This window comes from uncultured Megamonas sp., assembly GCF_958438645.1.
Taxonomy (GTDB): Bacteria; Bacillota; Negativicutes; order Selenomonadales; family Selenomonadaceae; genus Megamonas.
Genome location: NZ_CAUBSM010000003.1, coordinates 57,672 through 250,011 on the forward strand (window position 1 = coordinate 57,672; position 192,340 = coordinate 250,011).

Below are 192,340 nucleotides of genomic sequence, written 5' to 3' on the forward strand. Positions count from 1 at the left end.
AGATTAAATTCTGTATTTTCGGTGGTGATGACAGTTTTACCATCATAAGCATCTAAATCTTTTATCCATTGACGAGAAACTTTTGGGGGAACGTCAGCATTAGTTTTTATCGCTGTGAGTTTACCTGTTTCATCATAGATATGGTCATAAAAACAAGGCACATAAACGCCTGGTACTTGAGCAAGTTTGAATAATAATTCTTTACGGGACAAATTTTCATTGGAAGGATCATTATATACATCTAAGAAATTATTAATAGTTTCTTCACCTTCGCCAATGATGAAAGCGTCAATAAATAAGGAGAGTGGTTCAGGATTGAATGTAGCACAAGGGCCACCAGCAATGACGATAGGGTCTTTTTCTGTGCGTTCATTAGCTAATAATTTTACTTTGCCTAAAGAGAGCATTTGCAAAATATTAAAATAATCCATTTCAAAAGAAATAGCAAAGCCAATTAAAGCAAAATCATGAAGTGGCGTTTGTGTTTCCATACTCATAAGCGGAGTATGAGTGCGAGTATAATCATTGATTAAATTCTTATCGGGTAAGAAGAAACGCTCACAGGCACTATCACTGCGATTATTTATCTGGTCATAGATTATATGAAAACCTAAATTAGACATACCGACAAAATAAGAATTTGGATAAGCTAGGGCAAAGCGTTTACGAAAGCCACCAGGAAAAATTTTATATCCTTGTTCTTGTTTGAGCATATCTTGTAATTGTTGTTTTAATTTCCAATTCAAAGTGGATATATTCTCCTTTATTTAAAAATTTTTATTAAATGATAGTTGAATGGTTGAATAATGAATAAGAAAAAAGCTCACAAAAGTGAGCTTAAATGAATTTTATTTTTGTTTATCTTTATTCATAGAATTTAGATTTTCTAATTCTTGTTTGAAATTATCAATATCTGAGAATTTACGATAAACAGAAGCGAAACGAATATAGGCAACTTTATCGAAAGTCTTGAGATGTTTCATGACGACTTCACCGATAATTTTGCTGGGAATCTCATGCTTCATGGTATTGCAGATTTCTCGTTCAATGGCATCGGCTAATTTTATCATTTTTTCAGTGGGAATATCGCGTTTATAACAAGAACGGATAATACCTTGTAAGATTTTTTCTTTGGCGAAAACAGCACGACTGCCATCGTTTTTGATTACCATTAAAGGCACTTTTTCTACAGCTTCATAGGTGGTGAATCTTTTACCGCAAACTGTACATTCGCGGCGTCGTCTTATAGAATTACCATCATCAGTAGTACGGGAATCTACTACACGGCTGTCGGGAGCTGCACAGAATGGGCATTTCATAATATCACCTCGAGGTTAAATTTTTAATTTTATTATTTTGCTTGTTGATTAGAATTTTGAGCGTTAGCAGCAGGTTGAGCATTGTTAGTGTTAGCTGCTGGAGCTGGATTTTGTGGCTGTGCATTATTAGCAGGTGCAGGGTTTTGTTGTGGTGCATTTGCTGGAGCCTGTGCATTTGGAGCAACAAAAGATTTAGATACAACAGCACCGATGTCACCTAATTTACCAACTGGTTGGTTATTGAATGTAATATCAATAGCTCCGGCGTTACCAACAGAGATATCAACTTGATTATTACCTTTCCAAGTTAAAGTAGTTCCTTTTTTCACAGTTTCAGAAAGAACTACATTGCCATCAACTTTTACTTCAGTCCAGCAATCTTCACTGAATACAGCTTTTACTTCAGCACCGCTAACTACAGGTGCAGGAGCTGGCTGAGTAGGTTGTTGCTCTTGTTGAGCAGGTTGTTGTTCTGTAGTATGTACAGGAGTTTTAGTATCTGATGTACTTTGACTAGATAAGAAGAAAACAGCACCACCAATGATGATAATTAAAATGATGATAACAAGAAAAATATTTCGTTTACTATTAGATTTATTAGATTGTAAATATGCTTGGTTAGTTGCAAATGAATCTATTTTAGGAATATTTTTTTCTGGAGTTGGTTCAGATTTTGTTTCAACAGGTGTTTTTTCTTCAACTTTTTTTTCTGGTTGAGCAGGAGAAATTGGTTGCTCTTGAGCTTTTGTTGTGGAAGCTACTTCTTCCGTAGAAGCAGGAGCATTCTTTTCATTTTTGTACTGTTCAATAAGTTCTTGGCTATTTAAGCCTAAAAATTTACCATATGTTTTAATAAAACCTTTTAGAAATACTTCTCCAGGAAGTTTTTCATAATTGCCATCTTCAATGGCTTTTATATAGAGTTTACGGATGTTGGTACCTTGTTCTACATCCTCTAATGATAAATTTTTCTGTTCACGTGTTTCACGTAATAAATCCCCTAACATTACGGTTCTCCTTCTCTAAATGTAATTTAATCATAAACATTATACAATAAGCTTGTTTATAAATAAAGTTCTTCTTTGCGAATATATTGTTGAACTTGTTCTGTAGTTATATATTGGATAGAATATCCTTTTTTTATGCGTTGCCTAATATCTGTGGAAGATATTTCAAGTTCAGGTGTTTCCAAAAGAGTTATATTGAATTTTTTAAAATGTTGTTGAATGGTACTTAAATCTAAAGTATAGCTAGGTCGTTTTGTGGCAATGAATTTGCAACTTGCAAGTAGCTCGTCAATTTTATGCCATGTAGGTAAATCATTTATGCAGTCAGCACCAATAATAAAATAAAAATCGGTATCTTCGCCATAAATATTTTTGAGAGCTTTTATTGTATCAATTGTATAAGATGGGCCAGAACGCTCCATTTCAATAGATGATACTTCAAAATGAGGATTAGAGCAAGTGGCAAGTAGTGTCATATTGAAACGATGTTTAGCTGAAGTTAATACACTATGTTTATGGGGAGGATTAGCAGAAGGAATGAAGATAACTTTATCAAGTTTAAATTCATCCCAAACAGCTTCTGCTATCATTAAATGTCCTACGTGAATTGGGTCAAAAGTACCACCCATAATGCCTATTTTTTTCATGATAAATATCTCCAAACTTTAATAGTTTTAATAAAAAATATATATTAAAATAAGGGAAAAAATTATAGATAAAAATATAAATAAGAAAAAAGCACGACTATAATCTAAGATATCATGATGACCTTTGGGCGTAGCATAATATTGTTTTAAGATTTTAAAACAATTATATAAACGCTTAAACATCAGCGAATTTGACCTTCACCATAAATTAAATATTTCATAGTAGTTAAAGCTTCTAGTCCCATTGGACCACGTGCATGAAGTTTTTGGGTACTAATACCTATTTCTGCACCAAAACCAAATTCATTTCCATCAGTGAAACGAGTGGAAGCATTTACATAGACGGCGGCAGCATCGACTAATTTTTGGAATTTTAGGGCATTGTTATAATTAGTGGTGATAATTGCTTCAGAATGACCACTACCATAAGTATTGATATGAGAGATTGCTTCATCGATATTTTCCACTATTTTTATAGAAATGATTAAATCTCCATATTCAGTAGACCAATCTTCTTTAGTAGCAGCTTTTAATTCAGGACAGATAGCTAAACATTTTTCACAGCCACGAATTTCGACTTTAGCTTCAGTTAATTTATTACAAAGTGTAGGTAGATATTCAGTGGCAATTTTTTGGTCGATTAATACTGTTTCGATTGCATTACAAACGGCAGGTCTAGATGTTTTAGCATTGAGAATAATTTTAGTAGCTAGATTTAAATCTGCAAATTCATCAACGAATACATGGCAAATACCAATGCCTGTTTCGATTACAGGAACAGTACTATTTTCTACTACGCGTTTGATTAGACCAGCACCACCGCGAGGAATGATGACATCAATGTATTTATTTAAACGCATCATCACATCAACGGCACTGTGTTCTGTTATGCTGACAAATTGAATAGCTCCATGAGAAATACCTGCACTATAGGCAGCTTCAGCCAAAATAGAAGCTAAAATTTTATTAGAATGAATAGCTTCAGAACCACCACGTAAAATCACAGCATTGCCGGATTTTAAGCAAAGACCTATAGCATCAGCTGTAACGTTAGGACGTGCTTCGTAGACTATACCAACAAGACCGAGTGGTACGCGAATACAGCGAATATCTAATCCATTAGGACGGCGATGAGACATAATACCATTGCCAATAGGATCATTTAAATTAGCAATTTGACGAAGTCCTTCGGCCATTTGAGCAATACGTTCTGTTGTTAAAAGCAATCTATCTAATAAAGAAGCAGATAGTCCTTTTTGGCGACCATTTTCCATATCGATATTATTTTCTTCTAGAATGATAGGAGTTTTAATCTCTAAAGCATGAGCCATGGTGAGTAAGGCTTTATTTTTTTCTAGGGAAGATAATGTCGCTAAGTTTTGAGAAGCTTTTTTGGCAAGTATTGCTTGATTAGTAATTATTTCTTTTATATCTGTTTGTGCATTTGAATTCATAAAATCACCTTTTTAGACCATAATAACCATATTATCACGATGAATAGCTTCATCAAATATTGGTGAATTATTCATTAAAATATTTTTAAATTCATTAGAGTGTAATCCTTTTAATTTTTGCAAAACATCTGAACTGTAGTTTACACTGCCACGAGCAATTTCACGACCGGATTGAGATAAAATTCTCACAGTATTACCTTGTTTAAAATCACCAGCGATAGATAAGATACCTACTGCTAGTAGACTAGAACCAGAAAGAACAGCTTGTTCACAACCACTATCGACGATAATATCACCAGCTATTTGTTTACCAAAAGCAAGCCAAGATTTACGTTGCTTGAGGTGAATTTCTTTAGCTGGAAAGATAGTGCCTAGTGTTTCACCTTTTAATAGACGACGAAGGACATCTGGCTCTGAACCGGAGGCAATGACCATAGTGCTACCTGAATTAATAGCTATCTTGGCAGCTTTTATTTTAGTGCTCATACCACCAGTACCCATAGATGTACCAGCACCACCAGCCATATTTTCAATCTCTGGTGTGATTTGTGCTACTTCATGAAGTAATTTAGCATTTTTATCTTTACTAGGATTAGCGGTATATAGACCATCAATATCAGAAAGAATAATTAATACATCAGCATCTACTAGTGTGGCTACAGTAGCAGATAAGGTATCATTATCTCCAATTTTTAATTCATCAACGGCAACAGCATCATTTTCATTGATGATAGGAATTACTCCCATTGATAATAATGCCATTAGAGCATTTCGTGAATTTATATATTGAGAATATTGGCGGGAGTTTTCTTTAGTCAATAAAACTTGAGCTACTACTTGATCATATTCAGCAAATAATTTTTCATATATATGCATTAATATGCCTTGACCTACAGCAGCCATTGCTTGCTTTTCAGGAATAGTTGCAGGTCTTGAAGTTTTCTTCATGCGTTCAAGACCTGCTCCTACAGCACCGGAGGAAACGAGAATTATTTCTTTTCCTTGATTGGCTAAATCAGATAGTTCACGTACGAGATGTTCTATTCTTGAAATATTTAATTTTCCTGTATCGTAATTTAAAGTGCTAGTACCGACTTTTACTACGATACGTTTAGCTTTGGTTAATTCTTGACGAGGTAACATAATCTTTACTCATTTCATTATTTATATTTTTATTATTTGTATTTATTTAAAATTATCTAGAAATTATTTATTAGGAAATTCGATTTTTGGTTTTTTAAAATTGCGACGCCATAAAAGACCATTGCGACCGATAATTTGGACTAAATCACAATTAGTGCGTTCTGCTAATGTAGAAATAGCAACTTCGATATCTTCAGGGCAGTTTTGAAGTACACGAACTTTGATGAGTTCACGTTTTTCAATAGCTTCATCGGCACTATTTACAACAGCAGGAGTGATGCCCTCTTTACCAATTGGTACAATTGGTTCTAATGTCATGCCTAATGAACGTAAATATCTTTTTTGTTTACCAGTAAGTGTGTTTTTTATCAATGAAAAATCCTCCTATAAATGAAAATAAAATTAAATAATTTTTTAGTGGGCATAACTAAGCTTTAAACTCAATTAGTACCCACTAAAATATAAAAAGTCTTATATAGTTTTATTAAAAATTGGGCAAAGAATATAGAAATATCACAAATAATTATTGTCTATATTCAAATTCCATTTCGCCAATATATACAGTATCTCCTTCTTTTATGCCTTTAGCACGAAGTTTTTCATCAATACCTTTTAATCTCCAAATATATTGGAAACGACGAATGGCTTCATCATTGCCAAAGTTAGTCATGGCAACGAGTTTTTCTAAAGATTTACCAGAAACGATAAAGCCTTGACCTGTCATATCACGTTTGATAGTGATATCATCAGCATCATCTTCTTGAGCATTGTAAATTTTTTCTGCATTATCTTCTTCATCTACTTCTTCAACATAATCTTGAAGCATTTGATATACATAACGTATTAAATCTTGAAGACCTTCTTTAGTAGCAGCAGATACAGGGAATACTTTTAAGCCTTCTTTTTCAGCCATTTCTTGAATTCTAGTTAAGTTTTCACTAGCTTGTGGTAAATCAAGTTTATTAGCTGCGATTACTTGATGACGTTTAGCGAGTTTTGGACTGTATAAAGCTAATTCTTTATTTATTTTGTAGAAATCTTCTACAGGGTCGCGTCCTTCAATACCAGAAGCATCTAAAACGTGAACAATAACTTTTGTGCGTTCAATATGACGCAAGAAATCATGGCCAAGACCAACACCTTCAGAAGCACCTTCGATGAGACCTGGAATATCAGCCATGACAAAGTTTTGAGTATCACCGAGACTTACTACACCTAAAACTGGTGTGATCGTAGTGAAGTGATAATCAGCAATTTCAGGGCGAGCTGCTGATACGCTAGCGATGATACTGGATTTACCGACACTTGGATAACCTACTAGACCAACATCAGCCAATAATTTCAATTCTAAAAGAAGTGTTCTACCTTCGCCAGGTTCACCGAGTTCAGCAAATGTAGGAGCACGGTTGGCACTAGTGGCGAATTTTGCATTTCCACGACCACCACGACCGCCTTTAGCTACGATTGCTTCATCACCTTCATTTACAAGGTCTGCTAAAACTTCACCAGTTTCAGCATCTTTGACTAAAGTACCAGCTGGTACTTTGATGATGCATTGAGGTGCATTTTTACCATATTGGTTTTTTATGTCACCATTGCCACCATTTTTACCAACGAATTTACGATGATAACGGAAATCTAAAAGAGTGTTCATATTGCGGTCAACTTTTAAAATAACATCGGCACCACGACCGCCGTCACCACCACTTGGACCGCCTTTAGGAACGAATTTTTCACGACGAAAGGCAGATTTTCCGTGTCCGCCGTCGCCTGCTTTTACAATAATTTTAGTTCTGTCAATAAATTGCATTTTTGCCTACCTTATTAATAAATTAAAATAAAATGAAAAATAATCATAAAAAAACAAAATACTCTATGGCACTAAACATACCAAAAAAACAATAATTTGTAAAGAGTATAGCAAGTTTGTAGTATAATATAAATAGGATAGGTTTTGCAAGTATAATTGATAGATATTTCATTGATGTATATAAGTCTTTATGTTAAAATATATATTTGTTAATTATGGACTTTATCATAAAAAGTATAAAAAAGGAGAGTTTCTCTTGGAGTTTCGTAAGGCGGATATATTAGGAGTAAAAGTTGCAGCATTAACCATGAATGATGCAGTTAATATAGCTGAGAAATTTATGGATAGTAAAAAACCTCATTTGATAGCTACAGCGAATGCAGAAATGATCATGCGAGCAACACATGATGCTGAATTAAAAGATATTTTAAATACAGCTGACTTAGTAGTACCAGATGGTGCAGGTACAGTATGGGCATCTAATTATTTAGGTGTGCAAATGCCAGAAAGAGTAGCCGGTTTTGATTTAGTGCAAGAATTATTTGCTAATGCTCCAGCAAAGAAAAGACGTATATTTTTCTTTGGCTCTGCTCCAGGTGTAGCTGAAAAAGCAAAAGCAAAGGCAGAGAGTGATTATCCAGGTATTCAAATCGTTGGTGTACGAGATGGATTTTTTAAAGCTGAAGATGAAGAAGAAATTATTGCTCAAATCAAAGAAGCTAAACCAGATTTATTATTAGCGGCACTTGGTGTACCAAAGCAAGAAAAATGGTTAAATGCACATATGCAAGAAATTAATTGTCCACTATGTATAGGTGTAGGTGGGACTTTTGATGTTATGGCAGGTGTTATGAAAAGAGCTCCACTATGGATGCAAAAAGCAAAATTAGAATGGTTATTTAGGGGAATGTTACAGCCAAAACGCATTGGTAGATTGATGGCTTTACCTAAATTTGTAATGGCGGTAAAAGCTTCCAAAAAATAATAAATAATTAGTGTAAAATATGGCTAGTCTAGATAGACAAACATTTTAGGATAGCATATAATGTTTCTAAGGGTTTTTTTATAATTTTTCATAGGAGGGGTTGGAGTGTTAAGATTACCCATTGTTAAAGAAGGGTTTCCATTTATTGGGATTGGTGTGGTAGTTACCTTTCTTTTGGGTTATTTTGTACATCCTGTAGTTGCTGTTTTTCCCGGAATATTGACATTATTTTTTACGTATTTTTTCCGCAATCCACGTCGTAATATTCCACAGGGAAAGGATCTTTTAGTATCTCCTGCAGATGGAACAGTGATGGAAGTATTAGATGTAGATAATGATGAGTTTATAAAAGCTCCAGGTCGAAAAGTAGTAATATTTTTATCAGTATTCAATGTACATGTAAATCGAAGCCCAATTGCAGGTGAAATAAAATGCCAGCAATACAGTTGTGGAAGATTTGACCCTGCATATAAGAAAGATGTAGGTTTTGAAAATGAACGTCATATGATTGGCATTGAAAATGGAGATTTACGTATCACAGTAACTCAAATCGCGGGAATTTTAGCCCGTAGAATTGTTTCTTGGGTTACTTTGAATGATGGACTTTCTAAAGGTGAATTGTATGGTATGATTCGCTTTGGTTCTTGTACGGAAGTTGTTGTACCGAAAAATGTAGAAATATTAGTAAAAAAAGGCGACAAAGTTGTCGGCGGGGAAACAATTATCGGGAGGATTAAAGAGTAATGAATTATAGAGTAGTCATACCAAATATTTTTACCTCTAGTAATTTAGTTTTTGGTATGTGTTCAATTATTTCCACATTTAATGGAAATATGTTTTGGGGAGCTGTATTTATATTATTGGCACTAGTTGCTGATGGATTAGACGGAAGAACAGCTCGATTTTTTGGTGTTAGCAGTGAAATGGGTAAAGAAATGGATTCTTTATGTGATTGTGTTTCTTTTGGTGCAGCACCTGGATTTTTAGCATATAGTTTTGTTATGCATGCATTTGGTTATTTGGGTTGGATTGCTGTGATTTTTTATGCTGTGTGTGGCATGTGGCGATTAGCACGTTTTAATGTAAATGCTTCTATAATTCATGGCTATTTCATGGGAGTACCTATTCCAGCTGGCGGTTGTTTAATCGCCACATGGATTTTATTATCCACTCATTTAGGCATTACACCAGCTACACAAATTGATGTTTTGGGATATTTTTTACCTATTTTAATCATGTTTGTAGGGTATTTATTGGTTAGCACTTTTAAATATCCAGATTTTAAGGGCAAAGGCGAAAAAATTAGCAAAGTGGCTTTAGTAATTATTGCTATTTTTGCTATTTGTGTATTGTATTTTGGTCGCGATGCTATAGGATATGCAATTTTATTTGATATCTTTATATCTTATGCATTGTTAGGTATTTTGAATACTATATTTTCTCTAGGTCGTAACTAAAATAAAGAGCTAAAAGGGGATTTAAATGTATATTCTCGATTGGATTATGGTGCCAATACAGATAATAATTTTTTTGTTTACCGTTTATTATTTTTTAATAGGTATAAATGGTTTATGGCGCAAAAAGGAAAAGAAAATTTTAATACCACAAAAGACTTTTGCAGTAATTGTGGCAGCACATAACGAATCTGCTGTAATTGGTCAATTAGTAGATAATTTAAGAATGTTAGATTATCCAAAAGAATTATATGATATCTTTGTAATTGCTGATAACTGTACAGATAATACTGCACAGATTGCACGTGATTGTGGAGCTATTGTACATGAACGTTTTAATGACAAAGAACGTGGTAAAGGCTTTGCAATGGAATGGATGTTTGCTAGATTATTCAAGATGAAACGTAAATATGATGCAGTAGCGATATTTGATGCGGATAATCTGGTAGATAAAAGATTTTTATTGGAAATGAATAATCGCTTATGCAAAGGCGATAAATTAGTACAAGGTTATCTTGATGCTAAAAATCCATATGATACATGGGTTTCAGGAACATTTGCCATAGCATTTTGGGTTATTGATCATATTTGGCATTTAGCAAAGACAAATATTGGATTATCTTCTGTACTTGGTGGTACAGGTATGTGTATTACAACAGATGTTTTGAAAAAACATGGTTGGGGTGCTACTTGCCTTGTTGAAGATATGGAATTTACTATGAAGTCTTTAGCAGAAGGCATAAAAACGACATGGGCTCATGATGCGATTGTTTATGATGAAAAACCACTTACTTTTAAACAGTCTTGGAACCAGCGTAAACGTTGGGCACAAGGTCAATTTGATGTAGCTCATCGCTTTATTCCAAAGATGTTAAAAGAAGGTATTCGCCGTCGTGATATTCGCATCTTGGATGGATGTTTACATTTATTACAGCCTCATTTCTTATTGATTTCTACATTCTTTGTTATTTTATCATATGTACAAATGGGCTTAGGTTATCCATTATTTACAAATATTTATCAATTTTTACCATCTAGTTTGCTAACAGTAATAACTATGGGACAGTATATATTACCAATTATTATTTTAGCGAAGATACATGTTAAATGGAAAGCATGGTTTTACTTAATCTTATATCCAGTGTTTATTTATAGTTGGATTCCAATTGTATTTTTAGGATTTTTAGATAGAAATAAACATGAATGGTCACATACAAAACATACTCGTGCAGTTAGTTATGATGAATTAACTCGCTAATATAAAAAGAACTATTAGTTAAATCTAATAGTTCTTTTTTGACTATATGATTAAATTTGAGATAGAGAGAATAGACTATGGAAAATAATACATTATATCAGATGGAGATTATACTGCAAAAACAAAAAGATTTTTTTAGGCAGGGTAATACTTTAGACTATGATTTTCGAGTAGAACAATTAAACAAGTTAAAAAAATCTATTTTAAAATATGAGAAAGACATAGAGCAGGCTCTATTTTTAGATTTAGGAAAAAGTAGCTTTGAAAGTTATGAATCTGAAATAGGTTTTGTATTGGCGAGCATTAATTATGCTAAAAAGAATTTAAAAAGCTGGATAAAGCCTATAAAAGTGAAGACACCAGGATATTTATTTAAATCTCAAAGTAAAATAGAGCTAAATCCTTATGGTACAGTATTGATCATAGGGCCATATAATTATCCTTTGCAATTATTGATTGAACCATTGATTGGAGCTATATCAGCTGGAAATTGTGCGATGCTCAGTGTATCGGATTTAGTATCTAATACGGCAAGGCTTATACGCCATATAATAAATGAAACTTTTGCTACTGAATATATTTATTGTTTTATAGGTGGAGAAAAAAATAATAAATTATTGTTGGAATGTAATTTTGATTATATATTTTTTACAGGAAGTACAAATGTTGGGAAATATGTAATGAAAAAAGCTAGTGAAAAATTGATACCAGTGACTTTAGAATTAGGTGGGAAAAGTCCTGTTATCGTAGATGATACAGCTAAATTAAATATAGCTGTGAAGAGAATTGTTTGGGGAAAATTTTTAAATGTAGGTCAAACTTGTGTAGCTCCTGATTATATTTTTATAGAAAGAAATATAAAAGAGGATTTTATTGAAAAATTAAAGCAAACAATTGTAAAATTTTATGGTAAAGATATAGTGAACAATCCTGATTATGGAAAAATTGTTAATAAACGTCATTTTGCTAGATTAAAAAATATTTTAGTAAAAGATAAAGATTATATAATCTTTGGTGGAAACTTAGATGAAGAGAAGCTTTATATAGGGCCTACTTTGATTTGTGCAGATACATGGGAAATAGCATCTATGCAAGAGGAAATATTTGGGCCTATTTTACCAATATTGACATATGATAGAATTGAAGATGTAATTTCATTTTTGCAAAATAAAGAAAAACCATTGGCTTTATATATTTTTAGTGAAGATAAAGATTTTATAGAATATATACTTAGCTTTACTAATTCGGGTGGTGTAGCTATAAATGATACTATAAATCATATAACAAATCCTAATTTACCTTTTGGCGGTGTGGGAAAATCTGGCATGGGCATGTATCATGGAAAATATAGTTTTTTAACTTTTTCTTATCAGAGAAGTATTTTGAAGCGAAGTACAAGCGTAAATTTAAGCCTTATTTTTCCACCATTTAATAAGTTAAAAGCTATATTAGTTCGTTATTTTTTGAAATAGATTTTCGTAAATTTATAACTATATGAGGATAAGATTTTTATAGTGGATAAATATATGGTATAATTTTTATATTGATTTTATTAATTATAGAGGAGGAAATTTTTTTGTTTGAATTAGTAGTTAATGGAGCTTTTGAAGCAGCTCATCGTTTAGTAGATTATCCTGGAAAATGCAATAGATTACACGGTCATAGCTGGATCGTAGAAATGTCTGTCAGTGGAGATAAATTAGATAATATTGGTATGGTTGCAGATTTTAAAGTATTAAAATCTATGTTAATGGAAGTATTAGATGCTATGGACCATCAATATTTAAATGAATTACCTCAATTTAAAGAAATAAATCCAACAGCAGAACATTTGGCTAAATATATTTATGAAACAATTGAAGCTAATGATTTATTTAAAGGCAATTGCAAATTGAATTATATAAAAGTATGGGAATCACCAAAGGCGGCAGTTATTTATAGAAAGGATGCTTAATTTGCGAGCAGGAATATCAGAAATTTTTTCCTCTATTCAAGGTGAAGGGAAATATGTAGGTTGTAGGCAATTATTTATTCGCCTTATTGGTTGCAATATGGATTGTCCTTATTGTGATACAGATAAATTAGCTCATGATAATTTGGTGCCATGTATTTTAGAAAAATGTGAGGGTTATGAGGGCAGTTTAAAATTAAATAATCCTTTAGATTTAGATGAGGTAATGCCTTATATCAATTACCGTTTACAACAGCCTCACCACTCTATCAGTATTACAGGTGGAGAACCATTATTATATCCACAGGTCATTTTAGAATTAGCTAAAAATTTAAAGCCATTATCTATACCGTTATTTTTAGAGACAAATGGTACATTAGTAAAACAATTAGCTCAAGTTATTGATAATATAGATATAATCAGTATGGATATGAAATTGCCAAGTGATATTGGTAAAGCTTATTGGCAAGAACATGAAGAATTTTTAAAATTGGCTAGTAAAAAAGATGTTTATGTAAAAATTGTAGTTTCTAATGAGTCTACAGCTGAAGATTTTGAAAAAGCATTATCCATCATAAAAAATATTGATGAAAATATTTTATTAGTTTTACAGCCAATTACGCCATTAGGTGGATTGCATGAAGCTCCTCCAGAAAAAATGCTCAAATGGCAAACTAGAGCAATGCAAGTATTGAAAAATGTTAGAGTAATACCACAAACACATAAAATGATGAACCAATTATAATATTGATGAGGTTTTTATGAAGATTTTATTAGTTAACGATGATGGCATAAAAGCCGAAGGATTAAAAGCTATAGCTAAAGAATTATCTTTAAAACATGAAGTTTTTATTGTAGCACCGATGACAGAGCAAAGCGGGATGTCGCAGGCTCTGACTATGGGTGTGCCTTTGCGTGTGCAGTCTGTAGATATGAATATGGAAAATGTAATAGCTTATGCTGTTGATGGAACACCAGCAGATTGTACTAAATTAGCTTTAGAATTTTTATTAAAAGAAAAACCAGACTTGATAATTTCTGGTATAAATAATGGAGCTAATTTGGGAACAGATGTGCTTTATTCAGGAACCGTAGGAGCGGCTTTAGAAGGATATAATCATAAAATATCTTCTATGGCCGTTTCTGTATCTAGTAAATCAAATATATCTTTTTTGACAATTGCTAAAGTGATGGCAGATAGGATTAATTATTTTTATAATACTGATAAATTATTTATGTATAATATAAACTTTCCTAAAGACTTGAAAGATAATAAAATAAAATTTGTATTTACTAAACATGGGCGTCGCATTTATGAAAATGAATTTGATGCTGTAATATTGGAAGATGGTTCTATAGCATATAAGATGCAAGGACGAGCTAAAGATATCGGTAATGATGAATTTACGGATATTGAAGTTGTAAAAAAAGGCTATATATCAGTTACACCTTTGCAGATAGAGCGTACTGATTTTAGTAAATTAGAAAACTTAAATAATTTAGGAGGAATTCTTAATGAAATCAATAATTAAAGATATTAAACTTGCACCATCAGGTCATGATAAAATTGCATGGGTAAAAAACTTTATGCCAGTACTTCGTCATATCGATGAAGAATATAGCAAAACAAAACCATTTGCAGGTAAACGCATGGTTATGACAATGCATCTTGAAGCCAAAACAGCTTATTTGGCATTAGTATTAAAAAATGCTGGTGCAGAAGTAATTGCAACAGGTAGTAATCCTCTTTCTACACAAGATGATGTAGTGGCAGCTTTGGTTGAAGATGGTATCACTGTATTTGCAAAATATGATTGCACTCCAGAAGAATATGATGCATATATCGATATGGCTCTTGCTACAAAACCAGATATGATCATGGATGATGGCGGTGATTTAGTATATCGTATTCATAATCAGCACCCAGAACTCATTCCTAATATCATCGGTGGTAGTGAAGAAACAACAACAGGTGTTATTCGCGATAAAGCTCTTGCAAACGAAGGAAAATTAAAATTCCCAATGCTTGCAGCAAATGACGCTTATTGCAAATATTTGTTTGATAATCGCTATGGTACTGGTCAATCTACTTGGGATGGTATTATGCGTACTACAAATCTTGTTGTTGCTGGTAAAACAGTAGTTATTGCAGGTTATGGCTGGTGCGGTAAAGGCGGTGCTATGCGTGCTAAAGGTCTTGGTGCTAATGTAGTAATCACTGAAGTAGATCCAATCAAAGCTATTGAAGCTGTATTTGATGGTTTCCGTGTAATGCCAATGAAGGAAGCTGCTAAAATTGGCGATATTTTCCTCACTTTAACAGGTGATGTAAATGTTATCGATGGTGAAGATTTCGCTGTGATGAAAGATGGTGCAGTATTAGCAAATTCTGGTCATTTTGATGTAGAAATCAATAAAAATGATTTACTCGCTTCTTCTGTATCTCATCGTGTTGTACGCAAAAACATTGAAGAATATGTACAAAAAGATGGACGTAAATTATATCTTTTAGCTGAAGGTAGACTTGTAAATCTCGCAGCAGGTGATGGACATCCAGCTGAAATCATGGACTTATCCTTTGCTGTACAGTTCTTCTCCGCACTTCACGTTGTAAATCATCATGAAGAACTTGAAAATAAAGTTTATGTTATGCCAGAAGAAATCAATACAGAAATCGCGAAAATTAAGTTGAAAGCTTTAGGTGTTTCTATTGATGAACTCACTAAAGAACAATATGATTATTTAAATAAAGCTAACTAAGAATAAATTAAAAGCTATATTATTTTAGTGCAATATAATGCTATTTATATTGCACTATATATTTTTTTTATTGAAAAAATTTTTTTGAATATTATTTAATATCTATTAGATAAGATATTAATTATTTTGTGAGGAACGATAATGAATATTTTAATTAAAAATGCAAATGTAATTTTGCCAGAAGGTATTGTTAAACAGGCAGATATCGCTATAAAAGATAATGTGATAGTATCTATCGGTGAAGTATCAGAAGGTTTTGTCGCTGATAAAACCATTGATGGTAAAGATAAATTAGCAACAGCTGGTTTTGTAAATGCTCATACGCATGTATCTATGACTTTATTACGCAGTTATGCTGATGATATGCAGCTTATGGATTGGCTAGAAAATAAAATATGGCCAATTGAAGCTAAAATGAAAAAAGAAGATATCTATTGGGGTGCTATGCTTGGTATCGCTGAAATGATAAAAGGTGGTACAACTACTTTTGCTGATATGTACGGTGATATGGAACAAGTAGCACAGGCTTGTATCGATACAGATATCCGAGCTGTACTTTCTCGTGGCATGATTGGTGTTGCTCCAAATGGAATGCAAGCTCTTGAAGAAAATAAAGAATTATTCCGTGATTTTAATAATGCTAATAATGGTAAAATCACAGTAATGTTTGGACCGCATGCACCATATACTTGTCCACCAGATTTTTTACGCAAAGTTGTAGCTGCTAGTGAAGAATATGATGCAGAAATTCATATTCATTTAGCTGAAACAAAAGGTGAAGTGGAAAATTGTTTAAAAGATTATGGTAAAACACCAATTGCTTTAATGGAAGAAGTGGGTATTTTAGACCGTGGAGTCTTAGCGGCTCATTGTGTTCATTTAACGGATGAAGATATTGCTATTATGAAAAAACATAATGTACGTGTGGCTCATAATCCAGGAAGTAATATGAAACTCGCAAGCGGTATTGCTCCAGTTCCTCAATTATTAAAAGCTGGTGTTTGCGTAGGTTTAGGTACAGATGGAGCTTCTAGCAATAATAATTTAGATATGTTAGAAGAAATCAATTTAGCAACTTTACTTCACAAAGTAAATACTTTAGATCCACTTGCCATACCAGCTTTTGAAGGAATAAAAATGGGAACTGAATATGGTGCAAAAGCTGTAGGTCTAAATAATGTAGGTTTAATTAAAGAAGGCTATAAAGCAGATATAGTTTTATTTGATATGTCTTCTTTGCAATGTTATCCACGTCATGATTTAATATCTTTATTGGCATATAGTATGAATAGTTCAATGGTAGATACAGTATTGATAGATGGTAAAGTTGTATTAGAAAATAAAACATTTACTACTATTGATGAAGAAAAAATCAAATATGAAGCTAATCGTTGTGCTATGAATTTAACTATGAGATGATACGATTTTAGTATTTGTAATTATTTATTAATATAAATTTAAATAAATATAAAAAAATTATTGATAAATAACCATAGTTTAATAGATTGTGCTATACTAGACATTATAGATAGAAAATAAATCTATAAATAATTTTATTAATTAGATAATGAGATGCATGCTTTTAATTACAAACAAAGCTGATTTTTATTTGCAATTGGGATTATCCACCCCATTATCCGATAAATGAAAGGAAGCTTTGCTTTATGACAATTAAATATAATATTTGCGAAAAAAGACATGAAAAAAAGATGACGCAAAAACAATTAGCTATGAGAGCTGGAATTAGTACAGCTATGGTTAGTTTTATTGAAAATAATAAGCGTCAACCTACTTTTTTTGTAGTAGCCTCGATTGCGAAGGCTTTGAATGTGAAATTTGATGAATTAGTTGTAATAAAAGATAATTATCATTATTTTAGACAGTAAATTAAAATTAATAATTTAATTATAAATAATATTTTAGTGAATAGCGTAAGATTAGATAAAAAAAGATGTTGGGGTAGGAAAATTTTCTCCTACCCCAACATCTTTTTTTATGATAATATCGACAAATGTTATATATACAAATATACAGTATTTATTAATTTATTTTCTAAAAAATCTTTTATCAGTGGAAAAAAACATGAAATTATCGAAAAATATTGACGTGTATAGCAAAAAGTATTATAATTATAAACGACAAAGACGTCCTGTTTATTTGAACAGGACGTCTTTTATTTTATAAAGTAAGAAGGTTTTTTTATGGTAGAACTTATACGCTATACCCAAAAAGTTAACAGTTTATTAAAACGATATGGTGTAAAATTTGGCATTTATAAAAACCATGAGTTTCATGAACAGTTATTTCCATTTGATTGTCTGCCACGCATAATCACTAAAGAAGAATTTGAATATCTGAGCATGGGATTGATTCAACGCGTTGATGCTTTGAATGCATTTTTAAGTGATATATATGGCGAAAAAAATATTATAAAAGACAATATCATTCCACCAGAATTTATTTATTCTTCTAGTGGTTATTCAGTAGAATGCGAAGGAATTGTACCACCTAAAAATATTCATTCGCATATTTCTGGTATTGATTTAGTACAAGCTAAAGATGGATCATGGTATGTATTAGAAGATAATCTACGTGTACCAAGTGGTGCATCTTATCCGATGATTGCTCGTTCTATATGTCGTCGTGCTAGTCCTATGACTTATGTACACAATGAAGTAGCAGAAAATCGCAATTATGCTGCTATGCTCAAAGATGTTATGGATTATGTAAATACTGGTGGTATAAATGCTGTATTTACACCAGGTAGAATGAATGCAGCTTATTTTGAACATGCTTATTTAGCAGAAAAAACAGGTGCTGTACTCGTCAGCACGGACGATGTCATCGTCAAAGACGATTATTTATATTTTAAAAATTATACTGGTTCGTTAACGAAAATCGGTGCACTTTATCGCCGTATTTCTGATGATTATTTAGATCCAATGACTTTCCGTGAAGATTCTTTAATCGGCATACCACATCTCATGGAAATCTATAAAAAAGGTAATGTAGCTATCATCAATGCACCTGGAAATGGAGTAGCTGATGACAAAGGTATTTATTATTTTGTACCTAAAATGATTGAATATTATTTAAATGAAGAACCTATTTTGAATAATGCTCCTACTTATTTGCCATACTATGAAGATGACCTCAAATATGTTTTAAATAATTTCGACAAACTTGTAATCAAAGATGTTGCCGAAGCTGGAGGATATGGCGTATTTTTTGCAAATACACTTTCAGCTCAAGAAAAAATAGACTTTATTGAAAAACTTAAACAGGAACCTCGTCGTTTTATTGCTCAAGAAGTCATTGATTTTAAAGGTTTGGAAATTTTAGATGGTGACCAATTAATTGAACGTAAAGCGGATTTGCGTGCTTTTGTTTTAAGCGGTGAAACCACTAGAGTATGGAAAAGTGGTTTAACACGTTTTTCTCGCAATCCAAATAGTTTTATTGTAAATTCATCACAAGGTGGAGGTTTTAAAGATACATGGATATTATCGCGTTAAATAAAGTTGATAATTTAATATGGCTAGGCCGTTATAGTGAACGTGTTTATAGCACTATTAAAGAATTTTTTATCGGTTATGATAAAATGATAGAACATCCCGATTTTTATATTAATTATTGTAATGATTTTGGGATACCTAATATTTATACTAGTCCTAGTGATTTTGTAAAACGATATATAAAAGATATAAATGATCCGAATTCTATCATTTCTAATTTATATCGTGCTTATGATAATTGTGTGATTTTACGCAATGAAATTGGAACGCAAACGATGTCTTATTTAGAACTTGCTGTGAATGATTTGAGTTCTCTAGAGGATTTTGACTCATTTATAATTGATTTACAAAATATATTAGATCATCTACTTGCATTTTGGGCTTCACTTGATGATGAAATAGAAAATTATGAAATCCGCAATATTATAAAACTTGGTCGACGACTCGAACGACTAGATATATATCTTTACTTACATAAAGATGTAAAAGAATTAATAAAAGCCTATGATATGTTAGAACATCGTTTAAATCATTCATATATTCCATACAATAAAGAAGCTTTTATTGAGTTACAATCCATGATAAAAAATCAAGATAATTTGGATTACAATAAAGCAATCTCACTTACAGAAAGTTTGATTTGATATTATGAAAAATATGTATATGGATTATCATTTGAAAATTTCTTTTGATAATAAAATAAATCATCATTTTTTTTCATTAAGATGTTTGCCCAAAACTGAACCACGTCAAATTATAAATGATGTACGCATTAGTTTAGATGCAGATTATTTTTCATTTAGCAAAGATAGTTTTGGTAATCGATTTTGGTATGGTTATAAAGAAGAAGAATCGACCAAGCTCGATTTACATGTAACAGCAAAAGCTTCTGTAAATTGGCAGAAATACGATTTTGATAACCATTTAAATGATGTATTTTGTTTACCTACAGCACAAACAATTATAGGTAAAAATCTATTACCTTTTTATGAAAGCTGTCTTATAAAAACAGAGAATATCTCCAATGATTATGATAAAAGTCTATGTATCATGCAATTAATATACGACGCGATGACTTATACTCCTGAGATAACGAATATAAAAACGACAGCAGACGAGGCTTTTTCTTTAAAAAAAGGTGTATGTCAAGATTATGCTCAGATTATGTTAGCTATTACACGTAAGTTGAAGATACCGTCTAGGTATGTAGCTGGTGTAATGTTAAATGAAAAATTCACTCATGCTTGGGTAGAAATTTTCGCTAATAATCGCTGGTATGGACTTGATCCTACAAATAATCTTCTTGTAAATGACGATTATATTGTTTTTTCTCGTGGTCGTGATTATAAAGATTGTCTAGTAAATAAAGGAATTTTTTTCAGTCCTGTAGCTGTCAAACAATCTCAAAATATCATCTTAAAAGTTGAGGAGGTATGATTTTATGGAAGTCACGATAAGTAGTATTCCATTACCGATAGATGAACATTATATGATAAAAAAGCAACGTCTTATAGGTGAAAATCAAGATATGTCGACTCGTCTTTGCATCGTCAGTGGCATACATGGTGATGAACTTGAGGGACAATATGTTTGTTATCGCTTACAAGAAAAATTAAAAGAATTAAAAGGTAAATGGAATGGTATTGTAGATATTTATCCTTGTTTAAACCCGCTAGGAGTCGATTCTATCACTCGTAAAGTTCCTATGTTTGATTTAGATATGAACCGTATTTTTCCTGGTGATGCGGAAGGCTCTATGGTTGAATATGTATCTAGTTGTATCATTGATGATATACAGGGGGCTGATTTAGTCATAGATATTCATGCCAGTAATATTTATCTACGAGAAATTCCTCAAATACGTATTAATGAACAGCAAAAAGAAAAATTATTGCCAATGGCAAAATGGCTGAATATGGATTATATATGGATTCATGCTGCTTCTACCGTATTAGAAAGTACGTTTGCTTATTCATTAAACGAACGAAATACACCTACACTTGTTGTAGAAATGGGAGTGGGTATGCGTCTAACACCTTCTTATGGCGATAGACTTTGCGATGGTATTTTAAATGCTATGATGCACCTTGGCATGATGAAAGTACAAAAGTTAGCTATAAAAAAACCAATCATAAGCACTGATGGTCAAGTACATTTTCTCAATGCAACTTGTTCTGGTTTGTTTGTACCCGTTGTTAATCATGAAAATCTTGTACGTAAGGGCGATTTAATTGGCCATATTGTAAGTCCATTAGATGGCATTGTGAAAAGTGAAATAATATCTCCATGTGATGGATTATTATTTACTTTACGCGAATACCCAATTGTCAATGAAGGCAATTTACTCGGTCGTTTATTGGAGTGTACATTATGAAGAAAAAATTAATTTATGAATTAAAATCTCTATATAGAGATAGCTTACGCGTTTATGCTTATGCATTTGGTGAAGGTGAAGATAGTGTCTGCATAGTAGGAGCATTGAGAGGTAATGAAGTTCAGCAGATGTATATTTGTTCCTTACTCATTGAACGATTAAAGACATATGAAGAAAATAACTACATCACTAAGGGAAAAAAGATAGTGGTCATTCCCTGTGTTAATACTTATTCCATGAATCAAGCAAAAAGATTTTGGCCACAAGATGATACTGATATTAATCGCATGTTTCCAGGCTATTATGCAGGCGAAACGACTCAACGCATTGCTGAAAGTATTTTTGATGCAGTAAAAAATTTCCCTTACGGCATTCAATTCACTAGTTTTTATATTCCAGGACAATTTTCTACACACATTCGCATGATGAAAACAGGCCTAGAAGATATTGAAAATAGCAAATTATTCGGTTTACCATATGTCATAGTCAGGGCACCTCGTCCATATGATACGACTACACTCAATTATAATTGGCAAATATGGAATTGCAAAGCTTATTCTCTATATACAAAAGCTTGTGATTTTATTGATAAACCTAGTGCTAAAGAAGCTTGTCGCAGTGTATTGCGTTTCCTTAATGAAAAAGAAATAACAACACTTCCGATACCAGGCGGTTTCCATAGTGAAGTAATTGAAGAAGACCGTATGCTTTCTATAAAATCGAAAACAGCAGGATTTATGGAACGATTAGTCAAAGTAAATGATGAAGTTCATAAAGGAGAAGTATTTGCTAAAATTTATGATCCATATGAACATACCGTTATTGAAGAATTAACTGCACCATGTAATGGGATAGTATTTTTCGTTCATGCTAAAGATATTGTCTATGCTCATACATCTGTAGTTAAGTTAAAAATAAATAATGTATAAAAATTTTTAAAATAAATGTTGAAGTAAAAGTAGATGCTTTTATTTCAACATTTATTTTTGGGAAATATAGTTTTTATTCAATATTTAATGAAAAGCCAAAAATCCCCCAAAGTTTTATTACTTTGGGGGATTTTTGATCTAAATATAAATAAATATATCTATTATTTATCGAAAATATTTTTAAGAGCTTGTTTATTTACATCACGGTTTAACTGAGCAAGGTAAGTAGTTAATTTGATGTGTTTTGGACAAGCTTCTACGCAGTTTTGGCTGTTACCGCAACTAGTGATACCGCCTTTTTCCATAAGAGCATTAAGACGTTTTTCTTTATCAAATTTACCATATGGATGTAAATTGAAGAGATAAGCTTGAACTGTTGGAGCAGGTCCGATGAAGTCAGACTGAGGACCAACGTTAGGGCAAGCTTCTAAGCAACAACCGCAAGTCATGCAGTGAGAAATTTCATATGCTGTAGCAGCTGTATATGGGTTTTGAATAGGAGCTTCACGATTTTCCCAGCTACCATCAACATTAATCCAACCTTGGATACGTTTAAGGCTTTCAAACATAACACTACGGTCGATTAAGAGGTCACGGATTACAGGGAAAGTACGAGCTGGAGCAATGCGAATTGGTTGAGGAAGTTTATCAATAAGAGATGCACAAGCTTGACGTGCACGACCATTGATAACCATCATGCAAGCACCACATACTTTTTCTAAGCAGTTACATTCCCAAACTACAGGAGTAGTTTTTTTGCCATCTTTAGTTACAGGGTTTTTCTGGATTTCCATTAAAGCTGCAACAACGTTAAGAGATGGACGATATGGGATTTCAAATTCTTCAGTGTATGGTTTGCTAGTAGGGCTATCTTGACGTTCAATAATGAGATGAACAGTTTTTTTAGTGTCTGCCATTATTTTTTGCCTCCTTTAGTGATATCATAACGACGTGGACGAGGTTTTACTAAGGAGTGATCAAAATCAATATATGTGATTTGTGGTTCACAAGTTTCAGGATCTATTCTAACAAGAGTTGTCTTTAAGAAATGTTCGTCATCACGGTTAGGGAATTCTTGTTTATAGTGAGCACCACGGCTTTCATCACGCATACGAGCTGCTTTACAGATTGCTAAAGCGTAGATGATCATGTTACGAAGCTGACGTACGAACATAGCTTCTTGGTTAGCCCAACGACCTTTATCTGTAAGACCGATGTGATCCCATTTTTTCAATACTTTTTTAATTTCTTCATAGCAATAATCAAGGTCTTTATTGATACGTTCTACGAAGCAATAACGAAGCATTAAATCAGATAATTCTTTATGAAGTTTATGAGCGTTTACGTCACCGTCCATGCTCATAATTTTTTCGAATTCATCAACAGTTTTTTGTTTTGCTGCAGCAAGCTGTGCATCAGTAAGAGCATCACCATTGTCTTCAGCAAGAGTTTTACCTTCAATTGTCCATTCAGAATCGCCGTTAGCCCAACGAATTGCTTCTGGACCAGAAATTGTACCAGAATGAGCAGCAGAAAGAAGGGAGTTTGCACCAAGACGGTTAGCACCATGGTATTGATAGTCACATTCGCCGGAAGCAAATAAACCAGGGATATTTGTTCTATGTTTGCGATCTACCCAAATACCACCCATGGAATAGTGAATGGAAGGGAAAATCTGCATAGGAACTTTACGAGGATCATCACCAACGAATTCTTCATAAATTTCCATGATACCAGCGAGTTTACGGTTTAAGTAATCTGCATCAATATGGGAAAGATCGAGGTATACACGATTTTCGCCATTGATACCAAGACCCATGTGTACGCAAACTTGATAAATTTCACGAGCTGCGATATCACGAGGAACAAGGTTACCATAAGCTGGATATTTTTCTTCGAGGAAGTACCAAGGTTTGCCATCTTTGTAAGTCCAAACACGACCACCTTCACCACGAGCTGCTTCAGACATAAGACGGTTTTTATCTTCGCCTGGAATAGCTGTTGGGTGAATCTGAATGAATTCAACGTTACCGAGGTAAGCACCTTCTTGATATACGTCAGAAACAGCAGAACCGTTACAGATTGTGGAAGCTGTGCATTTACCATAAATAACACCAGGACCACCAGTTGCGAGGATTACTGCATCAGCTGGGAATGCTTCAATTTCCATAGAGTTCATATTTTGAGCAGTGATACCACGGCAAACGCCTTGGTTATTTCTGATGATATGAACGAATTCCCAGAATTCATATTTTTTAACTTTGCCTTTTACTTCAAGTTTACGAACTTGTTCATCAAGAGCATATAAGAGCTGTTGACCAGTAGTAGCACCAGCGAAGCAAGTACGTTTGTGTTTTGCACCACCGAAATTACGAAGGTCAAGGTTACCTTCTGCAGTACGAGTGAATGGAACACCCATGCGGTCGAACATTTTGATAAGTTTTGGAGCGTTTTCGCACATACCTTTAACTGCTAATTGGTCAGCAAGGAAGTCGCCACCATAAATTGTATCATCGATATGATCCCAAATTGTATCATGTTCACCTTTGGAATCCATACAAGCATTAATACCACCCTGTGCACAGAGGGAGTGGGAACGTTTTACTGGGCAATAAGAGAATAAGTCTACAATACCGCCAGATTCACAAATTTTAATCGTAGCCATAAGGCCGGATAAACCGCCGCCGACAACGATGATTTTTTTTGTAGATTTCACGTGAGTCTCTCCTTATATCGAAATTTATAGATTAAAACCAATACATGCTCATGAAAGCAATTGTTAAGAGGGATAATACTACAAAAATTGCCATGAATACACGGGAGAAGAAAGTCTGAATACGAGGACCTTTAGCAATACCCCATGTCATAGTGAATGTAGTAAGACCATTGAAGAAGTGGAAAATAGATGCAATCATAGCGATTGTATAAGCACCCCATACAAGCGGATTTTGGAAATATGCTTGTAATAATTCGTAGGAAATAGGAGTGCCGCCACCTTTTACCATAATGCGGAGATAAACAACATGCCAGATTAAGAAAAGGAAAATAATAACAGCAGTTATTCTCTGGAAATAGAAATTCCAGTTACGAGCATAACCATAGCTTTTTACATTGTTTTTAGCTTGCATTAAGATATACAAACCATAAAGACCATGGAAAAGGAATGGAACTAAAATGAAGCAAATTTCCATAGGAAGCATAATTTCATGTGGAATAGCTGCAAGACGCTCAACTGCTGCATTAAATGGAGCTGGCCCACCTAATACCATAGAGTTTGTGAGAATATGTTCTAGTAAGAATAAACCTACAGGAACAATACCGCAGAGAGAATGTAGTCTGCGAATATAAAATGTTGTGTGAATCATCCTTGAACCTCCTGTACTTTTTAATTTTCATAGGGGAAAATTTACACACCTTATGACATGCTCAAAAAAGCTTCCATTTTTAATTATATGTAATATAAATGGCTATCCCCGTGTGCCTCACGGTTTGCAAAATAAACTGAGCTCCTCCTAAGGTAATAAAGGAGCTCAGGATTTTGTAAAATATTAGAGTTTGTCCATATCTAATGTACGATATGGAGCTTGGCCCATTTCATAGAAATTATTGCCTTCAGAGTCAATAACTACGATTGCAGGGAAATCTTCTACAGTAAGAGCTGCAAGTGCTTCTGGACCAAGTTCTGGATAAGCAATTACTTCATATTTTTTTACGCATTTGGAAATAAGTGCAGCAGCACCACCAACAGCGGCAAAATAAGTAACACCATTTTTCTTCATGGATTCAATAACGGCTTTATCACGAGAACCTTTACCAATCATACCTTTAATACCTTGTTCAAGCATTGTAGGAGTATAAGCATCCATACGACCGGAAGTTGTAGGACCGCAAGATCCAATTGGATTACCAGGTTTTGCTGGAGTTGGTCCGAGATAATAAACGATTTGATTATTCCAGTCAATTGGAAGTTTTTCACCACGAGCAAGTGCTTCTGTCATAACTTTATGAGCAGCATCACGTGCACTATAGATAACGCCAGAAATAAGAACGCTATCGCCTACTTTTAATTTACGAGACTGTTCTTCAGTCAAAGGTGTTGTAATGCGAATTTTATCAGCCATTTAAATGTACCTCCCGAATAAATTATAATACGCGTTTAGAATGACGGCATGCATGGCAACAAATTGTTACAGCTACAGGAAGGCCAGCAATATGAGTAGGACCCCATTCGATATTAACAGCAAGAGCACTTGTTGTACCACCAAGCTGTGGACCAATACCTGTTTGGTTGATCAATTCTAAAAGTTCTTCTTCAAGTTTTGCATATTCAGGATGAGCATTACGAACATTTGTTGGACGAAGTAATGCTTTTTTAGACATAACAGCTGCACGGTCCATAGTACCACCAATACCAATACCAACAACCATTGGTGGACAAGGATTACAACTAGCATGGAGAATAATATCCATAACTGCTTTTTTTACACCTTTTACACCATCTGCTGGTACAAGCATTTTTAAACCAGATTTGTTTTCGCTACCAAATCCTTTTGGTTCAACTTGAATAGTTAATTTATCACCAGGAACAACTTCTGTGTAAATAACTGCAGGTGTATTATTTTGAGTATTTTTACGGTCAAAAAGTGGTTCTGCAACAACAGATTTACGTAAGTAACCTTCAGTATAACCTTTTGCTACACCAGCATTGATAGCATCATTTAAGTTGCCACCTTCAATGTGAACATCTTGACCTAATTCAACGAAAACAATAGTCATACCAGTATCTTGACAAATAGGTCTGTCTTCTTCTCTTGCAATTTTTGCATTTGTGATAATTTGGTCGAGAACTTCTCGTCCTACTGGAGATTTTTCACTTAGTCTACCTTTTTCTAATGCGGCAAACACATCTCCTGGTAAATAGTAGGCAGCTTCTTTACACATCTGTGCTACTTCTTGAGTGATTTGTTCTGCTTGAATTGTACGCACCATAACCCCTCCAATGGATTAAAATATTTCGTCATTGTTTAAAATTAAACTTCCTGAAATAAATAGGCAATCCCCATTAATGACTAATGGTTTAGGACAACATTTTACCTAATAATATTATTATATTTATTTTTTAAGTAAAAATTTTTAAATAAATAAAAATTTATTTATTTTGAGATCTGCCCTATCTCTAATAAATTAACTCTCACCACTAAATATAGTGGTGGGGGATTTATAACGAACAATTAAGATTTAAACATCTTCATGTAATGAAAATTTTAGCATATTTTTAAATCTCTTTCAACACCTAAAATGGCTAAAAGCCTTAATATTATTAAAGTTGAAGGCTATTCACTTTTATGAATAAAATGTATTTATATGTCAAAAGTAAGCAATTATTATTTATTTTAATATATACGTTTATTAAATAAATCGAAAAAGTTATTATAAACATTTATATTAGATATAAACAATTTTTATTTTAAAAATATGCGTTCTATTTCAATTTTTCCTTGATCGATAGTTGCTATCATAAAAGATGGATTTAAGCTATCTCTTGGTTCAGAAACACTGCCAGGATTAATGATTATTTTGTCATCTATATGTTCTTCTTTGCCTACATGACTATGACCATATATTATTAAATCGGCATTTAATGGACATGCTCTTTCATATAATGGTTTAGTACTCCATTTAACATTATATTTGTGACCATGTGTTAAAAAAATTTTCTTATCAGCAATATTTACTAAAAGCTCCTGCGGTTTATCAATAAACCAATCTATATTACCTGGAACAGCAAACACTTTTTTTTGAGATACATTTTCTAAATATTCAGCATCCTCTATGCTATCACCAGCATGAAACCAACAATCTACATCATCAGCAAGACAAATGGCTTCATCTATAGCATTTAAATCATGATGACTATCACTCATAATTCCTATTTTCATTTTAAATATTCACCTAGTTGGTTTTCCATTTCACGTAGTGCTTTTCCGCGATGACTAATTTTATTTTTTTCTTCTATACTTAATTGTGCCATAGTCTTTTGCAAATTAGGAACAAAAAAATATGGATCGTAACCAAAACCATTGTTGCCTTGAGCAAAAATGCGAATAATACCTTCGCATTTTTGAGTACAAGTTAATATTTTTCCATTAATATCTACAAATACCAATGAACAAACATACTGTGCTGGTGATTGTTCTACGTTTTTCTTTTGTAATTCTTCAATCATTTTTTTATTATTAGCTAAATCATCTGCATGATAACCAGCAAATCTAGCTGAATAAATACCAGGGGCACCATCTAAGATATCAATTGTTAAGCCTGAATCATCTGCTAGACAAGCATAACCTGTTTGCTTTACATAAAATTTTGCTTTTTTTATAGCATTTTCTTCAAAAGTATTGCCATCTTCAATAGCGTCTGGTAAAGAACCAAATTCACTTAAAGAATGAAGTTCTACAGGTAAATTTTTGAAAGCATGAATCATTTCTTTGACTTTACCTTGGTTTTTTGTAGCTACGATAATCTTCTTCATCATGGAATCCTTCCTATCTTCCAAACTAAATCATTACCTAAAATATCTTTTTCATAAGAAATCAATTCATCTATACCCTTTTGAGCATAGGAAAGCATTTTATGAAATTGTTCATGTGTAAATGGATGTTTTTCTCCAGTTCCTTGGATTTCTATAAATTGTCCTTCGCCAGTCATAACAACATTCATATCAGCTATAGCAGTAGAATCTTCTTCATAGCATAAATCTAAAATTGGCTCATTATCTTTAGAAATTCCTACACTTATAGCGGCTATGAAATCTTTTAATGGAAAAGGTTTTTTAGGATCATAAATTGTGGATAATGCTTCAGCTAATGCCACGAAAGCTCCAGTAATGGAAGCAGTTCGCGTTCCTCCATCAGCTTGAATTACATCACAATCAATGATAACGGTTCTTTCGCCTAATGCTTTAAAATCCATTACACTGCGTAATGAACGTCCAATAAGACGTTGAATTTCTTGTGTTCTGCCATTTTGTCTACCTCGAGAAGCTTCTCGAGGTGAACGAGTTAATGTTGCAGATGGAAGCAAGGAATATTCCGCATTTAACCAACCTGTGCCACTACCACGTAAAAAAGAAGGTACACCATCTTGAATAGTAGCTGCACAAATCACTTTAGTATTTCCTGTTTCGATTAAAACAGAGCCAGCTGGATATTTTTGAAAGTATTTTGTTATTTTAAAACGACGCAATTGGTCTGCATTTCGTCTATCAATTCTAGTCATATAAATAAAAAGTCTCCAAATGAAATCATAAAATTTAAGTTATTTTAAACTATCAAGATAGCCCTGTAAAATAAATACAGCAGCCATTTTATCAATAACTTTTTTGCGTTTTGCACGACTGACATCAGCTTCTAATAAATAACGGTCAGCAGCAACAGTAGATAAACGTTCATCCCAAAAGATAATTTCAGCATCAGGAATATCTTCTAGGATTTTATCTGTAAAATGTTTTACAATATCGCATCGTTCGCCAACTGTACCATTCATATTTTTAGGTAAGCCAACGACAAATTTTTTAGTTTCATATTGTTTGCTCAATTCACGAATACGAGCTAAATCATGTTTATAAGATTTACGGCGGATGGTTTCTACACCTTGTGCCGTAAATAAAAGTTCATCGCTAACTGCAATACCGACTGTTCTATCGCCAATATCAAGGGACAGTATTCTCATAAATATTTATTCACCTTTTTTTATATTCTCATTGTTTTCTAAGTAGAAACGAACAAGTTCTTCTAATAATTCATCTCGTCCTAATCTACGAATTTCATTTCTAGCATTTTTATTGCTAGTGATATAAGCTGGATCATCAGATAAAAGATAGCCAACTAACTGATTGATTGGACTGTAACCTTTCTCAAGCATTGCACGACAGGATAAGCAAAGTGCTTTTGCCGCTTTATCATCATCTGCACCAAAATTAAACATCATAGTTTCATCTTTAATATTGGACATAATAATCACCTCAAAATATCTATATTTATATAGTAGATTAATCTATGTACTAATTATAACAAAAAATTAATCTTAAAAACAGTAATTGTTTTTATTAAGCATACATCTATAATAAATATATTTAAAACAAAAAAGAGGCTGATTATCAGCCTCTTATCTTTTAAATAAAATATAATTTATTTAATTTGAGATTGAATTATTTCATGAGCTTTAGCAAATGCTTCATTTAATTTTTCTGGTTGTTTACCACCGGCTTGAGCCATATCAGGACGGCCACCACCATTACCACCAGTAACCATAGCTACTTCTTTTATGATTTTGCCAGCATGAAGACCACGTGCTACGCCATCTTTGTTAGCTTTTACAACGAAGTTAACTTTATCATTGATTACAGCACCAAGAACAACTACACCAGCTTTATCAAATTTGTTGCAAAGTAAATCTGCACTATTACGAAGTTCATCCATGTTAGCAGCTTGAATTTTACCAACAATTACATTAACACCATTATATTCTTTTAATGCCATTAATAATTTATTGGAATCAGCTTTAGCACGTTCAGCTTGAACTTTAGCAATTTCAGCTTTTATTTCTTTATTTTCTTGAAGAAGGTTTGCAATTTTATCGCAAAGATTGCTTTCGTTAGTTTTTAAAGTTGTTATAGCTGTCTGTAAAAGTTTAGCTTTAGCATTCATATAATCAATAGCAGCTTTACCAGTGATAGCTTCAATACGTCTAACGCCAGCAGCTACACCAGATTCACCGATGATTTTGAACATGCCGATTTGACCGATATTTTTAACATGGCTACCACCGCAAAGTTCCATACTGAAATCTGGTACAGTAACTACGCGAACGATATCACCATATTTTTCACCAAATAATGCCATAGCACCAGCTTTTTTAGCATCTTCTTGGTTCATATGAGTGATTTCGACATCTTTACCTTTTAAGATTTCAGCATTTACCATTTCTTCTACTTGTTGTAATTGTTCAGCATTAATTGGTTCAAAGCTAGAGAAGTCAAAGCGTAAATGATGAGCATTTACTGCAGAACCAGCCTGATTGATATGATTGCCTACAACACGTTTTAAAGCAGCTTGTAAAAGATGTGTTGCTGTATGGTTACGTGCAGAAGCGAGTTTATTTTCCATATCTACAGTTATTTCTACAGTATCGCCAATACGAAGACTACCTTCTGTTACATGAACGATATTATATACGGAACCATCAGGTAATTTTTTAGTATCGATAACTTGAGCTTTACCCATATCTGTTTTTAAGCTACCGATATCACCTTCTTGTCCGCCACCTTCAGCATAAAATGGAGTAACGTCTAAGATAATACCAGCTTCATCGCCGTCTTCAAGGCTATCTGTAGTTTTAGCATCTTTCCAAATGCAAACAATTTTTGCTTGGCGAGCATTTTCATCAATTTTAAGTTCGCCGATGTTGCTATCACGTAAATCAGGAATATCCATACGTTTATTTTCGCCACGAGCATTACGTGCACGAGTACGTTGTTCATCCATAGCTTTATCAAAAGCTTCTTTATCTAAAGTCATATTGTTTTCATGAAGAATTTCATCTGTTAATTCCCATGGGAAACCATAAGTATCATAGAGTTTGAAGCCAACTTCGCCATCAAGTACAGTTTTATTTTCAGCTTTTAATTTTTCGATTTCAGCATTTAATAAGTCCATACCTTGAGTAAGTGTAGTAGCGAAGCGATCTTCTTCTAAGCTGATTACTTTTTTGATATAATCTTTTCTATTTGTGAGTTCATCATAAACACCACTGTAGATTTCAGCAACTACATCAACGGCACCAGCTAAGAATTTATCTTCAATGCCAAGCATACGAGCATGACGTACAGCACGACGTAATAAACGACGAAGTACATAGCCACGACCTTCATTAGAAGGTAGTATACCATCCATAACCATGAAGGAAATACTTCTAGCATGGTCAGCAATAACTTTTAAAGAAATATCTGTTTCTTTATCTTTGCCATATTCTTTATTGGCAACTTTGCTAGCATATTCAATGATAGGGAACATTAAATCTGTTTCAAAGTTGGAAGGTTTATTTTGTAATACTGAAGCAAGACGTTCAAGACCACAACCTGTATCAATGTTTTTATGTACAAGTGGATTATATTTGCCATCTTCAGTACGATCATATTGAGTGAATACAAGGTTCCAGATTTCAAGATAACGGTCGCAATCACAGCCAACGCCACAAGTAGGGCTACCACAGCCACGTTCTTCACCGAGATCAATGAAAATTTCAGAGTCAGGACCGCATGGACCAGTACCGATTTCCCAGAAATTATCTTCTAATTTAACGATATGTTCTGGATTGATATCTGTTTCTGTTGTCCAAATTTTGTATGCTTCATCATCATCAGGATAGATTGTAGCCCAAAGTTTATCTTTTGGAAGTTCCAATTCTCCAGTTAAGAATTCCCAAGCCCATTTAATAGCATCATATTTGAAATAATCACCAAAAGAGAAATTACCAAGCATTTCAAAATAAGTATGGTGACGAGCTGTACGACCTACGTTTTCAATATCACCAGTACGTACGCAACGTTGACTTGTAGTGATACGTGTACGAGGTGGAGTCATTTTTCCTGTGAAATAAGCTTTAAAAGGAGCCATACCAGCACCAATCATCAATAAACTAGGGTCATCTTTTGGAATTAAAGATGCACTAGGAAGTTCCAAATGTCCATTTTTGACAAAAAAGTCAAGGTATCTTCTACGGAGTTCTTTTCCGCTCATGTACTTCAAACTAATCTACCTCCAATATTTTCAGTTAAAAATTTGATTTATTTCTAATAAAAAAAACTTCTATAATTATATATAATAAATTATTTCAAGTCAATTTATCAAGGTATTTAAAGCTTTTGTAAATTAAATCGTTTAGCAAAAGTTTGTGATTTTCGTATATCCAATTTTTGTTGTGGCAATGCCAATAAATATATTTTATCTTGTTTTACATTTAAAATAGCTATTTCTTCTAAGATAATTAAACATTGCTTTAAAGCATGATCAGATAAATAAATATTATAAAGTTGTTTCAATAGATTTTGACATTCTTCAACAAAAAAAATATTTTTTCCTGTTATTTTCTCTTGTCTACGTAAGCAAAGATAGATTTTACCTATAATATCATATGGTGGGAACTCCTCTAAATATGAAATTTTATGCTTGCTTAAACGTAAATCATTTAATTTAAATTGTAGATAAGTACGGTCATTCCAGTGATTTAATTCTGGTTGAAATAAAATATCCACATATTTATCTATAATATTATCAGCAAAATCTGCCATATGCCAGCCAACAGCACTATATTGCACATCTTTATAATTAAAATTAAAACGAAGGTGATTATTTTCTCTTCCCATTTTCATGGCTTTTGTTACTAAAAGATTTTGACATACAAATAGCGGTTTAGGATTTCCCATACCGAATGGTTCAAGAAGGGATAATTCTTCGATAAAATCTAAAGTTATATCCTGCGGAGTAAGTACATTTTCTACTTGATATATCGGTATTAAGTCTTCTGGGGATAAATTTTCTTCAGCATATATTTGCATATGTGAGATAAAATCATCTAATTTAGCCAAATCAATCGTAAAGCCTGCTGCTTTTGAATGACCACCATAAACCATTAAATCCTGTTCACAATAAGTTAAAGCATTTTTCATATGAAATCCATCAATACTGCGACAAGAGGCTTTACCAATATGATCTTTTGTAGCGATGATTATTATTGGTCGATAATATTTTTCTTGGAGGCGAGAAGCTGCTATACCGATGACACCTTCATGCCAATTTTCGCCTACAACTATGATTACTTTATTTTCTTGAAGATGATTTTGTTCGATTTTTATAATTGCTTCATGAAAAATATCTTCGATAATTTCTTGACGTTGTCTATTTTCATCATCTAAATATAATGCTTTTTCATGAGCGATATTTTTATCAACAGCTAATAATAATTCAACGGCAATACTGGCATGAGTCAATCTTCCAGCGGCATTTAGACGAGGTGCTACACCAAATCCAATATGACCAGTATTAATTGCTGTTTCATCATAGTTACAAATATCAATTAAAGTCTTTATACCTAAATTTTGAATATTAGCTAAACCTTTTTTGACAATACGTCTATTTTCGTCAATTAAAGGAACTATATCTGCTACTGTACCTAAAGCGACTATATCTAGATAGTTTTCTAATTCTTCAATATTTTTGCCTAGGCTTTGATATATTCCTTGGCAAAGTTTAAAAGCGACACCTACTCCACAAAGATTTTTATTGGGATAATTACATTGTATCTGTGTAGGATTGATAACTGCTAATGCTTCTGGCAATATTTCTCGTGGTAAGTGATGATCTGTGATGATTATATCTATTTTGTCTTTAGCATATGCTACTTCTTCTAAGGCTGTAATGCCACAATCTACAGTGATTAACAAATCATATTTAGGTATTAATTTTTCCAAAGACTCTATATGCAAACCATATCCTTCACTATGACGATCAGGTAAATAATAATCAATTTGAAAACCTAATTTGGTAAAAACTTTCATCAAAAGAGCAGTAGAGCTTACGCCATCGACATCATAATCTCCATAGATACAAATTTTTTCTTTATTTTTTAAAGCTAATAATAATCGTTCACAAGCTTTTTGCATATCTTTTAATAAAAAAGGATCATGATAGGGTATGTTTTCAGGGTGTAGGAAGATATTTGCAGATTTTACATCTAAATTTTTTTTAGTTAAGATTTCCGCTAAACTAGATGATATATGCAATTCTTTGGCTAAAGTCATTTGCTTTTTTTCATCAATAGGAAGCATTTCCCATCGTTTATTCATAAATTGATAAAACCTCCTTTTTATTTTTTTTATAAAACTCATAGATAAAATTTAATTACTTTTTACAAGTAATTAATTGTTATTTGTTTTACAGTATAAAATGAATATGATAAAATGTAAATTATTATAAAAAATACATAACATTAATGCGTATTTAATGTATAAATATTATTAAATTAATTTATATTAAAAATATTAAAGGTAGTTTTTACTACTAAAATCGACAAATTACTCTGATTTTTGATGATAATTTTTTAGAGTAATTAAAAGCTGGAGGATAAAAATATGTCAGGTAAAAATATTCTTGTTGTTACAGCGTCAATGGGGTCTGGTCATAATAAGGCTGCCAATGCTGTTGCGGAGGCGATAAAAAGAAAATATCCTACCAATAAAGTAAATGTAATTGACTTTATGTCAACCGAAACAGCCTATTTTAATAGTTTAGTCAAAGATATATATTTAAAAATGTTAGATCATACACCTAGTGTATATGAATTTTTTTATAAATTTACTTCTGATTCCACTAAAGGTAGCACTATACAATCTGTATTTGCTCATGCCATGAAAAAAGATATGCGTGAACTTATCAAGAAATATGAAGCAGATATGGTGATTTGCACGCATCCATTTCCTTGTGCAGCAGCCTCTTATTTGAAACAAACAGGTGAAATTAATATTCCTTTAATTACTGTAATGACGGATTTTTGTGTACATCAATTTTGGTTATATAAAAATATAGATATTTATTTTACTGCTAATGATTTGTTAAAAAGAGATATGGTAAATCAAGGCCTATTAGAAGAACGTATTTTTTCCACGGGAATTCCAGTTGGTTATAATTTTCGTCTAGATTATGATAGAAAAGATTTATTAGCTAAATTTAAATTAGATGAAGATAAACCTGTGGCATTATTAATGGGTGGCGGTCTTGGTCTAGGTGGCGTAAAAAATGCTCTTTATCAACTAGAACGCTTGAAAAAAGATATTCAAATCCTTGTCATCACAGGTGCTAATGTATCTTTATGGTCAGAAATGAATGAATATGCTCAGCATTCTAAACATAAGGTTTTCGTTTGGGGTTATTCCCATAATATACAAGAATTCATGTCTGTAGCTACATTTTTAATCAGTAAACCAGGAGCACTCACCATCAGTGAAGCATTGACAAGAGAATTGCCGATGATATTGCATGATCCTATACCAGGACCTGAAATGGATAATGCAAAATTTGTTTCTGATAATGGTGCAGCTATTTGGGTAAAACATCAAGATACTTTAGATGCTGTAGTTCGTGAGGTTTTATCAGACGCAACTATCTTGCCAAAACTCAGAGCAAATGCTAAAATGCTAAAAAAACCATATGCTTCTGATAATATAGCAGATATTATCGCCAATATGCTAGGATTAGAATAAAGAAAGATTTTATAATAATCGATAGGTGAAGACATGATTAGAAAAATAATAGAAAGATTTATTATTTTTTCCTTTGTTATAATGATTGTTTACTTGGGTTTTATTATCATAAAACAAGAAATGTATTTAAGCCAAGTAAAAGATCAAACCATCATAGCTGAGGAACGTTTAAATAAAGCTAAACAGATAAACGAAGAATTAACCACAGAAAAAAATAAGTTGAATACAACTGAATATATAGAAAAAGTTGCACGTGAAGAATTAGGAATGACAAAACCAGGAGAAGTGCCATATATTTCTGAAGAAAAAGAATAACATTTTGTTGACACTATTTGTTTTGCAAGGTTATAATAATAAAAGCTTAAAGCTAATTATGCTAATGATCTTAAGGAGGACATAAAAGTAGTATGTCAATCGAAGTTGGCAATATCTTAGAAGGTGTTGTAACAGGTATTACTAAATTTGGCGCTTTTGTTGAGTTACCTGGAGGAAAAGTTGGTTTAGTACATATCTCTGAAGTTGCAGATGTTTACGTTAAAGATGTAAATGACTTTTTGAAAGAAAAAGACAAAGTTAAAGTCAAAGTACTAAGTGTTGATGACCATGGAAAAATAGGTTTATCTATTAAACAATTACAGGAGAAGAAAGTCGAAGAACAAAATACTCGTCCTGCACAGAGTAATAATTATCGTCCTGCTCCTCGTAAGCAATTTAATAATGATTTCCGTAAACACAATAATAGCGGCGCTTCTTTTGAAGATAAATTATCCAAGTTTTTAAAAGATAGTGATGAAAAACTTACTGATTTACGTCGTAAGACAGATTCTAAACGTGGTGGCCGTGGTGGCGGTTCTCGTAAATATGAATAAAACTAAGAAGCACTCTTTAATTTTTTAAAGAGTGCTTTTTGTTAATCGTTAAATAATTTATAATTTGAGGTATCTTTTATGAGCGAAATTGCAATTGATATGGATATAACAAAAATAATAAATAAAGTAGAAAAATTTGCTAATGAATGTAATTTATTTAAACCTCATGATAAATTATTGATTGCCTGTTCGGGTGGCCCTGATTCTATAGCTCTTGTGGATATCTTATTAAAACTTCGTATAAAATATGAATTAGATATTATTGTGGCTCATGCTGAACATGGTATTCGCAAGGAAAGCTCTTTAAATGATGCTCAATATGTAAAAACATATTGCGAACAAAGAAATATTCCATTTTTTATGGAACATTTAAATGTTTTAAAGCATCTAAAAACAGAAAAATTATCTGTAGAAACTTTGGCTAGAAAATTGCGATATCAATTTTTACGCAAGATAGCCAAAAGGGAAAATGCTACAAAAATAGTTACAGCTCATCATCTAAATGATCAAGCAGAAACTGTACTACAACATCTACTAAGAGGTGCTGGCCCTGCTGGTCTCAGTGGAATGAAAGCTGTAAATGGTGATATTATCAGACCTTTTCTTTGCTTATATCGTAAGGAAATAGAAGAGTATTGCTCAGTTGAAAATCTAAATCCTTGTTTGGACGAAACAAATAATAGTTTAGATTATGAACGCAATCGAATTCGTTTAGATTTGTTGCCTAGATTAGAAGAATATAATCCTCAGATAGTGACAGCTATCTGTAATAGTGCTAAAATTATTGCACAAGAGCATGATTTTATAGATTATTATGTTAAAGATTTCTATACACAAAAAACGAATGTCAATATAAATGAGCAAAATAATACTGAAATTACAATTGGTATTTCAGATTTAAAAAAAGAGCATAAAGCCATTAGAACAGCTCTATATAGATATATCATTCAAAAACTTCAAAGTAATTTAGAAAATATTAGTTTTGTGCATATTGATAAAATCGATAAGTTTTTATACAATGGACATACTAGTTCAGTATTGCAATTACCTCAAAATTTATATGTAAATATAAGTTATGATCAATTTATTTTCACTAAACAAAATACTAATTTAAATAAATCGATTGAAAAAGAGCAAAATCTTTCACTAAAAATAGATTTAAGTTTACTTTTTGGTCAAAAAGAAATAAAATTGCCTTATGAACAATCTTTAATAATTGAGAAGGTAGATAAATTAATTAAATTATCTGGTCGAAATCATTGTTTTATTGATATGGATAAAATAAATGGAGATTTGCATATTCGTACTAGAAAAAATGGTGATAGAATTACTCCTAAGGGAATGCAAGGTAGTAAAAAAATCAAAGATATTTTGATTGATAGAAAAATTCCAGCAAAAGATAGAGATAAAATACCTTTGATTTGCGATGAAAAGGGAATTATTTGGATAGCTGGTATTCAACAAGATGCTCATTATCTAATAAATAAAGATAGTAAACATATACTATATTTAAAATTAAAAAATAATAATTAGGTGGTTTTAAATTATGAAAACAATGCAAGACGATATTCAAAGTGTACTCTATACAGAAGAGCAATTACATGAAGGTGTAAAAAGAATAGCAGCTGAAATCAATCGCGATTATGCTGGTAAAGAAGTTTATGCTATTGGTATTTTAAAAGGGGCAATTATTTTCTATGCTGATTTAGTACGTGAAATAAATGTTCCAGTATCTTTTGATTTTATGGCAGCTTCTAGCTATGGTAAAGGTTCTACTAGTAGCGGTGCAGTTAAAATCTTAAAAGATTTAGACTTTAGTATTGAAGGAAAACACGTTATCATCATTGAAGATATCGTAGATTCTGGTCTTACATTATCTTATTTATTAAAAAATATGGAATCTCGTCATCCTGCTAGCGTAAAATTATGTGCATTATTAAATAAACCAGAACGCAGAGAAGTTGATGTTAAAGTTGATTATGTAGGATTTGAAGTACCTAATGAATTTTTAGTTGGCTATGGATTGGATTACGATAGCAAATATCGTAATTTGCCTTATATTGGTATCTTAAAACCAGAAGTATATACAAAATAAAGATATTCAGATAGATTCGCTATTAATTGGCTAATTTATATGATATAATTAATCATTATGATTTGAAGACAATGCTATGAGGAGGCATAAGATTGAATAAATTTTTGAGGAATGTGGGTTTTTACTTGTTAATCATTCTTGTAGCAATAACTGTAATTGATCATTTTTCAGTAGATACAAGCGATAAACAAGAAATAAATTACACTGAATTTGTAAAACAAGTCGATGACAAAAATGTAGCTAAAGTTGTAATGCAAAATAGCAACATTAAAGGTACATTGAAAGACGGTACAGAGTTTACAACAATTACACCTGGTTATCCAAATGGTGATGATGAACTTGTAAAAACTCTTCGAGATAATGGTGTGGATATAAAAGCAGAAAATCCACCAGAAACTCCATGGTGGACAACATTATTTTCTTCTTTACTTCCTATGCTTTTACTCATTGGTGTATGGTTTTTCATCATGCAACAATCACAAGGTGGCGGTAGCCGTGTAATGAGCTTTGGTAAAAGTCGTGCTAAAATGATGGGCGATGGCAAAGTAAAAGTTACATTCAGTGATGTTGCTGGTGCTGATGAAGCAAAACAGGAACTTGCTGAAGTTGTAGAATTCTTAAAACATCCAAAGAAATTCAATGACCTCGGTGCAAGAATCCCAAAAGGTGTGTTATTATTTGGCCCTCCAGGTACAGGTAAAACTTTACTTGCAAAAGCTGTAGCTGGTGAAGCAGGTGTTCCATTTTTCACTATCAGTGGTTCTGATTTCGTAGAAATGTTTGTCGGCGTCGGAGCTTCTCGTGTGCGTGATTTATTTGAACAGGCTAAGAAAAACGCTCCATGTATTGTTTTTATCGATGAAATTGATGCTGTAGGTCGTCAACGTGGTGCTGGTTTAGGCGGTGGTCATGATGAACGTGAACAAACTCTTAACCAATTACTCGTTGAAATGGATGGTTTCGCTGCTAATGAAGGCATTATCATTATCGCAGCTACAAATAGACCGGATATCTTAGATCCAGCTCTTTTACGTCCAGGACGTTTCGATAGACAAATCGTTGTTGATAGACCAGATGTTCGTGGTCGTGAAGCTATTTTAAAAGTTCATACAAAAGGAAAACCTGTGGATAATGATGTTAATTTAAATGTATTAGCTCGTCGTACACCAGGTTTTACAGGAGCAGATTTAAGCAATCTTGTAAATGAAGCTGCACTTTTATCTGCACGTAGAAATAAAAAGACTATTTCAATGAATTCTTTAGAAGAATCCATTGAACGCGTAATCGCAGGCCCAGAACGTAAATCTAAAGTAATCAGTGAACGTGAAAAACGTCTTACTGCATATCATGAAGGTGGTCACGCTTTAATTGGTTTATTATTGCCAAATGCTGATCCTGTGCATAAAGTAACAATTATTCCTCGTGGTAGAGCTGGCGGTTATACTTTAATGTTACCTAAAGAAGATCGCTCTTATGCAACACGTGGAGAATTACTTGATAGATTAAAAACTATGCTCGGTGGTCGTGTAGCTGAAGAAGTTGTACTCAAAGAAATCAGTACAGGTGCTTCTAATGATATTCAGCAAGCTTCTGGTCTAGTTCGTAGCATGATTACTCAATATGGTATGAGTGATGTGTTAGGTCCTATCGCTTTTGGTGATGGACAAGATCATCAAGTATTTTTAGGTCGTGATTTCAATAATCAACGCAATTACAGTGAAGATGTAGCTTGTGCTATTGATAAAGAAGTTCGTCGTTATATCGAAGAGGCTTATGATGAGTGTCGTAAATTATTAATCGAAAATATAGATAAACTTCATTTAATCGCTAAAGCTTTGATGGAAAAAGAAACACTTGAAGAAAAAGATTTAAAAATCATCATGGAAACTGGTAGCTTAGATGGTGTTTGCGATGTTAAAGAAGAAAAACAGACAACAGAAGAAAAAGAAAATCTTGCTACAAATGATTTAAAAAATGAAGATGTTAAATCAGATGCTATAATTGATGAACCTACGATTTCTACTCCAGAAAAAGCATAAAACTATATGATTAGCCTTGTATATGAAATAAAAATAAGGTAAGCTAAAAGTGTGTAAGGATAAGATATTTACTTATTCTTATGCACTTTTTTTATAGAATTTTACATGATTAACAATAAATAATAGAGGTGTTTTTTATGAAAGTATTAATTGTAGATGATAACAAACAAATCATTTCTATTTTAGAAGCTTATGCTAAAAAAGAAGGCTATCAAACAGTCGTGGCTATTGATGGTCAAGAAGCTATTGATATATTTGAAAAAGAACAGCCTGATATTATCTTATTAGATGTAATGATGCCTAAAATAGATGGTTTCGAAGTTTGTAGAGTGATTCGTAAAACTTCAAATGTACCGATTATAATGATTACTGCTCGTGGAGAAGATTTTGAAAAAATTATGGGACTGGAAATCGGTGCTGATGATTATATTGTAAAGCCATTTTCACCAGGAGAAATTATGGCTAGGATAAAAGCTATTTTAAGACGCATTAAACCTAGAGAAGAAAATTCACAGATTTTTATTTATGATAATTTAAAAATAAATTTGGCAGATTATACAGTTAGTATAGATGGGAAAATATTATCATTAACTAAAAAAGAGATTGAAATCTTATGGACTTTAGCTACTAAAAAAGATAGAGTTTTTTCTCGAGATATGTTATTGAATAAATTATGGGGTTATGATTATATCGGTGATAGTAGAACAGTGGATAGTCATATAAAAAGATTACGTGCAAAATTGGAAAAATATCCTCATCCTAAATGGGAGATAAAAACTATTTGGGGAGTCGGTTATAAATTTGAGGTAATTGACGATGTTAAACAATAAAATAGCGTTAAAGCTGAGTTTAAATTTTGCTATAGCATTGATAATCTTTTCTATAATAATCAGTGGTATATTCTTAGTATTATTTAAACAATATACTGTAGATTTACATAAAACCCAATTGGAAAATTATGCTCAATCTTTAGCTCAATCTTTGTCCACAGGTAGACGATATGGCGGTATGGGATATGGTGCTCATTTATATTTTAGCAGTGAAATCATGGGTTATAATGTCTGGATAGTAGATGAAAATATGAATGTCATCACACCGAAGAATATGCAACACCATAAAATGATGCATGTCAATTATACGTTTTCAGAATTGCCACCAAATGCTAGTGAAGTGATCAAAGAGGTATTCCAAGATAAAACTGTATTTAGTGAAGGCTTTAGTGACGTTTTATCTCAGTTAACTTTAACGGTAGGTGTTCCTATAAAAGATGCGAATGGCAAAGTTTGGGGAGCGGTATTACTGCACTCACCTATAGAAGGAACTACTGATGGAATTTATCAAGGAATTATGATATTAGGTATAAGTATAATTTTAGCTCTTATCATCGTCTTAGCTTTATCTATAATTTTTTCTTATTTTTTCACCAAACCTTTGACAAGGATGAAATCTGTGGCAATGCAATTGGCTGAAGGTAATTACCAAGCCAAATGCAATATAAAACAAAAAGATGAAGTAGGACAATTGGCAAATGTGATGGATTTATTGGCCGTTCGTTTGGATGAAGCTAGTAAAGAGAGTTTAAAACTTGAACAGATGCGAAAAGATTTTGTTTCTAATATATCTCACGAACTTAGGACACCAGTTACAGTTATTCGAGGCTCTTTAGAAGCACTCTGTGATAAGATTATCACAGATCCTAAGCAAATAGATGAATATCATTTACAGATGTTAAATGAAGCTAAATTTTTGCAAAGATTAGTAGGGGATTTGCTTGATTTATCCAGATTACAAAATCCAGATTTTGCGATTGAAAAACAAGATTTAAATCTGAATGATGTTATTTCTGATGTCGTCAGAAGTGCAAGGCAAATTGCAAAAAATAAAAATGTTTCTATAAATATTGACCTAAAAAATCCTAATCTGAAAATTTCTGGCGATTATGGAAGACTTCGTCAAATGTTTTTGATTATCTTAGATAATGCTATTAAATTTTCATCTGAAAATAACAAGGTAGATGTTTTAGTTCAAGATGATACAATTGTTATTCGCGATTATGGAATTGGCATAAATGAAAAAGATTTACCTCATATATTTGATAGGTTTTATAAAACTCATGGAGAACATAATAAAGTGGGTACAGGTTTAGGTTTAGCTATAGCGAAACAAATTGCTGAAAGACACAATATAGATTTAATAGCTCGAAATAATCCTGATGGTGGAGCAAAATTTATTTTTAAAATACCTTTAAAATAAAACAAAAAAGACATAATTTTGACAAAAAGTCTTGTTACAATATAATCAAAGATAAGAGATACGTTAGGAGGAATAAATATGAAAAACTTAAAGAAAATCATTATCACAGGATTATTAGCTTTGACAGTGGCAACAACAGCTTTTGCAGCTTCTGCTTACAATAGCCCAGCTGAAATCGTTGCTGGACTCACTGGTCGTAGTGTAGAAAGTGTTATTGATGAAAGACATGATACAGGTAAATCTTTTGGTACTATTGCTAAAGAAGCTGGTAAACTAGATGAATTCAAAACAGAAGTTTTAGAACTTAGAAAAGATCAGTTAGCAGCACGTGTAGCAGATGGTAGACTTACTCAAGAACAAGCTGATAGAATTTTAGCTTCTATCGAAGAAAGACAAGCTCTCTGTGATGGCGATGGTTATGGCTGTGGCTATTATGGTAACGGTAATGGAAATGGTAATGGCGATGGTTGGAGAAATGGTGGCGGTAGACATCATCATAATCATCGTGAAGATTGCAGATGGTAATCAAATCTTTAATTCAATATATTTAACCTAAAAGACTTAATTTTGTTGTATAATAAAATTAAGTCTTTTTTTATTAATAAATTTGAAAATAAATTGCAAAAATTAATGATGATTTAGAATATTTATTGCAATATAATAGTGGCTTAGTATATAATAAATAAAAAACCTAAGTAGAATATTTAATTTTTTGGAGGATAAATAAATGGGATTATTTTCAAAATTATTTCAATCAAACGAGAAAAATTTTATTTCACCTATGACGGGTAAAGTAGTAGCTATGGAAGACATTCCAGATCCAGCTTTTGCTCAAAAAATGATGGGTGATGGTTGTGGTATTGAATTGACAGATGGAAAAATCATTGCACCATTCGATGCTAAAGTAACAGCAGCTTTTCCTACAGGTCATGCTTTTGGTCTAGAATCTAAAGAAGATGGCACAGAAGTATTAATTCATATTGGAATTGATACTGTAGAAATGGAAGGCGAAGGCTTTTCTTCAAATGTAAAAGTCGGTGATGAAGTAAAACAAGGTGATGTTTTAGTAATTGTGGATTTAGATGCTGTACAAGAAGCAGGTAAATCACTCGTTTCTCCTATTGCTTTTACTGGCAATAATAAGGTTGAAGTCTTTAAAATTGGACAAAATGTCGTTGCTGGTGAAAAAGGTCTTTTAAATTATAAATAAAATAGTGTATAATAGTAACATCTATTTGTACTACCATTAATTAAACCCTGTAGGAATAGAAAACCTACAGGGTTTTTAATTAACTATCTTCTTTAAAAGATGGAGGGATTTAGGATGAAAACAAATTCACAGCAAAGCTTAAAGCGTGGTTTAAAAAATCGTCATTTGCAAATGATCGCTTTAGGTGGTGCTATTGGTACAGGTCTTTTTTATGGTTCTGCCTCAACAATCCAACTTGCTGGACCTGCTATTTCACTATCTTATTTAATTGGTGGCTGTGTAATATTTTTTATCATGCGTATGCTTGGAGAGATGGCTGTAGATAATCCAGTTTCAGGTTCATTTAGTTCTTATGCAAATACTTATTGGCATGAATTTATCGGCTTTTTATCTGGTTGGAATTATTGGATGAATTATGTTATTGTAAGCATGGTAGAATTAACTGCTGTAGGTATTTATATAAATTATTGGTTACCAGATGTACCTCAATGGCTTTCTGCTCTCATTTGTTTAATTGTAATTACTGCAATTAATTTAATTAATGTAAAATTATATGGTGAATTTGAATTTTGTACAGCTATTATCAAAGTAGTGGCAATTTGTTGTATGATTATTTTTGGCATATATATAATTTGCACAGATATGGGAACTTTTCCTGAAAATCTTAGCAATCTTTGGAGTCATGGTGGATATTTGCCAAACGGTTGGTGGGGACTTGCTCTTTCCCTTGTTGTTGTCATGTTCTCATTTGGTGGCATAGAATTAATCGGCATTACTGCTGGAGAAGCAGATGAGCCTCAAAAATCTATTCCTAAGGCGATAAATCAGGTTATTTGGCGAATTCTTATTTTCTACATTGGTACATTGTTAGTCTTGATGATTTTATATCCATGGAATGAGGTAGGATTAGAAGCTAGTCCATTTGTACAGATTTTCTCTAATATTGGTATACCAGCTGCAGCTAATTTATTAAATATAGTAGTATTAACAGCAGCTGTATCTGTTTATAATAGTGCCATTTATAGTAATTCTCGCATGCTTTATGGTTTAGCTCGTCAAGGTAATGCACCAAAGATTTTAACATCTCTTACTAGAAATGGTGTACCAATGATTGGCATTTTTATTTCTTCTGGGATTACTTTAATAGCTGTTATTTTAAATTATCTTTTCCCAGGAAAAGTTTTTATGTACCTTGTTTCTATTGCTGTAGCAGCTGTTCTTGTTAGTTGGTTTATCATTATTGTTACTCATTTAAAATTTAGAAAAGCTAAAGCAGCTTTAGGACAAGATAAAGATTTACATTTTAAATCTATAGGTTATCCAATTATTAATTATTTATGTATTGCATTTTTAATTTTTATTGCCTTTATGATGTATCAAATACCAGATACTCAAAATGCTTTATTTATTTTACCATTATGGATTATAATTTTAGCTATAGGTTATATGTTTAAAAAGAAAAATAATTAAATAAATAAAGAGTACAGAAAAATAATCTGTACTCTTTTTATTTGAAGAAAATAAAAAAGACATTCTCCTTTATGTGTAATTTAAATTTAAAATTTATAAAAAAGAATGTCTTTATCTTATATATTACATATTTTTTACAGGAACAGGACCACGTGACATAGTGAGTGTACCAGTTCTAGCTACTTCAATTACTTCATAATCTGCAAGCATTTCACAAAGTGCATCGATTTTTGTATGATCACCAGTTAATTCAATAACGAGTGTTTCGCGATTGATATCAACTATTTTAGCACGGAAAATATTTACTATATTTACAATATCATTTCTAGTTATAGGATCAGCTTTTACTTTTATCATCACAAGTTCGCGATTGATTGAATCAATATGAGTCAAATTAACTATTTTTATTACATTAATGAGTTTGTTGATTTGCTTCATAACTTGTTCTACTTCATCTTCACTATCGGCAGTTAAAACAAAGCTCATTCTAGTAACATGTTCTTCTTCTGTATAGCCTACAGATAAAGTATTGATATTGAATGAACGTCTGCTGATAAGAGAAACAATATGGCTTAATACTCCAGGAGTATCTTCAGCTAATAGTGTTAATTGATAATTCATTGTTCTGCCTCCAATACCATTTGATCAAGTCGTCCACCAGCGGGAACCATAGGGAATACATTTTCTTCATCTGGAATTAATATATCAATGAGACAAGCTCCATCGCTATTAATATAATTTGCTAATTCTTCGTTAAATGTAGTTTTATTATCAATGCGATAACCATTTACGCCCATAGCCTGAGCCAATTTTACTAAATCAGTTTTACCTCTTAATACAGAATGGGAATAATGGTGATTGTAGAACATACGTTGCCATTGAGCAACCATGCCAAGCATATGGTTATTGAGTACAACTACTTTTATATCTAAATTATAATCAGCAACAGTAGCAAATTCTTGACAGTTCATCATGATACTACCATCACCTGTAAATAAAACTACTTTTTTATCTGGATTAGCAAGTTTAGCACCAATAGCAGCAGGAAGACCAAATCCCATTGTACCAAGTCCACCAGAAGTGATGAATTTGCGGGATTTTTGTAAATTGTAATATTGTGCAGCCCACATTTGATGTTGACCAACATCAGTTACTACAATTGTGTCATCATCACAGATTTCACTAATAGCAGTGATTATATTTTCTGGCATAATTAAATTATCATCATTGCGATATAATAATGGATTATATTTTTTCATATCGAAAATATAATCACGCCAAGGTTTGTATTGTTCTTTTAATTGTGAACCGACTATGGATAATTTAGCAGTGAATAGAGGCAATGACCAACGTAAATCACCAATTACAGGATAATCTACATGTACATTTTTATTTATTTCTGCACTATCGATTTCAAAATGAGCAATTTTGGCATTAGGTGCAAATTCTGAAACTTTACCTGTAACACGATCATCAAAACGTACACCAAAACTGATTAATAAATCACATTCCATTACTGCCATATTAGCTGTATAAGTGCCATGCATACCAACCATGCCTAAAGATTCCATTTGATCGCAAGGTACAGAACCTCTACCCATGAGACTTTCGACAACAGGAATACCAGTTATTTCGGTTAATTGTCTAATATATGCAGAAGTATTTGAAGAAATGACACCGCCACCAACGAATAAAACAGGTTTTTCAGCATTTTTCACAGCTTCGATTAAATTATCAATTTCTTCTGTATTGCCATCTTTTTGTAATTTGTATCCTGGAAGATTTACTTTATCAGGATATTCAAAATCTATTTCAGCTTCGAATACATCTTTAGCAATATCAATGACAACAGGACCTGGTCTACCTGTGGAAGCAATATGAAATGCTTCTTTAAATACTCGTGGTAAATCACTAACTTTTTTTATCAAATAATTATGTTTAGTTACAGGAGCAGTGATACCGCATACATCAGCTTCTTGGAAAGAATCTTTACCGATTAGATGAGTGGCAACTTGTCCTGTGATACAAACGATAGGAATGGAGTCTATATTTGCTGTCGCAATACCTGTAATCAAATTTGCAGCACCTGGGCCAGATGTAGCAAAACATACCCCAACTTTACCACTAGAACGGGCATATCCATCTGCTGCATGGATAGCACCTTGTTCATGTTTAGTTAAGATATGAGGAAATTTATTTTGATATAAAGCATCATATAAAGTTAAAACAGCACCACCAGGATAACCAAAAACAAGATTTACATTTTCCTTTTTCAAACATTCGATAATTGCTTGAGCGCCGTTCATTCGCATAAAATTTTCCCCCTTTTATATGTAGTCAAATGTTTTGATAAAAAAAGAGATGCCTTGCAGCATCTCTTTTTGCTTTATCTATCGCCGCTATTAATTGTTGATAAGTTTATCAGAATCATTCCAGCTATAAAGTTTACGAAGTTCAGCACCAACTTTTTCACATTCATGTTCAGCTGCACGTTTACGCATAGCAAGGAAATGAGCACATCCAGTCTGATTATCCATGAGCCAATCTTTAGCGAATGTACCATCTTGAATATCAGAAAGAATTTTCTTCATAGCTTTCTTAGTATCTTCTGTGATGATTTTTGGACCAGTGATATAATCACCATATTCAGCAGTATTAGAAATGGAATAACGCATACCAGCAAAACCACTTTCATAAATGAGGTCAACGATGAGTTTCATTTCATGGATACATTCAAAATAAGCATTACGAGGATCATATCCTGCTTCAACTAATGTTTCAAAACCAGCTTGCATTAAAGCACAAACACCACCGCAAAGAACAGCTTGTTCACCAAAGAGGTCAGTTTCAGTTTCAGTTTTGAATGTTGTTTCAAGTACACCAGCTCTAGAGCAACCAAGTCCACTTGCATAAGCAAGAGCTAAATCTAAAGCATTACCAGTAGCATCTTGGTATACAGCAACAAGGCATGGAGTTCCACGACCTCTTAAATATTCACTTCTTACTGTATGACCTGGAGCTTTTGGAGCAATCATAGTTACATCAACATCTTTTGGTGGAACAATCTGATTGAAATGAATTGCAAAACCATGAGCAAACATAAGCATTTTACCAGCTGTTAAATTTGGTTCAATAGATTCTTTGTACATTTTTGCTTGTTTTTCATCATTGATAAGAACCATGATAACATCTGCTTGAGCAGCAGCTTCAGCTGATGTATAAACTTCAAAACCTTGTGCTTCAGCTTTTGCCCAAGATTTACTTCCTTTGTAAAGACCAACGATAACATCTAAACCGGATTCTTTTAAATTTAATGCATGTGCATGACCCTGACTACCATAGCCAATGACAGCAATTTTTTTACCTTTTAATAAATTAAGATTACAATCTTCTTGATAATAAATTTTTGCCATAATAAAAAATCTCCTTTTGTATCTTTTGTATAAAAAAATACTTTATAAATTTATGCAAACATGCATTAATATAATAAAAAAGTTCATCTCTTAAAAATATATAAATAATATATCTCTAAGGGACGAACTCTTAAAATCCGTGGTACCACCCAAATTTTGCTAATAATAGCAACACTCAGAATACATTCATAATAGTTAAAATATACAAATGTATTTTCCAATAACGAGGAAAAACCGTTTTGACTTACTAGGTATAAATACTTTTCAATCAAAATCCTCCCAGATGATGTTCACTATAACATCACACTGATTTGCACCAACCATCAGCTCTCTGTAGCTTTTTGCTATAAGTTACTTGTCTGTTCATAGGATTTATTATATTTGATTTCATGTTTACAACTTTACGTTATGTATACATTAAACTATTCGATAAAATTTGTCAAGTGTTTTTTTAGAGGAATTATTTTTCTTTATAGTAAAAATTTTTACAATTATTGCTTTCTAGTGTTATAATTATGCTTAAAATAATTAAATTTGTTAAAGAAAGGTTTGAAGTTATGGAGGCTTTAAAAGAAATTCAACCGATAAAAACAGGACTAAAAGGAGAAATTTTAATACCTGGAGATAAATCAGTATCACATCGTAGTGTAATGTTTGCTGGACTTTGTGATAGCGAAGTAAAAATTACTAATTTTTTACATGCAGCTGATTGTATGTCTACTGTAAATTGTATGAGAGCTTTAGGCGTAGATGTCAAAGAAATAAATGATAATACATTGATAGTAAAAGGTAATGGTTTCCATGGACTAAAAGAACCACAAGGTATAATTGATGCTGGAAATTCAGGTACAACACTTCGTTTGATGATGGGAATATTGGCGGGGCAAAAATTTTTAACCACTTTTACAGGTGATGCTTCACTTAGCCGTCGTCCTATGGGTAGAGTAATTAATCCATTGAGTCAAATAGGTGCTAATATTGTAGGTAGAAATGGAAATAAATTATTGCCTATAACAGTAATTCCTGCAAAAGAAAATCTACACGGTATTGATTATCAGATGCCGATGGCTAGTGCACAAGTTAAATCTGCTATTTTGCTTGCTGGTATGAATGCTGATGGTAAAACTACAGTAACAGAGCCATATACTTCAAGAGATCATACAGAACGCATGCTTGAAGGATTTGGTGTTAAATTAGAAAAATCTGGTACAAGTATCACTATAAATCGAGTAGAAAAAATGACGGCACCAAAAGAAATTCATGTTCCAGGTGATATTTCTTCAGCAGCTTTTTGGCTCGTTGCAGGTTCGATAATTAAAGATAGCGATATTATTTTAAAAGATGTAGGCATAAATGAAACACGTACTGGTATTATAGATGTTTTAAAAGCTATGGGAGCTGATATTGAACTTATAAATATTCGTGATGAAGTAGAACCAATAGCTGATATCCATGTTCGCTATGCTAAATTACATGGTACAACTTTTGGAGCAGATATCATGCCTAGACTCATTGATGAAATTCCTATTATCACTGTAGCTAGTATGTTTGCAGAAGGTGAAACTATTATCACAGGTGCTGGTGAATTACGTGTTAAAGAAACAGATAGATTGCAGGTTATTACAGATGAATTTAACAAAGTTTGTCCATGTATTGAAGGAACTGAAGATGGATTAATCATCACTGGAGGACAAAGTAATAATTTACAAAAAGCAGTATGTAATTCACATGATGATCATAGAATTGCTATGTCTCTTGCAATATTAGGAGCTAGTGGTGTAGGCATAAAAATTGAAAATAGTGAATGCGTGAATATTTCATATCCAACATTTTACGAAATATTATCCCATTTTGAATAAACTAATATATAAATCATATAGGTGAGAATAATGAAAAAATCTGTAATTGCCATTGATGGGCCAGCTGGTGCAGGGAAATCAACCATAGCTAAGATGGCAGCTAAAAAATTGAACTATATTTATATTGATACAGGTGCTATGTATAGAGGTGTAGCTTGGCTTGTATTGCAAAAATATCATGTGCCAGTAACCACTAATCAAATTTTAACTGTGATAGAAGATATTCATATACGATTGGCTTATGATCATAATGGAAATATGCTCATTTTTGTAAATGATCAAGATGTAAGTTCAGAGATTAGAACACCAGCAGTAACAGCTTTAGTATCCCAAGTAGCTGCAATTAGTGAAGTTCGTCAAAAAATGGTAGAACTTCAACGCAAAATGGCACAAGATGGCTCTGTATTGATGGATGGTCGTGATATTGGAACATGTGTACTTCCTAATGCTGATTTAAAAATATATTTAACAGCTTCTGCTGATGAAAGAGCTAATCGTCGAGCTAAAGAAATGATGGAAAAGGGCTATGCTGTTGATGTGGAAGAAATAAAAAAGGAAATCATAGCTAGAGATGAAGCTGATATGCAAAGAAAAGTATCTCCATTAAAAAAAGCAGATGATGCTATTTTATTAGATACTACAGAAATGTCTATTGAAGAAGTTTTGCAAAAAATTATTACATTAGCTGATAATTAAATAGTTTAAGCAAAATTTTAATTTATTATAATTTGAGGATTTTAGATTATGTTGTATGGATTACTTAGAATATTATTTACATTTATTTATTCTATTATTTTTCCTACTACTGTTAAAGGAAAAGAAAATGTACCAAAAGAAGGTGCTGTGATTTTAGCTGCAAATCATTTAAGTAACTGGGATCCTCCATTAGTAGGTACATTTATACCTCGTCATTTAGCTTATATGGCGAAAGAAGAATTATTCAAAGTACCTATATTAAAAAATATTTTAAAAGCTGTGCATACATTTCCGGTAAAAAGAGGGGCTTCCGATAGAGCTGCTATAAAAACGGCATTACAAATGTTAAAAGCTAAAGAATGTATTTGTATGTTTCCAGAAGGAACAAGAAGCAAAGATGGTAAATTACACAAAGGAGCACCAGGAGTTGCTCTTATTGCTGCTAAATCAAAAGCAACAGTTGTGCCAGTAGCTATTCAAGGAACATTTAAGTTAAAACCATTTAGAAGAATAACTTTAATTTATGGAAAACCTATGGTTTTTGAAGCTGAAAAAGTGGATAAAGAAAATTTACAAGAATTTACTGAAAAAATAATGCAAGAAATTGCGTCAATGCTAAAAATACAGTAGAATAAAGGTAGTATAGTATGGTATACTATATGGTAAGCTTAGTAATATAATTTTTGATGGTGATAAATTTTGGAAGTAATTTTAGCTGACGATTATGGATTTTGTTACGGTGTAAAAAGAGCAATAAAAACTGCTAAAGATAATGTTGATTTATCAAAAAAAGTTTGCACCTTAGGACCAATAATTCATAATCCGCAAATGGTAAAATCATTAGCTGATGAAGGTATCGGAATAGTAGAATCAGTTGATGAAATGAATAATGGAAAAATAATTATTCGCTCTCACGGTGTAGGTCCAAGTGTATATGATGCAATAAAGGCAAAAGGATTAGAGCTTGCAGATGCTACTTGTCCCTATGTTAAGAAAGCTCAAATGTCAGCTAAATCCCTAGCTGATGAAGGCTTCAAAGTTATTATTATAGGCGAAAAAGATCATCCTGAAGTAAAAAGCATTAAAGAATGGGCTGGTAACAATTCATTAGTTATTGGTACCGAAAATGAAGCAGAAGAACTGTCATTTATTTCTAAATTGGGAATTGTAGCTCAAACTACATTTTCGGCTCAGTTATTTAATAAAATTGTTAATATTTTATTAAGTAAATCTTATGATATCAGGATATTAAGAACAATTTGCACCGCTACAGATAAACGTCAATCAGCTGCAATAAAATTATCCAAAGAAGTTGATATGATGATAGTTATTGGTGGTCGCAATAGTGCTAATACAACTCGATTAGCGCAATTATGTACCGAACATTGTATAACTCATCACATAGAAACAGTTGGTGAATTAAATAATGATTGGTTCAATAATATTAAAAAAATTGGTATTACAGCAGGTGCTTCTACACCTGACTGGATTATCAAGGAGGTATATGAAAAGTGCAAGACATGGCAAGCTTATTAGCAGAAGAATCTATGAAGGAATTCAATCCACATGAAGTTATAGAAGGTACTGTGGTTTTAGTTAACCGTGATGAAGCTTATGTAGATATCGGTTACAAAACAGAAATTCCTATCGCAAAAAAAGAATTAGCTTATCCAGAACCAGAAGCTGCTACAGATGTAGTTAAAGTTGGCGACAAAATTAAAGTATATGTTGTAGCTTTAGGTGGCGAAAATGGTTTAATTCTTTCCAAAACTCGTGCAGACCGTTTAGTTGCATGGGAAAAAGTTGAAAAAATCAAAGAAGAAAAACAAATCATTGAAGTAGAAATTCTTCAAGTTGTAAAAGGCGGTTTACTCACTACTGCTTTTGGTCTTCGTGGATTTATACCTGCTTCTCAGATTGCACTTCACTTTGTCAAAGATTTAAATGAATTTGTAGGTCAAAAAGTTGAAGTTGAAGTTATGGAAGCAGATCCTAAAAAACAGCGTCTCGTTCTTTCTCGTCGCAGTGTGCTTGAAGCACAACGTCAACAAAAACGTGAAGAAGCTTTAGCAAGCATTGTTGAAGGTGAAAAACGTACTGGTGTTGTAAAACGTTTAGTAGATTATGGTGCATTTATTGATATCGGTGGTGTTGATGGACTTGCACATATCTCTGATCTTTCTTGGGACCACATCAAAAATCCTGCAGACGTTTTATCCGTTGGTCAAGAAGTTGAAGTTTTAGTAAAAGCTTTCGATCCAGAAACAAAACGTATTTCTTTAAGCATTAAAGATACTGTTCGCGATCCTTGGTTTGATAAAGCAGAAAAATATCCTGTAGGTTCTTATGTAAAGGGCAAAATCGTGAAATTAACAGATTTTGGTGCTTTCATGGAAATCGAACCTGGTTTTGATGGTTTAATTCGTATGCGTGAACTTTCTCCAAAACATATTACAAAAGCTTCTGAAGCTGTAAATGTTGGTGATGAAGTTACTGTAAAAGTTATTCATGTTGATATGGATAATAAAAAAGTTGCTCTTAGCATTACAAAAGTGCAACAAGACGCTGAAAAAGCTGAATATCAAGATTTCTTAGCAAAACAAGATAATACAGCTGTTACAATCGGCGACGAAGTAAACGAATAATTATTTAATATTTAAATGCAAAAAGAGTGGTGGAAATCATCACTCTTTTTTTCTGACTTGATAAATTGTATAATTAACATAAAAATAAGATAAAAGAGGTGATTTGATTGGCTAAAGGCGGTATCATATCAGCTATACATCAAGGAAGTTTAGCTGAAGAATTAGAATTAGTACCTGGTGATAAAATAATATCTATAAATGAACAAGAATTGACAGATATTATTGATTTAAGTTTTGCTTTAGCAGATGAAGAAATTGAAATGTTAGTTGAACATACTAATGGTGAGCAAGAAATAATTGCTTTTGAAAAAGATATAGATGAAGAACTTGGGGCAGAATTTGAATCAGCTGTATTTGGTAAAATTCGCCAATGTGCTAATAATTGTTATTTTTGCTTTGTGGATCAAGTAGCTCCTAATATGCGAGATTCTTTATATATAAAAGATGATGATTATCGTTTATCTTTTCTTTATGGAAATTTTGTAACTATGACGAATATGGGGCCTCGTGATTTAGAGAGAATACACAGATTACATTTATCGCCATTATATATTTCTGTGCATACAACAAATCCCAAACTTCGTGGAGAAATGCTCAGAACTAAACGTGGTGAATTAATCATGGAACAATTAGCTAAATTAAATGAAGCTGATGTAGAATATCATACACAAGTAGTATTGTGCCCAGGATTAAATGATGGCACGGAATTAGATAGAACAATTCAAGATATCATCAGTATGCAACCATATGCAAAAACTTTAGGGATTGTGCCAGTAGGGCTTACTAAGTTTAGGGAAAATTGTTATCCGTTAAAAACATTTGATGCTGATGGTGCTAAAAAAGTCATCGAACAAGTGCGTCATTGGCAAGAAAAAATGCGTAAACAAACAGGAAAGAATTTTATTTATTTAAGTGATGAATTTTATCTGTTAGCAGGTGTACCATTGCCAAAAGCTGAAGAATATGATGGTTTTCCACAGCTTGATAATGGTATAGGTCTTACACGCAATTTTATTGAACAATGGAAAGAAACAAAAATTAATCGAGATAATTATCAAAAACCTTTGAACTTAGATATTATCTGTGGAAAATCAGCAGGAAAAGTGATTAAAAATCTAGTTGATGAATTGAATATAGATAATTTAAATGCTAATGTATTGGCTTTAGAAAATGAATTTTTTGGCCATGAGGTAACTGTTACAGGATTGTTGACAGGTCAAGATATCATAAAAAATTTAAAGCAGAATAAAGCTAATAGAGATGGTATTATTATTCCAAGCTGTGCACTTCGTGAAGGAGAAGATATTTTCTTAGATGATTATACTTTAGAAGATATCAAAAAAGCTTTTCCTGATGAAGAAGTTAAAGTTGCCAGCGATGCCATCATGTTAAAGAATTTGTTAGCTGATTGGCATAACATAAAATGTGAACGAAGCAAAGCTATTTATACATGGCAATCAAATGCTAGCTATACAAAATAATGATGACAGTATATAATAAATGAGTTTTGCAAAATAATATTATTGATGAGGTGAAGAATTTGAGTAAACCAATAGTAGCTATTGTAGGACGCCCTAATGTAGGTAAATCTACGTTTTTTAATCAAATAGGTAAAAAGAGAGTATCCATTGTTGAGGATTTTCCAGGTGTTACTAGAGATAGAATTTATATGGACGCTGAATGGTTAAATCATCAATTTACAATGATTGATACTGGTGGTATTGAACTTGAAAATGACGGTGAAGGTAAAATCTTAGCTTCCATGCGTCAACAAGCTCGTTTAGCAATTGAAGAAGCTGATGTAATTGTATTTATGGTTGATGGCCGTACAGGAATGACTCATGATGATGAAGAAATAGGTCATATCTTAAGAAATACAAGAAAACCTGTTATTGTCGCTGTAAATAAAATTGACAGTCCAAAACAGCATTTAGACGTATATGAATTTTATAATTTAGGACTTGGCGAACCAATCGGTATTTCTGCTGCAAATGCTTTAAATGTAGGTGATTTATTAGATGAAATAGTAGCTAATTTTCCTAAAGATTTAGATGATGATATTGAACATGATGAAATTCGCATTGCCGTTATCGGTAGACCAAATGTAGGTAAATCTTCTTTAGTAAATGCTCTCTTAGGTCAAGAACGTGTAATCGTAAGTGATGTAGCAGGAACTACTCGTGATGCTATTGATACAAAATTTGATGATGGAGATACACATTTTACCTTGATTGATACTGCTGGTATGAGACGTAAAGGTAAGATTGATATGCCTATCGAACGATATAGCGTAATGCGTTCTCTTCGTGCTGTAGATAGAGCAGATGTAGTTTTAATGGTAATTTCTGCACCTGAAGGTGTAACAGAACAAGATAAAAAAATTGCCGGTTATGCTCATGAATCTGGTAAAGGTTGTATCATTGTTGTCAATAAATGGGATTTAATTGAAAAAGATGATAAAACTTCCTTGCGTTTTACTGAAGATATTCGTGATGAGTTAGGATTTTTACAGTATGCACCAGTTTTATACACTTCTGCACTTACAAAACAACGTGTACACCGCGTTGTTGACCTTGTGAAATATGTTGCTGACCAACAAGCTATGCGTGTACAAACAAGCGTATTAAATCAATTGGTAATGGATGCTGTTTCTATCAATCCACCACCATCTCATAAAGGTAAACAATTAAAAATTTACTTTATGACTCAAGCTGATATAAAACCACCAAAATTCTTGGTATTTGTTAATGATCCAGAATTAATGCATTTTTCTTATTTACGTTTCTTAGAAAATAAATTAAGAGAAAGCTTTGGCTTTGAAGGAACTCCTCTTAAATTAATTGTTCGTGGTAGAAAAGAGGATGATGACGAATAATGACATTTAATTTTCTTATAGTCATAATCTGTAGTTATATTATTGGCTCCATTCCTAGTGGTTTGATTTTGGGAAAAGGAATTTGGCATGTTGATTTGCGTGAGTATGGTAGTAAAAATATTGGAGCTACTAATGCTTGGCGTACTATAGGAAAATTTCCTGGATTTGTCATTTTCTTAGCTGATTTAATAAAAGGAATGTTAGGTGTATATCTAGGTATGGCTTTAGTAGGCACATCTACAGCTATGATTTTAGGTGGTATATTAGCTATAGTTGGACACTCTGCTTCTATCTTTTTAAAGTTAAAAGGTGGAAAAGGTGTAGCAACTGGGCTTGGTGTATTGATTATGTTGATGCCAAAAGTATCAATTACTGTCTTTTTTATTTGGCTTATCATTGTAGTGCTTAGTAAATATGTATCACTTGGTTCTATTGTAGCAGCGGCTTTTGTGCCAATTTTAGCCTACGCTTTTGATATGTCTATCGAATTTGTCATTTTTGGTATTGTAGCGGCTATATTTGTTATTTACCGTCATAAAACAAATATCGTACGTCTTTTGAATGGAAATGAAAATAAAATAAAAGCAGGCCACAGATAATTTACCTAAATTTTAATAATACCCTTTGCTATTATGACGATAAAATGATATAATGTCTACTATTAAAAGAATATTATCCATTGTAAAAGTACGGAGGATTTAGTAATGACAAAGAAAGATTCAGGATACTATTTAGTAAAAGAAGATATTTTACCTTCTGCAATAAAAAAAACAATCAAGGTAAAAGAAATGCTACGTCGTCATGACAATATGACGATAAACGATGCCGTTTCTAAAATGGGACTAAGTCGTAGTGCTTATTATAAATATAAAGATTTTGTTTTACCATTTTATGAAGCTAGTATCAATAAAATTGTTTCTGTTTCTTTTGTTCTTGATAATAAGCAAGGAGTACTTTCTAATGTGTTAAATATGATTTCCGAAGATAAAGGAAATGTATTAACTATTAACCAAGGAATTCCTCTTCAAGGCGTAGCAGTAGCAACAATTTCTATTGAAACTAAAAATATGAATATTGACCTTGAGGCATTGCTCGATAAATTACGTCTTGTAAATGGTGTAAGACGTTTAGAAGTTATTGGTCAAGTGTAAAAGTTTAGTCTTGGAAGAGGGATATTTATGGCAAAGAAGATAAAATTAGGTTTATTAGGTTGTGGCACAGTAGGCACAGGAGTTTTAAAAGTTTTACAAGAAAATTATCATGATATCAAAGCAAAAATCGGCAATGATATTGAAGTGAGTAAAGTTTTAGTTCGCAATTTAAATAAAAAACGTGATTTTACTGGAGATGTAGTTTTCACAGATAATATTGATGATATCTTAAATGATAAAAGCATTGATATTATCGTAGAATTATTGGGTGGTATACATCCGGCTCGTGAATATATGTTAAAAGCCATGGAAAAAGGTAAACATGTAGTTACAGCAAATAAAGATGTCTTAGCACAGTTTGGTAAAGATATGTTTGATGCAGCAGAAAAACATGATGTAGATTTTATGTTTGAAGCAAGCGTTGCTGGCGGTATACCTATTATCACTCCTTTAAAACAATGTTTAACAGCAAATAAAATCACAGAGTTAATCGGTATTGTAAACGGGACAACTAATTATATGTTGACTAAAATGACAGAGCAAGGTATGGACTATGATACTGCTCTAGCAAAAGCTCAAGCTAAAGGTTATGCAGAAGCAGATCCTACAGCAGATGTTGCTGGATTAGATGCCGCAAGAAAAGCCGCTATTTTATCTTCAATTGCATTTAATACGCGTGTAAGTTTAGATGATGTAAAAGTAGAAGGAATTACTAATATTACACCAGAAGATATAACTTATGCTAAGGAGTTAGGTTATATTATAAAATTATTAGCTATAGCTAAACATACTGAAGATGGTATTGATGTTCGTGTACATCCAACATTTATCAGTAAAGATCATCCATTGGCATCAGTTCGCAATGTATTTAATGCTATATTCATTCATGGTAATGCCGTTGGTGATACTATGTTCTATGGTCAAGGAGCAGGTGAACGTCCAACAGCTTCAGCAGTTTTAGCAGATATTATTGATGTAGCACGTGATATGGGTAAAGATCGTTTTGGTAAAATCCGTTGCACTTGTTATGAAGAAAAACAATTATGTCCACCTGATAAAGTTTTATCAGCATATTATGTTCGTTTATTAGTAGAAGATAAATCTGGTGTATTAGGTGCGATTGCTACAGCTTTTGGTGAAAGTAATGTAAGTTTATATTCTGTAATTCAAAAACGTAAAGTCGGAGAATTTTCCGAAATAGTAGCAATTACTCATAATGTGAATAATAATCAAATTGAAGACCTCAAAATTCGTTTAAATAATTTAGATGTGGTACATGAGATCTCTAATATTATCCGAGTAGTAATGCCTCAGGAGGTTTAATTATGAGTGATTTTGTCAAAGTAAGAGTACCAGGTACTACTGCTAATTGTGGCCCTGGTTTTGATGTTATGGGTATTGCCTGTAGTATTTACAATGAATTGGAATTAAAACTTTTAGAAGAAAAAAATCTATGTATAGAAATATATGGTGATGGTGCTGCTAATATACCTTGTGATGAAAGAAATATGGTATGGCGTTCTATTGAAAAATTATTAGCTAAAGCTCACTTGGATAAAAAATATCAAGGGGCATATATAAAGATGATAAATAATGTGCCATTATCACGTGGTCTTGGTAGTAGTGCTACTGCTATAGTAGCAGGATTATTCGCTACTAATGTATGGTTGAATAATAGATTTTCTATACAAGATATTTTTGAATTAGCTACAGAAATAGAAGGTCATCCTGATAATGTTGCTCCTGCATTGTTTGGTGGAATAACAGTCAGTACTAAAACAGATTATAAATTAGAATATGTATCTTTTATGCCTAATTTTGATTTGAAAATGGTAGTAGCTATACCGGATTTTTATTTACCAACAAAAAAAGCTAGAGCAGCACTTCGACAAGAAATACCATTAAAAGATGCTATATTTAATATTGGTCATACTGCTATGATTGTAGCTGCTATGTGTCAAGGAAAAGTGGAAGCTTTAAAAGGTGCTTTTGCTGATAAATTACATCAACCATATAGAGCAAATCTAATTCCAGGTATGTATGATGTATTTGCAGCTGCAAATAGTAAAGGAGCATTAGGCACTACTATAAGTGGTGCAGGGCCAACGCTTATTTCATATACATTAAAAAATAGTGATGCTATAGGTGAAGCCATGGTAGAAGCTTTTGCTAAACATAATATAAAAGCAAAATATTTAGTACTTGATATTGATAATAAAGGTGCTATGGTAATAAAATAAATTAAAAACCCAGTCAGATATTATATCTACTGGGTTTTTTTATAAGTAGGTGATTTAAAATTATGAATGAAATGGAATTTTCACAGAAGATAGATGATTTAGGTGGTACTTTGTATATTGTAGGTGGTTGGGTACGTGATAAGCTTCGCGGTGTTATTCCGAAGGATAAGGATTTTGTCATCTGTCATGTAAAAGAAGAAGATTTTAAACAGAATTTTCCTAAAGCGAAAAAAGTAGGGAAATCATTTCCTGTTTATTTAGTGAAAATTGAAGATAGAGAATGTGAAGTAGCTTTTGCCCGTAAAGAGAGAAAAACGGGTACAGGATATACAGGTTTTGCTGTAGATTATGATGCAAATATAACTATAAATGAAGATTTATATCGCAGAGATACTACTATGAACAGCATAGCTTACCGCGTGCGTGATGAAAAAATAATTGATCCTTATGATGGGCAAAAAGATATAAAACAAAGACGCATAAAAGCGGTATCATATCATTTTAAAGAAGATTCTGTCAGAGCACTTCGAGCTGCACGTCAAGCTTGTGAATTAAATTTTAATATCGATGATGATACAATAAATTTAATGAGAGAATGTAAAAATGAGATTCAAGCTGAACCTCAAGAACGTATTTTTAATGAATTACAACGTGCGTTAAAGGCAAAAAGACCATCTATATTTTTCCGTAATTTAGTAAAAGCTGATTTATTAAATATCTTGTTTCCAGAAATTCATGCATTGATTGGAAAAACTCAACCAGAAGCTTTTCATCCAGAAGGTGATGCTTTTGAACATACGATGGAGATTGTGGATTTAGTATCTGATATGACAGATGATTTAGCTGTGCGATTTGCAGGTCTAGTTCATGATTTAGGAAAAGGAGTGACGCCAAAGGAAATGTTGCCACATCATTATGGTCATGAAAAAACGGGCTTAGATGTATTAAAATCATGGAATAAACGCATGACACTTCCTAAAAAATGGTTACAAGGTGGTTTATTCGTCATTAAAGAACATATGAGGGCAGCTAGACTTGGCAAAGTTGGGAAAATAGTTGATTTCTTATTAGCTGTAGAGAAAAATCCATTAGGGTTTGCGGGTTTTAACTGCGTTATTCTAGCAGATAGTAAATCTCTACCATATTATTTAGCGGATTATCACAGTTATTTACAAAAAATTCATAGTGTATCCATGAATAATTGTCCTCAAAATTTAAAAGGAAAAGCGATTGGTGAATGGATACGAAATGAACAAATAAAATTATTTAACCAAAATATAGAAATAGAAGTCTAAAAATATTTTACAAAAATTTAACATTACTTATATTTAAATTTCTTCTTTTTATAATATACTTTATTAGGTAAAGGCAATATCATCTAAATATAGGCAATAAATGATATTTATGAATATAGCATTCTAAGTTAATAAAACTGGGAATGCTATTATTTTTATTATATTTCAAATAAAAACATTACAAATATTGCTCTTTTGTAATATTTTTGTAAAATAGTGCAGGAATAAAGGCAAGCTATCTAGAATTTAGCATAAAAAAATATTATACTTAATAAAAAGATAGGAGGGATTTAGATGTATGGTATTGTAGATATAGGCTCAAATACAATGCGTCTTGTTATTTATAAAGTGGAGGGTGGAAAGCCTAGAGTACTTTTAAATAAAAAAGAAATGGCAGAATTAGCTTCATTCATTCAAGATGGTATGATGATAGCTGAGGGTATTAATAGAGCTTGCTATATTTTAGATAGTTTTAATTTATTAGCTAAAGATTTAGGTGTAGATAATTTACATGTTTTTGCCACAGCATCATTGCGTAATATTTCTAATAGTCAAGCAGCTGTCAGTGAAATTGAAGACAGAACAGGTCTTGCTATTGACCTCTTAAGTGGTGCTCAAGAAGCTGAATATGATTTTGTGGGTGCCGCTAGAACTGTTGATTTAAAAAGTGGCTTATTGGTGGATATTGGTGGTGGTAGCACAGAGCTAGTTATGTATAACAATATGCAAATGCAAAATGCCATCAGTTTACCAATTGGTTCTTTAAGCATGTATACAAAATTTGTAAAACATTTATTCCCAACTAAAAAAGAACGTAAAAGAATTGAAGAGTGTGTAAAAGAAATGCTAATTCGCTACGATGTTGATCAATGGGGCGATTGTCCTTACATCTGTGGTGTAGGCGGTACCATTCGTAATGTAGATAAATTAAATAATTATTTTTATGATTTAAGTAAAAATAATCGTTTTGTTATTGCTGAAAATTTAAATTGGATGGTAAAAAAATTAGAAAATCGTGAAACTAAAAAACTTGTTTCTCGTGAAACTTTAGAAACATTATTAAAAGTTGTACCTGAACGTGTCCGCACTATTATGCCGGGCATGATTATCTTAAATACTATTGTAAAACATTTTAATGTGCAAAATATTTATGTAAGTCGTGCAGGTGTTCGTGAAGGATATTTATACAAACAAGTACTAACTAAAGAAGGAGAACATTAATGTATAAAGCAATAGATACATCATATACTCAAAACAGAGAGTTATCCTGGCTTCGTTTTGATGATAGAGTATTAGAAGAAGCTATTGACGAAAATGTACCATTATATGAGAGATTAAAATTTATAGCTATTTATGCTAGTAATTTGGATGAATTTTATCGTGTTCGTGTAGGAAGCTTATGTGAAATGGCTTCTTTAGATACAAATGGTTTTGATAACAAAAGTTTTATGACACCAAGTCAACAATTGGATAAAATTTTTGTGGATACAAAAAAACTAAATCAAAAAGCAGACAAAATTTTTGCTGCTGTAGAAAAACAGTTGAAAGCTTATGGCATAGAACGTAAAAAAGTAAAATCCTTAAATCAAAAAGATAAAGCTTATGTTAAAGCTTATTTTGATAATCAGATCAGTCCATTTTTATCTCCACAGATTATAAATGTACGTCATCCTTTTCCTCATCTTTTAAATAAAGCTTTATATGTTGGTATAATTTTAACTCGTAAAAAGAAAAAAGTTTTTGGTATAATTCCTGTTCCTAGTAATTTACCTAAAATCGTATATATACCAAATAAATCTAAAATTCGCTATGTGATGACAGAAGATATCATAGCTACATATGCTGATAAAATTTTTGACGGCTATGAAGTGGAAACTACAGCTATTTTATCTGTTACTAGAAGTGCAGATATCAGTTTAGATGATGAACGATTAGATTTAGGTGAGGATTTCTTAGAACATGCACGTGAAGTTTTGTTAAAAAGACAAAGACTAGCTCCTGTTCGTTTAGAAATAGAAGGCTCTATTGATTCTACAATGATGAAATATGCTACACAACAATTCAAAATTACACCTAAACAAATTTTTGAATATAAATCACCTATCAATAAATCGTATATCTTTGGCTTAGGTAGTAAATTCACTGATGAACAAAAAAATAACTTAATGTATCCACCATTTGAGCCTTCTCACATCTGTTGTGTTCCCGATAATGCTAGTATCATGGATTATGTAATGGATAATGATGTAATGTTACAATATCCTTATCAAAGCTTTGATATTTTCTTGAAATTTATTAAAGAAGCTGTAACTGATGAGAAAGTATTTGCCATAAAAATAACGCTATATCGTGTTGGTAATCATAAAGCTCAATTGATGAATTATCTTTCCATGGCAGCTAAAATGGGCAAAGATGTGACTGTACTTATGGAACTTAGAGCACGTTTTGATGAAGAAAATAACATCAACTGGGCTGAATTTTTACAAGATGCTGGTTGCAAAGTTATCTATGGTATGGAAGGATATAAAGTTCATTCTAAAATCTGTTTAGTGATGAAACAAGATAAAGGTGAAATAAAATACTTTACACAAATAGGTACAGGTAACTATAATGCTTCTACTTCATCTTTATATACTGATATTGCTTTAATTACAAGTAATGAAGGCATCGGTAAAGATGCTGTAGAATTTTTCCAAAATATGGGTATAGATAATCTTTATGGGGAATATAATCATTTATTAGTAGCACCTGTTTCCTTAAAAAGCACATTGTTGGAATTAATCAAAGGAGAAATCGATAAAGCCAAAGCAGGCGAAGAAACAAGTATATTCTTAAAAATGAATTCTCTGACTGATAGACAATTGATAGATGCTTTAAAAGATGCTTCTCAAGCTGGAGTAAAAATCAAAATGATTATTCGTGGTATTTGCTGTATTTTACCGGGAATAAAAGGAAAAACTGATAATATTGAAATAATTAGCGTAGTAGGTAGATTCTTAGAGCATTCTCGCATTTTCTGTTTTGGCACTGGCGAAGATATGAAGATGTATATTGCCTCTGCTGACTGGATGACTAGAAATACGGAAAACCGTGTAGAAATTGCCGCTCCTATCTATGATTCTAAAATAAAAAGTAGCATCTATGATACTTTACGCATAATGTGGAAAGATAATTTAAAAGCTAGAATTTTATGCAGTGATGGTACTTATAAAAAGCCAGAAATTAAAGAAGGCGATGAATTAATCGATTGTCAAAATTATCTACGTCATGAATATAAAGTTGGTAGAAAAATAAAACTTTAAATAAAAAAAGCTCCACTATTAAATAAAATTAATAGTGGAGTTTTTTATTATTATTTTTTGAATATTGTAGATTTAAAATAGATTATAGTCCAAAAGATAGTGATGATGATACCAGCAGGATAAGTGATACTTGTTGGTAAACCAAAACCTTCAGGAGCTTGAAGAATATAAGTGAAAGTAACCATTGTCATAAAAATGGCAGGAATGACAGCAATTAAATGTTGCCAACCACCTTTATATTGTTTCCAAAGATACATCGCACCAGTCCAAAGAGCAATCATTGCTAATGTTTGGTTTGCCCAAGAGAAATAACGCCAAATGATATCAAAATTCATTTGAGATAAAATACCGCCAATAGCGAGAAGTGGAACAGCTAAATACAAACGTTTGACATAAGAAACTTGATCGATTTTAAACCAGTCAGAAATAGTATAACGGGCACTTCTAAAAGCTGTATCACCAGAAGTTATAGGGCAAGCGATAACACCAATCATTGCTAAGATACCACCTACAGTACCTAATGTGCCGAAAGATACATCATATACAACACCACCAGGGCCAGCACTTGCAATAGCAGCGGCTAAACCACCAGTTGTTTCATAGAAGGCAATACCAGCGGAAGCCCAGATAAGAGCGATAATACCTTCAGCAACCATTGCACCGTAAAAAACAACGCGACCATTTTTTTCTTCTTTCATGCAACGAGCCATAAGTGGAGATTGTGTAGCATGGAAACCAGATGTAGCACCGCAAGCAACAGTGATGAACATCAATGGCCAAATAGGTAAATCTTTTGGATGAAGATTTTGTAATGTCATTTCTGGCATTTGCCAGCCACCGAGAATAATACCACTAGATACACCGACTGCCATGATGATTAAGCAAGCACCAAAGAGTGGATAAATTTTACCGATGATTTTATCGATAGGTAATAAAGTAGCTAAGAAATAATAAATGAGTACAACAATTAACCAGAAAGTAACATCTAAGGTTTCAGGAGTAAGTTTTGCAAGAAGCAAAGCAGGACCTGTCATAAATACAGTGCCTACGAGAACTAGTAAAACAACAGAGAAAATACGCATTACAGTCTTCATAGTATCACCGAGATAGATACCTACGATTTCTGAAATACTTTCACCATTGTGACGAAGGGAAATCATACCAGAGAGATAATCATGAACGGCACCAGAGAAAATAGTCCCAATTACAATCCAAAAATAAACGACAGGGCCCCAAAGAGCACCAGCAATAGCACCAAAGATTGGACCAAGACCTGCAATGTTTAATAATTGGATCATGAAAACTTTCCAGGTAGGAAGAGGTATGTAGTCTACACCGTCATTATGAGTTATGGCAGGAGTGGGTTTTGTAGATGGTTTAAAAACTTTTTCAACAAAACGACCATAAATCATGAAACCTACAATAAGAGCGATTAAACTAATAAAAAAAGTAATCATATAAGGATACACCTTCTTTAGGAAATTATAAAATTTTAAGATAGCTCCGGAACTATGCTTAATAAACTAAATAAAATTTAATACTTTGTTAAAAAAATAACTTGCATTCATTTATTAAAATATTAATATTATTTATTGTACAAATAAATTTATAATACTTTTGTGTAACTTTGTCAAGTATTTTTACAATTTTTTAAAATTTTAAATTAAAATTTAAAATTAAAACGAGTATTTCATTCAAATTTGAAAAAAATACTCGTTTTGTTAAAGCATTATTTATAATGTTTTTACAGTATTTCTAAAATAGTTTCCTTGACTAATTTTTCAGGAACATCTTTTTTTATACATACTTTGCCGATATCTTCTAATAAAACCCAATTAACTTTTCCGTTAACAGTTTTTTTGTCATGGAAAATATCTTGATAAATTTTTTGAGCATCACAATTTTTAGCTTTAAGTGGCAAGTTCATATTTGCAAGTAATTGACACATTTTATCAACTACATCTTGAGGAATTAAACCTAGTTTAAAACTCAATTTACTAGCACCGACCATGCCAATAGCTACTGCTTCTCCATGATTGTATACGGCATAATTAGTTTCTTTTTCAATGGCATGACCTAAAGTATGACCAAAATTTAAGATAGCACGAAGACCAGCTTCGCATTCATCTTTAGAGACTACATCGGCTTTTATTTCACAAGAGCGTGCAATGATATGAATTAAGGCTTCTGGCTGTAATTGTAAAATTTCTTGTTGGTGCTTAGTTAAATAAGTGTAAAAATCATGGTCATAGATAAAACCATATTTAATGACTTCGCCTAGACCTGTAGAAATTTCTCTACTAGGTAAAGTTTTCATCATATTTAAATCCATAAATACAGCTTGTGGTTGATAAAAAGCACCTATGAGGTTTTTACCTAGAGCGTGGTTTACAGCCACTTTACCGCCGACACTAGAGTCAACTTGTGCAAGTAAACTAGTAGGCATTTGAATGAAAGGAACGCCACGCATGAATGTAGCTGCAATAAAACCAGCTAAATCACCAACAACGCCACCACCTAGAGCGATAATAGGAGATTTGCGGTCAAGACCATGTTCAATTGCTTGTGTATAAAGTGTTTCTGCAATTGATAAAGATTTAGATTGTTCACCGGCAGGAATAACAGCAATTTTGGCAATAAAACCAGCTTGTGAAAGTAAATCTTTGATATTATCGGCATATAGTGGAGCAATATTTGTATCGGTGATAATTAGAGCTTTTTGAGAATATTTTTGTGTTTTAAAAAAATCGATGATAGTTGTTTCTAAATCATGACCAATATAGATATTATAAGATTTTTCATTGAGATTTACGGGAACAATACGCATTATTTCACACCCTTTAAGTATTTCATAATGATTTCTACGTTTTGCAGTGGAGTTGTATCATCTGTTTTTATAATTAAGTCTGCTTTTTTATAAAATGGTGCACGCTTAGCCATAAGCTCAATAATTGTTTTTAAACGTTCATCATTATTTTTTTTCGCCAGTAAAGGACGTTTGTCATTTCCAGTGCGTTTCAAAATAGTATGAGGCATAGCTGTCAAGGCGATGATGATACCATTTTTACGAAGTGCAAGCATATCTTTTTCTTTAGTAGCTACACCACCACCTGTGGAGATGACTTGATGGTTCTTTTGAGCTAATTTTTCGATAGTAGCTGTTTCACGCTGACGAAAAACAGCTTCGCCTTCTTTAGCAAACATATCTTTTATTTTTGATTTATATTCTTGTTCGATAGCTGTATCTGTATCTACAAAATTATAACCTAAACGATAAGCTAATAATTTACCTGTAATAGATTTGCCACTGCCCATAAATCCTATAAGTACAATATTAGATTTCATTTTAATCCTATCCTTTTATTCTTTCGTTATAAGCTTGTAAATTTTGGAGGACATCAACCATGCAATCACTGCCAAATTTATCAATCATGGCTTTGGTGATGGCAAGTGCGACCATAGCTTCACCTACAACAGAAGCAGCTTGAACTGCACAGACATCACTGCGTTCTTTGCAAGCTAAGACTTCTTGTTTGCTTTCGATATCGATAGAATGAAGTGGTGTCATAAGTGTAGGGATAGGTTTCATGCAGGCACGAACAATAATAGGTTCACCATTACTCATACCACCTTCGATACCACCTGCGTGATTTGTTTTGCGATAAACAGTTTTATCTTCGTTATAAAACATTTCGTCATGTAATTGGCTACCTGGATGATTTGCATAATCAAAACCATCGCCGATTTCAACACCTTTGATTGCCTGAATAGACATCATAGCTCCAGCAAGTTGCATATCAAGGCGTTTGTCCCATTGAATATGACTGCCTACGCCGATTGGCATATTTTGAACGACAACTTCAAAGATACCGCCTAATGTGTCTCCTGCTTGTCCGGCATCGCGAATTGCTTCACGCATTTTAGCTTCTGCTTGTGCATCATTGCAATTTAAATCGCTGTCATTAGGTTGTAATGTGGCATAATCGATATTATTCGTATCAGCTTTTACGCCACCGATATTGATTACATGAGATACGATTTTTATACCGCAAGCTTCTAAAAATTGGCGAGCAATAGCACCAGCAGCTACACGTGCAGCTGTTTCTCTAGCACTAGAGCGTTCTAAGATATCGCGAATATCTTCACGATTGTATTTTTTTATACCAACGTAATCGGCATGACCTGGACGAGCAGCAGTAACTTTTGTCCAGGTAGGTGTACCCATGACGGACATACGGTCAGTCCAGTTTTCCCAGTCTTTATTCACTACACGTAAAGTAATAGGGTCGCCCATTGTTTCACCAAAACGTACACCAGATAAAATATCAACTTTGTCTGTTTCTATAGACATACGACCACCACGACCATAGCCTTTTTGACGGCGAGCCATTTGTCTATTTACTTCATCGAGATTTATTTTAAGACCGGCAGGAATGCCCTCAACTAATGCTGTTAGGCATTGTCCATGAGACTCGCCAGCAGTTAAAAATCTAAACATTATGTTCAACCCCTTATATTTTCAAGTTTACAAGTTATCAATAGATATTATAACTAAAAAAATAAAATCATGCTAGAAAAATATTATTTTGAAGTCAAAAGTAAACAGGTCTTGACACTATTGCTAAAATTTGTGAAAATGAATGTATATTATGCCCTTTTGAGGTGAGTATTATGTATGATAATGTAAATATAACGTATTTATTAAATAGTGGTTTTATTTTGGAAATAGGAGATTGTGCGATAGTTTTTGACTATTATCAAGATCCTAAAAATTTAGTGAGTGAAATCATCCAAGATAAAAAAGAAGTTTATTTTTTTGTATCTCATATTCATTATGATCATTTTAATCCTAAAATAAGTGAGTTTCAGGATAAAGTAACAAAATATTTTATCAGCTATGATGTAGTGACTGATGTGTTACCTGAAGAAAAGACTGTTATTTTAGATGAGTATATGACATATGATGATGAAAATATACATGTACGTTCATTTAGTTCTACAGATGAAGGAATTTCTTTTTTTGTAGAGAAATATGGTTGGAAAATTTTCCATGCAGGTGATTTTAATTGGTGGCATTGGAAAGGTGATACAAAAGAAAATAATGCATTTGCAAAAAATGGTTTTACTAAACAATTAAAGCGATTAGCTGGATTAAAGATGGATATTGCTTTTTTCCCAGTGGATAGTAGATTAGAAGAATTTTTGGATTTAGGTGTGACAGAGTTTTGTAAGGTCACTGAGGTTAAAAATTTAGTCACTATGCATAATGTCGGTAAAAAAGATTGGATAATACCAGATGATTTTCCTAATAGAGATAAAATGAAAGATATATGGTGCCCTAAGAACTCTGGAGATAATCATTTAATAGAAAAATAAAAATATGGGAGAAGCATGTATGAAAAAATTTATATTTTTATGTTTATTGGCTTCTGTATTTACCTTATCTTTATTCACAAGTAATGGTATTGCAGAGCAACAAATAAATTCTAATGAACAAATAGGAAAGGAAGTTCAATCAATGAGCAAAAATCGTATAGCAGTATTTGAAACAAATATGGGGACTTTTGAAATTGAATTATTCGAAGATAAAGCACCAATCACAACAGGAAATTTTATTGATTTAGCAGAACATAATTTTTATGATGGTTTAATTTTCCATCGTGTAATTGATGGTTTCATGATTCAAGGTGGAGACCCTAATGGTAATGGTACAGGTGGCCCTGGATATACTATTAAAGATGAATTTCATAAAGATTTAAGACATGATGGCCCTGGCGTGTTATCCATGGCAAATGCTGGCCCTAATACAGGTGGTTCTCAGTTTTTTATCACTTTAGATAAAACTCCATGGCTTGATGGTCATCATGCTGTTTTTGGTAAAGTAGTAAAAGGCATGGACGTAGTGGAAGCTATTGGTCATGTACAGACTGATTTCATGGATAAACCTATTGAAGATGTAGTTATTAATAAAATAGAAATCAAAGATGCTGAATAATGAATTGTTATACGTATATGGTACAATGTAGCGATGGTACTTTATATACAGGTTGGACAAATGATTTAAAAAAGCGTCTAAAAACACACAATGCCGGCAAAGGTGCTCGCTATACACGCGGGCGTTTGCCGGTTAAATTAGTTTATTATGAAGTTTTTGCTACAAAAAGTGAAGCTATGAAGCGTGAAGCTCAGATAAAAAAATTATCACGCAAGCAAAAATTATCATTTATAATCAATCCCTAATGATTTAGTATGGATTTTATGGTATACTAAGATAAGATTTAGATTAAATTTTGAAAAGAGATTTTTCTTTTAGGAGGATTAAAATGGCAAAGTCTATTACTGAAGTTTTAGGTATAAAATATCCAATTATTCAAGGCGGTATGGCTTGGATTTCTGATGCAAAACTTGCAGCTGCAGTTTCTAATGCTGGTGGTGCAGGCATTATTTCTTGTGGAGGTAGAACTACAGAATATGTTCGTGAAGAAATCCGCAAAGCAAAACAATTAACAGATAAACCTTTTGGTGTAAATGTAATGCTCATGGCACCAAATAAAGATGAAATCGTAGATGTTATCTGCGAAGAAAAACCTGCTTTTGTTACTTTAGGTGCAGGAAATCCAGTTCCATATTTTGCAAAATTGAAAGAAGCAGGTATAAAAGTAATTCCTGTAATTCCAAATGTAAAACTTGCAAAACGTGTAGCAGCTGCTGGTGCTGATGCTATGGTAGCAGAAGGTATGGAAGCTGGTGGTCATATTGGTGTATTGACTACAATGGCTCTTATGACACAAGTAATTCCAGAGATAAAAGATGTTCCAGTTGTTATGGCTGGTGGCTTCGGCGATGGTCGTGGCTTAGCAGCAGCTATGCTCATGGGTGCTGGCGGTGTACAGATGGGTACTCGTTTCTTAGTAGCTGAAGAATGTCCTGTTCATGAAAATATGAAACAAAAATTAATTGAAGCTATTGATACAGATACTATTGTTACAGGTCTTACTCTTGGTGGTGCTGTACGTGGTATCAAAAATAAATTCTCTACAGAATTTGTACAAAAAGAAAATGAAGGCAAAACTCCAAAAGAAGAACTCATTCGCTTGGCAACAGGTACAAATAAATTGGCAGCTGTTGATGGTGATGTAGTAAATGGTATGATGCAGGCTGGTCAATCTTTGACTGTTTTACAAAAAGTAGAACCTGTAGCTACAATCATTGAAGATATCATGAAACAAGCCCGCGAAACATTATCTGCTGCAGCAACTATTAAACTTTGATATAAATTAATTTAGTGGCGAGTATATCGAGGATTTTATCCTTGGTAGTATCGCCACATTTTATATAATTTTGTATATATATTGGTGATGATTGAGGAAAAATAAAATCTTAAAGGAGTTTTTATTTTGAAAAAATTATTATTAGTGGTTTTGAGTTTGATGACAATGATGGTGTTTACAGCTTGTGGTAGTGAAAAGACAAGTACAAGTCAAGAGGATAAAGCAAATTCAGAGGATAAAATAAAAATTGTTACATCTTTTTATCCAATTTATATAGAAACTTTGAATGTTACAAAAGGAATTGACGGTGTCGTTGTAGAAAATATGACTAAGCCACAAACTGGTTGTTTACATGATTATCAGATGACTCCAGCTGATATGAAAAAATTGGAAAATGCAGATTTTTTCATAGCTAATGGAGCGGGGATGGAATCTTTTTTACAAGATGTCATCGATAATCAAAAACAACTCAAGGTAATTGAAGCTACTAAAAATATTGATTTAATTGAAGATGAACATGGAAAAAATCCTCATGTATGGGTTAGTGTATCGAATTGTATAATTCAGGTACAAACTATTGCTGATGAATTGAGCAGATTGGATCCTAAGCATGCAGATGCTTATCAAAAAAATGCAAAGGAATATATTGCAAAATTAGAAGATTTAAAACAAGATATGCATGAACAAATCGATAATTTGCCAAATAAAGATATTGTTACTTTCCATGAGGCTTTTCCTTATTTTGCCAAAGAGTTTAATTTAAATATTGTTGGAGTAATTGAACGTGAACCAGGAACAACACCAACACCTAGTGAATTAGATGAAATTATTGCACAAGTAAATAATTTACAGGCAAAAGCTTTATTTGCAGAGCCACAATATTCATCAACAGCAGCGAAAACAATTGCTAATGAAACAGGAGCTAAAGTATATATATTAGACCCTGGTGTTACAGGAGAAAATGACCTTGATGCTTATATTAAGGCTATGAAACAAAATGCACTTACATTACAAGAGGCATTAAAATAAAATAAAGGGTGAAGTATAAATGATAAAGGGTACAGGTGTTGATATCATAGAAATATCGAGAATAAAAAAATCCTTAGCCAATGAAAAATTTATCGAACGTATTTTTACAAAAAAAGAGCAAGAATATTGTAATAGTAGAAAACAAATGGCAGTATCTTCTTATGCAGCTAGGTTTGCGGCTAAAGAAGCTGTAGTGAAAGCGTTGGGTACAGGTATATCTGGTGGAGGATTATGGACTGATATTGAGATATTGCCTGATGATGATGGAGCACCACATGTAAAACTTCATGGATATTTTGCTTATATAGCTACAAAAAGAAAAATATATAATATTTTTATCTCCTTGAGTCATTGCAAAGAATATGCAGTAGCTCAAGCTACGTTGGAGGGATAATGATAAGATGAAAATTGCATCTGCCGAACAAATGAGACAAATTGATACTGAAGCCATCAATCATTTTGGTATACCAGAGATTGCATTGATGGAAAATGCAGGACATGAAGTAGCAAAAGAAGCTATGCGTCTTTGTGAAGATATACCAACGGATAGACAGAGTTTTTGTATCTTGACAGGCTGTGGAAATAATGGCGGAGATGGCTTTGTAGCAGCTAGACATTTGATGAATAGTGGAGCCAAAGTAAAAATTTTTCTTTTAGGAAATACAGAACATTTTACACCATCAGCAAAAATAAATTATGATGTTTTAGTGAATATGCAAGCCGAAATATACCATATTATTTCTGAACGTGATTGGAACCGTTTGCAAATATCTATAACTTTTTCTGATTGTATTATAGATGCTTTGTTAGGTACAGGTATTCATGGACAATTACGTGAAGATGCTAAAAAATGTATCCAAATAGTAAATACTTCGAATAGACCTGTTTTATCTGTTGATATTCCAAGTGGTGTAAATGCTAGTACTGGTGCAGTGGAAAGTGATGCTATATTTGCCACTGCTACAATTACTTTTGGACTACCAAAAATTGGTTTGATTATGTATCCTGGTTGTAAACATACAGGTGATATCATAGTTAAGACCATTGGTATACCAAATAGCTTATTGGCTAAAGATGATATTAAGCAAGAAGCTATTGATAAGAATTTTGTAAAAGCACATCTGGCTTCAAGAGCTGATGATGTATATAAAGGCTCTTGTGGAAAGGTTTTAGTTGTTGCTGGTTCAACTGGTTATACAGGTGCGGCTTGTTTATCTAGTCAAGCTGTATTAAAAATAGGGGCTGGAATTTCTACACTCATTTCAGCTGAAAGTTTATATGATATTTTATCCATGAAAAATACAGAAGTCATGGTAAAACCGTTGCCGGAGATATTGCCAGGTATACTAGGTAATAGTGCTTTAGAAAATATAAAACAGATGGCTAAAGATTTTGATGTAGTCTTAGTCGGACCAGGACTGGGTAGAAATGACGAAACTTGTCAAATGGTAAGAACTTTAGCAATTGATTTAGATAAACAATTAATATTAGATGCTGATGCTATTTTTGCTTTTAGCCAAGCACCAGATGAGTTGAAAAAATTAAAACAAATGCCAATACTAACACCTCATTTAGGAGAAATGGCAAATTTACTGCATATCACTATTGCTGATTTGAAAGCTAATCTTTGGGAAATAGCTAGAAAAGCAGCAGAATATTTCAATGCAATATTCGTATTAAAAAGTGAAAAGACTTTAGTTGTTTATCCAGATGGCAATATCTTTGTGACCACTGTGGGTAATGCAGGTATGGCAACAGCTGGAAGCGGTGATGTTTTAGCTGGTACAATAGCAGGTATTGTAGCTGAAAAATCAGCTGGAAATATGTCAGCTCCTGTTGGTGTATATTTACATGGCCTTGCAGGGGATTTAGCCGGTGAAAATGGTCAAGCGGGTTTGATCGCTGGAGATATTTTACAAAATTTGGCGAAAGCTCGTAAACAAATAGACAATAAATAAAGTATTAATTTACAATTATATGTGTAGTAAAGGGCAATAGTTCACTATTTTAAACATATAGTAAATTTTTATTGCCCTTATAAAATTAATTTAGCTTTATTTTGTAAAACTATTTATTTAAGAAAAGGTGTATGCTTATTAAAAATATGTTATAATGAGCTTAGTTAAAAGTATGATATAGGATTTTTAAAATGAGCAGAAAGCTTAAGTAGGACAGTTTGTTTGTATAGATTTATGAATGAAAAATTAGCTTAATTTGATAAAGAATTTATGATATGTTAGCAAATCTAATATATTAAATATAATGGCTACAAAGTCGCGTTAGTCATATTTTTATTAGAAAAGGAGTTGAAAGCCTGAGGCAAGAGCGCAATTTATTTTTTAATAAATTTCTTGTAATGGTGTATCCGCTGAGAAGAAATGAAATTGTAAAGCGTGGCGATATATATTATGCTAATTTAAGTCCGGTAATTGGCTCAGAACAAGGTGGACTGCGACCAGTGCTCATTGTACAAAATGATATTGGTAATAAATATAGTCCAACTATTATAGTGGCTGCTATTACTGCTAAATTAGGTAAAACACATATGCCAACTCATATTGATTTGCCTGCAAAATCTTGTAATTTAGAGCGAGATTCTATGGTATTATTAGAACAACTAAGAACGATAGACAAATCTCGTTTAAGTAAAAAAATTACCACGCTTGATAAAACCTTTATGCAGGAAGTAAATAAAGCATTGATGATTAGTTTAGGGTTAGTAAAATTCTAATCTAAAGTAAAAAATATAAAGTAAAACGAATTGTCTATACATAAAAAATTTTATATAATAGTTGATGTATGTGGAGTGCTCCTGATGATTTTAAGGAGCACTTTTGCTATATGGCTTAAATTAAAAATTAAAATGTATGAAAGGCTGGTATAATGAAGAAAATTATAGCTCTACTGATGATTTTATGTAGTGTGTTTTTATGGGGTTGTGGAAAAGATACAGCTACGCAATCAGCAAGTAAAGAGGGAAAATTAAAAATAGAAATGTTAGATATTGGTCAAGGTGATGCGACTCTTATACGGACAGGAGAGCAAACTATTATGATTGATACTGGTGATATTGATGAGCGTGATAATTTAGTAAAATTATTAAAGGATAGAAATATTACAACTATTGATAAATTAATCATAACGCATCCTCATGCAGACCATTTAGGTGGGGCTTATGCAGTATTTAAAAATTTTGATGTCAAAGAAGTTTATGATAATGGAGACCCTACAACAACACAAACTTATAAGACATATTTAAAAAATATAAAAGAAAAGAAAATAAAATATCAACAATTGTCAGCTGGCGATGAATTGGATTTTGGTGATGGTGTGAAATTCAAAATTTTTAGTCCGACCAAACAGATGTTAAAGTCTGAAGATGATTTAAATAATAATTCATTGGTAGGTCAATTGAAATATAAAGATTTTACGATGATGTTTACAGGTGATGCTGAAAAAGAAGCTGAAGCTAATATGGTAAAAACATATGGAAATGAACTTTCTTCATTGATATTAAAATCTCCACATCACGGAAGTAGAACATCTTCTAGTGAGGTATTTCTTAAACAATTAAATGCTAACACTGTATTGATTTCTTTAGGTGCTGGTAATGAATACGGTCATCCACATAAACAAACAATGGATCGTTATAAAAAATTAAATATGAAAGTATATGAAACTGATAAAAATGGTTCTATTACTATAATCAGTGATGGTAGTAAAGATTATCAAATTACTACGGAAAAATAAGAAGTAAAATCGAGGAAAATAATATGATAAGTGCTGTTATTGATAGATTTGAAGAAGATAAAGCTGTATTATTAGTGGGAGAAAATGAACAAAAAGTTGTTTTTCCTAAAAATTTATTAGCTAAAAATTTAAAGGAAGGTGATTATATATCCATAGATATAAAATATGATGAAATAGCTACAAAAAAAGCTGTAGCAGAAATAGAAGAGCTAATGAAATCCTTAAAAAATGATAATAAATAAGTTAAAGAGGTAATAAGCGTGTATAATTTATTTAAGAAAATATTGTTGTGTTCAGTAGCTTTATTGCTTATGGCTATGCCAAATGTCTCTTTGGCTAAGAGTAATGTAAGTATAGAAAAAATTTCTTACAATCTTATAAGTAATGAGCAAGGAAATACGTATTTGCATATAGAAATAAATACAAATAGGGAAGTAAAAGATTTTGCTATAGAGAAAAGTTCTATCAATGATCATCAATTAGTTTTTAAAATAAAAAATGCTCAGATAGATAATATTTCTAGACAAGAAAAGTTAGATGGAAAAATAGCCAAAAAAGTTTTCTTGCAAGAGAAAAAAGATTTAGTTCAAGGAAAAATATATTTACAAGAAGTAGCAAATGATAATTATAAAATTTATAGTTTAGGCAAAAATGGTATAGCTATAGATATTTTCAATAATGTAGTAAATAATGTTAATATAACAAGTGATTTAACTTTAAATAATGTTAGAGATAAAGTGATTACTATAGATCCAGGTCATGGCGGTTCAGATTCAGGAGCTGTAGGCCCTAATGGTTTTGAAGAAAAAGCAGGGGCTTTTGCAATCTCACAAAAATTGGCTTCTATTTTAGATCAATCTGGAGCAAAGGTTGTTATGACTAGAGATACTGATGTAGATGTTTATGGGCCAAATGCTTCGGCAAGAGATGAATTGCAAGCACGTGTTGATGTAGGAAATAGAGCAAATTCAGATATTTTTGTTAGTATTCACTGTAATGCTTTTGTAAATCCTGCGGCAAATGGTACACAGACATTTTATTATGGTTCTAGCTATAAAGGACAACGATTAGCACAAAATATTCAAGAAAAAATGATTGAAGTCAATGGATTGCGTGATAGAGGAATTTCTACATGTAATTTTTATGTAGTAAAACATTCTTATATGCCAGCTGTACTCATTGAAACAGCATTTATCACTAATTATGATGAAGAAGCTTTACTTAGTGATGATGAATGGCAAGAATTAATGGCGAAAGCTATAGCAGAAGGTATTAACCAATACTTTGGCGAATAATTAATATAACTTGAGAGGCGAATAAATAATGAAAATAAAATTAAAATCTGTAAAAGGAATATTAGCTATTTTAGCAGTATCTATTTTAACTATTGCTTCTGGTTGTACAGAACAGGCAACAAATCTAGAAAGTAGTTCTTCTAATACAACTACAGCTCAAGTAAATAAAGATGTAAAATCTTCATCTAGTAGTAGTGCTGTAAATGATGCAGAACAGTCAAGTGAAAAAAAAGTGGCTGGTGTTACAATTTATTTTCCAGATGCTAATGGTGAAAAATTAATTCCTACACAAAGACAAATAAATTTAAGCCGTGAAGATAAATATCAAGCCGTAGTACAAGCTTTGATTGATGGTCCAATCTCTGATAAAGAAGGCATTTATATTATGCCAAAAGATACACAGGTTTTATCTGTAAAAGTAAAAGATAATATTGCTACTGTTGATTTTAATAAGGCATTTAAAACAAATTTCACAGGTGGTTCTACTGGTGAATTGATGTTAATTGGCTCTATCGTAAATTCTTTAACAGAATTCACAGAAATAAAAGCTGTTCGTTTTACTGTTGAAGGTAAGGTATTAGAAGCTTTAGATGGTCACTTAGATTTAACAGTACCTCAAGAACGCATGGGGGATTTGTTATAAAAAATAAACATAAGAAGGTGTTTTTTTCATGTTAAAGACGTTAGAAAATGATATTTTACGCCTCACTGTAGATACTCATGGTGCCGAAATTCATAGCCTTGTAGCTAAAGATACAGGTATTGAATATATTTGGCAAGCTGATCCTAATTATTGGCAAAGACATGCTCCTATATTATTTCCAATTGTAGGTAAACTTAAAAATGGTCAATATGAATATGATGGAACTGTATATCGTATGCCAGGTCATGGCTTTGCTCGCGATAAAGAATTCGAGTTTAGTGGACAAACAGAAAATTCTTTAGAATACACATTGACTTATGATGAAGATACGTTGAGAATGTATCCATTTAAGTTTAAATTGACAGTAACTTATACTATAAACTTTGCAGATGTAAAAGTTTCATGGAAAGTTGAAAATCTCGATACAAAAGAAGATATGTATTTTTCCATTGGTGCCCATCCTGCATTTAATTGTCCAATTGGTGTTGAAGGTACTTTTGATGAGCATGAACTTGAGTTTGAACAAACAGAAGCAAACCCAATGACATCTTATCATGTCAATTCAGCGGGATTATTTGATGGTGGAGTGGCTCCGATAAAACTTATTTATGGTAAAGTATTGCGTTTAAATCATGATTTATTTGTAGAAGATGCTTTGGTATTTAAGAAATTATTCTCTGAAGAAGTAAAATTAACGAATACAGCTAATAATCATTTTGTTAAAGTTAATTTTAAAGATTTCCCATATCTTGGCATCTGGACAAAACCTGTGAAAGCACCATTTGTATGCATTGAACCATGGTATGGTTTAGCTGATAGCACACAAAAGAGAGATTTTTCCAATAAAAAAGGTATATTACATCTAGCACCAAGTAAACAATTTGATGCTTCTTATACTATTACTATTGGATAATAGAATAAAATAAGTAATAAAAGGATTAATAAATATATGACGCTTTTAGATGAAGTTTTACAAGCAAATCAAGCTTATCTTGAACATACAAAAGAGGTAAATACTTGGAGTAAATATCCACAAAAGCATTTAGCTATTGTTAGTTGTATGGATACACGTCTGGTCGAATTGTTAGAGCCAGCACTTGGTATTCGCCGTAGCGAAGTCAAAATGATAAAGACAGCGGGCAATACGATAACTAGTAAATTTGATGATGTAATTCGCAGTTTGTTGGTGTGTATTTATCAATTTGACATCAAAGAAATTATGGTAATTGGTCATTATGGTTGTGGCATGGCTACAGCTACATCAAAAGAATTGATTGATACTATGATTAAACGCGGTATTGAAAAAAATGCTATCGATAAAGTTAAAGATGAATTATCTCAATGGATAGATACTTTCCATAATCCTAAAGATAATGTAGAAAAAAGCGTAGCAAGTATACATGAAAATCCATTAATTCCTAGTGATATTCCCGTACATGGTTTAATCATTGACCCGGATACAGGTAAAGTTGATGTGGTAATAAATGGTTATGAAAGATAGATAACAAGAAAATAAAAACAGAGTATAGCTTAAAAGTTATACTCTGTTTTTATTTTGTGTTAGTCTTGAATATTTATGATATAATTAATAATAATTTGTGGATATTAAGAAAAAATGGAGGCGTTTTTTATGAAAAATATAATAAAAATATGTGTATTTTGCATGTTACTTAGTTTTGTACCATCAATGGCGATGGCACAAGTATCTAGTGAATATATGGGAGACACCAATCAGACATATAGTTTAGCTTATCCTGTAGTGAGCATAGATGATGAAAAAATTGAAAATAAGATAAATAAAGATATAGAAAATCAATTAGATGATTTAAAAGAAAAAATAGAAAAACATGTATATAGCAAAGTGGATATGACTTATTATGAAAAATATGAAGATGATAATATTATTTCTTTGATGTTTTATGTAAATAAGAAAAAGAAATTTTCTAACCTCATGGAATTAACTGGCTATACTGTAACATATGATAAACATACTGGTGAACGCGTACCTATGGACAGATATTTAAATATTAATTTGGAACAATTACAAGACGCTTTAAATAATAGTTATGCTTATGCAGTTGATGGATTGGATAATGGAGTGAATTTATCAAAGAGAATACCATATGTAAGTCATAATTATTTTATTTGTCATGATGGTTCTATTGGTTTATTATATCAACCTGGAGATTTGATGGAAGTTGAAGCGGGAGCTTGTAAAATAATCGTATCACCAGAAACAATTGCTAAAGTGAATGAACTAAATAAAGCTAGTAAATAAGATTAAAATATAAAGTGGGTGATAGTATCATGGAAGATTATGGATTATTAGCCATTTTAGTTTTTGTAATATTTTTAGTGACAGTAGGCTTGATAATAACTAAAAAAGTAGAATTTGTACGTGCATTACCTGCTTTTGGCATAATCACAGCGATATTAGCTGGTACACCTATAAGTGGTAGTGAAAATAGTATTACGAATTATGTCATTGTACGAGGTGCTACAACTTTAGCAGAGCCGATGTTTATTTATATTTTGAGTGTGATGTTGGCTTTATTCATCATGGAATATAAATTAGATGAAGAGATAAATTCTTTATGTATTTATTATTTAAAAAATAATTTAACTGGAATATTATGGTTAGTGGCAATATTGACGATTATTGTTTCTAGTATGATAACGAATTTTGGCTCAATAATGGTAATAACGATTATTTTTATGCCTATTTTATTAGATATAGGATTTAATAAACAAGGAGCAATAGTACTACTATTATTATCGGGTGCAGTAGGAAGCTGTTTAAATCCAGGATATCATATTTTATATGCAGAATTATTGTCATGGGATATAGATAAGGTAAAAAATTTCTATTATATTATGGCAGCTGTAGGAGCTATATCATTAATTTTTTATATTTTATTGAATAGTAAATATGTGAATGAATTTAAAAATATGGAAATCACAGATATAAAAATAAAGATAAATTGGTTATTATTATTGACAATTTTTGTACCGTTTATAATGGTATTTTTCTTTGATTTTAATATTGAATCAGGATTGATAGTAGCATTGTCATATGGATTTTTAATTGGTGGTTCTAAAAAACCTTTTATGGATATGTTAGAATTGTTAAAAGTAGCCATTTATAAATCGACTAAAGTCATTATCTTGTTAGCAGCAGTGGGGATTTTCATGCATGCAGTGAAAACACCAGAAGTAGTAAATTTGATGGCACCGCTATTACTGCGTTTGATGCCGAATTCACCAATACAATGTATGTTATTTTTTACTATTTTATCACCACTTGTTTTATATAAAGGGCCATTTAATCTGCAAGGTATGGGAGCTGGATTGAGTGCAGTTATAATATCTTCAACGTCGATGAATCCTATGGTTTTAGGTATGGCACTATTGTCGTTGAACAATTTAAGAAAGATGATGGATCCTTTAGATGTACAAAATATAGCTTTAATGCAATATGTAGATGTGGATACTAATTTAGTCATTAAGAAAATTTTGCCATATGCTTTGAGTATAAATTATATTATGCTGTTTTATGCTTTAGTGTCATTGACATAAAAAAAGCCTTCTAAAAGTTTTTCATTTTAGAAGGCTTTTTTATTTTAAGCATCTTTTAAGAAAGCACTATATCCTTTTTTAGTTTCGTAAACATCGATTTTACTAGTTATTTCCCATGGTGAGTGCATATTTAACACAGCAACACCACTATCAATGACTTGCATACCATAAAGAGCCATGATATAAGCGATTGTTCCGCCACCGCCTAAATCCACACGACCGAGTTCGGAAAATTGAATAGCTACATTGTTTTTTTCCATGATAGCACGGATATTGCCGAGGTATTCAGCATTTGCATCATTAGAGCCAGATTTTCCACGAGCTCCTGTGAATTTATTAAATGCCATGCCGTGACCAAGATAAGCGATATTTTTCATATCGAAAGAGGATTTGTATAAAGCATCATATGCAGAAGTTACATCAGAAGATAACATTTTGCAATTAGCAAGACAACGTCTTAATGTTAAATCGCTGTATTGACCGAGTAAGTTTAAAACTTCAGCTACTGCATTTTCAAAGAAACGAGATTGCATACCTGTAGCACCTACAGAGCCAATTTCTTCTTTATCCACGAGAAGACAGCAAGCTGTGCGAGTCATTTCTTTAGTTTCAAGCATAGCTACTAAAGAAGTATAAGCACATACTCTATCATCTTGACCGTAAGAGATGATCATGCTACGGTCAAAGCCAGCTTCTCTAGCACGACCAGCAGGTACTACTTCAAGTTCAGCAGAAAGAAAATCTTCTTCTTCGATATCGTATTTTTTACCAACGATTTTTAAAACATTTGCTTTTACAGCATCTTTTTCAGCACCATCAAGAGGAATAGAGCCAACTAAAATATCAAGGTTTTCACCTTCAATGACTTTGGCAGCATTTTTTTGCATCTGTTCTTGTGCTAGATGAATTAATAAGTCTGTTACGCAAAATACAGGATCATTATCATCTTCACCGATATTGATATCGACAATAGTGCCATCTTTTTTAGCTACAACACCATGAATAGCAAGTGGAACAGTAACCCATTGATATTTTTTGATACCACCATAATAATGTGTATCCATATAAGCAAGTCCACCATCTTCATAAAGTGGATTTTGTTTGATATCAAGGCGAGGACTATCGATATGAGCACCTAAGATGTTCATACCATTTTCCATAGGTTCAGAACCGATATTGAATAATACGACAGATTTATTCATACATACAGAATAAACTTTATCACCAGCTTGAAGTGTTTCTTGATTTGTGATGATTTCTTTTAAATCTCTGTAACCAGCTTTTTGAGCTTGTGAGATAATTTCTTTTACACATTCACGTTCTGTTTTACATTCACTTAAAAAATTGCGATAGTTTAGGCATAATTTTTCTAGTGCTTTTTTTTCGGAAGCAGAATAATTGTTCCAAATATCTTTTTTGGCATTTTTCAATGCTTTTTTATCTTTTTTTTCTTTAGCCATATATAAACACCTCATTTTAAATGATAATTATTATATGAATAACAATCTTATTATAGCAAAGTTTAAAATAAATTTTAATTATTAAATATAATTTTTTTGTAAAGATAAAAGAAAAAGGCTAGAATTTTCTAGCCTTTATTTTATTTCAGTGATAAATTCCCAATCTTTGATATCTGTTATGCCAAGACCATTGTTTTCATTTAAAATGATATGGTTTTGTTTATAGGATATACCGCCAACTATAGGGTCTGTGGCAAGTAAATCAGCAGCATCTAAATCGGCTTTGGTAATGATGGATTTACCACCAGCTAAACTAGCAGATGCTGTAATTCCTACTTTGGACTCAAGCATACAGCCCATCATACATTCAACATCAGATATTTTTGCCATATCAGCGATTTTTAGGGCATTATGGATACCGCCAGCTTTCATGAGTTTGATATTGATTAAATCGCAAGCTCTTTTAGCGAGCAGTTCGAATACTTCATATGTGCCAAAAGCTGCTTCATCAGCCATGATAGGAGTATCTACATTATCTGTTACGAATTTTAGACCTATAGTATCATGAGCAATAACAGGTTGTTCAATAAGTTCAATATTTAAATTTTTATCTTCAAATTGGCGAATGAGGCGAACAGCTTCTTTAGGTTTCCAGCCTTGATTGGCATCTAGGCGAATGTTTATTTCATTGCCTACAGCATTTCTAATGGCAATAATGCGTTTAAAATCTAAAGCTGAGTCATTGCCAACTTTGATTTTTAAGTCAGTATAACCATTATTTACAGCTTCAATGGCATCTTGAGCCATGATTTCAGGTTCACGTAAGCTGATGGTTAAATCAGATTTTATATTTGTGCGATAACCACCTAATAATTTATATAGTGGTAAATTACACATTTGAGCAAATAAATCATAAATAGCAATATCTACAGCAGCTTTAGCAGAAGAATTATGTAGCATCGCTTTATCGATTTGGTTGCAGATGGTTTCTAATTCGCAAATATCTAAGCCGATTAATTTAGGTGCAATGATATCATGAATAGCAGAGATTACAGAAGATTGACTATCACCAGTGATAACAGCAGTTGGCGGAGCGTTGCCAAAACCTATATTGCCAGTATCAGTGATTATTTTTATGATGATATCTTCGGCAAAATCTACACGGCGAAGAGCTGTTATAAAAGGTTTTTTTAAAGGAATTTTGACTTTGCCAATTTCAATTTTTATGATTTTCATAATGGATAATACCTCAAATAAAGATTAATTTTCAAATAATACATCAATGGCAGTCATTGCCATAGCTTTAGCACCAATTAGGGCTTGTTTTTTGGCAAATTCAGAATTACTAGCTTTGGCAAATTCTACTGTATGAACGAAGAGATTTTGACCGATACAAATAGTAGGTTGGCAAGTTCTAGTAACATGACTGACATTGCCCACATCAGTAGAACCATCAGCAAAATCATCAGGGAGTAGAGTATATTTTTCACCGAGTAAAGTAAAATTTTCTTGATAATATTGATTTAAAAGTTTATCACTGCGTAAATTTTTATAGAGTGGTTCATAATGATGCATATTTAATTTAGTTTTGTGTTTTAAAGCTATTTTTTGAGCTAATTTTTTGATTTGAGGAAGCATGACTTCTTCTAAATAATCTGTATCAAGACTGCGAATAGTAGCTCTTAGCGTAGCTTTAGCAGGAATGATATTAGGAGCTATGCCACCATCAGTTATAATTGTGCCGATGATATTAGGTTTTGTGAAGTTTTGTTTGAGCAGTTTAAACTCTTGATAAAAATCTACAAGTGCATCTAAAGCGTTGATGCCGTGATATACAGGGTCAGCAACATGAGCTTCTTTGCCTAGAAAAGTTATTTCTAAAGGGTGAGTAGCAAAAGATGTACCACCAATAGTTGTTTTATCATCGGGATGAATGATTAAGCACGCTTGTAAATCATCAAAGTAACCTCTATCTGCTATATCTAATTTTGCCCCGATTGTTTCTTCAGCGGGACAGCCAAAGATTACAGTCTGAGCAATTTTATCAGTCACAGCATTGAAAGCCAGACCAGCTCCAATACTCATCAGTGCAATGAGATTATGACCACAACCATGACCGATATCAGGTAAAGCATCATATTCAGCTAAAAAACCAATTTTTTTATCACCATATCCTTTATTAGCCATAAAGGCTGTAGAAAACTTATCTTCAATGATTGGTGTGAAGATGAATTGAAATTCTTCTAAGAGGTTTTTTAGATAATTCATAGCTTTTATCTCTTGCATGCTGATTTCAGGATGTTGATAGAGATAATCAGCCAATGTATATAAAATGGGTTCGATATTATCAATCTGTTGGCAGACTAATTGTTTTAAATCTTGTTTATTCATAAATAAAATCTTTCTGAAATTAAAATTAATTGGTGTAGTTAACGCAGTTTGCAATGAGCTTCACTGATGAAAAAGTTGATATCATCATCAGTGATATTAATAGTAGCGTTTACGCCTAAAGGTAAAAATGCATTCGTGCGATCATGTCCTGCAGGAAAATTATAGATTGTAGGAACTTTAGCTAAATTTGCGTATTGTTGTAGAATTTCTTTGACGGTAAATTCATAAGAGTCTTGTTTATTTGGCTGACAATGCGTAAACTCGCCAAAAATTAAACCTTTGATATTTTTCAATAAACCATTTTGCCAAAGTTGGCGAAGCATACGGTCGATAGCATAAGCATCTTCACCTATATCTTCTAAAAATAAAATGCTATTTTCGCCTTTAAGTTCATATGGTGTACCACAAAGTGAAGCGATGACACTCAAATTACCACCTACCAATTTGCCAAAAGCTCTGCCGGGATAAAATGATTCTAAATCATGTTTCTTGGGTAACAAAAATGCTCCTAAAGGAACAGACATGCGAAGTCCTCGACAAAATGAAGCAATGGTATATTGTGTAGGTTTGCGAGATAAAGTTTTGAGCATAGGGCCATGGATAGTAACAAGGCGACTATTTTGTCCAATAGCAGTATGAAGGGCTGTAACATCGCTAAAACCGATTAATAATTTTGGATTTTTGCGAATCAAATCGTAGTCTAATAAATCAAGAATACGTGTACAACCATAGCCACCACCAAAACATAAAATGGCGTCTACTTCATCATCTGCAAAAAATTTGTTGAGTTCGTTTGCTCGTAATTTATCAGAACCTGCGAGATAGCCTTCATTTGTCTTTAATGTTTTTGATAATTTTGTTTTATATCCCCATTGATGTAAGAGATCAAGTCCAGGGGTATAATCAAAATCAGCACAAGCAGAAGCAGGGGCCACAATGCCAATACAACTACCAATGCCAAGGATTTTGCCTTTGTGGCGGGTCTTCATCATAAAGGAAGCCTCCTTTATTATAAATAATATTAATAAATCTAAATATTAGCATAGCATTTGAATAAGTATGCGTCAAATAAATGTTTTGATTTTATTGAAAATATAAAAGAAATAGCCATTATATCTAAATATATAATGGCTAAACTTATAGAGCTTTATTGAGAAGATTTTTCGGTAGTGTTTTCAATATAGGCTTCTTTAAAGTCTATAGTTCCTAATATAGACCAACGGTAATTTTTTACATATGGTTGAGCTATATATGGTTGAGTAGTGTAATAAATCGGTAAAACGACGGCATCGTCCATCAAGATTTTTTCAGCTTCATGCATTGCTTGCATGCGAATTTCTTGGTTATTTGTATTTTGAGCTTTGCGAACTAGATCATTATAAAGTGGATTATGATATTGTCCATCATTATTTTCATCAAGATATACGTCCATAAAAGTCATAGGATCGGCATAATCTCCAATCCATGAAGCACGAGCTACTTGGAAATTTCCTGTATTTCTAGCATCTAAATAAACTTTTGATTCTTGATTTAAAAGTTCTGCATTGACATTTAAATTTTCTTTCCACATGGCTTGAATGACTTCAGCCACAGCTTTATGCATTTCATTTGTATTGTATAAAATAGTTATAGGTGGCAGACCTTCGCCATTTGGATATCCAGCTTCAGAGAGTAATTCTCTTGCTTTTTGCGGATTGTATTCTACAAGATTGCCACCTTCACGGCGAAAATCTTGTTTGGTTACAGGATCAGTAAGCCCAGGAGGAACCCAAGCATAAGCTGGTTCTTTGCCACCTTTAATTACATTGTTGACAAGTTTTTCTCTATTTACAGCCATAGAAAAAGCTTTACGCACTAGCGGATTATCAAATGGAGCTTTTTGCGTATTAAAACTATAATAATAAGAGCCTAAATAAGGACTCATCTTGAATAAGCCTTCTTTGGTCAAGCGTTCTTGTTCAGAAATTGGTGGTTCAACAGTGATATTAGCTTGACCACTTTCTACCATGGAAACACGTGTAGATTGAGATTCACTGATAGGCCATTGCATATTTTCAAGTTTAACTTTATCCTTGTCCCAATATTTATCATTTTTGACAAATTGCAATTGATTAGAATGTATCCAATGAGTGAGAATAAATGGCCCATTAGATACAATTTTATCGTTAGCTGCCCAGATTTCAGGATCTTTTTCTACAATATGACGCGGTACAGGATAATAAGCATGGAAGGCAGTTAAATTTAAAAAATATGTGATAGGTGCTTTTAATTTTACATATAAAGTTTTATCATCTAAAGCTTTTACTCCGACTTGGTCAGCAGATACTTCTTGTTTGAAAAAAGATTCACCATTATTTAAGGGATACATCATATAAGCATTTTCAGAGGCTGTTTGGGGATCAAGTACACGTTTCCAAGCGTATTCAAAATCATGAGCAGTAAGAGGTGTACCATCGCTCCATAGAAGATTATCACGCAAATGGAATGTGTATTCTGTGCCGTCTGGAGAAATATCCCAACTTTTAGCTGCTGCTGGTTGAGGTTGTTCATGTTCATCTAAGCGAGTCAAACCTTCAAAGAGGGCAAGCTCTACATTTGATTCAGCAAGTGCTGTACTTTTGGCGGGATCGAGAGTAGATGGTTCACTTTCTAGAGCATAGCGAACAGTATCATCAGTCATAGCTTCATCACTGCAACCGCTGATGAGAAAACTATATATTATAAAAATAGAAATCAAAATTAATTTAGGTGAAATAATTTTAAACATATAATCAGTCCTTTAATGATTAGATAATCAAATTTATTTTTGTTTTTGTGCTAGATAATTATAAATATATTGCCCTAGTTTTCCCATTTCACGACCACCAATAGCGTTTGATTTTAAATTAGAAGCAAAAATAATAATACTATAAGTGCCAAAATCTGCTTCTAGGATACCACCATCATGTTCGACAAAATCAAGCATACCTGTTTTGTGATGAAATACGATATCTTCATCCCAATAATAAGGAATGCGGTCTCTGAATTGTTGACGAGCTAAGATTTGCCATGCAATATTAAATCTTTCTAAATGGCGATTTTGATAGATATGGCAAAGTAATTTATAGTAGTCATTGACAGATAGATAATTTTCTTTACCCTGTTTACTTGCTTCAAAATCCATCATATAGCGTTGAATTTTTGTCTGTTTTAAATTTAATTTATCGGCATAATTTTGAATATTATCCATGCCTAATTTTTTTATGAGAATATTTGTTGCCAGATTATCACTGAGAACAATCATTAAACTAGCGATAGATTTTATGCTGACTTTTGTATCGCTATCCATTTCTTGTAATGCTCCACCACCTTCTACATGTGGCACATAATCAACAGATATTTTTTCATTAAAGTCTAAATCACTAGCACATAAAGTGGCTAAGATAAGAACTTTAATCATACTAGCTGATTTATGGATATAATCTTTTTCTAAGCTTATTGTCTGTTGAGGGTTATTGAGGTCGCTTATCAAATATGACCAATTGCCATCGAGCTTTTGCATATAATTGTTTAAATAATTGCTTAATTTATTCATGATAACACATCTTTTCTGTATAATAATTAAATTATTATCTATTATAACATACTGATAAAAACAGTAAAAATAAGTTATAAATTCTAGAATGTATAGATTTTTTAAATACTGTATACAGTATTTAATTATGGTTTTGTAAAAAATATCTATGCAATATAAAAATGACATGCTATAATTATTTACGTTAAATATATATATAGTATATAGATAAAATTTATATACTAATTAAAATTTTCTTTATTTTATAATTTGTGAAAAAGATATTTCTAGAAGGAGCTGGAGTTTAATCATGAGTTTACAAAACGCGTATTTACAGAAAGTTTATGACAAAGTAGTAGCTAAAAATCCAAATGAAGCAGAATTTCAGCAGGCTGTTTATGAAGTTTTAGAATCCATTACACCTGCAATTGAAAAAAATCCTGCTTATGAAAAAGCTAATATTATTGAACGCATGGTTGAGCCTGAACGTATGATTACATTCCGTGTAACATGGGTTGATGATAATGGTAATGTACAAGTAAATCGTGGCTATAGAGTACAATTTAATTCTGCTATTGGGCCATACAAAGGTGGTCTTCGCTTACATCCTTCCGTATGTGCTTCTGTAATTAAATTTTTAGGTTTTGAACAAGTATTGAAAAATTCTTTGACTACTCTTCCTATGGGTGGCGGTAAAGGCGGTAGTGATTTCGATCCAAAAGGTAAATCCGATATGGAAATCATGCGTTTTTGCCAAAGCTTCATGACTGAACTTGCAAAACATATCGGAGCAGATACTGATGTTCCTGCTGGTGATATCGGTGTAGGTGCTCGTGAAGTTGGTTATTTATTTGGTCAATATAAACGTCTTCGCAACGAATTCACTGGTGTATTAACTGGTAAAGGTTTATCCTTCGGTGGTTCTTTAGTAAGAACTGAAGCAACTGGTTATGGTTTATGCTATTTCGTTGAAGAAATGTTAAAAGATAATAATACATCTTTCGCTGGTAAACAAGTTGTAGTATCTGGTTCTGGTAACGTTGCTATTTATGCAGCTGAAAAAGCTATGGAATTAGGAGCAAAAGTTATTGCTATGAGCGATTCCAATGGTTATGTAGTAGATGAAGCTGGTATCAAACTTGATGTTGTAAAACAGCTTAAAGAAGTTGAACGTAAACGCATTAAAGAATATGCTGAACGTGTTGAAGGTGCACAATATCATGAAGGTTGCAAAGGTATTTGGACTGTTAAATGCGATATTGCTCTTCCTTGTGCAACTCAAAATGAAATTGATCTTGAATCTGCTAAAGCTCTTGTAGCTAACGGCTGTAAAGTTGTTGGTGAAGGTGCAAATATGCCTTCCACTATTGATGCAATCAACTATTTCTTAGATAATAAAGTTCTCTTTGCTCCTGCAAAAGCTGCAAATGCTGGCGGTGTTGCTACTTCCGGTCTTGAAATGAGCCAGAACAGTGAACGTTTAAGCTGGACATTTGAAGAAGTAGATGCAAAATTACATGCAATCATGGTAAATATCTACAAAAATGCAGCAACAACTGCAAAAGAATATGGCTTTGAAGGTAATCTTGTAGTAGGTGCAAACATTGCTGGTTTCTTAAAAGTAGCAGATGCTATGCTTGCTCAAGGCTATGCTTATTAATAAGTGATTTAACATATAGGTTAAAGCAATATAAAAGTGCAGAAATTTATTTTCTGCACTTTTTTTATTTTGTAAAGCTGTCGTTAATCAATAAAAGCTTATAAATATTAAAAATAAATTCTTATTTAATAATTATTATTGATATGATATAATTAATAGTATAAAACTAGGATTTATAAATGATTTTAAATTTGATAATAATATGAATAAGGAGGATATATTTTGTCTGATTTTATAACAGTAAAAGGAGCGAGAGCTCATAATTTAAAAAATATAGATGTAAAAATTCCTCGTGATAAATTGGTAGTAGTAACAGGATTGAGTGGCAGTGGAAAATCCTCATTAGCTTTTGATACGATATATGCCGAAGGTCAACGTCGTTATGTAGAATCTTTATCTGCATATGCTAGACAATTTTTAGGGCAGATGGATAAACCAGATGTTGATTATATAGAAGGATTATCGCCTGCTATATCTATTGACCAAAAGACAACAAGTCATAATCCTCGTTCTACAGTGGGAACAGTTACCGAGATTTATGATTATTTGCGTTTATTATTCGCTAGAGTGGGAAAACCTCATTGTCCAAAATGTGGTAAACCGATCACTCAGCAGACAGTAGACCAAATGGTGGATAATATCATGAGTTTGCCAGAACGCAGTAAATTATTAATCATGGCACAAATCATTCGTGGAAAAAAAGGCGAACATAAAAAAGTATTGGAACAAATTCGCAAAGAAGGTTATGTGCGTGTACGCATTGATGGCGAAGTTATAGATATTAATGAAGAAATTAATCTAGAAAAAAATAAAAAACATACGATTGAAGTTGTAATCGACCGCTTGATTGTGCGTGAAGGCATTGAACAACGTTTAGCAGATTCACTTGAAACTGCTTTAGATATAGGTGAAGGAATTGTCTATGTACAAGTAGTTGATGGTGAATTATTGATGTTTAGCCAAAATTTTGCTTGTATAGATTGTGGTATCAGTCTGCCGGAGATTGCTCCGCGTATGTTTTCATTTAATAGTCCATATGGGGCTTGCCCTGAATGTAGTGGACTTGGCAGTCATCAACAATTTGATATAGATTTAGTAATGCCTAATAAAAATTTAAGCCCAGCAGAAGGTTTATTTGCACCATTATCCAAAAATCCAGCTTCTTATGCTATGGTGCAGATTGAAGCTGTATTAAAAAAATATGGTTATACTTTAAATACTCCATGGAATGAAATTGATAAAAACATTCAAGAGTATTTGATAAATGGTTCAGGCGAAGAAAGATTTAATTATTCATATGTGAATATGTATGATGAGTATAAAGAGTATTTCTCACCATTTGAAGGTGTAATGCCTATGCTTGAGCGTCGTTATAAAGAGACTAATTCAGATATAATGCGAGAATCATATGAAGCATATATGAGCACTACACCATGTCCAAAATGTAAAGGGGCAAGGTTAAAACCAGAAGTATTGTCCATCACTATTGGCGATAAAAATATAAAACAAGTAACAGATATGACTATCGCTGAAGCCAGTGAATTTTTTAAAAACCTTAAATTCACTGAGCGTGAAGAAATCATTGCTAAACAGATCATGAAAGAACTTCATGCTAGATTAGGCTTTTTACTAGATGTAGGGTTAGAATATTTGACATTATCTAGAGCAGCAGGCACTTTATCTGGTGGGGAAGCTCAGCGTATTCGTCTAGCTACACAGATTGGTTCAGGTTTAGTCGGCGTATTATATATTTTAGATGAACCTAGTATAGGACTTCATCAAAGAGATAATAATAGATTGTTAGCTACATTAAAACATCTTCGCGATTTAGGAAATACATTGATTGTAGTAGAACATGATGAAGATACTATGTATGCAGCAGATTGTATTATTGACATAGGGCCAAAAGCAGGAGCTGGTGGCGGTGAAGTAGTAGCTCAAGGAACTGTTGAAGAAATTAAGCAAAATTTAAATTCAATAACAGGGCAATATTTAAGTCGTAGAAAATATATACCAGTACCAAAAGAGCGAAGAAAAGGCAATGGCAATTTTATCGAAGTTGTCGGTGCTAAAGAAAATAATTTAAAAAATATAAATGTAAAATTTCCATTAGGTGTATTTACTGTAGTAACAGGTGTTTCTGGTTCTGGAAAATCTACTTTGGTAAATGAGATATTGTATAAAGGTTTAGCAAGTAAATTATATACAATAAAAGGAAAACCAGGTAAACATAAAGAGATAAAAGGCATTGAAAATATAGATAAAATCATCAATATTGACCAATCTCCAATAGGTAGAACACCTCGTTCTAATCCTGCGACATATACAGGTGTATTTGATAGCATTCGTGAGTTATTCAGCCAAACTAATGAAGCAAAGATAAGAGGATATAAACCTGGTCGTTTTAGTTTCAACGTCAAAGGTGGACGTTGTGAAGCTTGTCATGGTGATGGCATTATAAAAATTGAAATGCACTTTTTACCAGATGTATATGTTCCATGTGAAGTTTGTAAGGGAGCGAGATATAATCGTGAAACTTTAGAAGTAAAATATAAAGGAAAAACAATATCTGATGTACTCAATATGACAGTTGATGAAGGCTGTGTATTTTTTGAAAATATACCTAAAATCTATCGCTATATGAAAGTATTACAAGATGTAGGACTTGGTTATATTCAATTGGGACAGCCAGCGACAACATTATCTGGCGGTGAAGCACAGCGTGTAAAATTAGCTTCTGAATTAGCTAGAAGAAGTACAGGCAAAACTCTTTATATTTTAGATGAACCGACAACAGGGCTTCATACAGCAGATATTCATCAACTTTTAGATGTATTACAGCGATTAGTTGATGGCGGAGATACTGTAGTTGTCATTGAACATAATCTTGATGTGATAAAAACAGCAGATTATTTGATCGATTTAGGCCCTGAAGGTGGCAATCGCGGTGGTACTATTGTAGCCAAAGGAACACCGGAAGATATAGAGAAAGTAAAAGCTTCATACACAGGGCAATTTTTAAAACCTTTACTTGAAGAAGGAAAAAGATTAAATAAACGAGACTCATAAAAATAAAGAGCTTGATAATATGATTTATGTATTATCAAGCTCTTTTTATATTAAAGTAAATTAATTAATTCAGTGATGACAAAGTTTAAATCTTCTTGTGTATGACTAGCTGATATAGCAAGACGCAATCGACTTTGATTTTGAGGTACTGTCGGTGGGCGGATAGCAGATAAAATAATATGTTTTTCATAGAGTTTTTGAGCTATTTGTAGAGCTTTTTCATTGCTATGCACAATGATAGGCACGATAGGAGTCGTTAAGTTTATATCTATATTATTTTGTTGCAATAAATTTTGTACATAGGAAATATTATCATATAATTTATCTACTAAGCTATTATCGTTAGCGATTAAGGTTAATGCTTCAAGGCTACTTGCTATATCGGCTGGTGTCAATGCTGTAGAAAAAATATAACTGCGGGCCTTATTGATGAGATATTCAATAAGAATTTTTTTGCCAGCGACAAAGCCACCTTCAGAAGCAAGGGCTTTGCTTAAAGTACCTAACTGAATATCAATTTTTCCGTGTAGATGAAAATGTTCTACACTGCCATGACCTTTGCCCAAAACTCCTGTAGCATGAGCATCATCAACCATAGTTAAAGCATTGTATTTATGTGCTAAATAAGCTATTTCATCTAAAGGAGCAATATCGCCGTCCATACTAAACACGCTATCAGTAACGATTAATTTCGTATGAGAATATGGCAAATTTTTTAATATATTTTCTAAATCTATCATATTTTTATGACGATAGATTAAAGTTTTAGCTTTGCTGAGTCGACAGCCATCAATTATGCTCGCGTGATTTAATTCGTCGCTTATGATGTAATCATTAGAACTAGTCAATGCACTGATAGTGCCAACATTAGCCATATAGCCAGTATTAAAGACCAATGCTTTTTCTGTAGATTTAAATTCAGCAAGTGCTTGTTCTAATTTGGCAAATAAAATATGAGAACCAGATATCAAGCGTGAGCCACCAGAGCCTGTGCCGTATTTTTCAATAGCCTTGATGGCAGCTTTTTTTACTTGTGGGTGATGAGTAAGCCCTAAATAATTATTAGAAGCCATCATCAAAAATTCTTCATCATCTTTTAGAACTTTAGTAGCTGAAATAGGAATATAAGTTATAGGTTTTCGATATAATTGCTGTTGATGTAAAAATTCTATTTCAGTTAAATATTTATTTAAATTATCTTGCATGATAAACTCCATTTCAATTTATAAATTAATATCTACAAGTACGGGCTGTCTTTCAAGATAATTTTGCAAAGCTGTGATATCTACAGGTGTTTTTACAAAAAATACTCGACCACCTTGGCTACTATGTAGTGGTTTCATTTTAGTAATGCGGTGATACGTATTATTGGCAGATACATAGCCGATAATATAATTAGGATCATCAGACCAACATAATTCTCCTACGACATTCGGTGCGGATAAAACTTTACTAGCTAGGACGAGAGCTTCTTGTACATGATTATCTGTATAGCCTAATTCATCAAAATGTTTTTTTGCTTGTAGTGTATCTTTGAAATCCATGCGACTGACGCGAATTCCTCTCATACCTGTATTATCTAAGCGTTTTCCTGTAATGGCATCAATTAAAATAGCACCACGCATATTTTCCTGTAGTGATAATAAAGATGATATGGCATTATCTATGGCTATTTTAGAAATACCAGCATTAGCTAAGAATTCACGGGCATTTTTATGTCCATCATTTACATCAATAGCCGTATACGTTTCCATCTTAAGCATGGGAATAGTTATGATGTCTTTAGGTTTAACTTCTTCAATAGTAAGGCGGATAAAATCTGCTCTACCTTTTTCATGAGTTAAAGCTCGTTGAATTAATTTTTCTGTGATTGTAGTTAAATCTTGTGTTGTAATCAAACGTTCAGCACCGGAAATATGATGACCACCATGTTCATGGGCTCCACCTTGAGCTGAACGCATACGAATACTATAGAGCATAAATATTATCTCCTTTTATGAGTTATTTTCCTTAAAATATTTACCAAAATAGGGGAAGCTATAGCAGTGAAGATAAGTCCAGGAATAGTAAATAAAATCATGGAAAATGTCAAAGCTCCTAGATTGCCTAGAAAGAAAAATAGACTAAATCTAGCGATGAGTGAAGCGATAGGGCCAGCGAAAATTATCATATAAAGATGATTTTGAGCTAAATATAAAAGTAAACCAACGATTAGACGAAATTGCATGGCAATAGCTACATTTAATATATTTTGTGTACCTAAAGCTAGGCAAATCATGCTGGATAAAATACCGCTGATGATATATTTTTTAAAGCCAAAGACACTACAAATAGCTACTGCTAAGGGAGCTGATAATTGGAATTCAATGCCAGGAATGATATTAGGAATTTTGATTGACCCTAATATAGAAATCATGGCAACTAAAATAGCGATTTCACAAAGTGTAGAAGTTTTATACCTCATATTGTCAACCTTTCTATAATTTTAGTTAACATTTTAAAGAAAGATGAGATATTTGTCAAATAAAAAAGCAGATATAAATTTCTTAAGAAAAATATATCTGCAAATATTGTTTATATCTTATATTTAATTAAAAATTTTTTTTAGTTTTGAAAAAGGAATAGTCAATAATCCTAGAGCGAATAAAACGAGAAATAGACCGATTAAAGATAAGATAGTAGGTATTTCTTGATAAAAGAAGATACCAAAGAGCATAGCAGCTATTGGTTCACCAGAGGCTAAAATGGCAACCTTGCCAGCTTCGACATAATTTAGGGCTACAGTAAAGCAAATATATGGCAATACAGAAGTGAGCAAAGAATGTAATAATAAAAATCCACTCATAGGTATTGGATCAATTTGAATGATTTTTATTACACAATGCCAATCGGTAAATGGCAATAAGGCTATGCCAACAGAGATTAAACTATAAACTGTAACGGTAAAAGAATGATAACCTTTGAGCATGGCTATTTTTGAAAAAATGCTATAAGTGCCATAAAAAAATGCACCTAAAGTGCCAATGATAATTCCGATAGTAGTCCATTTCATGGCACCGGCTTCTTCTAGGACTCCACTGGAAAAAATACAGCCGATTAAAGCCAAGATTGCACAGATGGTTTTTTGTGAAGTGAGTTTTTCTTTAAATAGAATATCAGCTAAAATAAGTACAAATATAGGGGCAAGGCTCAATAAAACAGCGGATAAAGATAGAGTTAATTCATTGATAGCAAAATTGTAACAAAGATTTAGACCTAACATACTGAAAATGCCCGCACAAAGGAAAATCCATAAATCTTTTAATTTTATTTTTAATAGAGATTTATCTAAATATAATAAACCGGCAATAATAATGATAATAGCAACAACAATGCGAGTTTCCACTATAGAAACGCTATTTAATCCTAATTCACTTAGTTTTCGAACAAATATGCCAGCTGAACCCCACATTATGCCTGACAAAATGGGAAAAATTTGAATCCATTGTTTTAATGTCATAAAAGTAACGCTCCTAAAAATAGAATAAATAAATTTTCATATTTTTAGATTATACTATGTCAATAATCGGCTAACAATAGATTGGCTTTAAAGAATTAAATTAATAAAATAAATAGAGAAATAAAAAAAGAGCTTATTAAAGATAGTTAAATCAATAATAAACTCCATTAAAATTATACACAAAAAACAAATTAAAATTAATATATAGGTTTTGATTTGAAGACATAAGTGTATTTATGTCAGAGGTATAATAATAGCCTACAATATATTATTAATATTATTGTAAACTATGTGCGCTGTGATAAGAAGCTTCTTCTTCGTCATCTCTTTTAGTGATAAGTCTATAAGTGATGAGATTTGCTAAGAAGCCTAAATAAATAATGCCTAAAGTTAAAGCAGTAATTGTTGGATTATTTATATAAAAGGAAAGAATGAAACTAGCAATAGCTACTAATAAAGCACGGATAATAAGAATAGTTTTCATGATAAATTTCCTCCGAAATGTTTAATAAAAATTTTTAATATATATATAATGTTGTATAGATTTATACACTGAAAATTTATTTCGGTTAATATTATAACGCTTTACAGTAAAGAGTCAATGAATTTGAAGAAAGTTTATATCTTAAAATTGTTGTCAAATATAGCTATTTTCAAAAAATTTTTTAATATGTAAAAATAAGTGTATTAAAATTATAAATAAAGCATTATTTATTCAATTTAGAGAAGAATTATTTTATGTTAAAATAAAAATGATTATAAAGTTAGGTGGTGAAGTGATGAAAAATTATTTTAAATATTTTTTGAGTATATGTTTGATTATCGGTTTGTGTTTGTATAGTGAAAGTGTTTTTGCTGAAAGTTTGAAGGGTAATGCTCTAAAACAAGGCGATTGTATAGGTATAGTAGCACCTGCTTCAGGTATTGAAGATATGAATATAGCTGACGCTATCAATAAATTGCAAAATTGGGGTTATAAGGTGAAATTATCGCCGAATTTATATCAGCAATCAGGATATTTAGCAGGTAGCGATCAAATGAGAGCTGATGATTTAAATAATTTTTTTGCTGATGATGAAGTCGATGCGATACTTTGTCTGCGTGGCGGTTATGGTAGCGGTAGAATACTTGATTTATTGAATTATGAAATGATAAAACAGCATCCTAAAATGGTGATTGGCTATAGTGATATAACGGCATTGCATATGGCATTGATAAAAAAAGCGGATTTAGTGCCAGTGCATGGGGCTATGGTTATAGATATCAACGATAATGGCTATAATTATACAGATAATCAATTAAAATTGGGTTTAGCAAATGAAAGTTTAGGTGCGAATAATGAATTTGTTTTGCCAAGCAATCATAAATTAAAAGTGTTAAAAGAAGGTTATGCTAAAGGTAAAATCATTGGCGGTAATCTATCTGTATTAGCTTCTTTATCTGGCAGTGAATATCAGCCAAATGGTGAAAATTGTATTTTATTCATTGAAGAAGTCGGCGAAGACTCTTATGTAATAGATAGATGTTTTCAGCAATTATGGCAAAGTGGAGTGTTAAAGCAAGTGAAGGGCTTAATCATTGGTAATATGCGAAGATGTGAACCAACAGAGCCGACACAATTTGATTATTCTGTGATGCAGGTAATCAAGCAATATGCAGATAAAGCTAATATTCCTGTAGTCTATGATATGCCAGTAGGTCATGGAGCGATAAATGGATTTTTGCCTTTGAATGTAGAAATAACACTTGATGCAAATACTTCTAATCCGCAAATAATTTTTAATGAAAGTTATGTAAAATAAAAAAAGAGTAGTTTGATAAATATAATATCAAACTACTTTTATTTTGAGGATTTTTATAAAATTTCTTTTAATGTATCAATAGATGATTGTGGTGTTGCCCAGCTAGTAGCAAAACGGACTACTGTATGTGTATCGTCATATTTTTCCCAGAAACTACAGCTGATTTTTTGGCGGAGTTCTTTTAATTTAGTATCTTCTAGAATGATGAATTGTTGATTAGTATCTGTTTCTAAGAAGAATTTATAATTTTTTTCTTTGAAGATAGCTTTTAATTGTTCAGCTTTTTCAATGGCATTTTTAGCAATTTTAAGATAGAGATTATCGGTAAATAAAGTATCAAATTGAATACCGAGTAGTCTACCTTTAGCAAGTAATGCACCATGTTGTTTGATGATAGTGAAGAAATGAGGTATTAAATTTGGTTTGGTGATAACTACTGCTTCACCGAATAATGCACCAACTTTTGTACCGCCAATATAAAATACATCACAATATTTAGCTATATCTTGCATAGTAACATCAGTATTCAAAGAGGCAAGACCATAACCGAGTCTAGCACCGTCTAAAAATAATGGTAGATTGTATTTATGGCAGATAGCGGATAAATCAGCTAATTCTTGTTTTGTGTATAAAGTACCCCATTCAGTAGGGTGGGAAATATACACAGCTCCAGGAATAGTCATATGTTCAAAACTTTCATCACCATAAAATTTAGTGAGATATTTTTCTACTTCACTAGCTTTGAGTTTACCTTCTTCTTGTGGTAAAGTGATGACTTTATGTCCACCAAATTCAATAGCACCAGCTTCATGAAGCTCGATATGGGCACTATCAGCAGCGAGAATACCTTCATAAGTTTTTAATAAGCCGTCGATTACAGTGGCATTTGTCTGTGTACCGCCAACGAGAAAATGAACTTGTGCTTCAGGGCAGTCACAAGCTTTGCGGATTTTTTCACGGGCAGATTCACAATATGTATCATTGCCATAGCCAGGAGTTTGTTCAAAATTAGTAGTCACTAATTTTTCAAGAATGGAAGAATGAGCTCCTTCTAAATAATCGCTGTCAAAATATAACATCATATCACCCTTTAGTATAAAATTAGATAATCTATATTATAGCGTAAAGAAATGAAAAAATGAATATTTAAAGTTATTGTCAAATTTCTATATTATGTGATATGATAATAAATCATATAGAAATAGTATGAAAGGTGGCGTTATTATGACTGGCGATTTTTGGCAATCATTTTTGATGATAAGTGATATGTATACAGTAGGATTTTTGATACTGTTATTTATCTTCTTTGGCATCATACATTATTTGTACCGCAAACGTAATATGGATTTTTCCTTAGTGGTATTAGTGGGTATGGGTCTTGGTTGTGTACTTGGGATACTTATGCAATATATGGCAGGTTTTCCAAATGATCCGATGAAGACTACATTTATTAAGGAAACTACAAATTGGTTGCAATTGTTTGGTAATGGTTATATTGACCTGATTAAAATGATAGTAGTGCCACTAGTTATAGTTTCTATTGCTCATGTTATTGTGAATATGAATTCTGAACAAAAAATGAGCAGTTTGGTGAAAAAGACTATTTTGGTCACTATGTCTATGGTAGCAATTGCCTCTATTGTAGGTATAGGACTAGGCATATTTTTCAATGTTGGTGGCGATGCTTTGACAAATGTGGCAACAGAAGCCAAAGCAAAAGAAGTTGTCAGTGTAGCGACTACTCTTAGAGGTTTGATACCAGGAAATTTAGTTGATGCTATGGTAAAAAATAATATCATTGGCATGGTTATTTTTGGTGCATTTTTAGGCAGAGCTATTTGGTGGATAAAAGCGGATGAACCAAAAGTTGAAGAATTTATGCGAAAATTAGTCAATGGTTTGCACAAAGCTTTGATGAATATGGCACTTTTGATTTTAGATTATATGCCATGGGCAGTAATTGCATTACTTGCAAATACTATTGCTCAAAAAGGTTTAGATAGTATTTTGAGTGTAGTTCAATTTATTTTAGTATTGTATTTAGCAATTATTGTTCAGTTTATTATTCAATTGATAGCATTGAGTGTAAATGGCATTAATCCAATTATTTATTTGAAAAAATCTTTGGCATTACTCATCTTGGCATTTACATCTCGCTCTAGTGTAGGTTGTTTACCTGTTACCATTGAGACTTTGACGCAAAAATTGGGAGTAAATCAAGCGACAGCAAGTTTTGTAGCTGGTTTTGGAACAACAGCAGGTATGCAAGGTTGTGCAGGTATTTTCCCTTCATTATTAATTGTATATGTATGTAATTTAACAGGAACACCTATGGATTTTAGCATGATCGTCATGACTGTGATCGTGGTGAGTTTGGGTTCATTGGGCATAGCAGGTATTCCAGGTACAGCTACAATGGCAGCATCAGTAGGTTTGTCTGGTGTGGGTATGGCCTCTTCATTTAGCTTGATTGGCCCAATCTTGGCTATAGATCCATTGATTGATATGGCTAGAACTATGTTGAATGTAGCAGGTTCAGTAGTTAATGCTTTGATTATTGACAAAAAAATGGGTGGCTTAGACCAAAATATATACAATGATGTAAGTAAAAATAAAAAGTAAGATATAAAAAAAGGCAATGTATTAGAAATTTATTTTAATATGTTGTCTTTTTTGCTATAGTTTTGCGATATTTTTGTGAATATATGATATAATTTTTCATGTATTAAATATAAATAGATTTTAAATTTTGTAGAAAGGTTGAAGTAATACGATGGAGCAGAGAATATACGATAATTATATAAATATTTTAAAAGAAGAATTAGTGCCAGCTTTAGGTTGTACAGAGCCTATCGCTATAGCTTACGCTGGGGCAAAGGCACGTGAGATTTTAGGAGAATTTCCGCAAAAAGTCATTGTAAAATGCAGTGGCAATATTATAAAAAATGTTAAAGGGGTAACTGTTCCTAATTCTGGAAATTTGAAAGGTATAGATACGGCAGCATTACTTGGAATTATCGGTGGTAAATCTGATATGCAGTTAGAAGTCTTAGAGTCTGTGACTGATGAAGATAGAGCAAAATTAAAAGAATTATTAAAAGCAAAAATTTGTGTTTGTGATTTAGTGGAGAATACAGATAATCTCTATATAGATATAACAGTAGTTGGCAGTGAGCATACAGCGGAAGTAATCGTGTCTGATTATCATACAAATATCATAAAGATAGTAAAAGATGATGAAGTATTATATGATAAAATAAATAAAATTGACGGTAAAAATGATGAAGTTGAAGCAGATAGAAATTTATTGAATGTAAAAGATATTATTGAATTTGCTAATACTGTAGATTTAGATGATATAAGAGATGTATTATCAAGACAGATAAATTGTAATATGGCTATTGCCAAAGAAGGCATAAAAAATAATTTTGGTGCTAATGTAGGGCTTAATTTATTGGCATTGTATGGGGATTGTTTACCTGTTCGAGCTAGAGCGATGGCAGCTGCTGGTTCGGATGCACGTATGAGTGGATGTTCACTTCCTGTAGTGATCAATTCAGGTAGTGGCAATCAGGGCATGACAGTAACTATACCATTGGTAGTATATGCAAATGAATATAAGATTCCAGAAGAAAAATTATATAGAGCATTGATCGTAAGCAATTTGTTGGCTATTCATCAGAAAAAATATATCGGTAAATTATCAGCATTTTGTGGTGCCGTAAGTGCAGGTTATGCTTGTGGTGCAGCTATAACATATATGCTCGGTGGTAATTTCAATCAGATTGCCAATACTATAATTAATACATTAGCTAATACAAGTGGTATTATTTGTGATGGTGCAAAACCTTCTTGTGCAGCGAAAATTTCTTCAGCTTTAGATGCGGCATTTTTAGCACACACTATGAGTATGCATGATGATGTATTCCATGCTGATGAAGGTATAGTAAAAGATGACTTAGAAAAAACTATTCGAGCTATTGGTTATATTGGACGTGAAGGTATGAAACGAACAGACATTGAAGTATTAAATGTTATGATTGATAAAGTCTGCCCGTGAAAATAAAAAATAATAAAAGAGGTCTTAAAGAAAATGGCAAGATTAATAGACAAGGGAACTAGAGAATATACCTGTGCGTTAGTTATGATGTTTTTTGGTAGCTTAGCAGCTTTTGGGGCGGAATACTGTTTACAACCAGTTATTCCTATTTTGGCACAAGATTTCAATTTATCTCCGACTGTAGCAAGCTTATCCATGTCTTTTGGAACTATAGGTATGGCTATTTCAATGATATTGATAGCGAGTATTTCTAAACATCTAGAACGTAAAAAAGTAATGGTAATAGCATTGGGAATTTCTTCTATATTAATATTATTGATGTCTATCACAGAAGAATTCACTTTGATTTTGGCTTTGCGTTTTGTACAGGGAATATTATTAGCAGGTTTTCCTTCATTGGCAGTGGCTTATATAAACGAAGAGTTTAATCCTAAAATAATCGGTGCTGCTATCGGTGTGTATGTAGCCGCTACTCCTCTTGGTGGACTTGTAGGTCGTATTTTAATCAGTACATTGACAGATGTGGCATCATGGCGACTTGGTTTGATGATAGCTGGTGTGTTATATTTATTGAGTGCGATAATGATGTGGATTTTCTTGCCACCATCTTTAAATAAAAAAATCGAACATGGTAAAATTAAAATACAATGGAAAGATTTTTTGAGTTTATTGCAAAATAAGAAAATAATTATGATATATTTAATAGCTTTTTGTGTAATGGGCTGTTTTGTATGTACGTATAATTTTATTTCTTATGTATTGATGGCAGAACCTTATAATTTGAGCCAAACTATAATTGGCTTTATCTTTGTGCTTTATTTAGTAGGTTCAGTAAGTTCAGCCGTTATGGGAACATTATCTGACCGTTATGGACATGGAATCATAATTGTAATCTCTGTAATCATTCAATTAGTTGGTATTTTATTGACTGTATTTATGCCTTTAATTGTAAAAATCATAGGTCTTGCTATATTTACTTATGGATTTTTTGGTGTTCATTCTAATGCATGTGCATGGGCTCCACAGAGTTGTCAAAATGATAAAGCTCAAGTATCAGCTATGTATATGTTATTTTATTATGTTGGTGCTAGTACCTTTGGTACTATAGGTGGCACTTTCTTAAGTAATTATGGCTGGAATGGTATCGTTATATTTGAAAGTGGTATTTTAATATTGGCCTTTATCTTAGCTATGATTTTATATAAAAAGAAGGAATATAAATAAAGAGTTTTAGTAAATTAGGATGTGTAGAATTTGTTTTTTGAGCAAGAGTATATTGCATCAATAGAAAAAAATCCATCAATATTATTTTTTGATTTAGAAATGACTGGTGGAAACACACGATATGATGAAATTTTGCAATTTAGTATTGTGGATTTATATAAAGGTGTAGTATTTAATGAATATATAAAACCTAGAAAATGTAAATCATGGAAAGATACGGAAGCAATACATCATATAACACCAGCGATGGTCAAGGATTGTTTCACTATTAATGCGTATCAAGCAACGATAAAAAATTTATTTAAACATGCGGATATGGTTATTGGTTATGGTATAGAAAATGATTTACGATTTATGAAAAAAGATAAGATTTTTGTAGGTAAAAATACTATTATTTATGATTTGCAAAAATCTTTTTCGCGAGTCTATAGCAATGATAATAATATGCCTAGCTTGAAATCTTGTGCTGACTATTGTAGATGTCCTAATTTAGGTAAGGCTCATAATAGTTTGATTGATACTTATATTACAGCATATTGTTTTATTTGTATCTATGGATTGGATTTGCCGGATTGGTTGCAAAAAATAATTGACAATTAGGCATAAGTAATTATTAATTATTTATTAAATTATGTATAAAAACTCATTATTATAAATTTTGTTTATGATAGTATTAAATATGTTAAAAAAATCACATAAAGTCATTGACAATAGTTTTATTAGTACCTATACTGTAAATAGAATGTTATATACTATTTTTATATCTTAATATAGGTTAAACTTTGGGTATTTGATAAGTAATAAATATTAAAGATTTATTTTTGAGAATGCTTTATAAAAACCTAAAATATGATATAATAGATATAATTAATATTGTATGTGTTGTATGTTTTGGTATAACATAATGTCCTTATTTTAAGGGCGTATGAATATAAAAGGTTGGGGCAACAACCTCTAAGATAGATATTTAAATCCTATATTATTATTTAATATAGGTAGTGTCATTATGTCTTAAAATCACATAAATATGTGAATTGTCAATTGCATATATATGAAGGAGTGTTTATTTTATTATGGCAAAAGTAAAAATTACTGAAACAGTATTACGCGATGGCCATCAGTCCTTGCTTGCTACACGTATGCGTCTTTCCCAGATGCTTCCACAGCTCGAAGCTCTCGATGCTATTGGCTACAAATCTTTAGAAGCTTGGGGCGGAGCTACATTTGATAGCTGCCTTCGTTTCCTTGATGAAGATCCATGGGAACGTCTTGACACATTAAAAGCTCATCTCAAAACTCCTATTCAGATGTTGCTTCGTGGTCAGAACCTTTTAGGTTATTACCAATATCCAGATGATGTTGTTCGTGCTTTCGTTAAAAAAGCTGCTCAACATGGTATTGGTGTATTCCGTATTTTCGATGCACTTAACGATACTCGTAACCTCAAAACAGCTATAGATGCTGCTAAAGAAGCTAAAGCTGAAGTTGAACATTCTGTAGAAGTTCAAGGTTGCTTAGTTTATACTGTTGGTGGTCCTCATACTATTGCTGAATTTGGTAAATTAGCAAAAGAACTTGATGCTATGGGCGTTGATTCCATCTGCATTAAAGATATGTCTGGCTTATTAAAACCATATGATGCTTATGAACTCGTTAAAGAATTAAAAGCAGCTACAAAACTTCCTATTCAGTTACACACTCATTACACTAGCGGTTTTGGTTCTATGACTTACTTAAAAGCTATCGAAGCTGGCGTAGATGTAGTTGACTGTGCACTTTCTCCATTTGCTATGGATACTTCCCAGCCTTGTACAGAAACTATGGTTGCTGCACTTGAAGGTACTGAATATGATACAGGTCTTGACCGTCAGGCTATGACTCCAATTGCTAAACACTTCCTTGGTGTTAAAAAAGAAATCATTGACGAATTTGGTTTAAAAGGTTACTTCGATGTTAACCCTAACGTTCTTGACTTCCAGATTCCTGGTGGTATGTTATCCAACCTCGTTAACCAGTTAAAAGAAATGGGTATGGCTGATAAATATCAAGATCTTCTTGATGAAATGCCACGCGTTCGTGCTGACCTTGGTTACCCACCACTCGTTACTCCTTCTAGCCAGATTGTAGGTACAATGGCTACATTCAACGTTATGACTGGCGAACGTTATAAAATGGTTCCAGATGAATTCAAAAAACTTGCTCGTGGTGAATTCGGTCGTACTCCACAGCCTGTTAACCCAGAAGTTCTTGAAAAATGCGGTATTAAACCAGAAGATTTGGTTACTTGCCGTCCAGCAGACCGCCTCGAACCAGGTATGGATAAATTTAGAGCAGAACTTGCAACTAAAGGCTTCCCTAACGCTAGTGAAGAAGATGTATTATCTTATGCACTTTTCCCAGCTGTTGCTGAAGAATTCTTCAAAAAACGTACTGTTAAAACTCTTAAAGCTCTTGGTGTTGCTAACCCAACTGACGAAGATGTTTTACTTTACAATCTCGATGCTGAAGTTGCAAAAAAATTCTTTGCTGCTAAATAATTTTAATTTTAAATATAAAAAGGCTCCACTTTATCGTGGAGTCTTTTTATATTATTTTAATAAAGATAAAAAATAATTATGAAACATTATTAAAATATAAATGAAATAACCTTTGGTATATTGATTTATATTTTAATTTTTAGATAAAATATTTTACTGACAAACTAACTAAAAGTAGTTATATAGAGTTATATAAGGAGAAATAGAAGGCGATGCAGTTAAATATCACAACAGATTATGCTATTAGAATTCTTTTAGCCCTAGCAGATAGAGATGGCGAAGTTGTATCTTCAAAAGATATCTCTATGATAATGAAAATTCCTCAAAAATATGTATTGAAAATAACACGTAGCTTGGTAGCTGCTGAATTAATAGAGCGTCGTTCAGGTGTATATGGTGGCTTTTTATTGGCAAAAAAACCTGAAGAGATATCATTATTAGAAATTGTAAAAGTCATGGAACCAACAATGCGTGTAAATCGTTGTTTAGAAAAAGATAATTATTGTAGTAGAGAGGCTACTGAAAATTGTCCGATAAGAAAGTTTCATATTAATTTTCAAAATATACTAGAAGATAGATTTTCAGCTGTAACAGTTAAGACATTATTGGATAATAAATAAAAAAGATGTTTTCTTAAGAAAACATCTTTTTTATTTTCACTATAATATTTTAGTTATTAAGAATTTTGTTCCTGATATTGTTTGAAGTTTTTAATTATAGCAATTGGTGTTTTTTGAGATGCATTACCAAAAGGATTATCAATTAATAATTTAGCAACCATCTGGCCATTGCAACCATCAGTTACATCTACGATACGAGAACGTTTTAAGTCGTTAACATCGGCGATTACAGCACCAAAGCAATTGAGACGAGATTTTAAGTTATTAACTACTTCTTTTGTGTTTTCAGGGCCATAAACAATGGATTTATCAAATGGTGGCATAGTACCAGTTACATCATCGATAAGAGCTGTTTGACGGCCAGCGATTTGATAGAATACACCGGATTTGCCTACTAATTTTGCTAAGAAGCCGATGAATAAACCAGCAGCTACACGGAAATGACCTTCTTTGATCATCAATGATTCCATACCATGAGGAGTAGCAAGACTACCATAGTCAGGAATGAAACGACAGCAGAATTGAGCCATATGAGAGATTTTGAGGTCTTCAGGACGAATGTATAATCCTTGAGTGATAGCTACCACACTTTCTGCTACAGTGATAACATCATCAGGGCCAATTTTATCTTTTGTATATTTTTCGATAGTATCTACAATATCATCTTTTTTTGTTAGAATACGAGTCGGAATGGGTATAATTTTAACTTCAGACATGATTTACCTTCCTTTTCTGTGTATAAATACATATTTACATAAATTAAAGAGAAAATTACAAATTAAATTTAATAGTTATGCATAAATTAATCTGCAAGCTTGATATTTGCTAATTTAGCGATTTCTTCAGATGTAAGCACGATTGTTTCTTTGGAGATTTTCCATGGATAACGTGCAGCATGTTGATAAACAATATCAAGAGGTAAATCAACCATATGAGTAAGAGTCTTTTTGATATCGTTGTTTTTGCGATCGGTTAATTTAACGCGGATAACAATATCGATACTTTCTTTCTTTTGAATAAGAACAGATTCAAAATAATCATCTTCACGAGGAACGCCTTTTAATTCAGCTTTAGCTTCAACTTTTACGCCATCGAATTGTTCATATGGTAAGAGTTGACGAACATAGCAATCCATGATTGTAGCACATTGTTTACCTTCATTGGCAACATTGATAGTAGTGCTAAGAGAAATACTATCTTGAGTGATTTCATCAAGAGTAAAAGGAGTATGCTCGCTAGCTTTCATGTTGACGATAGCATCACCAACAACACGAATGATTACTTCATTGAGTAAGAATAAAATAATTAAGATCCATAAAATAATTGTGATAATAAAATCCACATCAATGCCCCCAATTGTGTTATTTTGCAAATGTAGTTAAATCTACATCTGTAATAGGTGGAATATCACTACCTAAAATAATTTCAGCCATTTTTTCAGAATTGCTCTGTTTGGCAGAAAAGCGTAATTCAAGAGAACCAGTTTGTTCTTGTATATTAAGTAAGTTATTTTGCTTAAGTATATTTACAGCATCTTTGGCTGTTTCTAGTGCAGGATTGATTAAAGCGACATCTTTGCCAAAATGTTTAGCTAGAATTTCGCTGATTATAGGGTAATGCGTGCAACCTAAAATTAAAGAGTGAATATCGTCTGTTTTAAATTCATCAGCATATTCTTGAACAGCATCTTCAATTTCTTTACCTTGAATATGTCCTGTTTCAATTAATGGCACGAATTTTGGACAACCTACACCAAAAACTTTTATCTGTGAGTCAAGATTAAAAGCAGCCTGTTTGTGCATACCTTTTTTGATGGTAGCTTCTGTAGCGATGACTCCGATATGTTTATTTGCAGAAGCTTTTGCAGCAGGAATGATAGCTGGGTTCATAGGTACTAATGTAAAAGGTGTTTTGTCTTTAATTAGAGGATAACCATAAGATGTCATAGTATTACAAGCACAAACTGCCATTTTTACGCCACGAGATTGGAAATAATCCATGAATTGTTGTAAAAACAAGATGATTTCTTCGGGAGTGCGTGAGCCATATGGTGCACGAGCAGAGTCTCCAACAAATATAAAATTTTCATGAGGTAAAAGGCGTCTAAGTTCTTTTAATACAGTGAGGCCTCCAAGACCAGAATCAAAAACACCTATAGGTGAATTGCTATCCATTACTGTTGCTCCTTATTGTTATTATTTTAAAGCATTTTGCATCTTAGTGTAGTATTTTTCAGGCAAACGAGTTATATGACCAGTAGCCTTGCTTGTAAATACATTTTGTGTAAAACCTTCAACTAATAAAGTATTATCACAATCGCGATAAATTTTATAGCTAAATTCCATTTTTACTTTGGTTAAAGCTACAGGCGTTGTTTCTATGCGTAGAACATCATCAAATTTACCTGAAGCAATGTATTTACATCTTACTTCGGTGATAGGAAAAACATAGCCATCATCCATCATTTCGCCAAGTGTGATACCAATTTCACGTAAAAAGTTAACACGACCGATTTCAAACCAACGTATGTAGTTAGAATGATGTACGACAGCCATAGCATCGGTATCATAAAAATTAACACGATGGATAGAGGTACTAATCATAAAATCATCTCCAATATAAAATAAAACACCGCCAAAAGGCGGATACAATAAACTATGAGATAGAAATATGTATATGCCTCATAGCCAAACTTCATTATACTAATAATTGAAGTTCATTTCAAGATTAATTTTGAGGAATTTATCTTCCAGGGCGTTGCAAACGATAGGAGATTTTAGCATCTTTTTTGGTGAAGGCAACCCATAAATCACAGGCAGTACAAAAAAAGCGACCTTTTGCTTCTGGTCTTGTTACATGACCGAGTTTTCTGCGACAGACTGGACATTTTATATCCATTTAGAAACACTTCCTTAAATCATATTAAATCATAAAATAAAAAGCACAGATTTTTCTGTGCTAGATTAATGATTTTGGTGTGCCCAACAGGAATCGAACCTGCATTTTTGACTCCGGAGGTCAACGTTCTATCCATTAGACTATGGGCACATATAAACTATATTATACTAAAAATCTAAAATTTTTCAATGATAAAGATACGATATCTATTTATAAAAAATAAAGGTACTTTCAATCAAGAAATGTACCTTTATTTTTATTTTATTATTCCTGTTGGGATAAATTTTGAGCTACAGCAATAAAAGATTTTTCACAAAGTTCATCTAAGCGAGTGAAATCTTTATTGAGATATAGATAACCTAAAATTGCTTCAAATCCTGTACTTATATGATAATCATGGACTGAAGCTACACGTGGAGCATGTGATTTAGCATTTTTTCCACGCTTGAAGACGTATGCTTCGTCATCTGTTAAATCATCTTTTATAGCATTGTAAGCTTGAGCTTGAAGTGTAGCGGAAACTAATTTCATGCTAAAATCATTTAAAAGATGTACGCGAGATTGTTCAAAATTGAGTAATCTTGTGCGTATATATAGATGATAGTAAGCATCACCTACATAGGCTAAAACGAGCGGAGACAGATTGCGAGTAGGTATATCTTCATAACGATTTTTTAATTCATCAGGTGCTGTAAATTCAAAAAGATGTTGTTTTAAATATTGATATTGTTTGAATTTCATTATTTTTTCCAGCGAACACCAGTAGGAGAATCTTCTAATGTAATACCGATATTTTTGAGTTCATCACGGATTTTATCAGCAGTTGCCCAATCTTTATTTTTACGAGCATTTTGACGGATATCAATGATTAAATTCATGAGATTATCCACAAGTCCGTCATCAGATGCGTTATCGTCATCTTCTAAAATACCGATGATATCAGCCATTTCACTGAATACATCAAGAGCAGTATCAACAGCTACTTTACTGCAAGCTACTTTACCGGAAGTTACTTCATTGTAGTAGATATTGATTTCTTTAGAAAGGTCAAACATATTTGCGATAGCAAGAGCTGTGTTGAAATCGTCGTCCATAGCTTCAAAGAAATTTTGTTTGCACTGTTTTGCTTTAGCGATAAGCTCTTCACCAGATGTAGCATCAGTTGTGTTTTTAGCTAATTCTTTGAGATTATCAAGAGCATTTTTTAAACGGTTTAAGCTAGTTGTAGCTTCATCAAGACGAGCATCGCTGAAATCAAGTGGGCTACGATAATGAGTGGATACGATAAAGAAGCGGAGTACTTCTGCTGGATATTTATCGAGGATTTCTTTTACAGTGAAGAAATTACCGAGAGATTTACTCATTTTTTCTTGATTGATTGTGATAAATCCATTATGGAGCCAATAGCGAGCAAAACTATGGTCATCACCACAATAAGCTTGAGATTGAGCAATTTCATTTTCATGATGAGGGAAGATTAAATCGCTACCGCCACCATGGAAATCAAATGTTTTACCAAGGTATTTTAAAGACATAGTAGAACATTCGATATGCCAACCAGGACGACCGTTGCCCCATGGGCTTTCCCAGAATGGTTCACCAGGTTTTGCTGCTTTCCAAAGAGCAAAATCCATAGGATTGTGTTTGCTTTCATTGACTTCGATGCGGGCACCAGCCATCATATCTTCAAGTTTACGGCCACTTAATTTACCATAACCTTTGAATTTTTCTACGCTGAAATAAACATCACCATTTAGTTCATAAGCATAGCCTTTGTCGATAAGTACAGATATCATATCGATGATTTCTGGAATTGTCTGAGATACTTTAGGGTAAACATCTGCGTGTTTTACGTGAAGTTTATCCATTACTTCAAAATAAGAATTGATATATCTTGTAGAGATATCACTCCATTTTACGCCTTCTTGATTAGCTGTACGAATGATTTTATCATCAACGTCAGTGAAGTTTTGAATATGTTTTACTTTATAGCCAAGATGAATGAAATAGCGTTTGATTACGTCCCAAGTAACAAATGGGCGAGCATTACCGATATGAGGATGATTGTATGGTGTAACCCCACAAACATAAATGCTTACTTGTCCGTCTTTTAGTGGTTTGAATTCTTCTTTTTGTTTAGTTAGAGTATTGTAAACTTTAAGCATGATTATTTTTGGAAGCCTCCAATTCTTTTTTTACTTTTTCTAATTCTAATTGTAAATCAGAAATACGATTAGAAAGTGTTTTAATCATATCTAGTTCAGGGTCTGGTAATTTATCATGAGATAAATCAACATCAAGTTCTTCTGCTAATTCACGCATTTTTGGTGAAATAGGTTTTTCTACAGGAGGTGTTTTTTCTCCTTTGATTAAGATGACTCTGCCAGGAATACCAACAACAGTAGCATAGGCTGGTACTGGTTTTACTACTACAGAGCCAGCACCAATTTTGGCATGATCGCCTACAGTGAATGAACCTAAGACCTTAGCACCACAAGCAACTACGACATTATTACCAATAGTAGGATGGCGTTTCCCTTTTTCCTTACCAGTACCACCCAAAGTAACTCCTTGATATAAAGTTACATTTTTACCGATAATAGTAGTTTCGCCAATGACAATACCAGAACCGTGGTCAATAAATAAGCCTGGGCCGATCTGAGCACCGGGATGAATTTCAATACCTGTTAAGAATCTACCGAGATGAGAAATCAAACGAGGCAAGACCACCCAATTTTTCTTATAGAAATAATGACTTAAGCGGTAAAGCCAGATAGCATGTAGACCGGGATAGCATAAGAGTACTTCAATTATACTTTTGGCAGCAGGGTCACGCTCAAATACAACACGAATATCTTTTTTTAAAGTTGATAATAATTTCATAATGCTCACCGTCATAATGTATAACCCAGCCAAAAAAATAGCTGGGTTATACGAATTATTTCTTTGTAAAGTTAAACTAGTTTTAAGCTAAAGTACGTTCAATGCGTTTTGCTGCACGTTCATAGCCTAAAACTTCCACAAGACCAGCGAGGTCAGGGCCATGCATTTGACCAGTTAAAGCAACGCGAATAGGCATGTAAACGGATTTTCCACCTAATTTAATACCTTTGTTAGCTTTGAAATCTTTCATGATTTGTTTGAAAATTGGCTGGATATTTTCAGCTGTGAATTCTGTAAGCTCAGCTAATTTGTCCTTGAACATAGTGATGACTTCAGTAGCTGTTTCTTCTTGAAGTACAGCTTTGCATTCATCATCTTCTACTGTGAAATCATCTTTATAATAGAGGTCGGCGAAATCTACATATTGAGCGGCAAAGCTTAAATGATCGCGAATAACTTCTGTAAAGCGATTTAATTTAGCCATTTCTTGTTCATCTGGAGTATCAGAAATATAGCCTTTTTCAATTAAATGAGGAATAGCCATCTGTGTGATTTGAGAAGCTGGAATTTTTTTCATGTATTGAGCGTTGATCCAGTTTAATTTATCAATATCAAATACGGCTGGATTTTTAGCTACATGGTCCATAGAGAATTCTTTGATTAATTCATCAATGGAGAAGATTTCTTGTTCACTTTGAGGAGCCCAGCCTAAAAGTGCTAAGAAATTGACGATTGCTTCTGGTAAATAGCCGAGATTTTTATACTGTTCAACAGAAGTTGCACCATGACGTTTACTCATTTTTGTATGGTCTTTACCTAAGATAAGAGAAATATGACCAAATTTTGGTACAGGGAAGCCAAGTGCTTCATATAAAACTACTTGACGAGGAGTGTTGGATAAATGTTCTTCTGCACGGATTACATGAGTGATATGCATTAGAGCATCATCGATTACTACAGCATAGTTATATACAGGAATGCCATCAGCTTTAACGATGACGAAATCGCCGATACCGTTGGAGTCAAAGCTCATTTTTCCGCGAACCATATCATCAAAATTTACGGATTGGTCGCAAGGTGTGCGGAAACGGATAACAGGTTTTCTGCCTTCAGCTTTGTATTTTTCGATTTGTTCAGGTGTGAGATTACGGCAATGACCACCATAAAGAGGCATTTTATTTTGTGCACGAAGAGCTTGACGTTCAGCTTCAATTTCTTCTTCTGTGCAGTAGCAATAATAAGCTTTACCTTCAGCTAATAATTTATCAGTGAATTTTTTATAAATATCTAAACGTTCAGTTTGGCGGTAAGGGCCATATTCACCACCAACATCGATACCTTCATTCCAATCAAGACCGAGCCATTTTAAAGCAGCTTTGATATTTTCTTCAGATTCTTTTGTAGAGCGAACTCTATCTGTATCTTCAATACGTAAAACAAATTTTCCATCAGTGTATTTTTTTGCTAATAACCAATTGAATAATGCACTTCTTGCCCCACCAATATGGAATGGACCAGTAGGACTTGGTGCAAATCTAACTCTGATTTGTTCAGACATTAGTGATACCTCCAAATATGTGAAATTGTAATTATGAAATTTATTTAGCAAATTCTATTATACCATACAAAGGCAAGCACTTGAGGAGAGAAATCAAGATAAAATTATTTTTTATGAATTTAATTTATCAATGCTACAAACAGCGTAAGAAGAAATTCCTTCTTCACTACCTGTGAAGCCTAGACGTTCTTCAGTAGTAGCTTTGATATTTACATCTTCAATAGATAGATTTAAAGTTTCAGCTACATTTTTTTGCATAGTAGGAATAAAAGGCAATAATTTTGGTCGTTGAGCTACAATAGTAGCATCGATATTATTGATTTTATAATTTTTAGTTTGGAGTAGCTCTCCTACATGTTTCAGTAAGATTAGGCTGGAAATATCTTTAAAACGTTCATCTGTATCAGGAAAATGTTTGCCGATATCACCAAGAGCTGCTGCACCGAGCAGGGCATCTGAAATCGCATGAAGTAATACATCAGCATCAGAGTGACCGAGTAGACCTTTTTCGTGAGGAATATCTACACCTCCTAAAATAAGTTTACGGTCAGTTACTAATTTATGCACATCATAACCTATACCAACTCTAGACATAAAGAAACCTCTTTTCATTTTTTATGATTATAATAATTAATTTTATTTAGGTGTTTTTGTAAAAACGTCGTTAAATAAAGATGAAATTTTTATTTTTGCTTGATTTTTTAATTTTTGTCCGAATAACATTTCAGCGATGACTAAATCTGTAGGCGTAGTAACTTTGATATTACTATAATCACCCATGACGAGTTTTACTGCATGGCTAGTGCGACGAACAAGGCTGGCTTCATCAGTACCTAAGAAATTATCTTCTTGAGCTTTTCTATGAGCTTCAATTAAGATATCTTTTTTAAATCCCTGTGGTGTTTGAATAGACCATAATTTATTTCTATCAGGAACTCTTTCGATAAATCCCATTTCATTGATTTCCGCTGTAGTGTCTTTTACAGGAACAGCACAGACAGCAGAGCCAGATATCATGACTTCATTTACTACATTTTGAATGACTGTTTCAGAGATTAAAGGTCTAGCGGCATCATGTACAAGTACAATGTCGCAGTTAGCATCAACTGCCATTAAACCATTATAGACAGAGTATTGACGTTCAGAGCCACCAGCTACGATTTTGTAAGGCTTTAATTTAGGCACTTTGCTTAATACTTTGCGGATAATTTCCATTTCTTTTACATCTACAGCGATGATTAATTCATCAATACAATCACAACGAGAAAATGTAAGTAGGGTTTGAATTAAAATAGGTTTACCGGAAAGCTCAGTGAAAATTTTGTTGAAGCCAAGTCCCATGCGTTTTCCTTGTCCAGCTGCGGGGAAAATAACAGAAACCATAAAAATACCTCCTTTAGTTTCTTTTGTTTATTTGATTGAGTAATAAAAAAGACTACGAAGTATATACCTCGTAGTCCATTCATAGTTTTATTTTGGTTTGGCAAAAATCATGCGTCCTGCTGCTGTTTGTAATACAGATGTAACAACAACATCTAATGTTTCATTGAGATGCTTATGACCACCTTCAACTACAATCATTGTACCGTCGTCTAAATAAGCAACACCTTGTCCTTGTTCTTTACCATCTTTAACTACAGTTACTACCATAGTCTCACCAGGAATAACTACTGGTTTTATAGCGTTAGCTAATTCATTAATATTGAGAACTTGAACACCTTGTAAATCTGCAACCTTATTTAAGTTGAAATCGTTAGTGATGATCTTTGCACCGATTTCTTGACCGAGACGAATTAATTTAGAATCAACGCCAGAGACGTCATCATAATCATGGTGGTCAATTTTTACAAGCATATCAAATTCAGTTTGAATGCGTTTTAAGATATCAAGACCACGTCTGCCACGTGTTCTTTTGAGTAAATCTGAAGAATCGGCAATGAATTGTAATTCTTCCAATACGAAGACAGGAATTAATAATGTGCCTTCAATAAAGCCTGTTTTGCAAATATCAGCAATTCGGCCATCAATAATAACACTTGTATCAAGCAATTTGTATGATGGAGTGTTTAATTCTGTTTGTATTTTATCTATAGAAGAAGTTGTATCATTTTTATTGATATCTTCTTTAAGGCGATTAGGCAATAAAGCAGTAATGTCTTTTCGTTTTTTTATGGTAATATACAAACCGAGATAACCAAAAACAATACTGAAAATAATTGGAATGTAAGGGCCAATTAAAGGAATTCTAGAGAATGCAACACCTAAAAGATTAGCAATAATAAGACCGATAGCTAAACCCAAGACACCAGCTAAAACATCGTGAATTGGCATTTTGCTGAGTTGACGTTCTACCCAAATAGAGAAGATACGTAACTTATTAATACAATAAGAAGATGAAATAAATCCAATAGAACCACCAATGATACCACCGATAAGGATAGATAGAGCATTCATCATAGTCATATCTAAAATATCGAGGTTAATCTGTAAAAATTCAGCACTAATAATATAGGCTAAAACAGGACTAGCAAACTCTAGTAAAGTTGCCCCGATGATAACAGCAAAAACTGTTATAAAAAATTTTAAAACTCTATTCAATAACACTGTTGTAATTAAACCCCCTTTGCGAATGTGTTATAAATTTATTCTACTAAAATAATAAACAAAAGTCCATTAAGATTGCAAAATTATAATCAAATTATAATTTTTGGAATAATAAACATATAATTTATATTATTTTAGTTAAGTGCAATTTTTAAGGCTTCACTTAAATAACGAACTCCATGAATTTGTACATTTGGGGAAGCATGTTCAATGCGTTCTAAATTTTTGGCAGGCAAGATAATATTTGTAAAACCCATGCGGATAGCTTCGCGAACTCTTATATCTGGCTGACTGACAGAGCGTACTTCGCCAGAAAGTCCGACTTCACCAAAGATGATAGTTTGAGGTTTGATACTTTGATTGCGAAAGCTAGAGGCCATTGCACAGCAAAGAGCTAAATCGACAGCTGGATCATCTATTTTTATGCCACCTGCTACTTTTACATATACATCACAAGTGCCCATATTTAAATGCACGCGTTTTTCTAAGACTGCTAATAATAATTGAATTTTCTTGATATCTATAGAGTCAGAAGTTCTGCGTGGCGGTACGTATGGTGTAGGAGCTACCAGAGATTGTATCTCTACTAAAAGTGGTCTAGTTCCTTCAAGGGCAGGTATGATCACAGTACCTGATTCATTGCTGTTTTCTTCAGATAAAAACATTTTGGAAGCATCAGGAACATCGATAAGACCAGTTTCACGCATTTCGAAGATACCGATTTCATTAGTATTGCCAAAGCGGTTTTTTACAGCACGTAAGACGCGATATTCAGCATTGCGTTCGCCTTCAAAATAAAGCACTGTATCAACTATATGTTCAAGTACACGTGGGCCTGCAAGTGTGCCATCTTTGGTAACATGACCGATGATAAAGATAGCGATATTATTTTGTTTAGCAATGCGAAGTAAGCTTACAGAACATTCACGAACTTGACTGACGCTACCTGGTGCACTTTGGACGTCAGGGCGAAAGATAGTCTGAATGGAGTCGATGATTAATAAATCAGGCTTTGTTTCAAGTACATGACGTTCAATGCGTTCTAAATCTGTTTCGCTCAAAACAAAGAGATTATCTTGAAGTGCATTTAATCTATCAGCTCGCATGCGAATTTGGCGAGCACTTTCTTCACCTGTTACATATAAAACTTTGTGAGTAGTAGCTACATTAGCACAAATACGCAAATTTAAACTGGATTTACCAACACCAGGGTCACCGACCATGAGGACAAGTGACCCTGGAATGATACCTCCACCTAAAACGCGGTTCATTTCTACAGAGCCAGCACTAAATCTAGGTAAATCTTCTGTAGCAATTTCTTTTATGGGTTTAGGTGAACTATTTGTTTTATTTGTACTAAGGCTAAAACCACGATTATTAGAAGGAGTAACTTCTTCTAATTCTTCAACTAAAGTATTCCACTGACCACAACCTGGGCATTTGCCAAGCCATTTAGGAACACTATAGCCACATTCTTGACATACATATAAGGTTTTGCGTTTAGCCATAATAAGTTTCCTTGTAATTTTTTTTATTTAAATTTATTGTGTAAAAATTTTTGAAGATATTTTGATATGGATTTTATCAACCAAGCAATGGCAATGAGAAAATTTAAAATAAAATTTTTTAAGCGTTTTAGCAAAGATTTTTCAGCTAAAACATTTTTTTGTGATTTATTCATTTGTAACCTCAAAATCATCTGTCATTTCTTGTTTGGGCATTATATCGTCAACTTTGAATGTCAATTCATCATCAACACAATCTACAATTATTTTTTGTTTGGATTTTATATGTTTTTGCAATAATTCTTCAGCAAGTGGATCCTGAAGATAACGCTGAACAGCACGTTTTAATGGTCTAGCACCATATATTGTATTTGTGCCATGTTTTAATAAATATGATTTTACTTCATCTTTGATGACAAGTTCAATATTCATTTCTGCTAAGCGTTTTTCGACATCATTTAATAATAAAGTAACGATTTGAGTTAATTCTTTATCAGTTAATGGATCAAAGATGATTATTTCATCAATACGATTGAGAAATTCGGGTTTGAACTGTTTTTTTACTTCGTCCATGACTACTTTTTTTGCATTTTGTTTGATGTCATTGTTGTTATTTACAGCAAAGCCCATAGTATTTACTTTTTGAGGCTGTAATTTAAACGCACCTGCATTTGAAGTCATGATGATGACTGTATTTTTAAAATCTACAGTTCTACCTTGGCTATCTGTTAAACGGCCATCTTCTAATACTTGAAGAAGAATATTGAAAATATCAGGATGTGCTTTTTCAATCTCATCTAATAAGATGACAGCATATGGTTTACGGCGTACTGCATCAGTTAATAGACCACCTTCATCGTAGCCTATATAGCCTGGAGGAGCACCGAGCATACGAGATACGGTATGTTTTTCCATATATTCGGACATGTCAAAGCGGATCATGGCGGATTCATCACCGAAAATAGCTTCAGCTAATGAACGGGCTAATTCTGTTTTACCTACACCAGTAGGGCCTAAAAATAAAAAGGAACCTATAGGACGCTTAGGATCTTTTAATCCTGCTCTAGCACGGCGAATGGCTTTAGCTACAGCATTTACACCTTCGTTTTGACCGACTACACGTTTATGAATTATATCTTCTATGTGTAAAAGTCGATCAGCTTCTTTAGCTACTAATTTTTTTACAGGGATACCAGTCCAAAGTGTAGCGACATCGGCGATATCTTCTTCAGTTACACAGATTTGAGCATTATTTTGAGCTTCCCATGTAGTTTTAGCAGAGGTTAATTCTTCTTTGATTTTTATTTCTTGGTCGCGGATAGTCGCAGCTAATTCGTAATCTTGATTGTCGATAGCATTTTCTTTTGCTTTCTTTAAATCTTGAATTTTGTCCTCTAATTGAGAGATATTAGTAGGAATATTTACTGTTTTTAAGCGGACTTTAGCGGCAGCTTCGTCCATTAAATCAATAGCCTTATCTGGTAAAAATCTATCTGTGATATAACGCTGGGAAATTTTTACAGCAGCTTTAATAGCTTCATCTGTGATTTTGGCACAGTGGAATTCTTCATATTTATTGCGAATTCCTTTTAAAATACTGATAGCGTCTTCAATACTAGGTTCATTTACCATGATGGTTTGAAAACGTCTTTCAAGAGCCGAGTCTTTTTCAATGTATTTTTTGTATTCTTTTAAAGTAGTAGCACCGATTACTTGGATTTCACCGCGTGATAGGGCAGGTTTTAAAATATTAGCAGCATCCATAGAGCCTTCAGAAGCACCAGCACCTACAAGTGTATGCATTTCATCAATAAATAAAATGATATTTTGATCAGCTATGATTTCATCAATGATTTTTTTGAGTCTATCTTCAAAATCTCCACGGTATTTAGTACCTGCAACTAAGCTGGCCATATTTAAAGAGATTATACGCTTATGAGCTAAGATTTTGGGAATATTACCATTGATTAAACGTTGAGCCAATCCTTCAGCTACAGCTGTTTTTCCTACACCAGGCTCACCTATTAAGATAGGGTTGTTTTTAGTGCGACGCGATAAAATTTGAATTACACGTTCGATTTCGCGGTCACGACCAATGACGGGATCTATTTTTTCTTCTTGAGCTAATGTATTTAAATCGCGACCGTATTTATTTAATAGTGGTGTAGATGAAGTATTTTTTTGAGTATCATTATTTTTCTTAGGCAAAGTGGAAGGTTTATCTTCTTTAAAGATATTTAATTTAGGCATATTGTTTAGAGTGTCTTCATTGAGTAGATCTAAAATAGCATCATGGATAATATCTAAATCAGCACCTAAGGAGATGAGAATTTCACAAGCCATGCTGTCAGTATCGTAAATAATGCCGAGTAAAATATGCTCAGTGCCGATATAATCATGTCCTAAAGCATGAGCTTGATCAACTGCGTATTCCATGATTGTCTTGGCTTCAGGAGAATAACCAATTTCTTCTGTATTGACTTCATCAAACACTTGATTTTCTACTAATTCATGGACTCTTTGTCTTACAGTATATAAATCTATGCCGATGGAAGATAGAGCTTTAGCAGCTACATTTGTACCTTCATGTAATAAGCCTAATAAAATATGTTCAGTACCTACATGGCGATGTTTTAAATGTTTTGCTTCATATTGAGCTAATTTCAAGACTTTTATAGCAGATTGAGTAAAGCGTCCTTGCATAATAAAATCCTTCCTCTAGTTTAAAATCGGCTCTTCGATATATCTGGGGCTAATTCTTGCAATATTTTTCTGATGATATGAGCACGTTGTTTATCAATTTCTTGTGGTGTCATATTTTCATTTTGTTGTAAACTTTGAATGTAATTTTTTTGGCTAGCAATCAATAAGATATTTAAAAGTTCAGGTTTTGTTTCATCAATTATGCCAAGGTCAATACCTAAACGAACTTTACTTACTAAATCTAGCATTTCATTTTCGGAGATAAAGCGAGCATATTTTAAAATACCGAAAGAACGCCATACACGATTGGCGAGTTTATCAGGAGAATAATTCAAAAGTGCCTTTCTAGCTTCACGTTCGTGAGAGATAATTTCAGTTACAGTGCTAGTGAGATTATCGATTAATTCTTGTTCTTTAAAGCCTAGTGTTAACTGATTATCGATCTGAAAGATATTACCAGCATTGTCTTCGCCAAAGAAATTGCGGATAGCTAAGCCTAATTGTGGTGAAATATTGACGATTTTTGACAATTGTTGAGTCATTACAAGTGCTGGTAAGTGTAGTAAGACAGAAGCACGAAGACCTGTGCCTAAGTTGGTAGGGCAAGCAGTTAAATAGCCCATTTTTTCATCAAAGGCAATATTTAAATATGCTTCAATAGCATCGTCGATAGCAAAAGCTCTGGCTAAAGGAGTATTTAAATCTAAACCAGCAGACATACACTGAATGCGTAAATGGTCATCTTCATTTACCATGATGGCAACTGAAGCATCTTGACTTAAAATCAATAATCTATTTTCAGGATTATTCAATAATTTTTGACTGATAAGACGTTTTTCAACTAATACTTGTTGTTCTAAATGCGTCAATTTATCGATTTCAAGATAGTCAAATTTTAGACCTGTAGCACTTTCAATAGCAGGTATTAAACGAATGATTAATTCTTTAATTTGGGCTAAATCATTGATACTAGCACGATTAGGAAATGGCAAATTTTTTAAATTACGTGCTAGGCGAACTCTACTGGCTAAGACAATATCTGCTTCATTACCTAAAGTAGTGAGCCAAGATAATTGAGGAGTGGAGAAGTTAGTCATTTTGGTCAACTCCTTTATCTAAATTTTGTTTAGCGTGTAATTGATTTTCTAAAACTTTGATGCGGTCACGTAAGACAGCTGCCTGTTCATATTCTTCAGCTTCAACATATTTAGTTATTTGTTTACGTAAATTTAAAATTTCTTGTTTTAGACTTAAAGTACCGCCAGCACGATTAGGTATTTTACCAGTATGAGTGCTAGAACCATGAATTCGACGAAGTAGAGGTTCTAGAGCAAGGGCAAAAGTTTTATAACAATCGCTACAGCCTATTTTTCCTGTTCGCGTAAAATCTTGATAGCTCATATGACAGCTAGGGCAAACAAGAGGTTTTTTTAAATTATTAGTATCGCTATGTTTAGTAGCTCTAGGTTCATGGTTAAAAATTCCAGATAAAAAGTCATTTATAGAAAATACATTTTGTTTTTCTGCTAATAGGCCTAATTTAGTAGCACATAATTCACAGAGATGATGTTCTACTTGTCCTTGACTTGTAATTTCAGTCACATAAATACTAGCTTCATGTTTATGGCATTCATCACATAACATCAAAAATGCCTCCTTTATACAATGTTAAAAAATAAATTAGCTAAAATTAGCTAAAGTCATGATTAAAGATTTAATAAATGATACGCGTTCTTTTGGTTCTAATTTTTCAAAAACAACTGATAAAGTCTGTAACAATAAAGCAGCTTCACGTTTTTTTATAAGATCGCGTTTGAATAAATAATGGACGATATTATTTACTTCATCAAGAGTTATATCTTCATCTATTTTTGCTAAAATATCTTGATAGATTAAATCTTGAAGAGGAACTCTACCGATGCGGATAAATCCACCAAGACCACGACGAGATTCGACAACGAAACCTTTATCTTGAGTAAAACGTGTGCTCAATACATAACTTATCTGAGAAGGAGCACAAGATATTTCATCGGCAATATCTGAGCGTTTTAATTCTACTTTGCGATTATGCTCAGCCGCCAGACGACGTAGGATATAATCTTCAATTAAATCAGCTATATTGCTCATATTAATCACCTTTATTTTAAATATTTTTATCACTAATTATATTATAATTTGACATTTTGACTTAAGCAAGTTTTTTATTTCTGAGTCCTTTAAAAGCGATGAAAAGCAATAAAATAATAAGTAAAAAAATATAAGCTTTTTACTGATAATAAAATAAAAGCATTCAATAGTTAGAAGCAAAGTCTAATTATTAAATGCTTTTATTTTAATAATAAGTACATATATTATTGTTTTCTAAATGTGATTTTACCAGTAGTGTCATCCATAGAATCAACAATAGCGAGTGATTCTAAATGAATGCCCTGAGCACGTAAATCAGCTCCGCCTTTTTGGAAACCTTTTTCAATGACGATGCCAGCACCCACAAGTTCAGCACCAGCAGATTTTACGATTTCAATAAGACCTTTTAAAGCATTGCCATTAGCTAAAAAGTCATCAATTAATAATACTTTATCATCTTTAGTTAAGAATTTTTTAGAAACAATTACGTCATAAACTTTATTATGAGTGAAAGATTCTACCTTACTTGTATATACAGCACCTGCAATATTTTTGGATTTACTTTTTTTGGCAAAAACTACAGGTACATCAAAGAATTCAGCAACAATGCAAGCAATACCAATACCAGAAGCTTCAATAGTAAGTATTTTTGTAATTTCATTATCAGCAAATAATCTTTTAAATTCTTTACCTATTTCACGGAATAATTTGATATCCATTTGATGATTTAAAAAGCTATCAACTTTTAAAACATTTCCTTCTCTAACGATACCATCTTTTTGTATTCTCTCTTCGAGCAATCGCATGCGACTTTTCCTCCTAAAAATTTTCCGTCTATAAATATATAAACTATATTTTACCTATTTTTTACGATTGTTGCAAGATTTTTCTGATGGATATATAAGAAAAAATAGGTTAGATATAATCTAACCTATTTAAATCCTAAAGGTTTTAGGCATATATACGATTTATTTTTGCTTATTTAATAAAGCCATAGCAATTTTTTCACTAGTGATAGGAAGTTCTTTGAACCAAACGCCAGTAGCATTGTAAATTGCATGAGCTAATGCAGGTGAAGGTGTATTGATAACGATTTCACCTATGGATTTTGCACCAAATGGACCAGATTGTTCATAGCTATTAGCAAATTCCACGCGAAGTTTACCCATATCAAGACGAGAAGGCACTTTATATTGCATAAAGGAATTTTCGACAAGCACACCTTTTTTATTGTAGGTTACATCTTCATATAATGCCATGCCGATACCTTGAACGATACCACCTTCTGTTTGTACACGTGCAAGATTTGGATTGATTGGAGTACCGCAGTCAACTACAGCACAGTAATCAAGGATTTCTACATGACCTGTTTCTTTATCAAGTTCTATTTCTACCATACCAGCCATAAATGGTGGTGGAGAAGTTGGCATGGAATTTGATTCAGTGTGTTGAAGTGATTGAGTTGCACCGCACATGGAACTTACAGCTATATCATTTAAAGAAACGCTTTCATTTGTTTGTATGTTGATTACAGATTTACCATCAAAATCTACATCATCAACAGAACATTTGAGCATATTAGCACCAAATGCTTTGATTTTATCGATTAAGCCAAGAGCAGTTTTTTCTACAGCTTTACCAGTTACAAATGTTGTACTGGAAGCATAAGAACCAGAATCATAAGGTGTTGCATCTGTATCAGCTGCGATTACAGAAATATTTTCTAGTGGACACATCAATATTTCTGCTGCTATTTGAGCTAAGATAGTATCACAGCCTGTACCCATATCAGCAGAACTGATGGATAAAGTATAAATTCCTTCATCGTTTAATTTTAAAGTAGCAGAACCTACGTCAACACATGTGATACCAGAGCCTTGCATAGCCATGGACATACCTACACTGCGAATTTTGCCATTGCCCATATCGCGAGCAGGATATTTTTCGTTCCAGCCGATCATTTCTTTACAGCGAGCTACACAGCGGTCGAGTGTACAGCTTGTAGCTGTTTCACCATAATAAGCAGGCATAACATCGCCTTCTTTGACGAGATTCATTTCACGGAGTTTTACAGGATCAATATTTAATTTGCTAGCGAGTTCATTGACAGCACTTTCTACAGCGAAAATACCTTGAGTAGCACCATAACCACGATAAGCACCTGCACTCATGACATTTGTATATACTACATCATAAGTGAATTTAAAGGCTTTAAGACCGCGATAGAGTGGAATGGATTTATGACCAGATAAGCCAACAGTCGTTGGGCCATGTTCACCATAAGCACCAGTATTTGAGAGTGTATATACATCTATAGCTTGGATTTTACCTTCTTTTGTAGCACCAATTCGCACGGAAACTTCCATTTCATGGCGAGGAGTAGAAGCTATTTGACATTCTGTACGTGTGAAAATCATTTTAGAAGGTTTTCCTGTTTTATAAGTTACAAAAGCAGGGAAAACTTCAGCTACTACAGTTTGTTTTGCACCAAAACCGCCACCAATACGAGGTTTTGTTACACGAATTTTTGATTGTGAAATATCAAGGGCATGAGCTACGATACGACGAACATGGAATACGATCTGTGTGGAACTTATAATATTTAAGCGATTATAAGTATCCATGTAGCAATATGTGCAGAATGGTTCCATCATAGCTTGCTGACAAGCTTTTGTATGATAAGTTCCTTCGACTACAACATCACAATTTTTTAATACTTCATCGACATCGCCTTCTCCTTCAGAGCCACTAGCACAGAGATTGCGTTTATTATCTGCACCAACAGGGACTAAAGAACGCCAATTATCTTCGGGATGAACGAGAATTTTATTATCTTTAGATTTACGGAAATCTAATAATGGTTCTAAGACTTGATATTGAACTTTGATTAATTTTAAAGCTCTATCTACAGCTTGTTCATTTTCCCCAGCGACGATAGCTACAGGATCACCAACATAGCGAACGTGCTTATCTAAAATTAAACGGTCATAAGGGCTAGGTTCAGGATAAGTCTGACCTGCCATTGTGAAGCGTTTTTGGGATACATTTTGATAAGTGAAAATAGCTTCGATTCCAGGAACTTTACTAGCTATAGTTGTATTGATATTTTCAATGATAGCATTAGCATGAGGACTGCGTAAAACTTTTACAATCAAGCAATCTTTTGGTGCAATATCATCAAGATATACAGGTTTACCTGTGACAAGTGACATTGCATCAGATTTCATGATAGGTTGATTGACATATTTTAATTTATCTAAATTAGTCATGCTTGTTCCTCCGTTTTACCATTTTTATAATCTAAAAAGGCACGAATACCACGAAGTTGACCTTCGTAACCAGAACAACGGCAGAGGTTACCAGCTAAATATTCGAGAATTTCTTCATCAGTAGGATTAGGATTTTCTCTAAATAAAGCGATTGCATTCATGATAAAACCAGGGTTACAAAAACCACATTGTTCAGCACCTTGGTTAGCGATGAACGCACCAAATTCACGTGCTTCTTCTTGAAGTCCTTCAAGTGTAGTTACATGTTTGCCATCAACACGAGCTGCGAGCATAGAGCAAGATAATACAGGTTTATCTTCAACAAATAAAGTACAAAGACCACAATTTGAAGTATCGCAACCGCGTTTTACGCTAGAGCAACCATGATTGCGAACAAAATCTATCAACAAAGTATCAGCTGAAATTTCTTCACTGATTTTTTTCCCATTGAGCCATACATTTAAAATCATTAAGCATTTCCTCCTATAGATGATAAAGCACGTTTGACTAAAACATATGCTAAATGTTTACGATATTGTGCAGAACCACGAATATTAGAATCTGTTTTTACATTATCTTTTACATAATTTGCAAATGCTTCAATAGTTTCAGGTGATACTTTTTCACTTAAGATATTTTCTTTGTCAGCAATGATTACTGCACGATGAGGAGTAGCACCAATAACAGCTTGCCATTTATCATGAAGTTTGGATACAGCTACAGCCAATACAGGAAAGTCTGTTTTTGTCTGTCTATGTGATAAATATGCACATTTTAAAGCTGATTTTTTCACGATGATATTTACAAGAATATCATTATCATAAGGCATTTTAGCAAATTCACTGATAGGAATGATACCAGCATGATGAAGTTCTACATAAGCATCAAGAGCCATAAATACAGTCAATACATCAGAAAATCCATAACGACCATAGATACTACCACCAACAGTAGCAAGATTTCTAAATTGAACGCCAACAATATGACGCATAGCTTCTTTCATACTGTTATTAGTATATTGATTTAAACCAGCATGAAGTTCTAAATCTCGTAATGTAGTCATAGCTCCGATTTTAAATTCTGTATCAGTTTCTTCGATGGTATCTAAATTTAATCCGGATAAATCAATGGCAATATTTACATTACCTGTTTGCATTTTTAACCATAACATACCGCCAATAATGCGATTAGTCTTTTTTTGGTTTAATTCATAAGCTTCTTCTATTGAGGATACCTTGCGAATTTCTTTGATTGTAAGCACAAAATGCTCTCCTTTCTTTGCTCAAAAAAAGCTATCCGGCAAAATATGTCAGATAGCTTATAGGTTATTCTTGAGATCTTAAACAAGTCCAACCATCTTTTTGTTCTATTTTGCCTTCCTTCATTAAATGGCCTAATGCACGTTTAAAGGCAGATTTACTGATACCGAAACGTTCACGAATGACTTCTGAAGAGGTATCATCACAATATGGCATTTTTCCTCCTCGAGCAGTGAGTGTATCATAAAGCATTTGGGCATCGAGATTAATCGCTTTTTCTTTGGCTGGTCGCATGGACACGTTGATACGACCATCATCGCGAATAAAAGTAATACGTGTGGTTAAAGTTTGACCTACACGTGGCTTGATAGTCATTTCACGTTTGTCTAAGAAAGCGATGAAACGTTCATCAGTAAAGATGAATGCTCCTTGTTCTGTGAAATTATAAACAGATCCGGAGACCATATCGCCAACTTTGACATTTTCCGCAGGGCGAGAAGCACGACGGATTTCATCTTCGACTTTCATCGTCATGGCTAATCGACCTGATTTATCTGTATATAATTTTGCCCAGACAACTTCGCCTACTTGTAATTTTCCTCGCATGCCAGCATATGGCATGAAGATACCACGTTCAGCACCAACATCTAAAAACGCACCATCACGGCTTGTATTGATTACTTTTAAACGAGCAATTTGACCTTCACGCATTCTAGGAGTTCTCATACTAGCAGTGAGTCGACCATGAGGGTCTTTATATAAAAATACACAGACTTTGTCACCAGGTTTTACTGGAGAGGTTTGCTGTAATTTATGCAACAAAATATCATCGCTAGTATTACCTGTTTGAGCATCTAAAAATGCTCCCATTTCGCCAACACGTGCGACTTTCATAGTTACTACAGTACTTGGTTGATATTTTCTTTGTTGTTTTTCTATCAATATATTTATTTAACCTCGTTGTTTAATCTTCGTATTCAACAGTAGGAGCTTCGCCCCATAAACTTTCTAAACCGTAGAAACGACGAGCTTCTTCAGTAAAGATATGAGCGATGCAATTACCATAATCTAGTAATATCCATTCAGCATTTTGATAGCCTTCTTTATGCAAGAATTCTTCGCCAGCTTGAGTCATTTCATCTTCGATATTATCTGCAATAGCACGAACTTGAGTAGTTGTTGTAGCACTACATACGATGAAATAATCAGTAGTAGTAGTCAAATCATGCATATTCATGATCATGATATCTAATGCTTTTTTATCACTAGCAGCCTTTGCTATTAATTGGCTTTTTTCTTGAGAATTTAGGGTCATATAAACACTTGCCTTTCTATAATAATTTATTTATATATTTTGTTATTCATCATCATTTGTTTCCTCTGGAAGAGGAGGGAACATTTCATTTATTTCTTGTTCTACACGGGCATTATCCGGTATCCAATCGCCTGTTGGGCTCATATTGCCTGGAAGCATTTTTATTTTTATTTCATTCGTACTTAGCGTATCTAGCAAATCAAGAAGATTGGAGATATCTAATATATTAATATTCGTATCGATGTTATCTTCCCAAATATCAAGAATTGTAGGTAGGGTAGGAATTGTTTCTAAGGACATCATTTTTTCAAATAAAGCTTTGGCAAATTTTTGCTGACGTTGAACGCGACCTATATCGCCTAAATCATCATTGCGGAAAATCAGATATTGTTGGGACATATCGCCAGTCAGATGTTGATAGCCTTGTGTAAGATGAATAGAAGTACCACTTACAGGGTCGTCATAATCCATATTACTTTCCACATAGAGATTAATACCGCCAATGGTATCTACGAATTTAGCTAAACTTTTACGGTCTAGAGCAACATATTGAGTAATTGGTATATTCAATAGTTGAGATACTGTATTTACAGCAAGAGGAGCTCCACCATAATAATAAGTAAAGCTGAGATATTCAGGATCTTTACGACCGTCCATAGTGGTCTTTATATTTCTAGGTAAAGATAAAAACCTGATTTCTCCATTAGTGTGATCCATGCTTACGAGCATGAGAGCATCTGCATAACGTCCAGCCTCGGCAATGCCTTCAACAGGTTTGTCATCTATACCAATGAATAAAATATTAGTATAGTTTTCAAATTTTTTATCCACAAATTGTGGGGGAATAGGTGGTTTTTGTGGTTTACTAGGATGTGCTTCTTTATATTGAGCGTATTTAAAACTACCCCAAGAGTAAATCTCAGAAATTACGATGTATGAACCGTAGACAATACTAGATAAAAGTATGAGTACAAGTAATAAACGACCAATGCGGATACGTTTAATAAGTGGCTTTTTATGTTTTCGTTTAGTATTGTTTTTTGTAGAAACAGTAGATTTTTTTTTTGAGCATATTATAATTCTCGTTGGAGGAGAATTTCATTACGCGCAGCTACTGTGTAAGGGTGAATAGTATGTCCTTTACGCATAATAAATAATATGGATTGGTCAAAAGCACTTATCATGACTGTATCAAGGTCTTGCGTCATAGCCTGTTTACGAAGTTTATCTAAGCCTTCATAATTGCGATGAGGTTCGATCATGTCGGCAAGATAAACAATTTTATCTAATTTTGACATATTAGCACCACCAACAGTATGAGAAGCGATTGCTTTTAAAATAGCAGTATCATGTACATCATATTTTTCTTTAGCAATGGCTGTACCAAGTGGAGCATGCATCAAAATAGGCAATTGACGGTCAATATCAGTAATATAGAGATGACGTTTTTCACATTCAGCAATTAAATCTTCAGTTGCAAACTCTCGTGCACAATCGTGTATTAAGCCAGCAATTGCAGCTTTTTCTTCATCTACGCCAAATCGTTTAGCTAAGATGATTGCAGTATCCATTACACCAAGACAATGAGCGTAACGATTAGGTTTCAAATTTGATTGTAAAATAGTTTGCATTTGATTAATATCCACAAGAAACTCCTTCTTTATCTTAGATTAAAATAAGTTTTATTAATATAAATATTTATTTCTAAATATATTTTAATATATTTAGCTTAAAAATCAAATAGTTAAAATAAAAAAACTGCCGGTAAGGCAGTTTTTACTAAAGATATGAGTAATCAATAAGCCGAGTTTTGTTCCACTTGCGTGGTGATAATCATTTATCTGGACTTATAGTTACCTATAAGCTCTAGCGACACAACCCGGAAGGCTCAGCGGGCCACTTCATCCCTTCCCTATTCGGTCTTGCTCCATGTGGGGTTTACCTAGCCGTACAGTCACCTGCACGCTGGTGCGCTCTTACCGCACCTTTCCACCCTTACCTATTTTCATAGGCGGTTTAAGTTTCTATAGCACTTTCCCTGAGGTCACCCTCGCTGGACGTTATCCAGCACATTGCCCTGTGGAGCCCGGACTTTCCTCATATACAAAAAGTATACGCGATTATCTTTCATACTCATGTCTTTAGCTATTAGATTATAGCATTGATTTTAACTGTGGTCAAATGTTTTGGCGACAATATTCATACATAATCATCGAACCAGCATTGGCCACATTTAAAGACTCTGCATCGCCTTTCATCGGAATGTATATTTTAGCATTACATTTGTCTAATAGATTATCAGAAACACCATTGGCTTCATTGCCTAAAATAATAGCACAATCTTGAGGATAGGAAATATCCCATGAGGCTTTAGCACTACTATCTAAAGCTGTAGCGTAAAGCGTTAAATTATGATTTTGGCAAAAAGATAATAAATCTTGTGCAGAAATTTTAGTGATTATAGGGAGATTGAATAAAGATCCCATGGCAGAACGCACTACTTTTGGGGAATAGATATCAGCCGTTCCATTTAGACAGATAATAGCTTTTACCCCCATAGCGTCAGCTGTGCGAATGATGGTGCCGATATTTCCAGGATCTTGTAATCTGTCTAAGATCAGATAAAGTCCTGATTTGTTTATTGTAGTTAAATCATCTAAATTATGATTTTGTATAGGTAAAATCAACATCAATCCCTGTGGAGATTGAGTGTCACTGATTTTTTGATAAATATGTTCAGGAAGTTCAAAACAAGGACAATTTAATTGTTCCAAAATGGATTTTCCGCGTTCATTTGTAAAGGCTTTTTGCGTGAAAAAACACATTTGCACAGAAATCTTTTTGGCGATAACCATTTCAGCATTGCGAATACCTTCTAATATAAATAATTGATATTTATCGCGATATTTTTTTTGTTGAAGGCTTAAAGCCATTTTAACTTTGGCATTGGTTAGACTTGTGATTAGCTCCATTATTTTTCTAGAGCCTCCAAGCCATTGATGCTTTCGTTGCTACCGACAACGATGGCGATATCATTTTCGAGTAAAACTTCTGTAGGAAGTGGAGAAATAATTAAATTATCATGGCGTTTGATAGCAACAACGTTTAAGCCATATCTAGCACGAATGTTTGATTCACTGAGTGTTTTATTGCGAATGGCCTTAGGAATAGCGATTTCCACGATACTGAATTTTGGTGATAATTCAATATAATCCATGATATTTGTAGAAGCAAGGTTATAGGCAACACGACGAGCCATATCTCGTTCTGGAGCAACAATGCGGTTAGCACCGATTTTTTCTAATACTTTGATTTGCAATGGACTTTTAGCGATAGCAACGATATAAGGAACACCGATTTCTTTTAATTGAAGTGTAGTCATGATATTAGCTTCAGTATCATCACCGATAGCCACGATTACAACATCAAAATTTAAAATACCTAAAGAGCGAAGTGCTTCTTCATCTGTAGTATCTGCTTGAACTACATGAGTTACTTCATGGCTAAAGTCTTGGACTTTTTCCATATCTTTATCAATAGCAAGAACATCATAGCCCATTTCATGAAGGGATTTTGCGATATTTCTGCCAAATCTGCCAAGACCGACTACGGCAAATTGACGTTCATTTTGTGGAGAAAATTTCATAATAAAAAACTCCTTTATTTAATCTTCTACTTAATTTAATTTTAACTTAAGGATAATTCTTTGAGTGCAAATTTAATAATATCTTCTGTATTAGTCATATTGCCAGCTTTTTTGAGTACAGAATTGATTTCTGGTTTTGTATAGCCAAGAGAAAGAAGGGCTTGCGTTGCTTCTTCATACATATCTATTTTTTCATCTTCGCTAGGTGTATCAATCAAGATTGGTTGATCTAAGACTTCATCGGAAATACTTAAGTTGAGTTCAGTTAATTTATCTTTTAATTCTAAAACAATGCGTTCAGCTGTTTTCTTGCCAATCCCAGGGGCATTGGTGAGTAGGCTGACTTGTTTATTTTGGATAGCCCAGATGAGTTTTTCACTAGAAAGACTAGAGAGCAGACCAAGCCCAGCTTTAGGGCCAATCTTAGATACGGAAATTAATTTGCAAAAGACATCATATTCTAATTGATTGATGAAACCATATAATAACATGGCATCTTCACGCACGCTTAAATAAGTAAAGAGTTTGATCTCTTCATTTATTTTCAGTTTTGCACGTGTGCTAGTGCTGATAAATACGCGATAGCCGACACCATGAACATCAATAAAGCAAAAATCACTGGCAATATAAGTGACTTTTCCTTGTAAATATCCTATCATAAAATCTTTCCTTGTTAATTTATTTATTAATCCATTATTAATTTAATTATAATTTATTTCGCCATGTGAGGCTATTCATACAATGAGTAGTACAGATAGCTACAGCTAGAGCGTCGGCGACATCATCAGGTTTTGGCGGTTCAGGAAGATGGAGCAATTTTGTTACCATATAGATGACTTGTTCTTTACTCGCTCTGCCAAAGCCCACTACTGATTGCTTGATTTGTAGCGGTGTGCGTTCAACTAACTCAATTTGATTTTCGGCTGCGGTCAATAAGACGATACCACGAGCTTGACCGACAGGAATGGCAGTAGTTACATTGCGATTGAAAAATAATTGTTCTACGCCCATTACATCAGGTTTATATTTTTGAATAATATCTGTAAGTTCACGATGAATTTTTAATAATCTATCTTGTGGTCGCATCTGTGGACTTGTCAAAATAGCTCCATATTCAATGGCTTTTAGACGGCTTCCTTGCATATCTACAAGACCATAGCCACAGATAGCAGTCCCAGGGTCAATACCTAAAGCAAGCATAAAATCCTCCTTTTAGTATATCAAATTTAGCAAAAATGTGCAGTTCACATTATATCATGATAAGAAAAAAAATAAAATAAAAGGGATTTTAGAGTTTTATGTAAAAATATATAAAGATATGTACACTAAATATATCTAGGGGGATATAATATTATATAAAAAACATTAAGCAATAATACATAAAAGGAGCAATACGATGAGTAAATTAGAAAATTTAAAAGCAAGACAACAAGAATTATTGGATAAAATTCAAATATTAAATGAACAATGTGAAGGTAAAGAAAATGAGCATAATGCTCAAAAAATACAAGAATTGAATAAAATGCAAGCTCAATTAATAGGCAGTCAAAATAATTTAAAACAACAACTACAATCAGTGCAGGGAAAAATAAAAAATATTAATGGTGAAATTGATAAATTATCTTCTACAGCAACTGATAGAATTCTCGAAGCAATAAAAAATCAGCGTTGGTATTTCTTTAAAAATAAACAACATATATTAATGGATAAAACAACAGGTATACTATGGGCTAATTTAGATTATTTTCTATGGAATAAAGGAGAAAACCCAAATAATAAAGGTTCTATGTATTGTTATGAATTCAAAGAAGCTGAGGAACTTTTAAAAAAATATACCACGGACAATATACCTAATTGGGAATTTCCTAAGAAACAGGAATTAATACATTTTGTAGAAGATAAATCCTGTCCATTTATAAAAGAAAATTCTTCTGATTATAGATTGAAAGGATATAAAATTTGGATTACTATTGAAAAAACTCCTTCTAATGAAAAATTTATGGTTTTGGATTTAGATGAATTAAAAAATGATGAAAATAGAGATAATGCTTTTTTAATGCCTTGTAGCTATCATTTAATACAAAATAATGAGTATGAAAAAAATATATCAGAGAATAATCCATTGTACACAGAAAAAGAAAGATTGCAATTCACTTTGGATTTATTTAGAGAAAATGAGCTTTGGCCTATATTTGATGAGGCTGAAATCACTGATTTATATAAGAAAATATATTTTGAAAAACCGAAATTATTGCAAGTATTGAGCGAAATAGAAACTCAATTAGCAGAGTGTGAAGAAGTGAAGACTATAACTGCTAATTTTGATTATACGACATTATTAAATAAATACGATAATGCTTCCATTGATAAATCCATTATCAAATATTATGAAGCTGTTCAAAAATGGATAGATGAACTTATGGAATACTTAGCTGATTTTGAACAGCAAAAAGAAAGTGTCATTCAAGACTGCAATCAAATAGGTTTGCAATTATCAGCAACATATAAAGATGATAGCAATTTAACAGAGGCAGAAAATGAATTATTAAAAAATCGCCAGTATTATTTTAAAGATAAATTAGCTTTGGGCATGGATAAAGTAAAAGCGAATTTATTAAAGGTAAAACAACAAGCGGATGATATCGAATACACTATCAATGAAATCGATGATGGCGATAATGCTATTTATGAATTGGCACAGTTAGAGAAAAAAGAACGTGCAAGTTTTGCACTAATAGCTGAAAACACGGCTAAAATAGTGAATAAAGCATTGCAAAAAATAGATTTCTTTGAACATAATCGCGATTTTATCATCAAAGCAGTTGAAGTATGGTTTAAATGGAATGAAGATTACAAGGTATTTAAGACTAAACAATATGAAGAATTAAAACACAGATGTGAAGAAGATGATATAGAAGCAGAAGTTTGGCAAAAATGGTATGAAGATTGGCAGAAATTGCGTTTCACCATTGAAGAAAAACTCCAACCAATGATAGCAAGAGGATTAAAAGGCGATATCGAAGCAAAAGAAGAGCAAGAAACACCTATCATTATGCAGGCAATTTACGTTTTAAATGATTATAAAATCGCTGTTGATAATTTTTATCTTGAAGAACGCAAAAATATCTATCAACAATACGTATTCCAAAATTGTGGCGATTTGCAAGAAAAATTTGAAGTGGAAAAAGAACTCTATGCTCGCACCATGAATTTACAAAAAGCATTGCAGAATATCATCTTTAATTGCAAAAAAGAAGCAGATAAAATCTTTATCTTGCGTTGGATTGATAATTTAATCGATATTCAAATCAATGAAATTATACAATTTGTAGCAGATAATAATTTAGAACAAATTTCACAAGAAGTATTGAATGAGTTTGCTAAATTAAAGCAGAAAAATTATTATATGTATTTAGCAGATATCAAAGCGTATAGCCAAGAACAAGCTAATCGAGAAAAAGCGTATAATTCATTGATTTTTAAAATGCGTAAAGGTTTAATGAAAAAATAATGAACAATTACGATTTAATGAGTACAAATGTCTTTCCCAACTATGAAGTGCCTTGTATATCAGAAGAGGAAGAAATATGGGTACAAAAAATGCCTCAAAAAGGCGACCATATCCGCGTACAAAGAATGAATGGCTTATACGCTCATCATGGTATTTATGTATCTGATGAAGAAGTAATCCACTTCACAGGGAAAGATGATGACAGTATATTGGATTGGTCAAAGCCAGAAGTAATACAGACAGATTTATCTTACTTTTTAAAAGGCGGTATATTGGAAGTAAAAGAATATACTGATGAGGAATTTGCTGATTTATATTCACCTGAACAAATAGTAACTTATGCTAGAGCTTGTTTAGGCGATAAGGGTTATAATTTGATTTTTAACAACTGTGAACATTTTGCCAATGTATGTACTTTGGGAAGATTTCGCAGTCATCAAGTAGAAAAAGTTTTTACAAAACGCAAGGAGAATGATTTTATGGGTATATGGTCTACAATAAAGAGCTGGTTTGGCGGTTCTAGCAGTGGCAGTCGTACCACTACTAATTATAATTATGAACCAGATAAAGTGAAAATAGCACAAATTGAAGCGGAAGCCAAAATTCGCTTGTCAGAAATGGAAACGGAACGCGTAGAACTGATAAAACAGGCTCAAATGGAATTATTAAGAGATGAAGCGGAAGCTAAAATTTTAGTAGAAGAAGCGAAAGCAAAAGGCTTCACTGTGATGGCACAGACAATCATAGCAATGCAAGAACAATTGACGCAGATTACTAACAATAGAATTGAAATAATTGAAAGAGCTTCGTTGCCTATCATAAAAGATATTGAAAATATGTATAAAGAATTAAATGATAGGATAGTAGCTGATAATGATAAATATAATACAGAAAAATTGCCAAATTTATTATCTATATTGGAAAAATATCCTGAAGGAACGCCAGCACACAAATTATACTCTCAACAAATTCAAAATGATATGAATGCTCAAATGAAACATCATGATATGCAGTTAAAGTCTTTAGAGATTAGACAACAGCAAATTATAAGTGGTTTCATTAATAGCAAAGATAAAATATTAGAACAAACAGGCAATTTAACGCAAAATATAATAACAAATTTAATTAAAGATAATTTAAGCATAGAAGATAAAACGCAATTAAATAAATTTATCTTAGAAGATAAACAAGCAAAAATGAGTTTACCAAACAATAAAAAATTATCATTGACAGAAAAACCACAAGAAAAAAATTAAAATTTGAAGAAAAAAAGAACTGATTTTAAATAATCAGTTCTTTTTGCTTTTAATAGATTTTTAAGCGAGTGGAAATATCTTCAATATATTTTTCATTTGGCTGTGCTTCAATGCTACCAAATGGCATTTGTGCTGTTAATTTCCATGTATCAGGAATAGAGAATAATTCTTTGATTTTATCATCAATCAAAGGATTATAATGCTGAAGGTTAGCTCCGATATTTGCTTGGCTTAATGCTGTCCAGATATTATTTTGAAGCATACCATTTGCTTGATTTGACCATGTGGAGAAATTTTCAGCATACATAGCATAAGTTTCTTTTAATTCATTGATGATTTCTGTGTCTTCAAAAAATAAGATAGTGCCAATGCCAGCTTTGAATTTATTGATTTTATTTTGAGCCACAGCGAAAGTTTCTTCTTTTTTAGCTAATTTTTCTTTTAAAATATCTGTAGTGATTTGCCAAATCTGTTGATGTTTTTCACTAAAGGCGATGATAACATTTGTAGTAGGGCAGTTAAAAGCAGATGGGCTATATTTTAGGCAATCAGAGATGATAGAAGTTATTTCTTCATTAGATAAAGTGACATTAGTGCCTAAATTATAGATACTGCGACGATTTTTTAAGGCTTGTAAAAATTCCATGATAAATACCTCGATTATATATCTTTAGATAAAAATAGACGCAGTTTATTACTGCGTCTAAAGATTATTTTATTCTTCGTCCATTTCGTAGTTGGAATAAACGTTTTGAACATCATCATGTTCTTCAAGCATATCGATAAGAGTCTGCATTTTTTCAGCGTCTTTGCCTTCAACTTTAACAGTAGTATCAGGAATCATAGTGATTTCGGATTCAACTGTTTCAATGTTGTTTTCTTCTAATGCTTGAGAGATTGCATCGAAATCTTCAGGAGCAGCAGTGATTTCAAAAGAATCATCATTTGCTTTGAAGTCTTCTGCACCAGCATCAAGAGCAATCATCATGAGGCTTTCTTCATCATCGAAAGCTTCTTTGTCTACAACAAAGATTGCTTTTTTGTGGAACATCCAGCCTACGCAACCAGTTTCGCCGAGGTTTCCGCCGTATTTGGAGAATAAATGACGAATATCAGCAGCTGTACGATTACGGTTATCTGTCATAACTTCGAGCATAACAGCAGAACCCGCTGGACCGTAACCTTCATAAATTAATTCTTCGTAATTGCTACCATCAGAAGCACCTAAGCCTTTTTGAATAGCACGATTGATATTATCTTTAGGAATATTGTTAGATTTAGCTTTGCTTAAAGCTAATTTAAGACGCATATTACCAGTAGGGTCAGCACCACCCATACGAACAGCAATTGTGATTTCACGACCAATTTTTGTAGTCATTTTTGCACGAATAGCATCATTTGCACCTTTTTTTCGTTTAATATTGGCCCATTTAGAATGTCCTGACATCTTTTAAACGCACTCCTTAATAAATTAAACTATAAATTATCTAATATGTACTAGATAAGTAAATAAAATTTTAAGATTTAGATAAAATTTTGTAAGAAAATATCTTTTTAGAGTATACCATAAAAAAACGAGTCTTTGCAAATCATTTAAAGTATTCATTTTTGTTGATAAAGAAATAAATCGAATATAGTAATTATAGTCTATGGATAAAAATAAAAAAGCTAGAATATATCAATATTATTACTGAATATATTCTAGCTTTTCGTTTATAATTTTATGATTTTTATGCTTTGATTAAACGGTAGAATTTCTTTTTACCTTTACGAACGATCATGTCGCCATTTGCAAGGTCTTCTGCTGTTAATACTTTTTCTACATCAGTCCATTTGTCATCGCCGATGGATACACCATTTTGAGCGATTAGACGACGACCTGCACCTTTGGATTCAAATACTTTATTATCTACTAAGATATCAAGTAATTTTTTGCCAAAGTCTGCTTCAGTAATAGTGATAGTAGGAGCATTGTCCATATTACCTTTACCACTGAAAAGTGCTTGAGCAGCTTCTTGAGCTTTTTTAGCTTCTTCTTCGCCATGAACGAGTTTTGTAACTTCATAAGCGAGAACTTGTTTTGCTTCGTTGATTTTCTGGTCTTTATAGCTACCGAGGCGACGAACTTCGTCCATTGGTAAGAATGTGAGAAGAGCAAGACATTTTTCTACATCGCTATCAGCAACATTTCTCCAGTATTGATAGAAATCATATGGAGAAGTCTTTTTAGGATCGAGCCAAAGTGCACCTTTTGCTGTTTTACCCATTTTTTTGCCTTCACTATTAGTGAGAAGATTGAATGTCATACCATAAGAAGGTTTTGCTTCTTTACGACGAATGAGTTCAACACCGGCGATAATATTAGACCATTGGTCATCTCCACCTAATTCAAGTACGCAACCATAACGGCGGTTTAATTCCATGAAGTCATAAGCCTGCATGATCATGTAATTGAATTCGAGGAATGTTAAGCCACGTTCTAAACGTTGTTTATAGCATTCAGCAGTAAGCATGCGATTAACAGAGAAATGTGGACCAACATCGCGAAGTAATTCAATATAATTTAATTTGCGAAGCCAATCGCCATTGTTGATCATTAAAGCTTTACCATCGGAAAAATCGATAAAGCGTTCCATTTGTTTTTTGAAGCAATTACAATTATGTTCGATATCTTCATCAGTTAACATTTTACGCATATCTGTACGACCAGAAGGGTCGCCTACAGTACCAGTACCGCCACCAACTAAGCAGATAGGGCGATGACCTGCTTTTTGCATATGAGACATAGCCATTAAAGCTAAGAAATGGCCAACATGAAGGCTGTCTGCTGTTGGATCAAATCCCATATAAAATGTAACTTGCTCAGTTTCTAAAGCTTTTTTTAATTCTTCTTCGTGAGTTACTTGAGCTAAGTAACCACGTTCTTTAAGTGTATCAAATACGCTCACAAAAAATCCTCCTAATATATGATTATCTATTAATTTAACCCTTTGCCTTGTTGAATACTTGGTTCAGGTAAATTTTGTCTTGGAACAGTAACAGATGGTTGCTCAATATTTTCTTCAATTGGTTCATTTTCATCAATTGGCTGTTGAGCATCATTTGGATTTGCTTGTTCATTAGGAACAGGTTTATGCTTATCAGGTGTTTCTTTTGATGGTTTTTCTTTTTCATGAGAAACATTTTTATTTGTAGTCTTAGCATTGCTTTCCACACTTTGAACAGGATTATCAATGGAAGTATCTGAACCGTCAAAGTTTTTAGCAGGTATAGAAGCTAGTGCTGTTTTCATGAAGTTTTGCCAGATTTTTGCAGGAGTAGTACCACCTGTAATACCAGGCATAACATCATTATCATCACAGCCCATCCATACGACAGCGACTAAATCAGGTGTATAACCTGCAAACCAAGCATCTTGATAATTATCTGTAGTTCCTGTTTTACCAGCAGCAGGTCTATTGATATTAGCAGCTTTACCTGTGCCTTTAGTGATGACATCTTCAAGCATATCTGTCAATAAAGTAGCTGTGCGTTCTGATAGAACTTGTTTTGTTTCAGGTTTATGTTCATAAATGGTCTTGCCTTTGCGGTCTACGACTTTGACGATGGCAGTTGGTTTTGTATAAACACCATGATTAGCAAAAGCACTATAAGCACCAGCCATATCGAGAACAGTTACCCCGTTTGTAAGACCACCGATAGATGCGGCTAAGTTTTTATCATTAGCTTCTTTAGAATTTAATTCTAGTGTGGATATACCTAGATTTTGAGCTGTCAATAAAACTTTATCTATGGATAATTTTTCAGCTAAACGAATTGTTGGCACATTTAAAGAATTGATAGCTGTTTGACGCATAGATACTGTGCCTCTAAATGTACGGTCATAGTTTTGTGGTTGCCAATCACCTAATTTAAATGGAGTATCCTCGATTGTTGTATCAGGTGTCATTTTATTTTCTAATGCAGTAGCAAATGTAAATGGTTTGAAAGCTGAACCAGGTTGACGTACAGCGAGTGCAGCACGATTGAATTGGTCAGTGCCACGACCACCAACCATAGCTTTGATATATCCAGTTTTGGGATCAATAGCAACAAGTGCCCCTTGTGGTTGAGTGAGACCGTTAGCATCGCTATAGTAAGTTGGCAATAAACTATTTACAGATTGTTCAGCAGCTTTTTGCATATTCATATCTATGGATACATAGATTTTTAATCCTTCTTTATAAACTGCATCTGCACCGAATTTATCAATCATTTCTTGAGTTATATAATCGATAAAATATGAAGCAGTATTATTTTTTTCTTCTTCTTTAGGATTTACAAGTCTTAAACTTTCAGCTTTTGTTTTAGTAGCTGTAGCAGAATCAATATAACCATATTTTACCATCTGGTCTAATACTTCTGCTTTACGTTCATTGGCAGCACTTAAATTATTAAGTGGTGAATAATAGTTAGGGCTACGAGGTATACCAGCGAGCATAGCACATTCAGATAAATCCAATTGACTTACGTCTTTACCAAAATATGTTTGAGCTGCGGCTTGCACACCATAGGCACCTCTACCAAAATAAATTTGATTGAGGTACATTTCTAAAATTTCTTCTTTAGTATATTGTCTTTCTAAACGAAGGGCAATAAATAATTCTTGGATTTTTCGTTTAAATGTACGGTCTTGTGATAAAAAGGCATTTTTAGCTAATTGTTGAGTGATAGTACTACCACCTTCGGATACTTCACCACTTACTAAATTTGAATAAATAGCACGGAAAATACCTCTCGGATCAATACCATTATGTTCATAAAAACGATTATCTTCAACAGCGATAAAAGCGTTTTGTAAATTAGCAGGAATTTTATCTAAACTAACTAAAGTACGATTTTCAGTAGCGTGAATATTGGTGATTAAATTGCCATTCATATCGAGAATCTGAGATGAAGCTGGTGGATGAATATCAGAAACATCTTTATCTCCATCAATACCAATAGCGACTAATCCGCAACCAACTCCTAAAAACACAACGATGAAAACTGTTAATAGACTTAAGAAAAATTTTTTAAAACCAAAAGATTTTTTTTTGTTCTTTTTTTCAGTTGAGTGTTTGGAAGATGGCTTATTTTCGTTAAAAGGCTGTTTATCCATAGAATACACCTCAAATATTTATAATACTATGTTCAGTTGTCATAAAAATATAGTAATTATTTGCGTTATTTCAATTTTACAGCGGTTACACCACTGCCACCTTCGTCCATATCACCAAGAGTATAGCTCAAAACATTGCGATGATGCTTGAGATATTCTTGAATTCCTTTACGCAAAGCACCTGTACCTTTACCATGAATGATTAATACTCTTGAAAGACCAGAAATTACAGCATCATCGAGATATTTGCTAACAACTTCAATAGCTTCATCAACCATTAGACCTCTGACATCAACTTCAGTACTAATTTGGCTGACTTTAGCTAACATATTGAAGCCACCAGCTTTTTTATTAGTTGATGTAGTTTCTTTTGCTTTTACTGCATGAGAAACGAAAGAACAATCTTTTGCTTTTACATTCATTTTTAAACTGCCCAATTGAACGGTCAATTCTTTACCATTGATATCAGTAATAGTGCCTTTTTGGCGGAGTTTATTTACATATACGATATCGCCGACAGCAATAGTTTTGATATCAACAGCTTCGCCTGGTTTATTGGGATCATCGTTTTGTTGACTTACTTTATCCAAACGACCGCGTAATTTATGACGAGCAGCATCAATTGTTTCCTGACGTTTTTTCATTCCTTGGTCGTTGAATTGAGCTTTCAATTCTTTGATGATTTCTTCAGATTCGCGACGAGTGCGACGAAGTAGGCTAGCACATTGTTCTTTAGTTTTGCGAAGTGTTTGTTCTTTCTTTCTAGTCATTTCTTGCTTCATATCAGCAAGTTGCTTTTCTAATTTTTCAATGCGTTGTTGACGTTCGGCAATATCAGCATTTTTTTGTTCATACATCAATTTTTCATTTTCTAGTGTATTTAATACATTTTCAAATTGAGCATGATCTGCTTTGATGAGTTGCTGTGCACGTAAAATTAAAGTATCAGATAAACCTAATCTTTTACTTATGGCAAAGGCATTACTAGCACCTGGTGTACCTATCAATAAACGATAAGTTGGACGAAGAGATTTGATATCAAATTCTACACAAGCATTTTCAATGCCTTCTTTAGAATAAGCAAAAGTTTTTAATTCATTATAGTGAGTAGTAGCTACAGTACAAGCACCGATTTCCATTAATTTTTCTAAGATTGACATGGCAAGGGCAGCACCTTCTTCTGGATCAGTACCAGAGCCTACTTCATCGAGCAAGAGTAAATCATCATGTTCAATATTGTTTAGGATATTTACGATATTACGCATATGAGCAGAAAAAGTACTGAGGCTTTGTTCGATGCTTTGTTCATCACCGATATCAGCATAGACATTTTGGAAAATGGAAATTTTGGAACCAGATTGAACTGGGATGAAAAGACCAGACTGAGTCATTAAAACTAATAAGCCTAAAGTTTTCATGCTCACTGTTTTACCACCAGTGTTTGGCCCTGTAATCAATAAAGTGCGATAGCCTTCGCCAAGTCTGATATCAATAGGAACTACATTGTCTTTATTGAGTAATGGGTGGCGGGCTTTAGCTAAATTGACAATACCTTCATTGTTGATTTCAGGCATAGTAGCACGCATTTTACGGGCTAATTTTGCCTTAGCAAAAGCAAAGTCTAACTGAGCCATGATTTCACAATTATGAAGTAAACTATCAGCATTTTTGGCTATTTTTTCAGAAATCACTTTTAAGATGCGTTCAATTTCACGTTTTTCATCAATGACTAATTGTTTGATATCATTATTTAAATCAACAATGGACATAGGTTCGATAAATAAGGTTGAACCACTAGAGGATTGGTCATGTACGACACCTGGGAAATGTTGACGATATTCTTGTTTGATAGGGATAACATAGCGTTCATCACGGATAGTAACGATATTATCCTGAAAATATTTTTGATAATCAGGATTTTTTAAAATACCATCAAGATTTGTTTTGATGCGACGCTGTGAAGATTTGATTTCACGGCGAATACGCATAAGTTCAACGCTAGCACTATCACGCATAGAGCCATGTTCATCGACAATATTATCTATTTCACGTTCAAGTTGCCCTAAGATTTCAATAGATTTTGCCCATTCTTTAAATTGGGGACTATCGATTTCTAATTCTTTAAAGAATTTTTTGAGGTTACGCATTGCGTACATGGTATTTAAAATATCAAGTAATGAATTTATTTCAACAACAAGACCTAAAGATGTTTTCTTTAATAATGAACGGATATCATGGATACCGCCGAATGGTGGTTCAGAGCTAATTAGAATATTACTAGCTTCTTGTGTATGTGAAAGATTTTCAATTACTTCATCGATATCGCTACTTGGTAATAGTTTTTCGGCAAGTTCTTTTCCCATACTAGAAGTAGCCATATTTTGTAGCATAGTGATAATTTTGGCATATTCTAAAGTTTTAAATACGGATTGATTCATTTGTTAAAAAGATACCTTCCTTAAATTATTCTACTCCACGGAAGTAATGACCACGAGTAATATTTTGTTCATATTTAGTGATATTTTCAGGCATTAAAGCGAGATGATTATTGCCTTCGATGATGATTTCTTTATAGAGTTTAGTGAATTTAGCTAATTTTTCTTTGGAGATATATCTGCCATCTAAGCGAATGCGGTCAATATGAAGATTGCTAAATTCTGGAACATGAGCGAGCATATTTAACTCTTTAGCATTTAATAGATGCATATGACAATATTGGTCTGTTACGATAGGGAATTTTTCATTTTTGCGATCACAAAGCCAATAATTATTTTTTTCGCAAGGTTTTGTACAAGTACCTTTATCTAAATTGCCTAAGAAACTGCCAAGCACACAGTATTCAGATACCATAAGTTCCATATTACCATGAACGATACATTCAAGTGGTAAAGTAGAAGCATTATTTAATGTTTTTATTTGTTTAAAGTTTAGTTCAGGGGAAATAGTGGCTCCTTTAATGCCATAATTATCTAAAAATGTTAAAGTTACATCATTATAGACATTGAAAGAGAAATCAGCCCAGATAGTGATATCTGTGAATTGTTTGATTAAGTACATTTGTGCTAAAGTATGTGCATAAATCATATCTGGAGCGATATCTTTTATTTTTGTAAGCCAATTTGTAAAGGCTGTTTGTTCATTATCGCGCATGATACGAGGAGTAGCAAAAGCAATTTTAATATTAGCTTCACGGCAAAGTCTTGTAGCTTCAGCATACATTTCAGCAGTGATGAATTGATGATTATAAGATTCACCGCCAAATAAAACGATATCTGCTTGATTATCAATAGCTGTCTGTACTTTAGCGATAGTATCAACAGCGACTACAAGTTGAGGTCTATTCATTTGATTTAATGATTTGGAAGCTAAATCTTGTTGCCAAATAGTATTATCAATTTTAGCAAGTTCTGGACGATGATAAGCTTCAAGACGCATGGACATTAATTTTTCAATTAATAAACGGCGAGTATCATTCATGACGCTCATAGGCACGATGACATTTTCATCAATAGTGCAAGTTAAATTGTCTAATTGATAAATAGTATTGCCTAAACGTTCCATTTGTTTTTGTACTGTTTTTTCATCCATAGCACGTTTTAGAGCTGTTTCAACAATGAAATCGCTAGTTATTTGAGCACTATAACCATCTTCATCAGTAGCTTTTAACATAAATGGTTCATTGAGTTTAGCGGTAGCTTCGATATTTAAATTTATTTTGCGTATTGGTGAAGCACTAGTATAATAACTGCGAGCTTTTTGCATGAGTTGAGCATCAAATACTTTAAATACTCGGTCATGCGGATGTACGCGATTTGGTACAGGTATGATGACTTCCATACCAGCACTAGCAGAAGTTATTTCTTGATTTTTATAGATGATTTTTGATACATTGGTGCTTACACGACCACCGACTTTTACCCAAAAATCAATAGTATCACCGACATTTACATTATCTGTGAGCTTCATGATAGCTTGACGTTTATTATCGTCATAGCGAATTACTCTACCTACGAGACGACCGCGGTTATTTGGTCGTTTATCGCTCATCATGAATTTACCTTGTTTTTTCTCTAGATAAGCAGTAGTAAAATCACGATTGAATATTTGAGAGAGATTTTTTTGAACATCTTCTTGAATTTCTGTATGTTGATAATAAGAGTCGATTTTTTGGCGGTAAGCATCAACAACGACAGCTACATATTCAGGTTTTTTCATGCGTCCTTCAAGTTTTAAAGAAACGACACCAGCTTCGATTAGTTCAGGAATTAATTCAAGTGTATTCATATCGCGAGGACTCAATAAATATTGTCCAGCATCTTTTAAAACATTGTTATTGTTTTTATCAACTAAAGTATAAGGCAGACGACATGGTTGAGCACAGCGACCGCGATTGCCACTTCTGCCACCGATCATACTGCTCATTAAGCATTGACCAGAATAACATACACATAAGGCACCATGAGCGAAAACTTCAATTTCTACATCACTATTACGGCAGATATGAATTATATCTTTTAATGTTACTTCACGAGATAAAACTACTCGGGAAAAACCAAGCTCTTGAAGAGCAAGGACACCAGCTAAATTATTCACTGTCATTTGTGTACTAGCATGTAATGGTAAATCAGGAGCTACGAGTTTGGCTAAACGTGCCGCACCTAAATCTTGAACTAGTACAGCATCAGCACCTATTTCATATAGAAAACGTAAGTAATCTGCAAGTGCAGGTATTTCGGAATTATCTACTAAAGTATTAACAGTTACATGAATTTTTACATCGCGTAAATGAGCAAATTCAATGGCTTCTTTTAGACCTTGTTCATCAAAATTATTGGCATAAGCTCTTGCACCGAACATTTTGCCAGAAAGATAAATAGCATCGGCACCACTTTCTACTGCGGCTTTTAATGCTTCCATGCTTCCAGCAGGGGCTAATAATTCTATCAAAATATTTTCCTCCAGTTATTTTCTTAGCTTATTATAATACACAGATTATAAAAAATAAATGGTAGTGCCATAAAATGCCTACCATTAGTGGATGTCTTTGTGTTGTTTTTTAGCTTATTTATGTTTATTAGAGCGATTTTCATCGAGAATATCCCAAAATTCATTATAATCTTTTTTCAAGCGAATTAATTGTTCAGCTAATTGAAGTGCAGTTAATATTGCTACTCTATCAGGTGGCAAATATTGATTTTGTTTAGCTATAAGACGAATATTTTCATCTACAATCTTAGCAGCTTCTTGAATATCATTGATATCACTATCTTTAGTATAGCGGAGCGGATATTTTACTCCCCAGATTTCTACAGTTACTTTGTTATTCATAAAATCACCTTAATATTTAAAATAAGCCATCATATATTCAGTATATATCCATATTATATACTAATACTATTTTTATAGCAAAGTATTTTAAAGTTATGAAATCAATTTGACACTAATTTATATATTTTTTAATATATTAAGAATGAAGTAAATATAGAAGTAAATATCTATGGAGAAATAAGAAATGAAATTAAAATTATATATAAAGCCAAAATGGTTATTATCACTTTTGGCAGTGGCTTTGATGATTATTTATTATTTAATTTTTATTCAATTACCACCAGCGACGTCTGTAGAGCTACAACAGAATTATAAATATAAATTAATTTTAATACCATTAGATACGAGGCCACCATGTCAAAAAATGGTGATAGATGCAGGGAAAATGGCAGGCGTGCAGATTATAACACCACCATCGGAGATGATGGATTATTATACAAGACAAGGTGATACAAAAGAAATACAAAGATGGTTGATGGATAATATTGATAAATCTGATGGTGTGATTGTATCTATTGATCAATTGTTACATGGTGGATTATTGGCATCACGTGAATCAGGGACAAAACAAGATGAGTCACAGGCTTTATTGAAATTTATGCGTGATTTAAAAATAAAGGCAAAAGATAAACCCATTTATGCTTTTAATGTTTTGCCAAGGATAACACCACCGCCGACTTTAGAAAGTGATAGCAAAAAGATGATAAAGATATCTCGTCTTATTGATGAGATAAGTATTTTTGCAAATGAAGATGATATAAAATTATTGGCAGATTTAAAAGAAGATATCAAACAAGAAGATTTAGATATTTATTTAGATTTGTTTAGACGCAATACAGCTTTAAATAAAGAGTTGATAAATTTAGCTAAGGAAGGCATTATAACAAAATTAGTGATTGGTCAAGATGATGGTGAAGATTTTGGCATACCAAATATGGAGAAAAAAAGCCTTGTAAATTATGTACACTCTTTGGGTATTAGTGATGATGTTGTAATGATTACTAAAGGTGCAGATGAGGTGGCTTTATCATTATTAGCTAATTTTGTGCAGACAAAGACAAATTATCAACCTAAAGTGTATGTAGAATATAATGATGAGAAAGCTATGCGTACAGTCATGCCATTTATGGCGGGTTCTGTAGGTTCTACTGTAGAAGAAAAATTAGTGATGGCAAATGCTAAAAAAGTGAATTCTCCACAAGAAGCGGGCTTGATTTTATATGTTTTTATTGGTGATGATGAAAATATATCTACACAGAGACAATCTGCATTAAAGATAAAAAAATATTTAGAACAAGGCAAAAAAGTTGCTTTGGTCGATTTGAGTAAACATTTTTCGGCAAGCGAAGTATTATTTCCTACATTATTAAAAGAAAATGTGCCAATCAATGAATTAACTTCTTATGCTGGTTGGAATACAGCTAGTAATTCCATTGGAACAGCACTAGCAAATGCTATTATTTATAAGGCGATAAGGCCAACTTTTAATACGACGAATGACATGCTTGCAGTGGAGTATAATCGTTTAAATATAAATTATGAAAGATTTATGGAAGATTATTATTATCTAAAGGAAGTAATTGACGTAATAAATATTACTTTAAGAAATCATGGTTATGAAAATGTAAATGATTTGGATATGGAACATAATTATATTTGGATGAATGATTTATTACAGTTAGATATGCAAAGGCGAGCCAATCAATTAAATTATAGTAAAGCTTTTAAAATGCCTTTTAAAGTACAAACACCAGAAGGAATATACGATTTAACTATTCGCAATTTACAGGTTGATGTATTTTATCCATGGCCAAGAACTTTTGAAGTATATTTAGATGTGAGATTAAATTTATATAGATTAAATAATTAAATATAAAATTTTAGGAGAGTGGATTTCTTGATAGAAACGTTGATCATGATAGTGGGTGTTGTCGTAGGATATTGTCTATTAAAAGTAAATGAACATAAGCGGATACTTGTGGCTAGTCTAAATAATAAAGTGCAATTAATAGCAGTAGCTTTAATTATTTTTATCATGGGAATAAATTTAGGCAGTATGGAAAATTTTGCACATAAAATGATAACTATGGGTTTACAGAGTTTAGTATTTGCAATATTGCCAACATTATTTTCAGTAATATTGGTATATATTTTTAGCAGATTATTCATTATAAAAAATTAAATAGTAAAAGAAGGTTTGTAGATGGTTTATATTGCATTATGTGCATTGATTTTAGGAATTATAAGTGGTCAATTTATTTTTGATAATAGTTGGCATGATTTATGTAGTGAATTGGCTGATTATGTTTTATATTTATTGATGTTTTCTGTAGGTATAAGCGTGGGCATGAATGAATCTATAATTGAGAAGATAAAAAATTATAATTTGACAATATTATTGATTCCTATAGGTGTAATTATTGGATCTATTTTTGGCGGTATGATTTGTGGCTATTTGTTTAATATGAATTTAGTTTATAGTCTATCTATTGGTGCATCTATGGGTTGGTATAGTTTATCTGGTGTAATGCTCGAGTCGCTTGCAAATGCACAGATAGGCACAATAGCCTTTTTAAGTAGTTTGATGAGAGAATTTATCGCTTTTATGATGATTCCAATATTAGTAAAATATTTAAATCCATATGTAGCGATAGCAGCGGCAGGAGCTACAAGTGAAGATACAACGCTCCCTATGCTTATAAAATATAGTAGTGAAGAATTTATTATTATATCTGTGATTAATGGTGTATTATGTTCAGTAGCAGTACCAATTTTAATAAACTTTTTCTTTTCTATATCATAAAAATAAAAAAAGCTGTAACATTGAGAAATTCTCTTTGTTACAGCTTTTATTTTTCGTACAACGATTGTTAAAGTTAAATTGTAATAGATGAAATTCAACAATACAACATTCAAGAATTCAAATACAACGATTGTTAAAGTTAAATGTCAACTTTATTAGTCTGCCAAGCTAATCCATCATAATTCAAATACAACGATTGTTAAAGTTAAATTATTTCATATAATAATAACAACAATGCAAATAACTTATTCAAATACAACGATTGTTAAAGTTAAATTGTTTTACTCTGCGTGCATGCATACTTTCATTCTTAATTCAAATACAACGATTGTTAAAGTTAAATCCTGTTTTAGAGTCTGGGAAAATAGCCAAAACAGCCATTCAAATACAACGATTGTTAAAGTTAAATATATATCTTTTTGTCTGCCCATTTATAGTGCGATATTCAAATACAACGATTGTTAAAGTTAAATTTTGTTAACCATTTACCGCCACTAGATAATATTTCTATTCAAATACAACGATTGTTAAAGTTAAATTTTGCTCACATGTAGGATAAGTCCTAATCATAACCTTATTCAAATACAACGATTGTTAAAGTTAAATCCGCCAAGCAAACCCCATTCGCCAAGACCATATACAATTCAAATACAACGATTGTTAAAGTTAAATGTGTGTTTCCCATATCTGAGTCCCTTATCAAAATCAATTCAAATACAACGATTGTTAAAGTTAAATCCAGTAATTGTAAAAGCTATACAACTACAAAAAAAATTCAAATACAACGATTGTTAAAGTTAAATACATATACACTTCCTGTCCATGTTCCGTGAGTAATTATTCAAATACAACGATTGTTAAAGTTAAATAGGCCCATCTTTACCCATTTTCACTTCATTTATTACATTCAAATACAACGATTGTTAAAGTTAAATATTACTCCTTATCTTCATCGTTTTGATAATCAATCATTCAAATACAACGATTGTTAAAGTTAAATATACGCAATCCCATTTCAGATGCTTCAGATATATACATTCAAATACAACGATTGTTAAAGTTAAATAGAAATATTAAATCCAGGAAAAGATAGTTCTACAAGATTCAAATACAACGATTGTTAAAGTTAAATTTTAAAAGTAAATCAAAGTCCAGCCGCAAGTGTGTAATTCAAATACAACGATTGTTAAAGTTAAATCTATCTCTAGGTTTTCTATAGTATCAAATAATTCATATTCAAATACAACGATTGTTAAAGTTAAATATTTTAATACTGCTATGGGAATATCTGGCAGTATAAATTCAAATACAACGATTGTTAAAGTTAAATATTGTTTCTTGTTTTGTTGGATATGCATGTCTTTCATTCAAATACAACGATTGTTAAAGTTAAATGCAGAAGTAGCTACGGCATAAAGGAGTGAATAAAAAATTCAAATACAACGATTGTTAAAGTTAAATTCTATGCTAAACATAACAGAGCCATGACTGATAAATTCAAATACAACGATTGTTAAAGTTAAATTCTATTTCTTCCGCTGTTGCTTCCACTTCCATAAATATTCAAATACAACGATTGTTAAAGTTAAATGCCAGTAAAATAAATACTTTTATAAATTATTATAGTTTATAAAGGTTGAAATATCAATATTTAGGCGATTTTTTACCAGCGATTGAGATTGATTTTTTGATTTTTAATAAATCCTTTATTTATAAGGATTTCAGGTTTTAAACTAAAAAATGGCTGGTAAAATAAAAAGGCACTTGTTTACACAAATGCCTTTAGAGAATTATTTTACGTTAGCAAAAGCTTGTTTTAAGTCATCTAAAATATCATTGATATCTTCGAGACCTACAGAGAAACGAACCATACCGCTATTGATACCAGCAGCTTCAAGTTGTTCATCTGTTAATTGACGATGTGTTTCACTTGCTGGGTGAAGAACACAAGTACGAATATCAGCAACATGAACTTCATTGGAAGCTAATTTTAAGGAGTCCATGAATTTAACAGCATTTTCTTTGCCACCTTTGATTACAAAAGTGATAACGCCACTGCAACCTTTTAAATATTTTTTAGCAAGAGGATAAGATTCATTGCTTTCAAGAGCAGGATACATAACGCTTTCTACTTTATCATTGCTTTCTAAGTATTTAGCAACAGTAAGAGCATTTTCGCAGTATTGTTTCATACGTACAGGTAAAGTTTCTAAACCTAAGTTTAATAAGAATGCAGAATGTGCAGCTGGATAGCAACCGAAATCACGCATTAATTGCATTCTAGCTTTTAAAATATAAGCTTGTTTACCATAAGTTTTTGTATAGGAAAGGCCATGATAAGATGGATCTGGTTCTACTAATTCAGGGAAATTACCATTGTCCCAATTGAAATTACCACTATCAACGATTACACCACCGATTTGAAGTGCATGACCATCCATATATTTACTAGTGGAATGAGTAACGATATCAGCACCAAATTCAAAAGGTTTGCATAAAATAGGAGTTGCAAAAGTGTTATCCACAATCAAAGGAACACCATGAGCATGAGCGATATTTGCATAACGTTCGATATCAAAAACAGTCAATGCAGGATTAGCTAAAGTTTCACCAAAAACAGCTTTAGTATTAGGTTTAAACGCAGCATGAATTTCTTCATCAGTAGCATCATGACCAACAAAGATACATTCAATACCTAATTTTTTCAAAGTGAAAGCAAAAAGATTTACAGTACCACCATAAATTTGAGTAGTGGAGATAAAGCTATCACCAGCATTGCAGATATTTAAAATAGCAAGTAAGTTAGCAGCTTGACCAGAAGTAGTGCACATAGCACCAACGCCACCTTCGAGGTCAGCAATTTTATTTTCAACAGCCATAACTGTAGGATTAGCAAAACGAGAATAAATTAAAGATTTAGTAGGTTCATCAAAAACAGCAGCAACATCATCAGTAGAGTCATAAACATATGTAGTGCTTTGCACGATCGGCATTACACGAGGTTCAGTATTTTTAGGGCTGTATCCAGAATGTAAACATTTAGTAGCGTCTTTCATAAAAAAATAGCCTCCTTAGTAAAATATAAATTATATTATAAAACATTATGGGCAAAATAGAAAGTATTTATATACATGAGAAAAATTATTTATTGTAAATATGTTTAAAAGTAGAATATATTTTTAGATAAAAAAACTAGCAAGTAAATAAAATAGATACTTGCTAGTTTTTGTTTAAACATCTTTAGAAGAAATATATTTAATGATACCAAATCCTAAAATTAAAGTTAAAGCACAGATAAAAATTTCTTCATTTTGCGGAATACCTGGATAAAGTTCTAAGATAGAACCTAAAATAAAGCCAAGGATGATTAAAAAAGTAGGTTGAGGATAGTTTTGCATAAGATTTTCTAGTAATTTAGTAGTTAGTAAAATACCCACAACTAGACCAAATCCCAATGGAATTAAAAATGGTAAATAAAATTCAGAAGCTGCACGCATAGTTTCATCATATAATCCCATCAATAAAAGCATATAAGAAACGCTTATTCCCGGTAAAACAAGAGCAATAGCAGCTATAAAACCAGCGACAACTAATAATAAATAAGTATACCAATTAGTAGCATCACTCGTAGTTACATTACTGATAGGAGACATTTCAAAAAACAGAACAATTAAAAAACCAATAGCGACATATATAGGGACTGTCCAAGAAAACTTAGTTAATTTAGCCTCGCGAAACATCAAAGGTACACTGCCCGCTACAGCACCCATAAAGAAATAAAGCATAGGCATAGGATAAGTTTCGATTAAGTGCAAAATAGGTTTAGAAAAAGAAACAATACCGATTAAAGAACCAGCTAAAAATATAGCTAAAAAAAGAGAATTTCTAAATTTATTTTTCATAAATGAACTTACAGAAGAAATCAGTTTAGTGTAAATCCCAAGTATCATAGCCATAGAACCGCCACTGACACCAGGAACCAACATGGTAGAACCAACAACTAAAGATTTAGCAAAAGTTACAACATAATTTCTCATAAAAGTAAACAAAACCCCTTCTAAAATAAAAAATAAATTGACAATAAAAAAGACATAGCCTATAAAAGGTTATGCCTAATATGAGATTTTCAAAACATACTATAATTGTATAGTTTGTAAAAAATAAAGTCAATTAACAAAAAAAGATTTTACAAAGATTTTACAAAATCAAATCATCAATTGGAAAAGAAAAGAAAATAAAAGACAGAAGACAACATAAAATAGGTGTAGTTTAAAAATAGAAAAATAGCAAGCTTAGCAAAAGTCTAGACGAAAAAATAAATAAAAAGCGATGTAAAAACATCGCTCTAATTTAACAAAATAAAATCATATAATCACATATCATTTAAAATTCTAACAAAATCTTCCCTACGAACAGCCGAATTAAACTTCTGTCTCAAACTAGCACTGCCATACAAACCATGAGTATACCACGTAGCATGCTTTCTCATCTCACGAGGACCAATATAATCGCCCTTCCATTTTAAAAGCATATCTAAATGTTCTAAAATAACCTGTTTTCTTTCATCAATGCTAGGTTCACCAGGATCAACACCCGTAAACAAAAATTCTTTAAAGCGACGGAAAATCCAAGGATTACCCTGAGCCCCACGACCAATCATGACAGCATCACAACCAGTACGTTCAAAAATATTTTTTAAATCTTGGCAAGTTCTAACATCACCATTACCGATAACAGGAATATCAACAGCCTGTTTAACCTCGCGAATAATATCCCAATCAGCATGACCACGATAAAATTCTTCTCTAGTTCTGCCATGAATAGCAATAGCATCAAGCCCAGCCTTTTGAGCAAGCCCAGCCATTTCAACGACATTGCAGTGTTCACTATCCCAGCCCTTACGCATTTTCACAGTGACAGGCATATCTTTTACAGCTTCACGAGTAGCACACATAATTTCATATGCTAAAACAGGATCTTTCATCAAAGCAGAACCTTCATTATTGCGGACTATCTTTGGTGCAGGACATCCCATATTTATATCAATCATATCACAGCAATCTAAAGAAGCTACAAAACTAGCCGCTTTATACATACGTTCGGGGTTACCACTGAATAATTGAATAGCCAAAGGTCTTTGTTCAGGAACAGTCTTAAGCATTTCTAAAGTTCGTTCATTGCGAAAATTAATACCTTGATCACTAACCATTTCAGAATAAACAAGACCACAGCCCATGCGTTGAGCTAAAATACAATAAGCAGTATCAGTTACACCTGCCATAGGTGCTAAAAAAACGGGAGTAGTTATTTCTAAGTTTCCTATTTTCATAAATTATTTGAAGGCTTATTTTTTAACCTTTCCAAGTACCCCTTTCTAGAAGCAGCATTACGTTCATAAAGAACACGAAGACCAGTCAATGTTAAGAAATGATCTGTTTTATCAATAGTGCTAGATTCTTCTGCAATCATGCGAGCAAGACCACCAGTTGCGATTACAGTCATATCCTTACCATATTCTTTTTTTATGCGATTTACAATGCCATCGATTTGTCCTACAGCACCATAAATAATACCTGCTTGCATATTAGTAGTTGTATTATGACAGATTATATTTTTAGGTGTAACAAGTTCAATACGAGGTAAATTAGCAGCCTTTTGGAATAAAGCATCAGCAGACATACCTATACCAGGAGCAATCACACCACCTAAAAAATCACCTTTTTCATTGACAACATCAAATGTAGTAGCAGTACCAATATCTATTACAATCAAAGGACCACCGAATTGTTCAAATGCTCCTACAACATTTACAATACGGTCAGCACCTAAAAGACGTGGATTTTCATAAACTAAGCGGATACCAGTTTTAATACCAGGACCAACTAATAAAGGCTTTATTTTAAAATAACGTTCACACATTTTGCTAATAGGAATAACAAGAGGTGGAACAACAGATGAAATAATGATATCGTCGATATCATTCATATCCATACCTTGAAAACGGAACAACTCATTTATGAGCATACCATACTCATCGCCTGTTTTTTGTCGGTCGGTGGAAATACGCCAATGACGGTAAAGTTGTTTACCTTCATAAGCCCCCATAACAATATTGCTGTTACCAATATCAAAAACTAATAACATTTTTTCCTCCATCTGTGAGTTTAGCGACTTTGTGCTGGTCTAATAGATACATCGCCTGCTAACACACGTTTTATTTGTCCATCAATATTTACGAGAAGGGCACCATCATCATCAATATCTACGGCAATACCTTCTAGAGTTTCATTTGTGCCAATTACACGAATATGTTGGTTTAAAGTTATAGAATATCTACGCCACTCATCAAGAATAGGTGCAAAACCTTCCTCTTGACAGATTATATACAAATGTTCTAAGTAATACAAGATTTTATTTAAAAGTTTTAAACGAGAAATTTTTTGACCTGTAATTTGACTCAAAGAAGTAGCTATATCTTGAATATCTTCAGGCATATCTTCCTTATCAATATTAACATTAATTCCCATACCAATAATTATATAATTGATGCAATCCATTTCTGCATTCATTTCTGTTAAAATACCAACTAATTTTTTCCCTTGGTATAAGACATCATTAGGCCATTTGATTCCTACTTTTACACCTGTAACATCTTCAATAGCTTTAGTAATAGCTGTAGCTGCCATTAAAGTGCATTTTGGTGCTTCTTGAGGTAAAAACTTAGGCTTCAAAATAACAGAAAACCAAATTCCCTTATATTTAGGTGAGAAAAATGAACGAGATAATCTACCTCTACCACCACCTTGTTCTTCACTGATGACGATAGTGCCGTCTTTGACACCTTGAAGTGCGAGTTTTTTAGCTTGAGTATTTGTAGAGTCTACACTATCAAAATAATGAATATCTGAACCTAAGATTTTAGTAGTAAGTGAAGATTTTATTTCTTCGCTAGAAAGTAAATCTGGAGAATCAATTAAACGATAACCACTTCTAGGTACACTTTCAATATTATAGCCGTTATCCCGAAGAGCTTTAATATGTTTCCAGATAGCAGTTCGAGAGACTTTTAGTGTATCAGCTAAATATTCGCCAGATAAAAATTTGTTACGATTTTGTTTTAATAAATTTAAGATTTGAGAACGCATAATAAAAATTGTTATAAAATAACAATAGCTACCCTCTTTTCATAAAAGTTTTAACCATAATACAATTATAATTATAATAAATATTTTAATAAAAATCTTGATTGTTAAAATATATAATAGCTTATGAAACTCATATTCGCAATAAAGTTAGATAAATTTTATGAGAAAAAAGGATTTTTACAAATTTTAGTAAAATATAATATATATAACTTAAATTTAAGAAATAAATTATATTTTATAAATTGGAGGCTGATTATAATGATGGCATTAAACTTTCAAGCAAAAAAACATGAAGAACTGATTATGTCACGTAAAAAAAATTGTACTGTTCGTTTAGGTGATGTTCGTAATCAATATCCAGAAAGTTCTATAGTATGGATTACTACTGGTAAAAAATATGAAGTGAAAAAAAGATTATATACAGCAATCATTGATAAGGTTCGTGTGAAGAAATTTGCGGAATTGACTTCAAGAGATTTAGGTCATCAAAATCCAGAAATTGATTCATTAGAAGGTTTACGTTTAGATTTTGAAAATATTTATCAGCGTAGAATTACTTTAGATGATACTGTAACAGTAATATATTTTTCTGAAGTTCTTTAAGATTTTTTGAATAATAAGCTATTTTTTCATTAGCAAAATGGTGAGAAAATAGCTTATTTATTAGGCTTTTTGAGGTCTTAAAAAATTTTTTAAAATTTTTTCGAAAAAGTTGTTGACAAAATAGTTCTTTATGCATATAATAATATATGTCGCTGATACAGCGGCAGACAAAAAACGTCAAATGCGGAAGTAGCTCAGTGGTAGAGCATCACCTTGCCAAGGTGAGGGTCGCGAGTTCGAGCCTCGTTTTCCGCTCCAGACGGCGGCATAGCCAAGTGGTAAGGCAGAGGTCTGCAAAACCTTTATTCCCCAGTTCAAATCTGGGTGCCGCCTCCAAATGAATTTATTATGCACTGTGTGATTGCACAGTGCATTTTTTGTTATATAATAAAAAATAATTAAAATAAATTTTAGGGAGTTGTTTTTTTGCGTAGACGTGGATTTGAGATAGTAAGTAGTTTTGAAGATAAAAAAATAAATTTGCCGATGAGAAAGACTAATAAATCAGCAGGTTATGATATCGAAGCTGCTGAAGATAAAATAGTAAAAGCAGGGCAAATGGCAGTGATTGCAACAGGATTAAAAGCTTATATGCAAGATGATGAATATTTAGGTATACATATTCGTTCTAGTTTGGCTTTTAAAAAACATTTAAATTTGGTAAATTCTCAGGGTGTCATTGATGCTGATTATTATAATAATGAAGACAATGAAGGGCATATAATGATTGGCTTAATAAATTTTGGTGATGAAGATGTGGAAATTACTAAGGGTATGAGAATAGCTCAAGCCATTTTTTATAAATTTTTGACTGTAGATAATGAAAAAAATGTTGATATTATAAGAAGTGGTGGCTTTGGTTCAACAGGAGAATAATATGCAAGATTTAGATTTATTTTCAGCAATGGCTAGTGAAAATAATGAAACTGTAAATAAAAATACCATAGAGATGGATGAAGATTATCGTCCATTAGCCGAGAAAATGAGACCACGTAATTTTGATGAATATATAGGACAGGAAAAAATACTGGGCAAAAAATCATTTTTGCGTAGAATGGTACAAGAAGATAAAATTCCTTCGATGATTTTATATGGCCCTCCAGGTACAGGAAAGACAACGCTCGCGAAAATGATTGCAGGTATGACAAAAAGTGATTTTTCTCGACTAAATGCGGTGTCTGCTGGTATCTCTGATGTGCGTAAAATCATTGAAAAAGCTGATGAAAATAGAAGATATTATCATAAACGTACAATTATATTTTTAGATGAAATACATCGCTTTAATAAAGCTCAACAAGACGTATTATTGCCTTATGTTGAAGATGGCAGAATTATTTTAATTGGAGCTACTACAGAAAATCCATATTTTGAAGTAAATCATGCGTTATTATCTAGAGTTCGTGTAGTAAAATTAGAATTATTAGATGAACAAAATTTGATTAATATCTTAAAATTAGCTTTAGAAGATAAAGTCCGCGGTTTAGGTAAATATAACTTTAAATATGATGATGAAACGTTATCGACAATAGCTCAATATGCTGGTGGCGATGCTAGAGTAGCTTTAAATATATTAGAACAAGCAAGCGATGTGGCAATAGAAGAGAATCATGTCATAAATAAAAATATAGTAGAAAGTATTATCAGCGAAAAAATTCAAACATATGATAAAAATGGTGATAATCATTATGATATAGTGTCTGCATTCATCAAGAGTATGAGAGGTAGTGATCCTGATGCGGCATTACATTATTTAGCAAGAATGTTAGTAGCAGGTGAAGATATTAATTTTATTGCTCGAAGAATAGCTATCTGTGCCTCTGAAGATGTAGGCAATGCAGATCCACAAGCATTGGTTTTAGCTATGGCTACAGTACAAGCTGTTCAATTTTTGGGCATGCCTGAAGCCCGAATACCGCTTGCACAAGCAGTGACTTATATAGCATGTGCTCCTAAGAGTAATGCTAGTTATTTAGCTATTGATAAAGCGATAGAACAAGTAAAAAGCCAAGATTGTGGACAAGTGCCAATACATTTAAGAGATTGTCATTATAAAGGTGCTAAAAAACTCGGTCATGGTGTAGATTATAAATATGCCCACGATTATCCGTATCATATAGTTAAACAACAGTATTTGCCTGATAAAATAAAAAATGCTAGATATTATATGCCAACATCAAATGGATATGAAGAAAAAATCGGTAAATATATGCAGTTTTGTGAAAAAATAAAAGCTTAATTTTGACAAAAAAGCATTAGTTTGTTAGTATATGAATATATCTTAGTTAATTACTAGGAAATATAAATGCGTTATTTGTAGATAGATTTTTAGAGGGGAAAAGAAGATGAAAAAAAAGGTAGCAGTAGCTATGAGTGGTGGCGTAGACAGTTCGCTTACAGCTGCTTTATTGATAGAACAAGGTTATGATGTCATTGGTGTAACTATGACTTTAAGTGAAGAAAGTAGAGAAGCAGGCGGTTCAACAGCTGTCAGTGATGCTAAGAAAGTAGCAGATGCTTTGAACATTCCGCATTATGTAGTTAATTATCATAAAAAATTTAAAGATGATGTAATAAAATATTTTATCAGTGAATATGCGAAAGGTAGAACACCTAATCCTTGTGTGAGATGTAATAATACTGTAAAGTTTGGTAGTTTGTTAAAAGATTGCTTAGAATTAGGTGCAGATTATGTGGCTACTGGTCATTATGCACGTATTGAGCAAGATAAAAATACAGGTAGATATTTATTAAAAAAAGGATTAGATGAAAGAAAAGACCAATCATATGTTTTATATACATTGACTCAAGATGTATTAAAACACTTCATGTTACCACTTGGAAATTATAGCAAGGAAAAAACTCGCGAGTTAGCAGGAAAAATGGATTTGCCAGTGGCTAATAAGCCAGAAAGTCAGGAAATTTGTTTTATTCCAAATGATGATTATAAAGCTTATTTAAAAGCAAAAGCACCACATATTTTAAAACCTGGTGATATTGTTGATGTCAATGGCAATAAATTAGGTCGACATGAAGGTGTACCATTATATACAGTAGGACAGCGAAAGGGCTTAGGAATAGCTGCTGCTCATCCATTATATGTAGTTGGTCTCGATGTGAGACGCAATAGAGTGATTGTAGGCGAAAATAAAGATGTTTTTGCCAAAGGATTAGTAGCAAAAAATTTAAATTTTATTACTCGAGATGATTTTGAGGAAAAATTTATGACTACGGCTAAAATTCGCTATGGTGCTAAAGAATGTGAATGCACTGTGGAACCATTAGATAATGGTAATTTGGCTAAGATTTTGTTTAGTGAACCGCAAAGAGCAATAACACCAGGGCAATCTGTAGTATTTTATGATAATGAAATTGTTGTTGGTGGCGGTACAATAAAAAATATAATAAGATGAGAGTTTAAATAGGCGAGAAAATATACTCTTGCCTATTTATTTTTTTATTTTATTGAAAACAAATATCATTTTTATTGACAAAGATTATCATTTACTATATAATGCAGTTGTTAATAGAAATAATAATTATTTTCAATGAAGTAAATATAGATAGTTGAATATATATACATTGGAGGTTAAATATATAATGACATTAAAAGATGCAAAGCCAGGAATGGTAGTTAAGGTGGAAAATATAGAAGCTTCAGAATTAAAAGAGCGTCTTATGAGTATGGGCATGATAAAAGGAACAAAGGTAAAGGTATTGCGTTCAGCACCGCTTGGTGACCCAATTGCGATATCTATTCGTTCTTTTAATATGTCTATTCGTTTATCAGATGCAGCCAAAATAGCAGTTACTCAAATTGCTTAATAATGGGAGGGAGATAACAGTGGCAACATTATCCGTAGCGTTGACAGGAAATCCTAATACTGGAAAATCAACGATATTTAATGAATTGACTGGTATTAGACAAAAAATTGGTAACTGGCCAGGAGTTACAGTAGATAAAAAAGTAGGTTATACAAAACACAATGATAGAGCTATATCTGTAATGGATTTACCTGGTACATATAGCATAAATGGACGTTCTCCAGAAGAAATTATCGTAGAAAATTATTTAAGTGGAGAAAAACCAGATATTATTGTAGATGTCATTGATTCATCTAATATTGAACGCAATTTATTTTTATGCTTACAATTATTAGAACGTCGTATTCCTGTATTGATTGACCTTAATATGATGGACGAGGCAAATAAAAAAGGAATTAAAATCTCTACAGCTAAGTTAGAAAAATTATTAGGAATGCCTGTAGTAGAAACTGTAGGTCGTAGTAAAAAATCAACTAATAAATTATTAGATATTTTCACTTCTACAGTGATGGATAGTTATAAAAACTCTAAACAGGTGGAAGAACATATTGCCAATATTGAAAAGTTAAAAGCTACTATTGGCGATAAAGAAAAATTAGATGAAGCAATTATTGAAGCACGATATGCTTTTATTGATAAAATCGTAGAACAAGTTGTAGTCAAAGAAAATATAGGTAATAATCTCACTGAAAAAATTGATAAAGTATTAGCTAATGGTTTTATAGCATTACCTATTTTAGTATTAATGTTATATCTTGTGTTTCAGATTACTTTTACATGGATTGGTCAACCAATTGCCGATGAATTAGATGTACTTATTAATGAAGATTTTTATAGTTGGGCAGATGAAGCGTTGACTGGATTAGGTGTAGCTGGTTGGTTACATTCTTTAGTATGTGATGGTATTATAGCTGGTGTAGGCGGTGTACTTACTTTTGTACCACTTATTTTTACGTTATTCTTCTGTTTGAGTTTCTTAGATGGTACAGGCTATATGGCTCGTGTTGCGTTTATCATGGATCCGATTATGCGTCGAGCTGGTCTTAGCGGTAAAGCATTAATGCCTATTATCTGCGGTTTTGGTTGTGCTGTTCCGGGTATTATGGGAGCTAGAGCATTAGATTCAGAAAAAGATCGTATGATAACTATTTTAGTAACACCATTTTTAACTTGTGGTGCTAAGCTTCCAGTAATGGCATTGTTTGGAGCTATTTTCTTTGGTGAAAATGCAGCTGATGTTGTATTTGCTATGTATCTTATCGGTATAATTGGTGCGATAGTGGCATCTAGTATATTGAGCAAAACTGTATTTGAGAAAGATGATACAAGTTTTGTTTTAGAATTGCCACCATATCGTTTACCAGATATGAAAACAGTATTATTGGAAACATGGGATAAAGGAAAAGGTTATCTCATAAAAGCAGGCACAATAATTTTTGCTATGTCTGTAGTTTTATGGTTTTTAAGCAGTTATAATTTTACTGGTCAAGTTGAAGATATGTCTGAATCTTTCTTAGCAAGTCTTGGCGGTATTATGTCAACATTATTTGTTTTCCATGGCTTTGATACATGGGAGGCAGGTTCAGCTATTATAACTGGTATTATGGCAAAAGAAGCAGTTATTTCTACAATGGGAATTTTATATGGTTTACCTGATTTAAGCCCAGATACAGAAACTGTTGAAGCTGTAGGTATGGTGGCCAATACAGGCTTACAGATGGCATTTACGACAATGTCTGCATTAGCATTTATGGTATTTAGTCAGTTGTATACTCCATGTATGACAGCACTTGGTACAATAAAAAAAGAAGCTGGCGGTTGGAAATGGATGTTCTTATCAGCTATTGGTAATTTTGTAGTTGCTTGGATTGTTTCTTTATTGGTATATCGTATTGGTATATTATTAGGATTTTGATAGATTTTATTTGTGATATAATTAGTAAATGATAAAAGGAGGTCTTAACATGACAACTGGTGATATTGCTACTTGGATTATATTTGCGGTGATTGCAATTTGTTTTATATTTGGATTGAAACGTATATATCATAATTTCTCTTCAGGAAAATGTGATTCTTGTGGAGGTGGAAGTGGTGGCTGCTCAGGAGCTTGTCATTGTAGTGGATGTCATGTAAGTCAAAAGAGTAGTAAATAAGATTTGTTTTTTTGTGATTTAATTAAAAAATTTATAAATATGAGAAAACAGTTATTAGTTATAATGCTAATAACTGTTTTTTTATTTGACATACAAGTTAATGTTTGAAATACTATATTATAAGAAATCTATTGAAATATCAATAAAAGAGGCAGAAATGATGACATTAGAAGAATTAGTTAATAATAAATTAGATAAATTAAATCCTACAGATTTAATTGTATGGCGTTATATTTATGCACATAAAAAGGAATGCTGTTATATTTCTATTTATGATATAGCCAATAATTGCAATGTTTCTCGAACTACAGTGCTTCGTTTTGCTAAGAAATTGGGATTAGATGGTTTTAGCGATTTAAAAATGATGTTAAAAATGGAAATAAGTCAGGCTAGGGAAAAACCATCTATGGATATTGCTCAAGCAACAGTAAATTTATGTCAACAAGTTGGCGAGGAAATAGCAAAACAAGATTTTACAAGATTAAATAAGCTTTTATATAAAGCAAAGAGAATTTTTGTTTATGCATCTGGTCATGTGCAAAAAAATGTTGCAAGTGAAATAGCTCGTTTATTTGTGAATTGTAATATATTTGTTTACGAAATAAAAGGTTCTGATGAAATGGGAATTATCTCTAAAAATGTAACAAGTGAGGATTTATTTATTATTATTTCATTGAGTGGAGAGTCTAAAAATGTAGTGGATATAGCTCAAAGGTTACATTTACAAAAGATACCAGTAATATCTTTAACAAGATTAAAAAGCAATACTTTAGCAACGCTTAGTACAGAAAATTTATATATTACTCCTATAGATTTACCAGCTACATTAGATTATGAATATAAGTCTTTATTAGGTTTTTTCTTAGCGGTGGAAATGTGGTTTGTGAGTTATAGTAGATATTGTGCAGAACAAATTGAATAGATAAAAAGACGACATTGGAAATTCAAAACTTTGATGTCGTCTTTTATTGTAGTTTATATGATATATTTATATTTAGAAAATTTATAAATATTGAATTTATAAAACATTTTCGCTTAGTATTGACATGTTATTATATAAAGTTTATATTATTTATTAGCTCACAGTTAACTAGTTAATTATATATTTTTAAAGTTAAACTTAACTAGTTAAATCAATGAAAGGAATGGTATGATGTCAAGTGTAAAATTGTGGACTAGAAATTTTATAGCTTTGGTTGGTGCTAATGGATTATTATTTGCAGGCTTTCATTTTTTATTGCCTACATTGCCTTTATATGCAGCTTCCATTGGAGCTAGTGGTACGGAAATTGGAATTATAACAGGGATTTTTGGTTTTTCTGCAATTTTTATTCGTTTATTTACTGACACAGGTGTTCGCAAATTAGGAAAGAAAAAATGTTTATACATAGGTTTGCTCTTTTCTTTTTTAGCCACTTTAGGTTATGATATGTTTACTTCTGTATATTCCTTGATAGTAGCTCGTATTTTACATGGTATAGGTTTTGGTCTTAGTACTACTTTTGCTGCAGCTTTAGTCGCAGATGTAATTCCAGCTCAGAGACGTGGTGAAGGTATTGGCTATTTTGGCTTAGGTAGTACGGTAGCTATGGCTGTAGCTCCTGCTTTAGGGGTTATGTTATTAACTGATTTTAGTGCTAATATATTATTTTTAACTTCTATGGTAGTTACTCTCTTAGCAGCTGTTAGTGCAAAATTATGTAATGCGAAAGAAGCTCCTTTGCCAGCTGAAAAGAAAAGTATTTCTATTCGTCATAAAATATGTGAATATGGTACAGGTATTCCTGCTATATTAACAATTTTATTTGGTGCGGCTTATGGTAGTGTAAATACATTTATTGCGATGATGGCTAATGAAGTTGGTATTGAAAATGCAGGTTTATTCTTTATCGTAGGTACAATATTTGTATTCATTTCAAGACCTTTTGGTGGACGTATCTTTGATAGCAAAGGTGGTTTCTGGGTAATTTTGCCAGGTGGCATTTTATATTTGATTGGATTAGGTATATTGGTTTCTGCACAATCTTTAACAATATTGTTAGTAGCTTCTGTATTTTATGGTCTTGGTGGAGGTTTATTATTACCTTCTCTTATGACTTGGATGCTCAATGTTGTTACTCCTGATCGTCGTAGTGGTGCTAGTGCAACTTTTTATAATATGTTAGATATCGGTACTAGTAGCGGTATTATTTTATTGGGTAGTGTAGCTGGTTCAATTGGTTATGTTAATATGTATTATTATGTAATTGCAGTTATGATAATATTTATAGCATTTTTCTTATTTAATCATTTTGTATTGCAAAAGAAGGTTAAAAAAGAAAGACATAGATTAGCTTAAATTTTATAGTGATTTTTATGTTGTCATATAAGATTTTTTCTGCTATAACGAAGATATAATTGGCAGAAAGGAATTTTAGGTTATGAATAAAACAGATGATAATAATTTATTATCACAAGTAGAAGATGGATTGGATGATTTGTTAATACATCAACTTTATCAAACAATGAGGGCTTTTTCCAAAACGCTTAATAATGAAATTTATACGGCAGATGTATATAGTTCGGAATGGTCTGTTTTAAAAATGGTAAAGGAACATGACATGATTTCTCAATTGGAATTGTCGAATATGTTAAATGTAGAACCAGCAGCTATATCTAAAACTATAAAAAAAATGGAAGAAAAAAATCTTGTAGAACGTAAGCGTCTTCAAGGAAAAAGAGAAAAATATATATTTCTTACAAATCATGCTTTAGAGATTTATGATTTTTTGCAAGAAAAAGTATCACAACATCGTATAAAAGCGTTAAAAGGATTGAGTCAAGAAGAACGTTTTGCATTATTTAAACTTATGCGTCGTATTTATGATAATACATTGAGTGAAAAATAATAAATATAGTATAATATTAAAATCAGCTTGAAATGATATATGCTTTTTATATTATTTTAGGCTGATTTTTTGTTATTATGATAATATTGTATTTGTTTTAATTTGAACTATTTATACTATAAATAGTTTGATTATATAAGTGTGATATATCACATCTGATGTGATATGGTACAACAATGGTTGCTAATGCCCTAAAAGCCTTGAAACTATTGAATTTGTGAGTGTATTAGATTATTATATAGCCATGAGGTTGATAAAAAACAAAAACTAATACATAAATGAAATTTATGATTAAAGAAAAGGGGTTTTAATTATGAAAAAATCTTCAATTGTAATTGCAGGTGGCGGAAGTACTTTTACACCAGGTATTGTAATGATGCTTTTAGATCATGCAGACCGTTTCCCACTTCGTCAGATTAAATTTTATGATAATGATGCAGAACGTCAGGAAAAAATTGCTAAAGCATGTGAAATCTTATTAAAAGAACGTGCTCCTGAAATTGCATTTTCTTATACAACAGATCCAAAAGAAGCATTCACTGATATAGATTTTGTAATGGCTCACATTCGCGTTGGTAAATATGCAATGCGTGAAAAAGATGAAAAAATTCCAATGAAACATGGTGTATTTGGTCAAGAAACTTGTGGCCCTGGTGGAATTGCTTATGGTATGCGTTCTATCGGTGGAGTTATTGAAATCTTAGATTATATGGAAAAATATTCTCCAAATGCTTGGATGCTCAATTACTCTAACCCAGCAGCTATCGTAGCTGAAGCAACTAGAAGACTTCGTCCAAATTCTAAAATCATCAACATCTGCGATATGCCAGTAGGTATTGAAGACAGAATGGCTGAAATTTTAGGTCTTCCAGGTGGCAGAAAAGACATGACTGTTCGCTATTATGGACTCAATCATTTTGGTTGGTGGTGTGATATCCGCGATAAAGATGGTAATGATTTAATGCCACGTATCAAAGAACATGTTGCTAAATATGGTTATATTGTAAATCCAGAAGCTCATAATGATGAAGCTAGCTGGAATGATACTTTTGGCAAAGCTAAAGATGTTTATGCTGTTGACCCAGATACATTACCAAACACATATTTAAAATATTACTTATTCTCTGATTATGTATTTAATCATGACAATCAACATCCAGACCATACTCGTGCAAATGAAGTTATGGAACATCGTGAAAAAAATGTATTTGCAGCAGCTAAAGAAATTGTAGAAAAAGGTACAGCTGTTGATTGTAAATTCCAAAGTGATGACCATGCAAGCTATATCGTAGACCTTGCAGAAGCTATTGCTTTCAACAAAAAAGCTCGTATGCTTTTAATCGTACCAAATGATGGTGCTATTTCTAACTTTGATCCAACAGCTATGGTAGAAATTCCTTGTATCGTTGGTTCTAATGGTTATGAAAAAGTTTGCATCGGTAAAATTCCTCAATTCCAAAAAGGTTTGATGGAACAGCAAGTATCTGTAGAAAAACTTGTTGTAGAAGCATGGATTACAGGTAGCTATCAGAAATTATGGCAAGCACTCACTTTATCTAAAACAGTACCAAGTGCATCTGTAGCAAAAGCTATTTTAGATGATTTAATTGAAGCAAATAAAGATTATTGGCCTGAATTAAAATAATAAAGAGAAGTATATATTAAGAGAATTGTATTACTAAAATTTCAAGGCACAGAGCATATTACTTTGTGCCTTGATTTTTGAATAAAGTATTCAGAAGGTTTACATAAATAGTAATATTAATAAAATATAAGAGCGAAGAAAGGTTGGCGAGAGAAATGGCATTTAATAAAGATGTTGTGATGCAAAAAATTCAACGTTTTGGCGGTGCGATGTTCACACCGGTCATAATGTTTGGGGTTTTTGGTATCTTTGTAGCAGTGTCAATTTTGTGTAAAAATCCAATGATATTAGGTTCTATAGCCGAAAAAGGGACGGGTTGGTATGATTTTTGGTATATTGTCGAACAAGGTGCGTGGACAGTATTTAATCAATTACCTTTATTATTTGTAATTGGTCTACCTATTGGTTTGGCTAAAAAAGAAAATGCTAGAGCTGTAATGGAAGCATTTTTAATATATCTTATTTTTAATTATTTTATATCCGCAATGCTCAATTTATGGGGAGCAAGTTTTGGCGTAGATTTTGCACAAGAAGCTGTTCCAGGTAGTGGTCTGACAACAATTGCTAATATTAAAACACTTGATACAAGTATGGTTGGTGCTATTTTAATTTCTTCAATAGCTGTATGGTTACATAATAAACTATTTGATGTTGATGTACCAGAATGGCTTGGTCTGTTTAAAGGTTCTTCTTTAGTTGTTGTTGCAGGTTTTGTACTAATGTTACCTATAGCACTTTTATTCTGCTTGATTTGGCCACATTTCCAATCATTAATCGCATCATTACAAGGTTTCTTGACTGGTGCAGGTGTACTTGGTGTTTGGGTATATACATTCCTTGAACGTATTTTAATACCAACAGGCCTTCATCATTTTATCTATATTCCATTTATCTATGGCCCAGCAGTTGTAGATGGCGGTATACAGGCTTATTGGCTTCAACATATTCAAGAATTTGCTCAATCTACAAAGCCTCTTATTGAATTATTCCCTCAAGGTGGTTTTGCACTTCATGGTATGAGTAAAATGTTTGGGTGTCCAGGTATCGCACTTGCTATTTATTTTTCTGCTAAGAAAGAAAATCGTAAAAGAGTTGGTTCTTTGTTATTTCCAGCGGCAATTGTAGCAGTATTATGCGGTATTACTGAACCACTTGAATTTACATTCTTATTTGTTGCACCAGTATTATTCTTAATTCATGCTATTTTAGCTGGTACTTTAGCAGCTACACTTTATTTCTTTGGTGTAACTGGTAATTTTGGCGGTGGCTTACTTGATACAGACTTATTCCAAAACTGGATACCGCTTTTTAATAATCATTGGGACACATATCTCACACAAATTATTATTGGTTTAATATTTACTGGTATTTGGTTCGTTGTATTTAGATTTTTAATTGTAAAACTTAATTTGAAAACTCCTGGTCGTGGTGATGATGAGGAAATCAAACTTTATAGAAAAGCTGATTATAAACAAAAAGTAGCAGGCGATGAACGTGATAGAAAAGCTGCTGCATTTTTAGAAGCTTTAGGTGGTAAAAATAATATCGTAGATGTTACAAACTGTGCTACTCGTCTTCGTGTAACAGTAAAAGATGATAGCTTAGTAAAAGATACAAATGTATTTATGGCAGCAGGTGCTCATGGATTAGTTCATAATGGTTGTGCTATTCAAGTAATTGTAGGTCTTTCTGTACCGCAAGTTCGTGAACGTTTTGAAGCTTTACTTCAAGGTCCAGATGTACTTCAAAAAGAAGAATTAATTTCTAATACTGATAAATCTCCAAGCTTGAAAGCTTTTGCAACTGGTGATTTAGTATCTATTGAAAATGTACCTGATGAAGCATTTGCTTCTCGTGCTATGGGTGATGGTGTAGCAATTATTCCAACTGAAAAATATATTACAGCACCAGCTAATGGTTCTGTTATGATGGTAATGGAAGAAACAGGACACGCTCTTGGTCTTAAACTTGATACAGATATGGAAATTTTAATTCATATAGGTATTGATACAGTCAATATGAAAGGCGATGGCTTCAAAGTTTTAGTCAAAGCTGGCGACGAAGTAAAAGTTGGCGATAAATTAGTAGAAATTGATATTGAAAAAATCAAAAAAGCTGGATATAATCCAATCACTATTATGATAGCTACTAATTTTGACCAATATAGCTTATTAAAATTTGAAAAAGAACAAAAAGTAATTGCAGGTAAAACAACTGTAGGCACTTATTAAGAAAATTAAGGCAAAATATAATGGTAAAATATTATATTTTGCCTTTTTGCTATAATTTTTATAATATAATAGAAAGAGTGATATAAACATAATTAAATTTTGAGATATAAGGTGAAGATATGAAAAGTATAAGAGTTGTAGCAGCGATAATTAAAGATAAAGATAAAATTTTGGCAACTAAAAGAAGTTATGGAGAGTTTAAAGGTGGTTGGGAATTTCCAGGTGGAAAGATAGAAGAAGGAGAAGATAAAAAAACAGCATTAATTAGAGAAATAAAAGAAGAATTAAATGCAAATATTAAAATTAATAGTTATTTTGCTACGATAGATTATACGTATCCTAATTTTCATATGATTATGGATTGCTATATTTGCAGTATAGATGATTTTGTAATTAATGAAGAAATACATGATGAGGCAAAATGGCTGACAAAAGATGAATTAGACAGTGTGAATTGGCTTGCAGCTGATGAAAAAATCGTAAATAAATTAAAAATATATTTAAGTTCAAAGATTGCAGTAAGTGCTTGTCTTTTAGGCGATAATTGTAAATATAATGGCAAGAATAATTATAATGAAGAAATAGAGCATTTATTAAAAGATAAAAAAGTGTATAAAATTTGCCCAGAAATATTGACAAGGCTTAGTATTCCTAGAAAGCCTGTAGAAATAAAAGATAATAAAGTCATAACGCAAGATAATGAGGATATGACGGATATTTTTCTTCATGGTGTAGATAGGGCATGGGAAAAATTAAAAGATAAAAATATAGATTTGGCTATATTGAAAGCGAATAGTCCTACATGTGGTAGTAAAAATATTTATGATGGAACTTTTTCACATACACTAGTAGAAGGAAATGGATTGTTTGCTAAATTATTAAAAGATAATAAAATCATGGTAATCAGTGAAAATGATATAGAATAAAAAAATACCTAATGAATTTATGTGATAAATTTTACTTTATACATAGTTCATTAGGTATTTTTTATGGAATTAAGTTATAAGCTGAATTAAACTTATTTATCTAAATGCCAGATATCATTATTATATTCAGCAATTGTGCGGTCGCTAGAGAAGTAACCAGCATTAGCGATATTGATTAAAGATTTTTTAGCCCAAGCTAAGCGATCTTCGTAATCACTATATGCTTGGTCTTTTGTTTGGATATAAGCTTGTAAATCTAATAGACTCATGAACCAGTCTTTAGAAATTAATTCATGATGTAAACGATGAAGATTTTCTGTCTGTCCGATAGATATCATTTCATCGGAAATTAAGAAGTCTACGGCATTTTTAATGATTTCATCATTGTTATAGTATTTTCCTGCATCATAATCACTGTTGTTATAATGAGCGATAACCTGATCACTGCTTTCACCGAAGATATAGATATTATCATCGCCAACAAGTTCATGAATTTCTACATTGGCACCATCTTCAGTACCGATTGTAATAGCACCATTGAGCATGAATTTCATATTACCAGTACCACTAGCTTCTTTACTTGCAAGAGAAATCTGTTCGGAGAAGTCGCAAGCAGGAATAAGTTTTTCGGCATTAGTTACATTATAATTTTCTACCATTACTACTTGAATGTATTTGGAAGCTACAGGATCTTTAGCGATAATATCTTGAAGACATAAGATAGCATGAATGATGTCTTTAGCAATGATATAAGCTGGTGCAGCTTTGGCTCCAAAAATGAAAGTAATAGGTGTAGAAGGGATATAGCCACTGCGGATTTTTTGGAGAAGTTGAATGATGTAAAGTAAATTCATTTGTTGACGTTTATATTCATGTAAACGTTTAATTTGAATATCAAAAATGCTATTTGGATTTAAAGTTAAGTGCATTGTTTTATTTAAATAGTTGCATAAATCCTGTTTACGATTTTGTTTGATAGTTAAGAGTTTATTTAAAACAGTTTCATCATCGATAAATTTCAATAAATCTTTTAATTTTGTAGCATCGGTTTTGTATTCATCACCGATTAAAGATGTGATATATTGACTTAATTCATGGTTGCAGTGCAATAACCAACGGCGGAAAGTAATACCATTTGTTTTGTTATTGAATTTTTCTGGGTATAATTCATAGAAAGCTTTTAATTCGCTGTTTTTGAGAATTTCAGTATGCAAGGAAGCAACACCATTGATGCTATAGCCAAAATGAATATCCATATGAGCCATATGCACGAGATTATGTTCATCAATGATTTGTACAGCTTTGTTATCACTGCGAGATTTAGCAATAGCATTTAATTCTTGAATAGTTGGAATAAGTTGAGGTACTACTTGTTTTAAATCTTCAAGATGCCATTTTTCAAGTGCTTCAGCCAAGATAGTGTGGTTTGTATATGCACATGTTTTAGATACGATATCAATAGCTTCATGTAAATCGATACCTTCTAAAACTAATCGATTGATTAATTCAGGAATTACCATAGATGGATGAGTATCATTGATTTGGATACATACATATTTATGAAGTTGATGTAAATCATGACCTTTTGCTTTTTCTTCCATTAAGATCAATTGAGCTGCATTGCTAACCATGAAGTACTGTTGATAGATACGAAGCATTTGACCTTCTTTAGTACTATCATCAGGATAGAGGAATAAAGTTAAGTTTTTACGAATATCTTTTTGATTGAAAGAAATACCATCATGAACAATACTTTCATCAATAGTATCAATATCGAAAAGATGTAATTTATTTAAGCCTTTTTGATAGCCTAATACGTCAATATCATATAATTTGGAATGAACAGTAAAGCTATTAAATTCAACATCAAAACCAATATTAGTATCATTTAACCAAGATTTATCTGTAATCCATGGATTTTTTTCTTCTTTTTGAAGATGATTTTCAAATTTTTGCTTAAATAAACCAAAATGGTAATTTAAACCTACACCGTCACCAGATAAATTTAAAGTTGCAATAGAATCTAAGAAGCAAGCAGCAAGTCTTCCAAGACCACCATTACCTAAAGATGGTTCGAGTTCAATTTCTTCTATATCACTTAAGTTTTTACCATTATTAGCAAGTAAGGTTTTTATTTCATCATAAATACCTAAATTTATTAGATTATTGGATAATAATTTACCTATTAAAAATTCAGCAGAAATATAATAAAGTTTACGAGGGGTTGAAGTTGGCTTCCTGTCACTACTTAATTCTTTTACTAGAGTTAATAATCCAGCATATAATTCTTCGTTTGTACAATCTTCAATTGTCTTATTAAATTGAGTTTGTAAAATATTAGTTAATTTAGTTTGCATATTTTCTACTCCTTTAATATTAAACTTTGATTATGCACCACTATATTTAGATTAGAAAATAAGCAATATTTTGTAAAGGTTATTCTCTAGTTCTATATTATAATATATAGTGTCAATACTTAAGGTTTTTTCTAAAGAGTAAGAAAAAAGAATTAATTACATATATTAAATATATAGATATTAAAAGTTTAAATTTCTTTAGAGTAGATAATAAAAACTGCATTTCTAAAATTATAGTAGGTTAATTTTAAAAATGCAGTTTCTGGTTTATAAATTTAATTTTATCTGGAATTTTTATTATTTTAATTGCAAATATTCTTCATCAGTTACAGGTTCAAGCCATTCATTAGAGCCACCAACAGCAGGAACTTCAATAGCTAAATGAGAAAAGAAACTATCTTTTGTAGCACCATGCCAATGTTTTACTTCTGCAGGAATATTGACAACATCACCAGCTTTTAATTTTTGAGCAGGTTTTCCCCATTCTTGATAATATCCTTCGCCAGCTGTCACTAATAATATTTGACCGCCTTTATGGTGAATATGCCAATTGTTGCGACAAGCAGGTTCAAAAGTGACATTGCCAATAGAGACACCTTTAGTAGTGAGCATATTTAAATGAGCTTGACCAATAAAAAATTTGCTGAATTGTTCTGGTAATTTATCTCCTAATGGAAAAATTAAAGAATCACTAAATTCTTTTAATGTAGACATGGTGATTACCTCCAAATAATTATTTCTTAATATTGTTATACAACTTGGAGTTAACTTCAAGTCAAGATATTAAAAATAAGTATTTTGATGTAGAGCTTTTTATTTTTTTGTAAAAATGATAAATAAGAAAAATAAAAAGACTGCAAATCAATCTGTGATATGCAGTCTTTAGATGAAGTGTTAAATTTTATAATAAAGTAGCATAGAATGAAACAGCAATTACAGTAACAATACCAGCTACAGCAATAGTTAAACTACTTATGGCAGCTTCAATAGGGCCCATTTCAATAGCTTTAGCAGTTCCCATAGCATGAGCAGAAGAACCGATGGCTACACCTTTAGCAACAGGTTCGTAAATTTTAAATACTTTACAAACGTATTCAGCAGTCATATTGCCAAAGACACCAGTGATGATGATAACTGCGATAGTAATAGTAACAATACCACCTAATTCTTCAGATATGCCAATGCCAATAGCAGTGGTAATGGATTTTGGTAAAAGTGTTACATATTCTGTATGACTAAAGCTAAATAAAATAGATAAAGCTAAAATACAGCTCATACTAGTGATTACACCAGAGACTATACCAGCCATGATAGCTTTTATGTTCTTTTTCAATTCTGACAGTTGTTCATATAAAGGAACAGCAAGACAGATAGTTGCTGGTGTTAATAAATAACCTAAGTATTTAGCACCGCGATTATATTCTTCATAATCGATATCGAAGGTTACTAAAAAAGTAATTATAAGACCTATTGCTATTAACAATGGATTGAAAATGGCAATTTTTAATTTGCGTTTAATGCGTAAACCTATTTCATAGGCTAATAAACTAATAATCAAACCAAATAAAGCTGAATTAAAAATAAGATCCTGTAACATCTAATTAGCAAGCTCCTTTTTTCTTCTTACTAGAAACAATTATGAATTGTGTTATATGACCGGAAATAACCATTACAATAACTGTAGTTAGACTTACGACTAAAGTTAAAGGAATTAATAAATCACGGATTACATTCCAAGCATTTAATAATCCTACAGCAGCAGGAATAAACATAATCGGCATAGTTTCAATTAATAATTTACTAGCATCTTTAACAGAAGCTATGTTTAGAATTTTAAATTTTAATAATAATAGCATTAGAATTAGACCGTAAACACTAGCAGGAACAGGTAATGGAACTAGTTCCTTAAAAGTTTCAACGATAAAAGTTAATGTTAAAATAATACCAAATTGTTCAAGTAATCTCACTTAAAGAACCGCCTTCCATTTTAATATTTCTTTATCAACTAAATCGTAATGGTGATTGATAGCTGCATAACCGGCTAATTCATTGCGATTGATGATACAATTTAAAATTTCTTTGTGTGAATTTATAATGTTGTTTTTAGTCTCAGCAGTAGCACAAGAAAAAATATTATCTATGAGTTTACAACATACATTAGAGAGTGCTGTCATCATGCTGATCATCAATTTATTTCTAGAGATCCGCAAGATGATATCATGGAATAATTTATCATAATGACTTTCACGATGACTTTGTTCCATTTTAGTAACTACTTTTTGAAGTAATTTTATTTCTCGATTAGTACATTTAGTAAAAATATGGCGAAAACATTCTAAAGCGATTGCTCGCCTGATTTGATTAATCTCAGTAAAATTTGATTGTTCTAATAGTAACATGAAATTTATAGTTGCTGAGATGTTACCGCTGATTTTATTGGATAAATAATTTCCAGAGCCTTGACGACTATCAATAAAGCCCATACTTCCCATGATTCGCATAGCATCGCGAATGGTATTGCGACTTAAAGATAGCGTTTCGGATAATTTGCGTTCAGTGGGAAGTTTGTCGCCAACACTGAGATTGCCCGAAATAATTAATTCTTTTATATACTGTAAAACTAATATATATCCTCTATCTTCCAACTATGTACTCCTATCTATTAATTAAATAATTGGTAGTACCAATTATTATACATTAAATTATGTTGAAGTCAAGAGGAAATATAGATAAAATCTGCATAAAAAAAGAAGTAACGAAAAGGTTACTTCTTCTCTATGAAAGTTTGATAAAATAAATATGAAAAATTGATAAAATAAAAGTGGTAATAAGAAATTTTTATTAAGATTTTTGTTGGAGTTTGTTGATTTCATTTAAAAGATTGTTGTATTTTTGTGGAGATAGACGTTTGCTGAGTTTTTCTAAAAATATATCTAATTTATATTTAGATTGGGCAAAATTTTGTAAATTATTTTCATCTATAGATTTTATAGTGTTGTAAGTCAATTTATAGATGGTAATAAATGCAGTTTGAATATCAGGGCTTAAATGGTTGAATAAATCATGAGTCTTATTATTGATTAGAAAATCTATATCTTGTTGAAATAATAATAATTCATGACGAGCACCTATCATTAAAATTTCATTGCATTTAAATACATTTTTTTTGAACAAGCCAATATAAGTTTGTAATTCTTGATTTTTAGTAATAGCTGCTTGAATAAGTGACATTGATGATATTTTTTGGTAGTAATCTTGTATACGAGCTATATAAAAAAGTACTTCTTCTATTTGATAATCATTTAAACTTTGCTTTTTTTGATAATAAGTAAAATCTTTTTTTGTAGCATAAATGATAAATTGATAATATTTTTTTAGATTTTTAAAGTTTTTTCTAAATTTTATAAGCCAAGTTAGTGATTTAAACATGAAAATCCTCCTGATTGATTTCTTAGTTGATGATTACAGTAAAGTAAAGTGATTTTTGTGATAAGTGATTAATTTATCTTTTTGCATTCGAGATAATTCAGCAGACATAGCACTTCTTTCAACAGAGAGAAAATCTGCTAATTCTTGACGATTAAATGGTATGATGAATGAATTGTTATTATTTTTGATGGCTTCACTAGATAGATAAGATAAAATTTTTTCACGTGTAGTTTTTTTGCTTAAATGATCAATCTTTGTGGTTAGTTGTATATTTTTTTGAGCTATGAGTAAAAGCATATTTTGAATGATTTTAGCATGAAAATTACAAGCAAATTGACAAGGTGAAGTTATCTTTTGATAGTTTAAAAACATAATTTCTGATTTTTCTGCTGTTACGATACTGAAACAGCTGTTATTGATATTTGTACAGACAAAACTCTCGCCAAATAAATCTCCAGTTGAAAGTGTTGTGAGAATAGTTCGATTGCCCCAATAGTCTTCTTTGATGATATTTACTCTACCTTTTAAAATTATGCCTACTTCGACAAGTGGTTCAGAGGCTTTGAGAATATAGGAATTTTTCTCATAGGTTTTTATATTCATCAATAGACATTTGAACATATTCATTAAGTCTTTTGTATCAATACCAGAAAATAGAGCTGAATTTTTGAGTATATCTAAATATTTTTGCATAAAAACACTCCTTTGTTGGAAAAACAACATATATAAGTATTATACTCGATTATAAAATATTGTAAATAATTCTTTACTAGTTGATAATAGAGACAGTATAAGGTAAAATTATAATAATCAAAGTTTTAAGGAGCGATTGTGCATGTTTAATGAAGATTTTAAACAATACAAAGATTATATTGTGAGAGTAATTTGTAATGATGGTAGAGAATATGTAGGTAATCCTACAATTTTTAGAGATCATGATTCTACTTCTTTACCTGGTTCAGATTGTATTTCTTTCTATGAAAGTAATACAGGTCGTACAGCAGATTTCTTCCGTGCTGAAATAAAAGATATTGTAATTATTTGTAAACAAGACGCATAATTTTTATGAAATAAAACCCGAAGAATGCTATTAATTTATTTTATGTATATATTTTAATAGTAATCTTCGGGTATTTGTTTAATTGGAGGTATTTTGGGGTGAAAACTTTAGGTTATTATAATGGAAAATGTGATGAGATAGAAAAAATAATGATACCTATGTCAGATCGTTCCCATTGGTTTGGTGATGGTGTATATGATGCCACTTGTGCTAGAAATTATAAAATCATGGCTATTGATGAGCATGTAGATAGATTTTTTAATAGTGCCAGATTATTAGATATAAATTTAGGTTTTACTAAAGAGTATTTAAAAAACTTATTAAATGAATTAGTGCAAAAATTAGATGATGATGAGCTGTTTGTATATTGGCAAGCTACTCGTGGTGGTAATGGTCTTAGAAGTCATAATTATGATGAAGAGCAAAAAGCTAATTTATGGGTGACGATTTGCCCAGAAAAAATTACAGATAAAGATAGAGAATATAAATTGACTTCTATGGAAGATACAAGATTTTTACATTGTAATATTAAGACTTTGAATTTAATTCCTAGTGTAGTAGCTTATCAACATGCAAAGGAAAAAAATTGTGATGAAACTGTATTTCATCGCGGTGATATAGTTACAGAATGTGCTCATAGTAATGTGCATATAATTAAAGATAAAAAATTTATTACTCATCCTGCTGATGAATATATTTTACCTGGTATTGCTAGAGCACATTTATTAAAAGCATGTAAAGCGTTAAATATTGAAGTAGAAGAAAGACCTTTTACAGTAGATGAATTAATCAATGCTGATGAAGTGATTGTAAGTAGTTCTGGTGATTTATGTATTCGTGCTGTAGAATTTGAAGGAAAAGCTGTAGGTAAAAAAGACAGTGATATTTTCGATAGATTGAAAGAGTATATTTATCAAGAATGGTTAGAATGTACGAAAAAATAAAATTGAATAGATTTAAAAATTATCCATAAAATATTTGACAATGAGAATTGTTTTCAATATAATTATTTATGTAATTTTTAAAAGAGAGTCTAGAACTCCATAGAATATATTTTTGAATAAAATTTTTGTGTGTATTTATCTTATTTAGAGCATGAGCAAAATTTTATTTTAGATTTATTCTATGGAGTTTTATCTTTTTTATGAAGATTATTATTTAGAGAAAGGTGCGTTTAAATTGGATTTTATTATTAGTGCATTAGAATTATTTCATCATGGTGGTTGGGTGATGTATCCACTTTTAGCTTGTTCTATTTTAGTTGTTGCTATTGGTATTGAGCGTTTTATTTATTATAAGAGGACTTGTGGCGATAATAAAGATATGGCTCAACAAATTTTGGCTTTAGCTAAAGAGCGTAATTGGCAAGAAACAGAAAAAGTATGTGCTAATAATCGTTGCTTTGTCAGTGATGTATTGGCGATAGGCTTAAAATATCGTGAGTGTCCAATGTCAATGAAGGAAAGTTTTGAAGAATATATTTCTGTTAGAGCAAATGGTTTAAAACGAAATTTAAATTATTTAGATACTATTGTTACTATGGCTCCACTGTTAGGTTTATTAGGTACAGTGGTGGGGATGATTAGTTCTTTTAAAGTATTAGATGTTGCTGGGGATAATCCTGCATTGATTACTGGTGGTGTAGGTGAGGCGTTAATCGCGACAGCTACTGGTCTTTGTGTAGCCGTGCTAGCATTGATTGTGCATAGTTATTTTAGCAATCGCTTAGATAGTGTTTTAACTGATGTAGAAAATGTTTGTACTGTAGTGATCAGTAAGGCAAGAGGTAAATAATAATGAATATACGCAGTAATCGCGTGGCAAGACCACCACGATTGATGATTATACCGATGATTGATATTATATTTTTCTTGATGGTGTTTTTCTTATTTAGTACTTTGCAAATGGTTTATCAAAAATCCATGCCTGTGAATTTGCCAGTAGCATCTTCTAGTCATCAAGAAGCACCAAAGCCAGTGGCTATCACATTGATGAAAGATGGCACAATCAGTATAGGTGATACTATGGTGAGCATTGAAGAAATAAAACCACGAGTGGAACAATTAGCTGATAAAGCAGATACTCCTGTGATTTTAAGAGCTGATGAGAATGTAGAACATGGAAAAGTAATCAAAGTGATGGATGAAATCAAGAGTGCAGGTGTAACAAAATTATCCATAGCAACTCAGGAGAAATAGTCAATGAAAAAGCATATTTGGAAAAAATCTTTTTCAATATCATTTGTTTTTCATTTTATAGTGGTTATAACCATTGGTGCTATGGTAGCAGGCTTTCATCAGGAGATACAAAGACCAAAAGAAGAATTGATTACAGTCAATCTAGCGGACACACCAGAACAGATAGCGAAAGTTCAAGAAAAATCATCATTCAATTCATTTAGTAGAGATATAGAAAATATTTTTAAGCATAATAGTGATAATGATAATCAAAATATTGAAAATAAAAATAATGAAGTAAATGAAAATAAAGATATAAAACAAATAAATAATGTAGAAAATAAGCAGATTGAAAAAGATGAAATTAGTGCAGAAGATGGAATTTTACCAGCTTCCAATAATATGACAAATACAGTATCAGAAGATGATACGCAAGCAATAAGTGGCGGTATTGGTCAGGGAGATGGTGAGAATTTTTCTGGTAGCGAAAATAAAAACAGTGGCAGTGGAAGTGGTGGTGGTACAGCAGAAGGTATGGCTAGTAGCGACAATGGAAAAGCTAGTGGAAGAGCAAATGTTACCGAAGATAGATATAGTGTAGCAAGTAGATTTGCTCAAGCTGTGGAAAATCATAAATCTTATCCTTATGCAGCTGTCAGATTAAATCAGCAAGGTACAGTAATTATCAATGTAACTATTGATGCAAGTGGAAATTTAATCAGTGCAGGTGTAGTTTCTAGCGTTAATGGAAATTTAGATAAGGCTGCCTTAAATGCAGTATATAGTGCATGTCCATTTAGTCATGGTTTAGGTGAAAGTATTAGCATGAATGTTCCTGTTAATTTTTATTTGAATTGATATTGAGAAAAGAGATGTTTTTGATGCAAGAAGTTATGTTAAAACAAGAAGAAATCGAAAATATTATTATAGATGATGAAAAAAAGGACGAAAAGAAAACGTTAACTAAATTACCAGAACATAGATGTAAGCGATGTAATAGATTGCTTTTTTATGGAAAAGTTAAATATGTAGAAATAAAATGCCCTAAATGTAGTTGTATAAGTAAAATTGGCAAAGATGTAAATAAAATTTGTATAAAAAGTTGATTGAAAAATAAAGAGGTGAAAATATGAGTGGCTATTTGAGAAAAGTAATCTTTGGCATTATTTGTTTGATAGCTATTGGCGGATTGTTTTTAGGCTTTCGCTCACATGAAGAAGATACAAATAATATCAGTTTAACAAGAGTCGTTACAGATAGCACAGGTAGAGAGGTAACGATACCAACACATCCTAAACGTGTAGTATTATTAAATGCTTCTCATTTAGATTTATATTATTATGCTGGCGGTAAAGAGACTGATACAATAGTGGGAAAACCTACTTCAGAAGCTTTGAGTGATGAAGTCAAAGAAGGAACAAAAAATATAGAGCAAATCGGTGTAATTCACAATCCTAGCGTAGAAACTATTTTGAAATTACAACCTGATTTAGTAATTGGTGTAAATGTACCTTTTCATCAGCAATTAATTCCTACTTTGGAGAAAGCTAATATTCCTGTGTTAATTAAATCTTTAGACACATATGAAGATGTGATATCCACTTTAGGTTTTTATGGAGAATTGACAGGAGAAGAAAAAATCGCTCAAGCAAAAATCAAGGAAATAGAAGCTGATTATGAAAAAGCGATTGCTAGAGCAGAAAATAAAACAGCTCCAAGAAGTTTGATAATCTGGGGCACGACAGATAGCTTTAGCATGGCAACAAGTAAATCATTTACAGGAGATTTATTAAAACGCTTAGGTGGTAATAATATAGCAGATAATGTGGATTCTGTAGCAAAAGACAGTGGCTATATCCCATTAGGAATGGAATATATTGCTACACAAGATCCAGAGGCAATATTTGTAGTAACTCATGGTAATGTGGACGCAGTAAAAAATAGTATAGATGAAAATTTAGGGCAAAATCCTTTGTGGCAAGATATATCTGCTGTGAAAAATAATAGAGTATATGTATTACCATATCAGTTATTTGCTGTAAATCCTGGTACTAATATAGCTAAAGCGATAAATATATTGGCAGATGATTTATATTTACAAGAATAAAAAATATGAGGTATGGTAATGGCTATTGCTAGTATAAGTGAAAAGATAAGAGATCCTAGAAGTAAAAAACGCAATTTAGTGATGTTTTTGGGACTGATTTTGTTGGTAGCAGTTTTATTTATCAGCGTGATTATAGGTACAGCAAATACATCATTTAGCGATTTATATAATGTGTTTGTGGGTGTTCAAAATACAGAAAGCTATAGAATTTTATATCACATTCGCATTCCTAGAGTGCTTACAGCGATGTTTGCAGGTATAAATTTAGCTATTGCAGGCTGTATATTACAAGGTGTATTGAAAAATCCATTGGCAGATCCAGGTATTATTGGGGTATCAGCAGGGGCAGGTCTTGCTGCTATGGTAGTCATGATTGTTTTACCTGAATATACGAATATGGTGCCAATCGTAGCTTTTGTAGGAGCGATGGTAGCGACTTTAATTTTATTTGCACTGGCATGGGAAGAGGGTATTCAGCCACTTAAATTGATTTTAGCTGGTGTGGCAGTTTCAGCATTTTTTGCTGGCGGTATGACATGTTTGATGGTATTTTTCTCTGATAAAATTCAAGGTACAGTAAATTGGATGGCAGGTGGTTTTTCAGGTGCCTCATGGAAGCATGTAACTATGATTTTGCCATATACTATCATTGGTTTAGTAGGTGTGAGTATCAGCAGTAAACTGTTAAACGCTTTGCAATTAGGTGATGATGTAGCAAAAAGTTTGGGAACACGAGTGGAAGCTACAAGATTTTTCCTCGTTACATTGGCGGCTTTATTAGCTGCTTCTGCTGTAAGTGTAGCAGGTATGCTCACATTTGTTGGTCTTATAGTGCCACATATGATGCGTTTAGTAGTGGGTTCTGATTTTAACTATTTATTGCCAAGTTCAGCTATTTTTGGTGGAATTTTATTGATTGTAGCAGATACAGTGGCAAGGACTGCTTTTAGTCCTATAGAGGTGCCTGTAGGTGTATTTATGTCATTTATTGGTGCACCGTTTTTCCTTTATTTATTGAAAAGGGGAATGCAAAAGAGATGATTTTACAAGCAGATAAACTTACATTGCAATATGGGCAAAAAATCATTGCTGATAAATTGAATTTCAAGGTAGATAAATCAGAGATAATAAGTATTATTGGCCCAAATGGTTCAGGAAAATCAACATTATTAAAATCTTTAGGTAGATTATTAAAGCCTACACATGGGACTGTTTTATTAGAAGGAAAAGATATTCAAAAAATGAAACCTGGTGATATAGCACGTAAGATGTCAATATTGCCACAATCTTCAACGGCTCCAATGGATATGACTGTTTATGATTTAGTCTGTTATGGTAGAATGCCACATCAAGGATTATTTTCTTCGCCGAATAAAATTGATGAAGAAAAGATAGAAGAAGCATTGACGCAGACAAATACATCACATATGCGATATCGAAGATTAGATACTTTATCTGGTGGCGAACGTCAAAGAGCATGGCTGGCAATGGCAATAGCTCAAAATCCAGAGATTTTATTATTAGATGAACCAACTACGTATTTAGATGTAAAACATCAATTAGATTTGATGAATTTAGTATATAAATTATATGAAACAAGAAAAATCACGGTGATTATGGTCTTGCATGATTTAAACCATGCTGCTAGATATAGTCATCGCTTAGTGGCGGTGAAAAAAGGCAAGATTTTTGCTGAAGGTTTGGTGCAAGATGTATTTACAGAAAAAATACTTTGTGATTTATATGATGTAGAAACGTCAGTCATGTCTTTAGAACAAAATGGACAAAAACATTTAGTTTGTTTCCCTTATGATGTAAAACAAGGGGAGAAAAATTAGTGCAGGTTTTAAGTTTAAATAAGATAAATAAACAAATTAAGGATAAAATTATTTTAAAAGATATAAGTTTCACACTTGAAGAAGGCGAGATATTGGGGCTTTTAGGCCCTAATGGTGCTGGTAAAACGAGTATGATGAAGATAATATCTGGTTTAAGCAGAGCAAATTCAGGTAAGCTTGATATTTTAGGGATTGATGCTGATAAAGAAAGAGCAAAGATAAAGTCTCAGCTAGGTTTTGTCATGCAGGATAATAATATGGAAAGAGAATTTTCCGTTAAAGAAGCTTTGCTATATTATGCTCGTTTATATAAGGTGAAAAATTATAAATATGAAGTGGAAAAAATAATATCTCAATTTGAAATGAATACTTGGCAAGATAGAAAGATTGAGAAATTATCTGGCGGTATGGCTAGAAAAGCAATGATTGCTAGAGCTTTATTAGTAAAGCCTAAAATCTTATTGTTAGATGAACCAAGTGTGGGATTAGATCCTGATGTGAGATATGATATTTGGCAAGAAATAAAAAAATTAAAAAATATGGGGATAAGTGTAATTATCACCACTCATTATATGGAAGAAGCTGAATATCTTTGTGATAAAATCGCTATTTTAAAACAAGGAAGATTATTGGCGATAGATGAAGTAGAAAAAATAAAGCAGATAATGCAGAAAGATGAAAATGAAGATATAACTTTAGAAAAAGCTTTTTTACGATTTATCGGTAAGGAGGCTTATTGATTTTGAATTTTTTAGCAGTATATATGCGTGAAATGGCACTTTTGCAAAAGAAGATGGGAAAATTAGGATATATTTTCTCAGCGGTAATGTTTCCGATAATCTATTTATTTGCCTTTGGCATGGGAATTGGATCTGTAATGAATAATATCCATGGCGGTTATTTACCTTTTTTGGCAAAGGGAATGCTATCGATAACAGTCATGATGAATGCCTTTCAACAGACAGCATTATCAGTGAGTGTGGGAAGATTTTATTTTAAAACATTCCAGACATTATTATTGAGTCCGATTTCTGCTTTTCAAGTTATATTAGGCATTACTTTGGCTGGAGTTACTCGTGGCTTTATAGCTGGAGGTATTATCTATATCATAGCTATGGTGTTTTTTGATGTGCCAATGTTGAGCCTTTGGGGATTTTTAGGGATTTTATTATCTGCCTTTTGCTTTGGTATTTTAGGGATTGCCATAGGTCTTTGGATCAAAAATCCAGATGCATTATCTTCAGTGATAAATTTTATAATTACACCGATGACTTTCTTTTGTGGTACATTTTTTCCGTTGTATAATTTGCCGGATTGGTTGCAGATTGTAGTGGGAATTTTGCCATTGACTTTAGCGAATAATTTATTGCGTACAGAAGTATTTAGTATGTATAGTTTGTTAGATATGATTTATTTAATAATTATTACATTAATCTTGTTGGTAATTAGTAGATATCAATTAAAAAATTATAATGAATAATCTAGTTGATATAAAATAAAAGTTTTAAATTTTAGTGTGTTTAAGATAAATTTAGACTATAATTTGAGTAAAGATATATTTTTTATAGAAAAGAAGGAGATAAAAAATGAAATCAATAGTAGTTTATTCTAGTTTAACAGGTAATACAAAGATGGTAGGAGAAGCTATTGCCGAAGTTTTAGCTCCGAATTGTGATATTTATAAAGTAGAAGATAATCCTGATATCACAGGTTATGATTTAGTTGTTGTAGGCTTTTGGGTGGACAAAGGAACAGCTGATGCAAAAGCTAGTAAATTTTTGAAATCCATTCGCAATAGTAAAGTGGCTGTATATGCTACGCTAGGAGCTGAACCAGATTCAGAACATGCAAAAACTAGTTTGCAAAATGGTATAGATATGTTAGATAGTTCTAATGAGGTTATGGGGAGATTTATCTGCCAAGGAAAGATTGATCCTAAATTATTAGAAGCGATGAAAAAAATGTTTGGCACGAAAGTTTCTAAAGAAAATTTTCACGCAGTAGATGAAAAGCGTTTAGAACGTCATCGCAAAGCTAGTACACACCCTGATGAGCAAGATTTGGCTAATGCAAAGAAAGTATTTAGTGAGATTAAAGCAAAAATGAGTGGTGAAATAAACTTATGAGCAAAATAAGAGAAATATTAGATAATCTATCAACTGAACAATATAAGATGATGATAGGGGAAAAATCTTGTCAGCCTTTGACGGAGACTTTTAGCAAAAAAAGAGTTGTTCATCCAGGGGCAAATGGACAGATGGTACCACCTGTAAAACAGCAAAAAATTTGGCTTGAATATATGCAAAGAAAAGGAGATAAAAGTAAAAAGAAAGCAGTATATATACACATTCCTTTTTGCAGTCAAATTTGTTTATACTGTGGTTTTTTTCAGAATTATTCTAATGAAGAACGCGAAACCATGTATGTAGATAGATTAATCAAGCAATTATCAATGGCAAAAGAATATAAATATGTACAAGATAGTGTGATTAATGCTGTATTTTTTGGTGGCGGAACACCATCTACATTATCACCATATAATGCAGATAGATTATTAAAAACTATGAATGAAGTATTGCCACTTGCTAATGATTGCGAAATAACTATGGAAGCTCGTGTGCATGATTTAGTTGATGAAAAATTGCAAGTATGGTTTAAACATGGTGTAAATCGCATATCTGTGGGTGTACAATCTTTTGATACGGCTATCCGTCAAAGTATGGGACGCAAAGATGATAAAGAAACTGTTATTGAAAATCTCAAGCGAGCTGCAAGTTATAATCAAGCCGTATTAATCATAGATTTGATTTATGGTTTACCTGCTCAAAGTGTGGATAACTTTGTAAATGATTTAAAAATAGCAGATAGTTTGCCAATTGATGGTATGGATTTGTATCAATTAAATGTGTTTGAACAATCTGCATTAAAAAAAGCGATAGATAATGGCAAAATACCACCTGCGGCAACGACAAAACAGCAGGCAAAATATTTAGAAGCAGCTATTTCATATTTAGATGAATTAGGTTATAAGCGATTGAGTGTCTGTCATTGGGCAAAAACAAATCGTGAACGCAGTATGTATAATACTTTGGCAAAATCAGGAGCTGATGTGATACCATTTGGTTCAGGGGCTGGCGGTTTTGTAGGAGATATTTCTATGTTTTTAAATAGAGATTTACAGCGTTATATGAATGCTATTGATGAAGGAAAATGGCCATTGATGGTTTTAACCAAAGAAGCAGAAGGCAAAGTTTTATTTAAAGATATTCAAGCACAGACTGAAAATTGTATGGTAAATATACAAAAATTAGCTCAAGTATATAGTGAAGAACTTTTACAATTAGAAGAAGTACTGGATATTTGGGTGGAATATGGCTTATTTGAAAAATGTGGTCATACTTATAAAATGACGATTGCTGGTCAATTTTGGCAAAATAATATCACACAGACAATAATAGAACTTACACAACAATTATTGATGGGCAAGAAATCTTTTGAAGTTCAGCCAATAGCAGCACAAGGTTAAATGCATAAATAAAATACGGCAGTTATGATTAATTTTGATAACTGCCTTATTTTTTAAAGCTTGAATGATAATGATTATTATTAATAGGAATTGATTTTATAATAAAGGAGACGAGCAATGCTAACAAAAAAACGTAAATCTACACTTTTAACTTTATCTATATTGATGGGATTGACAAGTTGCACGCAAGCCAGCGAAGTAATCCAAACACCAGATGTAGTGGTAACAGCTACGAAAACACAGCAAGAAGTGAAAGCTGTACCTAATGCAGTAGAAGTCATCACCAGTGAAGATATTGAACAATTAGGAGCAACAGATATTTATTCTGCTTTGAAATTGGCAACAAATGTTGATGTTTCTCAAATCGGTGCAGGTCATAGATTGATGGTTCGTGGGAAAAATGCAGGTGCTTTAGTATTATTAGATGGCAGAAGAATGTCAAATGAATATTCATCAATGACTAGAGGAGCTTTTGATTTAGATAAAATAAATTTATCTAGTGTAGAACGCATTGAGATTGTTAGAGGTGCAGCCTCCGCTCAATATGGTGCAGATGCTGAAAGTGGAGTAATCAATATTATTACGAAAAAATCCAAAGAACAATCTGTAACTGTAGGAGCAAATACAGGAACTGATGTCATGAATAATTATTATCGTTTTGATTTAGGTCAGCAAGGTAAATTCAATGGTGTAGTGAATGCTAATTTTGCTAAATATCGTAAACGTGAATTTGTTGGTGGCACAGGGACGAATTATTTTGGCCCTAGAACGAATTATGATTTTAGTGGAACGTATGCATTTGATTATTGTGAGCTGCACACTTGTGATTTTAATCATGAGTTAGGCGAACAAAA

At 32.5% G+C, this 192,340-nt stretch carries 185 protein-coding genes, 3 tRNA genes, 1 other RNA gene, 1 CRISPR repeat array and 1 other annotated feature (1 of these 191 running past the window's edge); of the genes, 100 read left to right on the forward strand and 89 right to left on the reverse strand.

Features of this window, described 5'->3' with window-relative positions; genetic code table 11:
• The 8 genes from Q5I67_RS03555 to obgE form a co-directional block, all read right to left on the reverse strand.
• Nucleotides 1-746 carry the 5' portion of a TIGR03960 family B12-binding radical SAM protein gene (locus tag Q5I67_RS03555; protein WP_302486376.1) on the reverse strand. It extends 982 nt beyond the left edge of the window, so 746 of the gene's 1,728 nt are visible here — the first part of the coding sequence; its start codon is at nt 744-746; its stop codon lies beyond the left edge, outside the window.
• Between the two features lie 102 nt (nt 747-848).
• The gene (gene nrdR / locus Q5I67_RS03560) at nt 849-1,319 is read right to left on the reverse strand and encodes a transcriptional regulator NrdR (RefSeq protein WP_296922455.1); all 471 of its coding nucleotides are present in this window, start codon (nt 1,317-1,319) and stop codon (nt 849-851) included.
• A gap of 32 nt (nt 1,320-1,351) precedes the next feature.
• A complete protein-coding gene (locus Q5I67_RS03565) occupies nt 1,352-2,326 on the reverse strand; it encodes a helix-turn-helix domain-containing protein (protein ID WP_302486377.1) in 975 nt (324 codons plus the stop codon).
• Nucleotides 2,327-2,382: 56 nt separating this feature from the next.
• A complete protein-coding gene (gene nadD, locus Q5I67_RS03570) occupies nt 2,383-2,973 on the reverse strand; it encodes a nicotinate-nucleotide adenylyltransferase (protein ID WP_296896704.1) in 591 nt (196 codons plus the stop codon).
• A 182-nt stretch (nt 2,974-3,155) separates the two neighbouring features.
• Nucleotides 3,156-4,427, reverse strand: a complete 1,272-nt coding sequence (locus tag Q5I67_RS03575) for a glutamate-5-semialdehyde dehydrogenase (protein ID WP_302486378.1) — start codon at nt 4,425-4,427, stop codon at nt 3,156-3,158.
• A 12-nt stretch (nt 4,428-4,439) separates the two neighbouring features.
• The gene (gene proB, locus Q5I67_RS03580) at nt 4,440-5,570 is read right to left on the reverse strand and encodes a glutamate 5-kinase (RefSeq protein WP_302486379.1); all 1,131 of its coding nucleotides are present in this window, start codon (nt 5,568-5,570) and stop codon (nt 4,440-4,442) included.
• A gap of 63 nt (nt 5,571-5,633) precedes the next feature.
• Complete coding sequence (yhbY, locus tag Q5I67_RS03585; protein ID WP_296896697.1) at nt 5,634-5,942, reverse strand: ribosome assembly RNA-binding protein YhbY; 309 nt, start codon at nt 5,940-5,942, stop codon at nt 5,634-5,636.
• 151 nt (nt 5,943-6,093) lie between these two features.
• Nucleotides 6,094-7,380 (reverse strand): GTPase ObgE, encoded by a 1,287-nt coding sequence (obgE, locus tag Q5I67_RS03590; protein ID WP_302486380.1) that lies wholly within the window; start codon nt 7,378-7,380, stop codon nt 6,094-6,096.
• Nucleotides 7,381-7,636: 256 nt separating this feature from the next.
• Here obgE and Q5I67_RS03595 point away from each other — a divergent pair, with 256 nt between their 5' ends.
• The 16 genes from Q5I67_RS03595 (at nt 7,637) to Q5I67_RS03670 (ending at nt 22,606) form a co-directional block, all read left to right on the forward strand.
• Nucleotides 7,637-8,365 carry a WecB/TagA/CpsF family glycosyltransferase gene (locus Q5I67_RS03595; protein WP_296896693.1) on the forward strand — a complete coding sequence of 243 codons (729 nt, stop codon included), beginning with the start codon at nt 7,637-7,639 and terminating at the stop codon, nt 8,363-8,365.
• Between the two features lie 105 nt (nt 8,366-8,470).
• Nucleotides 8,471-9,109, forward strand: a complete 639-nt coding sequence (locus tag Q5I67_RS03600; RefSeq protein WP_296896691.1) for a phosphatidylserine decarboxylase family protein — start codon at nt 8,471-8,473, stop codon at nt 9,107-9,109.
• Entirely contained in the window at nt 9,109-9,822 is a 714-nt protein-coding gene (gene pssA, locus Q5I67_RS03605) for a CDP-diacylglycerol--serine O-phosphatidyltransferase (RefSeq protein WP_296896689.1), read from the forward strand. Before Q5I67_RS03600 ends, pssA begins: the two co-directional genes overlap by 1 nt.
• A gap of 25 nt (nt 9,823-9,847) precedes the next feature.
• Nucleotides 9,848-11,077 (forward strand): glycosyltransferase family 2 protein, encoded by a 1,230-nt coding sequence (locus Q5I67_RS03610; RefSeq protein WP_296922458.1) that lies wholly within the window; start codon nt 9,848-9,850, stop codon nt 11,075-11,077.
• Nucleotides 11,078-11,154: 77 nt separating this feature from the next.
• Entirely contained in the window at nt 11,155-12,549 is a 1,395-nt protein-coding gene (locus Q5I67_RS03615; RefSeq protein ID WP_302486381.1) for an aldehyde dehydrogenase, read from the forward strand.
• Nucleotides 12,550-12,653: 104 nt separating this feature from the next.
• Nucleotides 12,654-13,031, forward strand: a complete 378-nt coding sequence (gene queD, locus Q5I67_RS03620; RefSeq protein ID WP_302486382.1) for a 6-carboxytetrahydropterin synthase QueD — start codon at nt 12,654-12,656, stop codon at nt 13,029-13,031.
• The gene (locus Q5I67_RS03625; RefSeq protein ID WP_302486383.1) at nt 13,024-13,773 is read left to right on the forward strand and encodes a 7-carboxy-7-deazaguanine synthase QueE; all 750 of its coding nucleotides are present in this window, start codon (nt 13,024-13,026) and stop codon (nt 13,771-13,773) included. Before queD ends, Q5I67_RS03625 begins: the two co-directional genes overlap by 8 nt.
• Before the next feature lie 16 nt (nt 13,774-13,789).
• Nucleotides 13,790-14,560: a 5'/3'-nucleotidase SurE gene (gene surE / locus Q5I67_RS03630; RefSeq protein ID WP_302486384.1), complete on the forward strand. Its 771-nt coding sequence runs from the start codon at nt 13,790-13,792 to the stop codon at nt 14,558-14,560.
• Nucleotides 14,544-15,788 (forward strand): adenosylhomocysteinase, encoded by a 1,245-nt coding sequence (locus Q5I67_RS03635; protein WP_302486385.1) that lies wholly within the window; start codon nt 14,544-14,546, stop codon nt 15,786-15,788. Before surE ends, Q5I67_RS03635 begins: the two co-directional genes overlap by 17 nt.
• A gap of 141 nt (nt 15,789-15,929) precedes the next feature.
• Nucleotides 15,930-17,207 carry an amidohydrolase gene (locus Q5I67_RS03640; protein ID WP_302486386.1) on the forward strand — a complete coding sequence of 426 codons (1,278 nt, stop codon included), beginning with the start codon at nt 15,930-15,932 and terminating at the stop codon, nt 17,205-17,207.
• 245 nt (nt 17,208-17,452) lie between these two features.
• Nucleotides 17,453-17,674 carry a helix-turn-helix domain-containing protein gene (locus Q5I67_RS03645; RefSeq protein WP_302486387.1) on the forward strand — a complete coding sequence of 74 codons (222 nt, stop codon included), beginning with the start codon at nt 17,453-17,455 and terminating at the stop codon, nt 17,672-17,674.
• Between the two features lie 315 nt (nt 17,675-17,989).
• The gene (locus Q5I67_RS03650; RefSeq protein WP_302486388.1) at nt 17,990-19,303 is read left to right on the forward strand and encodes a circularly permuted type 2 ATP-grasp protein; all 1,314 of its coding nucleotides are present in this window, start codon (nt 17,990-17,992) and stop codon (nt 19,301-19,303) included.
• Nucleotides 19,285-19,947, forward strand: a complete 663-nt coding sequence (locus tag Q5I67_RS03655; protein WP_296897242.1) for an alpha-E domain-containing protein — start codon at nt 19,285-19,287, stop codon at nt 19,945-19,947. The genes Q5I67_RS03650 and Q5I67_RS03655 overlap by 19 nt, the downstream gene beginning before the upstream one ends.
• A 4-nt stretch (nt 19,948-19,951) precedes the next feature.
• Nucleotides 19,952-20,740 carry a transglutaminase family protein gene (locus tag Q5I67_RS03660; RefSeq protein ID WP_302486389.1) on the forward strand — a complete coding sequence of 263 codons (789 nt, stop codon included), beginning with the start codon at nt 19,952-19,954 and terminating at the stop codon, nt 20,738-20,740.
• Between the two features lie 4 nt (nt 20,741-20,744).
• A complete protein-coding gene (locus Q5I67_RS03665; protein ID WP_302486390.1) occupies nt 20,745-21,677 on the forward strand; it encodes a M14 family metallopeptidase in 933 nt (310 codons plus the stop codon).
• Nucleotides 21,674-22,606, forward strand: a complete 933-nt coding sequence (locus Q5I67_RS03670; RefSeq protein WP_302486391.1) for a M14 family metallopeptidase — start codon at nt 21,674-21,676, stop codon at nt 22,604-22,606. Before Q5I67_RS03665 ends, Q5I67_RS03670 begins: the two co-directional genes overlap by 4 nt.
• Nucleotides 22,607-22,767: 161 nt before the next feature.
• Here Q5I67_RS03670 and sdhB read toward each other — a convergent pair whose 3' ends face one another.
• The 12 genes from sdhB to recJ all read right to left on the reverse strand — a co-directional run bounded on the left by sdhB (nt 22,768) and on the right by recJ (nt 35,510).
• Entirely contained in the window at nt 22,768-23,523 is a 756-nt protein-coding gene (gene sdhB / locus Q5I67_RS03675; protein WP_296897250.1) for a succinate dehydrogenase iron-sulfur subunit, read from the reverse strand.
• On the reverse strand, nt 23,523-25,322 hold the full coding sequence (gene sdhA, locus Q5I67_RS03680; protein ID WP_296922461.1) for a succinate dehydrogenase flavoprotein subunit: 1,800 nt from the start codon (nt 25,320-25,322) through the stop codon (nt 23,523-23,525). The genes sdhB and sdhA overlap by 1 nt, the downstream gene beginning before the upstream one ends.
• Nucleotides 25,323-25,353: 31 nt before the next feature.
• Entirely contained in the window at nt 25,354-25,971 is a 618-nt protein-coding gene (locus Q5I67_RS03685) for a succinate dehydrogenase (protein ID WP_296898690.1), read from the reverse strand.
• A 183-nt stretch (nt 25,972-26,154) separates the two neighbouring features.
• Nucleotides 26,155-26,727 (reverse strand): Fe-S-containing hydro-lyase, encoded by a 573-nt coding sequence (locus Q5I67_RS03690; protein WP_015563110.1) that lies wholly within the window; start codon nt 26,725-26,727, stop codon nt 26,155-26,157.
• 22 nt (nt 26,728-26,749) lie between these two features.
• Entirely contained in the window at nt 26,750-27,592 is an 843-nt protein-coding gene (locus Q5I67_RS03695; protein ID WP_296898687.1) for a fumarate hydratase, read from the reverse strand.
• A 476-nt stretch (nt 27,593-28,068) separates the two neighbouring features.
• Complete coding sequence (locus tag Q5I67_RS03700; protein WP_302486392.1) at nt 28,069-28,545, reverse strand: metallophosphoesterase; 477 nt, start codon at nt 28,543-28,545, stop codon at nt 28,069-28,071.
• Nucleotides 28,542-29,138, reverse strand: coding sequence for an XTP/dITP diphosphatase (locus Q5I67_RS03705; RefSeq protein ID WP_302486488.1), 597 nt, complete (start codon nt 29,136-29,138; stop codon nt 28,542-28,544). Before Q5I67_RS03705 ends, Q5I67_RS03700 begins: the two co-directional genes overlap by 4 nt.
• Nucleotides 29,138-29,884, reverse strand: a complete 747-nt coding sequence (gene rph / locus Q5I67_RS03710; RefSeq protein ID WP_296898683.1) for a ribonuclease PH — start codon at nt 29,882-29,884, stop codon at nt 29,138-29,140. The genes Q5I67_RS03705 and rph overlap by 1 nt, the downstream gene beginning before the upstream one ends.
• 39 nt (nt 29,885-29,923) lie before the next feature.
• On the reverse strand, nt 29,924-30,337 hold the full coding sequence (gene ruvX / locus Q5I67_RS03715) for a Holliday junction resolvase RuvX (RefSeq protein WP_296898681.1): 414 nt from the start codon (nt 30,335-30,337) through the stop codon (nt 29,924-29,926).
• Nucleotides 30,338-30,343: 6 nt separating this feature from the next.
• Nucleotides 30,344-30,619: an IreB family regulatory phosphoprotein gene (locus Q5I67_RS03720; protein WP_008537248.1), complete on the reverse strand. Its 276-nt coding sequence runs from the start codon at nt 30,617-30,619 to the stop codon at nt 30,344-30,346.
• Between the two features lie 176 nt (nt 30,620-30,795).
• Nucleotides 30,796-33,414, reverse strand: a complete 2,619-nt coding sequence (gene alaS, locus Q5I67_RS03725) for an alanine--tRNA ligase (protein WP_302486393.1) — start codon at nt 33,412-33,414, stop codon at nt 30,796-30,798.
• Between the two features lie 107 nt (nt 33,415-33,521).
• Nucleotides 33,522-35,510 carry a single-stranded-DNA-specific exonuclease RecJ gene (gene recJ, locus Q5I67_RS03730; RefSeq protein ID WP_302486394.1) on the reverse strand — a complete coding sequence of 663 codons (1,989 nt, stop codon included), beginning with the start codon at nt 35,508-35,510 and terminating at the stop codon, nt 33,522-33,524.
• A gap of 285 nt (nt 35,511-35,795) precedes the next feature.
• On the opposite strand from recJ, the gene Q5I67_RS03735 reads away from it, so the two are divergent.
• The 11 genes from Q5I67_RS03735 (at nt 35,796) to Q5I67_RS03785 (ending at nt 46,859) form a co-directional block, all read left to right on the forward strand.
• Entirely contained in the window at nt 35,796-36,923 is a 1,128-nt protein-coding gene (locus Q5I67_RS03735; RefSeq protein WP_302486395.1) for a glycosyltransferase, read from the forward strand.
• 81 nt (nt 36,924-37,004) lie between these two features.
• On the forward strand, nt 37,005-37,238 hold the full coding sequence (locus Q5I67_RS03740; protein WP_296922949.1) for a septum formation initiator family protein: 234 nt from the start codon (nt 37,005-37,007) through the stop codon (nt 37,236-37,238).
• Between the two features lie 92 nt (nt 37,239-37,330).
• Nucleotides 37,331-37,792 (forward strand): S1 domain-containing RNA-binding protein, encoded by a 462-nt coding sequence (locus tag Q5I67_RS03745; protein WP_296897493.1) that lies wholly within the window; start codon nt 37,331-37,333, stop codon nt 37,790-37,792.
• Between the two features lie 78 nt (nt 37,793-37,870).
• Nucleotides 37,871-39,325 (forward strand): tRNA lysidine(34) synthetase TilS, encoded by a 1,455-nt coding sequence (gene tilS / locus Q5I67_RS03750; protein ID WP_302486396.1) that lies wholly within the window; start codon nt 37,871-37,873, stop codon nt 39,323-39,325.
• Between the two features lie 13 nt (nt 39,326-39,338).
• Complete coding sequence (gene hpt / locus Q5I67_RS03755; RefSeq protein WP_296897489.1) at nt 39,339-39,887, forward strand: hypoxanthine phosphoribosyltransferase; 549 nt, start codon at nt 39,339-39,341, stop codon at nt 39,885-39,887.
• 92 nt (nt 39,888-39,979) lie between these two features.
• Nucleotides 39,980-41,926, forward strand: a complete 1,947-nt coding sequence (gene ftsH, locus Q5I67_RS03760) for an ATP-dependent zinc metalloprotease FtsH (RefSeq protein ID WP_296897487.1) — start codon at nt 39,980-39,982, stop codon at nt 41,924-41,926.
• A 137-nt stretch (nt 41,927-42,063) separates the two neighbouring features.
• Nucleotides 42,064-42,756 (forward strand): response regulator transcription factor, encoded by a 693-nt coding sequence (locus Q5I67_RS03765; protein WP_296897485.1) that lies wholly within the window; start codon nt 42,064-42,066, stop codon nt 42,754-42,756.
• Complete coding sequence (locus Q5I67_RS03770) at nt 42,743-44,179, forward strand: HAMP domain-containing sensor histidine kinase (protein WP_296897481.1); 1,437 nt, start codon at nt 42,743-42,745, stop codon at nt 44,177-44,179. Before Q5I67_RS03765 ends, Q5I67_RS03770 begins: the two co-directional genes overlap by 14 nt.
• A gap of 78 nt (nt 44,180-44,257) precedes the next feature.
• Nucleotides 44,258-44,704 carry a DUF2680 domain-containing protein gene (locus tag Q5I67_RS03775; protein ID WP_302486397.1) on the forward strand — a complete coding sequence of 149 codons (447 nt, stop codon included), beginning with the start codon at nt 44,258-44,260 and terminating at the stop codon, nt 44,702-44,704.
• A gap of 202 nt (nt 44,705-44,906) precedes the next feature.
• Complete coding sequence (locus Q5I67_RS03780) at nt 44,907-45,389, forward strand: PTS glucose transporter subunit IIA (protein WP_296897477.1); 483 nt, start codon at nt 44,907-44,909, stop codon at nt 45,387-45,389.
• A 114-nt stretch (nt 45,390-45,503) separates the two neighbouring features.
• Nucleotides 45,504-46,859, forward strand: a complete 1,356-nt coding sequence (locus tag Q5I67_RS03785) for an amino acid permease (protein WP_296897475.1) — start codon at nt 45,504-45,506, stop codon at nt 46,857-46,859.
• Nucleotides 46,860-46,982: 123 nt separating this feature from the next.
• On the opposite strand, the gene ilvN is transcribed toward Q5I67_RS03785, so the two are convergent.
• The 3 genes from ilvN to ilvC all read right to left on the reverse strand — a co-directional run bounded on the left by ilvN (nt 46,983) and on the right by ilvC (nt 50,272).
• Nucleotides 46,983-47,480: an acetolactate synthase small subunit gene (gene ilvN, locus Q5I67_RS03790; protein WP_296897473.1), complete on the reverse strand. Its 498-nt coding sequence runs from the start codon at nt 47,478-47,480 to the stop codon at nt 46,983-46,985.
• Complete coding sequence (gene ilvB / locus Q5I67_RS03795; protein ID WP_296897471.1) at nt 47,477-49,171, reverse strand: biosynthetic-type acetolactate synthase large subunit; 1,695 nt, start codon at nt 49,169-49,171, stop codon at nt 47,477-47,479. Before ilvB ends, ilvN begins: the two co-directional genes overlap by 4 nt.
• 90 nt (nt 49,172-49,261) lie before the next feature.
• Nucleotides 49,262-50,272, reverse strand: coding sequence for a ketol-acid reductoisomerase (gene ilvC / locus Q5I67_RS03800; RefSeq protein WP_302486398.1), 1,011 nt, complete (start codon nt 50,270-50,272; stop codon nt 49,262-49,264).
• A 115-nt stretch (nt 50,273-50,387) separates the two neighbouring features.
• Nucleotides 50,388-50,648: a binding site (T-box leader), on the reverse strand.
• A gap of 181 nt (nt 50,649-50,829) precedes the next feature.
• Here ilvC and aroA point away from each other — a divergent pair.
• The 14 genes from aroA (at nt 50,830) to ppk1 (ending at nt 66,335) form a co-directional block, all read left to right on the forward strand.
• Nucleotides 50,830-52,131: a 3-phosphoshikimate 1-carboxyvinyltransferase gene (gene aroA / locus Q5I67_RS03805; RefSeq protein WP_302486399.1), complete on the forward strand. Its 1,302-nt coding sequence runs from the start codon at nt 50,830-50,832 to the stop codon at nt 52,129-52,131.
• A gap of 30 nt (nt 52,132-52,161) precedes the next feature.
• On the forward strand, nt 52,162-52,827 hold the full coding sequence (gene cmk / locus Q5I67_RS03810) for a (d)CMP kinase (protein ID WP_296899763.1): 666 nt from the start codon (nt 52,162-52,164) through the stop codon (nt 52,825-52,827).
• Nucleotides 52,828-52,875: 48 nt separating this feature from the next.
• Nucleotides 52,876-53,457, forward strand: a complete 582-nt coding sequence (locus Q5I67_RS03815; RefSeq protein ID WP_296899761.1) for a 1-acyl-sn-glycerol-3-phosphate acyltransferase — start codon at nt 52,876-52,878, stop codon at nt 53,455-53,457.
• Nucleotides 53,458-53,526: 69 nt separating this feature from the next.
• Nucleotides 53,527-54,363, forward strand: coding sequence for a 4-hydroxy-3-methylbut-2-enyl diphosphate reductase (gene ispH / locus Q5I67_RS03820; protein WP_302486400.1), 837 nt, complete (start codon nt 53,527-53,529; stop codon nt 54,361-54,363).
• On the forward strand, nt 54,339-55,472 hold the full coding sequence (rpsA, locus tag Q5I67_RS03825) for a 30S ribosomal protein S1 (protein ID WP_296897103.1): 1,134 nt from the start codon (nt 54,339-54,341) through the stop codon (nt 55,470-55,472). Before ispH ends, rpsA begins: the two co-directional genes overlap by 25 nt.
• 107 nt (nt 55,473-55,579) lie before the next feature.
• Complete coding sequence (locus Q5I67_RS03830; protein WP_302486401.1) at nt 55,580-56,953, forward strand: DUF512 domain-containing protein; 1,374 nt, start codon at nt 55,580-55,582, stop codon at nt 56,951-56,953.
• A 59-nt stretch (nt 56,954-57,012) separates the two neighbouring features.
• Complete coding sequence (gene der / locus Q5I67_RS03835) at nt 57,013-58,347, forward strand: ribosome biogenesis GTPase Der (RefSeq protein ID WP_296897099.1); 1,335 nt, start codon at nt 57,013-57,015, stop codon at nt 58,345-58,347.
• Nucleotides 58,347-58,946 carry a glycerol-3-phosphate 1-O-acyltransferase PlsY gene (gene plsY / locus Q5I67_RS03840; protein WP_296897097.1) on the forward strand — a complete coding sequence of 200 codons (600 nt, stop codon included), beginning with the start codon at nt 58,347-58,349 and terminating at the stop codon, nt 58,944-58,946. The genes der and plsY overlap by 1 nt, the downstream gene beginning before the upstream one ends.
• A gap of 105 nt (nt 58,947-59,051) precedes the next feature.
• Complete coding sequence (locus Q5I67_RS03845) at nt 59,052-59,498, forward strand: ACT domain-containing protein (RefSeq protein WP_008537283.1); 447 nt, start codon at nt 59,052-59,054, stop codon at nt 59,496-59,498.
• Between the two features lie 27 nt (nt 59,499-59,525).
• Complete coding sequence (locus Q5I67_RS03850; RefSeq protein ID WP_302486402.1) at nt 59,526-60,821, forward strand: homoserine dehydrogenase; 1,296 nt, start codon at nt 59,526-59,528, stop codon at nt 60,819-60,821.
• A gap of 2 nt (nt 60,822-60,823) precedes the next feature.
• The gene (thrB, locus tag Q5I67_RS03855) at nt 60,824-61,738 is read left to right on the forward strand and encodes a homoserine kinase (protein WP_302486403.1); all 915 of its coding nucleotides are present in this window, start codon (nt 60,824-60,826) and stop codon (nt 61,736-61,738) included.
• Between the two features lie 62 nt (nt 61,739-61,800).
• A complete protein-coding gene (locus Q5I67_RS03860) occupies nt 61,801-63,033 on the forward strand; it encodes an HD domain-containing protein (protein WP_302486404.1) in 1,233 nt (410 codons plus the stop codon).
• A 294-nt stretch (nt 63,034-63,327) separates the two neighbouring features.
• On the forward strand, nt 63,328-64,254 hold the full coding sequence (locus Q5I67_RS03865) for a phosphatase (RefSeq protein ID WP_302486405.1): 927 nt from the start codon (nt 63,328-63,330) through the stop codon (nt 64,252-64,254).
• Nucleotides 64,254-66,335, forward strand: coding sequence for a polyphosphate kinase 1 (ppk1, locus tag Q5I67_RS03870; RefSeq protein ID WP_302486406.1), 2,082 nt, complete (start codon nt 64,254-64,256; stop codon nt 66,333-66,335). The genes Q5I67_RS03865 and ppk1 overlap by 1 nt, the downstream gene beginning before the upstream one ends.
• A 50-nt stretch (nt 66,336-66,385) precedes the next feature.
• On the opposite strand, the gene Q5I67_RS03875 is transcribed toward ppk1, so the two are convergent.
• The 4 genes from Q5I67_RS03875 to aroC all read right to left on the reverse strand — a co-directional run bounded on the left by Q5I67_RS03875 (nt 66,386) and on the right by aroC (nt 70,833).
• Nucleotides 66,386-67,792, reverse strand: a complete 1,407-nt coding sequence (locus Q5I67_RS03875) for a carbon starvation protein A (protein WP_302486407.1) — start codon at nt 67,790-67,792, stop codon at nt 66,386-66,388.
• A gap of 287 nt (nt 67,793-68,079) precedes the next feature.
• Complete coding sequence (aroB, locus tag Q5I67_RS03880; RefSeq protein WP_302486408.1) at nt 68,080-69,162, reverse strand: 3-dehydroquinate synthase; 1,083 nt, start codon at nt 69,160-69,162, stop codon at nt 68,080-68,082.
• Complete coding sequence (locus tag Q5I67_RS03885) at nt 69,162-69,680, reverse strand: shikimate kinase (RefSeq protein WP_302486409.1); 519 nt, start codon at nt 69,678-69,680, stop codon at nt 69,162-69,164. The genes aroB and Q5I67_RS03885 overlap by 1 nt, the downstream gene beginning before the upstream one ends.
• Nucleotides 69,681-69,687: 7 nt before the next feature.
• Entirely contained in the window at nt 69,688-70,833 is a 1,146-nt protein-coding gene (gene aroC, locus Q5I67_RS03890; protein ID WP_302486410.1) for a chorismate synthase, read from the reverse strand.
• 173 nt (nt 70,834-71,006) lie between these two features.
• Between aroC and Q5I67_RS03895 the strand changes: the two genes are divergently transcribed.
• From Q5I67_RS03895 to Q5I67_RS03970, 16 genes are all read left to right on the forward strand, one after another.
• Nucleotides 71,007-71,711, forward strand: coding sequence for an MBL fold metallo-hydrolase (locus tag Q5I67_RS03895; RefSeq protein WP_302486411.1), 705 nt, complete (start codon nt 71,007-71,009; stop codon nt 71,709-71,711).
• Between the two features lie 19 nt (nt 71,712-71,730).
• The gene (locus Q5I67_RS03900; RefSeq protein WP_008537295.1) at nt 71,731-72,330 is read left to right on the forward strand and encodes a peptidylprolyl isomerase; all 600 of its coding nucleotides are present in this window, start codon (nt 71,731-71,733) and stop codon (nt 72,328-72,330) included.
• Nucleotides 72,330-72,575, forward strand: a complete 246-nt coding sequence (locus Q5I67_RS03905) for a GIY-YIG nuclease family protein (protein WP_296897999.1) — start codon at nt 72,330-72,332, stop codon at nt 72,573-72,575. Before Q5I67_RS03900 ends, Q5I67_RS03905 begins: the two co-directional genes overlap by 1 nt.
• Before the next feature lie 83 nt (nt 72,576-72,658).
• A complete protein-coding gene (locus tag Q5I67_RS03910; RefSeq protein WP_302486412.1) occupies nt 72,659-73,606 on the forward strand; it encodes a nitronate monooxygenase in 948 nt (315 codons plus the stop codon).
• Nucleotides 73,607-73,732: 126 nt separating this feature from the next.
• On the forward strand, nt 73,733-74,635 hold the full coding sequence (locus tag Q5I67_RS03915; protein WP_302486413.1) for a metal ABC transporter substrate-binding protein: 903 nt from the start codon (nt 73,733-73,735) through the stop codon (nt 74,633-74,635).
• Nucleotides 74,636-74,654: 19 nt separating this feature from the next.
• A complete protein-coding gene (gene acpS / locus Q5I67_RS03920) occupies nt 74,655-75,029 on the forward strand; it encodes a holo-ACP synthase (protein WP_296898005.1) in 375 nt (124 codons plus the stop codon).
• 7 nt (nt 75,030-75,036) lie between these two features.
• Nucleotides 75,037-76,593, forward strand: coding sequence for an NAD(P)H-hydrate dehydratase (locus Q5I67_RS03925; protein WP_302486414.1), 1,557 nt, complete (start codon nt 75,037-75,039; stop codon nt 76,591-76,593).
• Nucleotides 76,594-76,991: 398 nt separating this feature from the next.
• Nucleotides 76,992-77,366, forward strand: coding sequence for a type II toxin-antitoxin system PemK/MazF family toxin (locus Q5I67_RS03930; protein WP_296898010.1), 375 nt, complete (start codon nt 76,992-76,994; stop codon nt 77,364-77,366).
• A 152-nt stretch (nt 77,367-77,518) separates the two neighbouring features.
• On the forward strand, nt 77,519-78,385 hold the full coding sequence (locus Q5I67_RS03935; protein ID WP_302486415.1) for a ComEC/Rec2 family competence protein: 867 nt from the start codon (nt 77,519-77,521) through the stop codon (nt 78,383-78,385).
• A 23-nt stretch (nt 78,386-78,408) separates the two neighbouring features.
• Nucleotides 78,409-78,627: a DUF3006 domain-containing protein gene (locus Q5I67_RS03940; RefSeq protein ID WP_296922492.1), complete on the forward strand. Its 219-nt coding sequence runs from the start codon at nt 78,409-78,411 to the stop codon at nt 78,625-78,627.
• 18 nt (nt 78,628-78,645) lie between these two features.
• Complete coding sequence (locus Q5I67_RS03945; protein WP_296899083.1) at nt 78,646-79,680, forward strand: N-acetylmuramoyl-L-alanine amidase; 1,035 nt, start codon at nt 78,646-78,648, stop codon at nt 79,678-79,680.
• 28 nt (nt 79,681-79,708) lie between these two features.
• Complete coding sequence (locus Q5I67_RS03950; protein WP_296899085.1) at nt 79,709-80,323, forward strand: GerMN domain-containing protein; 615 nt, start codon at nt 79,709-79,711, stop codon at nt 80,321-80,323.
• Nucleotides 80,324-80,351: 28 nt separating this feature from the next.
• The gene (locus Q5I67_RS03955) at nt 80,352-81,236 is read left to right on the forward strand and encodes an aldose 1-epimerase family protein (protein WP_296899086.1); all 885 of its coding nucleotides are present in this window, start codon (nt 80,352-80,354) and stop codon (nt 81,234-81,236) included.
• Between the two features lie 36 nt (nt 81,237-81,272).
• Nucleotides 81,273-81,824 (forward strand): carbonic anhydrase, encoded by a 552-nt coding sequence (locus Q5I67_RS03960; RefSeq protein WP_302486416.1) that lies wholly within the window; start codon nt 81,273-81,275, stop codon nt 81,822-81,824.
• Nucleotides 81,825-81,953: 129 nt separating this feature from the next.
• On the forward strand, nt 81,954-82,601 hold the full coding sequence (locus tag Q5I67_RS03965; RefSeq protein WP_302486417.1) for a hypothetical protein: 648 nt from the start codon (nt 81,954-81,956) through the stop codon (nt 82,599-82,601).
• A 29-nt stretch (nt 82,602-82,630) separates the two neighbouring features.
• Nucleotides 82,631-83,899: a hypothetical protein gene (locus tag Q5I67_RS03970; RefSeq protein WP_296899091.1), complete on the forward strand. Its 1,269-nt coding sequence runs from the start codon at nt 82,631-82,633 to the stop codon at nt 83,897-83,899.
• Between the two features lie 44 nt (nt 83,900-83,943).
• Here Q5I67_RS03970 and Q5I67_RS03975 read toward each other — a convergent pair whose 3' ends face one another.
• The 6 genes from Q5I67_RS03975 to Q5I67_RS04000 form a co-directional block, all read right to left on the reverse strand.
• Entirely contained in the window at nt 83,944-85,359 is a 1,416-nt protein-coding gene (locus tag Q5I67_RS03975; protein WP_302486418.1) for an aminopeptidase, read from the reverse strand.
• 135 nt (nt 85,360-85,494) lie between these two features.
• Nucleotides 85,495-86,595 carry a dipeptide epimerase gene (locus Q5I67_RS03980; protein WP_302486419.1) on the reverse strand — a complete coding sequence of 367 codons (1,101 nt, stop codon included), beginning with the start codon at nt 86,593-86,595 and terminating at the stop codon, nt 85,495-85,497.
• A gap of 24 nt (nt 86,596-86,619) precedes the next feature.
• Nucleotides 86,620-87,750, reverse strand: coding sequence for an amidohydrolase (locus Q5I67_RS03985; RefSeq protein ID WP_302486420.1), 1,131 nt, complete (start codon nt 87,748-87,750; stop codon nt 86,620-86,622).
• A gap of 38 nt (nt 87,751-87,788) precedes the next feature.
• Complete coding sequence (locus Q5I67_RS03990) at nt 87,789-88,742, reverse strand: LD-carboxypeptidase (protein ID WP_302486421.1); 954 nt, start codon at nt 88,740-88,742, stop codon at nt 87,789-87,791.
• 155 nt (nt 88,743-88,897) lie between these two features.
• Nucleotides 88,898-90,517 carry a peptide ABC transporter substrate-binding protein gene (locus tag Q5I67_RS03995; protein ID WP_302486422.1) on the reverse strand — a complete coding sequence of 540 codons (1,620 nt, stop codon included), beginning with the start codon at nt 90,515-90,517 and terminating at the stop codon, nt 88,898-88,900.
• Between the two features lie 33 nt (nt 90,518-90,550).
• Entirely contained in the window at nt 90,551-91,324 is a 774-nt protein-coding gene (locus tag Q5I67_RS04000) for a serine hydrolase (protein ID WP_296899099.1), read from the reverse strand.
• Between the two features lie 289 nt (nt 91,325-91,613).
• Between Q5I67_RS04000 and gdhA the strand changes: the two genes are divergently transcribed.
• Nucleotides 91,614-92,963, forward strand: a complete 1,350-nt coding sequence (gene gdhA, locus Q5I67_RS04005) for an NADP-specific glutamate dehydrogenase (RefSeq protein ID WP_296899101.1) — start codon at nt 91,614-91,616, stop codon at nt 92,961-92,963.
• A gap of 222 nt (nt 92,964-93,185) precedes the next feature.
• A complete protein-coding gene (gene uvrA, locus Q5I67_RS04010; protein ID WP_302486423.1) occupies nt 93,186-96,032 on the forward strand; it encodes an excinuclease ABC subunit UvrA in 2,847 nt (948 codons plus the stop codon).
• A 50-nt stretch (nt 96,033-96,082) separates the two neighbouring features.
• On the opposite strand, the gene bioF is transcribed toward uvrA, so the two are convergent.
• From bioF to Q5I67_RS04035, 5 genes are all read right to left on the reverse strand, one after another.
• A complete protein-coding gene (gene bioF / locus Q5I67_RS04015) occupies nt 96,083-97,237 on the reverse strand; it encodes an 8-amino-7-oxononanoate synthase (RefSeq protein WP_302486424.1) in 1,155 nt (384 codons plus the stop codon).
• 18 nt (nt 97,238-97,255) lie between these two features.
• A complete protein-coding gene (locus Q5I67_RS04020) occupies nt 97,256-98,011 on the reverse strand; it encodes a 6-carboxyhexanoate--CoA ligase (protein WP_302486425.1) in 756 nt (251 codons plus the stop codon).
• Nucleotides 98,012-98,016: 5 nt separating this feature from the next.
• Nucleotides 98,017-98,496: a hypothetical protein gene (locus Q5I67_RS04025; RefSeq protein ID WP_302486426.1), complete on the reverse strand. Its 480-nt coding sequence runs from the start codon at nt 98,494-98,496 to the stop codon at nt 98,017-98,019.
• Between the two features lie 123 nt (nt 98,497-98,619).
• Entirely contained in the window at nt 98,620-99,531 is a 912-nt protein-coding gene (locus tag Q5I67_RS04030; RefSeq protein ID WP_302486427.1) for a DMT family transporter, read from the reverse strand.
• A 277-nt stretch (nt 99,532-99,808) separates the two neighbouring features.
• Nucleotides 99,809-100,015 carry a hypothetical protein gene (locus Q5I67_RS04035; RefSeq protein ID WP_302486428.1) on the reverse strand — a complete coding sequence of 69 codons (207 nt, stop codon included), beginning with the start codon at nt 100,013-100,015 and terminating at the stop codon, nt 99,809-99,811.
• A 268-nt stretch (nt 100,016-100,283) separates the two neighbouring features.
• On the opposite strand from Q5I67_RS04035, the gene Q5I67_RS04040 reads away from it, so the two are divergent.
• Nucleotides 100,284-101,333 (forward strand): LD-carboxypeptidase, encoded by a 1,050-nt coding sequence (locus Q5I67_RS04040; protein WP_302486429.1) that lies wholly within the window; start codon nt 100,284-100,286, stop codon nt 101,331-101,333.
• 53 nt (nt 101,334-101,386) lie between these two features.
• Here Q5I67_RS04040 and Q5I67_RS04045 read toward each other — a convergent pair whose 3' ends face one another.
• On the reverse strand, nt 101,387-102,412 hold the full coding sequence (locus tag Q5I67_RS04045; RefSeq protein WP_302486430.1) for a low specificity L-threonine aldolase: 1,026 nt from the start codon (nt 102,410-102,412) through the stop codon (nt 101,387-101,389).
• Nucleotides 102,413-102,557: 145 nt separating this feature from the next.
• Between Q5I67_RS04045 and Q5I67_RS04050 the strand changes: the two genes are divergently transcribed.
• The 6 genes from Q5I67_RS04050 to Q5I67_RS04075 all read left to right on the forward strand — a co-directional run bounded on the left by Q5I67_RS04050 (nt 102,558) and on the right by Q5I67_RS04075 (nt 109,774).
• Nucleotides 102,558-103,955, forward strand: coding sequence for a cation:dicarboxylate symporter family transporter (locus tag Q5I67_RS04050; RefSeq protein WP_302486431.1), 1,398 nt, complete (start codon nt 102,558-102,560; stop codon nt 103,953-103,955).
• A gap of 151 nt (nt 103,956-104,106) precedes the next feature.
• A complete protein-coding gene (locus tag Q5I67_RS04055) occupies nt 104,107-105,393 on the forward strand; it encodes a serine dehydratase subunit alpha family protein (protein ID WP_302486432.1) in 1,287 nt (428 codons plus the stop codon).
• Nucleotides 105,394-105,426: 33 nt separating this feature from the next.
• On the forward strand, nt 105,427-106,617 hold the full coding sequence (locus Q5I67_RS04060; protein WP_302486433.1) for an MFS transporter: 1,191 nt from the start codon (nt 105,427-105,429) through the stop codon (nt 106,615-106,617).
• A 30-nt stretch (nt 106,618-106,647) separates the two neighbouring features.
• The gene (locus Q5I67_RS04065) at nt 106,648-107,217 is read left to right on the forward strand and encodes a 3'-5' exonuclease (RefSeq protein ID WP_302486434.1); all 570 of its coding nucleotides are present in this window, start codon (nt 106,648-106,650) and stop codon (nt 107,215-107,217) included.
• A 473-nt stretch (nt 107,218-107,690) separates the two neighbouring features.
• Nucleotides 107,691-109,154, forward strand: a complete 1,464-nt coding sequence (locus Q5I67_RS04070; RefSeq protein WP_302486435.1) for a pyruvate carboxylase subunit B — start codon at nt 107,691-107,693, stop codon at nt 109,152-109,154.
• A 212-nt stretch (nt 109,155-109,366) separates the two neighbouring features.
• Nucleotides 109,367-109,774: an Rrf2 family transcriptional regulator gene (locus tag Q5I67_RS04075; protein WP_302486436.1), complete on the forward strand. Its 408-nt coding sequence runs from the start codon at nt 109,367-109,369 to the stop codon at nt 109,772-109,774.
• A gap of 56 nt (nt 109,775-109,830) precedes the next feature.
• Here the strand turns inward: Q5I67_RS04075 and Q5I67_RS04080 are convergent, their stop codons facing one another.
• The 31 genes from Q5I67_RS04080 to ruvC all read right to left on the reverse strand — a co-directional run bounded on the left by Q5I67_RS04080 (nt 109,831) and on the right by ruvC (nt 136,741).
• The gene (locus Q5I67_RS04080; protein ID WP_008537340.1) at nt 109,831-110,490 is read right to left on the reverse strand and encodes a coenzyme F420-0:L-glutamate ligase; all 660 of its coding nucleotides are present in this window, start codon (nt 110,488-110,490) and stop codon (nt 109,831-109,833) included.
• Between the two features lie 86 nt (nt 110,491-110,576).
• On the reverse strand, nt 110,577-111,116 hold the full coding sequence (locus Q5I67_RS04085; RefSeq protein WP_296897761.1) for a hypothetical protein: 540 nt from the start codon (nt 111,114-111,116) through the stop codon (nt 110,577-110,579).
• A gap of 19 nt (nt 111,117-111,135) precedes the next feature.
• A complete protein-coding gene (gene murI / locus Q5I67_RS04090; protein ID WP_302486437.1) occupies nt 111,136-111,948 on the reverse strand; it encodes a glutamate racemase in 813 nt (270 codons plus the stop codon).
• A gap of 21 nt (nt 111,949-111,969) precedes the next feature.
• The gene (locus Q5I67_RS04095) at nt 111,970-112,377 is read right to left on the reverse strand and encodes a thioesterase family protein (RefSeq protein WP_302486438.1); all 408 of its coding nucleotides are present in this window, start codon (nt 112,375-112,377) and stop codon (nt 111,970-111,972) included.
• A 139-nt stretch (nt 112,378-112,516) separates the two neighbouring features.
• On the reverse strand, nt 112,517-112,672 hold the full coding sequence (locus Q5I67_RS04100; RefSeq protein ID WP_302486439.1) for a hypothetical protein: 156 nt from the start codon (nt 112,670-112,672) through the stop codon (nt 112,517-112,519).
• Between the two features lie 75 nt (nt 112,673-112,747).
• Nucleotides 112,748-112,822, reverse strand: a tRNA-Arg gene (locus Q5I67_RS04105).
• Nucleotides 112,823-112,936: 114 nt separating this feature from the next.
• Entirely contained in the window at nt 112,937-113,413 is a 477-nt protein-coding gene (locus tag Q5I67_RS04110) for a Mini-ribonuclease 3 (protein WP_302486440.1), read from the reverse strand.
• Nucleotides 113,413-114,837, reverse strand: coding sequence for a cysteine--tRNA ligase (cysS, locus tag Q5I67_RS04115; protein WP_302486441.1), 1,425 nt, complete (start codon nt 114,835-114,837; stop codon nt 113,413-113,415). The genes Q5I67_RS04110 and cysS overlap by 1 nt, the downstream gene beginning before the upstream one ends.
• Complete coding sequence (cysE, locus tag Q5I67_RS04120; RefSeq protein ID WP_296897753.1) at nt 114,830-115,555, reverse strand: serine O-acetyltransferase; 726 nt, start codon at nt 115,553-115,555, stop codon at nt 114,830-114,832. Before cysE ends, cysS begins: the two co-directional genes overlap by 8 nt.
• A gap of 82 nt (nt 115,556-115,637) precedes the next feature.
• Nucleotides 115,638-117,113: a glutamate--tRNA ligase gene (gene gltX / locus Q5I67_RS04125; protein WP_296897751.1), complete on the reverse strand. Its 1,476-nt coding sequence runs from the start codon at nt 117,111-117,113 to the stop codon at nt 115,638-115,640.
• Between the two features lie 111 nt (nt 117,114-117,224).
• Entirely contained in the window at nt 117,225-117,707 is a 483-nt protein-coding gene (gene ispF, locus Q5I67_RS04130; protein ID WP_302486442.1) for a 2-C-methyl-D-erythritol 2,4-cyclodiphosphate synthase, read from the reverse strand.
• Between the two features lie 42 nt (nt 117,708-117,749).
• Entirely contained in the window at nt 117,750-118,496 is a 747-nt protein-coding gene (ispD, locus tag Q5I67_RS04135) for a 2-C-methyl-D-erythritol 4-phosphate cytidylyltransferase (protein WP_296897747.1), read from the reverse strand.
• 87 nt (nt 118,497-118,583) lie between these two features.
• Nucleotides 118,584-119,717, reverse strand: a complete 1,134-nt coding sequence (locus tag Q5I67_RS04140; protein ID WP_296897745.1) for a PIN/TRAM domain-containing protein — start codon at nt 119,715-119,717, stop codon at nt 118,584-118,586.
• Nucleotides 119,718-119,851: 134 nt separating this feature from the next.
• The gene (gene radA / locus Q5I67_RS04145) at nt 119,852-121,225 is read right to left on the reverse strand and encodes a DNA repair protein RadA (protein WP_302486443.1); all 1,374 of its coding nucleotides are present in this window, start codon (nt 121,223-121,225) and stop codon (nt 119,852-119,854) included.
• Nucleotides 121,226-121,390: 165 nt separating this feature from the next.
• Nucleotides 121,391-123,925: an ATP-dependent Clp protease ATP-binding subunit gene (locus Q5I67_RS04150; RefSeq protein ID WP_302486444.1), complete on the reverse strand. Its 2,535-nt coding sequence runs from the start codon at nt 123,923-123,925 to the stop codon at nt 121,391-121,393.
• A gap of 20 nt (nt 123,926-123,945) precedes the next feature.
• The gene (locus tag Q5I67_RS04155; protein WP_302486445.1) at nt 123,946-125,022 is read right to left on the reverse strand and encodes a protein arginine kinase; all 1,077 of its coding nucleotides are present in this window, start codon (nt 125,020-125,022) and stop codon (nt 123,946-123,948) included.
• Entirely contained in the window at nt 125,015-125,569 is a 555-nt protein-coding gene (locus tag Q5I67_RS04160) for a UvrB/UvrC motif-containing protein (RefSeq protein ID WP_296897728.1), read from the reverse strand. The genes Q5I67_RS04155 and Q5I67_RS04160 overlap by 8 nt, the downstream gene beginning before the upstream one ends.
• Nucleotides 125,570-125,605: 36 nt before the next feature.
• Nucleotides 125,606-126,052 (reverse strand): CtsR family transcriptional regulator, encoded by a 447-nt coding sequence (locus tag Q5I67_RS04165; RefSeq protein ID WP_302486446.1) that lies wholly within the window; start codon nt 126,050-126,052, stop codon nt 125,606-125,608.
• A 224-nt stretch (nt 126,053-126,276) separates the two neighbouring features.
• Nucleotides 126,277-126,858: a xanthine phosphoribosyltransferase gene (locus tag Q5I67_RS04170; protein WP_302486447.1), complete on the reverse strand. Its 582-nt coding sequence runs from the start codon at nt 126,856-126,858 to the stop codon at nt 126,277-126,279.
• A gap of 162 nt (nt 126,859-127,020) precedes the next feature.
• Entirely contained in the window at nt 127,021-129,321 is a 2,301-nt protein-coding gene (locus Q5I67_RS04175; protein ID WP_302486448.1) for a xanthine dehydrogenase family protein molybdopterin-binding subunit, read from the reverse strand.
• Nucleotides 129,318-129,791 carry a (2Fe-2S)-binding protein gene (locus Q5I67_RS04180; protein ID WP_302486449.1) on the reverse strand — a complete coding sequence of 158 codons (474 nt, stop codon included), beginning with the start codon at nt 129,789-129,791 and terminating at the stop codon, nt 129,318-129,320. The genes Q5I67_RS04175 and Q5I67_RS04180 overlap by 4 nt, the downstream gene beginning before the upstream one ends.
• A complete protein-coding gene (locus Q5I67_RS04185; RefSeq protein WP_302486450.1) occupies nt 129,791-130,582 on the reverse strand; it encodes a xanthine dehydrogenase family protein subunit M in 792 nt (263 codons plus the stop codon). The genes Q5I67_RS04180 and Q5I67_RS04185 overlap by 1 nt, the downstream gene beginning before the upstream one ends.
• Nucleotides 130,583-130,646: 64 nt before the next feature.
• Nucleotides 130,647-131,522 (reverse strand): S1 RNA-binding domain-containing protein, encoded by an 876-nt coding sequence (locus Q5I67_RS04190; RefSeq protein WP_296897717.1) that lies wholly within the window; start codon nt 131,520-131,522, stop codon nt 130,647-130,649.
• 22 nt (nt 131,523-131,544) lie between these two features.
• A complete protein-coding gene (gene rsfS, locus Q5I67_RS04195; RefSeq protein ID WP_296897715.1) occupies nt 131,545-131,895 on the reverse strand; it encodes a ribosome silencing factor in 351 nt (116 codons plus the stop codon).
• 42 nt (nt 131,896-131,937) lie between these two features.
• Nucleotides 131,938-132,726, reverse strand: a complete 789-nt coding sequence (locus Q5I67_RS04200; RefSeq protein ID WP_302486451.1) for an LCP family protein — start codon at nt 132,724-132,726, stop codon at nt 131,938-131,940.
• Between the two features lie 242 nt (nt 132,727-132,968).
• Entirely contained in the window at nt 132,969-133,541 is a 573-nt protein-coding gene (gene yqeK, locus Q5I67_RS04205) for a bis(5'-nucleosyl)-tetraphosphatase (symmetrical) YqeK (RefSeq protein WP_302486452.1), read from the reverse strand.
• 138 nt (nt 133,542-133,679) lie between these two features.
• Nucleotides 133,680-134,031: RNase P RNA component class A (gene rnpB, locus Q5I67_RS04210), an RNA gene on the reverse strand.
• Between the two features lie 41 nt (nt 134,032-134,072).
• Nucleotides 134,073-134,867 (reverse strand): RNA methyltransferase, encoded by a 795-nt coding sequence (locus tag Q5I67_RS04215; RefSeq protein WP_302486453.1) that lies wholly within the window; start codon nt 134,865-134,867, stop codon nt 134,073-134,075.
• Nucleotides 134,867-135,541: a TrkA family potassium uptake protein gene (locus Q5I67_RS04220; protein ID WP_270349786.1), complete on the reverse strand. Its 675-nt coding sequence runs from the start codon at nt 135,539-135,541 to the stop codon at nt 134,867-134,869. The genes Q5I67_RS04215 and Q5I67_RS04220 overlap by 1 nt, the downstream gene beginning before the upstream one ends.
• A gap of 41 nt (nt 135,542-135,582) precedes the next feature.
• Entirely contained in the window at nt 135,583-136,200 is a 618-nt protein-coding gene (ruvA, locus tag Q5I67_RS04225) for a Holliday junction branch migration protein RuvA (RefSeq protein WP_278402766.1), read from the reverse strand.
• A 46-nt stretch (nt 136,201-136,246) separates the two neighbouring features.
• Nucleotides 136,247-136,741 carry a crossover junction endodeoxyribonuclease RuvC gene (gene ruvC / locus Q5I67_RS04230; RefSeq protein WP_008537374.1) on the reverse strand — a complete coding sequence of 165 codons (495 nt, stop codon included), beginning with the start codon at nt 136,739-136,741 and terminating at the stop codon, nt 136,247-136,249.
• Nucleotides 136,742-136,937: 196 nt separating this feature from the next.
• Here ruvC and Q5I67_RS04235 point away from each other — a divergent pair, with 196 nt between their 5' ends.
• Both Q5I67_RS04235 and Q5I67_RS04240 read left to right on the forward strand, forming a co-directional pair.
• Nucleotides 136,938-139,052, forward strand: coding sequence for a hypothetical protein (locus tag Q5I67_RS04235; protein WP_302486454.1), 2,115 nt, complete (start codon nt 136,938-136,940; stop codon nt 139,050-139,052).
• A gap of 17 nt (nt 139,053-139,069) precedes the next feature.
• Nucleotides 139,070-140,308: a lecithin retinol acyltransferase family protein gene (locus tag Q5I67_RS04240; protein WP_302486455.1), complete on the forward strand. Its 1,239-nt coding sequence runs from the start codon at nt 139,070-139,072 to the stop codon at nt 140,306-140,308.
• Nucleotides 140,309-140,357: 49 nt separating this feature from the next.
• Here the strand turns inward: Q5I67_RS04240 and Q5I67_RS04245 are convergent, their stop codons facing one another.
• From Q5I67_RS04245 to Q5I67_RS04275, 7 genes are all read right to left on the reverse strand, one after another.
• Nucleotides 140,358-140,954, reverse strand: a complete 597-nt coding sequence (locus Q5I67_RS04245; RefSeq protein ID WP_302486456.1) for a nitroreductase family protein — start codon at nt 140,952-140,954, stop codon at nt 140,358-140,360.
• A gap of 69 nt (nt 140,955-141,023) precedes the next feature.
• On the reverse strand, nt 141,024-141,755 hold the full coding sequence (locus Q5I67_RS04250; RefSeq protein ID WP_296899391.1) for a YebC/PmpR family DNA-binding transcriptional regulator: 732 nt from the start codon (nt 141,753-141,755) through the stop codon (nt 141,024-141,026).
• 283 nt (nt 141,756-142,038) lie between these two features.
• A complete protein-coding gene (gene tyrS, locus Q5I67_RS04255; RefSeq protein ID WP_296899393.1) occupies nt 142,039-143,256 on the reverse strand; it encodes a tyrosine--tRNA ligase in 1,218 nt (405 codons plus the stop codon).
• Between the two features lie 29 nt (nt 143,257-143,285).
• A complete protein-coding gene (locus Q5I67_RS04260; RefSeq protein WP_302486457.1) occupies nt 143,286-145,448 on the reverse strand; it encodes a transglycosylase domain-containing protein in 2,163 nt (720 codons plus the stop codon).
• Nucleotides 145,449-145,513: 65 nt separating this feature from the next.
• Complete coding sequence (locus Q5I67_RS04265; protein WP_302486458.1) at nt 145,514-147,886, reverse strand: endonuclease MutS2; 2,373 nt, start codon at nt 147,884-147,886, stop codon at nt 145,514-145,516.
• Between the two features lie 25 nt (nt 147,887-147,911).
• Nucleotides 147,912-150,395 (reverse strand): DUF3656 domain-containing protein, encoded by a 2,484-nt coding sequence (locus Q5I67_RS04270; protein WP_302486459.1) that lies wholly within the window; start codon nt 150,393-150,395, stop codon nt 147,912-147,914.
• A gap of 114 nt (nt 150,396-150,509) precedes the next feature.
• Complete coding sequence (locus Q5I67_RS04275; RefSeq protein WP_204921481.1) at nt 150,510-150,776, reverse strand: cell division protein ZapA; 267 nt, start codon at nt 150,774-150,776, stop codon at nt 150,510-150,512.
• Between the two features lie 184 nt (nt 150,777-150,960).
• On the opposite strand from Q5I67_RS04275, the gene Q5I67_RS04280 reads away from it, so the two are divergent.
• From Q5I67_RS04280 to Q5I67_RS04290, 3 genes are read left to right on the forward strand one after another with little or no spacing between them, the layout of a single operon-like run.
• Entirely contained in the window at nt 150,961-152,646 is a 1,686-nt protein-coding gene (locus Q5I67_RS04280; protein ID WP_302486461.1) for a DUF4127 family protein, read from the forward strand.
• Between the two features lie 18 nt (nt 152,647-152,664).
• On the forward strand, nt 152,665-152,958 hold the full coding sequence (locus Q5I67_RS04285) for a hypothetical protein (protein WP_302486462.1): 294 nt from the start codon (nt 152,665-152,667) through the stop codon (nt 152,956-152,958).
• 21 nt (nt 152,959-152,979) lie between these two features.
• Complete coding sequence (locus tag Q5I67_RS04290; protein WP_296899406.1) at nt 152,980-153,579, forward strand: lysine exporter LysO family protein; 600 nt, start codon at nt 152,980-152,982, stop codon at nt 153,577-153,579.
• A gap of 49 nt (nt 153,580-153,628) precedes the next feature.
• Nucleotides 153,629-155,170: a CRISPR direct-repeat array (repeat unit 30 nt; unit sequence ATTCAAATACAACGATTGTTAAAGTTAAAT).
• A gap of 199 nt (nt 155,171-155,369) precedes the next feature.
• Here the strand turns inward: Q5I67_RS04290 and Q5I67_RS04295 are convergent.
• The 5 genes from Q5I67_RS04295 to Q5I67_RS04315 form a co-directional block, all read right to left on the reverse strand.
• Nucleotides 155,370-156,635 carry an O-acetylhomoserine aminocarboxypropyltransferase/cysteine synthase family protein gene (locus Q5I67_RS04295; RefSeq protein WP_008537387.1) on the reverse strand — a complete coding sequence of 422 codons (1,266 nt, stop codon included), beginning with the start codon at nt 156,633-156,635 and terminating at the stop codon, nt 155,370-155,372.
• A 174-nt stretch (nt 156,636-156,809) separates the two neighbouring features.
• On the reverse strand, nt 156,810-157,616 hold the full coding sequence (locus Q5I67_RS04300) for a DUF368 domain-containing protein (protein WP_302486463.1): 807 nt from the start codon (nt 157,614-157,616) through the stop codon (nt 156,810-156,812).
• Between the two features lie 335 nt (nt 157,617-157,951).
• Nucleotides 157,952-158,908 carry a tRNA dihydrouridine synthase DusB gene (gene dusB, locus Q5I67_RS04305; protein WP_302486464.1) on the reverse strand — a complete coding sequence of 319 codons (957 nt, stop codon included), beginning with the start codon at nt 158,906-158,908 and terminating at the stop codon, nt 157,952-157,954.
• Complete coding sequence (locus Q5I67_RS04310; RefSeq protein ID WP_296898936.1) at nt 158,905-159,723, reverse strand: type III pantothenate kinase; 819 nt, start codon at nt 159,721-159,723, stop codon at nt 158,905-158,907. The genes dusB and Q5I67_RS04310 overlap by 4 nt, the downstream gene beginning before the upstream one ends.
• 20 nt (nt 159,724-159,743) lie before the next feature.
• Nucleotides 159,744-160,724, reverse strand: a complete 981-nt coding sequence (locus Q5I67_RS04315; protein WP_302486465.1) for a biotin--[acetyl-CoA-carboxylase] ligase — start codon at nt 160,722-160,724, stop codon at nt 159,744-159,746.
• A 258-nt stretch (nt 160,725-160,982) separates the two neighbouring features.
• On the opposite strand from Q5I67_RS04315, the gene Q5I67_RS04320 reads away from it, so the two are divergent.
• From Q5I67_RS04320 to Q5I67_RS04390, 15 genes are all read left to right on the forward strand, one after another.
• Nucleotides 160,983-161,327: an ASCH domain-containing protein gene (locus Q5I67_RS04320; protein ID WP_181805708.1), complete on the forward strand. Its 345-nt coding sequence runs from the start codon at nt 160,983-160,985 to the stop codon at nt 161,325-161,327.
• A gap of 183 nt (nt 161,328-161,510) precedes the next feature.
• A tRNA-Gly gene (locus tag Q5I67_RS04325) sits at nt 161,511-161,585 on the forward strand.
• Between the two features lie 3 nt (nt 161,586-161,588).
• Nucleotides 161,589-161,663: transfer RNA gene (locus tag Q5I67_RS04330), tRNA-Cys, on the forward strand.
• Nucleotides 161,664-161,753: 90 nt separating this feature from the next.
• Nucleotides 161,754-162,203 (forward strand): dUTP diphosphatase, encoded by a 450-nt coding sequence (dut, locus tag Q5I67_RS04335; protein ID WP_302486466.1) that lies wholly within the window; start codon nt 161,754-161,756, stop codon nt 162,201-162,203.
• Between the two features lies 1 nt (nt 162,204).
• On the forward strand, nt 162,205-163,563 hold the full coding sequence (locus Q5I67_RS04340) for a replication-associated recombination protein A (RefSeq protein WP_302486467.1): 1,359 nt from the start codon (nt 162,205-162,207) through the stop codon (nt 163,561-163,563).
• 106 nt (nt 163,564-163,669) lie between these two features.
• Entirely contained in the window at nt 163,670-164,737 is a 1,068-nt protein-coding gene (mnmA, locus tag Q5I67_RS04345) for a tRNA 2-thiouridine(34) synthase MnmA (RefSeq protein WP_302486468.1), read from the forward strand.
• 187 nt (nt 164,738-164,924) lie between these two features.
• Nucleotides 164,925-165,149, forward strand: a complete 225-nt coding sequence (locus Q5I67_RS04350) for a ferrous iron transport protein A (protein ID WP_302486469.1) — start codon at nt 164,925-164,927, stop codon at nt 165,147-165,149.
• Between the two features lie 19 nt (nt 165,150-165,168).
• A complete protein-coding gene (feoB, locus tag Q5I67_RS04355) occupies nt 165,169-167,064 on the forward strand; it encodes a ferrous iron transport protein B (protein ID WP_302486470.1) in 1,896 nt (631 codons plus the stop codon).
• A 49-nt stretch (nt 167,065-167,113) separates the two neighbouring features.
• Nucleotides 167,114-167,302 (forward strand): hypothetical protein, encoded by a 189-nt coding sequence (locus Q5I67_RS04360; protein ID WP_296898951.1) that lies wholly within the window; start codon nt 167,114-167,116, stop codon nt 167,300-167,302.
• A gap of 157 nt (nt 167,303-167,459) precedes the next feature.
• A complete protein-coding gene (locus tag Q5I67_RS04365) occupies nt 167,460-168,224 on the forward strand; it encodes a MurR/RpiR family transcriptional regulator (RefSeq protein ID WP_296898952.1) in 765 nt (254 codons plus the stop codon).
• Nucleotides 168,225-168,452: 228 nt separating this feature from the next.
• Complete coding sequence (locus Q5I67_RS04370) at nt 168,453-169,640, forward strand: MFS transporter (protein WP_302486471.1); 1,188 nt, start codon at nt 168,453-168,455, stop codon at nt 169,638-169,640.
• Between the two features lie 82 nt (nt 169,641-169,722).
• Nucleotides 169,723-170,190, forward strand: coding sequence for a MarR family winged helix-turn-helix transcriptional regulator (locus Q5I67_RS04375; RefSeq protein ID WP_296898954.1), 468 nt, complete (start codon nt 169,723-169,725; stop codon nt 170,188-170,190).
• A gap of 310 nt (nt 170,191-170,500) precedes the next feature.
• Nucleotides 170,501-171,835, forward strand: coding sequence for a 6-phospho-alpha-glucosidase (locus tag Q5I67_RS04380; RefSeq protein ID WP_208854021.1), 1,335 nt, complete (start codon nt 170,501-170,503; stop codon nt 171,833-171,835).
• Between the two features lie 155 nt (nt 171,836-171,990).
• A complete protein-coding gene (locus Q5I67_RS04385) occupies nt 171,991-174,066 on the forward strand; it encodes an alpha-glucoside-specific PTS transporter subunit IIBC (protein ID WP_302486472.1) in 2,076 nt (691 codons plus the stop codon).
• A gap of 119 nt (nt 174,067-174,185) precedes the next feature.
• A complete protein-coding gene (locus tag Q5I67_RS04390; RefSeq protein ID WP_302486473.1) occupies nt 174,186-174,992 on the forward strand; it encodes a 2-thiouracil desulfurase family protein in 807 nt (268 codons plus the stop codon).
• Nucleotides 174,993-175,084: 92 nt separating this feature from the next.
• Here the strand turns inward: Q5I67_RS04390 and Q5I67_RS04395 are convergent, their stop codons facing one another.
• From Q5I67_RS04395 to Q5I67_RS04425, 7 genes are all read right to left on the reverse strand, one after another.
• Complete coding sequence (locus tag Q5I67_RS04395; RefSeq protein WP_302486474.1) at nt 175,085-177,349, reverse strand: glycogen/starch/alpha-glucan phosphorylase; 2,265 nt, start codon at nt 177,347-177,349, stop codon at nt 175,085-175,087.
• A 297-nt stretch (nt 177,350-177,646) separates the two neighbouring features.
• Nucleotides 177,647-178,063, reverse strand: a complete 417-nt coding sequence (locus Q5I67_RS04400; RefSeq protein ID WP_302486475.1) for a cupin domain-containing protein — start codon at nt 178,061-178,063, stop codon at nt 177,647-177,649.
• 187 nt (nt 178,064-178,250) lie between these two features.
• On the reverse strand, nt 178,251-178,946 hold the full coding sequence (locus Q5I67_RS04405; RefSeq protein WP_296897367.1) for an LrgB family protein: 696 nt from the start codon (nt 178,944-178,946) through the stop codon (nt 178,251-178,253).
• A gap of 4 nt (nt 178,947-178,950) precedes the next feature.
• Complete coding sequence (locus tag Q5I67_RS04410) at nt 178,951-179,316, reverse strand: CidA/LrgA family protein (RefSeq protein WP_302486476.1); 366 nt, start codon at nt 179,314-179,316, stop codon at nt 178,951-178,953.
• Complete coding sequence (locus tag Q5I67_RS04415; protein ID WP_296896904.1) at nt 179,317-179,994, reverse strand: FadR/GntR family transcriptional regulator; 678 nt, start codon at nt 179,992-179,994, stop codon at nt 179,317-179,319.
• Between the two features lie 196 nt (nt 179,995-180,190).
• On the reverse strand, nt 180,191-180,778 hold the full coding sequence (locus Q5I67_RS04420) for a hypothetical protein (RefSeq protein WP_302486477.1): 588 nt from the start codon (nt 180,776-180,778) through the stop codon (nt 180,191-180,193).
• Between the two features lie 33 nt (nt 180,779-180,811).
• Nucleotides 180,812-181,471, reverse strand: coding sequence for a Crp/Fnr family transcriptional regulator (locus Q5I67_RS04425; protein WP_302486478.1), 660 nt, complete (start codon nt 181,469-181,471; stop codon nt 180,812-180,814).
• 142 nt (nt 181,472-181,613) lie between these two features.
• Here Q5I67_RS04425 and Q5I67_RS04430 point away from each other — a divergent pair, with 142 nt between their 5' ends.
• From Q5I67_RS04430 to Q5I67_RS04495, 14 genes are all read left to right on the forward strand, one after another.
• Complete coding sequence (locus tag Q5I67_RS04430) at nt 181,614-181,838, forward strand: hypothetical protein (RefSeq protein ID WP_296896914.1); 225 nt, start codon at nt 181,614-181,616, stop codon at nt 181,836-181,838.
• A gap of 98 nt (nt 181,839-181,936) precedes the next feature.
• The gene (locus Q5I67_RS04435; RefSeq protein WP_302486479.1) at nt 181,937-182,782 is read left to right on the forward strand and encodes an aminotransferase class IV; all 846 of its coding nucleotides are present in this window, start codon (nt 181,937-181,939) and stop codon (nt 182,780-182,782) included.
• 235 nt (nt 182,783-183,017) lie between these two features.
• Nucleotides 183,018-183,632, forward strand: coding sequence for a MotA/TolQ/ExbB proton channel family protein (locus tag Q5I67_RS04440; RefSeq protein ID WP_018999549.1), 615 nt, complete (start codon nt 183,018-183,020; stop codon nt 183,630-183,632).
• 2 nt (nt 183,633-183,634) lie between these two features.
• The gene (locus Q5I67_RS04445; RefSeq protein ID WP_302486480.1) at nt 183,635-184,036 is read left to right on the forward strand and encodes a biopolymer transporter ExbD; all 402 of its coding nucleotides are present in this window, start codon (nt 183,635-183,637) and stop codon (nt 184,034-184,036) included.
• 3 nt (nt 184,037-184,039) lie between these two features.
• Complete coding sequence (locus Q5I67_RS04450) at nt 184,040-184,873, forward strand: energy transducer TonB (RefSeq protein WP_302486481.1); 834 nt, start codon at nt 184,040-184,042, stop codon at nt 184,871-184,873.
• A 23-nt stretch (nt 184,874-184,896) separates the two neighbouring features.
• Nucleotides 184,897-185,121 (forward strand): hypothetical protein, encoded by a 225-nt coding sequence (locus Q5I67_RS04455; protein ID WP_288795569.1) that lies wholly within the window; start codon nt 184,897-184,899, stop codon nt 185,119-185,121.
• 23 nt (nt 185,122-185,144) lie between these two features.
• Complete coding sequence (locus Q5I67_RS04460) at nt 185,145-186,122, forward strand: ABC transporter substrate-binding protein (RefSeq protein WP_302486482.1); 978 nt, start codon at nt 185,145-185,147, stop codon at nt 186,120-186,122.
• An 18-nt stretch (nt 186,123-186,140) separates the two neighbouring features.
• Nucleotides 186,141-187,163: an iron ABC transporter permease gene (locus Q5I67_RS04465; RefSeq protein WP_302486483.1), complete on the forward strand. Its 1,023-nt coding sequence runs from the start codon at nt 186,141-186,143 to the stop codon at nt 187,161-187,163.
• Complete coding sequence (locus Q5I67_RS04470) at nt 187,160-187,960, forward strand: ABC transporter ATP-binding protein (RefSeq protein ID WP_018999543.1); 801 nt, start codon at nt 187,160-187,162, stop codon at nt 187,958-187,960. The genes Q5I67_RS04465 and Q5I67_RS04470 overlap by 4 nt, the downstream gene beginning before the upstream one ends.
• On the forward strand, nt 187,960-188,700 hold the full coding sequence (locus tag Q5I67_RS04475) for an ABC transporter ATP-binding protein (RefSeq protein WP_302486484.1): 741 nt from the start codon (nt 187,960-187,962) through the stop codon (nt 188,698-188,700). Before Q5I67_RS04470 ends, Q5I67_RS04475 begins: the two co-directional genes overlap by 1 nt.
• 2 nt (nt 188,701-188,702) lie before the next feature.
• Nucleotides 188,703-189,440, forward strand: a complete 738-nt coding sequence (locus Q5I67_RS04480) for an ABC transporter permease (protein WP_302486485.1) — start codon at nt 188,703-188,705, stop codon at nt 189,438-189,440.
• 106 nt (nt 189,441-189,546) lie between these two features.
• Nucleotides 189,547-190,086 carry a flavodoxin family protein gene (locus Q5I67_RS04485; protein ID WP_022227810.1) on the forward strand — a complete coding sequence of 180 codons (540 nt, stop codon included), beginning with the start codon at nt 189,547-189,549 and terminating at the stop codon, nt 190,084-190,086.
• Nucleotides 190,083-191,486 (forward strand): heme anaerobic degradation radical SAM methyltransferase ChuW/HutW, encoded by a 1,404-nt coding sequence (hutW, locus tag Q5I67_RS04490; RefSeq protein ID WP_302486486.1) that lies wholly within the window; start codon nt 190,083-190,085, stop codon nt 191,484-191,486. Before Q5I67_RS04485 ends, hutW begins: the two co-directional genes overlap by 4 nt.
• Before the next feature lie 117 nt (nt 191,487-191,603).
• On the forward strand, nt 191,604-192,340 hold a 737-nt coding region (locus tag Q5I67_RS04495), incomplete at its 3' end, for a TonB-dependent siderophore receptor (RefSeq protein WP_302486487.1).

What these genes read in the sequence shown, in the direction of transcription:
- nrdR (WP_296922455.1), bottom strand. Translation starts at nt 1,319, where the DNA reads ATGAAATGCCCATTCTGTGCAGCTCCCGACAGCCGTGTAGTAGATTCC.
- Q5I67_RS03565 (WP_302486377.1), bottom strand. Translation starts at nt 2,326, where the DNA reads ATGTTAGGGGATTTATTACGTGAAACACGTGAACAGAAAAATTTATCA.
- nadD (WP_296896704.1), bottom strand. Translation starts at nt 2,973, where the DNA reads ATGAAAAAAATAGGCATTATGGGTGGTACTTTTGACCCAATTCACGTA.
- Q5I67_RS03575 (WP_302486378.1), bottom strand. Translation starts at nt 4,427, where the DNA reads ATGAATTCAAATGCACAAACAGATATAAAAGAAATAATTACTAATCAA.
- proB (WP_302486379.1), bottom strand. Translation starts at nt 5,570, where the DNA reads ATGTTACCTCGTCAAGAATTAACCAAAGCTAAACGTATCGTAGTAAAA.
- obgE (WP_302486380.1), bottom strand. Translation starts at nt 7,380, where the DNA reads ATGCAATTTATTGACAGAACTAAAATTATTGTAAAAGCAGGCGACGGC.
- pssA (WP_296896689.1), top strand. Translation starts at nt 9,109, where the DNA reads ATGAATTATAGAGTAGTCATACCAAATATTTTTACCTCTAGTAATTTA.
- Q5I67_RS03610 (WP_296922458.1), top strand. Translation starts at nt 9,848, where the DNA reads ATGTATATTCTCGATTGGATTATGGTGCCAATACAGATAATAATTTTT.
- Q5I67_RS03615 (WP_302486381.1), top strand. Translation starts at nt 11,155, where the DNA reads ATGGAAAATAATACATTATATCAGATGGAGATTATACTGCAAAAACAA.
- Q5I67_RS03625 (WP_302486383.1), top strand. Translation starts at nt 13,024, where the DNA reads ATGCTTAATTTGCGAGCAGGAATATCAGAAATTTTTTCCTCTATTCAA.
- surE (WP_302486384.1), top strand. Translation starts at nt 13,790, where the DNA reads ATGAAGATTTTATTAGTTAACGATGATGGCATAAAAGCCGAAGGATTA.
- Q5I67_RS03635 (WP_302486385.1), top strand. Translation starts at nt 14,544, where the DNA reads ATGAAATCAATAATTAAAGATATTAAACTTGCACCATCAGGTCATGAT.
- Q5I67_RS03640 (WP_302486386.1), top strand. Translation starts at nt 15,930, where the DNA reads ATGAATATTTTAATTAAAAATGCAAATGTAATTTTGCCAGAAGGTATT.
- Q5I67_RS03645 (WP_302486387.1), top strand. Translation starts at nt 17,453, where the DNA reads ATGACAATTAAATATAATATTTGCGAAAAAAGACATGAAAAAAAGATG.
- Q5I67_RS03650 (WP_302486388.1), top strand. Translation starts at nt 17,990, where the DNA reads ATGGTAGAACTTATACGCTATACCCAAAAAGTTAACAGTTTATTAAAA.
- Q5I67_RS03655 (WP_296897242.1), top strand. Translation starts at nt 19,285, where the DNA reads ATGGATATTATCGCGTTAAATAAAGTTGATAATTTAATATGGCTAGGC.
- Q5I67_RS03660 (WP_302486389.1), top strand. Translation starts at nt 19,952, where the DNA reads ATGAAAAATATGTATATGGATTATCATTTGAAAATTTCTTTTGATAAT.
- Q5I67_RS03665 (WP_302486390.1), top strand. Translation starts at nt 20,745, where the DNA reads ATGGAAGTCACGATAAGTAGTATTCCATTACCGATAGATGAACATTAT.
- Q5I67_RS03670 (WP_302486391.1), top strand. Translation starts at nt 21,674, where the DNA reads ATGAAGAAAAAATTAATTTATGAATTAAAATCTCTATATAGAGATAGC.
- sdhB (WP_296897250.1), bottom strand. Translation starts at nt 23,523, where the DNA reads ATGGCAGACACTAAAAAAACTGTTCATCTCATTATTGAACGTCAAGAT.
- Q5I67_RS03685 (WP_296898690.1), bottom strand. Translation starts at nt 25,971, where the DNA reads ATGATTCACACAACATTTTATATTCGCAGACTACATTCTCTCTGCGGT.
- Q5I67_RS03690 (WP_015563110.1), bottom strand. Translation starts at nt 26,727, where the DNA reads ATGGCTGATAAAATTCGCATTACAACACCTTTGACTGAAGAACAGTCT.
- Q5I67_RS03700 (WP_302486392.1), bottom strand. Translation starts at nt 28,545, where the DNA reads ATGAAAATAGGAATTATGAGTGATAGTCATCATGATTTAAATGCTATA.
- Q5I67_RS03705 (WP_302486488.1), bottom strand. Translation starts at nt 29,138, where the DNA reads ATGAAGAAGATTATCGTAGCTACAAAAAACCAAGGTAAAGTCAAAGAA.
- rph (WP_296898683.1), bottom strand. Translation starts at nt 29,884, where the DNA reads ATGACTAGAATTGATAGACGAAATGCAGACCAATTGCGTCGTTTTAAA.
- ruvX (WP_296898681.1), bottom strand. Translation starts at nt 30,337, where the DNA reads ATGAGAATACTGTCCCTTGATATTGGCGATAGAACAGTCGGTATTGCA.
- Q5I67_RS03720 (WP_008537248.1), bottom strand. Translation starts at nt 30,619, where the DNA reads ATGTCCAATATTAAAGATGAAACTATGATGTTTAATTTTGGTGCAGAT.
- recJ (WP_302486394.1), bottom strand. Translation starts at nt 35,510, where the DNA reads ATGAATAAACGATGGGAAATGCTTCCTATTGATGAAAAAAAGCAAATG.
- Q5I67_RS03735 (WP_302486395.1), top strand. Translation starts at nt 35,796, where the DNA reads ATGTCAGGTAAAAATATTCTTGTTGTTACAGCGTCAATGGGGTCTGGT.
- Q5I67_RS03740 (WP_296922949.1), top strand. Translation starts at nt 37,005, where the DNA reads ATGATTGTTTACTTGGGTTTTATTATCATAAAACAAGAAATGTATTTA.
- Q5I67_RS03745 (WP_296897493.1), top strand. Translation starts at nt 37,331, where the DNA reads ATGTCAATCGAAGTTGGCAATATCTTAGAAGGTGTTGTAACAGGTATT.
- tilS (WP_302486396.1), top strand. Translation starts at nt 37,871, where the DNA reads ATGAGCGAAATTGCAATTGATATGGATATAACAAAAATAATAAATAAA.
- hpt (WP_296897489.1), top strand. Translation starts at nt 39,339, where the DNA reads ATGAAAACAATGCAAGACGATATTCAAAGTGTACTCTATACAGAAGAG.
- Q5I67_RS03765 (WP_296897485.1), top strand. Translation starts at nt 42,064, where the DNA reads ATGAAAGTATTAATTGTAGATGATAACAAACAAATCATTTCTATTTTA.
- Q5I67_RS03770 (WP_296897481.1), top strand. Translation starts at nt 42,743, where the DNA reads ATGTTAAACAATAAAATAGCGTTAAAGCTGAGTTTAAATTTTGCTATA.
- Q5I67_RS03775 (WP_302486397.1), top strand. Translation starts at nt 44,258, where the DNA reads ATGAAAAACTTAAAGAAAATCATTATCACAGGATTATTAGCTTTGACA.
- Q5I67_RS03780 (WP_296897477.1), top strand. Translation starts at nt 44,907, where the DNA reads ATGGGATTATTTTCAAAATTATTTCAATCAAACGAGAAAAATTTTATT.
- Q5I67_RS03785 (WP_296897475.1), top strand. Translation starts at nt 45,504, where the DNA reads ATGAAAACAAATTCACAGCAAAGCTTAAAGCGTGGTTTAAAAAATCGT.
- ilvN (WP_296897473.1), bottom strand. Translation starts at nt 47,480, where the DNA reads ATGAATTATCAATTAACACTATTAGCTGAAGATACTCCTGGAGTATTA.
- ilvB (WP_296897471.1), bottom strand. Translation starts at nt 49,171, where the DNA reads ATGCGAATGAACGGCGCTCAAGCAATTATCGAATGTTTGAAAAAGGAA.
- ilvC (WP_302486398.1), bottom strand. Translation starts at nt 50,272, where the DNA reads ATGGCAAAAATTTATTATCAAGAAGATTGTAATCTTAATTTATTAAAA.
- aroA (WP_302486399.1), top strand. Translation starts at nt 50,830, where the DNA reads ATGGAGGCTTTAAAAGAAATTCAACCGATAAAAACAGGACTAAAAGGA.
- cmk (WP_296899763.1), top strand. Translation starts at nt 52,162, where the DNA reads ATGAAAAAATCTGTAATTGCCATTGATGGGCCAGCTGGTGCAGGGAAA.
- Q5I67_RS03815 (WP_296899761.1), top strand. Translation starts at nt 52,876, where the DNA reads ATGTTGTATGGATTACTTAGAATATTATTTACATTTATTTATTCTATT.
- plsY (WP_296897097.1), top strand. Translation starts at nt 58,347, where the DNA reads ATGACATTTAATTTTCTTATAGTCATAATCTGTAGTTATATTATTGGC.
- Q5I67_RS03845 (WP_008537283.1), top strand. Translation starts at nt 59,052, where the DNA reads ATGACAAAGAAAGATTCAGGATACTATTTAGTAAAAGAAGATATTTTA.
- Q5I67_RS03850 (WP_302486402.1), top strand. Translation starts at nt 59,526, where the DNA reads ATGGCAAAGAAGATAAAATTAGGTTTATTAGGTTGTGGCACAGTAGGC.
- thrB (WP_302486403.1), top strand. Translation starts at nt 60,824, where the DNA reads ATGAGTGATTTTGTCAAAGTAAGAGTACCAGGTACTACTGCTAATTGT.
- Q5I67_RS03860 (WP_302486404.1), top strand. Translation starts at nt 61,801, where the DNA reads ATGAATGAAATGGAATTTTCACAGAAGATAGATGATTTAGGTGGTACT.
- Q5I67_RS03865 (WP_302486405.1), top strand. Translation starts at nt 63,328, where the DNA reads ATGTATGGTATTGTAGATATAGGCTCAAATACAATGCGTCTTGTTATT.
- ppk1 (WP_302486406.1), top strand. Translation starts at nt 64,254, where the DNA reads ATGTATAAAGCAATAGATACATCATATACTCAAAACAGAGAGTTATCC.
- Q5I67_RS03875 (WP_302486407.1), bottom strand. Translation starts at nt 67,792, where the DNA reads ATGATTACTTTTTTTATTAGTTTAATCGCTCTTATTGTAGGTTTCATG.
- aroB (WP_302486408.1), bottom strand. Translation starts at nt 69,162, where the DNA reads ATGCGTATTGTTCCCGTAAATCTCAATGAAAAATCTTATAATATCTAT.
- Q5I67_RS03885 (WP_302486409.1), bottom strand. Translation starts at nt 69,680, where the DNA reads ATGAAATCTAATATTGTACTTATAGGATTTATGGGCAGTGGCAAATCT.
- aroC (WP_302486410.1), bottom strand. Translation starts at nt 70,833, where the DNA reads ATGTTTAGATTTTTAACTGCTGGCGAGTCTCATGGACAATGCCTAACA.
- Q5I67_RS03895 (WP_302486411.1), top strand. Translation starts at nt 71,007, where the DNA reads ATGTATGATAATGTAAATATAACGTATTTATTAAATAGTGGTTTTATT.
- Q5I67_RS03900 (WP_008537295.1), top strand. Translation starts at nt 71,731, where the DNA reads ATGAAAAAATTTATATTTTTATGTTTATTGGCTTCTGTATTTACCTTA.
- Q5I67_RS03905 (WP_296897999.1), top strand. Translation starts at nt 72,330, where the DNA reads ATGAATTGTTATACGTATATGGTACAATGTAGCGATGGTACTTTATAT.
- Q5I67_RS03910 (WP_302486412.1), top strand. Translation starts at nt 72,659, where the DNA reads ATGGCAAAGTCTATTACTGAAGTTTTAGGTATAAAATATCCAATTATT.
- acpS (WP_296898005.1), top strand. Translation starts at nt 74,655, where the DNA reads ATGATAAAGGGTACAGGTGTTGATATCATAGAAATATCGAGAATAAAA.
- Q5I67_RS03925 (WP_302486414.1), top strand. Translation starts at nt 75,037, where the DNA reads ATGAAAATTGCATCTGCCGAACAAATGAGACAAATTGATACTGAAGCC.
- Q5I67_RS03930 (WP_296898010.1), top strand. Translation starts at nt 76,992, where the DNA reads ATGGTGTATCCGCTGAGAAGAAATGAAATTGTAAAGCGTGGCGATATA.
- Q5I67_RS03935 (WP_302486415.1), top strand. Translation starts at nt 77,519, where the DNA reads ATGAAGAAAATTATAGCTCTACTGATGATTTTATGTAGTGTGTTTTTA.
- Q5I67_RS03940 (WP_296922492.1), top strand. Translation starts at nt 78,409, where the DNA reads ATGATAAGTGCTGTTATTGATAGATTTGAAGAAGATAAAGCTGTATTA.
- Q5I67_RS03950 (WP_296899085.1), top strand. Translation starts at nt 79,709, where the DNA reads ATGAAAATAAAATTAAAATCTGTAAAAGGAATATTAGCTATTTTAGCA.
- Q5I67_RS03955 (WP_296899086.1), top strand. Translation starts at nt 80,352, where the DNA reads ATGTTAAAGACGTTAGAAAATGATATTTTACGCCTCACTGTAGATACT.
- Q5I67_RS03960 (WP_302486416.1), top strand. Translation starts at nt 81,273, where the DNA reads ATGACGCTTTTAGATGAAGTTTTACAAGCAAATCAAGCTTATCTTGAA.
- Q5I67_RS03965 (WP_302486417.1), top strand. Translation starts at nt 81,954, where the DNA reads ATGAAAAATATAATAAAAATATGTGTATTTTGCATGTTACTTAGTTTT.
- Q5I67_RS03970 (WP_296899091.1), top strand. Translation starts at nt 82,631, where the DNA reads ATGGAAGATTATGGATTATTAGCCATTTTAGTTTTTGTAATATTTTTA.
- Q5I67_RS03975 (WP_302486418.1), bottom strand. Translation starts at nt 85,359, where the DNA reads ATGGCTAAAGAAAAAAAAGATAAAAAAGCATTGAAAAATGCCAAAAAA.
- Q5I67_RS03980 (WP_302486419.1), bottom strand. Translation starts at nt 86,595, where the DNA reads ATGAAAATCATAAAAATTGAAATTGGCAAAGTCAAAATTCCTTTAAAA.
- Q5I67_RS03985 (WP_302486420.1), bottom strand. Translation starts at nt 87,750, where the DNA reads ATGAATAAACAAGATTTAAAACAATTAGTCTGCCAACAGATTGATAAT.
- Q5I67_RS03990 (WP_302486421.1), bottom strand. Translation starts at nt 88,742, where the DNA reads ATGATGAAGACCCGCCACAAAGGCAAAATCCTTGGCATTGGTAGTTGT.
- Q5I67_RS03995 (WP_302486422.1), bottom strand. Translation starts at nt 90,517, where the DNA reads ATGTTTAAAATTATTTCACCTAAATTAATTTTGATTTCTATTTTTATA.
- Q5I67_RS04000 (WP_296899099.1), bottom strand. Translation starts at nt 91,324, where the DNA reads ATGAATAAATTAAGCAATTATTTAAACAATTATATGCAAAAGCTCGAT.
- gdhA (WP_296899101.1), top strand. Translation starts at nt 91,614, where the DNA reads ATGAGTTTACAAAACGCGTATTTACAGAAAGTTTATGACAAAGTAGTA.
- bioF (WP_302486424.1), bottom strand. Translation starts at nt 97,237, where the DNA reads ATGCAAGATAATTTAAATAAATATTTAACTGAAATAGAATTTTTACAT.
- Q5I67_RS04020 (WP_302486425.1), bottom strand. Translation starts at nt 98,011, where the DNA reads ATGCTCTATAGTATTCGTATGCGTTCAGCTCAAGGTGGAGCCCATGAA.
- Q5I67_RS04025 (WP_302486426.1), bottom strand. Translation starts at nt 98,496, where the DNA reads ATGAGGTATAAAACTTCTACACTTTGTGAAATCGCTATTTTAGTTGCC.
- Q5I67_RS04030 (WP_302486427.1), bottom strand. Translation starts at nt 99,531, where the DNA reads ATGACATTAAAACAATGGATTCAAATTTTTCCCATTTTGTCAGGCATA.
- Q5I67_RS04035 (WP_302486428.1), bottom strand. Translation starts at nt 100,015, where the DNA reads ATGAAAACTATTCTTATTATCCGTGCTTTATTAGTAGCTATTGCTAGT.
- Q5I67_RS04040 (WP_302486429.1), top strand. Translation starts at nt 100,284, where the DNA reads ATGATTATAAAGTTAGGTGGTGAAGTGATGAAAAATTATTTTAAATAT.
- Q5I67_RS04045 (WP_302486430.1), bottom strand. Translation starts at nt 102,412, where the DNA reads ATGTTATATTTTGACAGCGATTATTTAGAAGGAGCTCATTCTTCCATT.
- Q5I67_RS04050 (WP_302486431.1), top strand. Translation starts at nt 102,558, where the DNA reads ATGACTGGCGATTTTTGGCAATCATTTTTGATGATAAGTGATATGTAT.
- Q5I67_RS04055 (WP_302486432.1), top strand. Translation starts at nt 104,107, where the DNA reads ATGGAGCAGAGAATATACGATAATTATATAAATATTTTAAAAGAAGAA.
- Q5I67_RS04060 (WP_302486433.1), top strand. Translation starts at nt 105,427, where the DNA reads ATGGCAAGATTAATAGACAAGGGAACTAGAGAATATACCTGTGCGTTA.
- Q5I67_RS04070 (WP_302486435.1), top strand. Translation starts at nt 107,691, where the DNA reads ATGGCAAAAGTAAAAATTACTGAAACAGTATTACGCGATGGCCATCAG.
- Q5I67_RS04075 (WP_302486436.1), top strand. Translation starts at nt 109,367, where the DNA reads ATGCAGTTAAATATCACAACAGATTATGCTATTAGAATTCTTTTAGCC.
- Q5I67_RS04080 (WP_008537340.1), bottom strand. Translation starts at nt 110,490, where the DNA reads ATGTCTGAAGTTAAAATTATACCCATTCCGACTCGTATTCTAACAAAA.
- murI (WP_302486437.1), bottom strand. Translation starts at nt 111,948, where the DNA reads ATGGATAGCAATTCACCTATAGGTGTTTTTGATTCTGGTCTTGGAGGC.
- Q5I67_RS04095 (WP_302486438.1), bottom strand. Translation starts at nt 112,377, where the DNA reads ATGATTAGTACCTCTATCCATCGTGTTAATTTTTATGATACCGATGCT.
- Q5I67_RS04100 (WP_302486439.1), bottom strand. Translation starts at nt 112,672, where the DNA reads ATGGATATAAAATGTCCAGTCTGTCGCAGAAAACTCGGTCATGTAACA.
- Q5I67_RS04110 (WP_302486440.1), bottom strand. Translation starts at nt 113,413, where the DNA reads ATGAAATTCAAACAATATCAATATTTAAAACAACATCTTTTTGAATTT.
- cysS (WP_302486441.1), bottom strand. Translation starts at nt 114,837, where the DNA reads ATGCTTAAAGTTTACAATACTCTAACTAAACAAAAAGAAGAATTCAAA.
- cysE (WP_296897753.1), bottom strand. Translation starts at nt 115,555, where the DNA reads ATGAAATTATTATCAACTTTAAAAAAAGATATTCGTGTTGTATTTGAG.
- gltX (WP_296897751.1), bottom strand. Translation starts at nt 117,113, where the DNA reads ATGTCTGAACAAATCAGAGTTAGATTTGCACCAAGTCCTACTGGTCCA.
- ispF (WP_302486442.1), bottom strand. Translation starts at nt 117,707, where the DNA reads ATGTCTAGAGTTGGTATAGGTTATGATGTGCATAAATTAGTAACTGAC.
- ispD (WP_296897747.1), bottom strand. Translation starts at nt 118,496, where the DNA reads ATGGTTTCTGTTATTTTCCCCGCAGCTGGACAAGGAAAACGCATGGGA.
- radA (WP_302486443.1), bottom strand. Translation starts at nt 121,225, where the DNA reads ATGGCTAAACGCAAAACCTTATATGTATGTCAAGAATGTGGCTATAGT.
- Q5I67_RS04150 (WP_302486444.1), bottom strand. Translation starts at nt 123,925, where the DNA reads ATGCAAGGACGCTTTACTCAATCTGCTATAAAAGTCTTGAAATTAGCT.
- Q5I67_RS04155 (WP_302486445.1), bottom strand. Translation starts at nt 125,022, where the DNA reads ATGACTAACTTCTCCACTCCTCAATTATCTTGGCTCACTACTTTAGGT.
- Q5I67_RS04160 (WP_296897728.1), bottom strand. Translation starts at nt 125,569, where the DNA reads ATGTTATGTGATGAATGCCATAAACATGAAGCTAGTATTTATGTGACT.
- Q5I67_RS04165 (WP_302486446.1), bottom strand. Translation starts at nt 126,052, where the DNA reads ATGAGCAATATAGCTGATTTAATTGAAGATTATATCCTACGTCGTCTG.
- Q5I67_RS04170 (WP_302486447.1), bottom strand. Translation starts at nt 126,858, where the DNA reads ATGCGATTGCTCGAAGAGAGAATACAAAAAGATGGTATCGTTAGAGAA.
- Q5I67_RS04175 (WP_302486448.1), bottom strand. Translation starts at nt 129,321, where the DNA reads ATGACTAATTTAGATAAATTAAAATATGTCAATCAACCTATCATGAAA.
- Q5I67_RS04180 (WP_302486449.1), bottom strand. Translation starts at nt 129,791, where the DNA reads ATGATTTTAAATGTATGGCTCAATGGGAAAAAAATCAGTGAAGAAATT.
- rsfS (WP_296897715.1), bottom strand. Translation starts at nt 131,895, where the DNA reads ATGACCCTAAATTCTCAAGAAAAAAGCCAATTAATAGCAAAGGCTGCT.
- Q5I67_RS04215 (WP_302486453.1), bottom strand. Translation starts at nt 134,867, where the DNA reads ATGGAGCTAATCACAAGTCTAACCAATGCCAAAGTTAAAATGGCTTTA.
- Q5I67_RS04220 (WP_270349786.1), bottom strand. Translation starts at nt 135,541, where the DNA reads ATGAAATTTTCTCCACAAAATGAACGTCAATTTGCCGTAGTCGGTCTT.
- ruvA (WP_278402766.1), bottom strand. Translation starts at nt 136,200, where the DNA reads ATGATAGGATATTTACAAGGAAAAGTCACTTATATTGCCAGTGATTTT.
- ruvC (WP_008537374.1), bottom strand. Translation starts at nt 136,741, where the DNA reads ATGCTTGCTTTAGGTATTGACCCTGGGACTGCTATCTGTGGCTATGGT.
- Q5I67_RS04235 (WP_302486454.1), top strand. Translation starts at nt 136,938, where the DNA reads ATGAGTAAATTAGAAAATTTAAAAGCAAGACAACAAGAATTATTGGAT.
- Q5I67_RS04240 (WP_302486455.1), top strand. Translation starts at nt 139,070, where the DNA reads ATGAGTACAAATGTCTTTCCCAACTATGAAGTGCCTTGTATATCAGAA.
- Q5I67_RS04245 (WP_302486456.1), bottom strand. Translation starts at nt 140,954, where the DNA reads ATGGAATTTTTACAAGCCTTAAAAAATCGTCGCAGTATCTATAATTTA.
- Q5I67_RS04250 (WP_296899391.1), bottom strand. Translation starts at nt 141,755, where the DNA reads ATGTCAGGACATTCTAAATGGGCCAATATTAAACGAAAAAAAGGTGCA.
- Q5I67_RS04260 (WP_302486457.1), bottom strand. Translation starts at nt 145,448, where the DNA reads ATGGATAAACAGCCTTTTAACGAAAATAAGCCATCTTCCAAACACTCA.
- Q5I67_RS04265 (WP_302486458.1), bottom strand. Translation starts at nt 147,886, where the DNA reads ATGAATCAATCCGTATTTAAAACTTTAGAATATGCCAAAATTATCACT.
- Q5I67_RS04275 (WP_204921481.1), bottom strand. Translation starts at nt 150,776, where the DNA reads ATGAATAACAAAGTAACTGTAGAAATCTGGGGAGTAAAATATCCGCTC.
- Q5I67_RS04280 (WP_302486461.1), top strand. Translation starts at nt 150,961, where the DNA reads ATGAAATTAAAATTATATATAAAGCCAAAATGGTTATTATCACTTTTG.
- Q5I67_RS04290 (WP_296899406.1), top strand. Translation starts at nt 152,980, where the DNA reads ATGGTTTATATTGCATTATGTGCATTGATTTTAGGAATTATAAGTGGT.
- Q5I67_RS04295 (WP_008537387.1), bottom strand. Translation starts at nt 156,635, where the DNA reads ATGAAAGACGCTACTAAATGTTTACATTCTGGATACAGCCCTAAAAAT.
- Q5I67_RS04300 (WP_302486463.1), bottom strand. Translation starts at nt 157,616, where the DNA reads ATGAGAAATTATGTTGTAACTTTTGCTAAATCTTTAGTTGTTGGTTCT.
- dusB (WP_302486464.1), bottom strand. Translation starts at nt 158,908, where the DNA reads ATGAAAATAGGAAACTTAGAAATAACTACTCCCGTTTTTTTAGCACCT.
- Q5I67_RS04310 (WP_296898936.1), bottom strand. Translation starts at nt 159,723, where the DNA reads ATGTTATTAGTTTTTGATATTGGTAACAGCAATATTGTTATGGGGGCT.
- Q5I67_RS04315 (WP_302486465.1), bottom strand. Translation starts at nt 160,724, where the DNA reads ATGCGTTCTCAAATCTTAAATTTATTAAAACAAAATCGTAACAAATTT.
- Q5I67_RS04320 (WP_181805708.1), top strand. Translation starts at nt 160,983, where the DNA reads ATGATGGCATTAAACTTTCAAGCAAAAAAACATGAAGAACTGATTATG.
- Q5I67_RS04340 (WP_302486467.1), top strand. Translation starts at nt 162,205, where the DNA reads ATGCAAGATTTAGATTTATTTTCAGCAATGGCTAGTGAAAATAATGAA.
- mnmA (WP_302486468.1), top strand. Translation starts at nt 163,670, where the DNA reads ATGAAAAAAAAGGTAGCAGTAGCTATGAGTGGTGGCGTAGACAGTTCG.
- Q5I67_RS04350 (WP_302486469.1), top strand. Translation starts at nt 164,925, where the DNA reads ATGACATTAAAAGATGCAAAGCCAGGAATGGTAGTTAAGGTGGAAAAT.
- Q5I67_RS04360 (WP_296898951.1), top strand. Translation starts at nt 167,114, where the DNA reads ATGACAACTGGTGATATTGCTACTTGGATTATATTTGCGGTGATTGCA.
- Q5I67_RS04365 (WP_296898952.1), top strand. Translation starts at nt 167,460, where the DNA reads ATGATGACATTAGAAGAATTAGTTAATAATAAATTAGATAAATTAAAT.
- Q5I67_RS04370 (WP_302486471.1), top strand. Translation starts at nt 168,453, where the DNA reads ATGATGTCAAGTGTAAAATTGTGGACTAGAAATTTTATAGCTTTGGTT.
- Q5I67_RS04375 (WP_296898954.1), top strand. Translation starts at nt 169,723, where the DNA reads ATGAATAAAACAGATGATAATAATTTATTATCACAAGTAGAAGATGGA.
- Q5I67_RS04385 (WP_302486472.1), top strand. Translation starts at nt 171,991, where the DNA reads ATGGCATTTAATAAAGATGTTGTGATGCAAAAAATTCAACGTTTTGGC.
- Q5I67_RS04390 (WP_302486473.1), top strand. Translation starts at nt 174,186, where the DNA reads ATGAAAAGTATAAGAGTTGTAGCAGCGATAATTAAAGATAAAGATAAA.
- Q5I67_RS04395 (WP_302486474.1), bottom strand. Translation starts at nt 177,349, where the DNA reads ATGCAAACTAAATTAACTAATATTTTACAAACTCAATTTAATAAGACA.
- Q5I67_RS04400 (WP_302486475.1), bottom strand. Translation starts at nt 178,063, where the DNA reads ATGTCTACATTAAAAGAATTTAGTGATTCTTTAATTTTTCCATTAGGA.
- Q5I67_RS04405 (WP_296897367.1), bottom strand. Translation starts at nt 178,946, where the DNA reads ATGTTACAGGATCTTATTTTTAATTCAGCTTTATTTGGTTTGATTATT.
- Q5I67_RS04420 (WP_302486477.1), bottom strand. Translation starts at nt 180,778, where the DNA reads ATGTTTAAATCACTAACTTGGCTTATAAAATTTAGAAAAAACTTTAAA.
- Q5I67_RS04425 (WP_302486478.1), bottom strand. Translation starts at nt 181,471, where the DNA reads ATGCAAAAATATTTAGATATACTCAAAAATTCAGCTCTATTTTCTGGT.
- Q5I67_RS04430 (WP_296896914.1), top strand. Translation starts at nt 181,614, where the DNA reads ATGTTTAATGAAGATTTTAAACAATACAAAGATTATATTGTGAGAGTA.
- Q5I67_RS04445 (WP_302486480.1), top strand. Translation starts at nt 183,635, where the DNA reads ATGAATATACGCAGTAATCGCGTGGCAAGACCACCACGATTGATGATT.
- Q5I67_RS04450 (WP_302486481.1), top strand. Translation starts at nt 184,040, where the DNA reads ATGAAAAAGCATATTTGGAAAAAATCTTTTTCAATATCATTTGTTTTT.
- Q5I67_RS04455 (WP_288795569.1), top strand. Translation starts at nt 184,897, where the DNA reads ATGCAAGAAGTTATGTTAAAACAAGAAGAAATCGAAAATATTATTATA.
- Q5I67_RS04460 (WP_302486482.1), top strand. Translation starts at nt 185,145, where the DNA reads ATGAGTGGCTATTTGAGAAAAGTAATCTTTGGCATTATTTGTTTGATA.
- Q5I67_RS04465 (WP_302486483.1), top strand. Translation starts at nt 186,141, where the DNA reads ATGGCTATTGCTAGTATAAGTGAAAAGATAAGAGATCCTAGAAGTAAA.
- Q5I67_RS04470 (WP_018999543.1), top strand. Translation starts at nt 187,160, where the DNA reads ATGATTTTACAAGCAGATAAACTTACATTGCAATATGGGCAAAAAATC.
- Q5I67_RS04485 (WP_022227810.1), top strand. Translation starts at nt 189,547, where the DNA reads ATGAAATCAATAGTAGTTTATTCTAGTTTAACAGGTAATACAAAGATG.
- hutW (WP_302486486.1), top strand. Translation starts at nt 190,083, where the DNA reads ATGAGCAAAATAAGAGAAATATTAGATAATCTATCAACTGAACAATAT.